The sequence below is a fragment of the Nonomuraea sp. NPDC049152 genome (assembly GCF_040648355.1).
In the GTDB taxonomy this organism is placed as follows: domain Bacteria; phylum Actinomycetota; class Actinomycetes; order Streptosporangiales; family Streptosporangiaceae; genus Nonomuraea.
The window spans coordinates 112,819-313,484 of sequence record NZ_JBEZDO010000008.1; the positions used below are offsets into that span (position 1 = coordinate 112,819).

At 69.7% G+C, this 200,666-nt stretch carries 188 protein-coding genes, 1 tRNA gene, 1 pseudogene and 1 riboswitch (1 of these 191 running past the window's edge); of the genes and pseudogenes, 107 read left to right on the plus strand and 83 right to left on the minus strand.

Features of this window, described 5'->3' with window-relative positions:
* The 8 genes from AB0B45_RS17035 to AB0B45_RS17070 form a co-directional block, all read right to left on the minus strand.
* Nucleotides 1–467, minus strand: the 5' portion of a protein-coding gene (locus AB0B45_RS17035) for a carbohydrate ABC transporter permease (RefSeq protein WP_358131366.1). The gene continues 448 nt to the left of window position 1, outside the view; 467 of the gene's 915 nt are visible here — the first part of the coding sequence; the start codon lies at nt 465–467; the stop codon falls past the left edge of the window.
* Nucleotides 464–1,435, minus strand: coding sequence for a sugar ABC transporter permease (locus AB0B45_RS17040; protein ID WP_358131704.1), 972 nt, complete (start codon nt 1,433–1,435; stop codon nt 464–466). The genes AB0B45_RS17035 and AB0B45_RS17040 overlap by 4 nt, the downstream gene beginning before the upstream one ends.
* A 148-nt stretch (nt 1,436–1,583) precedes the next feature.
* Complete coding sequence (locus AB0B45_RS17045) at nt 1,584–2,921, minus strand: ABC transporter substrate-binding protein (RefSeq protein ID WP_358131369.1); 1,338 nt, start codon at nt 2,919–2,921, stop codon at nt 1,584–1,586.
* A gap of 74 nt (nt 2,922–2,995) precedes the next feature.
* Nucleotides 2,996–4,420 carry a GH1 family beta-glucosidase gene (locus tag AB0B45_RS17050; RefSeq protein WP_358131371.1) on the minus strand — a complete coding sequence of 475 codons (1,425 nt, stop codon included), beginning with the start codon at nt 4,418–4,420 and terminating at the stop codon, nt 2,996–2,998.
* The gene (locus AB0B45_RS17055; RefSeq protein ID WP_358131372.1) at nt 4,417–5,226 is read right to left on the minus strand and encodes a carbohydrate ABC transporter permease; all 810 of its coding nucleotides are present in this window, start codon (nt 5,224–5,226) and stop codon (nt 4,417–4,419) included. Before AB0B45_RS17055 ends, AB0B45_RS17050 begins: the two co-directional genes overlap by 4 nt.
* Nucleotides 5,223–6,179, minus strand: coding sequence for a sugar ABC transporter permease (locus AB0B45_RS17060; RefSeq protein WP_358131375.1), 957 nt, complete (start codon nt 6,177–6,179; stop codon nt 5,223–5,225). Before AB0B45_RS17060 ends, AB0B45_RS17055 begins: the two co-directional genes overlap by 4 nt.
* 61 nt (nt 6,180–6,240) lie before the next feature.
* Nucleotides 6,241–7,548, minus strand: coding sequence for an extracellular solute-binding protein (locus tag AB0B45_RS17065; RefSeq protein WP_358131377.1), 1,308 nt, complete (start codon nt 7,546–7,548; stop codon nt 6,241–6,243).
* Between the two features lie 233 nt (nt 7,549–7,781).
* Complete coding sequence (locus AB0B45_RS17070) at nt 7,782–8,681, minus strand: serine/threonine-protein kinase (protein WP_358131380.1); 900 nt, start codon at nt 8,679–8,681, stop codon at nt 7,782–7,784.
* A gap of 232 nt (nt 8,682–8,913) precedes the next feature.
* Between AB0B45_RS17070 and AB0B45_RS17075 the strand changes: the two genes are divergently transcribed.
* On the plus strand, nt 8,914–9,186 hold the full coding sequence (locus AB0B45_RS17075; RefSeq protein WP_358131383.1) for a hypothetical protein: 273 nt from the start codon (nt 8,914–8,916) through the stop codon (nt 9,184–9,186).
* A gap of 360 nt (nt 9,187–9,546) precedes the next feature.
* Here AB0B45_RS17075 and AB0B45_RS17080 read toward each other — a convergent pair whose 3' ends face one another.
* The gene (locus AB0B45_RS17080; protein ID WP_358131385.1) at nt 9,547–10,737 is read right to left on the minus strand and encodes an MFS transporter; all 1,191 of its coding nucleotides are present in this window, start codon (nt 10,735–10,737) and stop codon (nt 9,547–9,549) included.
* 65 nt (nt 10,738–10,802) lie between these two features.
* Between AB0B45_RS17080 and AB0B45_RS17085 the strand changes: the two genes are divergently transcribed.
* Nucleotides 10,803–11,192: a MerR family transcriptional regulator gene (locus AB0B45_RS17085; RefSeq protein ID WP_358131387.1), complete on the plus strand. Its 390-nt coding sequence runs from the start codon at nt 10,803–10,805 to the stop codon at nt 11,190–11,192.
* Nucleotides 11,193–11,378: 186 nt separating this feature from the next.
* Here AB0B45_RS17085 and AB0B45_RS17090 read toward each other — a convergent pair whose 3' ends face one another.
* The 4 genes from AB0B45_RS17090 to AB0B45_RS17105 form a co-directional block, all read right to left on the minus strand.
* A complete protein-coding gene (locus tag AB0B45_RS17090) occupies nt 11,379–14,753 on the minus strand; it encodes a methylmalonyl-CoA mutase family protein (protein ID WP_358131389.1) in 3,375 nt (1,124 codons plus the stop codon).
* 54 nt (nt 14,754–14,807) lie between these two features.
* Nucleotides 14,808–16,070 (minus strand): CHAP domain-containing protein, encoded by a 1,263-nt coding sequence (locus tag AB0B45_RS17095; protein WP_358131705.1) that lies wholly within the window; start codon nt 16,068–16,070, stop codon nt 14,808–14,810.
* Nucleotides 16,071–16,199: 129 nt separating this feature from the next.
* On the minus strand, nt 16,200–16,694 hold the full coding sequence (locus AB0B45_RS17100; protein ID WP_358131392.1) for a hypothetical protein: 495 nt from the start codon (nt 16,692–16,694) through the stop codon (nt 16,200–16,202).
* A 72-nt stretch (nt 16,695–16,766) separates the two neighbouring features.
* Nucleotides 16,767–17,537: a PP2C family serine/threonine-protein phosphatase gene (locus AB0B45_RS17105; protein ID WP_358131395.1), complete on the minus strand. Its 771-nt coding sequence runs from the start codon at nt 17,535–17,537 to the stop codon at nt 16,767–16,769.
* A gap of 76 nt (nt 17,538–17,613) precedes the next feature.
* On the opposite strand from AB0B45_RS17105, the gene AB0B45_RS17110 reads away from it, so the two are divergent.
* The gene (locus tag AB0B45_RS17110; protein ID WP_358131397.1) at nt 17,614–19,398 is read left to right on the plus strand and encodes an N-6 DNA methylase; all 1,785 of its coding nucleotides are present in this window, start codon (nt 17,614–17,616) and stop codon (nt 19,396–19,398) included.
* 37 nt (nt 19,399–19,435) lie between these two features.
* Here the strand turns inward: AB0B45_RS17110 and AB0B45_RS17115 are convergent, their stop codons facing one another.
* Nucleotides 19,436–20,848: an LCP family protein gene (locus tag AB0B45_RS17115; RefSeq protein ID WP_358131399.1), complete on the minus strand. Its 1,413-nt coding sequence runs from the start codon at nt 20,846–20,848 to the stop codon at nt 19,436–19,438.
* Between the two features lie 138 nt (nt 20,849–20,986).
* On the opposite strand from AB0B45_RS17115, the gene tpx reads away from it, so the two are divergent.
* Nucleotides 20,987–21,487, plus strand: coding sequence for a thiol peroxidase (gene tpx, locus AB0B45_RS17120; RefSeq protein ID WP_358131402.1), 501 nt, complete (start codon nt 20,987–20,989; stop codon nt 21,485–21,487).
* A 59-nt stretch (nt 21,488–21,546) separates the two neighbouring features.
* The gene (locus tag AB0B45_RS17125; RefSeq protein WP_358131405.1) at nt 21,547–22,290 is read left to right on the plus strand and encodes a helical backbone metal receptor; all 744 of its coding nucleotides are present in this window, start codon (nt 21,547–21,549) and stop codon (nt 22,288–22,290) included.
* Between the two features lie 25 nt (nt 22,291–22,315).
* Here AB0B45_RS17125 and AB0B45_RS17130 read toward each other — a convergent pair whose 3' ends face one another.
* Genes AB0B45_RS17130 through AB0B45_RS17145 form a run of 4 tightly spaced genes read right to left on the minus strand, consistent with a single transcriptional unit; the run spans nt 22,316 to nt 26,547 of the window.
* Nucleotides 22,316–23,452, minus strand: a complete 1,137-nt coding sequence (locus AB0B45_RS17130) for an ROK family transcriptional regulator (RefSeq protein ID WP_358131408.1) — start codon at nt 23,450–23,452, stop codon at nt 22,316–22,318.
* 2 nt (nt 23,453–23,454) lie between these two features.
* A complete protein-coding gene (locus AB0B45_RS17135; RefSeq protein ID WP_358131411.1) occupies nt 23,455–24,300 on the minus strand; it encodes a carbohydrate ABC transporter permease in 846 nt (281 codons plus the stop codon).
* Nucleotides 24,293–25,186, minus strand: a complete 894-nt coding sequence (locus AB0B45_RS17140; protein ID WP_358131414.1) for a sugar ABC transporter permease — start codon at nt 25,184–25,186, stop codon at nt 24,293–24,295. The genes AB0B45_RS17135 and AB0B45_RS17140 overlap by 8 nt, the downstream gene beginning before the upstream one ends.
* Nucleotides 25,183–26,547 (minus strand): extracellular solute-binding protein, encoded by a 1,365-nt coding sequence (locus AB0B45_RS17145; protein WP_358131417.1) that lies wholly within the window; start codon nt 26,545–26,547, stop codon nt 25,183–25,185. Before AB0B45_RS17145 ends, AB0B45_RS17140 begins: the two co-directional genes overlap by 4 nt.
* Nucleotides 26,548–26,831: 284 nt before the next feature.
* On the opposite strand from AB0B45_RS17145, the gene AB0B45_RS17150 reads away from it, so the two are divergent.
* From AB0B45_RS17150 to AB0B45_RS17160, 3 genes are read left to right on the plus strand one after another with little or no spacing between them, the layout of a single operon-like run.
* Nucleotides 26,832–27,869 (plus strand): zinc-binding alcohol dehydrogenase, encoded by a 1,038-nt coding sequence (locus AB0B45_RS17150; protein ID WP_358131420.1) that lies wholly within the window; start codon nt 26,832–26,834, stop codon nt 27,867–27,869.
* Nucleotides 27,866–28,651 carry a sugar phosphate isomerase/epimerase family protein gene (locus tag AB0B45_RS17155; RefSeq protein WP_358131423.1) on the plus strand — a complete coding sequence of 262 codons (786 nt, stop codon included), beginning with the start codon at nt 27,866–27,868 and terminating at the stop codon, nt 28,649–28,651. Before AB0B45_RS17150 ends, AB0B45_RS17155 begins: the two co-directional genes overlap by 4 nt.
* Nucleotides 28,648–29,967 carry a hypothetical protein gene (locus AB0B45_RS17160; RefSeq protein ID WP_358131425.1) on the plus strand — a complete coding sequence of 440 codons (1,320 nt, stop codon included), beginning with the start codon at nt 28,648–28,650 and terminating at the stop codon, nt 29,965–29,967. Before AB0B45_RS17155 ends, AB0B45_RS17160 begins: the two co-directional genes overlap by 4 nt.
* A 105-nt stretch (nt 29,968–30,072) precedes the next feature.
* Here the strand turns inward: AB0B45_RS17160 and AB0B45_RS17165 are convergent.
* Nucleotides 30,073–30,936, minus strand: a pseudogene (locus tag AB0B45_RS17165) (zinc-binding dehydrogenase); the annotation flags it as partial.
* Nucleotides 30,929–31,879: a Gfo/Idh/MocA family oxidoreductase gene (locus tag AB0B45_RS17170; RefSeq protein WP_358131427.1), complete on the minus strand. Its 951-nt coding sequence runs from the start codon at nt 31,877–31,879 to the stop codon at nt 30,929–30,931. The pseudogene AB0B45_RS17165 and the gene AB0B45_RS17170, both read right to left, overlap by 8 nt.
* Before the next feature lie 105 nt (nt 31,880–31,984).
* Between AB0B45_RS17170 and AB0B45_RS17175 the strand changes: the two genes are divergently transcribed.
* Both AB0B45_RS17175 and AB0B45_RS17180 read left to right on the plus strand, forming a co-directional pair.
* Nucleotides 31,985–32,890 carry a glucosyl-3-phosphoglycerate synthase gene (locus AB0B45_RS17175; RefSeq protein ID WP_358131429.1) on the plus strand — a complete coding sequence of 302 codons (906 nt, stop codon included), beginning with the start codon at nt 31,985–31,987 and terminating at the stop codon, nt 32,888–32,890.
* Nucleotides 32,887–34,032 carry a glycosyltransferase gene (locus AB0B45_RS17180; protein ID WP_358131430.1) on the plus strand — a complete coding sequence of 382 codons (1,146 nt, stop codon included), beginning with the start codon at nt 32,887–32,889 and terminating at the stop codon, nt 34,030–34,032. The genes AB0B45_RS17175 and AB0B45_RS17180 overlap by 4 nt, the downstream gene beginning before the upstream one ends.
* Here AB0B45_RS17180 and AB0B45_RS17185 read toward each other — a convergent pair.
* Nucleotides 33,992–36,331, minus strand: coding sequence for an FtsX-like permease family protein (locus tag AB0B45_RS17185; RefSeq protein ID WP_358131707.1), 2,340 nt, complete (start codon nt 36,329–36,331; stop codon nt 33,992–33,994). The two genes, AB0B45_RS17180 and AB0B45_RS17185, sit on opposite strands and share 41 nt — an antisense overlap.
* Nucleotides 36,331–37,062, minus strand: coding sequence for an ABC transporter ATP-binding protein (locus tag AB0B45_RS17190; protein WP_358131432.1), 732 nt, complete (start codon nt 37,060–37,062; stop codon nt 36,331–36,333). Before AB0B45_RS17190 ends, AB0B45_RS17185 begins: the two co-directional genes overlap by 1 nt.
* Before the next feature lie 98 nt (nt 37,063–37,160).
* On the opposite strand from AB0B45_RS17190, the gene AB0B45_RS17195 reads away from it, so the two are divergent.
* Complete coding sequence (locus AB0B45_RS17195) at nt 37,161–37,769, plus strand: response regulator transcription factor (RefSeq protein WP_358131433.1); 609 nt, start codon at nt 37,161–37,163, stop codon at nt 37,767–37,769.
* A gap of 3 nt (nt 37,770–37,772) precedes the next feature.
* Here AB0B45_RS17195 and AB0B45_RS17200 read toward each other — a convergent pair whose 3' ends face one another.
* Complete coding sequence (locus tag AB0B45_RS17200) at nt 37,773–39,779, minus strand: histidine kinase (RefSeq protein WP_358131434.1); 2,007 nt, start codon at nt 39,777–39,779, stop codon at nt 37,773–37,775.
* A gap of 9 nt (nt 39,780–39,788) precedes the next feature.
* Entirely contained in the window at nt 39,789–40,586 is a 798-nt protein-coding gene (locus AB0B45_RS17205; protein ID WP_358131437.1) for a universal stress protein, read from the minus strand.
* 74 nt (nt 40,587–40,660) lie between these two features.
* Here AB0B45_RS17205 and AB0B45_RS17210 point away from each other — a divergent pair, with 74 nt between their 5' ends.
* Both AB0B45_RS17210 and AB0B45_RS17215 read left to right on the plus strand, forming a co-directional pair.
* The gene (locus AB0B45_RS17210) at nt 40,661–40,978 is read left to right on the plus strand and encodes a hypothetical protein (protein WP_358131440.1); all 318 of its coding nucleotides are present in this window, start codon (nt 40,661–40,663) and stop codon (nt 40,976–40,978) included.
* Between the two features lie 87 nt (nt 40,979–41,065).
* Complete coding sequence (locus AB0B45_RS17215) at nt 41,066–41,644, plus strand: phosphatase PAP2 family protein (RefSeq protein WP_358131442.1); 579 nt, start codon at nt 41,066–41,068, stop codon at nt 41,642–41,644.
* Here AB0B45_RS17215 and pip read toward each other — a convergent pair.
* The gene (gene pip, locus AB0B45_RS17220; protein ID WP_358131444.1) at nt 41,568–42,539 is read right to left on the minus strand and encodes a prolyl aminopeptidase; all 972 of its coding nucleotides are present in this window, start codon (nt 42,537–42,539) and stop codon (nt 41,568–41,570) included. The two genes, AB0B45_RS17215 and pip, sit on opposite strands and share 77 nt — an antisense overlap.
* A 105-nt stretch (nt 42,540–42,644) precedes the next feature.
* Between pip and AB0B45_RS17225 the strand changes: the two genes are divergently transcribed.
* Entirely contained in the window at nt 42,645–43,541 is an 897-nt protein-coding gene (locus tag AB0B45_RS17225) for a threonine/serine dehydratase (protein ID WP_358131446.1), read from the plus strand.
* On the opposite strand, the gene AB0B45_RS17230 is transcribed toward AB0B45_RS17225, so the two are convergent.
* Nucleotides 43,538–44,125, minus strand: a complete 588-nt coding sequence (locus AB0B45_RS17230) for a hypothetical protein (protein WP_358131448.1) — start codon at nt 44,123–44,125, stop codon at nt 43,538–43,540. The two genes, AB0B45_RS17225 and AB0B45_RS17230, sit on opposite strands and share 4 nt — an antisense overlap.
* A 30-nt stretch (nt 44,126–44,155) precedes the next feature.
* Nucleotides 44,156–44,578, minus strand: coding sequence for a large conductance mechanosensitive channel protein MscL (gene mscL / locus AB0B45_RS17235; protein ID WP_358131449.1), 423 nt, complete (start codon nt 44,576–44,578; stop codon nt 44,156–44,158).
* 143 nt (nt 44,579–44,721) lie between these two features.
* On the opposite strand from mscL, the gene AB0B45_RS17240 reads away from it, so the two are divergent.
* The 8 genes from AB0B45_RS17240 to AB0B45_RS17275 all read left to right on the plus strand — a co-directional run bounded on the left by AB0B45_RS17240 (nt 44,722) and on the right by AB0B45_RS17275 (nt 56,579).
* Nucleotides 44,722–45,000 carry a hypothetical protein gene (locus AB0B45_RS17240; RefSeq protein ID WP_358131450.1) on the plus strand — a complete coding sequence of 93 codons (279 nt, stop codon included), beginning with the start codon at nt 44,722–44,724 and terminating at the stop codon, nt 44,998–45,000.
* Between the two features lie 93 nt (nt 45,001–45,093).
* Nucleotides 45,094–47,124, plus strand: coding sequence for a glycogen debranching protein GlgX (gene glgX, locus AB0B45_RS17245; protein WP_358131452.1), 2,031 nt, complete (start codon nt 45,094–45,096; stop codon nt 47,122–47,124).
* Nucleotides 47,117–49,177, plus strand: a complete 2,061-nt coding sequence (gene treY / locus AB0B45_RS17250) for a malto-oligosyltrehalose synthase (RefSeq protein WP_358131454.1) — start codon at nt 47,117–47,119, stop codon at nt 49,175–49,177. The genes glgX and treY overlap by 8 nt, the downstream gene beginning before the upstream one ends.
* On the plus strand, nt 49,167–50,885 hold the full coding sequence (gene treZ, locus AB0B45_RS17255) for a malto-oligosyltrehalose trehalohydrolase (RefSeq protein ID WP_358131456.1): 1,719 nt from the start codon (nt 49,167–49,169) through the stop codon (nt 50,883–50,885). Before treY ends, treZ begins: the two co-directional genes overlap by 11 nt.
* A gap of 126 nt (nt 50,886–51,011) precedes the next feature.
* The gene (locus AB0B45_RS17260) at nt 51,012–51,989 is read left to right on the plus strand and encodes an ABC transporter permease (RefSeq protein WP_358131458.1); all 978 of its coding nucleotides are present in this window, start codon (nt 51,012–51,014) and stop codon (nt 51,987–51,989) included.
* A gap of 2 nt (nt 51,990–51,991) precedes the next feature.
* Complete coding sequence (locus AB0B45_RS17265) at nt 51,992–52,834, plus strand: ABC transporter permease (protein WP_358131460.1); 843 nt, start codon at nt 51,992–51,994, stop codon at nt 52,832–52,834.
* A complete protein-coding gene (locus tag AB0B45_RS17270) occupies nt 52,831–54,870 on the plus strand; it encodes an ABC transporter ATP-binding protein (RefSeq protein ID WP_358131461.1) in 2,040 nt (679 codons plus the stop codon). Before AB0B45_RS17265 ends, AB0B45_RS17270 begins: the two co-directional genes overlap by 4 nt.
* Nucleotides 54,867–56,579 carry an ABC transporter family substrate-binding protein gene (locus tag AB0B45_RS17275; RefSeq protein ID WP_358131462.1) on the plus strand — a complete coding sequence of 571 codons (1,713 nt, stop codon included), beginning with the start codon at nt 54,867–54,869 and terminating at the stop codon, nt 56,577–56,579. Before AB0B45_RS17270 ends, AB0B45_RS17275 begins: the two co-directional genes overlap by 4 nt.
* Before the next feature lie 99 nt (nt 56,580–56,678).
* On the opposite strand, the gene AB0B45_RS17280 is transcribed toward AB0B45_RS17275, so the two are convergent.
* From AB0B45_RS17280 to AB0B45_RS17305, 6 genes are all read right to left on the minus strand, one after another.
* Entirely contained in the window at nt 56,679–58,217 is a 1,539-nt protein-coding gene (locus AB0B45_RS17280) for a glycosyl hydrolase family 18 protein (RefSeq protein ID WP_358131464.1), read from the minus strand.
* A 219-nt stretch (nt 58,218–58,436) separates the two neighbouring features.
* Nucleotides 58,437–59,429 (minus strand): dipeptide ABC transporter ATP-binding protein, encoded by a 993-nt coding sequence (locus tag AB0B45_RS17285; RefSeq protein ID WP_358131465.1) that lies wholly within the window; start codon nt 59,427–59,429, stop codon nt 58,437–58,439.
* A complete protein-coding gene (locus tag AB0B45_RS17290; RefSeq protein ID WP_358131467.1) occupies nt 59,426–60,499 on the minus strand; it encodes an ABC transporter ATP-binding protein in 1,074 nt (357 codons plus the stop codon). Before AB0B45_RS17290 ends, AB0B45_RS17285 begins: the two co-directional genes overlap by 4 nt.
* Entirely contained in the window at nt 60,499–61,473 is a 975-nt protein-coding gene (locus AB0B45_RS17295) for an ABC transporter permease (protein ID WP_358131469.1), read from the minus strand. The genes AB0B45_RS17290 and AB0B45_RS17295 overlap by 1 nt, the downstream gene beginning before the upstream one ends.
* 14 nt (nt 61,474–61,487) lie before the next feature.
* The gene (locus AB0B45_RS17300; protein WP_358131470.1) at nt 61,488–62,996 is read right to left on the minus strand and encodes an ABC transporter permease; all 1,509 of its coding nucleotides are present in this window, start codon (nt 62,994–62,996) and stop codon (nt 61,488–61,490) included.
* A 199-nt stretch (nt 62,997–63,195) separates the two neighbouring features.
* Nucleotides 63,196–64,944: an ABC transporter family substrate-binding protein gene (locus AB0B45_RS17305; RefSeq protein ID WP_358131472.1), complete on the minus strand. Its 1,749-nt coding sequence runs from the start codon at nt 64,942–64,944 to the stop codon at nt 63,196–63,198.
* A 610-nt stretch (nt 64,945–65,554) separates the two neighbouring features.
* Between AB0B45_RS17305 and AB0B45_RS17310 the strand changes: the two genes are divergently transcribed.
* Both AB0B45_RS17310 and AB0B45_RS17315 read left to right on the plus strand, forming a co-directional pair.
* Nucleotides 65,555–65,884, plus strand: coding sequence for a hypothetical protein (locus tag AB0B45_RS17310; RefSeq protein WP_358131474.1), 330 nt, complete (start codon nt 65,555–65,557; stop codon nt 65,882–65,884).
* 777 nt (nt 65,885–66,661) lie between these two features.
* Entirely contained in the window at nt 66,662–67,606 is a 945-nt protein-coding gene (locus tag AB0B45_RS17315) for a hypothetical protein (protein WP_358131475.1), read from the plus strand.
* A 125-nt stretch (nt 67,607–67,731) separates the two neighbouring features.
* Here AB0B45_RS17315 and AB0B45_RS17320 read toward each other — a convergent pair whose 3' ends face one another.
* The 11 genes from AB0B45_RS17320 to AB0B45_RS17370 form a co-directional block, all read right to left on the minus strand.
* The gene (locus tag AB0B45_RS17320; protein ID WP_358131476.1) at nt 67,732–68,604 is read right to left on the minus strand and encodes a winged helix-turn-helix transcriptional regulator; all 873 of its coding nucleotides are present in this window, start codon (nt 68,602–68,604) and stop codon (nt 67,732–67,734) included.
* 26 nt (nt 68,605–68,630) lie between these two features.
* Entirely contained in the window at nt 68,631–70,196 is a 1,566-nt protein-coding gene (locus AB0B45_RS17325; protein ID WP_358131478.1) for an FAD-dependent oxidoreductase, read from the minus strand.
* 83 nt (nt 70,197–70,279) lie between these two features.
* Nucleotides 70,280–70,483: a hypothetical protein gene (locus AB0B45_RS17330; protein ID WP_358131480.1), complete on the minus strand. Its 204-nt coding sequence runs from the start codon at nt 70,481–70,483 to the stop codon at nt 70,280–70,282.
* A gap of 107 nt (nt 70,484–70,590) precedes the next feature.
* Nucleotides 70,591–70,884 carry an MTH1187 family thiamine-binding protein gene (locus AB0B45_RS17335; RefSeq protein WP_358131481.1) on the minus strand — a complete coding sequence of 98 codons (294 nt, stop codon included), beginning with the start codon at nt 70,882–70,884 and terminating at the stop codon, nt 70,591–70,593.
* A 115-nt stretch (nt 70,885–70,999) separates the two neighbouring features.
* Nucleotides 71,000–71,329: a hypothetical protein gene (locus AB0B45_RS17340; RefSeq protein ID WP_358131482.1), complete on the minus strand. Its 330-nt coding sequence runs from the start codon at nt 71,327–71,329 to the stop codon at nt 71,000–71,002.
* An 11-nt stretch (nt 71,330–71,340) separates the two neighbouring features.
* Nucleotides 71,341–72,018 carry a uracil-DNA glycosylase gene (locus AB0B45_RS17345; RefSeq protein WP_358131484.1) on the minus strand — a complete coding sequence of 226 codons (678 nt, stop codon included), beginning with the start codon at nt 72,016–72,018 and terminating at the stop codon, nt 71,341–71,343.
* 53 nt (nt 72,019–72,071) lie between these two features.
* Nucleotides 72,072–73,448, minus strand: coding sequence for a M1 family metallopeptidase (locus AB0B45_RS17350; RefSeq protein ID WP_358131485.1), 1,377 nt, complete (start codon nt 73,446–73,448; stop codon nt 72,072–72,074).
* A 68-nt stretch (nt 73,449–73,516) separates the two neighbouring features.
* Complete coding sequence (locus AB0B45_RS17355; RefSeq protein ID WP_358131486.1) at nt 73,517–74,392, minus strand: carbohydrate ABC transporter permease; 876 nt, start codon at nt 74,390–74,392, stop codon at nt 73,517–73,519.
* Nucleotides 74,392–75,894: an ABC transporter permease subunit gene (locus AB0B45_RS17360; protein WP_358131487.1), complete on the minus strand. Its 1,503-nt coding sequence runs from the start codon at nt 75,892–75,894 to the stop codon at nt 74,392–74,394. Before AB0B45_RS17360 ends, AB0B45_RS17355 begins: the two co-directional genes overlap by 1 nt.
* Nucleotides 75,895–75,906: 12 nt before the next feature.
* Nucleotides 75,907–77,220, minus strand: coding sequence for an ABC transporter substrate-binding protein (locus AB0B45_RS17365; RefSeq protein ID WP_358131488.1), 1,314 nt, complete (start codon nt 77,218–77,220; stop codon nt 75,907–75,909).
* Nucleotides 77,221–77,236: 16 nt separating this feature from the next.
* A complete protein-coding gene (locus AB0B45_RS17370; protein WP_358131489.1) occupies nt 77,237–78,433 on the minus strand; it encodes an ABC transporter substrate-binding protein in 1,197 nt (398 codons plus the stop codon).
* Nucleotides 78,434–78,577: 144 nt separating this feature from the next.
* Here AB0B45_RS17370 and AB0B45_RS17375 point away from each other — a divergent pair, with 144 nt between their 5' ends.
* The 3 genes from AB0B45_RS17375 to AB0B45_RS17385 are packed head-to-tail and all read left to right on the plus strand — an operon-like array spanning nt 78,578 to nt 82,073.
* Complete coding sequence (locus AB0B45_RS17375; protein WP_358131490.1) at nt 78,578–79,084, plus strand: PadR family transcriptional regulator; 507 nt, start codon at nt 78,578–78,580, stop codon at nt 79,082–79,084.
* Nucleotides 79,081–79,815, plus strand: a complete 735-nt coding sequence (locus AB0B45_RS17380; protein ID WP_358131492.1) for an ABC transporter ATP-binding protein — start codon at nt 79,081–79,083, stop codon at nt 79,813–79,815. Before AB0B45_RS17375 ends, AB0B45_RS17380 begins: the two co-directional genes overlap by 4 nt.
* Nucleotides 79,812–82,073, plus strand: coding sequence for an FtsX-like permease family protein (locus AB0B45_RS17385; RefSeq protein ID WP_358131494.1), 2,262 nt, complete (start codon nt 79,812–79,814; stop codon nt 82,071–82,073). The genes AB0B45_RS17380 and AB0B45_RS17385 overlap by 4 nt, the downstream gene beginning before the upstream one ends.
* A 46-nt stretch (nt 82,074–82,119) precedes the next feature.
* On the opposite strand, the gene treS is transcribed toward AB0B45_RS17385, so the two are convergent.
* Nucleotides 82,120–83,796, minus strand: a complete 1,677-nt coding sequence (gene treS, locus AB0B45_RS17390) for a maltose alpha-D-glucosyltransferase (protein ID WP_358131495.1) — start codon at nt 83,794–83,796, stop codon at nt 82,120–82,122.
* A 341-nt stretch (nt 83,797–84,137) separates the two neighbouring features.
* Entirely contained in the window at nt 84,138–85,781 is a 1,644-nt protein-coding gene (locus tag AB0B45_RS17395; protein ID WP_358131496.1) for an asparagine synthetase B family protein, read from the minus strand.
* A gap of 70 nt (nt 85,782–85,851) precedes the next feature.
* On the opposite strand from AB0B45_RS17395, the gene AB0B45_RS17400 reads away from it, so the two are divergent.
* The 5 genes from AB0B45_RS17400 (at nt 85,852) to AB0B45_RS17420 (ending at nt 92,469) form a co-directional block, all read left to right on the plus strand.
* Nucleotides 85,852–87,696, plus strand: coding sequence for a hypothetical protein (locus AB0B45_RS17400; RefSeq protein WP_358131498.1), 1,845 nt, complete (start codon nt 85,852–85,854; stop codon nt 87,694–87,696).
* A gap of 45 nt (nt 87,697–87,741) precedes the next feature.
* On the plus strand, nt 87,742–88,365 hold the full coding sequence (locus AB0B45_RS17405; protein ID WP_358131499.1) for an anticodon-binding protein: 624 nt from the start codon (nt 87,742–87,744) through the stop codon (nt 88,363–88,365).
* Nucleotides 88,366–88,492: 127 nt separating this feature from the next.
* Nucleotides 88,493–89,875 carry a diaminopimelate decarboxylase gene (gene lysA, locus AB0B45_RS17410; protein WP_358131500.1) on the plus strand — a complete coding sequence of 461 codons (1,383 nt, stop codon included), beginning with the start codon at nt 88,493–88,495 and terminating at the stop codon, nt 89,873–89,875.
* Nucleotides 89,876–89,937: 62 nt separating this feature from the next.
* Nucleotides 89,938–91,206 carry a homoserine dehydrogenase gene (locus tag AB0B45_RS17415; protein WP_358131502.1) on the plus strand — a complete coding sequence of 423 codons (1,269 nt, stop codon included), beginning with the start codon at nt 89,938–89,940 and terminating at the stop codon, nt 91,204–91,206.
* Between the two features lie 321 nt (nt 91,207–91,527).
* Nucleotides 91,528–92,469, plus strand: a complete 942-nt coding sequence (locus AB0B45_RS17420; protein WP_358131504.1) for a tetratricopeptide repeat protein — start codon at nt 91,528–91,530, stop codon at nt 92,467–92,469.
* Nucleotides 92,470–92,996: 527 nt separating this feature from the next.
* On the opposite strand, the gene AB0B45_RS17425 is transcribed toward AB0B45_RS17420, so the two are convergent.
* Nucleotides 92,997–93,950 (minus strand): LysR family transcriptional regulator, encoded by a 954-nt coding sequence (locus AB0B45_RS17425; protein ID WP_358131506.1) that lies wholly within the window; start codon nt 93,948–93,950, stop codon nt 92,997–92,999.
* A 318-nt stretch (nt 93,951–94,268) separates the two neighbouring features.
* Here AB0B45_RS17425 and AB0B45_RS17430 point away from each other — a divergent pair, with 318 nt between their 5' ends.
* The 3 genes from AB0B45_RS17430 (at nt 94,269) to AB0B45_RS17440 (ending at nt 96,341) form a co-directional block, all read left to right on the plus strand.
* Complete coding sequence (locus AB0B45_RS17430; protein ID WP_358131508.1) at nt 94,269–94,664, plus strand: DUF6463 family protein; 396 nt, start codon at nt 94,269–94,271, stop codon at nt 94,662–94,664.
* A 25-nt stretch (nt 94,665–94,689) separates the two neighbouring features.
* Nucleotides 94,690–95,325 carry a TetR/AcrR family transcriptional regulator gene (locus tag AB0B45_RS17435; RefSeq protein ID WP_358131510.1) on the plus strand — a complete coding sequence of 212 codons (636 nt, stop codon included), beginning with the start codon at nt 94,690–94,692 and terminating at the stop codon, nt 95,323–95,325.
* 62 nt (nt 95,326–95,387) lie between these two features.
* Nucleotides 95,388–96,341, plus strand: a complete 954-nt coding sequence (locus AB0B45_RS17440; protein WP_358131511.1) for a hypothetical protein — start codon at nt 95,388–95,390, stop codon at nt 96,339–96,341.
* 4 nt (nt 96,342–96,345) lie between these two features.
* Here the strand turns inward: AB0B45_RS17440 and AB0B45_RS17445 are convergent, their stop codons facing one another.
* The 4 genes from AB0B45_RS17445 to AB0B45_RS17460 are packed head-to-tail and all read right to left on the minus strand — an operon-like array spanning nt 96,346 to nt 101,676.
* Nucleotides 96,346–97,971, minus strand: a complete 1,626-nt coding sequence (locus AB0B45_RS17445; RefSeq protein WP_358131513.1) for a glycosyltransferase — start codon at nt 97,969–97,971, stop codon at nt 96,346–96,348.
* Nucleotides 97,968–99,827: a glycosyltransferase family 2 protein gene (locus tag AB0B45_RS17450; RefSeq protein WP_358131515.1), complete on the minus strand. Its 1,860-nt coding sequence runs from the start codon at nt 99,825–99,827 to the stop codon at nt 97,968–97,970. The genes AB0B45_RS17445 and AB0B45_RS17450 overlap by 4 nt, the downstream gene beginning before the upstream one ends.
* Nucleotides 99,824–101,293 (minus strand): glycosyltransferase family 2 protein, encoded by a 1,470-nt coding sequence (locus AB0B45_RS17455; RefSeq protein WP_358131517.1) that lies wholly within the window; start codon nt 101,291–101,293, stop codon nt 99,824–99,826. Before AB0B45_RS17455 ends, AB0B45_RS17450 begins: the two co-directional genes overlap by 4 nt.
* Complete coding sequence (locus AB0B45_RS17460) at nt 101,290–101,676, minus strand: hypothetical protein (protein WP_358131519.1); 387 nt, start codon at nt 101,674–101,676, stop codon at nt 101,290–101,292. The genes AB0B45_RS17455 and AB0B45_RS17460 overlap by 4 nt, the downstream gene beginning before the upstream one ends.
* Before the next feature lie 260 nt (nt 101,677–101,936).
* On the opposite strand from AB0B45_RS17460, the gene AB0B45_RS17465 reads away from it, so the two are divergent.
* Both AB0B45_RS17465 and AB0B45_RS17470 read left to right on the plus strand, forming a co-directional pair.
* Nucleotides 101,937–103,037: a glycosyltransferase gene (locus AB0B45_RS17465; RefSeq protein WP_358131521.1), complete on the plus strand. Its 1,101-nt coding sequence runs from the start codon at nt 101,937–101,939 to the stop codon at nt 103,035–103,037.
* Complete coding sequence (locus AB0B45_RS17470) at nt 103,034–104,653, plus strand: glycosyltransferase (RefSeq protein WP_358131523.1); 1,620 nt, start codon at nt 103,034–103,036, stop codon at nt 104,651–104,653. Before AB0B45_RS17465 ends, AB0B45_RS17470 begins: the two co-directional genes overlap by 4 nt.
* Nucleotides 104,654–104,664: 11 nt before the next feature.
* On the opposite strand, the gene AB0B45_RS17475 is transcribed toward AB0B45_RS17470, so the two are convergent.
* Nucleotides 104,665–106,122 carry a glycosyltransferase gene (locus AB0B45_RS17475; protein WP_358131525.1) on the minus strand — a complete coding sequence of 486 codons (1,458 nt, stop codon included), beginning with the start codon at nt 106,120–106,122 and terminating at the stop codon, nt 104,665–104,667.
* A 167-nt stretch (nt 106,123–106,289) separates the two neighbouring features.
* Here AB0B45_RS17475 and thrC point away from each other — a divergent pair, with 167 nt between their 5' ends.
* From thrC to AB0B45_RS17495, 4 genes are all read left to right on the plus strand, one after another.
* On the plus strand, nt 106,290–107,330 hold the full coding sequence (gene thrC, locus AB0B45_RS17480) for a threonine synthase (RefSeq protein ID WP_358131527.1): 1,041 nt from the start codon (nt 106,290–106,292) through the stop codon (nt 107,328–107,330).
* 122 nt (nt 107,331–107,452) lie between these two features.
* Nucleotides 107,453–108,424, plus strand: coding sequence for a homoserine kinase (gene thrB, locus AB0B45_RS17485; RefSeq protein ID WP_358131529.1), 972 nt, complete (start codon nt 107,453–107,455; stop codon nt 108,422–108,424).
* A gap of 454 nt (nt 108,425–108,878) precedes the next feature.
* Complete coding sequence (rho, locus tag AB0B45_RS17490) at nt 108,879–110,876, plus strand: transcription termination factor Rho (RefSeq protein WP_358131530.1); 1,998 nt, start codon at nt 108,879–108,881, stop codon at nt 110,874–110,876.
* A gap of 66 nt (nt 110,877–110,942) precedes the next feature.
* Nucleotides 110,943–111,044, plus strand: a complete 102-nt coding sequence (locus AB0B45_RS17495) for a VOC family protein (protein WP_358131532.1) — start codon at nt 110,943–110,945, stop codon at nt 111,042–111,044.
* 328 nt (nt 111,045–111,372) lie between these two features.
* Here AB0B45_RS17495 and AB0B45_RS17500 read toward each other — a convergent pair whose 3' ends face one another.
* Nucleotides 111,373–112,461 carry a hypothetical protein gene (locus tag AB0B45_RS17500; RefSeq protein ID WP_358131534.1) on the minus strand — a complete coding sequence of 363 codons (1,089 nt, stop codon included), beginning with the start codon at nt 112,459–112,461 and terminating at the stop codon, nt 111,373–111,375.
* Nucleotides 112,462–112,709: 248 nt separating this feature from the next.
* Here AB0B45_RS17500 and rpmE point away from each other — a divergent pair, with 248 nt between their 5' ends.
* The 19 genes from rpmE (at nt 112,710) to AB0B45_RS17595 (ending at nt 128,690) form a co-directional block, all read left to right on the plus strand.
* Entirely contained in the window at nt 112,710–112,925 is a 216-nt protein-coding gene (gene rpmE, locus AB0B45_RS17505; protein WP_354917212.1) for a 50S ribosomal protein L31, read from the plus strand.
* A gap of 93 nt (nt 112,926–113,018) precedes the next feature.
* The gene (prfA, locus tag AB0B45_RS17510; protein WP_358131535.1) at nt 113,019–114,071 is read left to right on the plus strand and encodes a peptide chain release factor 1; all 1,053 of its coding nucleotides are present in this window, start codon (nt 113,019–113,021) and stop codon (nt 114,069–114,071) included.
* Nucleotides 114,068–114,922, plus strand: coding sequence for a peptide chain release factor N(5)-glutamine methyltransferase (gene prmC / locus AB0B45_RS17515; protein WP_358131537.1), 855 nt, complete (start codon nt 114,068–114,070; stop codon nt 114,920–114,922). The genes prfA and prmC overlap by 4 nt, the downstream gene beginning before the upstream one ends.
* Before the next feature lie 11 nt (nt 114,923–114,933).
* Entirely contained in the window at nt 114,934–115,581 is a 648-nt protein-coding gene (locus AB0B45_RS17520) for an L-threonylcarbamoyladenylate synthase (protein WP_358131538.1), read from the plus strand.
* A gap of 55 nt (nt 115,582–115,636) precedes the next feature.
* The gene (locus tag AB0B45_RS17525; RefSeq protein ID WP_358131540.1) at nt 115,637–117,409 is read left to right on the plus strand and encodes a hypothetical protein; all 1,773 of its coding nucleotides are present in this window, start codon (nt 115,637–115,639) and stop codon (nt 117,407–117,409) included.
* 14 nt (nt 117,410–117,423) lie between these two features.
* On the plus strand, nt 117,424–117,801 hold the full coding sequence (locus tag AB0B45_RS17530) for a hypothetical protein (RefSeq protein WP_358131541.1): 378 nt from the start codon (nt 117,424–117,426) through the stop codon (nt 117,799–117,801).
* Nucleotides 117,802–117,822: 21 nt separating this feature from the next.
* Complete coding sequence (gene glyA / locus AB0B45_RS17535) at nt 117,823–119,082, plus strand: serine hydroxymethyltransferase (protein WP_358131543.1); 1,260 nt, start codon at nt 117,823–117,825, stop codon at nt 119,080–119,082.
* 57 nt (nt 119,083–119,139) lie between these two features.
* Nucleotides 119,140–120,390: an MraY family glycosyltransferase gene (locus AB0B45_RS17540; RefSeq protein ID WP_358131545.1), complete on the plus strand. Its 1,251-nt coding sequence runs from the start codon at nt 119,140–119,142 to the stop codon at nt 120,388–120,390.
* Nucleotides 120,391–120,521: 131 nt separating this feature from the next.
* Nucleotides 120,522–120,944, plus strand: a complete 423-nt coding sequence (locus tag AB0B45_RS17545; protein WP_358131547.1) for a hypothetical protein — start codon at nt 120,522–120,524, stop codon at nt 120,942–120,944.
* Nucleotides 120,945–121,010: 66 nt separating this feature from the next.
* Nucleotides 121,011–121,226, plus strand: coding sequence for an AtpZ/AtpI family protein (locus tag AB0B45_RS17550; protein WP_358131549.1), 216 nt, complete (start codon nt 121,011–121,013; stop codon nt 121,224–121,226).
* Nucleotides 121,227–121,296: 70 nt separating this feature from the next.
* Nucleotides 121,297–122,091 (plus strand): F0F1 ATP synthase subunit A, encoded by a 795-nt coding sequence (atpB, locus tag AB0B45_RS17555; RefSeq protein ID WP_358131551.1) that lies wholly within the window; start codon nt 121,297–121,299, stop codon nt 122,089–122,091.
* A 71-nt stretch (nt 122,092–122,162) separates the two neighbouring features.
* The gene (gene atpE / locus AB0B45_RS17560; protein ID WP_354917244.1) at nt 122,163–122,393 is read left to right on the plus strand and encodes an ATP synthase F0 subunit C; all 231 of its coding nucleotides are present in this window, start codon (nt 122,163–122,165) and stop codon (nt 122,391–122,393) included.
* 35 nt (nt 122,394–122,428) lie between these two features.
* Nucleotides 122,429–122,980, plus strand: coding sequence for a F0F1 ATP synthase subunit B (locus AB0B45_RS17565; RefSeq protein ID WP_358131553.1), 552 nt, complete (start codon nt 122,429–122,431; stop codon nt 122,978–122,980).
* On the plus strand, nt 122,980–123,789 hold the full coding sequence (locus tag AB0B45_RS17570; protein WP_358131554.1) for a F0F1 ATP synthase subunit delta: 810 nt from the start codon (nt 122,980–122,982) through the stop codon (nt 123,787–123,789). The genes AB0B45_RS17565 and AB0B45_RS17570 overlap by 1 nt, the downstream gene beginning before the upstream one ends.
* Nucleotides 123,790–123,812: 23 nt before the next feature.
* Complete coding sequence (atpA, locus tag AB0B45_RS17575; RefSeq protein WP_358131555.1) at nt 123,813–125,462, plus strand: F0F1 ATP synthase subunit alpha; 1,650 nt, start codon at nt 123,813–123,815, stop codon at nt 125,460–125,462.
* Nucleotides 125,463–125,465: 3 nt separating this feature from the next.
* Complete coding sequence (locus AB0B45_RS17580) at nt 125,466–126,368, plus strand: F0F1 ATP synthase subunit gamma (protein ID WP_358131557.1); 903 nt, start codon at nt 125,466–125,468, stop codon at nt 126,366–126,368.
* Between the two features lies 1 nt (nt 126,369).
* A complete protein-coding gene (atpD, locus tag AB0B45_RS17585; RefSeq protein ID WP_358131559.1) occupies nt 126,370–127,803 on the plus strand; it encodes a F0F1 ATP synthase subunit beta in 1,434 nt (477 codons plus the stop codon).
* Nucleotides 127,804–127,870: 67 nt separating this feature from the next.
* Complete coding sequence (locus tag AB0B45_RS17590; protein ID WP_358131561.1) at nt 127,871–128,275, plus strand: F0F1 ATP synthase subunit epsilon; 405 nt, start codon at nt 127,871–127,873, stop codon at nt 128,273–128,275.
* Between the two features lie 25 nt (nt 128,276–128,300).
* Nucleotides 128,301–128,690: a DUF2550 domain-containing protein gene (locus AB0B45_RS17595; protein ID WP_358131562.1), complete on the plus strand. Its 390-nt coding sequence runs from the start codon at nt 128,301–128,303 to the stop codon at nt 128,688–128,690.
* A 158-nt stretch (nt 128,691–128,848) separates the two neighbouring features.
* On the opposite strand, the gene AB0B45_RS17600 is transcribed toward AB0B45_RS17595, so the two are convergent.
* Both AB0B45_RS17600 and AB0B45_RS17605 read right to left on the minus strand, forming a co-directional pair.
* Nucleotides 128,849–130,282 (minus strand): serine hydrolase domain-containing protein, encoded by a 1,434-nt coding sequence (locus tag AB0B45_RS17600; RefSeq protein ID WP_358131564.1) that lies wholly within the window; start codon nt 130,280–130,282, stop codon nt 128,849–128,851.
* 10 nt (nt 130,283–130,292) lie between these two features.
* Nucleotides 130,293–130,883, minus strand: a complete 591-nt coding sequence (locus tag AB0B45_RS17605) for a cob(I)yrinic acid a,c-diamide adenosyltransferase (RefSeq protein WP_358131566.1) — start codon at nt 130,881–130,883, stop codon at nt 130,293–130,295.
* 405 nt (nt 130,884–131,288) lie between these two features.
* On the opposite strand from AB0B45_RS17605, the gene AB0B45_RS17610 reads away from it, so the two are divergent.
* The 5 genes from AB0B45_RS17610 (at nt 131,289) to AB0B45_RS17630 (ending at nt 135,051) form a co-directional block, all read left to right on the plus strand.
* A complete protein-coding gene (locus AB0B45_RS17610; protein WP_358131568.1) occupies nt 131,289–132,239 on the plus strand; it encodes an ABC transporter ATP-binding protein in 951 nt (316 codons plus the stop codon).
* On the plus strand, nt 132,236–132,952 hold the full coding sequence (locus tag AB0B45_RS17615; protein ID WP_358131570.1) for an ABC transporter permease: 717 nt from the start codon (nt 132,236–132,238) through the stop codon (nt 132,950–132,952). Before AB0B45_RS17610 ends, AB0B45_RS17615 begins: the two co-directional genes overlap by 4 nt.
* Before the next feature lie 12 nt (nt 132,953–132,964).
* A complete protein-coding gene (locus AB0B45_RS17620) occupies nt 132,965–134,044 on the plus strand; it encodes a histidine kinase (protein ID WP_358131571.1) in 1,080 nt (359 codons plus the stop codon).
* Complete coding sequence (locus AB0B45_RS17625; RefSeq protein ID WP_358131572.1) at nt 134,041–134,634, plus strand: response regulator transcription factor; 594 nt, start codon at nt 134,041–134,043, stop codon at nt 134,632–134,634. The genes AB0B45_RS17620 and AB0B45_RS17625 overlap by 4 nt, the downstream gene beginning before the upstream one ends.
* Before the next feature lie 99 nt (nt 134,635–134,733).
* Entirely contained in the window at nt 134,734–135,051 is a 318-nt protein-coding gene (locus AB0B45_RS17630; protein WP_358131574.1) for an STAS domain-containing protein, read from the plus strand.
* 152 nt (nt 135,052–135,203) lie between these two features.
* Here AB0B45_RS17630 and AB0B45_RS17635 read toward each other — a convergent pair whose 3' ends face one another.
* The 3 genes from AB0B45_RS17635 to nucS form a co-directional block, all read right to left on the minus strand.
* Nucleotides 135,204–135,749: a TetR/AcrR family transcriptional regulator gene (locus tag AB0B45_RS17635; protein ID WP_358131576.1), complete on the minus strand. Its 546-nt coding sequence runs from the start codon at nt 135,747–135,749 to the stop codon at nt 135,204–135,206.
* Between the two features lie 146 nt (nt 135,750–135,895).
* Nucleotides 135,896–137,368 carry an aldehyde dehydrogenase family protein gene (locus AB0B45_RS17640; RefSeq protein WP_358131578.1) on the minus strand — a complete coding sequence of 491 codons (1,473 nt, stop codon included), beginning with the start codon at nt 137,366–137,368 and terminating at the stop codon, nt 135,896–135,898.
* Nucleotides 137,369–137,601: 233 nt separating this feature from the next.
* Nucleotides 137,602–138,264, minus strand: a complete 663-nt coding sequence (gene nucS, locus AB0B45_RS17645; protein WP_358131580.1) for an endonuclease NucS — start codon at nt 138,262–138,264, stop codon at nt 137,602–137,604.
* 36 nt (nt 138,265–138,300) lie between these two features.
* On the opposite strand from nucS, the gene AB0B45_RS17650 reads away from it, so the two are divergent.
* The 5 genes from AB0B45_RS17650 to AB0B45_RS17670 all read left to right on the plus strand — a co-directional run bounded on the left by AB0B45_RS17650 (nt 138,301) and on the right by AB0B45_RS17670 (nt 142,439).
* Nucleotides 138,301–139,713, plus strand: a complete 1,413-nt coding sequence (locus tag AB0B45_RS17650) for a 3-hydroxybutyryl-CoA dehydrogenase (RefSeq protein ID WP_358131582.1) — start codon at nt 138,301–138,303, stop codon at nt 139,711–139,713.
* On the plus strand, nt 139,710–140,000 hold the full coding sequence (locus tag AB0B45_RS17655; RefSeq protein WP_358131584.1) for an ATP/GTP-binding protein: 291 nt from the start codon (nt 139,710–139,712) through the stop codon (nt 139,998–140,000). Before AB0B45_RS17650 ends, AB0B45_RS17655 begins: the two co-directional genes overlap by 4 nt.
* An 11-nt stretch (nt 140,001–140,011) precedes the next feature.
* Entirely contained in the window at nt 140,012–140,722 is a 711-nt protein-coding gene (locus AB0B45_RS17660) for an alpha/beta hydrolase (RefSeq protein ID WP_358131586.1), read from the plus strand.
* A gap of 74 nt (nt 140,723–140,796) precedes the next feature.
* On the plus strand, nt 140,797–141,555 hold the full coding sequence (locus AB0B45_RS17665) for an SDR family NAD(P)-dependent oxidoreductase (RefSeq protein WP_358131587.1): 759 nt from the start codon (nt 140,797–140,799) through the stop codon (nt 141,553–141,555).
* A gap of 89 nt (nt 141,556–141,644) precedes the next feature.
* Entirely contained in the window at nt 141,645–142,439 is a 795-nt protein-coding gene (locus AB0B45_RS17670) for an alpha/beta fold hydrolase (RefSeq protein WP_358131589.1), read from the plus strand.
* Here AB0B45_RS17670 and AB0B45_RS17675 read toward each other — a convergent pair.
* The 3 genes from AB0B45_RS17675 to mce all read right to left on the minus strand — a co-directional run bounded on the left by AB0B45_RS17675 (nt 142,399) and on the right by mce (nt 145,568).
* Entirely contained in the window at nt 142,399–143,532 is a 1,134-nt protein-coding gene (locus tag AB0B45_RS17675; RefSeq protein ID WP_358131591.1) for an AI-2E family transporter, read from the minus strand. The two genes, AB0B45_RS17670 and AB0B45_RS17675, sit on opposite strands and share 41 nt — an antisense overlap.
* 116 nt (nt 143,533–143,648) lie before the next feature.
* Nucleotides 143,649–144,953 carry a DivIVA domain-containing protein gene (locus AB0B45_RS17680; RefSeq protein WP_358131593.1) on the minus strand — a complete coding sequence of 435 codons (1,305 nt, stop codon included), beginning with the start codon at nt 144,951–144,953 and terminating at the stop codon, nt 143,649–143,651.
* A gap of 183 nt (nt 144,954–145,136) precedes the next feature.
* Nucleotides 145,137–145,568: a methylmalonyl-CoA epimerase gene (gene mce, locus AB0B45_RS17685; protein WP_358131595.1), complete on the minus strand. Its 432-nt coding sequence runs from the start codon at nt 145,566–145,568 to the stop codon at nt 145,137–145,139.
* Between the two features lie 133 nt (nt 145,569–145,701).
* Between mce and AB0B45_RS17690 the strand changes: the two genes are divergently transcribed.
* Complete coding sequence (locus AB0B45_RS17690) at nt 145,702–146,883, plus strand: acetyl-CoA C-acetyltransferase (RefSeq protein WP_358131597.1); 1,182 nt, start codon at nt 145,702–145,704, stop codon at nt 146,881–146,883.
* A gap of 73 nt (nt 146,884–146,956) precedes the next feature.
* On the opposite strand, the gene AB0B45_RS17695 is transcribed toward AB0B45_RS17690, so the two are convergent.
* Nucleotides 146,957–147,109, minus strand: coding sequence for a hypothetical protein (locus AB0B45_RS17695; RefSeq protein WP_358131599.1), 153 nt, complete (start codon nt 147,107–147,109; stop codon nt 146,957–146,959).
* Nucleotides 147,110–147,278: 169 nt separating this feature from the next.
* Between AB0B45_RS17695 and AB0B45_RS17700 the strand changes: the two genes are divergently transcribed.
* Nucleotides 147,279–148,928, plus strand: a complete 1,650-nt coding sequence (locus AB0B45_RS17700; RefSeq protein WP_358131601.1) for a DUF885 family protein — start codon at nt 147,279–147,281, stop codon at nt 148,926–148,928.
* On the opposite strand, the gene AB0B45_RS17705 is transcribed toward AB0B45_RS17700, so the two are convergent.
* Nucleotides 148,925–149,575 (minus strand): DUF4230 domain-containing protein, encoded by a 651-nt coding sequence (locus AB0B45_RS17705; protein WP_358131602.1) that lies wholly within the window; start codon nt 149,573–149,575, stop codon nt 148,925–148,927. The genes AB0B45_RS17700 and AB0B45_RS17705 overlap by 4 nt on opposite strands.
* Before the next feature lie 38 nt (nt 149,576–149,613).
* The gene (locus AB0B45_RS17710; RefSeq protein WP_358131603.1) at nt 149,614–150,948 is read right to left on the minus strand and encodes a hypothetical protein; all 1,335 of its coding nucleotides are present in this window, start codon (nt 150,946–150,948) and stop codon (nt 149,614–149,616) included.
* A gap of 217 nt (nt 150,949–151,165) precedes the next feature.
* On the opposite strand from AB0B45_RS17710, the gene AB0B45_RS17715 reads away from it, so the two are divergent.
* From AB0B45_RS17715 to AB0B45_RS17725, 3 genes are all read left to right on the plus strand, one after another.
* On the plus strand, nt 151,166–151,666 hold the full coding sequence (locus AB0B45_RS17715; protein WP_358131605.1) for a MarR family transcriptional regulator: 501 nt from the start codon (nt 151,166–151,168) through the stop codon (nt 151,664–151,666).
* 83 nt (nt 151,667–151,749) lie between these two features.
* Nucleotides 151,750–152,688, plus strand: coding sequence for a tetratricopeptide repeat protein (locus AB0B45_RS17720; protein WP_358131606.1), 939 nt, complete (start codon nt 151,750–151,752; stop codon nt 152,686–152,688).
* Nucleotides 152,689–152,697: 9 nt separating this feature from the next.
* Nucleotides 152,698–153,327, plus strand: coding sequence for a cytidylate kinase-like family protein (locus AB0B45_RS17725; RefSeq protein WP_358131608.1), 630 nt, complete (start codon nt 152,698–152,700; stop codon nt 153,325–153,327).
* Here the strand turns inward: AB0B45_RS17725 and AB0B45_RS17730 are convergent.
* Nucleotides 153,302–154,459, minus strand: coding sequence for a phosphatidylinositol-specific phospholipase C1-like protein (locus AB0B45_RS17730; protein WP_358131610.1), 1,158 nt, complete (start codon nt 154,457–154,459; stop codon nt 153,302–153,304). The genes AB0B45_RS17725 and AB0B45_RS17730 overlap by 26 nt on opposite strands.
* 187 nt (nt 154,460–154,646) lie before the next feature.
* On the opposite strand from AB0B45_RS17730, the gene AB0B45_RS17735 reads away from it, so the two are divergent.
* Nucleotides 154,647–156,056 carry an NAD-dependent malic enzyme gene (locus AB0B45_RS17735; protein WP_358131709.1) on the plus strand — a complete coding sequence of 470 codons (1,410 nt, stop codon included), beginning with the start codon at nt 154,647–154,649 and terminating at the stop codon, nt 156,054–156,056.
* Between the two features lie 92 nt (nt 156,057–156,148).
* Here the strand turns inward: AB0B45_RS17735 and AB0B45_RS17740 are convergent, their stop codons facing one another.
* The gene (locus tag AB0B45_RS17740) at nt 156,149–157,555 is read right to left on the minus strand and encodes an MFS transporter (RefSeq protein ID WP_358131612.1); all 1,407 of its coding nucleotides are present in this window, start codon (nt 157,553–157,555) and stop codon (nt 156,149–156,151) included.
* Nucleotides 157,556–157,624: 69 nt separating this feature from the next.
* Between AB0B45_RS17740 and AB0B45_RS17745 the strand changes: the two genes are divergently transcribed.
* A complete protein-coding gene (locus AB0B45_RS17745) occupies nt 157,625–158,242 on the plus strand; it encodes a TetR/AcrR family transcriptional regulator (RefSeq protein ID WP_358131711.1) in 618 nt (205 codons plus the stop codon).
* A gap of 44 nt (nt 158,243–158,286) precedes the next feature.
* Here the strand turns inward: AB0B45_RS17745 and AB0B45_RS17750 are convergent, their stop codons facing one another.
* On the minus strand, nt 158,287–158,895 hold the full coding sequence (locus AB0B45_RS17750) for a hypothetical protein (protein WP_358131614.1): 609 nt from the start codon (nt 158,893–158,895) through the stop codon (nt 158,287–158,289).
* 120 nt (nt 158,896–159,015) lie between these two features.
* On the opposite strand from AB0B45_RS17750, the gene AB0B45_RS17755 reads away from it, so the two are divergent.
* Nucleotides 159,016–159,594 (plus strand): YqgE/AlgH family protein, encoded by a 579-nt coding sequence (locus tag AB0B45_RS17755; protein ID WP_358131616.1) that lies wholly within the window; start codon nt 159,016–159,018, stop codon nt 159,592–159,594.
* On the opposite strand, the gene AB0B45_RS17760 is transcribed toward AB0B45_RS17755, so the two are convergent.
* A complete protein-coding gene (locus AB0B45_RS17760; protein WP_358131617.1) occupies nt 159,591–160,208 on the minus strand; it encodes a TetR family transcriptional regulator in 618 nt (205 codons plus the stop codon). The two genes, AB0B45_RS17755 and AB0B45_RS17760, sit on opposite strands and share 4 nt — an antisense overlap.
* A 194-nt stretch (nt 160,209–160,402) precedes the next feature.
* Here AB0B45_RS17760 and AB0B45_RS17765 point away from each other — a divergent pair, with 194 nt between their 5' ends.
* From AB0B45_RS17765 to AB0B45_RS17800, 8 genes are all read left to right on the plus strand, one after another.
* Nucleotides 160,403–161,911 carry a DHA2 family efflux MFS transporter permease subunit gene (locus AB0B45_RS17765; RefSeq protein WP_358131619.1) on the plus strand — a complete coding sequence of 503 codons (1,509 nt, stop codon included), beginning with the start codon at nt 160,403–160,405 and terminating at the stop codon, nt 161,909–161,911.
* Between the two features lie 87 nt (nt 161,912–161,998).
* On the plus strand, nt 161,999–162,256 hold the full coding sequence (locus tag AB0B45_RS17770; protein ID WP_358131620.1) for a DUF3039 domain-containing protein: 258 nt from the start codon (nt 161,999–162,001) through the stop codon (nt 162,254–162,256).
* A 118-nt stretch (nt 162,257–162,374) separates the two neighbouring features.
* Nucleotides 162,375–163,271: a zinc metalloprotease gene (locus AB0B45_RS17775; protein ID WP_358131622.1), complete on the plus strand. Its 897-nt coding sequence runs from the start codon at nt 162,375–162,377 to the stop codon at nt 163,269–163,271.
* 26 nt (nt 163,272–163,297) lie between these two features.
* Nucleotides 163,298–164,674 carry an MFS transporter gene (locus AB0B45_RS17780; RefSeq protein WP_358131623.1) on the plus strand — a complete coding sequence of 459 codons (1,377 nt, stop codon included), beginning with the start codon at nt 163,298–163,300 and terminating at the stop codon, nt 164,672–164,674.
* Nucleotides 164,675–164,747: 73 nt separating this feature from the next.
* Nucleotides 164,748–165,476: a hypothetical protein gene (locus AB0B45_RS17785; RefSeq protein ID WP_358131624.1), complete on the plus strand. Its 729-nt coding sequence runs from the start codon at nt 164,748–164,750 to the stop codon at nt 165,474–165,476.
* A gap of 124 nt (nt 165,477–165,600) precedes the next feature.
* Nucleotides 165,601–167,352, plus strand: coding sequence for a DEAD/DEAH box helicase (locus tag AB0B45_RS17790; RefSeq protein WP_358131626.1), 1,752 nt, complete (start codon nt 165,601–165,603; stop codon nt 167,350–167,352).
* A 345-nt stretch (nt 167,353–167,697) separates the two neighbouring features.
* The gene (locus AB0B45_RS17795) at nt 167,698–168,849 is read left to right on the plus strand and encodes an FxsB family cyclophane-forming radical SAM/SPASM peptide maturase (RefSeq protein WP_358131628.1); all 1,152 of its coding nucleotides are present in this window, start codon (nt 167,698–167,700) and stop codon (nt 168,847–168,849) included.
* Nucleotides 168,846–170,177, plus strand: coding sequence for an MFS transporter (locus tag AB0B45_RS17800; RefSeq protein ID WP_358131629.1), 1,332 nt, complete (start codon nt 168,846–168,848; stop codon nt 170,175–170,177). The genes AB0B45_RS17795 and AB0B45_RS17800 overlap by 4 nt, the downstream gene beginning before the upstream one ends.
* On the opposite strand, the gene AB0B45_RS17805 is transcribed toward AB0B45_RS17800, so the two are convergent.
* From AB0B45_RS17805 to AB0B45_RS17820, 4 genes are all read right to left on the minus strand, one after another.
* On the minus strand, nt 170,166–172,103 hold the full coding sequence (locus AB0B45_RS17805) for a BTAD domain-containing putative transcriptional regulator (RefSeq protein ID WP_358131631.1): 1,938 nt from the start codon (nt 172,101–172,103) through the stop codon (nt 170,166–170,168). The two genes, AB0B45_RS17800 and AB0B45_RS17805, sit on opposite strands and share 12 nt — an antisense overlap.
* Nucleotides 172,104–172,164: 61 nt before the next feature.
* On the minus strand, nt 172,165–172,689 hold the full coding sequence (locus AB0B45_RS17810; protein ID WP_358131633.1) for a hypothetical protein: 525 nt from the start codon (nt 172,687–172,689) through the stop codon (nt 172,165–172,167).
* 123 nt (nt 172,690–172,812) lie between these two features.
* Nucleotides 172,813–173,382 (minus strand): isochorismatase family protein, encoded by a 570-nt coding sequence (locus AB0B45_RS17815; protein ID WP_358131635.1) that lies wholly within the window; start codon nt 173,380–173,382, stop codon nt 172,813–172,815.
* A gap of 68 nt (nt 173,383–173,450) precedes the next feature.
* Nucleotides 173,451–174,734 (minus strand): nicotinate phosphoribosyltransferase, encoded by a 1,284-nt coding sequence (locus AB0B45_RS17820; RefSeq protein WP_358131637.1) that lies wholly within the window; start codon nt 174,732–174,734, stop codon nt 173,451–173,453.
* Nucleotides 174,735–174,780: 46 nt separating this feature from the next.
* Between AB0B45_RS17820 and clpS the strand changes: the two genes are divergently transcribed.
* The 5 genes from clpS to AB0B45_RS17845 all read left to right on the plus strand — a co-directional run bounded on the left by clpS (nt 174,781) and on the right by AB0B45_RS17845 (nt 177,750).
* Nucleotides 174,781–175,074: an ATP-dependent Clp protease adapter ClpS gene (gene clpS / locus AB0B45_RS17825; protein WP_358131639.1), complete on the plus strand. Its 294-nt coding sequence runs from the start codon at nt 174,781–174,783 to the stop codon at nt 175,072–175,074.
* 10 nt (nt 175,075–175,084) lie between these two features.
* Nucleotides 175,085–175,609, plus strand: coding sequence for a DUF2017 domain-containing protein (locus AB0B45_RS17830; protein ID WP_358131641.1), 525 nt, complete (start codon nt 175,085–175,087; stop codon nt 175,607–175,609).
* A 95-nt stretch (nt 175,610–175,704) separates the two neighbouring features.
* Nucleotides 175,705–176,109, plus strand: a complete 405-nt coding sequence (locus AB0B45_RS17835; protein ID WP_358131643.1) for a M67 family metallopeptidase — start codon at nt 175,705–175,707, stop codon at nt 176,107–176,109.
* Between the two features lie 196 nt (nt 176,110–176,305).
* Nucleotides 176,306–176,584 carry a MoaD/ThiS family protein gene (locus AB0B45_RS17840; RefSeq protein WP_358131645.1) on the plus strand — a complete coding sequence of 93 codons (279 nt, stop codon included), beginning with the start codon at nt 176,306–176,308 and terminating at the stop codon, nt 176,582–176,584.
* A 218-nt stretch (nt 176,585–176,802) separates the two neighbouring features.
* Complete coding sequence (locus AB0B45_RS17845; protein WP_358131647.1) at nt 176,803–177,750, plus strand: cysteine synthase; 948 nt, start codon at nt 176,803–176,805, stop codon at nt 177,748–177,750.
* 16 nt (nt 177,751–177,766) lie between these two features.
* Here the strand turns inward: AB0B45_RS17845 and AB0B45_RS17850 are convergent, their stop codons facing one another.
* Together AB0B45_RS17850 and AB0B45_RS17855 are read right to left on the minus strand one after the other, a co-directional pair.
* Nucleotides 177,767–178,294 carry a GNAT family protein gene (locus tag AB0B45_RS17850; RefSeq protein WP_358131649.1) on the minus strand — a complete coding sequence of 176 codons (528 nt, stop codon included), beginning with the start codon at nt 178,292–178,294 and terminating at the stop codon, nt 177,767–177,769.
* A gap of 138 nt (nt 178,295–178,432) precedes the next feature.
* On the minus strand, nt 178,433–179,188 hold the full coding sequence (locus AB0B45_RS17855; RefSeq protein ID WP_358131651.1) for a TetR/AcrR family transcriptional regulator: 756 nt from the start codon (nt 179,186–179,188) through the stop codon (nt 178,433–178,435).
* A 75-nt stretch (nt 179,189–179,263) separates the two neighbouring features.
* Between AB0B45_RS17855 and AB0B45_RS17860 the strand changes: the two genes are divergently transcribed.
* The gene (locus tag AB0B45_RS17860) at nt 179,264–179,944 is read left to right on the plus strand and encodes an SDR family oxidoreductase (protein ID WP_358131653.1); all 681 of its coding nucleotides are present in this window, start codon (nt 179,264–179,266) and stop codon (nt 179,942–179,944) included.
* A 72-nt stretch (nt 179,945–180,016) separates the two neighbouring features.
* Here the strand turns inward: AB0B45_RS17860 and AB0B45_RS17865 are convergent, their stop codons facing one another.
* Together AB0B45_RS17865 and AB0B45_RS17870 are read right to left on the minus strand one after the other, a co-directional pair.
* A complete protein-coding gene (locus tag AB0B45_RS17865) occupies nt 180,017–181,882 on the minus strand; it encodes a DUF3352 domain-containing protein (protein ID WP_358131713.1) in 1,866 nt (621 codons plus the stop codon).
* 99 nt (nt 181,883–181,981) lie between these two features.
* Nucleotides 181,982–182,305, minus strand: a complete 324-nt coding sequence (locus AB0B45_RS17870) for a hypothetical protein (protein ID WP_358131655.1) — start codon at nt 182,303–182,305, stop codon at nt 181,982–181,984.
* Nucleotides 182,306–182,405: 100 nt separating this feature from the next.
* On the opposite strand from AB0B45_RS17870, the gene AB0B45_RS17875 reads away from it, so the two are divergent.
* The 8 genes from AB0B45_RS17875 (at nt 182,406) to AB0B45_RS17910 (ending at nt 189,334) form a co-directional block, all read left to right on the plus strand.
* The gene (locus AB0B45_RS17875) at nt 182,406–183,197 is read left to right on the plus strand and encodes a thioesterase family protein (protein WP_358131656.1); all 792 of its coding nucleotides are present in this window, start codon (nt 182,406–182,408) and stop codon (nt 183,195–183,197) included.
* Nucleotides 183,198–183,305: 108 nt separating this feature from the next.
* The gene (gene murI, locus AB0B45_RS17880; protein ID WP_358131658.1) at nt 183,306–184,130 is read left to right on the plus strand and encodes a glutamate racemase; all 825 of its coding nucleotides are present in this window, start codon (nt 183,306–183,308) and stop codon (nt 184,128–184,130) included.
* Nucleotides 184,127–184,879, plus strand: coding sequence for an MBL fold metallo-hydrolase (locus AB0B45_RS17885; protein ID WP_358131660.1), 753 nt, complete (start codon nt 184,127–184,129; stop codon nt 184,877–184,879). Before murI ends, AB0B45_RS17885 begins: the two co-directional genes overlap by 4 nt.
* Before the next feature lie 40 nt (nt 184,880–184,919).
* On the plus strand, nt 184,920–185,639 hold the full coding sequence (gene rph, locus AB0B45_RS17890; protein WP_358131661.1) for a ribonuclease PH: 720 nt from the start codon (nt 184,920–184,922) through the stop codon (nt 185,637–185,639).
* Nucleotides 185,636–186,223: an XTP/dITP diphosphatase gene (locus AB0B45_RS17895; RefSeq protein WP_358131663.1), complete on the plus strand. Its 588-nt coding sequence runs from the start codon at nt 185,636–185,638 to the stop codon at nt 186,221–186,223. Before rph ends, AB0B45_RS17895 begins: the two co-directional genes overlap by 4 nt.
* Nucleotides 186,224–186,405: 182 nt before the next feature.
* A complete protein-coding gene (locus AB0B45_RS17900) occupies nt 186,406–188,145 on the plus strand; it encodes a molybdopterin-dependent oxidoreductase (RefSeq protein ID WP_358131665.1) in 1,740 nt (579 codons plus the stop codon).
* Nucleotides 188,146–188,339: 194 nt separating this feature from the next.
* Nucleotides 188,340–189,074, plus strand: a complete 735-nt coding sequence (locus AB0B45_RS17905; protein WP_358131667.1) for a toxin glutamine deamidase domain-containing protein — start codon at nt 188,340–188,342, stop codon at nt 189,072–189,074.
* Nucleotides 189,071–189,334 (plus strand): hypothetical protein, encoded by a 264-nt coding sequence (locus AB0B45_RS17910; protein ID WP_358131669.1) that lies wholly within the window; start codon nt 189,071–189,073, stop codon nt 189,332–189,334. Before AB0B45_RS17905 ends, AB0B45_RS17910 begins: the two co-directional genes overlap by 4 nt.
* Before the next feature lie 23 nt (nt 189,335–189,357).
* Here AB0B45_RS17910 and AB0B45_RS17915 read toward each other — a convergent pair whose 3' ends face one another.
* The 4 genes from AB0B45_RS17915 to AB0B45_RS17930 all read right to left on the minus strand — a co-directional run bounded on the left by AB0B45_RS17915 (nt 189,358) and on the right by AB0B45_RS17930 (nt 194,470).
* Nucleotides 189,358–191,808 (minus strand): FtsX-like permease family protein, encoded by a 2,451-nt coding sequence (locus AB0B45_RS17915; protein WP_358131670.1) that lies wholly within the window; start codon nt 191,806–191,808, stop codon nt 189,358–189,360.
* Nucleotides 191,805–192,554: an ABC transporter ATP-binding protein gene (locus AB0B45_RS17920; RefSeq protein WP_358131672.1), complete on the minus strand. Its 750-nt coding sequence runs from the start codon at nt 192,552–192,554 to the stop codon at nt 191,805–191,807. Before AB0B45_RS17920 ends, AB0B45_RS17915 begins: the two co-directional genes overlap by 4 nt.
* Nucleotides 192,555–192,674: 120 nt before the next feature.
* Nucleotides 192,675–193,343 (minus strand): response regulator transcription factor, encoded by a 669-nt coding sequence (locus AB0B45_RS17925; protein ID WP_358131674.1) that lies wholly within the window; start codon nt 193,341–193,343, stop codon nt 192,675–192,677.
* A complete protein-coding gene (locus tag AB0B45_RS17930) occupies nt 193,340–194,470 on the minus strand; it encodes a histidine kinase (protein WP_358131676.1) in 1,131 nt (376 codons plus the stop codon). Before AB0B45_RS17930 ends, AB0B45_RS17925 begins: the two co-directional genes overlap by 4 nt.
* A 195-nt stretch (nt 194,471–194,665) precedes the next feature.
* Between AB0B45_RS17930 and AB0B45_RS17935 the strand changes: the two genes are divergently transcribed.
* Nucleotides 194,666–195,181 carry a hypothetical protein gene (locus AB0B45_RS17935; protein WP_358131678.1) on the plus strand — a complete coding sequence of 172 codons (516 nt, stop codon included), beginning with the start codon at nt 194,666–194,668 and terminating at the stop codon, nt 195,179–195,181.
* 59 nt (nt 195,182–195,240) lie between these two features.
* Here AB0B45_RS17935 and AB0B45_RS17940 read toward each other — a convergent pair whose 3' ends face one another.
* Entirely contained in the window at nt 195,241–195,735 is a 495-nt protein-coding gene (locus AB0B45_RS17940; RefSeq protein WP_358131680.1) for a hypothetical protein, read from the minus strand.
* Complete coding sequence (locus tag AB0B45_RS17945; RefSeq protein WP_358131682.1) at nt 195,735–196,343, minus strand: DUF6286 domain-containing protein; 609 nt, start codon at nt 196,341–196,343, stop codon at nt 195,735–195,737. Before AB0B45_RS17945 ends, AB0B45_RS17940 begins: the two co-directional genes overlap by 1 nt.
* A gap of 100 nt (nt 196,344–196,443) precedes the next feature.
* On the opposite strand from AB0B45_RS17945, the gene AB0B45_RS17950 reads away from it, so the two are divergent.
* Entirely contained in the window at nt 196,444–197,631 is a 1,188-nt protein-coding gene (locus AB0B45_RS17950) for an amino acid deaminase/aldolase (protein ID WP_358131683.1), read from the plus strand.
* 1 nt (nt 197,632) lies between these two features.
* On the opposite strand, the gene AB0B45_RS17955 is transcribed toward AB0B45_RS17950, so the two are convergent.
* The gene (locus AB0B45_RS17955; RefSeq protein ID WP_358131685.1) at nt 197,633–197,959 is read right to left on the minus strand and encodes a DUF3618 domain-containing protein; all 327 of its coding nucleotides are present in this window, start codon (nt 197,957–197,959) and stop codon (nt 197,633–197,635) included.
* Between the two features lie 107 nt (nt 197,960–198,066).
* Between AB0B45_RS17955 and bcp the strand changes: the two genes are divergently transcribed.
* The 5 genes from bcp to AB0B45_RS17980 all read left to right on the plus strand — a co-directional run.
* Nucleotides 198,067–198,540 carry a thioredoxin-dependent thiol peroxidase gene (gene bcp, locus AB0B45_RS17960; RefSeq protein WP_358131687.1) on the plus strand — a complete coding sequence of 158 codons (474 nt, stop codon included), beginning with the start codon at nt 198,067–198,069 and terminating at the stop codon, nt 198,538–198,540.
* A gap of 79 nt (nt 198,541–198,619) precedes the next feature.
* Nucleotides 198,620–198,703, plus strand: a tRNA-Leu gene (locus tag AB0B45_RS17965).
* Between the two features lie 49 nt (nt 198,704–198,752).
* A riboswitch (glycine riboswitch) is annotated at nt 198,753–198,850 on the plus strand.
* A gap of 129 nt (nt 198,851–198,979) precedes the next feature.
* On the plus strand, nt 198,980–200,065 hold the full coding sequence (gcvT, locus tag AB0B45_RS17970) for a glycine cleavage system aminomethyltransferase GcvT (RefSeq protein WP_358131689.1): 1,086 nt from the start codon (nt 198,980–198,982) through the stop codon (nt 200,063–200,065).
* Entirely contained in the window at nt 200,062–200,451 is a 390-nt protein-coding gene (gene gcvH, locus AB0B45_RS17975) for a glycine cleavage system protein GcvH (protein ID WP_358131691.1), read from the plus strand. Before gcvT ends, gcvH begins: the two co-directional genes overlap by 4 nt.
* Nucleotides 200,452–200,508: 57 nt before the next feature.
* Nucleotides 200,509–200,666, plus strand: a 158-nt coding sequence (locus AB0B45_RS17980; RefSeq protein WP_358131715.1) for a serine dehydratase beta chain, incomplete at its 3' end; no start/stop codon positions are given.

Here is a 200,666-nt window from a genome sequence, read left to right on the forward strand (position 1 = left end):
GCGGGCGTGAGCTGCACGCCGAACACCTCGACGCCCTGGGAGAAGAACGACAGCAGGGGCACCAGCGCCATCTGCAGCGGCACGACCTGGAGCGCGAAGATCCCGATGTAGATCCAGTCGCGGCCCCTGAACGGCAGCCAGGCAAGCGCGTAGGCCGCGAAGGAGGCGAAGGCCAGCGGGAACAGGACGGAGGGCACCGTGATGACGATCGAATTGAGCAGGAAGCTGGCCAGCTGCCCGGAGGAGGAGGACGTGCCGAACAGCACCTCCTGGTAGTTGTCCAGCGTCAGGGCGGGCGCGGAGAAGAACGTCCACCAGCCGGTGGTCTTGATCTGGTCCTCGGGCCTGAAGGACGACAGCAGCAGGCCGAAGGTCGGCGTCGTCCAGAGCAGCGCGATCAGCAGCGCGACGAGGGAGGCCGTCCTGCTCGACAGGCTGGCGCGCACCCTGGCTGTCGCGGTCGTCATCGGATGGCCCTCCTGCTGCGGATCTGGTAGACGATGATCGGTGTGACCAGCACGAACAGGAACACCGCTAGCGCGGCGCCCTTGCCGGTCTCGCCGTAGCGGAAGGCCTGGTTGTACATCTCGTTGGCGATGACGCTGGTGTCGAACTGGCCGCCGGTCATGGTGCGCACGATGTCGAACAGCTTCAGCGTGCCGATCGACTGGGTGACCAGCACGACGATCACCGCCGGCCTGATCGACGGCAGCGTCACCCTGAAGAACATCTGCGCCGGGCCCGCGCCGTCGAGCTTGGCCGCCTCCACGATGTCGGAGGGGATGCCCTTGATCGCGGCCGACAGCACGACGGTGGCGAAGCCGGCCTGGATCCAGACCATCACCACGATGAGGAAGAGCGTGTTGAGCGGCGGGTCGAGCAGCCACTGCCGCGGCTCGCCGCCGAACCAGACCACGACCTGGTTGAGCAGCCCGATCTGGTCGGCGCCCTCGGGCCGGTAGGCGTAGACGAACTTCCAGATGATGCCCGCGCCGACGAACGAGATGGCCATCGGCAGGAAGACCAGCGACTTGGCCAGCGACTCGAACCGGCTGCGGTCCACGAGTACCGCGTACACCAGGCCGATCGCGGTCACCAGGAGCGGGACGAGCACCACCCAGATGAGGGTGTTGCGCAGCACCGTCACCGCCTCCGGCTGGGTGAACATCCACACGTAGTTGTCCAGGCCGACGAAGGCGGTGCTGTCGCCGCTCATGAACGACAGCAGCGTGGTGCGGATGCCCGGGACGACCAGGCCGACGGCCAGCAGGACGAGGGCGGGGCCGAGCAGGATCGCGGCGTGCAGGCGGGCCTTCTGCCGCATCGGCGCCCTGTCGAGAAGGAGCAGGACCAGGCCGACGACGGCGAGGAACGCGACGACGCCGATGAGCAGCTGGGTGAGCTTGGGCGACTCGGCGACCAGATCGAAGTCCAGGTCCAAGGGTCCTCCGGGGGTTCCCCTCCAGGGCCAGGCGCGGCGCCGTCGAGGGCTTGCGAGGTGGGGCTTGTTCAGGGGGCGGGGGTGGCCGTCCTCCCCTGCGGGTACGGCAGGCGGCCCTGCGCCGCCCGCCGTACAGGGGGGATCAGGACTTGGGCCAGGAGGCGTCGATGAAGTCGAGCACCGTCTTGGTGTCCTTGCCGTTGATCCAGTCGGTCATGCCCTTCCAGAAGGTGCCCGAGCCGACGGCGGCCGGCATGAGGTCCGAGCCGTCGAACCTGAACACGGTCGCCTCGTCGCGCAGCATCTCCATCGACAGCTTGTCGATCGGGTTCTGCGCGTTGGCCAGGTCGACGCCCTTGTTCGCCGACACGTAGGTGCCGAGCTTCATCCTGGAGTTGGCGTGCTCGGGTGTGGCCAGGTACCGCTGGAACGCCTGGACCTCGGGCCGGTCGGCGAAGGCCGCCACGAACTCGCCCGCGCCGAGCACCGGCTTCTTGGCGGGGTCGTTGCCCGGCAGGTAGAAGGCGAAGACGTCGCCGTCCTGCGCGACCTTGGTGCCCTCAGGCCAGAAGTTGGCGTAGAAGGAGGCCTGGCGGTGCATCGCGCACTTGCCCGTCGTGATCGGCACGCCGCCCTCCTGGAAGGCGGTGCTGGCGATCGACTTGACGGGGCCGTAGCCGCCGTTGACGTACTTGTCGTTCTTGAGGATCGCGCCGACCTTGTCGACGGCCGCGACGACCTTGGGGTCGTTGAACTTCAGCTCGTGCGAGACCCACCTGTCGTACTCCTCGGGCCCGAGTTCGCGCAGGATGACGTCCTCGATCCAGTCGGTCGCGGGCCAGCCTGTCGCCTCGCCGGACTCGATGCCCGCGCACCACGGCTTGACGCCGCCGGCCGCGATGGTGTCGCTGAGCTTCATCAGCTCGTCCCAGGTCTTGGGGACCTGCCAGCCCTTCTCCTGGAAGGTCTTGGGGGAGTACCAGACGAACGACTTCACGCTGGCGCCCAGCGGCGCGGCGTAGAAGGTGCCGTCGACGGTGCCGTAGTTGGTCCAGTCCTTGGACCAGCCCTGGTCGGCCAGCGTCTTGACCTCGGCGGGGGCGGGCTTCAGCTTGCCCGCCTTCGCGAAGCGCGCCAGCAAGCCTGGCTGGGGGAAGAAGGCCAGGTCAGGCGGGTTGCCGCCGTCGGAACGGACCTGGATCTGCGCCTCGAACTCGCCCGTGCCCTCGTATGTGATCTTCATGCCGGTGCACTGCTCGAACGTCTTCCAGTTCTGCTGGAAGAGGTCGGCCTCGGCGTCCCTGATGGGGGAGTAGACCGTGACCTTCTTGCCGTCGTGCTTGCCGTACTGCTGGTAGGCGGCGCAGTCGGCCGCCGGGGCCGTCTGGCCGGCGGAGGACCCGGAGCCGGTGGAGCCGCAGCCGGTGGCGACGAGCGCCAGCGCCGCGGCTCCGGCAAGAAGTCGAGGGGCGGTCGTCATGTGCATCCTCCTGAGCCGGTGAGAGCGTTCTCTGAGGATTGATTGCGCACATAACGAGGTCAATATCGGTGGTATTACGGTTTGTTGGGGGACCAGGAAAACCCGTTGTTGCTGATCACATCCCGGTACCAGAGGGCGCTGTCCTTCGGGGTGCGGACCTGCGTGGTGTAGTCGACGTGGACCACGCCGAACCTGTGGCTGTAGCCCTCGGCCCACTCGAAGTTGTCCAGCAGTGACCACACCAGGTAGCCGCGCAGGTCGGCGCCCGCCGCGATGGCCTCGTGCGCGGCGCGCAGATGCCCTTCGAGGTAGCCGAGCCTGCCGTCGTCGTGCACCCTGCCGTCCTCCACCACGTCGTCGAAGGCCGCGCCGTTCTCGGTGACCATGAGGCCGACCTGCGGGTAGTCCTGCGACAGCCGTACCAGGAGGCGGGACAGGCCGCTGGGCACGATCGGCCAGCCCATCGCGGTCACGGGGGCGTCGGCGGGGGCGAAGCGCACGCCCTCAGAGCCGGGCCAGGCCGCGTCGGCGGCGAGGTCTGGCCCGTCCTCGACCACGCACGGGTTGTAGTAGTTGATCCCCACCAGGTCGATGGGGGCGTTGATGGTCTCCAGGTCGCCGTCGAGGATGTGCGCGGTGCCGCCGTTGCGCCCTGCGGCCTCCAGCACCTCCTGCGGGTAGGCGCCGAACAGCGCGGGGTCCAGGAACTGCCTGGTCAGCAGCGCGTGGATGCGATGGACGGCCGCCGCGTCGGCCTCCGAAACCGCCGCGTCGGGGTCGTTCACCTGGGCAGGCGTCAGCACCGGCGCCGAGTTGACCACCAGCATGATCTCCTCGGCGCCCGCCGAGCGCAGCGTCCGCGCCGCGAGCCCGTGCCCGAGCAGCAGGTGGTGCGCGGCCTGGAGCGCGTCATGAGGTGAGGTACGGCCCGGCGCGTGCACGCCGTTGCCGTAGCCGAGGAAGGCCGAGACCCACGGTTCGTTGAGCGTGGTCCAGTGGCTCACCCTGTCGCCGAGCCGGTCGTACATGATCGCGGCATAGTCCGCGAAGTAGTAGGACGTCTCGCGGGAGGTCCAGCCGCCGAGGTCCTCAAGCGTCTGCGGTAGATCCCAGTGATAAAGCGTGACATATGGTGTGATGCCCGCTTCGAGTAGCGTGTCCACGAGCCTGTCGTAGAACCCCAGGCCCGCGGGATTGGCGGGCCCCGAACCCGTGGCCTGGATCCTGGGCCACGCGACGGAGAAGCGGTAGGCGTTGAGGCCCAGCTCCTTCATCAACGCCACGTCCTCGCGGTAGCGGTGGTAGTGGTCGCAGGCCACCTCGCCGGTGTCGCCGTCGCGCACCTTCCCCGGCGTCGCGGAGAAGGTGTCCCAGATCGAAGGGCCTCGCCCGCCCTCCTTGGCGGCCCCCTCGATCTGGTAGGACGCGGTCGCCGCACCCCAGACGAAGTTCTCAGGGAAGACCACGGTCCCCCGCGTCTCCATGGTCGTGATCGTCATCCCTTGACAGCTCCTTGCATGATTCCTCCGATGATCTGCTTGCCGAGCAGGACGAAGACGAGGATGAGCGGCAGGGTTCCCACCGCCGTCCCCGACAGCCCGAGGACGTAGTCGTTGACGTAACCGCTGGCCAGCGTCGACAGCGCCACCTGCACGGTCGGGTTCTCCGGCGTCAGGACGACCAGCGGCCAGAAGTAGTCGTTCCACGCCGTCATGAACGTCAGCATCCCGAGCACGGCCGCCGCGGGCCGCGCGGCGGGCAGCACCACGTGCCAGAACAGGCCCCACGTCGTCGCGCCGTCGACCCTGCCCGCCTCCAGCAGCTCGGTGGGCAGCGCGCGGGACAGGTACTGCGTCATGAAGAACACCCCGAAGGCGTTCACCAGCGCGGGCACCACCAGGGCGTACATCGAGCCGGTCCACTCGATCTTCACCATGAGCATGTAGAGGGGGATGATGCCGAGCTGCGTGGGGACCATCATGGTCGCCACCGTGACCAGCAGCAGGATGTTCTTGCCCCTGAAAGACAGCTTGGCGAAGGCGAAGCCCGCCAGCGTCGAGAAGAACATCACCGCGATCGCGATCGACCCCGCCACCAGGAACGAGTTGAGCAGCGCCATGGCGAAGGGCACCGTGTCGAAGACGCGCGCCACGTTGGCGAAGAAGTTGCCGCCGGGCACCAGCGGTGGCGGCACCTCGGCCAGCGCCGAGTTGTGCCGCGAGGCCACGACCACGCTGTAGTAGAGCGGGAAGACCGAGAAGAACGCCACCGCCAGCAGCGTCAGATAGGTGAGGCGTCGTCTCACTTGAAAGCCCCTCCAAGCCGGCGGGTCAGCAGGTAGTTGACGCCCGCCGCGACCACCACGAACAGGAACATCACCCACGAGGCCGCCGAGGCGTAGCCGAAGTCGAACTTGTTGAAGCCCAGGTCGTAGACGTAGAGCGCGAGCGTCTGGAACTGGTGGTCGGGGCCGCCGCTGGTGATGCCGCCCGCGCCGCTTCCCGACCCGAACAGCAGGGGCTCGGCGAGGATCTGCATCGCGCCGATCGTCGAGACCGTGACCACGAAGATGATCGTGGGCCTGATCATCGGGATGGTGATCTTCTTGAGCTGCGTCAGGTTCGACGCGCCGTCGATCGTCGCCGCCTCGTACAGCTCCCTGGGCACGGCCTGCATCGCGGCAAGGAAGATCAGCGCGTTGTAGCCCGTCCACCTCCACATGATCATCGCGGAGATGGCCACGTGCGAGGTCGCGGTCCCCTCCGCCCACGCGACGCCGTCGATCCCGAACCACGACAGCATCCAGTTGATCAGGCCGTAGTCGCGCCCGAAGAGCTGGCTGAAGATCACCACGACCGCGACGACGCTCGTCACGTTCGGCACCAGCAGCGTGATGCGGAAGAACGTCTGCGCCCCCAGCGGGCGGTTGAGCAGGTGCGCCAGCCAGATGGCCAGCACCAGCTGCGGCACCGTCGAGATGACCCCGATGGAGAAGGTGTTGAACGTGGCGTTCCAGAAGTACCCGTCGGCGAGCAGCGTGCCGAAGTTCTCCACGCCGATGAAGGTGTGCACGTCGGAGGTGAGCGTCCACTCGTGCAGGCTCACCCACGCGGTGAAGATCAGCGGGAAGACGCCGAACGCGCAGAACAGCAGGAAGAACGGGGCCACGTAGGCGTAGGGCGAGAGCTTGAGGTCGAGCGTGTGCCTGACGAGACGGCGGCGGTGCCTCCTGGGCGCCGCGGCTGGCAGGGTGGCCATGCGGAAGTCCTCTTGTTCGATGCGGTACGGCGGGGCGCGCGCGGCCCCGCCGTACCGGCTGCTACTTGATCTTCTGGACGTCCGCGACGACCTGCGCCCACGCCTCGTCCGGCGTCTGCTTGCCCTGCTCGACCCTGCCGAGCCCGTCGCCGATGGCCACGCGCACGTCGCCCTCCTTGGGGCCGAGGTGCTGCGGCTTGAGGTTGCGCGCCGCGTCGGAGTAGATCTTGCCGATCGGCGCGTCACCGAAGAACGGCTTGGTGAAGCTCTGGATCGAGGGGTCGTCGTAGAGCGCGGGGATCGAGGGGAAGGTGCCCTCCTCCTTGAAGACGCGGGCCTGGTTGTCCTTCGAGGTGAGGAAGTCGATCAACTCGGCCGCCTCCTTGGGGTGCTTGCCCTGCTTGGGGAGCAGCAGGTGGGAGCCGCCGCTGTTGCCCGAGCCGCCGGGAACCTTCGCGATGTCCCACTTGCCCGTCGCGTCCTTGGCCTGCTCCTGGATGTAGCCGGTCATCCAGGCCGGGCAGATGATCGTGGCGAACGAACCCTTGGCGAATCCGGTGTTCCACGGCGGGGAGAAGGCGGCCAGCTTGGCGCTCAGGTCGTTCTGGGTGATCTGGTTGGACAGGTCCCAGGCCTTCTTCACCTCGGGGTTGGACGCGACGACGATCTGGTCCTGGGCGTCGTAGAGGCCGACGGACGCCTGGTTGACGATCGCGCGGAAGATCTCGCCGGGGGAGTCGACGAACTTGGCGTCCTTCACGCCGCCCGCGAACTTCTTGCCGGTCTCGATGTACTGCTCCCACGTCGGCCAGAGCTCGGCGACCTTCTCACGGTCGGTCGGCAGCCCCGCCTTCTCGAACAGGTCCTTGCGGTAGCACATGGCCAGGCCGCCGACGTCGGTGCCGAGGCCGAGCAGCTTGGTGCCGTCCTTCGACAGGCCCTGCTGCCACTTCCAGTCCAGGTAGTCGCCCTGCCGCTTGTCCAGGCCGTACTGCTTGAGGTCGTGGAACTTGTCGGGCTGCGCGGTGAAGGAGCTGATGTAGCCGACCTCCACCGCCTCGACGTCGGCCGCGCCCGCGTTGGTGGCCAGCCGCTTGACCAGGTTGTTGTGGTGGTCGTTGAACTGCGTCACCCGCTCGACGATCTCCACGTTGGGATGCGTCTTCTTGTACTCCGCGTACAGCGGCTTGAAGCCGAAGTCGCCGAAGAGGGCGACGCTGAGCGTCACCTTCTCGTCGCCGCCGCTTTGGGTGGCGGTCGGCTGCGACCCGCCGCCACAGGAGGCGAGAGCGAGAGCGAGCGCGGACGCGGTGAGCACCGGTACGGCGAGCCGCCCGAAGCGGCGGGCCTGGGAGTACGGCGTGGCCATGGAACCCTCCCTGAGGGCGGTGTGGGGGTTGAGTCGATGAGAGAGCGCTCTCTCAGAAGGTTGGGGCCAGGTCGGCGCGGTGTCAACGGAGTGTTTCCGTGGCCTCAAAGAGAGCGCTCTCTTCAGATTCCGGCTGTTTCCGCAGGTGGTGGGAGGGGTGTTCCAGTAGTGGGAGCGCTCCCAGCGTGGCCGGTCGTTTCCAGAGTGTTACCTGTGGGCGGGAGAGCGTTCTCTCAGCCGAGAACGCGACCGAGCACCTTGGCGTACATCCTGCCGGGGCTCGGCGTCGAAGGCGGGGTCAGGAAGCCAGGCAGCATCGGCAGGTCGACCGCGAACGGCTGCAACCGCTCGTACAGCAGGTTCGCGTCGCCTGGACGGGCCTCCACCGCCTTCTCCAGCAGGTCGGACAGCACCTTCCCCAGCGCGGCTGGAAGCCCGGGCACCGAAGGCGGCCGCTCCTTCACCTGCTTCTCGAACACGACATACTCGGTCGGCCCGGTGAACAGCTGCCGCCCCGTCAGCATCTCGTGCAGCACGCACCCGAGCGAGTAGAGATCGCTGCGCGGCTCGGCGACGCCCCGCTGGATCTGCTCGGGCGCCATGTAGGCGGGAGTGCCGAGAATCTGGCCGATCCTCGTGAACTGCGTGCCGTTCGACTCCCGCAACATCGCGAGCCCGAAATCGAGCACCTTGATACTGCCGTCAGGACACAGCATGAGATTGGTCGGCTTCAGGTCCCGATGGCAGATCTCCAGCGCATGGGCCGCCGACAACACCGCGCACGCCTGCGCCGCGATCGCCACCGCCCACGGGACCGGCAGCGGGCCGTGCTCACTCAGCAGGTCGGCGACCGTGACCCCGTCGATGAACTGCATCACCTGGAACAGCCGCTGCTCGTGCGTCCCGAAGTCGTACAGGACCGGAGCGCCCGGATGCTCCAAGCGCGCCAGGATGCGCGCCTCCCTGATGAAACGCCGCTCCAACTCCTCGTCGGTGTCCTTGCCGGGCAGCGGGTAGAGCAGCTTGACGGCCACCCGCCGATCCAGGTGCCGGTCGTGGCCGCGATAGACGGCGCCCATGCCACCCCGGCCCAGGGGCAGGTCGTCGAGCTCATAACGGTCACCGATGACCATCCGCCCCTCCCTGCTCCCCTCGGGACCCTCCGGGGAATCTACAGCAACCCGGTGGATCTTGATCGCTGAGCGCATGAGCCTTCGCTGGGGCATGCTTCGCGCGGGCCAGGCTCAGGGTGCTCCCTGTGTTCACCGGCCTCAGTCAGCAAGTCGGGTGAAAGGCGCTTGCAAGGAGTTCTATCTACAAATGTCGCTATCTGTCCAAAACTGGATATTTAGGGGGATTTCATCCATGCAAGCACTCAAGAAGGCCGCCGCTACCGCCATCATCACGACGTCCATGCTCGCCGTTCCCATGCTGACCTCGGCTCAGCCCGCCGGCGCGAGTACCGCGGCGGCGACACCGGCCGCCATCACATCCGTCCAGGTCGGCAGTGAGGCCAGCCACTGCAACAAGAGGACGTCGAGAGCGCACTGCAAGATGCACCGCACGATCATCCGCATCGACGACGACCGCGTCGGCCCTGGAGGGGACGGCCCTTCCAACATCAGGCCGGGCCTTTGAGCCGGCCGAGCCCCGCGGTCTCATCCCAGAGACGGTGCGCGCCCTCGTGAACCTGGCTCGCCCGTCAGCCGGCGGCCACATACGGCCACATGACTCGGCGGCTCAACGCCTTACGAGCGGCCCGCACTCCTGTTCGGGCGCACCCACGCGCGCCCCGCCACGGGTGGAAGGCAGTGGCTGCCTTCCACCGTGAGGGCCGGCACTTCACCGGCCCTTCGAGGAACTCGATACGTCAGGCGTCCGCGTGCTCGCGACCAGGGCCGCACGGCACCGTGGACGTGATGGTGGACGGTCCCGGCCAAGGCGCGGGTTCGGGGGTGCCCACCTGGTGGTTCGAGATGGCCTTAGATCCCCGTCGAGTCATGCGGTCGAGGTCGCGCGCTCGGCCGGGAACCCGTGCGCGCGTGCGGCGACCACGACGGCCAGCACCGGGGCCAGGAGGGCAAGCACGCTCCACGGGAAGGAGGCCGAGCCGAGGAGGCCGAGCAGGATCCCGCCGACGACCCCGCCGCCCGCCATGGCCACGTTCCACAGGGTGACGAGCATGGCCTGCGCGGCGTCCGCCCATTCTCCGCCCGCGTCGCCCGCGGCGGTCTGCAGGAGGGTGGGGACGCCGCCCCATCCGAGGCCCCACAGCGCCGCCGCGCCGTACACCAGGGCGGGGCTGCCGGCCGTCAGCGCCAGGATGGCGGCCGCGCCGGCGACCAGGAGAGCGCTGGCGATGGTGAGGGTGCGCAGCCGGCGGTGGATGTGCGCGCCCACGTACCAGATGCTCACCAGGGAGGCGCCGCCGAAGACCAGCAGCACGAGGTCGGTGGAGCCGCCCATGCCGAGCCGGTCGAGGAACGTGGCGATGTAGGTGTAGAGGATGGTGTGGGCCAGTACGAAGACAAGGGTGACGACTAGGACCGGTGTCACGCCGGGGACGCGGAGGGTCCGCAACATCGGGGTCCGGCCGTCCTGCCGCTGCCCCGGCTGGTCCGGCACCGTCGCGATGATCCAGGCGATCACGACCAAGGTGAGCCCTGTCATGATCAAGAACGACACCTGCCAGCCGAGCGCCTTGCCGAGGAAGGTCCCCGCGGGCACACCCAGCGACAACGCGACCGGAATGCCGGTCATCACGATCGCGATCGCCCTGCCCTGCAGGTGGACAGGGGCCAGACGGCGGGCGTACCCCGCCAGCAGCGCCCATGCCAGGCCCGCGGCCACCCCGGCGACGAACCGGGCCAGCATGGTCAGCGGAAAGCTCGCCGAGACCGCTGTGACCGTGTTGGCGGCGGCGAAGGCCGCCATCGCCGTCAGCAGCAGCCGCTTGCGCCGCCATCCCGCTGTGGCCGCGGTCAAGGGGATCGCCGTGAGCGCGGTCCCGATCGCATAGATCGTGACAGACTGCCCCATCGCGGACTCACCCACGTTGACGTCGGCACTCATCGCGGGCAGTACGCCGGCGGGCAGCGTCTCGGTCAGGCTGGTGATGAAGACGGCCGTGGCCAGGGCCGGCAGCGCCGCCAAGGGGAGCCTCTGGTCCTGTGTTCTGTCGTGGTCCATGGCTCGTATGCTCAAACCATCACATACATGTGAGGGTCAATTCGCCAGGGTGTGAGGTCGAGCACATGCGCATCGGAGAACTGTCGGAACGCACCGGCACGCCCCGCCGACTGCTGCGCTACTACGAAGAGCAGGGACTGATCAACCCCGACCGCTGCCAGAACGGCTACCGCACCTACGACGAGGGCCTCGTGGACCGGGTCATGCAGATCAGAGGGCTGCTCGACGCCGGACTGCCGACCCGGCTCATCAAGCAGATCCTCCCCTGCCTCGACAAGCCCCGCGTCATCCACTTCTCCGACGCGACCCCGGAGATGCTCGCCACGCTGGAACAGGAGCGCGATCGCATGACCGAGCGCATCACGTGCCTGACCCGCAACAGGGACGCCATAGCCGAGTACCTCGACGTGGTGCGCGACAACCACAGTTCCGACGCAGCGACTTCAACGCCATGACCCGCAAGGCTTGCTCAGCTGTCGCCTGTGTGAATACCCAACGCGGCCAACAGTCACCACACATCGGTGGAGGGGTCACGTTGAAGGACCGGACAGTCGGGAGCGTGCCCGGTGCGAGCCGCCCTCACCGCGCGGCACGCCAACCTCCGATCGCTATAGCGTTGACGAGATGCCGGAAGGACCGAGTCAGACGTTGCGGCGGTATTGGCCGCCTGCTTCGAAGAGGGCCTCGGTGATCTGGCCGAGCGAGCACACGCGGGCCGCCTCCATCAGCACCTCGAACGCGTTCTCCTCCGACATGGCGACCTCCCTCAGCCGCCGCAGCGCCGCCGCCGACTCAGAGCGGTTCCTGGCGTGGAAGCCGTGCAGGCGGTCCAGCTGGGAGCGCTTCTCCTCCTCGGTCCCTCGGGCCAGTTCGAGCGGCCCGTGTTCCACCTCGCCGCGCGGGTTGCGGAAGGTGTTCACGCCGATGATCGGCAACGACCCGTCGTGCTTGCGGGTCTCGTAGAGCATCGACTCGTCCTGGATCTTGCCGCGCTGGTAGCCGGTCTCCATCGCGCCGAGCACGCCGCCCCTGTCCGACAGGCGCTCGAACTCGCCGAGCACCGCCTCCTCCACCAGGTCGGTCAGCTCGTCGATGATGAACGAGCCCTGGAGCGGGTTCTCGTTCCTCGCCAGGCCCCATTCGCGGTTGATGATGAGCTGGATCGCCATCGCTCGCCGTACGGACTCGGCGGAAGGGGTGGTGACGGCCTCGTCGAAGGCGTTGGTGTGCAGGCTGTTGCAGTTGTCGTAGATCGCGATGAGGGCCTGCAGGGTGGTGCGGATGTCGTTGAAGTCCATCTCCTGGGCGTGCAGCGACCGGCCGGAGGTCTGGATGTGGTACTTCAGCTTCTGCGAGCGTTCCGCCGCGCCGTACCGCTCCCTCATGGAGACGGCCCAGATACGGCGGGCGACGCGTCCGAGCACCGAGTACTCAGGGTCCATGCCGTTGGAGAAGAAGAACGACAGGTTGGGCGCGAAGTCGTCGATCTTCATGCCGCGTGCCAGGTACGCCTCGACGTAGGTGAAGCCGTTGGCGAGGGTGAAGGCGAGCTGGCTGATGGGGTTCGCGCCCGCCTCGGCGATGTGATAGCCGGAGATGGACACCGAGTAGAAGTTACGCACCTGGTTGCGGATGAACCATTCCTGGATGTCGGCCATCATCCGCAGGGAGAACTCTGTGGAGAAGATGCAGGTGTTCTGTCCCTGGTCCTCTTTGAGGATGTCGGCCTGTACGGTCCCCCGCACGGTGGCGAGCGTCTTCGCACGCAGCTGGACGGCCTCCTGCCGGGACGGCGCGCGGCCCTCGGCCGACTCGAAGCGTTCGATGGCCTGGTCGATGGCGGCGTTGAGGAAGAAGGCCAGGATCGTGGGGGCCGGGCCGTTGATGGTCATGGAGACGGAGGTGTTGGGCGCGGACAGGTCGAAGCCGTCGTAGAGCACCTTCATGTCGTCGAGCGTCGCGATCGACACCCCCGAAGTCCCGACTTTTCCGTAGATGTCGGGTCGCAGGTCGGGGTCGTTGCCGTACAGCGTCACCGAATCGAACGCGGTGGACAGCCGCGTCGCCGGCTGGCCCTCGGAGAGCAGCTTGAAGCGGCGGTTCGTCCTGAACGGGTCGCCCTCACCGGCGAACATCCTGGTCGGGTCCTCGTCGTCCCGCTTGAAGGGGAACACTCCAGCGGTGAACGGGAAGCGGCCAGGGAGGTTCTCCGAGCGCAGGAAGCGCAGGAGCTCGGCGTGGTCCTCGAAGCGGGGGAGAGCGACGCGCGGGATCCTGTTGCCGGAGAGGGTCTCCCGCCACAGCGCGGTGTGGATCTCCCTGTCGCGGACCCGCACGACGAGCTCGTCGGCGGTGTACAGCTCCTTCAGCGCGGGCCACTCGGCCAGCAGCGCCCTGCTCTCGTCGGACAGCTCACGCTCGGCCCGCGTGGCCAGCTCCTCCAGTCGCCTATCCGTCGCATCGGCCGCCGCCGATCCCGTCCGCGCATCGGCCGCAGTCACCGATCCCGTCCGCGCATCCCTCGCGGTCGCCGGTCCCGTCCGCATATCCGTGGCATCGGCCGCCGTCGCCGCGGCGTTCTCACTGAGGAGGGCGGTCTCGCCGAGCAGTGCCCGCACGGCGGTCAGCTGCTGGCGGCGCCGGGCCACCTCCATCTGGGCCAGCGTCTCGGCGTGGTACCCGCGCACGGTCTCGGCGATCTCCGCGAGGTAGCGGACCCTCGCCGGCGGCACCACGGCGGCGGCCGTCTTGGAGGTGCGCCCCTGCACCCTCGGCAGCAACCCGGGACCTGCCGGCAGGCCCCGCTCCACCAGCACCTCGCGCAGGTGCTGGTACAGCGCCGTCACGCCAGCGTCGTTGTAGCGGGCCGCGATCGTCCCGAACACCGGCATCTCGTCGGGCTTGACCCCGAACGCCGCCTTGTTGCGCACCATCTGCCTGCGCACGTCGCGCAGCGCGTCCTCGGCCCCGCGGCGCTCGTACTTGTTGATCACTACGGCCTCGGCGAAGTCGAGCATGTCGATCTTCTCCAGCTGGGAGGCCGCACCGAACTCCGGCGTCATCACGTAGATCGGGACGTCCACATGCGGGACGATCCCCGCGTCGCCCTGCCCGATGCCGGGTGTCTCGACGACGACGAGGTCGTAGCCGGCCGCACGGCAGGCGGCGATCACGTCGTCGAGGCAGGCGGGCACCTCGCTGGCGGCCCCGCGCGTGGCGAGGGACCGGAAGTAGGTCTGGCCGCCGAGGCTGTTCATCCTGATGCGGTCGCCGAGCAGGGCGCCACCGCCACGCCGTCTGGTGGGGTCGATGGCGATGACCGCGATGCGGAGCTTGTCGTCGTTGTCGACGCGGAACCTGCGCAGAAGCTCGTCGGTCAGCGACGACTTGCCGGACCCGCCGGTGCCGGTGATGCCCAGCACGGGTGCCCGTCGCACCGTCGGTTCCGCGGAGTCGGCGGTCGCGCTGCCCAGGGCGCGCAGCCCCTCGAGGAGTTCGTCGGGGGCGCGTCCGGACTCGATCAGCGTGATCGCCCTGGCCAGCGCCGCCTGGTCGCCCGAGGCGACGGCCTCGACCGAAGGAGGATCGCCGAGCTCGACGTCGCATTCCTCGATCAGCTTGTTGATCATCCCGGGGAGGCCGAGCCGCTGCCCGTCCTCGGGGGAGAAGATCCTTGCCACGCCCCTGGAGTGCAGCAGCTCGATCTCCTCGGGGACGATCACGCCGCCGCCTCCGCCGTACACCCTGACGTGCCCGGCGCCGCGCTCCCGCAGCAGCTCGACGAGGTAGCTGAAGAACTCGACGTGCCCGCCCTGGTAGGAGCTGATCGCGATCCCCTGGACGTCTTCCTGGATGGCCGCGGTGACGATCTCGTCGACGGACCTGTTGTGCCCGAGATGCACGACCTCGGCCCCTTGTGACTGCAGTATCCGCCGCATGATGTTGATCGCGGCATCGTGGCCGTCGAACAGCGCCGCTGCGGTCACGAATCGGACGGGATGGACCGGTGCGTGCACGCCTGATCACTCCTTTGTGAGGGGCCTCCCTTCCGAAGATACTAGGACGTCCTACTATTTCCCAGTCGTCGCCTCGTACGGCTTGCGCCGCCTCGCCGTGTTCCCTGCGGGCTGCGGGGTGGGCTGGCGCGAACTTCCGGAGGCACGGCCGATCTGAGCGTGCTCGCCGGAACGCTCCAACGGCTCGCGAGCCCGATCTCCCTGTGTCCTGGCGTGGGGGAGGGTGTCATCGGCTGGGACGCGGGTGCGGGGGACGGGCTGACGTGGCGGCCCGCCGCCCGTACGCCACGTGCCACCCTTGGCCGCCGTTCCTTCGGCCGTCGTCCCGCGCGCACCCGAAGGCGGGGGAGTCGCGCCCGAAAGCGGGGGAGTCGCGCGTGAAGACGGGGAAGACGCTGCGCGCGCCGGAGGGGTCACGCGGGTCTGGGGAGCCGTGCTCGGAGGGGCCGCGCGGGTCCGGGATGCCGTGCTGGGGGAGGTCGCGCGGGCGGTGACGGGTGCGCCGGGGCGGGCCTTCGAGCGTGCGCCCGAAGAGGCCCCGCGGGTCGGCGTGGACGTGCTCGGGGAGGTCGTGCGGGGCGGGGATGGCGGGGCGATCCTGCCGGCGGTCTGGGCGGTCTGGGCGGTCGAGGTGATCCATGGGATGAGCCCTCTGCGGTGGCGGCCGGATCCGCGGGAGCGTCCCGCCACCCTGAAGGAGACGATCACGGTGGTCAGCACCATCGCCGCGAGTAACGCCTGTGGCGTCCCGAGTAAGTCGAACGGCGAGCCTCCCGCCTGCGCCGACGGCAGGTCCGCCTGGACGGTGAAGGGCTCCGGTGGCCTGTCCGAAGGGCGTACCTCGATCAGGGTGGGACGCTCCTTGACCAGGCGGGGCAGGCCGTACCCGACGACTTTGTCGGTGTCGCGGACCTTGCGCTTGAGCCAGACCCTGTCGACGTTCGCCTCGATGGTGTAGATCTTCGATCCGGCGACCTTCTCGACGATGCCGACGTGGTCGATGCCCTTGTAGCTCTTGCCGCCCTTCCAGTCGTAGAAGACGAGGGCGCCGGGCTCGGGCTGCTGTGACCAGGCGCCCCGCTGGATGAACCAGGCCGCGTGTGAGGGAGTCCAGGCGAACTGCCCGACGAACTCCTGTACGCCCGCCTTCTGTGCGGCCCACGCGATGAACATGTCGCACCATGGCGCGTCGCGGTACTGGGGGTCCTGGACGAGGTTCGCGTACCACGTGCCGAACTTCGTGTGCTGGCCGCCCTTCTCCCGGTATCCGAGTTCGGGGCGGGCCGCCTTCAGCAGTCCTTCAGCGATCGGGTCCAGGACGACTCCTCCCCAGAAGACCGGCGACTAACGAGGGACTGTAGTAGCGCCATCGTGAGCGCGCGCCGGACATCCGGAAAGTGTCTAGATATGAGGTGAAATATACACTCTGTGACTGCTGGGACTTTACTACGGCAGATAGGAGTAGAGGTTCTTCCAGCTGCCCGCGTAGTAGCAGTTGAGCGAGGGCTTCTTGGCCTTGCCCTCGTTGCACACCTTGACCTCGACCAGCGCGACCCGGTGGTCGGTGAAGGCGAACTCCTTCGGCGTGCCCTTGGAGCAGTCGAGGTAGTAGCGGTGCTTGAACGGCAGGCTTCCGTCGCTCTTCATGTAGGAGATGCGGAAGACCGTCCAGCCGCAGCCCTTGGCGCTCGTCAAGTCGGTGATCCTGCCCTTGACGTGGACGGTGGCGGTCACGGGGTTGGTGCTCTTGTCCCGGCTGACCACGGTGAGCGTCCCGCGCGTGACGGCCTTGTCGCCCTGGGCGAACAGCGGACCCCACGATGTGGTGGAACCGGCCGGCGCGTCAGTGGGGGTGGTGGTGGAGGCGGACGCGATGGCGGCGGGGGCCGCCGTCAGCAGCCCTGCGGTGACGGCGATCAGGATGGTACGGCTGGTCCTCATCGGAGTTTCCCCTCTCTTTGCCGAGAGTGTGTGCTCCTGCGCTTTCACGCCGGTTGAGAACCGCCGTACCTGTCAGGACCCGACGCCGACCCGGTACATCGACGTGCCGCCCTCCCCCGGCGGCACGACGTCGGCCACGATGACGGTCACGTTGTCGGGCCCTCCGCCCTCGTTGGCCAGTTCGATGAGCTTGCGCACGGTGGCGTCGGGATCGCCGTACGAGGTCAGGATCTCGTGCAGAGTCTCGGGCCCGAGCACGTCGGTCAGCCCGTCGGAGCACAACATGTAGCGGTCGCCGACCTCGGCCTCGCGCAGCGACATGTCAGGCTCGGACCTGCCCTCGCTGCCGAGCACGCGCAACACCATCGACCTGCGCGGATGCACCGCCGCCTGGTCTTCCGTTATGCGGCCCTCATCCACCATCGACTGCACCAGCGTGTGGTCCTTGGTGATCTGGTAGAGGGCGCCGTCGCGCAGCAAGTACGCCCTGGAATCGCCCAGATGGGCCAAAGCGAATCTCGTGCCGTCCCACAACATGGCGGTCACCGTCGTGCCCATGCCCCTGCGAGCAGGGTCGATCTCGACCAGCTCGGCAAGCCTGCGCCCCGCCTCCAGAACGGCCGCCTCCAGCGCGGTTTCGAGATCGGCGCCTGCTTCTGGCAAGCTTGCGTCGAGCTCGCGCAGCACCGCGATCGTGGCGGAGCTGGCCAGCTCGCCGGCCGCGTGGCCGCCCATCCCGTCCGCGATCGCCAGCATGCGGGCGCTCACGTAGCCCGAATCCTCGTTCTGCTCCCTTCGTCGGCCCACGTCCGACCCGGCGGCATAGCGGATGTTGTGCGTCATAGTATGCAGTAAATCATTGGTTGAAACACTTCACAAGCAGATGCGTTGAAGAGTGTTGTGAACTAATGTGGCCTCCATGAGCCACGACCCGACCGTGAACGCCGGCGACATCGCTCGGCTCGCCGGTGTCGGGCGGGCCGCGGTGAGCAACTGGCGCCGCCGCCACGACGACTTCCCCAAACCCGTCGACGGAACCGCCGCGCAGCCGCTTTTCGCGCTGCGCGAGGTCGAGGCATGGCTGAGTCGCTATGGGAAGTCCTACCAGGTCTCGCTGGCAGATCGCGCGTGGCAACGCCTGAAAGCCTCGGGAGATCTTCAGCTTGGCGAGCTCGTGGCCGCCGCTGGGGGCTTTCTCGCCAGTCCCGACGGTGGTGGTCACGGGCTCGACGCGGGTCTGGCCACCGTGCTGCGCGAGCTGGCCGCCGAGCGCGGCGCGCTGGCCGCCTACGAGTTCCTGTGCGCCCGCTACTTCGAGGCCCATTCCCGCAAGCTCTCCCTCACCCGTGAGGACGTCGCGGCCCTGATGGTACGGCTGGCAGCGCCTGAGGGCGGCATCGTGCTCGACCCCGCCTGCGGCGTCGGCACCCTCCTGCTGCCGCTGTCGTCCCACGGCCGCGCGAAGGACGAGCCCGACGGCGTCAGGGTGCTCGGCCAGGAGCTGGAGGACACCTCCGCCCGCATCGCCGCCGCCAGGCTGGCCCTGCGCGGCGTCGAGGCCGAGATCGTCCACGGCGACGCGCTCAGGCGTGACGCCTTCCCCGGCCCCCGAGCCGACGCGGTGGTCTGCGACCCGCCGTTCAACGAGCGGTCGTGGGGCTACGACGAGCTCACCGGCGACCCCCGCTGGGAGCACGGCCTGCCCCCGCGAGGAGAGTCCGAGCTCGCGTGGGTGCAGCACTGCCTCACCCACGTCAGGCCGGGCGGCCTGGTCGCCATCCTCATGCCGGCCGCCGCCGCCAGCCGCAGGGCGGGCCGCCGCATCAGGGGCAACCTGCTGCGCGCAGGCGCTCTGCGGGCCGTGGTGACCCTCTGGCAGGGCGGCCCCGACCTGTGGCTGCTGCGCAGGCCCGAGAGCGGAGAGCGCCCGCCGTCCGAGATCGCCATCATGGACGCCGAGGGCGACCTGAGCAGGGTCGAGCCCGCGCTGCGCGACGGCGCGCACCAGGTCCGCATCATCGACCTGCTCGACGACGAGGTCGACATCAGCCCCTCCCGCCACGCCCCCCGCGCGGGGGCCGACCTCGGCAGGGCCTTCGCCGATGCCCGCGAGCGCTTCATGGCCGCCTCCGTCGCCGCGCCCGACCTGCTGGTCCTCGACCAGCCACTCGACCAGCCGGCCACCACGATCGGCGAGCTGGTCAAGGCGGGCCTGGTCACGATCCTGCAAGCCCCGCCCAGGATGTCGGCCGACGGCGGCGACCTGCCCGTGCTGACGGCCGACGACGTGGAGCGCGGCACCACCCCCTCGGGCGCCACGACCGCCGAGCCCGGCCTGGTCAGGATCCAGCCGGGCGACGTCGTGGCGACCTATGCCACCGCGAGGGTCGTCAGCCAGGACGGCGCGGTCCTCGGCCCCCAGCTGACGCTCTACCGCGTCGACCAGCGCCGCGTGGACCCCCACTTCCTCGCCGGGTTCCTGCGCTCGGCGGGGGCGCGCGTGCCCGCGGGCTCCAGCAGGGTCGACGCTCGCCGTACGCGCCTGCCGAGGCTGTCGCTGGCCGAGCAGCGTGCCTACGGCGACGCCTTCAGGCAGCTCGCCACCATGGAGGACGCCCTGCGCGAGGCGACCGCGCTCGGGGAGACCCTCATCAGGCTCGGTCACGAGGGGCTGGCCGACGGCCGCCTGCACCCGCCGTCCTGATCCACGGTCCCGGGCACGGCGGGCGCGGCGCCCGGCCTCAGGCCGCGCACGTGTCGTGGGTGGCGTCGAACCCCTTCAGCGCCTCGGAATCCCCGGCCTGCAACGCCTTCAGCCCCTTCCAGTCGTCCCCGATCGTCAGCACCAGCCGCGGCGTGGTCGCGTTCGGCACGAGCCTTGGCGTGCCGGACAGCAGGTCGCGGGTGAGCGTGGGCACGCGGGTCTCCCCGTTCGGGGAGTACAGCAGCAGGGTCTTCGGGTACGGCTTGCGCGGCGCGTCGCCGATCTTGGTGATGTGGTAGCCCCGCTGTTCGAGCCCCACCGCCACCTGGCTGGCCAGCCCTCCGCGGATGGTGCCGTTGCGCACCTCCACATTGATCTTCGACCGTGGCACCTTCGCCTGCCCGCCCTTGACCCCCGCCACGCTCCTGTCCTTGGCGACGATCTGGAACAACGTCTTGGCCTGCGGCTCCACCCACTCCACGCGCCCTGGATGGGTGATGGAGTAGTGCCACGGCGTGGTGATGAAGCGGATCTGCCCCGCGGTCATGCCCTGCGCGCTCTCGGCGAGGTCCTTCATGACACCAGGGGTGAGGCCGGGGTCGGTGGTGACGGCCTTGGTGGCCGCGTCGAGGAAGCCGAAGAGCCTGGCGGGATCGGTGAGCGTCTGCCCGCTCATCACCTTCTTGAGCATGGAGGCGATGAACATCTGCTGCCGCTGGATGCGCCCGATGTCGGAGCCGTCGCCCATGCTGTAGCGGGCGCGGACGTAGCCGAGCGCCTGTTCGCCGGTGAGCGACTGCCGCCCCGCGTCGAGGTGGAGCAGCGCCTTCGTGTCGTCGATGCGCTCGGGCAGGCACACCTCGACCCCGCCGACGGCGTCGACCATGCTCTTGAAGCCGGTGAAGTCGACCTTCACGAAGTGGTCGATGTGGATGCCGGTCAGCGACTCGATCGTCTTCCACGTGCAGCCGATGCCGCCCGAGTTGAACGACTCGTTGATCATGCCGATGTGGGGCTGCTGGCCCGGCAACGTGCCCTTGGCGCGGCAGGCCGGCAGCTGGACCAGCGAGTCTCGGGGGAAACTGATCACCATGGCGTCGTCGCGCCTGGACGACAGGTGGGCCAGCATGATCGTGTCGGTCCGCTCGCCCTCGACGGTGTGGCCATACCGGGCGTTCTTGCCGTCACGCTGGTCGGAGCCGACGATCAGCACGTTGAGCGCGGTGGTGGCGGCCTTGGGCGGCCGGGTGGCGCCCAGGTCGCCCGTCACGTCGATGTGCTGCACGTTGCCGGTCAGCTTCACGTAGGCGCCGACCACCACGCCGACGGCGGCGAGCACCACCGCCATCGTCACCGCGACGACCCAGCGAAGCCAGCGCCGCCGCGCCCGCGGGGGCGGCCCTGGAGAGGGCGAAGGCGAAGGAGGGGCGTCGACGAGCCCGCTGCTCACATGTCACTCCAGGGGAGGTCCAGTCGCACGCGCCGAGTGTACTGAGTCCCGCGGCCTCGGGTGCGCCGGAATGGCGAGCAGGGGGACGCCATAGGATCGAGGCCTTGGCTTTTGACACTTTTTCGCCGGGAGGCGTTCATGTCCGATGTCACCTTCAAGGGCAACCCGATCACCGTCGGCGGCACCTTTCCTCAGCCCGGCGACGCGGCCCCCGCGTTCAGCCTCGTGGGCAGAGACCTGTCCGACGTGACGCTCGCCGCGTTCGGCGACAAGACCAAGGTGCTCAACATCTTCCCCAGCATCGACACCGGGACCTGCGCGGCCTCGGTGCGCCGCTTCAACGAGGTGGCCGCCCAGCACCCGGACGTGGCTGTACTGTGCGTCTCGGCCGACCTGCCGTTCGCCCAGGGCCGCTTCTGCGGCGCCGAGGGCCTGGACAACGTGGTGACGCTGTCGTTGATGCGCGGCAGGGAGTTCCTGACCGCGTACGGCGTCGCCCAGGAGTCCGGCCCGCTGGCCGGCCTCGCCGCCCGCGCGGTGGTGGTGCTGGACGGCGACAACAACGTCGTCTACTCCGAGCTGGTCCCCGAGATCACCCAGGAGCCCGACTACGAGGGCGCGCTCAAGGCCCTGGCGTAACCCTCCCGCGGCGGATCCTCTCTCGTGGAGGATCCGCCGCCAGGCCCGACGGAGGAACCGTGGCCTTCGATGACACCGGTGTCGAGGTGCGGGTGCCCTCGACGGTCGACCGCGTCGTCTCCCTCGTGCCCTCCCTCACCGAGTCGGTGGCGGCCACGGGCAAACTGGTCGGCGCCACCGACTGGTGCAGCCATCCCGCCGACCTCGACGTGGTGAGGGTGCGCGGCACCAAGAACCCTGATCTCGACCGGATCGTGGCGCTCAGGCCCGACGTGGTGCTGGCCAACGCCGAGGAGAACAGGGAGCCCGACCTCCAGGCGCTCAGGGAGGCGGGCGTCGCGGTGTGGGTGACGCGGATCGAGACGGTCGAGGCGGCGTTCACCTCGCTGGGCAGGATGTTCGAGCACGCCTGCCGCAGCCCCGAGCCCGCGTGGCTCGACCGTGCGAGGCAGGCGTGGGACCTGCCGGAGCCCGGGGCCAGGCGCACCGCGATCATCCCGATCTGGCGGCGGCCGTGGATGGTGGTCGGCCGCGACACCTTCACCGGCGACGTGCTGAGGCGGCTGGGCGTCGACAACCTCTACGCCGGCCATCCCGAGCGCTATCCCAAGATCCCCCTCGACGAGCTTGTCGCCAGAAATCCGGATCTGGTGGTGTTGCCGGACGAGCCGTACGCCTTCAACGAGCACGACGGCCCCGAGTGCTTCGCCAGGTCCGCGCTGGTGAGCGGGCGGTTGCTGACCTGGTACGGCCCGTCGATGGTGGAGGCGCCCGCGGCGCTGCGCGACAGTCTCCGTCTCTAGGAGGGTCTCCGCCGCGTCGCAGGGCTCACGCCAGTGCCGCGTCGACGCTCGCGGGCGCCAGCACGTGCTCCGTCACCATCACCGCGGTCCCGATGATGCCCGCCCTGGCGCCCAGCACGCTGGTCACGATCTCCAGGTTCCTCGTCGTGTACGGCAGGCTGCGCCGGTAGACGCTCTCCCTGATGCCGGTCAGGTAGTGCTCCCTCGTCTCGGCCATGTCGCCCGCCAGCACCAGCACGCCGGGGTTGAGCAGGCTGACCGCGGTGGCCAGCACCAGCCCGAGGGTGCGTCCCGCCTCCTGGGTGCGGGCGATCGCCTCGGGGTCGCCCGCCTGCACCAGGCGGACCACGTCGCGGCTGCTCTCCTGCCCGAGGTCCTGGGCCACGGCGTGGCCGCTGGCCAGCGAGGCCACGCAGCCCTTCGAGCCGCAGGTGCAGACCCTGACGTCGCTCTCGCTCAGCCGTACGTGACCGATGTTGCCCGCGGCCTCCTCCACGCCCCTGTAGATGCGCCCGTCGAGCACGATGCCCGCGCCGATGCCGGTGGAGACCTTCACCAGCAGGAGGGAGGGGGAGGACCGGTAGGAGGCCCACCACTCGCCGAGCGCCATCGCCTTGGCGTCGTTCTCCACCAGGATCGGCACGTCGAACCCGTCGCCGAAGGTCGCCTTGATCGGCAGGTCGTCCCATCCCGGCATCAGGAAGGACCTGAGCACCTTGCCCGAGGTGTGGTCGACCGAACCCGGCAGGTCGAGCCCGATGCCGCACACCTGCGCGTGGGTGCGGCCCGTGCGGTCGAGCAGGCGCTCGAAGGCGTGCCGTACCCAGGTCAGGACCTCTTCGGGGCCGCGGTCGATGCGCATGCTCGCGGACTCCTCGGCCTGCGGCCGCGCGGTCAGGTCGGTCAGCGCCACCCTCGCGTGGCTGGCGCCGAGGTCGGCGACGAGCACGACCCTGCTGGTGGAATCGACGGCGAGGACCGAGGGAGGACGCCCGCCCCCGGAAGCCCCCTTGTCGGCCTCGCGGATGTAGCCTGCGGCGATGAGCCGGTCCACCCTGTCGGTGATCGTGGATCTGGACAGGCCGGTGTAGTCGATCAGCTGTTTGCGGGTACGGCACGTACCCTGCCTGATCAACTGAAGGACGTGTCCGGCCGTCAGCATCCCTAGCCCTTCTCCGCGCCTGCCGTGAGGCCCTCCGTCAGCAGCCGCTCGCCGGCGAAGAACACCACCACGATGGGTAGCGTCAGGACTACCGATCCTGCCATGAGAACGGTCGTCGGGATCTCGATACTGCCCGCCAGTTGGGAAAGACCGAGGGAGACGGTCCAGCTCTCCCTGCGCTCGACGAGGAAGAGCAGGGCGAAGAGGAACTCGTTCCAAGCGATCATGAAGGCGTAGAGCCCCGTGGCCATGAGCGCGGGCTTCGACAGCGGCAGCACCACCCGCCAGATCGTCTCGATCCTGCCGCAGCCGTCGATCGCGGCCGCCTCCTCCACGCTGTGCGGCACGGTCTCGAAGTAGTTGCGCAGCATGTAGACGGTGACCGGCACGGTCTGGGCGATGTAGACCAGGATCAGGCCGGTCAGCGACCCGCGCAGCCCGATCATGGTGAACAGCACGAACAGCGGGATCGCCAGCACGATCGCGGGGAAGAGGTAGACGGCCAGGAACAGGAAGTGCACCTGGCGGCGGCCGAAGAAGCGCAGCCTCGCCACCGCGTAGGCGCCGGGGATCGAGATCAGCAGCGTCACCGCGACCGAGGCGACGGCGACGATCGCGCTGTTGCGCATGAAGGTCAGGAAGCCCTGCCTGCCCAGGACGTCCTGGTAGGTGGCCAGGGTGAGGTGCCGCGGCCACAGCGATCCCGGCTCCAGGATCAGCTCCTGGATGTCGCGGACCGAGAGCATGACCATGTAGAGGAAGGGGAAGGCGGTGATCACGGTCAGGAACGCGATCACCAGCAGTCTGAGCACCTTGAACAGCGCGCGTTCGAAACGGTCCCTACTCACGCTCGCCCCCGAAGAACCTCAGGTACACCGCCAGGAAGACCACCAGCACGACGGCCAGGACGAGGGCCTGGGCCGCCGAGGCGCCGATGTCGTCGCGCGCGGTGAGGAAGGTGTAGACCCTGACGCTGACCACCTCGGTGCCCGCCCCTCCTCCCGTGAGGAGGTAGACGTCGTCGAACTTGGTGAAGGTGAACACGAACCGCAGGACCGACAGCAGCGCCACCACGCGCCAGAGCTGCGGCATGATCACGTGACGGAAGCGCTGGGTGGGCGTCGCGCCGTCCACGACCGCCGCCTCGTCGAGTTCGCGCGGCAGCGCCTGGAGCCTGGCGAGGATGAACAGGAAGGCGAAGGGGAAGTAGCGCCAGGCCTCGAAGGCGATGACGGTGAGCAGCGCCACCGGGACCTGCAGGCCGAGTAAGGTGCCCCTGGCTTGGGTGAGGAAGGCGATCGGCTCGCTGAGCCAGGTGTTGACGATGCCGAACTGCGGGTTCAGCATCACCTCCCACAGGAAGGCGACCGCCACGACGGGGGCGACGTAGGGGATGAGGATGGAGGCCCTGACCAGGGTGCGGCCCTTGAACCTGTCCTTCAGCGCCAGCGCGGCCACCAGGCCGATCGAGATCGACAGCGCGGTGCCCGCCACGGTGTAGATCAGCGTGTTGACCAGGGCCGTCCAGAATCCCGGCTCGGAGATGACGTAGGTGAAGTTGTCCAGCGTGTAGTTGCCGAAGAGGCCCGTCCGCCTGATGTTGATCAGACGGGCGTCCTGGAAGGCCAGCATGATCGCCCACAGCAGCGGCGCGACCACGACGGCCAGCGTGATGACCAGCGTGGGGGAGATGAGCAGCAGGCCCGCCCTCGCCTCCCGTTCCCGCAGGGTCATTGCCTGATCCCGCGCTTGATCGCCTCGACGTCCGCCTTGGCCTGGACGGCCGCCGCCTGCGGGGTCAGCGAGCCGTCCACGATCGCGCTGAGCGCCTTGGGGACGGGCAGCTCGCCCATGGTGGCCCCGACCAGCTTGCCCTGGCCCTGCGGGATGCCCCACCTGGCGAACGTGTCGGGGCTCTTGCGCAGCGCGTCCAGTACCTCGGCCGGGTAGATCTGCGACAGCGGCGCCTTGCTGTCGACGCCCGCGGGGAGCGCGGTCCACTTGGCCTCGAAGCCCTTGCGCGTGGGGAACTTGCCCTCCGGCGCCATCCCGATCCACCGCTCGTAGCCCTCGTTCATCATGAAGCCGACGAACCGCTGGGCGGCCGCGGTGTTGGCGTCCCTGGTCACCGCCCACGAGACGATCTCGCCGTACTGGGCGGGCGTGCCGCCCGCGGGCCCCTTCAGCGCGGTGACCACGCCCGTGTTCTCGGCCAGCCACTCCTTGTCCTGCCTGCACCCGGCGCAGGACGGCAGCGCGTCGTTCCTCAGCCCGGCCAGCTCGTCGAGGATGAAGGACGACCAGATGGTCATCGCGGCCTTGCCGGCGAAGTAGGTGGCCCTGGTCGAGTCGACGTCCTGCTCGCCCTTCACGGAGTACTGCGAGGCCAGGCGCGAGTAGAAGTCGAAGGCCTGCACGCACGCGGGGGAGTCGAGGGCGATGTCGCCAGTGTTGTCGACCAGCTGGCAGCCGTTGGCCAGCGCCACGTGCTCGAAGCTCTGCGCGGTGAAGGAGTCCTTGGGCGCGTTGGCCAGGGTGATGCCCGCGACCCCTCCGGTGTTGAGCTTCTTGGCCGCCGCCTCCAGCCGCTCGTAGGTGTCGGGCGGTTCGAGCCCTGCCTTCTCGAACAGGTCCTTGCGGTAGAGGATCAGCTGCGCCCACCCGTCACTGGGCACGGCCAGCAGCTTGCCGGAGGCGCTGTCCAGCTCCAGCGCCCTGGCCGAGAAGGTGTCGCGGCCGAGCTGCTCCACGACCTTCCCCGGCGTCTCGGTGTCGAGCAGGTCGCCGGCCTCCAGCTCGCGCACCGCCGCCAGCGGGAGCGCGCCGATGACGTCGGGCAGCCTTCCCGCCGCCGCGGCCGCGGTGACGATCTGGCTGAACTGGTCCTCCGCCACGCCGACCAGGTTGACCTTGATGCCGGTCTTCTCGGTGAAGTCGGCGGCGATCCGGCGTTGCACGCTCATGCGGTCGGCGAGTGACTCCTCGGTCCACACGGTGATCGTGTCGGCCGGCTGATCTTCTGTGCCGCCGCCGCACGCGGCCGTGGTCAGGGCCAGCAGCGCGGCGGAGAGGACGGCGGTTACCTTGTACGGCATGGCTCGCTCCTCCTGAGGTGTTGTGCCTGGAGTACCCCTTGAGCAGGTCGAGCAACGCACTGTGCAATTTCCGGCATTCGTTGAGAAACTCGGCGGGCCGTCGTGCCTGGTCAGCCCCCACACGATTGATCATGGGAAAGGTTGCTTTCCGGAAACGGCGCTTCAAATTCATGGCAATGCTCGGTTAAAGACGTAGACTTAAGTGTGATTTGAGCGCAGCTATGGTTTGCAATCTTGCGCCAAATCAGCCACTTCTGTTTGATCAAAAAGCGTAAGTGTGGGTAATGCACGTCATCACCATTGAAGAGCCGGGTCTCGTGCGCGTCACGAAGGAGCGGCCCGGCGACCTGGCGCCCGGCACCGTGCGAGTTCGCACGCTGTACTCAGGCGTCTCGGCGGGCACCGAGCTGACCGCCTACCGAGGGACCAACCCTTACCTCAACCGCCGCTGGGACACCGAGCGCCGGCTGTTCGTCGAGGGCCAGAGCCACTCCTATCCCCTGGCGGGCTGGGGCTACCAGGAGGTCGGCGAGGTCGTCGAGGCCGCGCCCGACGTCGCCGACCCGCCCCTCGGGTCGCTGGTGTGGGGCATCTGGGGCCATCGCGAAGAGGCGGTCGTGCCGGCCGAGAAGCTCGTCGGGCACATGATCCCGCCCGGCGTCGACCCGCTCATCGGCGTCTTCGCCAGGGTCGGCGCGATCGCGCTCAACGCGGTCCACGCCGCCGACATCCACCTCGGCGACCAGGTGACCGTTTTCGGGCAGGGCGTGATCGGGCTGCTGGCCACCCGCCTCGCCGTGCTCAACGGCGCCAGGGTCGTCGCCGCCGACGCGCTGCCCGCCCGCCTCGAACTGGCCAAGCGGTTCGGCGCGGCCGAGGCCTTCGACATCCGGACGGGCTCGGCGGCCGAGTTCGTGCGCAAGCGCATCGAGGGCGCCGACACCGCCATCGAGCTGAGCGGCAGTCACCTGGGCCTGCAGGAGGCCATCAGGACCGTCCGCAGGGGCGGCAGGGTCGTCGCCGCGGGCTTCTACCAGGGCGAGGCGCTCGGGCTGCGGCTCGGCGAGGAGTTCCACCACAACCAGGTGCAGCTCGTCTCCTCCCAGATCGGCGGCGTGGCCTCGTGGCTGTCGCACCGCTGGGACGTCGAGCGGCTGCAGCGCACGTTCATGGAGCTGGTCTACCGCGGTGAGGTCGACGCCGCCCGGCTGATCAGCCACGTCATGCCCGTCGAATCCGCCGCCGAGGCCTTCGACCTGCTCGACCGGCATCCGGCCGAGGTTCTGCAACTCGTCTTCGCGTTCGAAGGAAGCACCGTATGAAGCTGGCCGTACAGGAGCAGTTGCTGCCTGGTCGCACGCTGCAGGAGAAGTTCGCGTTCGCCCTCGACGCCGGGTTCGACGCGATCGAACTGCGCGGCAAGGGCGACTTCCAGTTCGCCACCAGGCTCACCGAGCTCAAGCGCGCGCTGGCCGACGGGGTGGTCATGCCGACCGTCTGCGTCGACATGCCGCACTTCATCGGCGACTTCGACCCCGCCAAGCGCAAGGACGCCATCCAGCAGTTGCGCTCCCAGCTCACGGTGATCGCCGAGCTGGGCGGCATCGGCGTCATGACGCCCGCCTCATGGGGGCAGTTCTCCAGGCGGCTGCCGCCCTTCGAGCCGCCGCGCGGGCCCCAGGAGGACCGCGAGGTGCTGGCCGAGGCGCTGAGCCTGCTGGGCGAGCACGCGCACCGCAACGGCGTGAAGATCATGCTGGAGCCCCTCAACAGGTACGAGAACCACATGGTCAACACGCTGGCGGAGGCGGTGTCCTACTGCTCCATGGACTCCGTCAAGGTTGTCGGTGACACCTACCACATGAACATCGAGGAGGACGACCCCTGCCGCTCGTTGGTGGAGGCCGCGCCGTACCTCGCGCACATGCAGATCAGCGAGTCGAACCGCAACCAGCCGGGCACCGGGCACCTGGACTGGGCGGCGCAGCTGGCCACTCTGGACGCGATCGGCTACGACGGCTACCTCGCGCTGGAGTGCCGCCTGCGCGGCGAACCCGAGATCGTCCTTCCGCAGACCGCCGCCTTCATCAGGAAGTTCCTATGATCGCACGCGACGCCGTGCGCGTCCTGGTCGCCAACTGGGACGGGAGCTACACCGTCCCCTCGCGGCGGCTCTACCCCCACCAGTGGAGCTGGGACTCCGCCTTCATCGCGATCGGCAACGCGCGGTGGTCGCCGCGCAGGGCCCGTTCGGAGCTCCTGTCGCTGTTCGGCGCGCAGTGGCGCGACGGCAGGGTGCCGCACATCGTCTTCAACCCCAACGTCCCCGACGGCGCCTACTTCCCGGGACCGGAGTTCTGGGAGGTCCGCGCCCCCTCGGGCAGCGCCACCTCGGGGATCGTGCAGCCTCCCGTGCACGCCATCGCCGCCTGGCAGGTGCACCTGGCCGAGCCTGACGCCGCCTTCCTGCGCCGCCTGTACCCGCGCCTGGTCGCCCAGCAGCAGTTCCTCCGTACGGCGAGGCGGTCCGCCGAGGGCCTGATGTCGATCGTCCACCCGTGGGAATCCGGCATGGACAACAGCCCCGCATGGGACGTCCCCCTCGCCGCGGTCGCCCCGGGACCCACGGGCGTGGTGCGCCGCGACCTCACCCACGTCAGCCCCGACGAGCGGCCCACCGACCGCGACTACGAGCGCTACACCGCGCTCGCCCGCGCCTACCGCGACACCGGCTACCGCAGGGCGGGCGCCTTCGCCGTGGAGGACCCGCTGTTCAACGCCGCCTACGGCGCCTCGGAGTCCGCCCTGGCGAAGATCGCCGCCGCCTGCGGCCTCGATCCCGCGCCGCACCACGCGGAGGCGGCCAGGATCACCGCCGCGATGGTCGAGCACCTCTACGACGACGGCTTGTTCCACAGCCGTGACACCGCCAGCGGCATCCTGCTGCGCTCCCACAGCGCGGCCGGCCTGGTGCCGCTGATCCTGCCCGACCTGCCGCGCGAGATCGTCAACGCGCTCATCGGCACCGCTCTCGACAGGTTCGAGATCAAGCGGGGGCTCCTGCCCAGCTTCGCGCCGGGCACGCCGGAGTTCGACCCGGTCCGCTACTGGAGGGGGCCGAGCTGGATCAACCTGACCTGGCTGGTCTGGCACGGCCTGCGCCACCGCAGGGCCGACCTGGCCGAGCTGCTGGCCGAAGGGATGATCAGGGCGGTGACCTCCTCGGGCTTCAGGGAGTACTTCGACCCGTTCACCGCCGAGGGGCACGGCTGCGGGGACTTCAGCTGGTCGGCGGCGCTAGTCCTCGACATCCTGGCTCAGCACGGCCTGGATGGTGTGCCTGCGTCCCTGCGCCAGGTCGGTGAGGAGCTCGGGAGCCTGGCCGAATGCGACGACGTCGGTCACCAGGTGCTCGCGTAGCCCTGCCCTGTTCCTGAGCAGCTCGATTGTCTCGTGGGAGAGCCGCTCCCTGTCCCACGCGTGGGCGAGGCCGCGCGGCACCCTGCCGATCTGGGCACACCTGATCGACAGCCCGTTGTGGTGGAACTCCTCGCCCATGCGCACCTCGTCGGCGCCCTGCGGGTAGAAGGCCAGGTCGATCACCGCGCCCTGAGGTCTGAGCAACTTCAGCGCCAGCGCGAGGTAGCGGGCCTGCCCCCTGCACTGGAACACCACGTCCGCGCCCCTGTCGCCGGGGCCGTGCCGCCAGCGCTCCTTCAGCGTGACGGCGGGGTCCTCGCGGACGGCCGTGGCGCCGAGCGCCTCGGCGACGCGCAACCGCTCGGGCGTCTCGTCCACCACGACGACCTCGGCCGCGCCGTGCCTGAGGGCGAAGCAGGCGGTCAGCAGGCCGACCACGCCCGCGCCCGTGACCGCCACCCTGCGGCCGCGCACGCCGTCGCCCAGGCCGTGGACGGCTGGGCCGTACAGGTCTGCGGCGGCGTGCAGCAGGCCGTTGGCGCAGATGGGGCCCATGTGCGCGACGTAGATGCCAAGGAGCGGATCGAGGTCGTCGGGCAGCTCGACGAAGCGGTCCTTGAGCGGGTCGGCCACGTAGCCGGTGCGGTGACCGTAGGCCATGGCCAGCAGCGAGCCCTCCCGCACGGCCTTCGTCCTGGTCTCGGTGACCATGCCGACCTGCATGTAGCCGATCCCGCGCACCGGGTACTCGATCGACGGCACCCCCTCGGTGAACAGCCCGAGCACCGGATCCCACGTGGCGTTCAGGTAGGGGTTGGTGCCCTTCACGTAGGTCAGCTCGGTGCCCGCGGAGACGCCGCTGTAGACCGTCTCGACGCGGAACGCGCCGTCCTCCAGCGAGCTCGTCTTCTCCTCGACGAAGGTGACCTCGCCAGGCGCCTCGATGCTCAGCGTGCGGATCTCATCCATGCAGCATCACGGGAACCCTTTCACCGGCCGAGCGCGCGACCGCGTGCGCCAGTGCGTGGGTGCGCAGCGCCTCCTCGTACGGCACGCGCACGTCACTCTCCCTGCCCTGGACCGCGTTCACGAACTCCCTGTCCACCCGCGTCTTGGCCTTGCCCGGGTCCTCCATGATGCTCTGCCCGTCGGCGACGAGCCGGGTTTCGCTGATTTCCAGCGACACTCCCTCCGCGCACACCTCGAGCCCGACCCGGCCCTTGGCGGTCAGCATGCAGGTCACCGCCAGCAGTCCCGCCGCCCCCGAGTCGAACCGCAGCACGGCCGCGGTCGCCCTGTCGACCTCCCCGTCCTGCGGCGTCCCGCCGGTGACGGCGTGCACCATCGTCACCTCGCCCACCAGCGCTCTTGCCAGGTCGAGCACGTGCACGGCCTGTTCGAGCACCTGGCCGCCGGACAGGTCGCGCCTGATCCACCACGGCACCGGCGGCACCTTGTCCAGCCAGTGGCCGATCGCGAGCTGAATCGGGCGGTCCGCGAGCAGGTCCCTCGCCCGATCGATGATGTCGAGGTAACGCCAGTGGTGCCCGACGGCTGAGGGCAGGCCTTTACGTCGGATCGCGGCACCGATCTTTTCGGCTGTTTCGAGATCCAGCGCGAGCGGTTTTTCAACAAATATCGGCAGATCGGACTCCAGGCAGTCAAGCTCTGGCGTACCGTGCGCGAAAGGAGGAACACAGACGTAAACCGCATCAAGTCTGCCGGCAGCCAGCAGGTCGGCATGGTCGCCGTAGGCGGGGGAGCCATGCCGTGAGGCCAGCGCCTCGGCCTTGTGGGGATCTGTGTCGGCGATTCCAGCAATCGTCACGTCGGGGAATGTGGAGAGGACGTCAGCGTGGCGCGCGGCGACATTTCCCGCTCCGATGATGCCGATACGGGTGAGTGAGGTCACGGATTGGCATATGCCTCATCTGCGGTCGAGCAAACAACGACGTTCGAATCGCTATGAAAAGGGCAGCTCTGCCATTCAAGACGTCATCAGATCGGGGCAGACTGCATGGAACCAGGTACCAGCATGGCCGCCGACTGGCCGCTTGACGCGTTGCGACTGGCCAAGGGCGGCACGACCGTCAGTGTGGTGCTTCCGGCGCGGGACGAGGAACGCACGGTCGGCACGATCGTCTCGGCGATCCGCGACGACCTGGCCGGACTGGTCGACGAGATCCTCGTCGTCGACTCCCGCTCCACCGACGCCACGGCCGCGCGCGCGGCCAAGGCAGGGGCAAGGGTCGTCCGCCAGGACGACGTGCTGCCCCAGCTACCGCCGCTGTCAGGCAAGGGTGAGGCGTTGTGGAAGGGCCTGGCCGCCAGCCACGGCGACCTGGTCGTCTACATCGACTCGGACCTGCGCAACTTCGGCTCCCACTTCGTCACAGGGCTGCTCGGCCCGCTGCTGACCGACCCGGCGACACAGTTCGTGAAGGGCGCCTACGAACGGCCCCTGCGCGGACAGCGGGGCGAGGGCGGGCGGGTCACCGAGCTGGTCGCCCGACCACTGCTCAACCTGTTCTGGCCCGAGCTGGCCGGGTTCGCGCAGCCGCTCGGCGGCGAGTACGCCGCCAGGAGGTCGGTGCTGGAGCGGGTGCCGTTCGTGACCGAGTACGGCGTCGAGTTCGGGCTGCTCGTCGATCTCCTCGAGCTGGTCGGCCTGGACGCCATGGTCCAGGTGGACCTCGGCTCCCGCGAGCACTCCCATCAGAGCACGGCCGCCCTCGGCAGGATGGCGGGGCAGATCATGCTCACCGCATGGTCGCGGCTGGAGCGCCAGGGCAGGATCGTCGCCTCGGAGCCTCCCGCGACCCTGCTCCGCCAGTTCAATCCCGACACCGTCACCGACGTGTCCGTCGCCGAGCGGCCGCCGCTCGCGTCCTTGATCGACATCATGGAGGAGGACGTGGCATGAAGATCCTGGTGAACGCGGGACCGTGGTTGCCGATCCCGCCCTCGGGCTACGGCGGGATCGAGAACGTCATCGCCACTCTCGTGCCCGCCCTCCGCTCGCGCGGCGTGCACGTGGTCCTGGCCTCGGTGGGCTCCAGCGGCATCGAGGCCGACGAGCTGATCTGGACGTTCCCCGACGGGCAGTTCAAGGAGCTGCAGAAGCCGTACAACCAGGTCATGGGCCTGGCCCACGCGCACCAGGTCAGGGTGCTCGAAGAGCTGCGCGGCCGCGACGACATCGACCTGGTCCACGACCACCTGGAGGTCGTGGGGCCCGCGACGCTGTCGGCCTTCGGCGGGCCGCCCGTCCTGCACACCCTGCACTGGGACCTGCGCAAACATTCGGCGTTCTACGGCGCGTTCCCGCCGGGGATCGCGGTCAACGGCGTCTCCGACTCGCAGCTGGCCCGCGCCCCCTCCGCCCTGCGCGCCGCCGCGCTCGGCGCGGTCCACCTGGCCACGCCGCTGGCCGACGAGGAACCGGTCAGGGGGAGCGGCGAGCAGGTCGTGGTCATGGGCAGGATCTGCGCGCTCAAGGGCCAGCACCTGGCGGCGCGGGTGTGCCAGAAGCTCGGCCTGCCGCTGGTGATGGCGGGCCCGGTGAGCGGCCTGAACACCCCCGCCGAGCTCGACGCCGTCCTCCAGGACCCGGAGCATCCGCTGCACGGCCACCCCGATGTCCGCTACCACCACGATCACGTGGCCCCCTACCTGGACGACGACCTGGTCCGCTGGATCGGCGGCGTCGGCGGGAGCGCCAGGGACGAGCTCTACGCCTCGGCGAAAGCCGCCCTGTTCCCCATCCAGTGGGACGAACCCGGCGGCACCGCCGTCGTCGAGGCCCTCGCCCTCGGGGTGCCACCCGTCGGCCTGCGACGCGGCTGCATGCCCGAGCTCGTCGACCACGGCCGCACGGGGTGGCTCGCCGATACCGAGGAGGAGCTGGCCGAGCTGCTGCTGCGGGTGGACGAGATCGACCCGGAGGAGTGCCGCCGCGAGGCCCGCCTGCGCTTCTCTCCGTCGGTCATGGCCGAACGCTACCTGGACCTGTACGGCGAGGCCGTCACTCGCGGGCGCCGATCGCCTCGGCAGGCGGCCTGCTGAGGGCGAACCTGGCGGGGATCGAGGTGGCCAGCAGCGCGAGCGTCGCGGCGGCGGCGATCACCGCCAGGTAGGTCAGCGGCGGCACGGACGGCGTCGCCGACCCCGTCATGCCCATGCTGAAGGCCGTCAGCGTGACCAGCGCGACGGCGCTGCCGAGGACCGTCGACACCAGAACGGCGGCCAGGCTCTCCATCCGCAGCATGCGCAGGACCTGCCGCTTGGTGGTGCCGACCAGGCGCAGCAGCGCCAGCTCGCGAGTGCGGGCCGCGGTCGACATGGCCAGCGTGTTGACCACGGCGATCGCGCAGAAGGCGACGATCAGGCCCATGGCGACATAGGTGACCGCGGGGTTGGAGCCGCTCGCCTCGACGGGGAGCCGCGCGCCGAACCGCTCCAGAGTGGCGCGGTCCCCTCCGGCGACCAGGACGCTGCCATGAGGGTCGTCGACGTGCCCGGCGACGAGGGCGTGGGAGAGCGTGAGGTCGCCGAAGCCGAGGCCCCTGCCGTAGACGGCGGCGACGGTGAGCCGGACAGGGGTGCCGTCGCCGAGCGTGAGGGCGAGCGGGGAGCCCACCGCGACGCCCAGCCGGTCGGCGGCCGTCGTGCTGACCGCGACCGACCGTTCGTCGAGCTTCTGGAGCGAGCCCGAGACGACGCCCAGGTCCATGGTCCTGTCCAGGCCCTCGGTGGTGACGGCCTGCGCGCCGTACCGGTCCAGGTCGATCCTGACCGAGGTGCGCAGCACCTCGGTGGCGGCGAGGACGCCCGGCAGCTCACGAACCGCCGCGGCGGAGATGCCCGACCCGAGGACGTGGTCGGCCTTCACGCCCGCGGCGGCCTGCTCCCGCGCGGCGTTCCCCATCGTGGTCTGGACGAACAGGATCGTGCAGGTCATCGCGATCAGCAGGCTCAGCGGGGTGATGACGGCCGCCATCCGCTTGGTGTTCGCGCGCAGGTTCGCGGCGGACAGGAAGCCGCCCGCCCCGGGGGCGCGCAGGGGCAGCGCGGTCACCACCCTGGCGATCACCGGGCCGAGCAGCGCGATGGCGATCGTCCACACCAGCGCGGTGAGCATGGTGACGGGGCTGGAGGCCGCCTCCGTGGTGAGGTTCGAGACCAGGACCGTCAGCGTCACCCCGGCCGCCAGGGCGAGCACCCCTGCCACCACCCGCGCCCGCGGCAGCCCGCCGCCTTGCAGCGCCGCCTCGCCGAGCGCCTCCACCGGCCTGATCCTGGCCGTACGGCGAGCCGAGACCAGCGCCGCGGCCCACGCCGCGCCCACGGTGGCCGCCACCGCGGCGAGCAGAGGGAACGGGCTCACGACGAGCTGAAGGTTGGCCGGCATCGCGCCCAGCGCGACGAACCTGGAGCGCAGCCCGAGACCGAGCAGGATGCCCGCCCCCGAGCCGAGCACGCCCGCCGCGGCGCTGACGAGCAGCGCCTCGCCGCCGAGCAGCTTGCGGATCTGCCGGGGCGTGGCCGCGATCGCCCTGAGCATGGCCAGCTCGCGCTGGCGCTGCTGGACCGACAGCGCGAGGGTGCCGACCACCACGAGCACCGCCACCAGCAGCGAGGTGCCGCCGAGCGCGCCGCCCAGGCTGACCAGCATCGTCCGCGACCTCTCCGCGCCGAGGAACTCCACCGCGCCGCGCTCGTCGCCGGTGTAGGCGATCGCGCCCTTCACCTGGCCGCCGAGCGAGGGGAAGACGCCGATCGCGCTCACCATCCCCTGCCTGCCCGCCAGGCGACGCGCCTCGCGGGTGGTGAAGAAGACCGTGTCCTGGCTGGGCAGGGCCTGCGCGGTGACGCCGATCACGCGGTAGGCCCGCTCGCCCGCCTGGAGCGTGGTCCCGGCGAAGTTCGCGTCCACGACCACCTCGTCGTCGCTTCTGGGCGCACGGCCCCTGGCGAGAGTGAACGGCGTGAGCGCCGCCGACTCCCATCCGTGGCCGAGCGCGTCCCCCACGGGGAAGGTCACCTCGGTCACCACCTTCTCGACGCCGGGGGCCCTGCGCAGCTCGGCGGCGATCGAGGCCGGGATCCAGCGCCGCTCCGACAGCGGCTTGGCCTTGGTCTTGACGTCGCCGTCCTCGTCGCGGGTGGTCTGGCGGTCGAACCGGTCACCGGCCACGATCACCGGCGCGCCCGCGTACCGCTCCGGCGCCACCTCGCCCCTGAGCCCGGTCTCCAGCAGCATCCCGCAGGCCGTCACCAGCGCCGCCGCGCAGAGCAGGGCCACGAACGCGCCCGCGAACCCCGCCTTGCGGTGCCGCAACGTCCTGATCGCGAAGGAGATCATCACTTCCACGCCCCCAGCCTGGTCATCCGCTCGGCCACCTTGTCGGCCGTCGGGGCGGCCATCGAGTCCACGATCCTGCCGTCGGCCAGGAACAGCACGGTGTCGGCGTAGGAGGCCGCCACCGGGTCGTGCGTGACCATCACCACGGTCTGTCCCAGCGAGGAGACCACCTCGCGCAGCAGGGTCAGCACGTCACGAGCGGTCATGGTGTCGAGCGCGCCCGTCGGCTCGTCGCCGAACACCACCTCGGGCCTGGTCACCAGCGCCCTGGCGATGGCCACGCGCTGCTGCTGGCCGCCGGACAGCTGGGCGGGCCGGTGTCCCGCGCGGCCTTCGAGACCGACGCGGCGCACGATCTCGGCCAGCCACGAGTGGTCCGCCTTCACCCCTGCCAGGCGCAGCGGCAGCGTGATGTTCTCGATCACCGTCAGCGCCGAGACCAGGTTGAAGGACTGGAAGACGAAGCCGACGCGCTGCCTGCGCAGTTCGGTCAGCGCCGTCTCGTTCATGCGGGCCAGCTCCGTGTCGCCCAGCCGTACCGAACCGGAGGAGGGCACGTCCAGTCCTGCCGCGCAGTGCAGGAACGTGCTCTTGCCCGAGCCCGACGGGCCCATCACGGCGGTGAAGGTGCCGCGCGGGATGCCCACCGACACCTCGCGCAGCGCCGCCACCGCCCCCTGCCCCCTGCCGTAGATCTTGCTCACCGCGTCCAACCGCACCACGTCTGTCATGGGGAACAGCCTGCTGACCTGAGGATTCAGCGGCCAGAGACGCCGTCATGAGCCGGGTATGACGTCATCATGATCCGGACACTGATAGACATATCCCTGTGATTCGCGTGCTTTTGGCCGAGGACCAGCACGTCATCAGGGGCGCCCTGGTCGCGTTGCTCGGCCTCGAAGAGGACATCGAGATCGTCGCCGCCGTCGAGTCGGGCGACGCCGTCCTCGCCGCCGCGCTGGCGCACCGGCCGGACGTCGCGGTCCTCGACATCGACATGCCCGGCACGCTCGACGGCCTGGAGGCCGCGGGCGAGCTGCGCGCCAAGCTCCCCGCCTGCCGCACGCTCATGCTCACCGCGTACGGCAAGCCCGGCCACCTGCGGCGAGCGCTGGGCGCGCAGGTGGACGGGTTCGTGCTCAAGACCGCGCCGCCCGAGGAACTGACCGCGGCGATCCGCAAGGTGGCGGCGGGGGAGCGGGTGCTCGATCCGTCGCTCGCGGTCACCGCGTGGGACCTGGCCGACAACCCGCTCACCCCGCGCGAGGCCGACGTGCTGCGCCTGGCGGCCGGCGGGGCCGAGGCGCCGGAGATCGCGGCCCAGCTGTACCTGAGCGCCGGAACCGTTCGCAACTACCTGACCACGATCGTCGCCAAGCTCAACGCCCGCAACCGCACCGACGCCGCGCGCATCGCCAGGGAGTCGGGCTGGATCTGACGGTCAGCGCGTTCCGGCCGGAGCCCACGCCAGGGTGGGCGCCCGCGCGACCAGCTCGAACCAGCCGTCCTCGCGGGAGGTGGTGAGCCGTCCGTCCAGGGCGGCCAGCCTGGTGGTGAGGTTGCCGAGCCCGGACGAGCCGGGCCGGCGCTCGGTCGAGGAGGGCCTGACGCCGTCGTTGCGGACGCGCAGCCGTACGACGCCGTCCTCGTGGGCGGTCTCGATCGCGCAGTGGCGGGCCGAGCTGTGCCTGAGCACGTTCGTCACCGACTCCCTGAGCGCGGCGCTCAGCACGGTCTCCACCTGTTCGCCGAGGTCGCCGTGGTCCAGGTCGAGGGTGACCGCGATGCCGGCGGCGGCCAGCACCGAGCGCGCGGACTCCGCCTCCTCCGCCAGCGACATCGCCAGCTCCGCGCCTGAGACCGCCCGGAGGTCGGCCTCGGCCCGCTCGACCATCACCAGCACGTCGTCGAGCTCGGCCCGAGCCCGCTCCGCGTCCAGACGGCGGGCCAGCTCGCACTTGAGCAGGATCGCCGCCAGGTTGTGGCCGAGCAGGTCGTGCAGGTCGCGGGCGGCTCTGAGGCGCTCCTCGACCACCGCGGCCCGCGCCAGGCCACGGCGCGAGTCCTGCAGCTCCTTGACCACCTGCGCCAGCCTGACCAGGCCGTAGACGACCAGCCCCGTGACCACCGTGCTGACCGCGTAGTTGACGGTCAGCGCCGCGGGCATGGTCAGCGACACGCCCACGACCGCGACGCCGGCCACAACAGCGGCCACCAGCGGCAGCGCCAGCGCCCACGGGAAGGCGAGCAGGATCGGCCCCGCGAGGAACCCGGCCACTCCCAGCCACGCCCTGCCGAAGAAGGGGAGGGGCGCGTAGGTGAGCACCGCCATGATCCCGAGGGCGACCATGTGGCGGCCCGTCACCGAGCGCAGCTGCATGACGAAGATCACGGCGAGGAGCGCGGCCGCCGCCCACACCGGCTCCGCCAGCAACAGCGCCTTCAGCGAGAACCCTGCGAGGACGGTGGCCAGCAGCGCGACCGACAGCAGGTAGGCGCCCCTGTCGTGCTCGGGCTCGGCGGAAGGACGCGTGTCCGGCAGCACCGCCTCCACGGTCAGCCTGCCTTCGGCGGTCAGCTCCGTGGTGAGCGTGCCGCCCGCCTTCTCGACCTGCGCGGGCAGCTCGCCCATGCTCTGGTCGTCGGCGGTGCGGGCGCCGTCGTTGGTGACGCGGAGCCGTACCCTGCCCTCCTCCGCCGTGGTCTCGATGAGGCAGGTGCTGGCGGCACGCCGCCGTACGACCTCGGTCACGGCCTCGCGGAGCACCGCCGCCAGCAGCGCGCCCGCCGGACCGAGCGGCTCGGCGTGCCCCACGCGGACCTCCACCGCCACCCCCTCCGCGGCCAGCATCGCCTTGGCGGTGGTGATCTCGGGCGTCAGCGACATCGCCCGGTAGCTCGACGCGGCGGACCTGGCGTCGGCCAGCGCCTGCCGCGCGGTGGCGACGTCGGGGCTGCCCGTGCGCGCGCCCGCGGCGATCACCGCCAGCGCCTTGCCCAGCCCCTCGTTCAGCTCGGCGGCGATGCGCAGCCGCTCCTCCGCGGTGGCGGACATCGCCAGGGCGAGCCGGGTGGCGTGGACCTCGTCGACCCGCTCGGTCAACCGGGTCAGGCCGTAGATGACCAGCGAGATCAGCACGGCGCTGATCGTGGCGTCGGCCGTGCCCAGAACGGCGGCGCTCACCGCGACGCCCGCCGCCAGCGGCCATAGGGGTGTCAGCAGCAGCGATCCGCCCACGAAGCCGAGGATGCCGACGGAGCTGCCCATGAGCAGCACCGAGGCGTAGGCCGCCACCGCCACCACGGCCGGCTGCCACCACCGGCGCCGGACCACGGACAGCGCCTGCGCGGCGAAGACCACCAACGCCAGCGGGGAGCCGGCCACCAGGTAGACGCTCGCGAAGCTCCCGAGCACCACGAAGACGATCACTCGGGCTCTGTGCGGCACGCCAGCAGCTTAGGAGAAGCCCCTCGGCAGCACGGCGACGGGGCAGGTCGACGCCTTCAGCGCCTTCATCGCGACCTCGCCGAGGAACACCCTGTGCGGCTGGGCGTCCTCGCTGGGCGCGCAGACCAGCAGGTCGCCCGGCGGCCACTCCACGCTGGCCAGCGCGGTGGCCACGTCGTGCCCCTCCGCGGTCTCGGCCTCCGCCTCGATGCCCGTGCTCTCCCACGCCAGCCGTACGGCCAGCGCCAGGTCGTCGCGCAGCCGCCCAGGATCCTCCGTACGCAGGTCGAAGGTGATGAGCCGCATGGGCACGCCGAGCCGCAGCGCCGCCTGCGCCACCCGTTCGACCGCCTCGTCGGCCTGCGGCCTGTGCACGTAGGCCAGCGTCAGGCGGCTCGGCACCTCCGGCGGCTCGTAGCCGGCCGGCGCGAGCATGACCGCCTCGGGCGCCAGGTGCAGGAGGTGGTCGCCGGTACTGCCGATCGTGATGCGGCCGCCCGGCCCGCCCTGCGCCGAGCCCACCACGATCAGGTCCGCCCTGATCCTGCTGGCCAGCACCGACAGGCCCCTGCCCGAACCGCGGCTCTCGAAGGACAGGTACTCGGCGGGGACCTCGCCGATCGCCTCCGCCGCGTGCGCGAGATTGGCCTGGGCCTCGACGGCGGACCCAGGACTGCCAGGGGGATAGATCGTGGCCACGGTCAGCTCCCCGCCGGTGACCCGCGTGATGGCGGCCCCGAGTGCGAGAGCGTCACGTCCACCCGAGTCGTTCGTGTATCCGACGACGACGTGCTCTCCGATCACCATGCGCCCGTACCCCACTTGACCTGGGAATATTCATGTTTCGTCGGGGGTTGTCTCTTAATGGCCCTACTGAGAAGGTGAGGACGACGAAGATCACGCTTGACACCTGTTTCAACGGTGCTCTCGGCCCGGTCACGCTGCGCGACGCGGTGCGCAGGCTGAGAGCGGGAGAGCTGGCCTGCACCGTCGAACCCGAGCTGGTCGAAGGCAAGGTCAACGTGTTCTGCGACTGCGTCGAGCACGGCTTCACGCCGCTCCGCAGCGAGATCATGGCCGCGTACTACGTCGCGGAACGTGACGCGACGAGCGAGGCCTTCGATCGCGGCCTCATCACCGAGGGCGAGCTCAGGCAGAAATACCTCGATCTCGACCGTTTGGTGCTGACACGGGCCTGAGATCGGCTGAATGGTCGAGGCGAAGCGGTCGCGCTCCCTCTACGGTGACATGTTCATCGATACTTCACCGATTGGACATGACGCCACGTGTACGGGGACATCGCAGGCTTCGCCATGAGCACGCCCGCCTGGGTGCACGCCGTCGCCGAGATCGGCACGGACGCCGGTCTGCTCGTCTTCGCGGCGCTCTTCGCCGTCGCCGTCTGGCGGTCGAGAGCGGCTCCCGACCGTGACCTGGCCCTCACCCTCGCGGGCCCTCCCGCGGTCGTCGGCGCCTACGCGCTCAGCGAGGTCGTCAAGCTCCTCATCAGGGAGGAGCGCCCGTGCAGGGGAGGGATCGCCACCATCGCGGCATGCCCGCCGGTCGGCGACTGGTCCTTCCCCAGCAACCACTCGGTGATCGCCGCCGCCTCGGCGGGCGCGCTCGTCCTGGTCTGGCGGCGGCTGGCCTGGCTGGCGCTGCCGCTGGCCGCGATGATGGCCTTCTCCCGCGTGTTCGTGGGGGTGCACTACCCCCACGACGTCGCGGTCGGCTACCTGTTCGGCGTGCTCATGGCGCCCCTGCTGGCGTTGATGACGGTCGGCGCCGTCACCCCTCTCGTACGGCGGGCCCGCGGAAGGAGTCCGTGGTTTCGACCAGCCGAGCCAGGATCCCCGGTTCGGTGAAGGCGTGTCCCGCGTCGTCGACGACCTGGAAGTCCGCCTCGGGCCACGCCTTGTGCAGGTCCCACGCGGTCGTCATCGGCGTGCAGGCGTCGTAGCGGCCCTGCACGATGACCGCGGGGATGTGCCTGATCTTGTCGACGTCGCGGATGAGCTGGCCCGGCTCGAAGAACCCGCCGTTGACGAAGTAGTGGCTCTCGATCCTGGCGAAGGAGACGGCCTTGTCCGGCTCCCCGAACTCGGCGACGTGCTCGGGGTCGGGCAGCAGCGTGATCGTGGCCGCCTCCCACTGCGCCCACGCGCGGGCGGCGGCCACCCGCACCTCGTCGTCGGCGCTGCCCAGCCGCCGTGCGAACGCGGCGATCAGGTCGCCGCGCTCCTCCTCGGGGATGGGCGCCAGGTACGACTCCCACAGGTCGGGGAAGAGGAACGAGGCGCCCTCCTGGTAGAACCAGCGCAGCTCGTGCTCCCTGAGCGTGAAGATGCCGCGCAGGATCAGCTCGCTCACCCTGCCGGGATGCGTCTGCGCGTAGGCCAGCGCGAGCGCGCTGCCCCACGACCCGCCGAACACCTGCCAGGTGTCGATCCCGAGATGCTCGCGCAGCCGCTCCATGTCGCGCACGAGGTTCCAGGTGGTGTTCGACGCCAGTGACACGCCAGGGTCGCTGGCGTGCGGCCTGCTGCGGCCGCAGTTGCGCTGGTCGAACAGCACGATCCGGTACGCCCGGGGGTCCCACTGGCGGCGGTGCTTGGCCGAGCAGCCGCTGCCCGGACCGCCATGGAGCATGACGGCGGGCTTGCCTTCGGGGTTGCCGCAGACCTCCCAGTAGATCTCGTCGCCGTCGCCGACGTCGAGCATCCCCGAGGCGTAAGGTTCAATGGCTGGATAGAGGCTCATGGAGTCCTGTCATACCGCAAGCCGCCGGTCGAGGCGACCGGCTGCGCGTCTCGTCGGGGTCGGCGACGTGCCTGGCGTGGGCGGCCCGGCAGGGACAATGGGCTCATGGAGCTCATCTCGATCGATGACATCCGAGCTGCCGCCGACCGCATCGCGCCTCATGTGCTGCGCACCCCGCTCATCCAGGCCGACGACCTCTGGATCAAGCCGGAGAGCCTCCAGCGCGTGGGCTCCTTCAAGATCCGGGGGGCGATCAACGCGGTCGCCGTCCTCGAACCCCAGGGCGTGGTCACCCACTCCTCCGGCAACCACGGGCAGGCTCTCGCCTACGCCGCCTGGCTCAAGGGGATCCCGTGCGTCGTGGTCGTCCCCGAGGGCGCCCCGAAGGTCAAGACCGACGCGATCAGGGCATGGGGCGCCGAGCTGGTCGTCGTCCCGCCGGGACAGCGGGTGGTCGCCGCGGAGAAGCTCGCCGCCGAGCGCGGGCTGACGATGGTCCCGCCGTACGACCATCCGGCGGTCATCGCGGGACAGGGCACCGTCGGGCTGGAGATCATGGCGGATCTGCCCGGCACGGAGGTGGTCCTCGTTCCGGTGAGCGGGGGCGGGCTGATCTCTGGGATCGCGTCGGCGGTCAAGGCGCTCGACCCCTCGGTGCGGGTGATCGGCGTCGAACCCGAGCTCGCCGCCGACGCCGCGGAGAGCATGGCCGCGGGGCGGCGCGTCACGTGGGAGCCGGAGCGGACCTTCCGCACGATCGCCGACGGGCTGCGCGCCGACCTGTCCGAGCTGACGTTCGCGCACGTCAGGGCGCGGGTGGACGCCATCGTGACCGTCACGGAGGACGAGATCCGCGACGCGATGCGGTACCTCGCCGCCCGCGCGCGGCTGGTCGCCGAGCCGAGCGGGGCCGTCGCGACCGCGGCATGGCTGGCGGGCAGGACGACGCCCGGCCGTACGGTGGCCGTCCTGTCGGGCGGCAACCTGGATCCGTCGCTCTAGTCGGAGGTCCACTCGAAGCGGTCGAGGAAGCCGCGCTCGCCCCTGGCGTACTCGTCGAAGGCCCTGCGCACCTCGTCCAGGCGGGTCACGAGCGTGGTGCGCAGCGTGCCCTCCTTGTACTCCAGCTCGTAACCCGGCGAGACCTGGATGAAGTGATGGCCGAAGGTCACCAGGACGGCGAAGGGGTTCTGCGGGGACAACGTGCCGAGCACGTCACGCACGAGCCCCAGGTCGGGGTTGACGACCATCATGCCGTCGCCGGTGTGGAGCTGGGTCTCAGGGTCGGTCCCGAGCGGCGAGAGGTTGTGCACGAGATCGCGCTGCGGGTCGTAGCAGACCAGACCGTACTGCCTGGCCAGGGCGAACGCCGCGTTGGACACCTCGTCGAGCTCCTCGGGCGCCATGGTGATCAGCGCGTGCCCCGAGTAGGCGACGGCGTGGCCCGGCAGCTCCTTGACCAGCGCCGCGACCTCGGCCACCTCCGGCTCGGCGGGCGGGTCCGCGCGGGCCGCGCGGTAGACGGCCGCCGCCTGCTCTCTGGTGATCGGCTCGGCCTCGCGCCAGACCATCAACTTCATGCTCATGCCCCTATCTTGCAGGCAGGCGCGGTGAGCTCAGACCTGGGGCTTCTCGGAGTCCGGTACGAGCTCGACCGTGCAGTGCGCGCACCGTCTGGCCTCGACGGGGATGTCGCCGAGACACTCGGGGCACTGCTTCGTCGTGGCCGCCTTGTCGCCCTCGAACAGGCCGATCAGCCTGGTCATCGGCATCACGACCAGCCAGTAGACCACCGCCGCGATGATCAGGAAGGTGATCAGGTGGTTGAGGAAGTCGCCGTACTTGAACTCGCTGCCGTTGACGGTGAAGGAGTACTGCGCGAAGTCGGGCTCCCTGCCGCCGGTGACCGCCCCGATCAGCGGCGTGACCAGGTCGGCGACCAGCGCCTGCACGAGCCCGCTGAACGTCGCCCCGACGATGACGGCGACGGCGAGCTCGACGATGTTGCCCCTCAGTAAGAACTTCTTGAATCCGCCCATGGCGGAGGCACATTGCCGGGGAGGAGCAAGGCAAACCTGGATCCCGTCGGTCAGGCCGTCCATGGCGCACAGGTCGCGCACGTCCCCGAGGCTCGTCCTGCCGCGGGCCGGGCAAAACTCTGTCAAAGAAACGGAGTGCCGTGATGCGGATCTGCGATCTGAACGTCAGAGCGGCGATGACCTCGCCGTTCAGGAATCTGCTCGAACTGCTCGACATCTGGACGTTCGCCCGATGGGACAGGAGGGCCGAGGCGCAGGGATGGACCGTGGTCAGGCCCCAGCCGCTGGTCCACCTCTACCGCCACTCCGACTTCGCCTCGATGGTCACGTGCGGCGGCTGCGGAGGAGAAGGAATCACCAGGAAGGGCGCGTGTCACATCTGCCTGAGTTCGGGCAGGCAGCGGCCTGAACCCGATCGATGACGGGCGCGGGGTTATCGGTGGCTACGGAGCGGGCATCTAGGCAGCCGCTGCCTCCTGGGCGAACATGGGGGCCAGAGCGTAAGGGGAGCCTCGATGATCGAGATCTGGCCGGGAGACCCGTATCCTCTCGGCGCCACCTACGACGGCGCGGGCACCAACTTCGCGCTGTTCACCGAGGTAGCGGATCGCGTCGAGCTCTGCCTGTTCGACGAGGACGGCAAGGAATCCAGGGTTCCGTTCACCGAGTGCGAGGGGTTCATCTGGCACGGCTACCTGCCGGGCGTGGGCCCAGGCCAGCGGTACGGCTACCGCGTGCACGGCCCCTACGACCCCGCGCACGGCCTGCGCTGCAACCCGAACAAGCTCCTGCTCGACCCGTACGCCAAGGCGATCGAGGGCGGTGTCACCTGGGATAAGGCGCTCTACGACGGCGACAGGCCCAACTCCGAGGACTCCGCCCCCTACATGCCGCGCTCGATTGTCATCAACCCGTTCTTCGGCTGGGGGCACGACCGGCCGCCCGCCACGCCGTACCACGACACGGTGCTGTACGAGGCGCACGTACGGGGGCTGACGATCGCCCACCCCAAGATCCCTGAGCGCATCCGCGGCAGCTACGCCGCGCTCGGCCACCCAGAGATCATCGACCACCTCACCAAGCTCGGCGTCACCGCGCTGGAGCTGATGCCCGTCCACCAGTTCGTCACCGACCAGCACCTGGAGGAGAAGGGGCTGACCAACTACTGGGGCTACAACACCAGCGGGTACTTCGCCCCGCACAACCGCTACTCCAGCCAGGGGCAGCGCGGCGGGCAGGTGCTGGAGTTCAAGGCGATGGTCAGGAACCTGCACGAGGCGGGCATCGAGGTCATCCTCGACGTCGTCTACAACCACACCGCCGAGGGCAACCACCTGGGCCCCACCCTCAGCCTCAAGGGGATCGACAACCCCACCTACTACCGCCTGGTCGACGGCGATCCCCAGCACTACATGGACACCACGGGCACCGGCAACAGCCTGCTCATGCGCAGCCCCCAGGTTCTCCAGATGATCATGGACTCGCTCCGCTACTGGGTCATGGAGATGCACGTCGACGGCTTCCGCTTCGACCTGGCCGCCACACTGGCCCGCGAACTGCACGAGGTGGACAGGCTGTCGGCCTTCTTCGACCTGGTGCAGCAGGACCCCGTGCTGTCGCAGGTCAAGCTGATCGCCGAGCCGTGGGACGTCGGCCCCGGCGGCTACCAGGTCGGCAACTTCCCCGCCAGGTGGACCGAGTGGAACGGCAAGTACCGCGACACGATCAGGGATCTGTGGCGCGGCGAGTCCGCCACGCTGCCCGAGTTCGGCTCGCGCTTCACCGGCTCGGGCGACCTCTACCAGAGTGACAGCCGCCGTCCCGTCGCCTCGATCAACTTCGTGACCTGCCACGACGGCTTCACCCTGCACGACCTGGTCTCCTACAACGAGAAGCACAACGAGGCCAACGGCGAGGGCAACAGGGACGGCACCGACGACAACCGCTCGTGGGACGCGGGAACGGAGGCGCTGCGGGAGCAGCAGAAGCGCAACTTCCTGACCACGCTCTTCCTGTCGCAGGGCGTGCCCATGCTCTCCCACGGCGACGAGCTCGGCCGCACCCAGCAGGGCAACAACAACGGCTACTGCCAGGACAACGAGCTGACCTGGGTCGACTGGTCCGACGTGCGGAACAAGTGGCTGCTGCTGGAGTTCACCCAGCGGCTGGCCAAGCTGCGCCGCGAGCACCCCGTCTTCAGGCGCAGGCGCTTCAACTACGACATGGCGTGGCTCACCCCCTCGGGCGAGGAGATGACCGTGGACGACTGGAACGTGGGCTACGCCAAGTCGCTGGCCGTCTACCTCAACGGCAAGGCGATCACCGAACCGGACAGGAGGGGCAGACCCATCGTCGACGACTCCTTTCTCGTGCTGTTCAACGCCCACCACGACACCATCAAGTTCACGATCCCGAAGGACTACGGCGAGATGTGGCTGACCGAGATCGACACCGCGATGCCGATCATGCTCGACAACAGGGTCAAGAGAGCGGGGGAGCGGCTGCAGGTTCCGGGACGCTCGATGCGGGTGTTGCGCGGTGTCTAGGCCCGTCTCGACCTACCGCGTCCAGCTGACCCCGGACTTCGGCTTCGCCGAGGTCGCGGGCATCGCCCCCTACCTGCGCGACCTGGGCGTCAGCCATGTCTACCTCTCGCCCGTCCTACAGGCGGTGCCCGAGTCGCTGCACGGCTACGACGTCATCGACCACTCCAGGATCAGGGAGGAGTTCGGCGGCGCCAAGGGATTCCGCGAGATGGCCGAGGTGCTGGCCTCCCACGACCTGGCGGTCGTGGTCGACATCGTGCCCAACCACATGAACACGGCCAACGAGCAGTTCAGGTCCGTGCTCAGCGAGGGCCTGGACTCGCCGTACGCGCACTGGTTCGACATCGAGTGGCGCGAGGGCAGGGTGGCGGTGCACTCCTTCGCCGAGGACCTGCCCGAGTCGGAGTACTACCACATCATCGACTGGCGCGAGGGGCCGGGCTACCGGCGCTTCTTCGACGTCTCCTCGCTGATCGGGCTGCGCGTGGAGGACCCCTCCGTGCTGTTCGCCACCCACGAGGTGATCTTCTGGCTGCTCGACGAGGGCCTGGTCGAAGGGTTGCGGATCGACCATCCCGACGGGCTGGCCGACCCGCGCGACTACCTGGACAAGCTGCGGGCCAGGACCGGCGGGGTGTGGACGGTCGTGGAGAAGATCCTCATCGGGGAGGAGCGGCTGCCCGACGACTGGGCCTGCGACGGCACCACCGGTTACGACGTGCTCAACCGGGTCAACGGCCTGTTCGTCGACCCGGAGGGCAAGGCGCCGCTGGTCGAGCTGTTCACCCGGCTGACCGGGCAGGACGCCCATTACCCGAGCGTGATGACCCGCGCCAAGCGCGAGGTCGTCGACCTGTTCTTCGGCGGCGAGGTGGAGCGGCTGTCCCGCGTCACGGGCGTGTCCCCCGCCGACCTCACCGAGCTGCTGGTGGCCATGCCGGTCTACCGGGCCTATGTCACCCCCGGCGAGCCGGTCGACCCGGCGGCGAAGCAGATCGTGGAGGCCGCCGCGCCCAACCCCGAGACCACCCGCGCGGTCCTGTACGGCCCGCCGGAGGCGGTCGTCCGCTTCCAGCAGACGTGCGGCCCCGTCATGGCCAAGGGCGTGGAGGACACCGCGCTCTACAGGTGGTTCCCGCTGGCCTGCCTGAACGAGGTGGGCGGCGAGCCGGACCGCTTCGGGATGTCCGTCGAGGACTTCCACGACTACTGCGGGCAGATGCTGCCCTTCACGATGACCACGCTGTCCACCCACGACACCAAGCGCTCGGAGGACGTCCGCGCCCGCCTGCAGGTGCTGTCGGAGCTGCCCGCCGAGTGGGCGCGGGCCGTGGAGGGCTGGGCGGGACAGCTCGCCTTCGACCCGAGCATCGACTACCTGGCGTGGCAGACGCTGATGGCCGCCTGGCCGATCTCGGCCGACAGGTTCACCGACTACCTGCTCAAGGCCGCCCGCGAGGCCAAGACCGCCACGTCGTGGATCGCTCCCGACCCCGCCTACGAGGAGGGGCTGCGCGCCTTCGCCCGCAAGGCGGTCGAGCTGCCGATCGGCGACTTCACCGCGACGGTCGACCGCTACGCCGTCGCCAACTCGCTCGGCCAGAAGCTGGTGCAGCTCATGATGCCGGGCGTGCCCGACGTCTACCAGGGCAACGAGCGCACCGACTTCTCCCTCGTCGACCCGGACAACCGGCGGCCCGTCACCTTCCCGTGCGCCGCCGACTCGGCGTGGGACGCGGCCAAGCTGCTGGTCACCACCCAGGCGCTGCGCCTGCGGCGCAGGCTCGGGCCCGCCGCGCCGTACGAGCCGATGGCCGCGTCGGGGGAGGCCGCCGAGCACGCGGTCGTCTTCGGAAGGGGGCGCGCGGTCGCCGTGGCGACCCGCCTGCCCGTACGGCTGGCCAGGCGCGGCGGCTGGGGCGCGACCACGATCACGCTGTCCCACGGAAGCTGGCGCGACCTGCTCACCCGTGAGCTGTACACCGGCCGCGTCCCTGTCGGCCACCTGCTCGGCAGGTATCCCGTCGCACTCCTGGAGAGACATGATCTTTGAGGTGTGGGCGCCGCAGGCGACCTCCGTTGAGATCGAGACCATGGGCGAGCGGCACCCGCTGCGGCCGGACTCGAGCGGCTGGTGGTCGGTGGACGTGCCGGGGGCCGGGCACGGCACCGGCTACCGCTACCTCGTCGACGGCGAAGGGCCCTACCCCGACCCGCGCACCCGCAGGCAGCCCGAGGGCATCTTCGGGCCCAGCCGCGTCTACGACCACGCCCACTTCACCTGGAGCGACCACGAGTGGAAGGGCCGCGACCTGCGGGGCTCGGTCATCTACGAGCTCCACATCGGCACCTTCACGACCGAGGGCACCTTCACGGCGGCGCTCGAACGGCTGGACCACCTCGTCGAGCTCGGCGTCGACTTCGTGGAGGTCATGCCGGTCGCCCCCGTGCCGGGCGGGCGCAACTGGGGCTACGACGGGGTCGACCTCTACGCGGTGAACGAGACCTACGGGGGGCCGGACGGGCTGAAGGAGTTCGTCGACGGCTGCCACCGGGCGGGCCTCGGCGTGCTGCTCGACGTCGTCTACAACCATCTCGGACCCTCGGGCAACTTCCTGCACCCCTTCGGCCCCTACTTCGCCGGCTACAGCGGCAGCTTCTGGGGCGAGGCCGTCAACCTCGACGGCCCCGGCTCGGACGAGGTCAGGCGCTACTTCGTCGACAACGCTCTGCAGTGGCTGCGCGACTTCCACATCGACGGGCTGCGGCTCGACGCCGTCCACGCCCTGCACGACAGGCGCGCCACGCACCTGCTGGCCGAACTGGCCCAGGAGGTGGACGTGCTGGCCTGTTCGCTGGGCAGGCCGCTGACGCTGATCGCCGAGTCCGACCTCAACGACCCGCGCATGGTCACCCCGCTGGAGGCGGGCGGTCTCGGCATGGCGGCCCAGTGGAACGACGACGTCCACCACGCGCTGCATACCGCGGTCTCGGGGGAACGGCACGGCTACTACGAGGATTTCGCCTCGATGGAGGCGCTCGCGAAGGCCATGACATCGGGATTCGTCCACGACGGGGGCTACTCCGGCTTCCGCGGGCGCTCACACGGCGCCCCGCTCACGGGTGTGCCCGGCTACCGTCTGGTGTGCTGCGTGCAGAACCACGACCAGATCGGCAACCGCCCGGCGGGCGACCGCCTGAGCGCGACCGCGCTGAAGCTGGGCGCGGGACTGCTGCTCACCTCGCCCTTCACGCCCATGCTGTTCATGGGCGAGGAATGGGGCGCCCGCACGCCGTTCCTGTTCTTCACCGACCACGTCGAGGCCGCGCTCCGCGAGGGCGAGGGCGAGCGCAGGGCGCGCGAGTTCGAGGGGTTCGGCTACGACTGGGTCGCGCCCGACCCCTCGGCCGAGGACACCTTCCAGCGCAGCAAGCTCGACTGGAGCGAGCTCAAGGAGGAGGAGCACTGGTCGGTGCTGTGCTGGTACCGCGATCTGATCGCGCTGCGCAAGGCACTGCCCGAGCTCACCGACCCCCGGCTGGGGCGGGTCCGCGCCGAGTACGACGAGGCCGCGAAATGGCTGATCGTGCACAGGTCATCACTGAGTGTCATGGTAAATTTTTGTCCGGATCCTGTGACGTTGCCCATTTCGGTGGGGTCTGTTCTGTTGTCCTCTGAGGAGGGTGTTTCCGCTGGTCCACAGGGGATCAGGGTACCCGGACAGACCCTTGTCCTCTATCGGTCCGAGATGTATTCGTAATACGGACAGACCGATAACCTGCGACGAGCCGTCAAGCCCCTGCCAAGGGATGGTCACGGCTTTCTCGTCGCGGGGGCGACCCTTGAGCTCAGGCTGCCCGGCCCCCGTTCGTCCGAACGGAGGGCAATGGGCACGTACCTGCTGCGCAGGCTGCTGTCGAGCGTCATCCTGGTCGCCATCGCCGCGAGCCTGGCGTACCTGCTGGCGGCCAGCAGCCTCAATCCCCGTGCCAACTACGAGGGACGCCAGCCGCCCATCCCCGCGGGGGTGGTCGACAGCACGCTGGACGAGTACAACCTCAACGACAAGGCGCCGCTGCTCGAGCGCTACGGCACCTGGGTGTCCGGCCTGGTCAGAGGCGACTTCGGCAAGACCTGGGACGGCGGCTCGGTCAACGACCAGATGGTCCGGCGGATCGGCGTCAGCCTCCGCCTGCTGCTGATCGGCACCATCCTCGGCTCCGCCCTCGGCGTCGCCGTCGGCGCGTTCGCCGCGATCAGGCAGTACCGCTTCAGCGACAGGGCGATAGGCATCGCCTCGTTCGTCATCATGGCCGTGCCCGTCTTCGTCCTGGCCACCTTGCTGACGATGGGCGCCACGGGGATCAACAACGCGCTCGGGCACACGCTCATCGAGTACACCGGCGAGTACAACCCCGCGCTCAGCGGCACGGACCAGCTCCTCAACAGGCTCAACCACCTGATCCTGCCGACGCTGTCGCTGTGCCTGGGCCAGATCGCCTTCTATAGCCGCATCCAGCGCAACATGATGCTCGACGTGCTCGGCCAGGACTTCGTCCGTACGGCGCAGGCCAAGGGGCTGTCCCGCAGGACCGCGCTCTACAAGCACGCCCTCCGCACCGCTCTCATCCCAGCAGCGACCTACTTCGCCTTCGCCTTCGGCACCATGCTGACCGGCGCCACCTTCACCGAGAAGATCTTCGGCTGGCACGGCATGGGCGCATGGCTGGTGGAGTCGATCCAGCACAACGACACCAACTCCGTCGCCGCCGTCGCCCTGTTCGCCGCCGTCTGCGTCCTGGTCGCGGGACTGCTGTCCGACCTGCTCGTCGCGGCGCTCGACCCGAGAGTGCGGGTGAGCTAGAGATGCGTTCCAAGGTCGTCCTGCGCAGGGTCGTCGCCAAGCCGCAGGTCATCTTCGGCCTCGCGGGAGTCGTCCTGCTGCTCGTGCTGGCCTACCTCGGGCCGCTGGTCTCGCCGTACGGGTTCGAGGACAAGGACTTCACCGCCTTCAGGACCCCGCCCGGCGCCGACCACTGGTGGGGAACCACCCAGATCGGCCAGGACGTGTTCGCGGTGACGCTGCGCGCCATGCAGAAGTCGATCCTCATCGGCTTCCTCGTCGCGCTCATCTCCACCGGCGTGGCCGCCGTCGTCGGCGCGTTCGCCGGCTACTTCGGCGGCTGGCTGGACAAGGCTTTGATGTGGGGCGCCGACCTGCTGCTGGTGCTGCCCAGCTTCCTGATCATCGCGGTCCTGTCGCCGCGGCTGAAGGGCGCCACCTGGCTGTGGTTCGTGGTGCTGCTCGCGGCCTTCTCCTGGATGATCACCTCCAGGGTGGTCAGGAGCATGACGCTCTCCCTGCGCGAGCGGGAGTACGTCCTGGCCGCCCGCTACATGGGCATCAGTGACTGGAAGATCATCTTCCGGCACATCGTGCCCAACCTGTCGTCGCTGCTCATCATCGACGCCACCATGAACGTCAGCGGCGCCATCATCGGCGAGACCGCGCTGTCCTACTTCGGTTTCGGCGTGCAGCCGCCGGACGTCTCACTCGGCACTCTCATCTCCGCCGCGGGCGGCAGCGAGGCGATCAGCTACCCCTGGCTGTTCCTGTTCCCCGCCGGCCTGCTCGTCCTGCTGGTCCTGTGCATCAACCTCATCGGCGACGGACTGCGCGACGCCCTCGACCCGGGGAGCAACTCATGACGATCCTCGAGGTGACCGACCTCAATGTGACCTTCCGCGGCGGCGTCCAAGCCGTCAGGGGCGTCTCCTACCAGGTCGGCAGGGGCGAGGTGCTCGGCATCGTCGGCGAGTCCGGCTCAGGCAAGTCCGTGACCTCGCTGGCCGTCATGGGCCTGCTTCCCGCGGGTGCCGAGGTGACCGGCTCGGTCAAGTTGCACGGCCACGAGTTGATCGGCATGCGGGAGCAGGAGATCCTCAAGCGCCGCGGCAAGTCGATCAGCATGATCTTCCAGGACCCGCTGTCGGCTTTCACGCCCGTCTACACCATCGGCGACCAGATCGCCGAGGCGGTCCGCGTCCACCAGAAGGTCACCAGGGAGCAGGCCGCCAAGCAGGCCGTCGAACTGCTCGAACTCGTCGGCATCCCGCATCCCGACGTGCGGGCCAAGGCCTTCCCCCACGAGTTCTCCGGCGGCATGCGGCAGCGCGCGATGATCGCGATGGCCATCGCCAACGACCCCGACGTGCTGATCTGCGACGAGCCGACCACCGCGCTCGACGTCACCATCCAGGCGCAGGTCCTGGAAGTGCTGAAGACCGCGCAGAAGGAGACCGGCGCCGGGATCATCATGATCACCCACGACCTGGGGGTGGTCGCGGGCCTCGCCGACAGGGTGCTGGTCATGTACGCCGGCAAGCCGGTCGAGCAGGGCACCGTCGAAGAGATCTACTACGAGCCTCGCATGCCGTACACGATGGGGCTGCTCGCCTCCATCCCCCGGCTGGACAGGGACGACCAGCGCCTGGTGCCGATCGAGGGCGCCCCGCCCTCGCCCGCCGCGCTGCCGCCCGGCTGCCCCTTCGCGCCCCGCTGCCCGCTCAAGGTGGCCGCGTGCGACGACGCCGAGCCCGAACTCGTCCAGGTAGGCGAGCGCGAGGTCGCCTGCATCCGCTCCCACGAGATCGAGCTGAAGAAGCTCAGGGGCGCCGACGTCTTCCCCGCACCCGAAATCGTCGACGAGCCCGTCGCCCCGCGGACGCCGCGCGGGCAGCGCGACAAGGTGCTCGAACTCGACGACCTCGTCAGGCACTACCCGCTGATGAAGGGCGCCGTCTTCAAGCGCCGCGTCGGCACCGTGCACGCCGTCGACGGCATCAGCTTCGACATCGCCTCGGGCGAGACCCTCGCCCTGGTCGGCGAATCAGGCTGCGGCAAGACCACCACCCTCCAGCAGATCATGCAGCTGGAGGCCGCCCAGGGCGGCAAGGTCGTGGTCTTCGGCAAGGACAGCGCCGCGCTGACCAGGAGCGAACGCAGGGAGCTCCGCCGCGACCTGCAGATCGTCTTCCAGGACCCCATGGCCGCGCTCGACCCGCGCATGCCGGTCGGCGACATCCTCGCCGAACCGCTGCGCGCCCACGGCCACAAGGACGTCGGCAAACGCGTCGCCGAACTGCTCGACCTCGTCGGCCTCGACCCCTCCTACGCCGAGCGCTACCCGCAGCACTTCTCCGGCGGGCAGCGCCAGCGCATCGGCATCGCCCGCGCGCTGGCCCTGGAGCCCAAGCTGATCGTCCTCGACGAGCCCGTCTCCGCGCTCGACGTGTCCATCCAGGCCGGCGTCATCAACCTGCTGGAGGACCTCAAGGCCAGACTCGGCCTGTCCTACCTGATCGTGGCCCACGACCTGTCCGTCGTCCGCCACCTGGCCGACCGCGTCGCCGTCATGTACCTCGGCAAGATCGTCGAGATCGGCACCGTCCCCGAGGTGTACGGCACGCCCGCCCACCCCTACACCAGGGCGCTCATGTCGGCCATCCCGCTACCCGACCCCGCGCTGGAGCGATCGCGCAGGAGGATCATCCTCGAAGGCGACCTGCCCAGCCCCGCGCAGCCCCCGACCGGCTGCCGCTTCCACACCCGCTGCCCCAAACGCGCCCTGCTCCCCGAGCCCGAGCGCGCGAGGTGCGTGGCCGAAGAGCCCCCCGTTGTCAGGCTCGCGCACGCCGACGATCACGGCGCCGCCTGCCACTATCCCGAAGTGAGGAACTCGTGAAGGTTGCTGGCTACAAGGCCGCCGCTGGCGCGGCGCTGCTGGCTCTCGCCCTCGCCGCCTGCGGTGGCGGCGCCGACAAGCCCGCCGTAGGTTCGACGGAGGCGGCCAAGCAGGCACAGAACCAGGCCGCCGCGCTGCCCGGCAGCTCCATCAACCCGGTCGCCTACGACCAGGTCAAGGATGGCGGGACCATCACTCTCGCGCTGACCCAGTGGCAGCAGCAGTGGAACTACAACCAGGTGAACGGCACGCACGCGACCGTCTCCGACGTCTACGACGCCACCATGCCCAGCATGGGCACGGCCGACGACAAGGCCGACCTGGTCAACAACCCCGACTACGTCACCGAGTGGAAGATGGAGCTGAAGGGCGACAAGCAGGTCGTCACCTACAAGCTCAACGACAAGGCCAAGTGGTCCGACGGCGAGCCGATCACCTACAAGGACTTCGCCGCCCAGTGGAAGGCCCTCAACGGCACTGAGAAGAAGTACCAGGTCAGCTCCACCGACGGCTACGACCGCGTCTCCTCGGTCGAGAAGGGCGCGACCGACTACGACGTCGTCGTCACCTTCTCCAAGCAGTACCCCGACTGGAAGGGCATGTTCTCCCCGCTCCTTCCCGCCGCCACCAACTCCGACGCCACCGCGTTCAACAAGGACTGGATCGACAAGTTCCCGGTGACCGCGGGCCCGTTCAAGGTCGAGTCGCTCGACCAGACCGGCAAGACCGTCACCCTTGTGCGTGATGACAACTGGTGGGGCAAGAAGGCCAAGCTCGACAAGGTCATCTTCCGCGCCCTCGACTCCGGCGCCACCGTCAACGCCTTCGCCAACGGCGAGCTTGACGTGATGGAGGTCAACCCCATCGCAGCCGATCTCAAGCGCGCCAAGGACGTCCCGAACGTCGACATCCGCAAGGCCGCGGCCCCCAACTGGCGGCACATCACCGTGAACGGCTCAGCGCCCAACCTCACCGACAAGTCGGTCCGCCAGGCCGTCCAGCTCGGCATCAACCGCGAGGCCATCACCCAGTCCGACCTCAAGGACCTCGACTGGCCCGTGCAGGTGCTCAACAACCACCTGTACATGAACACCCACAAGGGCTACGTCGACAACTCCGGCGAGCTCGGCAAGTACAACCCCGAGAAGGCCAAGCAGCTGCTCGACGCGGCCGGTTGGAAGATGGACGGCGACTACCGCAAGAAGGACGGCAAGGAGCTCGAACTCCGCTTCATCGTCCCCGCCGCCTACCCGCTGGCCAAGCAGGAGGGCGAGCTGACCCAGGCGATGCTCAAGGACGTCGGCGTCAAGATCAAGATCGAGCCGGTCCCCGACGACAAGTTCTTCGACGACTACATCATCCCCGGCAACTTCGACCTGGTGCCGTTCGCGTGGCTCGGCACGCCGTTCCCGAACGGGGCGCTGCCGCAGATCTACAAGAAGCCCACCGGCAAGGACAACTACGGCAGCAACTTCCCGCGCATCGGGTCGGCGGAGCTGGACACGTTGATCGAGCAGGCGGCCGGGGAGATGGACCCCGCGAAGTACATCGAGTTCGGCAACCAGGCCGACAAGCTGATCTGGGACGAGGTGCACACGATCCCGCTGTACCAGCGGCCCAGCATCTTCGCGGCGAAGAAGACGGTGGCCAACTACGGGGCCTTCGGCTTCGCGACCAAGGACTGGTCGTCGGTCGGCTTCACCCAGTAGTCAGTGGTGTGCGGCCGAGACGCTCGGCTTGGGTTCCCAGCCGAGCGTCTCGCATGGTCGTGATGTTCCCTGCCTTGGTCCTGTGGCCGCTCGGCGGCGCTAGCGGCCCTGGAGGGACCTGACGTTGTCGCCGAACGTCCAGTTCTTCGAGCCGTCCCAGTTGATGGACCAGGTCATCAACCCCTTGAGGTTGCCACCGAAGGCGTTCCAGCTCTGGCTCACCAGCGACGGGCTCATGTACCCGCCGCCCGCGCCCGGCTGGGCGGGCAGGCCGGGGACCTGCTTGTCGTAGGGAACCCTGATCGTGACCCCCTGGACGACCAGCCCGTTGTTCAGGCAGGTGGTCTGTGCGGTGAAGCCCTGAACCGTGCCCGCCGCGTAGGAATCGCCCGCGCAGCCGTACATGCTGCCGTTGTAGTACTGCATGTTCAGCCACCAGAGGCGGCCGTTGTCGGCGTACTTCTTGATGATGGGCAGGTACGCGCCCCAGATCGAGCCGTAGACGACGCTGCCGCCGGTCACGTAGGCGGTCTCCGGCGCCATGGTCAGGCCGAAGTTGGACGGCATCTGGGCGAGCACGCCGTCGATGATCCGGATGAGGTTGGACTGCGAGGCCGACAGCTGGTTGATGTTGCCGCTGCCGGTGAGACCGGTCTCGATGTCGATGTCGATGCCGTCGAAGTTGTAGCGCTTGAGAATCGGCACGACGGTCGCGACGAAGCGGTCGGCGACGGCGCTGGAGCTGAGGTCGATGCCCGCTGCGGCGCCGCCGATGGACATCAGGATCGTCGCCCCCGCCGCCTTGGCCTGGCACATCTCGGCCGGGGTGGCGACCTTGACGGTGGCGTCCATGCCGTCCTCCCACAGGACGGTGCCGTCGGAGCGGATGACGGGGAAGGCGGCATTGATCACGTTGTAGCCGTGTGCCTTGATGCGGGAGTCGGTGATGGGGGTCCAGCCGAAGGGCGGGTGCACGCCGTTGGACGCGCCGTCCCAGTTCTCCCAGTAGCCCTGAAGGACCTTGCCCGTGGGCCGTGACTTCACCGCGCACGTGGTGTCGGTCGGCGTGGGCGTGGGAGTGACGGTCGGCGTGGGCGTGGGCGTGGGCGTGGGCGTGGGCGTGGGAGTCGGGGTGACCGTGGGGCTCGGGCTCGGGCCTCCCGGGCCGTCGAAGCTGACGTCGTCGGCGTAGTAGGTGCCCTGGCCGTACCAGCCGTGAAGGTAGACCTCGGCGGTCGTCTGGCCGGAGGCGGTGGTGAAGGAGACGGACAGCTGGGTGTAGGTCGCCGAGGAGGTCCAGCCGGACCCGCCGCCGGTGACGCCGAGGTAGACGTAGCTTCCGCGTACCCACGCGGTCAGCGTGTAGGTGGTGCTCGGCCGTACGGACACCGTCTGGGCGCACCTGGCGTTGTCGGAGCCGCTCGCCGCCCCGGCGAGCGCCTTCGAGCCTGAGCGGACCGGAGTGCCGACCACCGACCCGAGTCCGCCGCCGCAGGACCAGGGGGAGAGCGTCCCGGTCTCGAAGCCGGGGTTGATCAGAAGGTTGGCGGCCTGGGCGGACGTCTGCGTGACGAGCACGCCGGCGATCGCCAGAAGTAACGCTACGGCCAGCACCAGGGGGCGCGCTGTTCGCTTCATGGGGGACAACCCTTCTGTCGCTGTGGTCGCGACAGGTCATGGGACATGACGGAGAAGCAGGGCCGCGAGACCGAGAGCTCTCGCCGGACTGACACGCATTATCCGGACAAGAAAGTTTCCTTACAATACTTCTCCCGTCAATCCTGTCGACATCCCCGCCCGTGCAACGGAAAAGGCCCCCGCCACATCAGCCGGCGAGGGCCTCTCACGATCCAGGTGTCAGACGACCTTGGTGTTCACCTCGGCGAAGTGGCACGCCACCGGATGCCCGTTCCCCCTGTCCACCAGCGCGGGCTCCTCGGTCGCGCAGATCTCCTGCGCCTTCCAGCAGCGCGTCCTGAACCGGCACCCACTGGGCGGGTCCATCGGCGAAGGCACGTCACCCGTCAGGATGATCCGCTCCCGCTGACGCTCCTCCTCGGGGTTCGCCGTCGGAGCCGCCGACAGCAGCGCCTGCGTGTAGGGGTGCGCGGGCCTGTCGTACAGGTCGTCCCTGGGCCCGGTCTCCACGACCTTCCCCAGGTACATCACCGCCACCCGGTCGGAGATGTGCCGCACCACCGACAGGTCGTGCGCGATGAACATGTACGCGAGACCCAGCGAGTCCTGCAGGTCCTCCAGCAGGTTCACCACGCCCGCCTGGACCGACACGTCGAGCGCCGACACCGGCTCGTCCAGGATCAGCAGCTTCGGCTCCAGCGCCAGCGCCCGCGCGATGCCGACGCGCTGCCGCTGACCGCCGGAGAACTCGTGCGGATACCGGTTGCCGTGCTCCGGCGACAGGCCCACCAGCGACAGCAGCTCGGCCACCCGCTTGGGCCCGTTCTTGTCCCACCGGCCGTGCACCTTCAGCGGCTCGGCGATGATGTCGTTGACCGGCATCTTGGGGTTCAGCGAGGCGTAGGGGTCCTGGAAGACGATCTGCATGTCCTGCCGTACGGCCTGCATCTGCCGGTTCGGCAGCCCCGTCAGCTCCTTGCCGCCGAACTTCACCGACCCCGAGGTCGGCTTGTGCAGCTGCAGGATGGCGCGGCCGGTCGTCGACTTGCCGCAGCCGGACTCGCCCACCACGCCCAGCGTCTCGCCCTTGTCGACGTGCAGGGACACGCCGCTGACCGCCTGCACCTGCGCCACGACGCGGCGCATGAGGCCGTTCCCCCTGACGGGGAAGTTCATGACGAGGTCGGTCACCTCGAGCAGTTTCTCGGTCATGACGTGGTCTCGCTGTTCGTGCGGAAGATGGCGGTCGGATCTGCCTTTTCAGCAAGTTGGGGCCAGTGGTGGCAGGCGGCGTAGTGCGCGCCGCCGTCCGTCTCCTCCAGCGAGGGCTCCGTGGTGGTGCACTCGGTGGTGGCCATGGGGCACCGCGGCGAGAACGGGCAGCCTACCGGCAGGTTGATCAGGGAGGGCGGGGTGCCCTTGATCGGCCGCAGCCTGCTGCCCGAGGTCTCGAGCGACGGGATGGAGCCGAGCAGGCCCGCCGTGTACGGCATGCGCGGCGTGTTGAACACCGTGTCGACGTCGCCGATCTCGACCGGCTTGCCCGCGTACATGACCAGCACCCTGTGGGCCATGCCCGCGATGACGCCCAGGTCGTGCGTGATGAGCACGACGGCGGCGTCGACCGCGTCCTTCACCTCGAGCAGCTTCTCCAGGATCTGCGCCTGCACGGTCACGTCGAGCGCCGTCGTCGGCTCGTCGGCGATGATCACGTCGGGGTTGTTGATGATCGCCATGGCGATCATCGCGCGCTGCCGCATGCCGCCGGAGAACTCGTGCGGGTAGGACTTCAGCCTGGCCGCCGCCTGCGGGATGCCGACCAGGTCGAGCATCTCCTTGGCGCGGGCCTGTGCCTGCTTGTACGGCACCAGCTCGTGCGCCAGCACGGCCTCGGCGAGCTGGTCGCCGATGGTGTGGACGGGGTTGAGCGCCGTCATCGGGTCCTGGAAGACCATCGCGATCTTCCTGCCGCGCAGGCCCCGCCGCTTGCGCTCGGACATCTTGAGCATGTCGTCGCCGCGGTAGGAGATGCTGCCGGTGATCCTGGCGGTCTTGGGCAGCAGGCCCATGACCGCCATCGAGGAGACCGACTTGCCCGAGCCCGACTCCCCGACGATGCCGAGCACCTCGCGCTCGTGCACCGTGTAGGACACGCCGCGCACGGCCTTGACCACGCCGTCGTCGGTGGGGAAGTTGACCTGGAGGTTCTCGACCTTGAGCACCTCGGTGGCGCCGGGACCCTTGGCCTCCGACAGCCGCTTGGCGATGTGGACAGAGGTCATCAGTCACGCACCCTGTTCTGTCGAGGGTCGAAGGCGTCCCGCAGACCGTCGCCGATGAAGTTGACCGACAGCGCGATGGCCACGATGAACAGTCCGGGCCACCAGAACAGCCACGGCCTTACCACCATGGCGTTCTTGTAATCGCTGATCAGCAGGCCGAGCGAGGTGTCAGGGCTCTTGACACCGAACCCGAGGAACGACAGGGCCGTCTCCAGCAGGATGCCGGAGGAGATCGCCAGGGTAGCCGAGACGATGATCACACCGAGCGTGTTCGGCAGGACGTGCTTGAAGATGATCCGCATCGAGGAGGTGCCGACGGCCCTGGCGGCCTCGACGAACTCCTTCTCGCGCAGCGACAGGAACTCGCCGCGGACCAGCCGGGTGACGCTGGTCCAGGTGATCAGGCCCAGCATGACGGCCATGAAGTAGGGGCCGAGGTTGCCGGTGGCACTGCCGACCACCGCGGCGATCACCAGCACCGGGATGGTGATCATCACGTCGGTGAAGCGCATGATGACCGCCTCGACCTTGCCGCGGAAGAATCCGGCGAAGGCGCCCAGCACCGTGCCGACCAGGGTGGAGACCAGCCCGATGGTCAGCGCGACGATGATCGAGACCTGCGCGCCGCGCATGGTCATCGCGAAGTAGTCCTTGCCGATGTTGTCCTGGCCGAAAGGGTGCTCGCCCAGGTGCATGCCCTCGCCGCCGAGGAACTCGGGGATGACGCCGAGGGTCGGGCGGCCACCGTCCACGACGGTGCCCGAGCCCGTCCACGGCTTGTCCCACCAGCCGGGGATCGGGCCGAAGCCGATGGAGCTGAAGGCCAGCACGAAGACGATCCCGAACAGGATCATGCCCGCGAGGGCGCCGCGGTGGCGGAAGAACCTGCGCCGGACGAGTTGGCCCTGCGTGCGGGCGACGATCGTCATGCCCTGCGCGTCGTTGGCCGCGGGCTGCTCCGTCTTGATGGTCATCTCGGTCTTCTCCGTCATGACAGCCTGATCCGCGGGTCGAGGTAGGCGTAGGCGATGTCGGCGAGCATGTTCCACACGACGATGGCGGTGCCGGTGATGAGGAAGAAGCCCATGACCGGCATGGGGTCGACCTCCCTCAGCCCGATCTCGAACATCTTGCCCATGCCCCGCCAGCCGAAGACCGTCTCGGTGATGACCGCGCCGCCGAAGACGCCGGCGAAGTCGAGGGCGAGGATCGTGGTGATCGGGATCATGCCGTTGCGGAAGGCGTGCTTGATGACGACGGTCCGCTCGGGCAGGCCCTTGGCACGTGCCGTACGGACGTAGTCCTGGTTCATCACCTCGAGCATGCTGGCCCTGCTGTAGCGGGAGTGGCTGGCCAGGCCCACGAGGATCAACGCAAGCGTGGGCAGCAGCAGGTGCATGCCGGAGTCGAGGGTGTTCTGCCAGAAGTTGCCGATGAAGTTCGGCGTCTCGGAGCCGATGGTGGCCACCGGGCGGCCCTTGAGCGCCCTGGCGTAGCCGTCCCACGATTCAAGCAGCCGGTCGAAGAAGATCATGGCGGCGACGAACAGGCCGCTGAAGACGGCCAGCGGAATCGCCTGGCGGCGCAGCAGGCCGCCGAACTGCCAGCCGATGGCCGCGCTCACCAGTCCGGCCACGACGAACAGACCGATGAGGGTCCAGACGCTGGGAGCGGTGAGCATGGGCAGCAGCGGGTAGTACAGCAGCGCGCCGAGGCCGGCCGCGCCCAGCGCCGCGTACATCGGCTGCAGGTGCTCGACGCCCGCGACCAGGGCGGTGGCGCCGGCGGCGGTGGCCAGGCCAACCACGAGGATGAACGGGAAGCCGAGACCGGGGTCGGCGAACCAGCGGCTCGCGGACAGCGCGAAGAGGATCACGGCGGTGACGATCAGGCCGATGCCGAAGGCGGTCAGCTTGCCCTTCCTGTCGCCGTTGTAGACCGACGCCCAGATCAGGCCCGCGGCCACCGCGATGGCCAGGATGATGGGAAGCGGGATGTACGGGTCCCTCAGCCAGTCGTTGAACTCGATCGCCACATACTGCTTCAGCATCGTCGCGACCCAGAAAACCGGTAGCGAGAAGCAGATGAAAGCTGCGAAGGTGATCCCGTGGTCGAAGCTGCTGTACTGGCGGAGCGCGGAGACGATGCCGATCGCGATACCGATCACCGCGGCCAGGATCGTGGCGACCACGACGAGCTTGAGGGTGGACGACATGGCGCCGGCGAGCAGCGAGGAAACCGTGGTGCCCGCCTTGTTGACCCCGAGGTCGCCCTGGAAGATGCCGGCCAGCCAGGAGATGTAGCGGACGGGGATGGGCTCGTCCAGATGCATGGCCGCGATACGTGCTTCCATCAGCCTGGGAGCGTCTGGCAGGCTGCTCTCGCGCAGGTCGGCGAGCGGATCCCCGGACAGCGCGACCAGGACGAACATGATGAACGTGGCGGCCAGCAGCGTCAGGCTTGATATGGCGAGCCTACGCGCGATGAATACAAGCAATTCCCCGAACCTCCTGCAGGTGACGGCTTCCGGGGGCCACAGCGGGGGATGGCCGGGCTAGGGCCGGAGCCGGGCCCGCCACGGTGCCTCGTGGGCGCGGCTTCGGCGGGCTGACGATGTTGACGACTTGGGTGTTACAGCCATGACGCGGGGCCGGTCTGGCGACCGGGCCCCGCGTCAGTTGTCGGCTAGGCCCCGCTTACTGGGCAGCCCACTGGTGCATGTTCCAGGTGATGGAAGCCTGGCTCGGGTTCGGCTGGACGTTCTGGAGGTTGGAGCTCCAGGCCGACAGAGCCGGCTGCGAGTACAGCGGGATCGTCGCCAGGTCGTCCCAGAGGATCTTCTCGACCTGCTGGATCAGCGGGGCGACCTTGGTCGGGTCGGTCTCGGCCAGGATCTGGTCGGCGAGCTTGTCGTACTCCTTGTTGGAGTAGCAGCCCTTGTTGTTGCCCTTGGCCGACGGGGTGCACTTCTTCGGCGTCTGGTAGGTGGAGGTCCAGCCGCTGTTCAGCGCGGAACCGGCCCAACCGAACAGGGCGATGTCGAAGTTGCCGTTGGCCAGGTCACCGGCGTCGTCGAAGAACTTCTCGCTGCCGGTGTCGGTGATCTCGAAGCCGACCGGGTCACACGAGGCCTTGATCAGCTCGACGACCTGGGTACGGCGAGGGTTCGGCTGGTTGTAGCCGATGTTGACCTTGATCGGGGTCTTGACGCCCGACTCGGCCACCAGCTTCTTGGCGCCCTCGATGTCGACCTTGTTGAACTTCTCGGAACCCGCGAAGGCCACGGCCTCGGCGTAGCCCGGCTGGAACGGCGCGATGTTGCGGACGTTCATCGGGGCCGCGCTCGGGTTCTGCGGCTTGATCAGGTTGTCGACGATCTGCTGCCGCGGGACGCACGCCGCGATGGCCTGACGCAGCTTGGCGTCCTTGAACACGCCCTTGTTGAAGTTGAAGTCCAGGTGGTCGTAGAGGAACTGCTCACCGGTCTTGACGGTGACGTCCTGCAGCGCCTGCACCTGGGCGAGCACGTCGGGGTTCGACTGCGGCTCGATGATGTTCGTCTCGCGGTTCTGCAGCGCCTGGACCTGCTGGTCCTGCGCGATGAAGCGGATGACGATCTTCTCGGTCTTGGCCTTCTCGCCCCAGTACTTCTCGTTGCGGGCCAGGGTGATGGACTGGCCGGGGGAGTAGGAGTCGAGCACGTACTGGCCGGAGGACGGGATGAGCGCCTTGTCCGGGAGCTTGCCGTTGAAGATCCAGCCCTTGCTGAAGAACTCGGCGGCCTTCTTGAGCTTGCCGTGGTCCTCGGCCTTGATGGCGTCGAACATCTCCTGCTCGCTCAGCCCACCCTGCTGCGCGACGATGTGCGCAGGCAGCTGGATGACCTCGAGGGCCGCCCAGTCACCGAACGGCTTGGTGTAGTTGAGCGTCACCTCCTTGTCACCGATCTTGCAGTCGGGCATCTTGATCTTGTCCCACTTGTCCGTGCTGATGTAGCTGAACTCGGGGAACTTGCCGGAGGCGACGGCATAGGTGAGCATCACGTCGTCACAGGCGATCGCGTTGCCGTCGGACCACACCGCGTTCGGGTTGATGGCGTACTTCACCGTCAGCGGGTCGTCAGAGGTCTTCTCGTAGGTGCCCATGTCCTTCTCGGGCTGGACGGAGCCGTCAGCGCCGAAGTGCCAGAAGTCCAGCTGGATCCGGTTCAGGACGATGTGGTTCTTCGAGGAGTATTCCTCGGCCGTCTCGCCGTTGTAGGAGCTGATCTCCTGCTCATGCGCGTGCGTGATCGTCGAGGCGTTGGCGGCGCCGCTGGCCGGGGCGGAGGCGCCGGTCGACGGGTCCGCGGCGGGCGCATTGTCGGTAGCGCCGCAGGCCGTCAGCAGGATCGCTGCTCCCGTCGCCGCTGCCAGGAACCTTCCGGCCCTGCGTGCAGATGACACGGACTTACTCCTTGGGGGTTGTCAACAAGTCGCTCTTGCGGAGAAATGAAGCATTACTCCACAGACTGAGGTAAGGGGTCACAGCACAGTGTTGCAGACCTGATGCCGTCAACGGCATGTTCTGTAACAAAGGCGGGGCGAATAGGTGCAAATCACCACATAAGTGTTACTCAGGGTGATCGAGGGGCAGAGAGCGTTCTCTGGTTGTCCACAGCCGCCCTGACCCGTCCACAGAATCCTGTTCGCAGCACGTCGTCAACCGTGTCATTCCCCATCCTGAGATCCCCACCCCGGCTGGAGGATCCCGATGGAACATTCCCCACCTGCCACCCTGGCACACGACCGTTTCCTGCTGGCTGCCGCCGTGTGGCGAGGCGCGAGCTGGACGAACCAGGCCGGCGGGACCTCCTGGAGATGTAGACCACGCGCCGCCCCGCCCGCCGTGGCACCCTGGAGGAGCTGGCCGGACGGCGTGCGTCCCCTGGTGGCGGCCTGGAGGGACGGGCCGGGTGGTGTGCGGTCCGCGGTGATCTGGACGCGGTTGGTCGGCGACGCATGCTCCGCGGTCACGTGCATCAGGCAACCGCGATCGACGGCGAGGATGCCCGCGATGCCCGAGGCCGAGCAGGCCGCGATCACCTGGGCGAGGCGTCTCGGCGGCGTGTCAGGTGGTGTGAACGGGGTCGGGCGGCTCGACGCTGGGTCATCTGGCGGGACCTCGGCGGAGCGGCGAGCGGTCGGTGTTCCCCGGACGGCGACCGCCGTACCCGTCGACGCGGTGGTCATCCCCTTCCCCGACCAGGCGGCCCGTGCCCGGTGGCGGTCGCAGGGACCTGACGGCTTCCCTCCCGCCTCTGTGGGAGCCAGGCCGAGGCCGCTCCTGCAGGCAATGGTCACCCATGCGGGCTCGCATCCAGAAGCCGGCCGGTTGGCCGCATGAATCCCCGACAGATCAGGCGATATGCGGATGTTACGGGCTGGTAGGCTGGCCGCGCGGACGTAGGTGATCCCTTATCGCGTGAGGGATCCTCACCCGGCGAGGGAGGCACCTGATGCGGCGGCGGTACGTTCACGGGCACGCGCGCCCGGTCTCCCGTCAGCACGCGATGCCCGAGGCCAGTGCCTTCGCGTCGATTCACGGCGGAAGAAGTCAGAAACGGCGGGCGAGCCGGGGGTAAGCGAATGTGTGAGAACGCTCCCCAGCGTATTGATGTGAACACACCCGATGCGGCGCGAATCCATGACTACATGCTGGATGGCAAGCAAGCTGGCTCCGAAGCGGTCTTATCGCCGTAAGGCCAATCCTGGGCCGGCGCCCCGGCGAGGCGCCCGCCTTCTGCTTGCGGCAGCCAGGAGTCTGCCGCCCGCACTCAGATGCGGGCGGCTCCTTCTCACTGAGCGGTTGAGCTGGAAAGTCGTTGATCAGCATGCGGTGGCGGTTGCCTCCCCGTACCGTTTCGGGAGGACGAGCGGTTCCCTACCTCGCAGTTGCGCATCATCGACCAGCACCCGGTCACGGGAACGGGCAACACCGCTGGGTGATGAGGAGTTCGAGTCCGTGCGCCGGCGAGTGGAGGGCATGCTCGACGCGTTGCCGACCCTGTTCCCCGAGCACGACTACGAGCCGCTCAGGAAACGCCTCGCCGCGCGTCTGTGAGGCCTGCACCCGATATCGGTTGGCGGGAACGATCGCGGGCGCGCTGACGTCGTAGCCGTTATGACGGATTTCGCGGGGATCGACGAGCAACTCCGGGTGACGAGGGAGCGGGTGCGGCGCTTCGACCAGCTGACACGGCAGCGGGGCGCGGTCACCCGCCAGCTCGGCGAGGTACGGCAGGCGGTCGCCGAGCTCCAGACGCGGCTGGCTGATGAGGAGGGCGACGTGACGCGCCTGGAGACCGGTTTCGCCGGATTCCTCGCCAAGCTGGTCGGCTCGAAGGAGGAGCGGCTGACCCAGGAGCGGGCCGAGGTGGAGGCAGCCCGGCAGCGGCTGGACGGCCAGCGCGCGCGGGTGGCGTCGTTGGAAGGCGACCTCGCGGGCATCGACGGTGAGCAGGCGCGGCTCGGACCCGTTCACGAGGAGTACGCGAGGCTGCTCGCCGAGAAGGAGCGGCTGCTGATCGAGCTGGCCGACTCGCGGGGGCGGGAGCTCGCGGAGCTGGCGGAACGGCTCGGCGACCGGACCGCCGACCTGCGCGAGCACGACGAGGCGCACAGGGCGGGCGTCAACGCGGGGCGCGAGCTCGCCTACGTGCTCGACCGGCTGAACAGCGCCAGTGGGGCATCGCGGTGGGACATGCTGGGCGGCGGGTACATGGCCGACTCGGTCGAGCGCACCAGGCTGGAAGAGGCGGACCAGGCGGCGTGGCAGGCGCAGCGGAAGCTCGACGTGTTCTCGAGGGAGCTGGCTGACATCGGGGTGGCGGCCAACCCCCAGCTGCCCGAGGTGGACACGCGGTGGTTCGTGGACACCTTCTTCGACAACATCATCACCGATGCGTTGAAGCACCAGCGGATCAACGGCACGCGCGACGCGGTGGCCCAGGTGGCGGAGTGGGCTGGGGTGACGGTGGCGGCCATCGCGCGGCGCAGCGCCGAGCTTGCGGCTGAACGCGCCGCCCTGCTGGCCCGCCGAGACGAACTCCTCGCCCCCCGCCCCTGACCCCGCCACCCCACCGATCTCGCACGGCCGAGAGTCGCGAGGGGATCAGCGGTGGAGGGGGCGGTGTGCTCGGTCCGATGTGTCTGTGCCGCCTTACGTACTCGAACGCGTGGGGGAGTGCTGGGTCAGGAGGGGGTGAGGGCGCGGGCGAGTTCGTGGGCCTCGGTGATGGCGGCGGGGATGTCCAGCACGGGGAAGATCGCGTGCCGGATCGTCCGCAGTTCGTCCACCACGAGGATCAGGCGCTTGAGCCGTACCACCTGCCCCGACCTGAACGTCGGCAGTCGCAGCGCCGCCGCCAGCCGTAGCTCCGTGTCCGAGAGCAGCGGAAACGGGATCTCCTCCATCTCGGCGAAGACCGCCTGCTCATCGGGACGCTGCGTGCTCACCCCGCGCAGCGCGATCCCGTCGTCCGCGAACGCCGGTGCCATCCCCTTGAACAGCCGGTTCTCCAGCGTGCAGCCGACCGCCCCCGGCACCTCGTTCCATCCGGGCGGCAGCGGCGACGGCACCCCGGTGGCGGGATAGGTGAAGAGCACCGTGGGACCGTCCACCACCTCGACGGGCCCGGTCGTGCTCTCAAGCTCCAGAGGCGAGGGGATGCGCGTCCCGACCAGCGAGTGAACCCGGCGTGCCTCGGGGCTGCCGGGCATGGCGACTCCGGTCAGGGTTCCGTCGCCGGCGAGCCACCGGTCGCCCCAGTCCTGCATCGCGATCAGCACCGGCGCCAGCGCCCAACCCACCTCGGTGAGCGGGTACTCGTGGCGAACCGGCCCCGACTGGTACGGCCTGCGCTCCAGCACCCCGTGCTCGACCAGGTGCCGGAGGCGTTCGGTCAGGACTTTGCGGGAGATGCCCAGTTCGCCGAGCAGTTCCTCGAAGCGCTGGTGCCCCCGGGCGGCCTCCCGCACGATCAGCAGGCTCCACCAGTCGCCGACCACCGATGCGGCCTGCGCGATCGAGCATTGGACGTCCTGTTCGCGGAGCTCTCTGGTCATACGACGACCCTACTACGAGTAAGTCTCTAAAGGAGACTGATGAGGCGAACCAGCGCGCTCTCGAGCGTGCCGGCGGGGTCGAGGTCGGCGCCTGCGCTGCGCCACGCGATGTATCCGTCGGGCCGGACGAGGACCGCTCCGCTCTTGCCCACGCCGTACCGCTCCAGCCAGGTGCCCTCGACGTCCAGCAGCTCGTCGCCGATGCGGTGCGGCGCGAGGCGCACGCCGAGCTGGTCCCTGACCGCGCGGCCCGCGTCCACCCAGCTCTGCCCGTACGGCCCGGCGAGCAGCACGAACCCCGACCCGAACAGGTCGAGCGTCGAGATCGTGCGCCCGTCCCAGTCGAGGACCACGTGCGGGGCGCGGCCACCGGGCCGGCCGGTGGGGACGCGGGGATCCTCCAGCAGGGACCCGTCGTCGTCCGGCTCGGACAGGATCGCGGCGGAGTGATACCGGCAGCCGAGGATGGCGGCGAAGGGGTCCTCGATCGGCTCGGGATAGTCCACGCGCTCAGCCGGTGGCATGCGGAAGCCGAGGTTCGCGAGCTGGGCGTCGGCGATCAGCTCGCCGACGGGTCGGCGTTCGGCGTCGTAGGAGTCGAGGAAGGAGGGGCCCGCCTGGCCCGAGATGACCAGCCAGAGCCGCCACGCGATGTCGCAGCCGTCCTGCAGCGCCGTGCTCCCGCCCTGGCCGCCGGTCGGCGGCATGGTGTGGGCGGCGTCGCCCGCCAGGAACACCCGTCCCGCCCGGTAGGTGTCGGCCAGGATGTGCGCGGTGGTGAACGTCGTGGTGTCGAGCACGGTGACGTCGAGGTCGGGCACGCCCACGCCGAGCCGTACCAGCTCGACGGCGTCGAAGTCGGTGGTCTCGCCGTCGTGGTTGACGCCGAGCACGTGCGCGCCGACGCCGGTCCCGGTGACGAAGACGCCGGTGAACGTGTCGTTCTGCAGGTACCAGAGGGTGACCTCGCGCTCGTTGACCAGGTCGCTGAGGTCGGCGTCGAACATGATCGCGTACAGGTGGCTCAGCACGCCCTTGCCTGAGGTCGGGATCGCCAGCGCCTCCCTGATCGGGCTGCGGTAGCCGTCGGCGGCGATGACGTAGTCGGCGCGCACGGTCGTCTCGACACCGTCGGCGCGGATCAGCGCGGTCACGCCGTCGTCGTCCTGCTCCAGGGAGACGAGCTCGGTGGAGAAGCGCAGGTCGGCGCCGAGTTCCTCGGCCTTGCGGCGCAGGACCCGCTCGACCTCCGCCTGCGGCGCGCCCAGGTCCGGGGCGGGGGACAGGTGGGTGGGGAAGGGCGCGGTGCTGGTGTCGAAGAGGATCTCGGGGGCCGGGTCGGCGAGGCTGGACGCGATCGCAATGCGCATGCTCTCGCCGATGCCCTGCCAGATGCGGTCGAGCTCCTCTTCCAGGCCCGGCACGGGACGCAGCAGCTCGACGGCGCGTGTGTTGACGCCGAACGCCTTGGGCTGGATGGAGGTGCTCGCGTGCCGTTCGACCAGCATGACGTCGACGCCGCGCCAGGCGAGCATGGTCGCGGCGCTGAGACCCGCGTAGCCGCCGCCGACGATCAGGACAGGTACTTCCATCGTTCGCTCCTTCGAGACATATCGCGTGTGGTTAAGATATGACGCGATTTGCTCGATGGTCAAGATATATCTCGACTTACGTCTCAGGGGTTCTGCTGCATCTGGATGAGCTGCTGGTCGTCGATCTCCGGCGGGAGGCGGGCGGCGCTGCTGCGTCTCTCCTGGCCTTGCCCCGCCGACCACGGTCCGGCTCGGATGATCGGCAGGTCACCGGCGGGAGTTCGCGGGGCGTTCTTCTCGTGGGTCTGCGCTTGGGCGAGTCGCGTGCTACCGACCCCGTCGCCCACCTCGCGTGGAAGAGGCTGGTCGCCGCCGCAGAGCTCAAGGAGGGCTGGGCCCCCAGGAGGTCGCGGCTGGGCGTGTCGCGATGGTGCCGCTGGGTGTTCGGGAGATGTCAGTCGCGGAGGTGCTGCTCCAGGCGTTCGACCTTGCTCGTCATGCCGTCGGTGACGCCCGGCCGTACGTCCGCCTTGAGCACCAGGCTCACGCGCGGAGCGACCTCGCCCACGGCCTCGACCGCCCGCTTCACCACGTCCATCACCTCGTCCCACTCTCCCTCGACAGTGGTGAACATGGCGTCGGTGTGGTTCGGCAGCCCGCTCTCACGCACCACCTTCACCGCGCGCGCGACAGGCTCGGACACGCCGTCGCCGACACCGAGCGGCGTGATGGAGAATGCAATGATCATGTGTTCGATCCTAGACGTCTGGCACCGCCCCGCCCCGCCGGCCCGCGGGTGGGTGAACGCGGCTGCTCACGCGTGAGGCGGTGGGTGGGAGCGGTGGCCCCCACCCACCGGAGCCTCAGTGGTCGTGACCCGCGTGGTCGTCGTCCTCGTCCTCGTCGCTGGGCCCCTCGGAAGGCTCGACGCCCAGAACGGCCTCGCGAGGCTCGACCTCCTGGACGTGCTCGATCAGCGAGAGCACGTGGTCGGGCTCGATGAGCCACTGCAGGGCGGTCGCGCCAGTCTCATCGGAGCTGACCAGCTCCGCCTGCTCCTTGCGCTCGTCCTCGTCGAGGTCGGCTTCAGGGTGCCGGATCTCGGCGAGGGCGGCCGCCTGCAGGGCGGCGACGTCCAGCACCTCGACGGTCAGTTCGACCGTGAGGCGAAGGAACTTTTCTTCATCACTCATGGCAGAAGAGCCTAGGGCAGCTTCCACTCCACAGGGGTCGCGCCTTGCTGGACGAGCAGCTCGTTGGCGCGGCTGAAGGGGCGCGAGCCGAAGAAACCGCTGCGGGCCGACAGAGGAGAGGGGTGGGCGGACTCGATGCGGGGCACCTGGCCGAGCATGGGGGCGAGGTTGCGGGCGTCGCGGCCCCACAGGATCGCCACCATGGGCTTGTCACGGGCGACCAGGGCGTGGATGGCCTGCTCCGTGACCTCCTCCCAGCCCTTGCCGCGGTGTGAGGCCGGCTTGCCCGGCATGACGGTCAGCACCCTGTTGAGGAGCAGGACGCCCTGGTCGGCCCAGGGGGTCAGGTCGCCGTTCGACGGCATCGGCAGGCCGAGGTCGGTCTCCATCTCCTTGTAGATGTTGCGCAGGCTGCCGGGCAGCGGGCGCACGTCGGGGGCCACGGAGAAGGACAGCCCGACGGGGTGCCCGGGCGTGGGGTAGGGGTCCTGCCCCACGATCAGCACCTTGACCTCGTCGAAGGGCTGGTTGAATGCGCGCAGGACGTTGGATCCCGAGGGGAGGTACTGCCTGCCCTCGGCGATCTCGTTGCGGAGGAACTCGCCCATCTCCGAGATCCGTTCGGAGACGGGCTCGAGGGCGCTAGCCCATCCTGGTTCGACTACTTCGTGTAGGGGACGACCGGCCATGGTCATGAACCTTACCGACCGGGGAGACCAGGGCGCATGCCGTACTGAAAAGATCACAAAGCGGGTTTTCCCGGCTTGACCAGCCAGGCGTCGAAGAGAGCGTCGAGCGGCTTGCCGGAGATCTTCTTCGACAGGGCGATGAAGTCGGCGGTGGTGGCGTTGCCGTACTTGTGGTCGGCGACCCAGGTGCGCAGGATCGTGAAGAAGGCCTTGTCGCCCACCTTCTTGCGCAGGACATGCAGCGTCATGGCACCGCGGGAGTAGACGGGGGCCTCGAAGAGCTCCTTCGCGGTGCCGGGGTCGGCGGGAGGGGTCTTCCAGAAAGCGTCGCCCGCGGGCTTGGCGTAGGCACTGGCGAAGGCGGACGACAGGCGGGTCGAGCCGCGCTTGTCGGCCCACAGCCACTCGGCGTAGGTGGCGAAGCCCTCGTTGAGCCAGATGTCCTTCCAGCGCTCGGGGGTGACAGCGTCGCCGAACCACTGGTGGGCCAGCTCGTGCGAGAGCAGGACGTCGTCGGGGAGGTTCGGGTAGATCGGCCTGGTCTGCGACTCCAGCGCGTAGCCGACGGAGGGGGCGTCGTCGACGATCGCGCCGGTGGTGGAGAACGGGTAGGGGCCGAAGAGCTCGCTGAAGTAGGCGAGGATGGGGCCGTGCCGCTGGGTCAGGCGCTTGGCCGCCGCGGCGTGCGCGGGATCGACGGCGACGATCGTGCGCAGGCCGCCGACCTTGGTGTCGGTGAGCTTGAAGTCGCCGATGGAGACGGTCGTCAGGTAGCTGGCCATCGGCTCCTTGGCGGCCCAGACGTAGGTCGTCCTGCCCATGGCGGCTCTCTGCGAGACGAGCTCGCCGTTGGCCACCGCGACGCGGTCGCTCGGAACGGTCACCGCGAACCGGAAGCCGGCCTTGTCGGTGATGTGGTGGTTGCCGGGGAACCAGGTCTTGGCGCCGTCCGGCTCGTTGGCGTTGAACACGCCGTCGGGGGTGCGGATCCAGCCCTCCTTCGAGCCGTCGGCGTCGATGATGGAGGTGGGCTTGCCGCTGTAGCGGACCGCGACGGTGAACGGCTTCCCCTTGGCGATCTCGGCGGCGGGGGTGACGACCAGTTCGTCGTCCTTCCGCGTGAACCGCGCGGCCGCCCCGTCGACGGTGACGGACTCGACGGCCAGCGTCTTGACCAGGTCGAGGTTGAACCGGCTGAGCGTCTGCGTACCGCGCGCGCTGATCGTCGCCGTGCCCTTCAGCACGTGGGTGCCGGGGTCGTAGTCGAGCGCCAGGTCGTAGTGGCGGGCGTCGTAGCCGCCGTTGCCCTGAGCGGGAAAGTACGGGTCGCCCGCGCCCTGGGCGCCGGGGGAGCCGGGGGAGCCGGCCACGGCGGGGGCGATGGGAAGGGCGAGCGCCGCGGAGGCGGTCAGGGCGAGAAGACGCTTCATGGAGTGATTCTCGCGCAATCCACGGGCGCCCGCCCGCCTGCCCCTGGAGCCAGGCGGGCGCCCGTGGATCACTTCACCGAGCCGGCCATCATGCCCTGCACGAAGTACCGCTGGAAGGCGAAGAACAGCGCCAGCGGGATGATCAGTGACAGGAAGGCGCCAGGCGCGATGATGTCAACGTTGGTCCCGAACTGCCGCATCTGCGACTGCAGCGCCTTGGTCATCGGCTGCGACGCGGTGTCGGCGAAGACCAGCGCGATGAGCAGGTCGTTCCACACCCACAGGAACTGGAAGATCCCCAGCGAGGCGATCGCGGGCTTGCCCAGCGGAAACACCACGGTCGCGAAGATCTTCCACTCCGACGCGCCGTCCATCCTGGCCGCCTCCAGCAGCGAGGATGGGATGCCGACGAAGAAGTTGCGCAGCAGGAAGATCGCGAAGGGCAGTCCGAACGCGACGTGGAACAGGACCACGCCCGGGATCGTGCCGAAGATGCCGACCTGGCCGTAGAGCGTGGCCATCGGGATCAGCGCGATCTGGATCGGCACGATCAGCAGGCCGACGACGACCAGGAAGAGCGTGTCGCGCCCGCGGAACTCCATCCACGCGAAGGCGTAGGCCGCCATCGCGGCGATGCCGATCACCAGCAGCGTGGTCGGCACGGTGATCAGGACCGTGTTCCAGAACGACGCGGAGAAGCCGGTGGCCAGCAGGCTGGAGTAGCTGCTGATCGTGAGCTCGGCGGGCTTGGTGAAGATCGTCCACCAGCCCTCGGAGTTGTTGACCGTCTCGTCGCGCAGCGAGACGACGAGCAGGCCGAGGGTCGGGATCAGCCAGAACAGCCCGATGAGGATCATCACGACCTGGACGGCGCCGCCGCCGAGGCGGTCGACGATCCTGCCGATGGGGCCTCGCCGTACGGCTCCCGCCTGAACGTGAGCCATCACTGCTCCCTCCTGAACCGGCGGATGTTCATGACCATGAACGGCAGGACCAGGATGAGCAGGAAGATCGCGAGCGCGCTGCCCAGCCCCTGGTTGTTGCCGCCGCCGAAGGAGACACGCCACATCTCCAGCGCGATCACGTTCGCGTTCGGCTGGACCGAGCCTGGCGCGATGATGAAGACGAGGTCGAAGACCTTCAAGGTATTGATGATCATCGTGACGAACACGACGAGCAGCACGGGCGACAGCAGCGGCACGGTGATCTTCCTGAACACCTGCCACTCGGTCGCGCCGTCGATGCGCGCGGCCTCCAGCGCGTCACGCGGGATCCCCGCCAGGCCGGCCGCGATCAGCACCATCGCGAAGCCCGCCCACACCCAGACGAACGCGCCGATGATGGCGGGCGTGATCAGGGTCGGGCCGAGCCAGGTCAGGCCGTTGAACGGCGCCTCGAAGTTCGACTGCGGCAGCCGTACGGTGTAGGAGCCCGGAGCGAGACCCTCGAAGCGGAAGGTGCCGTCGGGGCCCGTCGTGGCGGTGGCCGCGACGCTGCCGCCGCTGACCGCTTCCACGGTCACGCCGGGCAGGCCCTTCTCCGCGCCGTCGACCTCGCCGGCCTTGCCGCCGCCTCCCGGGGTGAAGTCCAGCCAGATGGTGCCGGTCAGCCCCTGTCCCGAGGCCGCGACGGCGGGCTTGGAGTCGGCGGGTACGGCCTCGGGCTTGAGGCCGACCAGCGGGATCAGCACCGGCTGGCCGGCCTGCACGGGCTGTTTGGTGACGACGGCGCCGCCCTGCTCTGCGACGGGCGAGGTGTCGTTCTGCCTCGGCCGCGCCCCCTCCAGGCCGCCACCGCTGGAGAACACGCCCGAGACCGTCGACATGAGCGCGTTGGCCACGCCGCGGTCCGGAGCCTCCTCGTAGACCAGGCGGAAGATGACGCCCGCGGCCATCAGCGAGACGGCCATCGGCATGAACACGATCAGCTTGAACGCGGTGGACCACCTGATGCGCTCGGTGAGCACGGCGAAGATCAGGCCGAGCGTGGTGACCACGATCGGGGCCACGACCACCCAGATCAGGTTGTTCCTGATGGTGGTGAGCGTGCCGGAATCGGTGAAGATCGTGCCGTAGTTCTGCAGGCCGACGAACTGGTTGCCGGTCGCGTCGTAGAGGCTACGGAAGATCGAGTAGATGATCGGATAGATGACCCAGATCCCCAGCAGGAGCATCGCGGGGAGGACGAAGAACCAGGCCACGATGGCCGAGGGGCCCAGCCTGCTGCGGCCGGACTTCGCGGGGGTCACGGTGGAGGTCGCGCTTGCCGCCGTGGCGGCGGCCTGGGCGGCTTCGCCGTCGCCGGAGGCGGTGGTGCGGGCGGGGTTGGGGTTCTCCGCGGTGGAGGTGCCCGACTGCGCCGTCTGGGGGGTGGGGTCCGGCCCGGGGGTGGACCCGCGCGACGTGGAGTCGCGCGGGTCGGTCGGGCCGTTCAACCTGTCGGTCACGGCCTCGCCCCTTTACTTCCAGGCCTTGGCGGCCTCGGTCTCAAGAGCCTTGGCGGCCGCCTTGGCGTCCGCGGGGTTGCGCAGGAAGTCCTGCAGCACCTTCCACTCGCCCTTGCCGTCGGTCCCGCCGAAGGCGCTCGGCGCGAGGTCGGACATGTCGTACCTGACGCTCTCACCGGCGGAGATGATCGTCTGCGCCAGCTGCTTGGTCAGGTCGCTCGGGTAGTTGTCGGGGGAGACGTTGCGGTTCGGCGACAGGTAGCCGGGCAGCTTCGCCCACACCTCGCCGCCCTCCTTGGAGGCCAGGAACTCCAGCAGCGCCATGGCGCCGGGGGACTCCTTCAGCGCCACCGCGATGTCGCCGCCGAGCACGACCGGCGCGGTCTCGCCGACCTTGGGGAAGGGGAACACCTTGGCCGATTCGCCGATCTTGGCGCCGGACTGGGTGGCGGAGGCGGCCACGAAGTCGGCCTCGATGACCATCGCGCCCTTGTCCTGGCCGTACACCTGGGTCACGCAGGTCGGGAAGTCGGTCTGCAGGGCGCCGGTGTTGCCGCCGACCATGTAGTCCTTCTTGCCGAAGATGCCGGCCATCTTCTCCAGCGCCGTCACGACGGAGGCGTCGGTCCACGGGATCTCGTGCTTGGCGAGCTGGTCGTACTTCTCGGGGCCCGCGCTCGAGAGGTAGACGTTCTCGAACAGGTCGGTGAGCGTCCAGCCGGAGGCGCCGCACAGCGAGAACGGCGGGGTGCCGGAGTCGGAAACCGCCTGCGCGGTCTTCAGCAGCTCGTCCCACGTGGTCGGGGCCTGCACGCCGGCGTCGGTGAACGCGGCGTCGCGGTACCAGATGATCGACTTGTGCGCGGCCTTGACGAGCACGCCGTACACCTGGCCGCCCGCGGAGCCGAGCTCCTTCCAGTACGGGGTGTAGTTGTCGTCGATCTGCTTCTGGACCTCGGCGCTGAGGGGCTTGAGCGCCTTCTGGTCGGCGTACTGCTTCACCAGGCCCGGCTGCGGGAGGATCGCGATGTCGGGCGGGCTGCCGCCCTGGATGCGGGGGCCGAGGTAGGCGCCGGTGTCCTCACCCGTGGAGGCGTAGGTGACCTTGGCGCCCGTCTTGTTCTGGAACTCCTTGAGCACGGCCTCGAAGTTGGTCTGCTCCTCACCGGTCCACTTGGCGGCGACCTCGATGTTCACCCCCTCGAGCGGCTTGGCTGCGGCCGGCGCGGAGCTGGCGGCTCCGGTCTGCTGGGGGGTTGTCGTTGGGGCGTTGCCGCAGGCGGCGACGGCTACCGCGAGCCCCGCCAGAACAACTGCTTTGCGCATGATGCCTGACCTCGTATCACTGGGTTGCGATGATCTCAGCTAGCTCTGCCTTCATGGAGGCAGCCACGTCATCGGTTGGTTGGTCGTATGGCGGGCTGAGCGCCTTGGAGACCGCGCTGGCGATCACCAGGCTCAGCTGGTTGTAGTTCGCGCTGACCGGTCGCGGCTTGGCCGCGAGGATGCTCTCCTTCAGCACAGGCAGATAGGGGAAGCGTTTGATCAGCGATGGGTCGTCATAGAGCTCGGCCCAGACGGGCGGGAAGGAACCCTCCGTCAGGACGCGACGCTCGTTCTCCAGACTGGTGAAGTACTTGATGAACTCCTGCGCGGTGTTCTGCCGCTTGGAGTAGGCGCTGATGGCCAGGTTGGCGCCGCCCAACGAGCTCGATCCGGGCCCTTCGGGTCCGGGGAGCCTGGTCACCGCGAACTTGCCGGCCACCTTCGACTGCGTGGCGGGGCCGTACGCGTGGGGCCAGTTGCGGGCGAAGACCAGCTGGCCGTTCTGGAAGGCCAGCCTGGACTCCTCCTCCTTGTAGTTCAGCGCCTGCGGAGGGATCCATCCCTCGCGCAGACCCCGGGTGAAGAAGTCGAGCGCCTGCTTCGCCTTGGCCTGGTCCAGGTCGAGCAGCGTCCCGCCCGCTGACTGGACCGCCTCGGCGAAGTTGACCGTCAGTCCCTCATAGGCGGCCAGCTGTCCCGCGTAGCCGCCGATGTCATGTCCTTTGGTGATCGCAAGGGCTTGTGAGCGAAGAGAAGCCCAGGTCGTGGGCGGCTTCTTGACCAGGTCCTTGCGGTAGTAGAGGAGCCCGGCGTTGCTCGTGTACGGCACCGCCCAGAGCTTCCCCCTGTAGACCGCGGTATCCACGACGGGCGGCAGGAACCTGTCGAGCGGGAAGAGCCCGCGCTCCAGGGGGATGATCCAGCCGTTGTCGGCGAACTCCGCCGTCCACACCACATCGAGTCCGAGCACGTCGTAGCGGTCGCTCCTGGCCTGCAGGTTCGACACCAGTTGTGCGCGCTGCTCGTCGGCCGCCTCCGGCAGTTCGAGCAGGGTCACCTTCTGCGCGGGGTGCGCCTTGTTCCACCGGTCCAGCAGGGGTTGTAGATAGCCGGTGGTGTCGCGTCCCGTGGCGAAGGTGATCGGGCCGTTGGGGTCTTCCCCGCCCTCTTCCGTCGCCGCCGCGCATCCGGCCACCAGGAGCGCGATCAGCATCACGGAAAGGGGACGGAACACGCATGACCTCCAAATTTCGAGCGGATTACATTCGTGTTAGGTAGATGCATTCATGTTATGCACAGCGCTAATCTGAACGTCAACGGATATGTCCGTAACGAGCGCGTAACGAGGAGGTGGGGCGTGCGGTTGCACCTGCTGGCGCTCCTCGCGAAGGAACCCGCACACGGGTACGAGCTCAAGCAGGCTCTGGAGCAAACCTTCGGCACTGCGTACCCCTCACCCAACATCGGCCAGATCTACGTGACGCTGGGCCGTCTCGAGAAGGACGGCCTGGTCAGAGCCGTCGACGTCGAGCAGTCCAACCGGCCCAACAAGAAGGTCTACTACCTGACGGCCAAAGGTCGCGACTCGCTCACCGACTGGGTGGACGAGCCGACCGAGGGGCCGCGGGTGCGCGACGAGTTCTTCATGAAGCTCGTGCTCGCCCCGCTGACCGGCATCGCCGACCGCATGGCGTTGATCAACCGGCAGCGCCGGCACTACCTTGCGCTGATGCGCGATCTCAACGAACTCGCCGAACGGACCGATCAGGGGAATCAGGTCGCGCTCCTGCTGATCGAGGGCGCCATGCTGCACCTGCAGGCCGACCTCGACTGGCTCGAACGCTGCCAGGAGGACCTGACGTGACCGTGCTCAAGACCGTCAACCTTGTGAAGATCTACCAGAACAAGCACGTGCCCGTGCCCGCGGTGCGCGGCGTGGATCTGCAGGTCGACGAGGGGGAGTTCGTCGCGATCATGGGCCCTTCCGGCTCGGGCAAGTCGACGCTCGTGCACATGCTCGGCGGGCTCGACACCCGCACCAGCGGCGAGATCTGGCTGGACGGCCAGCGCGCCGACACGCTCTCCGAGAGCGCGTGGGCGCTGCTGCGGCGCAAGAAGATCGGGTTCGTCTTCCAGTTCTTCAACCTGGTCGCCAGCATGACCGTCGCCGACAACGTGGAGCTTCCCGCGCTGCTGGCCGGAGCCTCGCCCAAGGTGGCGCGCGAGCGCAGGGAGTACCTCCTCGACGCGCTCAGCCTCACCGAGCGGGTCGAGGCCTCGCCCGCCCAGCTGTCGGGCGGCGAACAGCAGCGGGTGGCGCTGGCCCGCGCGCTGGCCAACAAGCCGAGCCTGCTGCTGGCCGACGAACCCACGGGCAACCTCGACAGCCGCAACACCCGCGACGTGCTGCGCCTGCTGGGCCAGGTGCACCGCGACGGGCAGACGATCGTCCTGGTCACCCATGACGCCAGGGTGGCCAGCCTCGCGGACAGGGTCGTCTCGCTGCTCGACGGCGAGATCGTCGACGACGGCAAGATCGCGCGCAGGCGTCCCGGCAGAGGCGGCGGCGCGGGAGAGGTCATCGATCTTCGATGAGAGCCGGCGCCCGATGGATCAGAGCCGACCTGCGCGCCAGGCGCGGCCAGGCCGTTCTCACCGTGCTCACGATCGCCGGGATCGTGGCCGCGCTGATCACCGCGGCCACCCTGCTCGAGGACGGTACCAACCCCTGGCGAGGCCTGTTCGCCGAGACCAACGGCGCCCACCTGTGGATCCATACCAAGGACAGGCCGCAGGTCGTCGCGCTCAGGGCGATCGACGGGGTGACGCAGGCGTCGGGGCCCTACCGCACGGCGCCCGTGACGCTGGTGCAGGAGCGCAGGAAGGCCCCCGTCGCGCTGCGCGCCATGCCGGTCGCAGCGCCCGAGGTGGCGCGTCCCGTGGTCGCGGACGGCGGCTGGCTCAACCCCGCCCAGCCCGACGGTGTGGTCGTCGAGCGCTCCTTCGCCAGGGCGCTCGGGCTGCGCCTGGGCGGCTCGGTCACCGTGACCGCGCTGAGCGGCGCCCGCCACGTGCTGTACGTGCGCGGCATCGCCGACTCGGCCGACCAGGGCTTCTATCCCGAGTGGACGCCCGGCCTGATCTGGGTGCTGCCGGAGAAGCTCGACAAGGTCGAGCCCGAACTCGGGCGCAGCGAGTGGGTGACGGGCCTGCGCCTCGACGACCCGGAGGCGACCCAGTTCGTCTCCCAGCGCGTGGTGGTGATGCTGGACGAGGAGGTCCAGCGCGTCTACACCTGGCGTGAGGTGCGCGCCGCGATGGAGCTGGACAACCGCCTGCTCGGCACGCTGCTCGCGCTGTTCGGCATCGTCGGCCTGGTGGCCGCCGTGCTCGCGCTGGCCAACGCCGCCGGCGGGCGCGTGCTGTCGCAGCTGCGCGACCTGGCGACGCTGAAGTCCATGGGTTTCACCAGGGGCCAGCTGGCGAGCCTGCTCCTGGTCGAGCACGGCGCGCTGGGCCTGCTCGGCATCGCGCTCGGCGTACTGCCCGGCTGGCTGGTGACCTGGCTGGTGCTCGACACCAGTTCCGTCGCGCTCGTGCCGCTGCTGGCCATCGTCGCGGGCACCGCGCTGGTGGTGCTCGTGGCCGTGGGCGTGCCCGCGTGGCGCGGCAGCCGTACCCCGCCCATCCCCGCCGCGCCCTCGGCGCCGCCGCGTGGCCGGCTGTCGCGGCTGGCCAGGCTCGCCCTCCTCGTACGGCTGCCGCCCGCGCTCGTGCTGGGCGCGCGCGACGCCTTCAGCAGGCGGGTGCCGGCCTTCCTGACGGCGTTCGGCCTCGCCGTGCCGATGATGATGATCACCATCGGGCTCGGCGTCTGGGCCACGCTCGACAACTTCCTCGCCCATCCCGAGCAGGTGGGCCAGCACGCCCAGCTGCTGGTGCGCCCGGACAAGCTGACCCCCGAGGAGGCCAAGGGCCTCGCCCAGCGCGACCCCGCCGTCCAGCAGGTCTATCCGGGCGCCGAGGTCGACGCGCTGGTGCCGGGCGAGGCCAGGTCGATCAGGGTGCGCGCGATCGGCGGCTCCGCCTCGCCGTACCCCTTTCCCGTGGTCGAGGGCCGCATGTACGCCGACAGGGGCGAGGCCGTCGCCGGGCAGGGCCTGCTCGACCTGCTGCGGGTGAAGATCGGCGACAGGGTGTGGCTGTCGGTCGGCGGTACCCCGCTGATCGTGCGGATCGTCGGCAGGACCGTCGAGCCCGACCTCGACGGCCAGGTGCTCTCGCTCGGCGTGGACAGCCTGGCGGCCAAGGATGTGGTGCCGCCCGAGTTCTGGGGCCTGGCGCTGAAGAAGGGCGCCGACCCCGCGGAGGTGCGCGACAGGCTGCTGGCGGCCTCAGGGGAGGGGCTGGAGATCCAGCGCGTGGTCAACCCGGCCGAACGGCTGGCGGTCATCCGCGTGGTCATCGTCGCGCTCGTCGGCGTGCTCGCGCTGATCGGCCTGGCCAACCTGCTGACGGCGAGCGCGCTCGGCCTGCGCGACCACGCCTACGATCTGGCGGTGCTGAAGGCGATGGGGCTCACCCCGCGGCAGGTCATGGCCACGCTGGTGACGGGCACAGGGTTGCTGGTCGTCGTCGGCATCGTGATCGGCACGGCCGTGGGCTCCTTCGTCGTGAAGGGCCTGATCGACCTGCAGGGCCACACCAGCGGCGTGGGGGCGGGCATCGCCCGTCCGCCCTCGCCCCTCATGCTGGTCGTGGCCGTGGTGGCGGCCGTGGGAGCGGCGCTGGCCGTCGCCCTCATCCCCGCCCGTCGTGCCGCCCGCGCGCAGGTGCCCGTCACGGCCAGGTGATCGCACGGGTGTCTGTCGCCGTTGACAGACACCCACGAAGGCGGCGCTAGTCGGCCTTCAGCGCGAACCAGAAGAAACCATGTCCCGGCAGGGACAGCATGTACGGTGACTCGCCGATCTTGGGGAAGTGGACGCCGCCCCTGGCCTCGACGGGCACCATGCCCTCGAAGCGCCGCAGGTCGAGCTCTACGGGCTGCGGGAACTTCGACAGGTTGTTCACGCACAGCATCAGGTCGTCGCCCTCCTCACGCATGAACGTGAGGACCGACGGGTTCGACGACCACATCTCGGTGTAGGCGCCGGTGCCGAAGACCGGGTGCTGGCGGCGGATCTGCAGCATCTTGCGCGTGAAGTGCAGCAGCGAGGACTCGGTCTTCTGCTGCGCCTCCACGTTGACCGCCTGGAAGCCGTAGATCGGGTCCATGACCGTCGGCAGGTAGAGCCTGCCGGGGTCGGCGCTGGAGAAGCCCGCGTTGCGGTCGGGGCTCCACTGCATCGGCGTGCGGACCGAGTCGCGGTCCTCCAGCCAGATGTTGTCGCCCATGCCGATCTCGTCGCCGTAGTACATCACCGGGGAGCCGGGGAGGCTTAGCAGCAGCGCCGTGAACAGCTCGATCAGGTCGCGGTTGTTGTCGAGCAGGGGCGCCAGGCGCCTCCTGATGCCGAGGTAGGCCCGCATGCGCGGGTCCTTGGCGTACTCGGCGTGCATGTAGTCGCGCTCTTCCTCGGTCACCGTCTCGAGGGTCAGCTCGTCATGGTTGCGGAGGAAGATGCCCCACTGGGCGTTGTCGGGAAGCTTCGGGGTGCGCGACATGATCTCCGAGATCGGTTCGCGCGTCTCCTTCTTCACCGCCATGTAGATGCGCGGCATCAGCGGGAAGTGGAAGGCCATGTGGCACTCGTCGCCGCCCGTGGTGGGGTCGCCGAAGTACTCGACCACGTCCTCGGGCCAGCCGTTCGCCTCGGCCAGCAGCACCCTGTCGGGGTAGAGGCGGTCCACCTCCGCGCGCACCTTCCTCAGGTACGCGTGGGTCTCGGGCAGCCCGCTGCAGTCGGTGCCCTCCCTCTCGAACAGGTACGGCACGGCGTCCAGCCTGAACCCGTCGATCCCGAGGTCCAGCCAGAACCGCAGGACCTCCAGCATCGCCTCCTGCACGGCAGGGTTGTCGTAGTTGAGGTCGGGCTGGTGGTGGAAGAACCGGTGCCAGTAGTACTGCTTGCGCACCGGGTCGTAGGTCCAGTTGGACTCCTCGGCGCCGATGAAGATGATCGGCGCGTCGGGGAACCCCGTCGGCTCGTCCGCCCACACGTAGAAGTCGCCATAGGGCCCCTCAGGGTCATGGCGCGAAGCCTGGAACCACGGGTGCTTGTCGCTCGTGTGGTTCATCACCAGATCGGTGATGATACGGATCCCGCGCGCGTGCGCGGACTCGATGAGCTGCACGAAGTCACCGAGATCACCGAAGTCGGGCAGGATCTTCCCGTAGTCGGAGATGTCGTAGCCGCCATCGCGCAGCGGCGACTCGTACAGCGGCAGCAGCCACAGGCAGTCGACGCCGAGCCATTGAAGGTAGTCGAGCTTCTCGATGAGACCACGAAGGTCTCCGGTCCCGTCGCCGTTGGAGTCCTTGAAACCCCGGACGAGCACCTCGTAGAACACCGCCCGCTTGTACCAGCGTGGATCGGCCGAGACGAAGGTCTCGGAGACCGATGGGTTGTTCATATGACGCTCACAGAAGGAGATGTGGGCAGGACGAAGTCACCGGTTTCCCCGGCGTATGTGTGGTGACCGCGCCGCCTGGAGTCGTCATCCCTGCGAACCCCATGCCCTGCCGGGACCAGATTTGTGACCTGTGCCCCGGTTTGATGCGGCGCTTACCCATGAAGAACGTGCAGCGAGTGGCCCCTTAAGGGCGATTTTGCGCACGTTCTTCATGGGTACGGGCCGAACACTACCAGCCCCTCGGCCCTCCGGAACCCGCTTTGTTGTGCCGCTTGTAATACCCGCGAGATCCGTACGTAACCACGCTGTTACCCTCTGTTCTCCACCAAGAGCTTCGCAGGTCAGAACGGGGGTGCCAGCTCGGCGAGGTCGTTCTCGTAGTCGGTCAGCCAGGCGCCGAACAGCACGAGGCCACGCACCCAGAATCGGTCGTTCCAGCCGGTGAACCGGGTCAGCGCGTCGGGCCCGGAGCCGATCACCTCGTGCAGCCCGTCGGACAGGAGGCTCGGCACCTTTTCGGCCACCTTCACGAGCATCCGGTGGGAGTAGTCGCGGGCGGGCGCGGCGGTCGAGCGCAGCGGCACCCGCTGGAGCGGCTGCTTGACCACGTTCGTCGACGGCAGCGCCGCCACCCTGGGGTTGGCCGCGTGCAGCAGCTCCCTGTAGAAGCGCCCCTTGTCCTTGCGCGCCACGCCGACCGACAGGGCGGCGTCGAAGAAGGCGGGATGGATGAAGGGGCCCGCGAACGACGCCTCGGGACCGACCAGGTTGACCGCCGAGCGGGCGATGCCGCGCACTGTGCGGGTGTGCAGCACCGACAGTGGCAGCTCGGCCCGGTGCCCGTGGAGCATGGAGGTGGAGGCGTCGAACTGCTCGCGCACGACGTCGCCGATCCACGCCTCGGCCGCCTCCGAGAGGAAGGGCGCCGAAGGGGCGCCGAGCGACAGCGAGCTGAGCACGGCGGCCGAGCGTTCGGCCTGCGTCCTGGCCTCCAGGGCCGCGCCGCTGACCATGAAGTTCTTCAGCAGCGGGCCGCCCGCGAGACCGTCGATGAGCATCCGGCCCGAGCCGTGCACCTCCTTGGCGAACGGCGCGTACCAGGCGTGGTGCGGGGTCATGAACTCCAGCCGCCGCGCCACCTCGAGCGCGTCGCCCGGATAGGCCGCGGCGTCCTGGGTGATGACGCGGTGCCGTACGCCGAGCTCGCGGGTGATCGCGCGGGCGAACGCGATGTCGGTGTCGGTGCCGTCGTCGGGACTGGTCGTCCACGACTCGACGTCGGCGCCGCGCGCCACCGCGACCGAGCACAGCAGCCGCGAGTCGTAGCCGCCGCTGACGGGCACCAGCAGCGGCCGTCCCTCGTAGTCGTCGTAGACCCCGTGCAGGACCTCCAGCAGCTCGCCCGCGCTGCGCCACGCCTCGTACGGCTCCTGCCGCAACCAGCGCGGCAGCCGCCGCTCCGTCGACAGCCTCCCGTGAGCGTGGACCAGCGCGCTGGAGCCTGGCAGCCGCCTGATCCCCCGGTACGGCGTGGCGTCGCCGAGCGGGAACGTCACCTGGATGATCGACGCCCACGCCGCCCAGTCGATGTCGACCGACACCAGCTCCAGCAGCGGCTTCAGCAGCGAGGAGAAGTAGACCGCCTCGCCCACGCGCACGTAGTAGACGTCGACCAGGCCGAGCGCGCCCGCGTGCAGGACCGTGCGGCCGCCGTCGCTGATCAGTCCTGGCGTCTCGTAGGTCTCGGCGACCGTGATCCAGTCGGCGGCCCGCTCGGGCCTGCGCTCACCCCACGAGAACGCGAACGTCTCCGCGGTGCGGTGGTAGGGCGGCAGCGGCTGGGAGCTGAACAGCGCAGCCTCGGGCGTCTGCAGGGCGGGACGGACCTTCGGCCCCGAGCCCGCGAGCTTTTCGAGCAGGCCCGTGTCGAGCCGGCCGAGGGCGCCGCACACGTACGGCCTCACATTGAACGCCGGCCACTGCACGCGATCTCACTCCTCAACGCCGATTCCAAGCGAAAGAGTATCCTTTGCCGGGCCAAGAGACGGAGGGCCTGTGAGTACTGAGCTGGAGAGCACGCGGCGCGCACTGCGCGACGCCATCGCCGAGGCGGAGCACGCGGCGGAGCTGGCCAGGCTGCTGGACGCCGCCCAGGCCAGGCTCGCGGAGGCCGAAAGGGCCACCGATGAGCTCAGAACGATGAACGAGCGCCTCGCCGAGGCCGAGGGCGAGCTGGAGAGCGAGCGCGCCGCGGCGGAGAAGCTCCGCAAGGAGCTGGCCGAGCAGCGCTACCAGGCCGAAGTCGCGCAGTGGAAGCTGTCCTCCATCAAGGTCGCCAGGTGGAACCGCATCGGTGACGCGATCAAGACGGGCAAGAGCAACCCCGTTCGTCTCGCCAAGGGGCTGAAGGGCGCGGCCAAGCCGGTCAAGCGGCCCGTGGCGCCCAAGCGCAAGCCCGTCGCCGTCGCCGCGCAGAAGGACGAGCGCCCTGGAGCCGCCTTCCAGGCCACCAGCACGACCAGGACGGTCGAGGGCAAGTCGGTGCGGCTCAAGCCGTACCGGATCCCGACGGGTCCCAACACCCGCCCGCACCTGACCGCGGCCGTGATCGCCGACCCGCACGCGGAGGCGCTGCTGCGCTACGAGTGGCGGCAGACGACCGGGTTCACGCCTCGCGACTTCGCCCGCGTCCTGGCCGCCGAGGTGCCGCACCTGCTGGTCGTCGAGTCGGTCACGCACGGGCCATGGGCCGCTGAGCTCACCGGCGAGCCAGGCGAGGGGCTGCGCGAGCTGCTGGCCTGGTGCGCCGCCCGCGGCATCCGCACCGTCTTCTGGCACACCCAGGGCACCGTCGCCGACTACGCGGCCGCGGCCGAGCTGTTCGACCACCGCTTCACGACCGATCTGACCGCCGGCTGGCCGCGCCTGCCGTTCGCGATCCAGCCGCGCGTCCACAACCCGCTGCCGCTGTCGGGCGGGCGCTACGACCGCGTGCTCACGCTCGACCAGCTGCTGCCCTCCCACCTCGGCTATCCCGACGTGCTCACCTCCTACCGCTGGCCCATCGCCGTCGACTGCCCGCCCGGCACGCCGCAGTGGCGGCTGGCGGAGCTGGCCGCCTGCGGCACCTCCATCGGCCCCGAGGGCGACTCCAGGCGCGCGCACGCCGCGCTGCGCAGGGCGTACGCCATGGGCACCATGAGCGAGCGCGTCGACGACCTGCTGGAGGCCATCGGGCTGCCCAGCGCCCGCGCGACGCTCACCGTCTCGGTCATCCTTCCCGTCCTCGAACCCTCGCTGCTGGAGCACGGCCTGGCCCAGGTCGCCAAGCAGTCCGGCGTCACTCAGGTGATCGTCTTCGGGCCCGAGCTGGCCGAGGAGCGGGCTCGCGAGGTGCTCGCGCCGCGCGAGGTCGTCTTCAGGGAGCTCGACCCCGTGTCCAGCACGGGCGCCCTGCTCAACAGGGCGCTCGACCTGTGCGAGGCCGACCTGGTCGCGATCATGGACCCGCGCGACGTGTACGGCTCGCACTACCTGGCCGACCTCTGCCGCGCCTTCCTGTTCAGCACCGCGGACATCGTGGGGAAGGCCTCCTACTACGCCCACCTGCGCGGGGCGCACGCGACGCTGCTGAAGCAGCCGGAGGCGGAGTACACCTACACGCCGGAGATCAACGGGGCGACGCTGCTGGCCAGGCGCAACGCGTTGCGGGCGATCGGGTTCGCGGACCTCACCGAGGGGTGGGACGAGGTGCTGATGCGGCAGTGCCGCACGGATGGCATCAAGGTGTTCTCGGCGGACCGGTTCGGCTACGTTCGGGTGCGCGACGAGGACCGGTGGCTGCTGGGCGCCGCCCACCTCGTCGAGTACGGCTCGGCGGAGCCCCACGCCCTCATCTGAGCTTCCCCGGAGGGCCTCGGCGCGTGACCGGGCTAGGCTCGGTTCGTGCGACCCCGACGGCTGGCCGAGGTGCTCGGCGACCCGCCGGCGCCCGAGGGAACGTGGGAGCACGAGGCCGCCTACCTGTCCACCGCCGCGCTCCGCCGCGGGATCCCGGCCGAGCGCCTGGCCGCCGACGTCAGGGCCCTTCCCGACGTGAGCGCGGTGACGGTCACCGGCGGGGGGTTCCTCCGCATCACCGTGGACACCCCCGGCGAGCTGCTCGACGAGCCCTTCGCGCGTGCGCCGTTCGAGGATCACTGGCCCGACCTGCCGCGCACCTGGGACAACCCCGGCTTCGTCGTGAGATACGCCCACGCGAGGGCCGCGGCGGTCATCAGGTGGGCCGGTGACCTCGACGTGCCGGGCGACGGCTTCAGGCCGGAGACGCTGACCGACCGGCACGACAGGGCCGTGCTCAGGCTGCTGGCCGAACTGCCCGGCCGTGAGACGAGCCGCGATCCCGGATGGCGGACCTACCTGCCCAAGCTCGCCCTCGCCTACCACGACGCCCACGAGCACGCGCCCGCCGTACCACGGGGAGACGAGAGAGCCGAGCCCGTGCACACGGCGCGCGTACGGCTGGCGGCGGCCGTCAGGGCGGTGCTCCCCGGCCCAGAGCGAATCTAAAAATATCCAGATATAAGGCGATTTAGGGCAAAAATTTCCTCTGGCGGGCCCGATTTGTTGGCGCGTCGCGTCTCGATACGTGGGCAGGCGTCCCATCGGCTGCACCACGTCCGATAGCCTCGATCGGGTGAGTCGATTCGCCCATCCAGCCGGGGACAGGCACGCTGAGATGCTGCCCCACGAGCGCCCGCCGCTGGCGCCCGCCGACCTCAACCGGATCAACCCCGCGATCTGGCCGCGAACGTCGACGCGAACGGATGGCGCGCTCACGGTCGGCGGCGTCGACGTGCGCGACCTCGCCCAGGAGTTCGGCACGCCGCTCTACGTCATCGACGAGGACGACGTCCGCTCCCGCATGCGCGAGTACGCCACCGCCTTCGCCGGGTCCGACGTGCACTACGCCGGCAAGGCGTTCCTGTGCAAGGAGATCGTGCGCTGGCTGATGGACGAGGACCTCGGCCTCGACGTGGCCAGCGGCGGCGAGCTCGCGGTCGCGCTCAGCGTCGGCTTCCCCGCCTCGCGCATCACGCTCCACGGCAACAACAAGTCGGCCGCCGAGCTGTCGCGCGCGCTCGAAGTGGGCGTCGGCCACATCGTCGTCGACTCCTACGAGGAGATCGCCCGCCTCGGCTACCTCGCCGACCAGATGGGCGTCAGGCCCCGCGTGATGGTCCGCGTCACCACCGGCGTCGAGGCGCACACCCACGAGTTCATCGCCACTGCGCACGACGACCAGAAGTTCGGCCTGTCGCTCAACACGGGCGCCGCCGCCGAGGCCGTACGCCGCATCCTGGCCCTCCCGCACCTCGAACTCGTCGGCCTGCACTCCCACATCGGCTCGCAGATCGTCGACACCGCGGGCTTCGAGGTGGCCGCCACCCGCCTGGCCACCCTGCTGGTGCAGATCAAGGACGAGCACGGCGTCGTGCTGCCCGAGCTCGACCTCGGCGGCGGTTACGGCATCGCCTACGTCGACGAGGACGTCGCCCCCGACATCAAGGTGATCGCCGACGCCCTCCGCGAGATCGTCGTCAAGGTCTGCACGAGCGCGGGGCTCCCCGTGCCGCGCCTGGCGGTCGAGCCCGGCAGGGCCATCGTCGGCCCGGGCGGGATCACCCTCTACGAGGTCGGCACCGTCAAGGACGTCGAGGGCCTGCGCACCTACGTCAGCGTCGACGGCGGCATGAGCGACAACGCGCGCACCGCCCTCTACGGCGCCGAATACACCACGGCGCTCGCCTCGCGCTCCTCCGACGCGGCGCCCATGCTGTCGCGCGTGGTCGGCAAGCACTGCGAGAGCGGCGACATCGTGGTCCGCGACCACTACCTGCCGGCCGACCTCGCGCCAGGCGACCTGCTCGCCGTGGCCGCGACGGGGGCCTACTGCAGGTCGCTGGCCAGCAACTACAACTACCTGCCCAAGCCCGCCGTCGTGGCCGTCTCGGCCGGCAAGGCACGCGTCATCATGCAGGGTGAGACCGAGGACGACCTGTTGAGGGGGCAGCTCTAGTGGCCGAGCGAAGCGAGGACACCAGGAAACACAGCAGCCTGGCGTCGACGAAGTCGGCGCCTTTGAGAGTCGCGCTGCTGGGGTGCGGCGTGGTCGGTTCCCAGGTCATCAAGCTCATGGAGGAGCAGGCCGACGACCTGGCCGCCCGCATCGGCGCCCCCCTCGAACTGGCGGGCGTCGCCGTCAGGAAACCGGGCCGTAAACGCGAGGTCACCTTCGACCCGGCCCTGCTGACCACCGACGCCGAGGGCCTGGTCACCCGCGACGACGTCGACATCGTCGTCGAGGTGATCGGCGGCATCGAGCCCGCCCGCTCGCTCATCCTGGCCGCTATGGCCAGCGGCAAGTCGGTCGTCACCGCCAACAAGGCCCTGCTCGCCGAGGACGGCGCCACCATCCACGCGGGCGGCGGCGACCTCTACTACGAGGCCAGCGTCGCCGGCGCCATCCCGCTGCTGCGCCCGCTGCGCGAGTCGCTCGCGGGCGACCACGTCAAACGGGTGCTCGGCATCGTCAACGGCACCACCAACTACATCCTCGACAAGATGGACTCCACCGGCGCGTCCTTCACCGACGCGCTCGAAGAGGCCCAGGCCCTCGGGTACGCAGAGGCCGACCCCACCGCCGACGTCGAGGGCTTCGACGCCGCCGCCAAGGCCGCCATCCTCGCGGGACTCGCCTTCCACAGCCGCGTCACCGCCGCCGACGTGCACCGCGAAGGCATCACCGAGATCACCGCGACCGACGTGGCCAGCGCCAAGGCCATGGGCTACGTCATCAAGCTGCTGGCCATCTGCGCCCGCTCCGACGACGGCCGCTCGATCGGGGTCCGCGTCCACCCTGCCATGATCCCCAGGTCGCACCCGCTGGCCGGCGTCGGCGAGGCCTACAACGCGGTCTTCGTCGAGGCGGAGTCGGCGGGACAGCTCATGTTCTACGGCAAGGGCGCGGGCGGCGCTCCCACCGCGTCCGCCGTGCTCGGCGACCTGGTCGCGGTGGCCCGCAACCGTCTCGCCGGCACCCGCGGACCCTCCGAGTCGATCTACGCTTCGCTGGCCGTACACCCGATGGGCGAGACGGTCACCCGCTGCCACGTGTCACTGGACGTCGCCGACAAGCCGGGCGTCCTCGCACAGGTGGCCATGCTCTTCGCGGAACACGACGTCTCCATCCAGACGGTACGGCAGGAGGGCCACGGCGACGACGCCCAGCTGGTCATCGTCACGCACCGGGCGACGGACGCGGCGCTGTCGGCGACGATGGAGGGGCTGCGCAGGCTCGACATCGTGCGCGCGATCGCCAGCGTGATGCGCGTAGAGGGCGACGACTGACGGGCCTCCGTATGGGCCTCGCCTGACCGCAAGGGCCTCGCCTGACGGCTCGGACTCCTCTCCGCGGGGGGCGAGCCCCCGCGACGCGAGGCGAGCCGACCACCAAGCTGGACCTGGCCGTCGAGCACGGCAAGAGCCGCTATCGGTGGTGATCACGGCAGGACGGCGGGACGCTCGCCGCAGTTCAGGCCGGTGCTGGAGGGCGTTCGGGCGTCCCGTCTCGGCGGTGGACGTCCGCGTACCCGGCCAGACCGGGTTCGCGCCGATGTGAACGCCCCACAAACCTCACGTTCGGGGCTGTTCGTCTGCGAACATCGGAGGGTGAATGATCTCGAACGCGCGAGCGACCTGCTCCGCTTCTGCTGGCGCGCCGTGGTCTATGAGGAGGGTGACGCAAGCGATCTTGACGACGCGTTCACCGAGACGCGCCGCCTGTACGACGCGGCTCGCCCTGACGACCTCGCCGTCACGACTGGGCTGGCCGTCCTGACCTTCACCAGGTTGCAAGCCCACGTGCACGAAGACCTTCAGGTGCCCCTCGGCTGGGGCGAGTGGAACGACGACGGCGAACCACTGCCCGTCCTGGAGGAGGACGACACCTTCTGCCAAAGGCTGGCCGGTGAGACCATGCGCGCGGCCCGGCGCGCACTCGAACTCGACCCGAGTGACAGTCTCTCCGCGCTCATGCTCGCGCTGACCCTGGAACTGCTCGGCGACACCGACGCCGCAATCTCCGCCTACCGCGAGACCCTCCGAATGAACCCCGATGATGGAGACGCCCGCCTCCGCCTTGAGGCGCTCGGAGCCCAGGCACCACCCGATCCCGAGAACCCGCAGATGTGCCACCACTCTCAGGGCTTCTTCCTGATGCGATCACACGCACGCGTCACCAACAGCGAATGGAGCGACTGGGTGTGGTTATTCACCGATCACACGCAGATCCGGCCGATGGCCGACGACAACGTGTCCGGATACTACTGGGCGGGCTCCTTCGGAGACGGTGACGATGACCGGTGGAACCCGCGATCCGACGCCTTCAACCCCTCGCCCGACAACGACCTCCACCTGACGGTCCACCGTCCGGGAGAACTCGAAACCACCATCGACCTGTACCGCGCGCTCCGCAGGGCGTCCCACGGAACGGTCTCCCTCGACTGGTCGACAATCCCCCTCCCCGGACCCCTCACCGTCCCACTGTCCCGGTACAGGCCGGTACGCGTCGGGAACACGACCTACTTCTCCGGCGTCAACGGCCCGGACTGAGAGTAGGCCAAATGACAGCGCCTCATAGTTCGCAATAGTCGCAATTCTGCTGAAATCGAGAGGCGGCTCGATGAAATAGCGGGTCGGTGGCCTGATTCGCCGGGCGAAGAAGTGCTCGATGGGCGATTCTTGAAGAACGCCCATCGAGAAGATGTGTTGACGGCCCACGGTCATGCTGCCGCTGATGCGGGCATCGAGGCCCAGGTCGCTCGTGGTGCGGTCGTGCACGGATATCCCCTTGCCGAGATGCGCGCCTGCTCTCGGTCCCCGGTGAAGGAGATCCCCCTTGTCGTGCTCGCCGTCTTTTGATGGAGGATGTGGAGAAACGCGCCGTTTCTCCGTCTACGTGGATGCAGTTGAGCGTCAGATCGAAAGAGACCTCCTGGAAGAGGCTCTGCAGCAGAACGAGTCGTCAGATGAGGCCGGACCGGAAACCCGGCGATAGGCGGGCCGCGATTCCAGCGCCGAACTGCGCGGTCGGTGAGCGGGTGCGGCACCCCGGTGCGCCAGCCGTGGAAGCTCTGCCGTCACGAGCGCGCCGTCCGCGCCTCTGCCGGGGTCACACCCCGCTCCCCAGGGGTCCAGGTGTCGGTCTCCAAGGGCGGCGTGGGCACGTGGCGTAGGTAGTCGCGGAGTTTGTCGAGAGCTGGGTGGTGGTTGACGGTGTGCCAGGCGAGTGACCACGGGTAGGCGGGTGTGGGGTGGCGGATGGGGATGCGCCTGACCCTGGCGGGCCAGGCGATGCGGGTGCGCGAGCCGACGAAGGTGGCCAGGGTCGCGGAGTCCGTGATGGTGTCCAGGAGGTGTTCGACGGCGAAGTTGGGCCCTGTCGAGTCGATGTGGATGCCGAATTCCTCGGCCATCGCCCCGTAGTAGTCGCCCCACTCCGAGCCGGCGACGATGCCGGGCACCCAGACGCGATGGTCCTTCAGTGCGGCCAGGCGGATGCCGGTCGACCTCGACAGGGGGTGACGGGGGCCGACGAGGAGGTCCTGCTGTTCGTCGTAGACGGGCGCGTGCGCGATGGCGCCCGGCAGCGCGGCGGGGTCGTGGACGTAGCGGAAAGCGGCGTCGATCGATCCGCTGAGGAGCGCGTCGAAGGCGGCCTGGGAGCTGCTGAGCGTGATGACGTCGATGTCCACGTCCGGGTGGCGGCCGTGGAAGTCGATGACGAGATCGGCCGAGGCCAGGCGCCTGCCCAGGACGTCGACCCGCAGGGCGCGGCTGGTGGGCTGGACGGACGCGACGGCGGCCTGAGCCGCCAGGAGCACCGCCTTGGCGTGCGGGAGGAACGCCTGGCCGTCCGCCGTGAGCTCGGCGCCGCGCCGGCCCCGGGTGAACAGGGGGACGCCGAGAAGCCCCTCGAGGGCGGCGATCCGCTTGGACACGGCCTGCTGGGTGATGCCGAGCTCGCCGGCCGCGTCCTGGAACTGACCGTGCTCGGTGACGAGCACGAAGGCGCGCAGGGCTTCGGTGTTCACGCGGCGAGCATATCGACCGTTCACACAACCGATGGTTGTCGATCTGGCGCGTTCGTTGTTCGTCTCCAGGGCGTTCCCGAGTATGTGATCGCCCCTCGTCAACGGATCGGTTGTCCAGCCAGAGGAGACGGATGGGGCGTGCTGGCCGGACTGACAAGCGCGCGGACCGCGCTCGCCGTCGCGGGGATCCTGCTGATCGGCACGGCCGTTCTCCTGCCAAGGCGGGCGGAGGCCACCCCGAAATCCACCCCGGCGGACGGCTGTGACAGCATACGAAACTAGGAGTTCCGAAACATTCAGTTCCGTAAGGAGCGCTTCATGGACGTCGCCACCGCTCAGCGTCGCAAGGTCGTCCTCGCCGGCCGGATCACCGCCTTCCTCGGTGCGTTCCACCTGGTCATCACCACCGCGTTCAGCATGGGTCACCTGTCGACCTGGCTCTCGGGGGGCCTGTGGTTCCCCGCCAACGGGCTGAGCGACCTTCCGCCCGCCACCGGTGCCTTCTGGCTGACGTTCGGGTCCTTCGGCCTGCCGCTGCTCACGCTGGGGTTCCTGATCGCATGGCTCGGCGGCAGGGACGTGGTTCCTCCGGCGTTCGTGGCATGGGCGCTCGGCGGTTGGGGCACGATCGGTGCGCTCGCCTTCGAGCCGTCGCCGTTCATCCTCATCTGGATGCCCGCCGCCGTACTCCTCGCCGCCAGGAGGCGCGCTTGACCACGACTCCCATTCACGACGTCCGATGACAGACGAGGGGGCACAGGTGGAACGGCGGGGCGAGGAGGGGGCGCGGACGGGGCGTCCGAGGGACAGCAGGGTCGACGTGTCCATCCTGACCGCGACCAGGGAGGTGCTCGCCGAGACCGGCTACGTCCGGCTCACCGTGGACGCCGTCGCCGCCAGGGCGGGTGTGGGCAAGGCCGCCATCTACCGCCGTCACGCCACCAAGCAGGAGATGGTGTTCGCCGCCACCGTCCACTCGATGACCCTGGAGACGCCGGCAGACACCGGCTCCTTCACCACCGACCTGGCCGCGCTGATCGACGACATCCTCGCCACGCTGGGCAACCCCGTCGCCCTGGTCACCGTTCCCGGCCTGCTGGCCGACATCACCGCGGACGCCGGTCTGACGGCCACGTTCCGTCAGACGTTCATGGAACGGCAGCGCGACTGCGTCAAGGAGGTGCTGAACCGCGCGGTCCGGCGGGGAGATCTCGACGAGGCCCCCGAGCTGGACCTGGTCCACGCCATGCTGGTCGGCCCCGTGTTCGCCTGGCTGTTCCTGATCGGCCGCCAGGAGCGGGGCGCCTTCGCAGGGGAGCTCGCCGCCAGGCTGACCGCCGCGCTCACCCGTGAGGGGAGGCGACTCCCTACCTGAGGGGAGCGCGATCCCCCGTGCAGGGGAGGTGAGCAGGGGCCGCATGGCGAAGAGTGGTGGTCATGACAGAGAGCAGAAGCGTGGCCGTCATGGCGCGGGCCCGGCGGTCGTGGACGGCACAGGCGGCGGGCGTGTGGTCGTTGGTGTTCGCGGCGGCAGGCGGCTACTGGGCCGCGGGCGGCGCGGGGTTCCCTTTCGGGGCGGGCGACCCGCGGGCCGTGCAGGTGGGTTCGCTGTTCGCGGCGGCGGAGCCCGGTTCGACGGGCCTGGCCATCGCGGCGCTCGGGCTGCTGGGCGCCGCCGTCGCGCTGGTGATGACCCGTTCCGCGGGGGCCAGGCTGCCGCTCGTCTTCGCGTGGGCGATGAGCGTCGGTCTGGTGGTCGCGGTGCCCGATGTCCGGGTGGTGCAGAATTTCGGCTATCTGTTCACGGGATATACCGGGCTTTGGGATGGTCCGCTGCTGTTCATGCTGTTCTGCATCGGTGGCGGGGCGCTCTGGGCGGCGACGGCATGGACCTATCAAGGTGGCAGCACGCGGGAGCCGGTCCGATGGGGGACTCCGGTCACCTACGCGGCCGCCGTACTGGCGCTGCCGTACGGGATCTCGCGCATCTCGTGGGCGCTGGGCATCCCGCTCGGGGTCCCGCCGGGGTTCCTCTCAGGGGGGAACACGACAGGTGCATGGGTCGTCGAGTCGGTGCTCGGCGGGCTGTGCTTCGTGGGCGCGATCCTCACACTCGGCCTGGTCCAGCGCTGGGGTGAGGTCTTTCCTCGCTGGATTCCCGGCCTGCGGGGCAGGCGCGTGCCCATCTGGCTCGCGGTGGTGCCGGGGCTGTGCGCGGCGGCCATGCTGATCCAGGCGGGGGCGCGGCTGTATCTGTGGCTGGCGAAGGGGGACATCGTCCTGACCGCCGAGAGCTGGGGTTCGTTCGGGCCCGGTCTGTCGTGGCTGCCGTGGGGGCTGACCCTCGCCGCCGCCATCTATGCCTACTACCTGCGCAGACGCGCTGAATGAGGCGCTAAGTCCGCCCCCCTGTCAGACCCCGCACCCGCCTGACCGCCCTGGTGAGCACGGTGCGGTTCCGCTCGCGGGCGAGCCTGACCGCCTCCCTCCGCCAGTGCTCGGCCTTCTCCTTCCACCGAGCGGTGTCCCTGCGCCCCTTGGCGGCCTCCCTGCGCAGCTGGGTGACCTCGGCGCGCAGCACGGCCGCCCGCTCGCGCAACCTGGCCAGCTCCTTGTCCCGCTGCCGGGCTAGGCGCTCGTGTTCCGGCACGGGCGGCCTGCGCGGCGGGTACAGGCGCGGCCTGCGGGTGAAGCCGAAGTCGGCGCCGTCCACCCATTCCACGCCGAACACCTCGTCGATCACGTCGTCGAGGGACTCTCCAGGGCGGATGACGAGCGCGGCGCGGGACAGCGCCGCGGTCCGCTCCAGCCGCGCCGTCACCACCCCCTCGAGGGTCTCGGCCAGCGCGACGCACAGCAGGCCGCCGTCCGTCGCCTCCAGGTGTTCGACGAGCTGGGCCACCGTGTCGTGGCCCGGCATCCAGCCGGGAGGGCACCGCAGCCGGAACGGGGCCACGCCGGGGGGCGGGTCCGCCAGCCGTACCCGGGGATCATGGGTGAACTGCGCGCGCAGCAGCCGCAGGTCGAGCAGCGGATCGGTCAGCGGGGAGCGGCGCGAGTCGGTCAGCCACTCCCACGGCCCGGTGATCGTGACCCTGACATCGGGCAGCGACCCCGCCAGCAGCCCGTCGACGGTCGCGCGGACATCCTCGTAGGAGCCCGCCTCCACCACCGCGTCCACGTACGGCACCAGCCATTGCCGCCCCTGGTCGCCCCGCAGATACCGCCGGTACGGCACCCGATCGGCGACGAACGGGTCGTTGTAGCGCTTCAGCTCCGCGAACGAGCGCATGGCCGTCGGCAGCCCGAGATGCCACGCCCGCGCCTCGGGGTCGGGCACGAACACCGCGCCCGCCTGTGTCAGCCGGTAGCCCAGCTCGGTGTCCTCCGCCAGCTTGAGCGAGACGTCCATGCCCCCGCACTCGCGCAGCAGCCACGCGGGATACGACGCGGTCGCGCCCACGTGCACCCGCGACGCCAGCGAGCTCGGCGCGGACCTGAGCCCGTCGTGCTCGGCGATGATCTCCTCGGCCCAGTCGTGCCGGTGCGAGGACATCGGGAACAGGTCCTTCGCGCCCGCGGCCACCTCGGCGGGCGTGGGCAGCGACGGCGGCTGGGTGAAGTCGATCCACCCGAGGACCACCAGGTAGGGGGCCAGGTGGTGCCAGCGCAGCTGCGCCTCGACGTGCTCGGGATACGGCACCATGTCGGCGTCGAGCACCAGCACGACCTCGCCGGTGGCCGCCTCCACTCCCGCCTGGACCGCGGCGGCCCGTCCCCAGCTCTCCCGCACGCGCACGACCTCGACGGGAGCCTCGATCGGCGGGTCGCTGCCGTCGTCCACCACGATGACGTCGAGCAGGTGGGAAGGGTAGGTCTGCGCCGACAGCGCGGCCAGCGTGAGGTCGAGCGTCTCCTGGCAGTCGTGCGCGGGGATGACCACGGTCACCGTCATGGTCGGCTCCCACGTGCCGAGCTCAGGCGGGGTGAGCACGCCGAAGTCGTTGCGCCTGATCCTCATGGCGCCAGCTCCATCAGCGCGCTCGGCCTGAAGCCGCGCCACTGCTGCCTGTTGCGCCGCAGGAACGTGCCGATGGGCTCCTGCCACGTGTGATCGGACGCGGGCCCTCTGCGCAGGACGTAGCCGAGGCCGTGGGTGCGGTAGATCTGCCCGCCCGCGGCCTGCAGCGCCTCCTGGAACTGGGTGTCGACCGAGCGGCGCAGCGGCCTGAACCCGCCCACCGCCTGGAACGCCGACCTCTCGACCAGGATCGTGCCGCCCGCCACGAAGCTGGTGATCTGCTCGGTGACCTGGCTGCGGTGCACGGTCACGTCGATCGAGGACAGGTAGACGAACTCGGGCACGGTGCCGACGACCTGGGCGCCGGAGTAGGAGTGCGCGAGCAGCAGGTCGGACAGGAAGTCGGGCCCGTACCAGTCGTCGTCGTCCATCTTGAGCAGGAACGATCCCGAGGCGCGGGCCGCCGCGTCGTTGAGCACCTCGCCGAACACCGACTCCGTCTCGAAGACGGTGATCGGCCGGTCGAAACGCTTCACGGCGTCCACGACGTCGGCGTGCGCGGCGGAGAACCCGTGCAGCGCGAGGATCACCTCGAGCTGGACGTCGCGCTGCCTGGCCACCTGCTCCAGCGCGAAGCCGACCATGGCGGGCCTGCGCGTCGCCAGCAGCACCGAGGTCAGCGGGGGAGCGGGGGCGGGCGCCCCGAGCTGCTCCCACCGCGCGGCCACGCCGTGCGTGTGCAGCGCCTCGCGCCGCAGTCTGATGCTGTGCTCCTCCCGCCGCAGGTCGTCGGCCAGGTCGACGGGCGAGGTGACGAGCGCGGCGAGCGGTTCGCCGAGCGCGCCCGCCCATCGCGGCACCTCCGCCGCGACGAGCGGCACCCCTGCCGCCGCCAGGCCCGCCAGCACCCGCACGGCCGCCAACGGCCCGCTGTGGGCATGGCGCCATTCGATCGTCACGCCGCGGACCTGCCGCAGCCTGGCGACGTCCGCGTCCGTCACACCGCCCGAGGCGGCGAACGTCACCACCGGCCTGCCGTCGAGCACGACCGACCACCTGCCGCCCGACTCCGACAGCATGGCCATGCTCCGCGACGGCGTGGTGACGAAGCCCATCGGGTTCACCAGGCGCTCGTCGACCGGAGGGATCATTGAAGGCTCGACGCTGACGGAGGCGAGGCCCGTGCCGCCAGGACGGCCGATCCGCTCCCAGCTCGTGGCCTCGGCCGTCGGCCGGTCCACCGGCGGCTCGTCCTCCGTCCACTCCACCTCGGCCTCGACCGTGCGCAGGACGATGTCGCCGCCTGGCGCGCCGACGCGCTCGGGCACGGGACCCGTCAGCTCGGCCGGGGTCGCGTTGGGGTCGCCTGGACGCCAGTCCGCCGCGCCGACCCCTGCGATGGCGGCGGCAGGCGCGGTGATCACATCGAGCCGGTGCCCCGCGAAGGCGCGGGCGGTCGCGGCGACCGTACGGCCGGCGGGAGTCGGCGTGGAGAAGCGCGCGTCGACCACCCACACCCGGTCCTTCGGCCGGTGGACGCGCAGTTCGGCCAGCGACCTCCAGCGGTGGGCGGGGGTCGGCGTGGGCACGGGGGCGGGGTGGGAGGCAGGCGTGTCGGCGACCGCGACGATCACTCGCTCGGCCTCCGGCAGCAGCTTGTGCAGGGTGGCGATCCTGCGCAGGTCGGCGGGCGTGCCCGCGAGCACCAGCACCTCGTCGGCCCGCTCGGTGCCCGAGGGCGGCTCGACCAGCTCGTGGTCGAGGTCGGTGCCGTCGACGTCGACGTCCAGGCCCGCGTAGAAGACGCGCACGTCGGAGGCGCGGGCCAACGCCTCCGCCACCAGGTCGGCGATCATATGACGCGCCTCAGGAACGTCGCCAGGCCGCTCCTGCGCGGCTCGGGCGGCTCGTCGGGGGCGGCGGCGGCCCGCTGCTCGAGCCTGGCCACCTCGGCCTCCAGCGCCTTGATCTCGTTCTTGCGCCGGTTGGCGAGGGCGCGCCACTTGGCGGGGTCACCTGCGATCGGCTCGGCCTCCTCCGCGGTGGTCATGCCGTACTCGGCCCCGCCCACCCACAGCGACCCGAACATCTCGTCCACCAGCGCGTCGAGGTCGCCACCGACCCTGCGCGCCCTGGAGAAGGCGGCCGTGCGCTCCATGCGCGCGACGACCACGCCGTCGGCCCCCTCGGCCAGCGCCACACTGACCAGCCCCTCCTCATGGGCGACGAGCCTGGCCAGGCTGTCGGCCCCGAGCACCCACCCGCGCGGCACGGTCACCAGGTACGGCGTCGGCGCCACGCTCTCCGGCGCGCTCGCGGCGAAGGCGACGCGCGGCTCGTGCTCGTACAGGTTGTGCAGCAGCCGCAGGTCGAGGTGCGGGTCGTCGAGGTTCGAGCGTCGCTCGCCGGTCAGCAGCGACCACGGACCCACCAGCGTCACCGCCACATCGGGCATCGTGCCCGCCAGCGCGGAGTCCACGGTGGCGCGCGTCTCCTCGTAGCCGCCCGCCTCCACCACGACCCGGACGTACGGCACCAGCCACTGCCTGCGCGGATGGCTCCTCAGCCAGCGCAGGTCGGGGATGTGGTCGCCGAGGAAGGACCAGTTGTGCCTGTGCACCTCCTGCTGCCTGCGCATCACCGTCGACTCGCCGACGTGCAGGCTGCGCGCCTCGCCGTCGGGGACGAAGACCGCCCCCGCCTGCGCGAGCCGGTAGCCGAGCTCGGTGTCCTCGGCCATGTTCAGGCGCGGGTTCACGCCGCCCGCGTCGGCGAGCAGGCGCGCCGAGACCGAGGTCGTCGCCCCCGTGTGCAGCAGGTAGGCGGTGCGGCCCGCGTCCTTGAGCCTGCGCGTCTCCTCCAGCATCCTGGCCGTGTACGGCTGCGCGGTCCCGCTGGCGAAGTCCTCGCCGAACACGATGTCGCCGATCACCACCGCGTGGTCGATGAGGTGGTGCCAGCGCATGTGCGCCTCGATGTGGTCGGACGCGAGAAACATGTCGGCGTCGAGCCAGTGGATCACCTCGCCCGTCGCGGCGAGCGCGCCCGTGTTCCTCGCGTTGCCGCGCCCCCAGCCGTCCTCGACCCTGACGACCCTGGTGCGGGCGGCCTCCGCCCGCAGCGGCGGGCTGCTGCCGTCGTCCACGACGACCACGTCGAGCAGGTGCGCGGGATAGGTCTGCGTCGCCAGCGTCGCCAGCGTCCTGTCGAGCTCGTCCTGGCAGTCGTAGGCGGGGATCACCACGGTGACGGACAGTTCAGGCGCCCATGTTCCGATCGGCGGGGGGCTGAGCGAGCCGTAGTCGTTGTGTCGGACTCTCACACACTCTCCCTGCGAAGTTCGTAGAGCTCTGCCCGGAGCTCGGCCACCTCCTCGGCGTGGGTCATCGCGTTGACCCTGTCCTCCCCGAGAGAGGCGAGGATCGCGGTGAGGTCCTGCCCGCGCCTGCTCGCCGCCTCCTCGACGGCGGCGGCGAGCTTGTCGATGCGGGTCTCGATCCGCTTCAGCCCCGTGGCCGTCTGCGCGAGGCCCGTCTCGATCTTCTTCACGCGCACGTCGATGCGGTGGGCCTTGCCATCGAGGCGGCGCACGGTCAGCACGAGGAAGGCCAGTGCGGCCAGCGCGAGGAGGAAGGCGGCCGCGGCGAGGGCGGCGGCGAAGGACAGCACGCCCGCGTACGCCGGCATCGCCAGCGCGACAAGCACCAGAGCTCCGAGGATTGCGGTCGCGGCTAGTCGGCGGGGCGAGAGCATCCGCGCATACCTTTCCATGTTTTGATACGCCAACCTGGGAAAAGTCTGGACATTTACACCATAGTCAAGGTGGGTCACTACCGTGCCACAAGTTTCTGCAGGAACCCTGGGAACCCGCAGGTCCATGTGCTCGTTGGGCATGGCCCCTCCTCCCGGGTTGTCAGGTCGGCGTAAAGTGGGCGCGCTCGACGACGAAGGCAGGAGGAGCCCCCATGACCGCCACCCCCTTCGTGGACACACGAGGGGCCGCCGGCTACCTGCGCACCCCCACGCAGGGGTTCGCGACGCTCCGGTGGGAAGGCGCGCGATGGACGGTCGAAGGGGCGCCCCTCGCCGAGCCCGACGCGCTCAGGACACTGGCGGGGCTGACGGTGGAGTGGCCGTCGGCTGAGGAGTCCGAGCGGCGGGCCGCCCTCGACGGGCTGGTCGCCCTCGCCTGCGCCGGCGTGCCGCTGACGAGCGAGCCGTCCGCGGCGGTGCCCCCGTGGGTGCCCGCCCACCTGGGCGAACTCCTGACCGACAGGGCGTGGCTGGCCGTACCGCGGGAGCTCGGTCCCCGGTGCGTAGCGGACCTGCGCCGCGAGGAGCACAGCGTACGGCTGCGCAGGCTCGCGCCCAGGCCGTCGCTCACGCCCACGGTCAGCGTCGTGATGTCGAGCATGCGGCCGCACCTGCTCGGCTCCGCCCTCGACCAGATCGCGCGGCAGCGCCACGTCCAGGTGGAGGTGCTGCTCGGCCTCCACGGCATCGAGGAGCACCCGGTCGCCCGCAGGGCCGTCGAGGCGTGCCCGGTGCCGATCCACGTGGTGTCGGCGGAGGCGGCTGTGCCGTTCGGCGCGCTGCTGAACCGGGCCGCCTCGCACGCCTCTGGCGAATATCTCGCCAAATGGGATGACGACGACTGGTACGGCCCCGAACACCTGTCCGACCTGCTGCTCGCCAAACGCGCCTCCGGCGCCGACGTCGTCGGCACGGCGGCCGAGTTCTTCTACTTGGAGCCGCTCCTGACCACGATTCGTCGGACCTCCTACAAGAGCGAGGTGTGGAGCGACTTCGTGGCGGGCGGCACGATCCTGCTCGACAGGGACGACTTCCCCGGCTTCGAGCCGCTGACGCGCGGCGTCGACGCGGCGCTGCTGAAGGCCCGCCACGCCGAGGGCGCCCGCATCTACCGCACCCACGGCCTCGGCTACGTGCTGCGCCGCTCGCTCAGCGAAGGGCACACGTGGCGACTTCCGCTGTCGCACTTCCTCAAGGTCGCCCACAACCAGTGGCGCGGCTTCCGGCCCAGCCTGCTCATGGAAACCACATGATCCCTCCCCGGGTGCGGGGCAACGACTACCGCACGCTCGACGTGCCCGCGCTCGGCGCCTGGACCCCCACCATCAGCGTCAGCGTGATCATCCCCGCGTACGGCGGGCAGGACAAGCTCGACCTCGTCATCGAGGGGCTCGCCAGGCAGAGCTATCCCGGCCACCTGACCGAGGTCATCGTCGTCGACAACGGCAGCGACCCCGCGCTGCGCGTCCCCTCGTGGGTCAAGCTCGTCGTCTGCGAGCAGCCGGGGCGGGCGACCGCGCGCAACGCGGGGCTCGCCGTGGCGTCGGGCGAGGTCGTCCACTGGCTCGACTCCGACGTCGTGCTCACGCCACGGGCGATCGAAGCCCACATGCGCTGGCACCACGCGGCGACGTACCTGGTGGTCACCGGCTACATCCGCTTCACCTCCGCGCCGGTGCCCGCCGTCCTGCCCGACGATCTGGAGCGGAGCTTCGAACCCGCCGAGCCGCACACGTGGATCGTCGACCTGGTCGAGCGGACCGACGGCCTCACCGCGAACCCCACGCGCCCCTTCAGCCTGCACGTCGGCGGCGCCACCTCGGTCAACGCCCGGCTGATCGCCGCGGCGGGCCCCATGGACGAGGAGCTCGTGCTAGGCCAGGACACCGAGATGGGCTACCGCCTGGCCCAGGCGGGCGCCGTCTTCGTGCCCGAGCCGCTGGCCCGCGCCTACCACCTCGGCCCCACGATGCGCATGCGCGACAAGGCGCCGATCGACAGGGTCAGCCACGCCACCGTCGCCGACCGCATCCCCGCCTACCGGTGGCTCCGCTCCCATCCCGGACGCCAGTGGAAGGTGCCCTTCGTCGAGGCCGTCGTCGACGCCACGGGCACCGGCTACGAGGACGTGCGCGCGACCGTGGACGCGCTGCTGGCCGGCACCGTCCCCGACGTGCGGGTGACGCTGGTCGGGCCGTGGGACACGCTCGCGCGCGACAGGCGGGCGCCGCTCAAGGACCCCAACCTCGATCTGGTGCTGGTGCACGGGCACTACGCCCACGAGGGCAGGGTGCGCCTCGCGGTCGACGACGCGGTCGAGCCCGCCGTGCCGTACGTGCTGAGAGTGCCCGCGGGGTGGGTGCCCGGCGTCGACTCCTTGGCACGCCTGCTCGACGTGGCGAGGGACGAAGGTCAGGGGCTGATCGACGTGCTGCTGTCGGAGTCGGCCGCGGGCGTCGTCACCGCCAGGCTGGAGCGCACGGCCGCCTTCGCCAGGGCCGCGATCGTGTCGGGCCCGGAGGAGGACCTCGACGACGCGGTCGACTCGGTGTTCGGGGTCCGCTGGGTGGAGGGGGAGACCTACGGGTTCACCAGGCAGACCCGCGACATCCCCGGGCGGGGGAGCGTCCACCGGGCCAGGCTCGACGCCCAGGCGGAGGCCGAGAAGCTGCGCGCCGACGTGGAGCGCCTGCGCGGGCAGGTGGAGCGGTGGCGCGAGGAGGCGGGGAAGTGGCGTAAGAACGCGGTGGAGCTGCGGCGCGAGGTCGGCTCGCTGCGCCGCGACCTCGCCGCGGCGGGACGCGTCCAGCAGGGACTGCGCGCCGCCCTCACCGCCTCGGTGCGACGCGCACTGCGCAAGAAGGACTGACGGCCTCCCCGCTAGTTGGGGCGCAGCGCGGACTTGAGGCGGCGGAGCAGCGTGCGCTCCTCGGCGGCGGGCGGCGGGGTGGGCACTGGTGCCGGGATCGACACCGGCTTGGGCGGGGCGGGCGCCGGCCAGTAACGGCCTGGGCCCTCGTGCCTGATGCCGTGGGTGACCTCGATGATCTCGTCGGGGTCGGTGCCCCCATGCGGCGCGAGCAGTCGCGCGCGAGCCAGCGCCGACGTGCGCTCCAGCCTGGCCGTGCGCCCGTCGGGCAGATCGACGACCAGTACGCCCGTCAGGTCCTTCTGCGCCGACTCGACCATCCGCTCCAGCGTCGCCTTATGCAGCGGCACGTCGACGGGCCCGACATAGCGGAACGGCGTCGGCGAGGGCGTCGGCGCCGCCTCGTCGATGAGCCTGATCCGATCGTCGTGCGCATAGAGCTCGCGCATCACCCTGAGCTCGAAACACGCGTCGCCGAGCACCGAACGCCGTCCCTCGTGCAGCCGCGACCACGGGCCGACGAGTGTCACCACGACGTCCTGCAGCTTCCCGTCGAGCGCGGCCGCCACCGCCTGCCGTACCGTCGCCTCGGAGGTGTCCGTGACGTCCAGGACGATCTCCACGTACGGCACCAGCCACCGCCTGCCCTTGTCCTTGCGCAGGTCGCGGCGGAGCGGGATGCGGTGGGCGAGGAACGGCTCCACCACCCGCACCGCCCGCTCACGGTCGCGGTGCTGCGCGGGCAGCCCCAGGTGGACGGCCTGAGCCTGCTGGTCGGGCACGAACACCACGCCGTGCATCGCCAGCCGGTAGGCGAACTCGGTGTCCTCGCCGCGCAGGACGTGCGGGTCGAGGCCGCCCACCGCGTGGAACACCTCACGCGGCAGGGCGAACGTCGGCCCCGTACACACGTGGTACGGATTGCGGCTCTTGCGCAGCCCGTCCGTCTTCTCGATCGTCGCCTCCGTCGAGCTGGGGATCGCCGACGCGAGGTCGAACAACTCGCCCAGGGACGTCGCCCGGTGGACCTGCTTCGGCGTCAGCGGCGGCTTCTCGACGAACCTCTTCATGCCGATCGAGACCACGTAGTCCGACACGTGGTGCCACCTGGCCAGCGCCTCGATGTGCTCGCGGCAGGCCACCATGTCGGCGTCGAGCCGCTGGATGATCTCGCCGTCGGCGGCCTTCACCCCTGTGTTGACCGCGGTGGAGATGCCCCAGCCTTCCGTGACGCGGACGACCCTGGTGTTGACCGGCCTGATCTCCGGCAGCCTGATCGGCGGCTCGCTGCCGTCGTCGACGACCACGACCTCCATCAGGTGCTCAGGGTAGGTCTGCCCGGCCAGCGCGGCCAGCGTGAGGTCGAGATGCGGGCCGTCGTGAGCGGGGACGACCACGCTCACCGACAAGGAGGGCGACCATTCGCCCATCCGCGGCGGCGTCAGTGCGGAGTAGTCGTTCTGCCTCATCGCAGTCATGGTGTTCCAGCCCTCCCCGTCCCCTGTGGGAGACCTTATCCGGGGTGGCTAGGTATTGGCGGAAGAGTCTGTCCAATCAATGGACGGTCGTACCGCCGGGAGAGCCAGGTGGCCGTAGACTCTGTGCCCAACACCGCAGGTAGTCGCAGGAGCGAATCATGACCAGGGCATGGCGAGGCCTCATCGAGGAATACCGGGACCGGTTGCCGGTGAGCGAGACGACGCCCGTGGTCACGCTCCTTGAGGGCGGCACACCGCTCGTGCCCGCCCATCGCGTGTCGGCGCTGACGGGGTGCGAGGTCTACCTCAAGGTCGAGGGCGCCAACCCGACAGGCAGCTTCAAGGACCGCGGGATGACCATGGCCATCAGCAAGGCCGTGGAGGAGGGTGCCAAGGCCGTCATCTGCGCCTCGACGGGCAACACCTCGGCCTCGGCCGCCGCCTACGCCGTACGCGCGGGGCTGACCTGCGCCGTGCTCGTGCCGCGCGGCAAGATCGCCATGGGCAAGCTCGCGCAGGCGCTCGTGCACGGCGCGACGCTGCTGCAGGTCGAGGGGTCCTTCGACGACTGCCTCGAGATGACGAGGAAGCTGTCGGAGAACTACCCGATCGCCCTGGTCAACTCGGTCAACCCGTACCGCCTCCAGGGGCAGAAGACGGCCGCCTTCGAGATCGTCGACACGCTCGGCGCCGCGCCCGACATTCACTGCATCCCCGTCGGCAACGCGGGCAACATCTCCGCCTACTGGATGGGCTATCAGGAGTACGGCACGTCGCCGCGCATGTTCGGCTTCCAGGCCAGCGGCGCCGCGCCCATCGTCAACGGCGCGCCCGTCACCCACCCGCACACCATCGCCACGGCCATCCGCATCGGCAACCCTGCGTCGTGGAAGCTCGCCGAGGCGGCGCGCGACGAGTCGGGCGGCCTCATCCAGGCGGTGACCGACCGGCAGATCGCCGCCGCCTACAAGCTGCTGGCGCAGGAGGAGGGCGTGTTCGTCGAGCTCGCCTCGGCCGCGAGCGTCGCGGGACTGCTGCACGCGCACGCGCAGGGGCTCGTCGAGGCGGGCCAGCGCATCGTCTGCACGGTCACGGGCAACGGGCTCAAGGACCCGGACTGGGCGATCTCGGGCGCGCCCGCGCCCGTCACCATCCCGATCGACGTCCATGCCGCGGCCTCCGCCCTGGGCCTCGACTGACCTTCGTTTTTTCGTACGGCAAGCCGGCTCGGCGCCTCCGTGGTCACGGGGCGCCGTCCGCCGAAGGCGCGCCGCCCAGCAGGACTCCGGCGCCCGCCGCCACGGCGACCCTTAGGAGATGAATGACCGACAGCAGGGTGATCGTCCGGGTTCCGGCGACCTCGGCGAATCTGGGCCCCGGGTTCGACTCCCTCGGCCTGGCGCTGAGCCTCCACGACGAGATCGAGGCATCGCTGTTCACGCCGCCGACCGGGCGGCGCGTGGTGGAGATCTCGGTCGAGGGCGAAGGCTTCGGGGAACTCGACCTCGGTGAGGAACACCTCATCGTCCAGGCCATGCGCACGGCCTTCGACCGGATGAACGCCCCGCAGCCCGCCGGAATCCGCCTGCTGTGTCGCAACAGGATCCCGCACGCGCGCGGCCTCGGGTCGTCCTCGGCCGCCATCTGCGCGGGAATCCTCGCCGCCAGGGCGCTGGCGAGCATGCCGTACACGCCGGAGGGAGGCGCGGCGCTCGGCTCTCAGCGAACAACGGAGCTGAGCGACGAGAAGGTTTTCGCGCTCGCCACCGAGATGGAAGGGCATCCCGACAACGTGGCCCCCTGTCTGGCGGGCGGGCTCACCATCGCCTGGACGGACCAGGGCGGAGTTCCGCGTATGGTGAAACTGGTTCCCGACGCGAACATCAGGCCTGTCGTGCTGATACCCGCTACGCGGCTGTCCACGGAGACGGCAAGGGGACTGCTACCCAAGGACGTGCCTCACAAGGACGCGTCCTTCAATGCGGGGCGGGCCGCGCTGCTGATCGCCGCGTTGACCGGACGGCCCGAACCTGACCTGCTTCTGGCGGGCACGGAGGACCGTCTCCACCAGGAATACCGCGCGCCTGCCATGCGGCGGACCGCCGATCTGGTAGAACGGCTGCGTGCCGTGGGCGTGCCTGCCACCGTTTCGGGAGCGGGTCCCACAATTCTTGCGTTTTCGACACCGAATGCGCAGGATTTGATCGCGCCAGAAGTGGGTAGTGACTGGCACATCCAGCTAATGGACGTCGACCAAGACGGTGCGAACGTTCAGTTCCCCGAGACACGCTGATGCCTCTTAGACCTTCAGGGAATAGCCGTGTGCGCTGGTGATGTTAGGCTGGTAGCCGCACCAGATGCCCCCTTGTTGGGTGCGTGCTTGTCAGCCAGATATCGCTGCATCATGCTTCACGTCGCGAGGCGTGAGCAGCACGGCTGTCTCCCCGAATCCGCTCGTCCCGTTCGGCCCACACCCGGTCGGCGCGACGCGAGGCGGCGAATCCGGGGATCTGCGCGTTCGAACCACCTCGACATCTGGCTGGCGACAGCAATCTGGGGGGTTCCCTCCACGCGCCACCGTCCTGTGGCGACCTGGACGAATCCCTCCCCAACCGTGGCGGCCGTCCTGCGCGGCGGCCGAAGATCGCAAAGTGCACCCCGACCCGGACTGTCCCGCCGGATCGACAGCACCTCCGGGACGATCGGCTGATCATGGCCGACGCCCGACCCCTGGGAAGGACCCTTAGTTGAGCGACACCACCGAACTCCTCTCCGACGCTTCCGGCTCGGCCGCGAGCGCGTCCGGCGACACCCCCACCCGCGCCGCGGCCAAGCCGCGCGCGCGTCGCTCCGGCACCGGACTGTCCGCGAAGGTGCTGCCCGAGCTGCAGAAGATTGCCGCCGAGCTGGGCATCAGCGGGACCGGGCGGATGCGCAAGAGCGAGCTCATCGCGCGTATCCAGGAGAAGCAGGGAGTCGGCGCCGGTGACAGCGCCCCAGCGGCCGCCGAGGCGCCCGCCCCCGCCGAAGCGCCGGCCGTGGCCGAGCGCCCCGCCCGCAGCCGTCGGGAACGTTCCCGCCCTGCGCCAGCCGCCGAGCCCGTGACCGCACCCGAGCCCGTCGTGGTCCACGAGCAGCCCGCCGTGGCCGCTGCCGCGCCCGTCGTCGAGCAGCCGCAGCAGCCCGTCGTCGAGCAGAGCGACCAGCAGGTCGACAGCCGCGCCGAGCGTGGCGAGAGCCGTCGCGACCGCGGCGAGCGCCGCAGCCGCCGCGAGCGTGGCGACCGCACCGACCGTGGCGACCGTACTGACCGTGGAGACCGCGCTGACCGTGGTGACCGCGGCGAGCGGCAGGAGCGTGTCAGCGACCGCCAGGAGCGCGGCGAGCAGCAGCCGCAGCGCACCGACCGCGGCCAGGACCGCTCGCAGGACCGCTCGCAGGACCGCGGTCAGGACCGTGGCCAGGACCGCTCTCAGGACCGGGGCCAGGACCAGCGCGGCGCCGACGACGACGAGCGCGGGCGCGGCAGGCGCGGGCGCTTCAGGGAGCGCAACCGCGGCCGCGGCCGCGACCGCTTCGACAGCAACGAGCCCGTGATCGGCGACGACGACGTCCTCATCCCGATCGCCGGCATCCTCGACATCCTCGACAACTACGCGTTCGTCAGGACCAGCGGCTACCTGCCCGGTTCCAACGACGTGTACGTGTCGCTGGCCCAGATCCGCCGTAACGGCCTGCGCAAGGGCGACGTCGTCACCGGCGCCGTCCGCCAGCCGCGCGACGGCGAGCGCAGGGAGAAGTTCAACGCCCTGGTCCGCCTCGACACCGTCAACGGCATGGACCCCGAGCAGGCCCGCAACAGGCCCGACTTCAACAAGCTCACCCCGCTCTACCCGCAGGAGCGGCTGCGCCTGGAGACCGAGCCCAACATCCTGACCACGAGGATCATCGACCTCGTGGCGCCGATCGGCAAGGGCCAGCGCGGCCTCATCGTCTCCCCGCCCAAGGCCGGCAAGACGATGGTGCTGCAGTCGATCGCCAACGCGATCACCCGCAACAACCCCGAGTGCCACCTGATGGTCGTGCTCGTGGACGAGCGGCCCGAAGAAGTCACCGACATGCAGCGCTCGGTCAAGGGCGAGGTCATCCACTCGACCTTCGACCGTCCCGCCGAGGACCACACCACCGTCGCCGAGCTGGCCATCGAGCGCGCCAAGCGCCTGGTGGAGCTGGGCCACGACGTGGTCGTCCTGCTCGACTCCATCACCCGCCTCGGCCGCGCCTACAACCTGGCGGCCCCGGCGTCCGGACGCATCCTGTCCGGTGGTGTCGACTCGACCGCGCTCTACCCGCCGAAGCGCTTCTTCGGCGCCGCGCGCAACATCGAGAACGGCGGCTCCCTGACGATCCTCGCCACCGCCCTGGTCGAGACCGGGTCGAAGATGGACGAGGTCATCTTCGAGGAGTTCAAGGGCACCGGCAACGCGGAGCTCAAGCTCAACCGCTCCCTGGCCGACAAGCGCATCTTCCCCGCGGTGGACGTCGACGCGTCCGGCACCCGTAAGGAAGAGATCCTCATGGGCAAGGACGAGCTCCAGATCGTCTGGAAGCTCCGCCGGGTCCTCCACGCGCTGGACATGCAGCAGGCGCTCGAACTGCTTCTGGAGAAGATGAAGGAGACGAAGTCCAACGCGGAGTTCCTCCTCCAGGTCCAGAAGACGACGGTCAGCTCCGACCGCGACTAGCACGACGTACGGCGAAGCGCCCCGGGTGTTCGACACCCGGGGCGCTTTCGCGCTTTGGCACAACGCGTGGTCCTCGCTCGTCGACATCGGTCAGACCGGGGAGGAGTCCTCGCCGATCCCGAAGGTAACGAGTTCTGCCTGCTCAAGGCCCGCCTCGACCCACTCTGACGGCCCTCGTCGGCAATGTGGATCATCTCGGCGTCGGCATCGACCCGGAACGACAGCAGCCCCCGGCCACCACCGAACGTCGTCTCCCGGAGGGTCGGGTGGTCGCCCGGCGCTGCGATGCAGGCGTCCCACGGTGCGTCGGCTTAGGGGCCCAGTACGCTGCGGCATCGGTGTGGTATCCGGTGCGAGGGGGACGCTGCGGACTGGAGATGCGCGGGGAGCCTTCAGGCGGGCGAATCTTCTCGGCTCAGCAGACGCGCGGTGGTCCTCCATGACGAAGAACGGCCCGCCCCCTTCGCGGGAGCGGGCCGTACCTCCGGTCGCGTGACTACTTCACGTCCACGAACTCCTGAGCCGACCAGGAGCTGTAGGTCTTGCCGGTCGCGGGCACCTTGGTGCGCCAGTACCCGTCGTACTTCTGCTTGACCGCCTTCGTGTACTTGCCCGTCGACGTCGCCTTGGCGAAGCCCATGAACTTGTACGACTTGGTGCCCTTCTTCTTGAAGTACACCTCGACGACCTTGCCCGAGTACGCCTTGGTCCCCCGGTAGGCCTTGCCGTAGATCTTGAAGGCATTACCGGCCGTGGCCTTGTTCGGCGCGGTCAGGGTGATCTTCGACTTCGACTTCTTGGACGCTCCGCCGACAGGCGCGTTCACGCTGAACGAGCCGACGCCCTTGAGCGTCTCGTTCCCGCGGCTCGCGGAGATCTCCAGCGTCCAGTCACCGGGAGCGCTGTCGTCGGTGAAGTAGACGACGCCGGTGTAGTAGCCGTCGGTGTCGAGCTCCAGGCTGCCGAGGTCGTAGTACTCGGAGGTGGTGTCGCTGGTCATCTTGGCGCTCACGAGGGAGGCGTCCTTGACCGCGGCGCGCACCGTGACCTTGACCTCCTTGCCCTTGATCAGGTCGACGGGGTTCGGGGTGACGGACGCGCCGCTGATGCCCTGCTTGGGCGCGACCTTGACCGTGAAGTTGTTCGTGCCACGGCTGGTCACGATGCTCAGCGTCCAGTCGCCGGACGGGTCGTCCTTGGAGATGGTGAACTTGCCGCTACCCTGTGCGGAGGCGGGGCGCGGCTGCCCGTCGGCCACGGCGGCGGGCGGGGTGTAGGAGGTGCTCACCGTCTTCGCGCTCTTGCCGGGCGGAGTGATGCCGGCGGAGGAGATCGTGACCTTGTCGGTGTCCGTCGTCGGACCGTTGCCGGTGCCGAGCGGGTTCGACACCTGGAAGGTGAACGAGACCTCGATCTCCTTGTCAGCGGGGACGTACGCGTTGCCGACGGACACGTTGGCGATGTCGTCGGCTGCCGCGTAGGCCGCCCGCGACACGGATGCGCTGGCCGAGGAGAGGCCGGCGCCCCCGACGAGCACAGCCACCCCCGTTGCGGTCGCCAGCAGCAACCGCATCCTTCTCTTCATGTGATGGGGCCCCTTGCATCGGTGTATATGTGAGAAAAGTTACGGATTGGTCGATTGAGCCTAATGGGGCCTGTGTGACTCGTCCATAAGATCGCTGGGAATGGCTCGTGGCCTGGGATGGTTAGAGGATCTGGCACACTGGTAGCTGAACCCAAGCGGTACCGGTTCCCGCAGCGCGCGATCGACCGTGTGCGACAGCGCGCAAGCCGTACGGAGCGACCCGGCGACCGCAGCCCGAAAGGACAGCAATGAAGCGCGACATCCACCCCGAGTACAACGTGACTCAGGTGACCTGCACCTGCGGTAACTCCTTCACCACGCGCAGCACCGCGAAGAACGGCGTCATCCACGCCGACGTGTGCTCTGCCTGCCACCCGTTCTACACGGGCAAGCAGAAGATCCTCGACACCGGCGGTCGCGTGGCGCGCTTCGAGCAGCGCTTTGGCAAGAAGGCCAGCAAGTAGCTTCCCTGACGCCGGCCCGGAGACGCGCGTACGCGCTCCCGGGTCGGCGTTCGTGGTGAAGAGGGCGGCGACAAAGCGGAAGAAGGACGCACGGTGAACCTCGACGAACTGCTCACTGAGTACGCCGAGCTGGAGCAGCAGCTCGCGGATCCGTCCGTGCACGCCGACCAGAACAAGGCCCGCACGCTCGGCAGGCGCTACCGCCAGCTGACCCCCATCGTCGGCACCTACCGCGAGCTGGAGGGCGTCCGTGACGACCTCGCCGCGGCCAAGGAGCTGGCGACGGAGGACGAGGCCTTCGCCGAGGAGGCGACCCAGCTGGAGGAGCGCGTCCCCAAGCTGGAGGAGAAGCTCAAGCACCTGCTCATCCCGCGTGACCCCAATGATGAGAAGGACATCATCATGGAGATCAAGCAGGGTGAGGGCGGCGAGGAGTCGGCGCTGTTCGCCGGAGACCTGCTGCGGATGTATCTGCGGTACGCCGAGCGACTCGGCTGGAAGACCGAGATCATCGACGCCCAGCACTCCGACCTCGGCGGCTACAAGGACGTCACGGTCGCGATCAAGGCCAAGGGCGACGAGGGCGTCTGGTCGAGGCTGAAGTACGAGGGCGGCGTGCACCGCGTGCAGCGGGTGCCCGTCACCGAGTCGCAGGGCCGTATCCACACCAGCGCCACCGGCGTGCTGGTCTACCCGGAGGCCGAAGAGGTCGAGGTCAACATCGACCCCAACGAGCTCCGCATCGACGTCTACCGCTCCAGCGGACCAGGCGGGCAGAGCGTCAACACCACCGACTCGGCGGTCCGCATCACGCACCTGCCGACCGGCGTGGTCGTCTCCTGCCAGAACGAGAAGAGCCAGCTCCAGAACAAGGAGTCGGCGATGCGCATTCTGCGGGCCAGGCTGCTGGCTGTGGCGCAGGAGCAGGCCGACGCCGCCGCCCAGGCCGAGCGGAAGTCACAGGTCCGCACCATGGACCGCTCCGAGCGCATCAGGACGTACAACTTTCCGGAGAACCGCATCTCCGACCACCGCGTCGGCTTCAAGGCGTATAACCTCGACCAGGTGCTCGACGGAGAACTGAGCGCTGTCACCCAGGCCCTCATCGACGCCGAAATGGCGGAGAAGCTCGCACAACACTCATGACATTCCTGCTGGACGAGATCGCTCTCGCAACCGCTCGGCTGGCCGAGGCCGGAGTGCCGTCGCCGCGCACTGACGCCGAGGAGATCGCGGCGTTCGTCCACGGCGTGCGCCGGAGCGCGCTGCACACGGTCAAGGACGCCGACTTCGACGCCCTCTTCTGGGAGGGCGTCGCCAGGCGCGAGGCCAGAGAGCCGCTGCAGCACATCACCGGCCACGCCTACTTCCGCTACCTCGAACTGGCCGTGGGCCCCGGCGTCTTCGTGCCGCGACCGGAGACCGAGGTGGTCGCGGGCTGGGCGATCGAGCGCCTGCGCGAGATGGACGTGGCCGAGCCGCTCGTGGTCGACCTCGGCACCGGTTCGGGCGCGATCGCGCTGTCGATCGCGCAGGAGGTCGCGCTCGCACAGGTCCACGCGGTCGAGGTCGATCCCGACGCGTACGGCTGGGCCAAGCGCAACATCGCCGAACACGGTCAGGGCAGGGTCCACCTGCACCCCGAGGACCTCGCCGACGCGCTGCCCGAGCTCAACGGCAAGGTCGACCTCGTCATCTCCAACCCGCCCTACATCCCTCCAGGGGCGGTACCCCGCGACCCCGAGGTGCGCGACTACGACCCCTCCCGGGCGTTGTACGGCAGCGGCGCCGACGGCCTCAACGAGGTCAGAGCCGTCGAGCGTACGGCCCGCCGCCTGCTCAGGCGGGGCGGGTTGGTGGCCGTCGAGCACGCCGACGAGCAGGGCCAGTCCGTCTACCGCCTCTTCCCCGAGGACAAGGGCTGGCGCGACGCCCGGCTGCGCCAGGACCTCACCCGCAGGGACCGCTTCGTCACCGCCAAGTTCGGCCAGGAATAGGATTGCTCGCCGTGGGACGACGTTATGACTGCGCAGACCCCGACCAGAAGGCCGCGGGGCTGACCGACGCGGCTTCTGCCGTACGCAAGGGCGAGCTGGTGGTGCTGCCGACGGACACCGTCTACGGCATCGGTGCCGACGCCTTCACCCCTTCGGCGGTGAACGCGCTGCTCGAGGCCAAGGGCCGGGGGCGCGACATGCCGCCGCCCGTCCTCGTCGGCACCGTACGCGCCGCGAACGCGCTTGTGGAGGACCTCGGCCCGTACGGCCAGGACCTCATCGACGCGTTCTGGCCCGGGCCTTTGACGCTGGTGTGCAAGGCGAACAGGTCGCTGTCGTGGGACCTCGGCGACACCAAGGGCACGGTCGCGCTGCGCATGCCGCTGCACCCCGTCGCGCTCGACCTGCTCAAGGAGACGGGCCCGATGGCCGTCTCCAGCGCCAACCGTTCGGGCGCGCCCGCGGCCACGACGGCGGAGAACGCTGAGGAGCAGCTCGGCGAGTCGGTGGCCGTCTACCTCGACGGCGGGCCCTGCGCCGACGACACGCCCTCGACGATCCTCGACCTGACGACGGCGGTGCCCCGCCTGCTCAGGAAGGGCGCCATCTCGGTCGAGAAGCTGCGCGGCATCGTGGGGTACGTCGCCACCGACGATTGATGCCGTCTGTTTATCCCTGAGGCGGGCGGCTTCGGCTGCACCTACCGTGTGGCGCATGGGCTCGTTCGACGGTATGGATCCGACCCTGGTGCGTGACCTGCTGGCCGAGGTGCAGCGGGCCGCCGCGCAGATGCGCACGATCGAGAGCAGGATCGCGCAGGTCACCAGGACCGCGGGGCTCGCGACGCCTGCGACGCACCGGCCTTCGCAGGTGGCCGACGCGTGCGAGACCATGGCGCGCGACGTCACGGGGCGGCTGGCGCTGCTGGAGAAGAGGGAGGCCGCGCCCCGGACGGGGGAGCAGGTCAAGGACGTGTCGGCGAACGGCACGCCCGCGTCGGGCAAGGACGAGGACCCTTCACCGAGGGACACCACGCCGAAGGACTCGACGGGGACCGACTCCACTCCCAAGGAGCCGCGCGAGACGCCCAAGGAACCTCTCGACGACGCGAAAGAGCCGCGAGACGACGACAGGGCCTCGCGCACGACCAACCCCCGCGACACGACGCCTCCCGAGCCTGAGCCGAAGAAGGACACCACCCCGCAGGAGCCCACCCCGAGAAGCGAGACGCCTCGGGACACGACGCCCACGGACCTGCCGTCCAGGAACGACCACCCCAAGAGCGAGACGGACCAGGCGCAGCGCGAGACGGACCGCCCTCAGGGCGAGACGGACCAGCCGAGGCGTGAAGCGGACCATGGCGAGACTGACCAGCCGAGGCGCGAGACCGACCGCCCCCAGAGCGTGACGGACCAGCCGAGGACCAGCGCGGACGAGCCGAAAGACGACGAGCGGGACAGTCGTCGCGATAGGGGTACCGAGCCCGACAGGTCCGGTCAGGACATCCTCGACACCCCGAAGCGGGACCACCCCGACGACATCGACCAGACCGAGACGGGCAAACCGCAGGTCGTCGAGGTGGACGGGGTCAAGGTCCTGCAGATCCCGCTCGACCCGCCCACGGCGCGCGAGGTCGAGGAACTGCTGGAGAACGTCGACGCCGTGCAGCCCACCGACCTGCCCTCCGTCGAGCCCGCGGTGGACCCGGTCGAGCCCGCCCAACCGTCCGACGGTACGGCGGGCCGTACGGGAAGCCCGACGGCAACCGGCGACGTGCCGGCCACGTGGGCGAACGACGGAAGCGACGTGGTGTCCGCGGAAGCCAGGCCCCCGTCCGACGCGGCGGTGAAGTCGCTCGCGGACAACGCGAGCCGCGTCGGGCCGACGGACATGCCGGGCGTGCGACTGCCGACGGGTGAGTGGGGCAGAGCGGCCATCCCAGACGGCATCACCCCTGACGGGCCCGCGGGTTCGGTGCACCCCGGCGGGACAACAGCCCAGGCCCAGGACCCCGATGGCCAAGCGACCGCAGGCAACCCGGACGGCAACGCACAGGTCCCTGGAGCCGTACGAGACGGCGACCCGCAGATTTCCAGCCGAGCGTCCGATGGAGACGCGCCGGTGTCCGATCGAGTGTCGGACGGGCACTCGCAGATGTCCGGCCGCGCGTCTGACGGGCACTCGCAGTTCTCCGGGAGCGTGGCGGGAGGTGCGACGGGTACGACCGGTGCCGGTGATGTCGCGAGGTGGGCGAACGACGGGAGTGACGTGGTGTCGGTGGATGCCGGGCCGCCGTCCGATGCCGCGCTCAAGACGCTCATGGACAACGCGAGCAGCATCGGGCCGATGGACATGCCGAGCGTTCAGGTCCCGCCCGGCGAGTGGGGCAAGGGCGAGTGGGTCGCCGAAGACTTCGGGCCGGACGGTGAGCCCGGCCGGGTCGAGGCGAACGCTCCGGACCGGCCGATCGTGCCGCCGGGCAGCTGAGAGGGAGTGCGCGCATGTACGTCGATCCACCGGCTCCACAGCCGCGCCAGCCGGGCGAGCAGCCACCCGCGACGGGTTCGGCAGGCCCCCTGGACGGCCACCCGAGGGCCTGGGAGTTCAATCCCGACTACCAGCGCCTGGTCACCGCGTGGCAGACCGTCCTGCCCATGCTGGAGACGCTGACGGCCTCCCTGGACAAGGCCTACCAGCTGGCCCGCAGCCCGCAGACGTGGGAGGCGCCGGTCGGTGGCCGATATGTCGAGGATCTTGCCGAATGGCGGAACAGGCTGGCGCTGTACCGGCAGTCGGTGCTCACGGCGATCAGCGATCAGGCGGCGGACACGCCGCGGTGGGTGCCTGCCGCGGTCGGCGCGCCCCATGCCTTCTCGTGATTGTGGGCTTACAGTGGGGGAATGGGTGACGCACCCCAGTACGGCCCGGACTTCGGGGCCCTCCAACGGGGGGACCCCGAAATCGCACAGGTGCTGCTGGACGAGCTGGCTCGGGTGCGGGGCGGCCTCCAACTGATCGCGAGCGAGAACTTCACCTCGCCCGCCGTGCTGGCCGCGCTGGGGTCGACGCTCACCAACAAGTACGCCGAGGGCTATCCGGGCAGGCGCTACTACGGCGGCTGCGAGGTGGTCGACAGGGCGGAGATCCTGGCGCTGGAGCGGGCCAAGGAGCTGTTCGGCGCCGACCACGCCAACGTGCAGCCGCATTCGGGCGCGAGCGCGAACCTGGCCGCCTATGCCGCGCTGCTCCAGCCCGGCGACACGATGCTGGCGATGGCGCTGTCGCACGGCGGTCATCTCACCCACGGATCCCGGGTCAACTTCTCCGGCCGCTGGTTCGACGTGGTGTCGTACGGCGTGCGCCGCGACACCGAGCTCATCGACTACGACGAGGTGCGCGATCTGGCGCTCAGGCACCGGCCCAAGCTGATCGTGTGCGGCGCCACGGCCTATCCCCGGCTGATCGACTTCGGCGTCTTCAGAGGCATCGCGGACGAGGTAGGCGCGTGGTTGATGGCCGATGTGGCGCACACGATCGGCCTGATGGCGGGGGGCGCGGTCCCTTCGGCGGTGCCGTACGCGGACATCGTCACGTTCACCACGCACAAGGCGCTGCGCGGTCCGCGCGGTGGCGGCATACTGTGCACGGCCGAGCTGGCGGCGAGGGTCGACAGGGCGGTCTTCCCGTTCGTGCAGGGCGGCCCGCTCATGCACGCGATCGCCGCCAAAGCGGTGGCGTTCGGCGAGGCGATGCGGCCGGAGTTCGCCGACTACGCGAGGATGGTGGTCGACAACGCGCGCGCTCTCAGCGAGGCGCTGGAGGGGATGCGGCCGGTGTCCGGCGGCACCGACACCCATCTCGCGCTCGTCGACCTGCGTGGCTGCGAGGTGACGGGCGCGGAGGCGGAGCGGCGCTGCGCGGCGGCGGGCATCACGCTCAACCGCAACGCCATCCCTTACGACCCCGAACCGCCCGTCGTCACGTCGGGTCTGCGGGTGGGCACGCCCTGCGTCACGACGCAGGGCATGGGAGCCGAGCAGATGAAGGAGGTGGGAATGCTGGTGTCGCGCGCGGTGAGATATCCCGAAACAGCGGATGAAGTGCGGGAACGTGTCACCGAACTGGCAGCGGAGCATCAGCCTTATCTCAGCGAAATATAAGGTGATCTGTGTCGATTTCCGGTCACAGCTGGCCGGTGCATCCGGGAAACTAGGTCCGTGCGCGAATACCTCTTCATGGCGTTGGCAGCGGCGGCGGTGACGTACCTGCTCGTCCCGCTGGTCCGGCGTTTCGCCATCCGCATCGGAGCCATGCCCGAGGTTCGCGATCGCGACGTGCACACCACGCCGACCCCGCGGCTCGGCGGGCTGGCGATGTACGGCGGGCTGGTCGCAGGGCTGCTGACGGCCACGCAGCTCGACAAGACGGGCGGCGTGCTCGCCCAGGACGACACCGTGCTGGCTCTCATCGTCGCCGGTGGGCTCATCACGCTGACCGGCTTCCTCGACGACTGGTGGGGCATGGACGCCTTCATCAAGCTCGGCGGTCAGATCGGCGCGGCGGGCGTGCTGGTCTGGTTCGGCCTGTTCCTGCCGTGGATCCCGTGGGTCAGCGGCGAGAGCATCGGCCTCGCGCCCGACCTGAGCGCGATCATCACGATCCTGGTCGTGGTCGTCTCCATCAACGCGGTCAACTTCGTCGACGGCCTTGACGGCCTCGCCGCCGGCATCGTCGGCATCGCCGCCGCTGCCACCTGGGTCTATGCCATCTTCCTCGACCAGAGCATCGAGCAGAACAGGATCAACACCACCGCGGCCATCACCGCGATCCTGATCGGCATGTGCCTGGGCTTCCTGCCGCACAACTTCCACCCGGCCAGGATCTTCATGGGGGACACGGGCGCGATGCTCCTCGGCCTGGTCCTGGCCTCGTCGCTGATCACGGTGACCCCCGTCGACGCCGACGTGATCCAGGGCATGAACAGGTTCGGCGCGCTGATGCCGATCCTGCTGCCCGCCGCGGTGATGGTGCTCCCGCTCATCGACCTGATAAGCGCGGTCATCAGACGCACCTCGATGGGACTGTCTCCCTTCGCCCCCGACCGCGGCCACCTGCACCACCGGCTGCTCGACATCGGCCACTCCCACAGGCGCACCGTGCTGATCATGTACGCGTGGACGTCGTTGTTCGCGCTCGGCCTGGTCGGCATGTCGGTCAAAGGCGTGCCTGTCGTGTCCTTCCCGATCGTGATCGTGCTGGCGATCGGCGTGCTGCTCGTCTTGATGGCGTTGCCGCGCTGGCGCGGGAGAGGCGGTTCGCATTCCGCCAAGCCCACCAACAAACCGGACGATGAGGACGATGGCCCTGCGACGGGTCCTATGCCGCCCATCAGGGGCGATGTCCAGTCGACGCCTCAGGGCAGCGACGACACCAGCGTTGTCCCTGCGTTTCCCGTTCGTTCGTCTTGATCGCGAACTAGAAAGGCCAGGTAAAGGCGGCCCTCTGTGAGCTTGTGATATCTTTCACGAGCAGGGCCCCCATAGAGTACGGCTCATGGGGTAGCAATCGCTCGCTTGTTAACTGACTGTCTGGAGCACCGATGCAGGCCAACGACGTGCGCGTCCTCAAGAGCGCCGCGCTACCCACCCTGGTGGTGGGGGCCGTCGCTGTCATCGTGGCTTTCCTGATAGCCGGCGGTAAGGGCGCGCTCGGCGCCGTCGTCGGTCTCGCGCTCGTCGCGGTCTTCTTCAGCATCAGCGTGGTGGCGGTGTCCTACGCCGCCCGAGTCTCTCCGCAGATGATGGCGATCGCCGCGATGCTCAGCTACCTCGTCAAGGTCCTGGTCATCCTGGCCATGCTGCGCACGTTCGGTGACACGACCGCGTGGAACCCGAAGGCCTTCGCCTGGACCGTCGTGGTCGGCACCATCGTGTGGACCGCGAGTGAAGTGCGCGCCTTCATGAAGACCAAGATGCTTTACGTGGACCCCGAGGCCAAGGTCCCGGGTCAGGGCCAGTCATGATCCCCGGTAAAGTAACGGGGTCCGATATGACTAGTCCTCCCTGTCCCTGCTATCGTCAGGCGCGCGATGAGCGAAGAGAAACGCCGGCCCGAGGACGACGGCCGCGACTTCGCCAACGCCGCGTGGTCGATTCCCAGCTACCTGCTCTCCGGGATGGTTGTCTACGGCGGTGCTGGCTGGTTGCTGGACCGGTATCTCGACACGTCCGCGTTCTTCCCCATAGGTGTCGTCCTGGGGACAGTGCTCGCCGTCTACCTGGTCTACCGGAAGCACGGCCGCTAACTCCGCGCGGCGGCACTGCCCGCCCAAGGAACTTTGTTGTGACCACCTACCACGCTGAAGGGAACGCCGCGTGATCGCGCTGACGCTCCTCGCCGATCCTGACCAGTTCCAGGCTCCGACGCCGGAAGAACTGTTCGAACTCCCCCCGATCTTTCCCGGGGTCGACTGGTTCACCAAGCCGGTGCTGCTGGCGATCCTCAGCTCGATCATCGTGCTGGGCTTCCTGTGGGCCGCCTTCTCCAACCCGAAGATCGTGCCCAGGGGCGTCCAGAACGTCGCCGAGATGGGCTACATGTTCGTACGTGACCAGGTCGCCCGGCCCTTCCTGGGCAAGGATGCCGACCGGTTCATGGCTCTGCTCCTCAGCATGTTCTTCGTGATCTGGGTCTGGAATGTGATGGGTGTCATCCCCGTCGCTCAGTTCCCCGTCGCCTCGCACATCGCCTTCCCGATCGTGCTCGCCGTCTCGATCTACGTGCTGAAGCTCTACCTCGGCTTCAAGACCCAGGGTGTCGGCGGCTACTTCAAGAACATGATGTTCCCGCCGGGGCTCCCTAAGTTCATCTACGTCCTGCTGGCGCCGATCGAGTTCCTGTCGAACATGATCATCGCGCCGTTCACGCACGCTGTGCGACTTTTCGCCAACATGTTCGCCGGCCACATGCTCATCGCCTTCTTCAGCATGGTCGGCTTCTGGTTCCTGTTCGAGAAATTGACCCCTCTCGGTGCTCCGATCGGCGTGCTCGGCGTCCTGATGACGATCATCATGACCGGGTTCGAGCTGTTCATCATGTTCCTGCAGGCGTTCCTCTTCTCGATGCTGGCCGCCATGTACATCGGCAACAGCCTGCACCCGGAGCACTAAGAACCACCTACCGGTATATCCAGACCGGTGATACACCGCATCACCGGCCGACCAAGTAAAGGAAAACAGCAATGAGCCTTCTCGCTGAGGTCTCCGGCAACGTCACCGCCATCGGCTACGGTCTCGCCGCCATCGGCCCCGGCATCGGCGTCGGCATCATCTTCGGTCAGGGCGTGCAGGCCATCGCGCGTCAGCCCGAGGCCTACGGACTGATCCGCCAGAACATGCTCCTCGGCTTCGTCCTCACCGAAGCCCTGGCCCTGATCGGTCTGGTCGCGCCGTTCATCTTCGCGAACCTGTAAAGACCGAAGACCACCCCTGACGAAAGGCTGCATCCATGATTACGGCAGCTTCGCTCCTCGCGGCGGAGGGCGGCGCCAACCCGCTGCTCCCGCACGCGTTCGAGCTGGTCGTGGGCATCTTCGCGTTCTTCGTCGTCTTCCTCGTCGTCGGCAAGATCCTCACCCCGCGCATCCAGAAGACTCTGGCCGAGCGGACCGACGCGATCGAGGGCGGCATCAAGAGGGCGGAGGACGCCCAGGCCGAGGCGCAGGCGCTGCTCAAGCAGTACCGCGACCAGTTGGCCGAGGCCCGGCACGAGGCCGCCAGGCTGCGCGAGGAGGCTCGCGAGCAGGGCGCCCAGATCAAGGTCGAGCTCCGCGAGGAGGCCCAGGCCGAAGCGCGCCGCATCATCGAAGCGGCGCACGCGCAGATCGAGGCCGACCGCCAGCAGGCGTTCGCCCAGCTGCGCACCGAGATCGGTCGCCTGTCGACCGACCTCGCCACCCGCATCGTCGGCGAGTCCCTCGAGGATGAGGCGCGTCAGCGCCGCACCGTTGACAGGTTCCTCGACGAGCTGGAGAGCTCCTCGCGGCAGGCGGTGCGCTGATGCGTGGCCTGAGCAGGAGTTCGCTGGCCGTGGTTGAAGAGCGCTTCAACGCGGTGGCGGCTTCGGCGGACCTCGGGCGCCTGGCTGATGACCTGAGCGCCATCGTGGACCTGCTCGACCGCGAGCACGGGTTGCGCCGGAGCCTTTCGGACCCGGCGCGGCCCCCGGCCCAGAAGTCCCAGGTCCTCCGCATGCTGCTCGAAGGCAAGGTCAGCGAGGCCGCGCTGGAGACGGCCACGGCGGCCGTCGAGGCCAAGTGGTCCCGCGCCGGCGACCTGGCCGACGCGCTCGAGCGGTTCAGCGTGATCGCCTCGGCCGCACAGGCCGAGTCCGAAGGACGGCTCGACGACGTGGAGGACGAGCTCTTCCGCTTCAGCCGCATCGTCGCCGCCAACCCCAACCTGCGTCGCACGCTCGCCGACGCTGCCGCCCCCGCCGAGGGCAAGGAGCGGCTGCTGAAGGAGCTGCTCGGCGGCAAGGTCGCCCCCTCCAGCCTGCGTCTCATCACGCAGCTGGCAGTACGCCCGCGAGGACGTAGCCTGGAGGCTGGCCTGGAGGAGTACTCCAGACTGGTCGCGGCGCAGCGTCAGCGTCTCGTGGCGGTGGTCCGTAGCGCCGTGGCGCTGAGCGACGAGCAGAAGCAGCGTCTGGGTGCGTGGCTGCGCACCTCCTATGGCCGTGACGTTCACGTGAACGTCGAGGTCGACCCGCGAGTGCTCGGTGGATTCTCGGTTCGCATCGGCGACGAGATCATCGACAGCACCATCGCGGGACGAATCGAAGAAGTCCGCCGCCGGTTGGCCGGCTAGGCGAATAGGGAGACAGAGAAGAGATGGCGGAGCTTACGATCCGGCCGGACGAGATCCGGGACGCGCTTGAGCGCTTCGTCCAGGCGTACGAACCGGAAGGCGCCGCGCGCGAGGAGATCGGGACCGTCGTCGACTGTGGCGACGGCATCGCCCATGTCTCCGGCCTTCCCTCGGCGATGGCGAACGAGCTGCTCGAGTTCGAGGACGGCACGCGCGGCCTGGCATTGAACCTCGACACCCGCGAGATCGGTGTCGTTATCCTGGGCGACTTCAGCAAGATCGAGGAGGGCCAGACGGTCCGCAGGACCGGCGAGGTCCTGTCGGTGCCGGTCGGCGACAACTTCCTCGGTCGCGTGGTCGACCCCCTGGGCAACCCGCTCGACGGCAAGGGCGCGATCGAGTCCGAGGGCCTGCGCGCTCTCGAACTGCAGGCACCCAGTGTCGTCCAGCGCCAGCCGGTGAAGGAGCCCCTGGCCACCGGCATCAAGGCGATCGACGCCATGACCGCGATCGGCCGTGGTCAGCGCCAGCTGATCATCGGTGACCGTGGCACCGGCAAGACCGCGATCGCCGTCGACACCATCCTCAACCAGCGCGACAACTGGCAGTCGGGCGACCCGACCAAGCAGGTCCGCTGCGTCTACGTCGCGATCGGCCAGAAGGGCTCGACGATCGCGCAGGTCAAGGGCCGCCTGGAGGAGGCGGGCGCGATGGAGTACACCACCATCGTCGCCGCTCCGGCCTCCGACGCCGCAGGCTTCAAGTACCTCGCCCCCTACACCGGTTCCGCCATCGGGCAGCACTGGATGTACCAGGGCAAGCACGTCCTCATCGTCTTCGACGACCTGACCAAGCAGGCCGACGCCTACCGCGCCGTCTCCCTGCTGCTGCGTCGTCCGCCGGGCCGTGAGGCCTTCCCCGGCGACGTCTTCTACCTCCACTCCCGCCTGCTGGAGCGCTGCGCCAAGCTCTCCGACGACATGGGCGCTGGCTCGATGACCGGTCTGCCGATCATCGAGACCAAGGGCAACGACGTCTCGGCGTTCATCCCGACCAACGTCATCTCCATCACCGACGGCCAGGTCTTCCTCGAGACGGACCTGTTCAACGCGGGCGTCCGCCCGGCCATCAACGTCGGTGTCTCGGTCTCCCGAGTCGGTGGCTCGGCGCAGACCAAGGCGATGAGGAAGGTCGCGGGCACGCTCCGTCTGGCCCTGTCGCAGTACCGTGACCTGGAGGCCTTCGCCTCCTTCGCCTCCGACCTGGACGCCGCCTCCAAGGCCCAGCTGGAGCGCGGTCTGCGCCTGGTCGAGCTGCTCAAGCAGCCGCAGTACAGCCCGTTCTCCCTGGAGCGCGAGGTCGTCTCGGTCTGGGCCGGTACGACCGGTGAGCTCGACGAGGTGCCGGTCGAGGACATCCGCCGCTTCGAGGCCGAGTTCCTCGACTACATCCAGAGCGCCCACAAGGGCATCTTCACCGGCATCAGCGAGACCAAGGACCTCTCCGACGACACGGTGACCGCCCTCAAGGACGCAATCACCGAGTTCAAGAAGGGCTTCACCACCTCTACTGGTGAGCTGCTCATCAAGGACGAGCCCGTCGCGCCGCTCGGCGCCGACGAGGTCGGTCAGGAGAAGATCCGCAAGGTCGTCCGCCCGGCGGAGAAGAAGTAGCCGATGGGTGCCCAGCTAAGGCTGCTGAGGCGGCGGATCAAGTCGGTCAAGTCGACCGCCAAGATCACCCGCGCCCAGGAGCTCATCGCCTCTTCGCGGATCGTGAAGGCGCAGCAACGGATGCAGGCGGCGCTGCCGTACGAGCGTGAGATCACTCGCGCCGTCACCGGCGTCGTCAGCAACGCGGCCAGCGTCGACCATCCGTTGACCGTGGCGAAGGAGAACCCCGCCAAGGCGGGCGTCCTCATCGTCACCAGCGACAGCGGCTTCTGCGGCGGCTTCAACGCGAACATCCTGCGCGAGGCCGAAGCCCTCCGCGGCCTCCTCGAGGGTCGCGGGCTGACCGTGGCGCCGTTCGTCACGGGCCGCAAGGGTGTCGCCTGGCACAGCTTCCGCGGTAGGGAGATGGGCGGTCAGTGGACCGGCTTCTCCAGGAAGCCGTCCTACGCCAACGCCAAGGAGATCGCGAACGCGCTCATCGAGTCGTTCAAGGAGGAGCACGGGATCGACGAGATCCACATCGTCTCCACCCAGTTCGTCTCGATGCTGACGCAGGAGGTCGTGGTCAAGCGGATTCTGCCGCTGGAGGTCGAGGAGGCCGAGGCGACCGAGTCCGACACGATTCCGCCGTACTTCGAGTTCGAGCCCACCGCCGGTGATGTGCTGGAGTCGTTGCTGCCGCGCTACGTCGAGTCGCGCATCTTCACCGCGCTGCTCCAGTCGGCGGCGGCCGAAGAAGCCTCACGCCGGCGCGCCATGAAGTCGGCGACGGACAACGCCAACGAGCTCATCCGCGTGTTCACGATGCAGATGAACCAGGCTCGCCAGGCCGAGATCACCCAGGAAATCAGCGAGATCGTCGGCGGCGCCAACGCGCTGGCTGACGCCGCAGCGGGGAAAGAGTGAAATGACTGCAGAGACTGTTGAGACCACGACCGGCACGGGCCGCGTGGCTCGCGTCACGGGTCCCGTCGTCGACGTGGAGTTCCCCGTCGAGGCGATGCCCGACATCTACAACGCCCTCAACGTCGAGGTCACCCTCGGCGGCGAGACCAAGAAGCTGACCCTGGAGGTCGCCCAGCACCTGGGTGACAATCTGGTCCGCGCCATCTCGATGCAGCCCACCGACGGCCTGGTCCGCGGCTCGGCGGTCACCGACACCGGCCTGCCGATCTCGGTGCCGGTCGGCGACGTCGTCAAGGGCCACGTGTGGAACGCGCTCGGCGAGTCGCTCGACGTGCCGACCTCGTCCCTCAAGGTCACCGAGAAGTGGGGCATCCACCGTCCGTCCCCCGCGTTCGACCAGCTCGAGTCGCGCACCGAGATGCTGCCCACCGGCATCAAGGTCATCGACCTGCTGACGCCGTACGTGAAGGGCGGAAAGATCGGTCTGTTCGGTGGCGCCGGTGTCGGCAAGACCGTTCTGATCCAGGAGATGATCCGCCGAGTCGCGCTGAAGTTCTCCGGAACCTCGTGCTTCGCCGGCGTCGGTGAGCGTACCCGTGAGGGCAACGACCTCTGGCTGGAGATGGATGAGGCCGGCGTCCTCAAGGACACCGCCCTCGTCTTCGGTCAGATGGACGAGCCGCCGGGCACGCGTCTGCGCGTCGCGCTCTCCGCGCTGACCATGGCGGAGTACTTCCGTGACGTGCAGAAGCAGGACGTGCTTCTGTTCATCGACAACATCTTCCGGTTCACCCAGGCAGGTTCCGAGGTCTCCACCCTGCTCGGCCGCATGCCGTCCGCCGTGGGTTACCAGCCCACGCTGGCCGACGAGATGGGTGTGCTCCAGGAGCGCATCACCTCGACGCGTGGTCACTCGATCACCTCCATGCAGGCGATCTACGTGCCCGCGGACGACATCACCGACCCGGCCCCGCACAACGCGTTCGCGCACCTCGACGCGCAGACCGTTCTTTCGCGGCCGATCTCGGAGAAGGGCATCTACCCCGCGGTGGACCCGCTGGACTCCTCCTCCCGCATCCTCGACCCGATGGTCGTCGGCGAGGAGCACTACCGGGTGGCCCAGGAGACCAAGCGAATCCTGCAGAAGTACCGCGAGCTGCAGGACATCATCGCGATCCTCGGTATCGACGAGCTGTCCGAAGAGGACAAGGTCACCGTCAACCGGGCCCGCCGCATCGAGCGCTTCCTGTCGCACCCGATGTACGCCGCCGAGGCGTTCACCGGTCAGCCTGGTGAGTTCGTGCCGCTGGACGAGACGATCGCCTCGTTCAAGGGTCTGTGCGAGGGCGAGTACGACCACCTGCCCGAGCAGGCCTTCTTCATGGTCGGTGGCATCGAGCAGGCCATCGCCAAGGCCAAGGAACTCTCCAAGTAATCGCCTTCGGTGCCAGGTGCGGTGAAAGACCCGCACCTGGCATCTGATCGGAAAGGAACCTACACAAGTGGCGAAGCTACGCGTAGGGGTCGTCTCACCGGAGCGTGAGATCTGGTCGGGCGAGGCCGACATGGTGATTGCCAAGACCGTGGACGGCGAGATCGGTATTATGCCTCAACACGCACCGGTGCTCGGCGTGCTCGTCGAGGGCGGGGTCCTGCGTGTGAAGCGCGGCGGCGGCGAGGACGACCTCATCGCCGCGGTGCACGGCGGGTTCATCTCCGTGGCCGACAACGAGGTGTCCGTGCTGGCCGAGGCGGCCGAGCTGGGTTCCGAGGTGGATGTCGCGGCTGCCCGCGACGCTCTCGAGCGGGCTCAGGCCTCGATCGAGGCCGACCAGGAGGACGCCGACGCGGCGGTCGAGGCCAAGCGAGCAAGGGCCAGGCTGCGCGCGGCCGGCGAGGACGTCTGATCTTTCACAACACGCGGGGGCGGCGATGCTGACGATTCTTACGGACGTGCTGCTCGCTGCCCTCCTGCTCGCGGCTCTCATGGTGATCCGCGGTTTCGCCCTGGCACGTTCCCGAGGGAGCGTGCCGTGTCGACTCAAAGTGGGACCTTCCACGGGCCCCCATGGCTGGCGTCGCGGTGTAGCCCGCTACGCCGACGGGGAGCTCCATTGGATCCCGCTCATCGGTGTGCTGTTCAGGCCGCGCCACGCAATCGCGAGGCGCGGCCTGACTGTTTCCGCCAGGCGGCAGATCGGCGGCGGCCAGTGGGCCATCGACTGCGGCGCGGTGTCGCTGGCGATGTCGGAGGACGCGCTGACGGGTTTCCTGGCGTGGCTGGAGTCGGCACCGCCCAGCGCGTACCTGGACGTCGCCTGACCCATGTGATGCCACCGCGGCGCCTCTGGGTGGCATGCTGCACGGCACTCCGGCCTCTGAGCGGCATGCTGTACGGCACGCCGGGTCGAGGCCACCGCGGTCACTCGGTGACCGCCCGTCCATCACGCTCACTCCAGCGGGACTCCGGCTGCTCGCCGTCACATCGGGATCGTGACCGCTGCCGCCGCGAGCGCGGAGAAGGCCAGGGACAGCCCCACCGTCCAGCGCTGCGATCCAGGGTTCTGCTCGCGTGAGACGGGAAGCTCGCGCCACCTGCTCATCACGACCACCGCCGACGCGGCGAAGAGGCTGGCCGCGGCCAGCCACGGCAGCACGGTCAGCCGCTCCCACGGCCCGGTGATCCACGCCAGGTAGAGCAGCACCACGTTCCACGCCGCGTCGTTGACCGCCTGCAGCCTGGTCAGGCCGCCGATGCGCCTGATTGTGGAGATCGCGACGAAGGCCACGATGAGCGGCCAGAGAATGCCGTGGATGAGGAACGGCAACGAGAGGGAGGAGTCTTCCTCGTCGACGCCGAGCAGGCGGAGCGCGACCGCGTCGACGTCCTGGGCGGTGTTCGACAGGACGATGACGCCCCGGCCTGTCGCGGCCTCGAAGCCGGCGAACGAGCGGGAGCCGCTGGTGCCGCCGTTGTGCCAGGTGACCTGGCGGCTGCCCTTCGGCGTGGTGAACCACGCCAGGCCGATCCGCTCGCCCGATCCCGCGTCGAATCTCGGCTTCGCGCTGCCCGCGCCCGGGGCGGTGCCCGCGATCACGCCGGTGAGCAGCTTGGCAAGGTCGCCCGTCGTGGACCACACACCGAAGCCGGCAGGGGAGTAGCCCGCGCTCGCCCACGGGACGACCCGGTGGCCGTTGGCCCTGTGGGGGAGCGCGCCACCCTGCGGAGGCGCCTCGCCCAGGCTCCTGACCACGGTGCCGGCCATGCCGAGCGGGGTGAGAACCCGCTCCTTGAGCAGCTCGGGATACGGCTTGCCGGCCCTGCGCGCGGCGGCGTGACCGGCCAGGGCCATACCGAGGTTGGAGTAGGCGACCGTACCGCGTCCTTCGACCTCGGCCGTGGCCGCCTCGTTCAGGAGGCTCTCGGCGGACAGCGGGTAGGGGTTGGCGCCGGAGAAGTTCGACAGGATCATGCGGGCCGTGCCCTGCGGGCCGCCCGCCGGCGTGCTGGGCAGCCCCGCGCGGTGGCTGACCAGCTCCTCCAGCGTCGCCTTCCCGGCGGGAGTGCCCTTCAGCTCGGGGAGCAACACCTCCACGGGGTCACTCAGCCTGAGCATGCCGTCCTCGGCCAGATCGGCGATCACCATGGCGGTCAGCGTCTTGGTGATCGAGCCGATCTCGAACGGGGTCTCGGGGGTGATCGGCCGCTCGCCGACGCCCGCGAACCTGGCCCTGCCGTTCTCGATCATCGCGACGGAGGCGTCGCGCAGGCCGGTGGAGGGAGCGGTGCCCCTGAGCGCCGCCGCGAGCCGGGCGTCGCCCGTGGTCGTCTCGCCGAGCCCCGTGGGCCAGGGGGAGACAATGGCCAGACCGACCGCCAGAACGGCGAAAACGAGGGCAAAACTATTCTTCATATGGCGACGATTATCGCGTACCTCCGGGCTTCCACAGGATCTCGCCGCCGTCGTGCGCGGTCCTGCACAGGATGAACAGCAGGTCGGACAGGCGGTTGAGGTACTTGGCCGGGAGCGGACTGACGTCCTGGTAGGCCTCGAGCGCGGCCCAGGCGGAGCGCTCGGCGCGGCGGACCGTCACCCTCGCCACGTGCAGTTGCGCCGTGGCGGGGTCGCCGCCCGGCAGGATGAAGCTGCGCAGTGGCTGGAGGTCGGCGTTGAAGTGGTCGCACTGTGATTCGAGCCACGCGATGTAGGAGGGCTCGACCCGCAGCGGAGGGAACTCGGGGCTGTCGACGAGCGGAGTGGCCAGGTCGGCGCCCAGGTCGAACAGCTCGTTCTGGACCCGGCGCAGGACGTCGGTGATCTCGGGGGCGAGCGTGCCGTAGGCGAGGGCAAGGCCGATGGCGGCGTTGGCCTCCTCGGCGTCGGCGTACGCGGCGAGCCTGGGGTCGGTCTTCGACGTGCGGCTCATGTCGCTGAGCGCGGTCGTGCCGTCGTCGCCGGTGCGGGTGTAGATCTTGGAGAGGACGACCGGCTTGTCCTTGTCTGCGCGCGTCATGCCCTCAGCATCGCAGACGCCCGTCGGACGACGAGCTCACTTGGGATTCCAGCCTCTCCGCGGTACCGGGCCGTGCGTCGGACCGCGACCCACCACGCACGTCGGCCGGCAGCCCGCGTCCCCATGAAACCTCAGCCGGTGATCTGGGGTGTCGTCGTACCGGTGGGGGGTCGGGGTCGTTCGGGTGGTTCGCGGGAGGACGACAGCCGGTGATCGCGAGCGGGGTTGTGCTGGTGGGTTGGGGGTCGGGTTCTTGGGTTCTCCGTGGGACGTCACCTGGTGACCGGGGTGTGTGGCGGTGCGGATGGAGGGTGACAGATGTCATGGGGGGTGGGCGCGATCTTCATGAGTGGCCGGTGATATCGGCGACTACCTGGGCGAATCCTGAAACGTCAGGCTTGGGGCATGAGGACGACAGAGGTGCGGGACACCGGGGATCCCACGGCGGTGGGCGGGCCGGCCATCGAGGTCGCGGGCCTGCGGCAGCGGTACGGGAGCTTCGAGGCGGTACGCGGCATCTCCTTTGAGGTGCGCCCAGGTGAGTTGTTCGCGCTGCTCGGCACCAACGGCGCGGGCAAGACCACCACGATGGAGGTCCTGGAGGGCTATGCCAGGGCCAGCGAGGGCAAGGTCCGGGTCCTGGGCCTGGACCCGGTCCGGCAGTGCAGGGCGCTGCGCCCGCGCATCGGGATCATGCTGCAGGAGGCCGGTTTCCTCACCGACCTCACCGTCGCGGAGACGGTCGCGATCTGGAAGGGGATGAGCGCCGACGCGGGTCGCCCGCCCGCCGAGGGGGACGTCCTGGAGGTCGTCGACCTGGCGAACAAGGCCAGGACCAGGGTCCGCCAGCTGTCCGGAGGGCAGAAGCGCAGGCTGGACCTGGCGCTGGCGGTGCTGTCCCGTCCCGAAGTGCTCTTCCTCGACGAGCCGAGCACCGGCATGGACCCCGAGGCCAGGCAGGCCACCTGGGAGGTCATCAGGGGCCTCAAGGAGCGCGGGACCACGGTGCTGCTGACCACGCACTATCTGGAGGAGGCCGAGCGCCTGGCCGACAGGCTGGCCATCATGCACGAGGGCGTGATCCGCACCTACGGCACGGTCGACGAGGTCGTGAGCACCACGGGCGACCAGATCACCTTCAGGCTGTCGCGTCCGGCCGAGCCGCCGTTACTGCACGGCGCGGCTCCCGTGGTCGCCAACAGGCAGGTCGTCTACTCGCTGACGGGCGAGGCGCACCCGGCGGTGCGGACGCTGCTGGCATGGGCCGACGGGCAGGGCCTGACTCTCGAGCGGCTCGAGGTGCGCAGGGGCACCCTCGAGGACGCGTTCCTGCGAGTGGTGGAGGACAAGCGATGAGGACAGACGCTCTGCACGCCGTACGGCTGGCCAGGATGGATCTGAAGCTGCTGGGCCGCAACACGACCGCGATGGTCAACGTGGTGCTGCTGCCGTTCCTGTTCGGCCTGATGTTCTCGCAGATGGGCGACCAGACGTTCGTGCTGACCGGGTTGCCCGGCCTGATGGTGGTGTTCGCGGTCTTCATCAACCTCGTCAACACCTTCACCGCGCGCCGCGAGGAACTGGTGCTGAAGCGGCTGCGCGGCGGCCAGGGCTCGTCCTTCGCCATCTTCGGCGGCGCGGCACTGTCGGGGTTCGCGGTGTACGCGGGACAGGTGGCGCTGCTGACGGTGTGGATCGACCGCACCGGCGGGGGCCTGCCCGCGAACGTCCCCATGATGGTGGTGGCAGGAGTCCTGGGCGTGGGGGTGTTCGCGCTGCTGGCCGCCGCGTTCTCGGGGATCACGCCGAACGCGGAGTTCGCCCAGATCGCGGTGCTGCCGGTGCTGCTGGTCGCGCTGATCGGCGCGCCGCTCATGGTGCCGGTGGAGAACCTGCCCTTCGTCGCCAGGCTGGTGCCCACGACGCCCATCACCGAGATGATGCGCATGGGCTACACCGGCGGCCCGTGGGCGGACGCGCTGCCGTGGATCGGGGTGCTGCTCATCTGGCTCGGCATCGCCGTGCTGCTGGTGAAGTGGTTGTTCCGGTGGGATCCGAGGCACGGCTAAGTTGATGGCGAGATGACCGACATCAGCACCGACTACGAGCGCCTCCGGCGGGCCACCGTGTGGACCGTCGCCGGAGGCGTCGGGCTGCCCTGGCTCGGCATGCTGGGCGCGGCCACCAATCGCGTCCAGCCCGCCGTGTGGCAGGTGGTGGCGGCCGCGACCGTGCTGGTGGTCTTCAGCTTCTTCTACGTGCGCGGGGCCAGGATCATGGTCCAGGGCGAGTACGCCCGCCGCGAGGTGATCATCACAGGGGCTCTGGCGTTGCTCGTCGTCGTTCTGATGCGGGAGCAGTTCGTCGTCGGCGCCATGTCGCCGGTCGCGTGGATCGCGCTGGCCGCCCTCAACGTGTCCAGGACCACCGCGGCCCTGCTCGGCGTGGGCATGGCAGCGGTGTGCGTCGCCCTGTCGCCGATGGGGGTCGTCTTCTACGTGCTGATGATCGGGCTGGTCGGATGGTTGAGCCGTTTCCAGTTCTGGTTCTGGACGGTGGTCAAGGCCGCTCACGACGGCAGGGACGCCAAGGCCAAGCTCGCCGTCACGGAGGAGCGGCTGCGTTTCTCGCGTGACATGCACGACATCGTCGGGCACAGCCTCTCGGCCATCGCGGTCAAGAGCGAGCTGGCCGCCCGGCTGGCCTCGGGTGAGGCGGCCAGTGAGATGATGGAGGTCAGGCGGCTGGCGAGGGAGTCGCTGAAGGAGATCCGCGCGGTGGTCCGCGGTTACCGCACGGTCGATCTCAACGCCGAGCTGCACAGCGTGCGGGCGGTCATGGAGGCGGCGGGCATCAGCTGCGCGCTGGAGCTGCCGGACGACGGCCTGAGCGAACAGGTCAGCACGCTGCTGGCCTGGCTGGTGCGTGAGAGCACCACGAACGTGCTGCGCCACAGCGCCGCCACCAGCTGCCGCATCAAGGTGGTCACGGGTGCAGGCGCGGTGGAGCTGACCGTGAGCAACGACAATCCCAGACCGTCCAGGGGTACGGCGGGCACCGGCCTGGCGGGCATGAGCGAGCGGGTGACCGCGCTCGGTGGCGTGCTGACGGCGGGGCAGAGTGATGGACAGTTCGTGGTGAGGGCGAGGATTCCCACATGATCAAGGTGCTGCTCGCCGACGACGAGCACCTCATCCGCCAGGCGCTCGCGACGCTGCTGGGTCTCGAGCCCGACATCGAGGTGGTCGCCCAGGTCGGCAGGGGCGACCAGGTGGTGACCGCGGTCGGCGAGCACCGGCCTGACGTGGTCGTGCTCGACATCGAGATGCCTGGCATGGACGGGCTGACCGTCGCCGAGGCGCTCCCCGGCCAGGCCGTCGTGATCCTCACCAGCTTCGGCCGCCCTGGTTACCTGCGCAGGGCGCTGGCGGCGGGGGTGCGCGGGTTCATCCCCAAGGACGCCTCGGCCAGCGAGCTCGCGGCGGCGATCAGGAAGGTTCGCGACGGCGGGCGCTACCTCGACCCGGAGATGGCGGCCTCGGCGATGATGGCGGGGGAGAGCCCGCTGACCGATCGCGAGCGAGGGGCGCTGGAGCTGGCCGCGGCGGGCTCGTCGGTCAGCGAGATAGCCGCGGCCATGCATCTGACGGAGGGCACGGTGCGCAACTACCTGTCCAGCGCGATCACCAAACTCGGCGCAAGCAACCGAATCACCGCAATTCGGATGGCTCGGGACATGGGTTGGCTCTGACCGGGTAACCGTACTAATGGTTGGTGTGTCGATTATCACCCCCAGAGAGAGAATGACTACGTTGCGTGGTTAGATGGCAGCGTGACCTGAGGAGGTGGCATGCGGGTCAAGGGTAAGCCTGGGGCTCAGGTGGTGTACGTCGGGCAGCGGCTCGACGTGGGAACCGTGGCGGGAGTCCGTCCGCGTCTGCACGACGCGGTCGACTCCGGTGGCGGTGACCTGATCGTCGATCTCTCGCGGTTGGAGATGATCGATTCCACCGGTCTAGGTGTGCTCGTGGGCACGCATCGCCGCGCGCTGAGCGCGGATCGCCGCCTCGTTCTCCGGGGTGTGCCACCGAGGATCATGCGGGTGCTTGCGGTCACTCGGCTGAATCGAGTGCTCCACGTGGAGGCGCCTGCTGCCGCGGTGGCCTGAGGTGACATCCGGCGGAGGTCGGGAGTGCGCCGGACGCCACATCATATCGGGGGGCAGAGCGCGATCAGCCGCACTCTGCCCTCCCTCATGTCCGGCGACTGGTGAGAATCACGCTGGGTGATCACGTGATCGTCATTTGCGCCAATGTCCGGTCAGGAAAGACTGGAAAACGACCGATGGAAGATATGGACAGCTGTGCGCACGAGTTCGTCCGTCGAGGGCGGTTCTTCGGCCAGCACCCATTCGATGAGCAGCTCCTGCAGCGCTCCAATCAAGCCGAGCGTGAGCAGATGCCGATCGATCGGAGCGTCGTCCGAAAACGGTTGCGTCACGTCCTCGACGATGCGGGCGAAGGACTCCACCGCCCGTTGGCGCGAGGTGATGAGAACGTCTCCTGATCGCCGGACCTCCACATGCATGATTCGGGCACGACGCCAGTCAGATGTGGTGAAACCGATATATGTCGATATCCCGGCGATGATGCGCGCGTCGAGTTGGGCCGGCGCGTCCTGCAACGCCTTCGAGACCGCGGCCAGGGCCTCCTCGACGCAGCGTTCGTGGAGGGCTTGGAGAAGCTCCTCCCTGCCGCCGAAACACTCGTAGAACGCGCGGTTCGAGATGCGCGCCTCCGAACACAATCTTTCGATCGTGGTAGCGGCGAACCCCGGTTTCGCATAGAGCGTGTACGCGGCCGTCATCAGCCGCTCCCGCCTGTCTGCCAGCCTTTGCTCAGCCGACATTCCCCGGTAAGACCGGTTCACTTTTCACCCATTCCTGCATGATCGCGAGCCCCCAGAGCACACAATTATGGATGGATGATCGCAATTGGGAAAGAGCGTTTACATTAGCGCTTACGTCGTCCATGCAAAATGGTCACCATCCTGATCAGTCGCTCAAGATCGCCGGCGCCGCGACCGAAGGACGTCAGATTCATTCCGGGCATGGCGAAACGCTGGCGGGCGACGGCCTTCGGCCTGGTGAACTCCCTGAGCCCGTCGGCGCCGTGGATCCTGCCGAATCCCGAGTCGCCGACCCCTCCGAAGGGCAGCGAGGGCACTCCAGCGAAGGAGATCACCGAGTTGATCGCGGTCGCCCCGCTGCGCATGAGCCTGGCCAGCCGGGCCGCTCCGCGGGTGTCACGGGAGAAGATCGTGCCGCCCAGGCCGTAGGCGGAGGCGTTGGCAAGCTCCAGCGCCTCGCGGGCGTCCCTCGTCCTGCGCACGGTTATGGTCGGGCCGAATGTCTCCTCCCGCACCGCCGCCGAGTCCTCCGGCACGTCCTCGACGATGACGGGATCCACGTACGGCGGGCGCACCGACTCGGGGCCGCCCTTGACCGTCTTGCCGGACGCGACCGCCTCGTCGATGTGGCGCCTGATGACGTCGAGCTGCGCGGGCATGGTGATCGGCCCGTAGTGCTCGCCCGCCCTGACCTGCTCCGCCCTCGCCTTCAGCTCGCGCATGAACGGCTCGTAGACCTGCTCCACGACGTACACCCGTTCCACGCCCACGCAGGTCTGCCCCGCGTTCGAGAGCGCGCCCCACACGCAGGCGGCGGCGGCGGCCTCCAGGTCGGCGTCGGCGTCGACGATGAAGGCGTCCTTGCCGCCGCACTCGGCGACGATCGGCGTGAGGTTCTCGGCGCAGGCGGCCATCACGCGCTTGGCCGTGGCCGTCGAGCCGGTGAAGGCGACCTTCCTGACCCTGGGGTCGGCCGCCAGCGCGGCGCCCGTCTCCCCGAGCCCCGTGACGGTCTGGAACACCGGCCACTCGGGCACGGCCTCGCCGAACAGCTCGGCCAGCCGCACGCCGACCCCCGGGGTGAGCTCGCTCGGCTTGAACACCACGGCGTTGCCGGCGGCCAGGGCGTAGGAGATCGAGCCCATCGGGGTGAAGACCGGGTAGTTCCACGGGCCGATCACGCCGACGACGCCGAGCGGGAGGTACTCCAGCGTGGCCGCCAGGTTGAGGCCGACCAGGCCTGTGGCCACCCTGCGCCTACCCAGCACCTTCCCGGCGTTGCGCGCCGCCCAGTCGAGATGGGTGATCGTCAGCACGATCTCCAGGACGGCGTCGTCCACCGGCTTGCCCGTCTCCTGGTGAACCAGCTCGGCCAGCGGCCTGAGCTGCCGGGTGAGGACCGCCTTGAAGTCGAGGAGCCTGCGCCTGCGCTCGGCGGCGCTCAGCTCGCCCCACCACCGCGCCGCCTCCTCGGCGAGTGTGACGGCTTCGCGCACGGCCTGCGCGTCCTGCTTGGCGTGGCTGCCGACGACCTGTCCGGTCGCGGGGTTCACCGAGTCGAAGGTCAGGAGCGTCATGGCGTCACGATAGGCCGGTAAATCCTTACTTACAACGGTTCTGTCGGGCGGATGAGTCGAGCGTTTGCGGGGTGCTCCCCCATAGGCGCGTGACTGGCCCAGGGAGGCGCGTGAGGGGGGTGGGCTCGGCAGGCGACGTGACGGCGGCCCACCGGAGTCCCGCTGGAGCACGCGTGATGGACGGGCGGCCACCGGTGACCACGGTGGCCTCTCCCGTGCTTGCCGTACAAAATCTAGAACAGTGTCGGGTTCTCCGGCTCGATGCCGCGCAGGGCGGCGTAGTCGAGCGTGACGCAGTCGATGCCGCGGTCGGCGGCCAGCACCCGCGCCTGCGGTTTGATCTCCTGCGCGGCGAAGACGCCGCGCACCGGCGCGATCAGCGGGTCACGGTTGAGCAGCTCCAGGTAGCGGGTCAGCTGTTCCACACCGTCGATCTCGCCGCGCCGCTTGATCTCCACCGCGACCGTCGTGCCCGCCGCGTCACGGCAGAGGATGTCGACCGGGCCGATCGCCGTCATGTACTCCCTGCGGATCAGCGTGTAGCCCTCGCCCAGCGTGCTGATGTGCTCGGCCAGCAGCTCCTGCAGGTGCGCCTCGACGCCGTCCTTGATCAGCCCGGGGTCGACGCCCAGCTCGTGGGAGGAGTCGTGGAGGATCTCCTCCATCGTCAGCACGAGCTTCTCGCCGGTCTTGCCGTGGGTGACGGTCCAGGTCTCGCCGTCCTCCTTGAGCTTGCACGGCGGGTTCATCCAGTTGAGCGGCTTGAATGCGCGGTCGTCGGCGTGGATGCTCACGCTTCCGTCCGCTTTGATGAGCACCAGCCGCGGCGCCATCGGCAGGTGTGCCGTGAGCCGCCCCATGTAATCCACGCTGCATCGCGCGATGACCAGCCGCATGATGGCCAACCCTACCGGCTCTGGAAAACTGGGCGCATGGCGTTCGAAATGGTGGGAGTGGTCGGCCTCGGCACGATGGGGGCGGGCATAGCGGAGGTCTTCGCCCGCGCGGGCATCCTGGTGACCGGCGTCGAGGCGGACGAGGAGGCGCTGGCCAGGGGTCGCGCACACCTGGAGAGGTCCACGGGAAGGGCGCTCGACAAGGGCAGACTGACCGCGGCCGAGCGCGAGGAGATCCTCGCCAGGATCACGCTCACCACCTCGCGAGAGGACCTGCGCGCCACCGACCTGGTGATCGAGGCCATCCCCGAGCGCATGGACGTCAAGGTCGAACTGTTCACCGAGCTCGACGGTCTCTGCAAGCCCTCCGCCATCCTGGCGACCAACACCTCCTCGCTGTCGGTCACCGCGCTGGCCGCCGCCACGCGTCGCCCCGGCCGGGTGGTCGGCATGCACTTCTTCAACCCCGCGCCGGTCATGGGCCTGGTCGAGGTGGTCGGCACCGTGGTCACCGACCCCGGCGTCGTCGCCGAGGTCGCCGGCCTGGCCGTCCGGCTGGGCAAGACGCCCGTCGAGGTGGGCGACAGGGCCGGGTTCGTGGTCAACAGGCTGCTCCTGCCGTACCTCAACCACGCCGTCACCCTGCTGGACCACGGCGTGGCCGCCCGCGACGACATCGACAACGCCATGAAGCTCGGCGTCGGGCTGCCGATGGGCCCTTTCCACCTGCTCGACCTGATCGGCCTCGACACCGCCTACGAGATCATGAACGTGCTGTTCGACGAGACGCGCTCCGACAGGCACGTGCCCTCTCCACTGCTGCGCTCCTACGTCGCGGCGGGACTGCTGGGACGCAAGGCGGGCAGGGGCTTCCACGGGGACTCCGCCGACGGCTCGCAGGAGAAGGCGCCCGCGCGGACCGTTCGCGTCGTCGGCTCCCAGGAGCTGGCCGACCGGCTGGAGGCCGCGGGTTTCAAGGACACCGAGGACGCCGATGTGGTGCTCCAGGTGGGCGGCTCCCTCCCCGGCTCGGGCAGGACGGTCCGCGTCCAGCTGAGAGGACAGGTCGCCGAGCTGGCCACCACCGTGCTGACCACGCCGGAGGCCGTGCTCGCCGCCCGCGACCTGCTGAAGATCGCCGGGTACACGCCCGTGCCGTGCAAGGACAGGGCGGGTCTGGTGATCGACGCGCTCCTGTTCGCCCACCTGAACGACGCCGTCCGCATGTACGAGTCCGGCTACGCCTCCATCGAGGACATCGACGCGGCGATGCGGCTCGGCTGCGGATACCTCGCCGGGCCCTTCGAGCTGCTCGAGTCGATCGGCCTGGCGAAGGTGCGCGACGGCCTGCGCGCCCTCCACGCCGAGCGGCGCTCGCCGTCCTCCGCCCCCGCTCCACTGCTCGACCAGCTCGTCACCGCGGGGCTGACCCGGTTCCCCAGGCCATGAGCCCTCGCCGTGCCCGCCGTAAGGAGTCCACCCGCCCGATCGGCTTTCCCAGCTCGAGCGATCGCGTGGAGGAGTGGCCCGACGGGGAGTGGAAGGTCCGCATGCTCACCGGCTCCTCCTCGGCCAAGAACTACCGCTGTCCTGGTTGCGACCAGGAGATCCGGTCGGGCGTTCCGCATATCGTGAGCTGGCCCAACTGGACGGGCGGCGACGAGGAGCGCCGCCACTGGCACACCAATTGCTGGCGCAAGCGGCTGGACCGTGGTCCTGGCCGCAGCAGGTACTGAGGAGAACTGTCTTGGAGATCCGCGCGGCCACTGTCCTGCCCGCCAAGCGCGAGCCGATCGAGCTGCACACCGCCGACGGGCTGACCCTGGTCGGTGAGCTGGCCGTACCCGCGGACAGGCCGCCCGTCGCGACGCTGGTCACGCTGCACCCGCTGCCCACTCACGGCGGGTTCATGGACAGCCATGTCTACAAGAAGGCGGCCAACCGGCTGCCCGCCCTCGCCGACCTGGCGGTCCTGCGGTTCAACACCAGGGGCACCTCGTCGGAGCGCGGCACCTCCGAAGGCGCCTTCGACGGCGGCGAAGGGGAGCGCTACGACGTGGCGGCCGCCCTGGAGTACGCCGAGTTCCACGACCTGCCGCACGTCTGGGTGGTCGGCTGGTCCTTCGGCACCGAGCTCACGCTCAAATGGGCGCACGACCCGCTGGTGGAGGGCGCGATCCTGCTGTCGCCGCCGCTGAAGCGGGCCACGGACGCCGACCTCGACGCGTGGGCGGCCTTCGGGCGCCCGCTGGTGGCGCTGGTGCCCGAGTTCGACGACTACCTGCGCCCCGAGGAGGCCGAAGCCAGGTTCGCCAGGGTGCCCCAGGCCGAGGTCATCGGGGTGGAAGGGGCCAAGCACCTGTGGGTCGGCGAGCCGTACGTGCGCATCGCGCTGAACGAGATCGTCAAGCGGGTCAACCCCGCCGCCTACCCGCTCCCCACCGACGTGCTCTCCTGAGGCCGGCCCTGCACTCTTCCCGGCGACCTGGCGAGGTCCATAGAATCTTGTTCGGTCACGGCTAGGAGGCGGGTATGGGCGCGTTCGATCTCACCGGCAAGAAAGCCTTCGTCAGCGGAGCCTCCCGCGGCATCGGGAGGGCCATCGCGCTCGCCTACGCCGCGGCGGGAGCCGACCTGGCCCTCGTCTCGCGCTCGGCCGAGACGCTGGCCGAGGTGGCCAAGGAGGTCGAGGCACTCGGACGGCGGGCTCTGGTCGTCCCCGCCGACCTCACCGACAGGGACGCCGCGGCGGCCGCCGTCCACGGCGCCGTGAAAGGCCTCGGGCACCTCGACATCGTGGTCAACAACGCGGGAGGGTCGAACTTCCTCGTCGAGTTCAAGGACCTGCGCCTGTCGGGATGGGACAAGCTGATGCGGCTCAACCTCGACACCGCGATGGCCGTCTGCCATGCGGTGGCGCCCCACCTGCTGGAGCGCGGCGGCGGCGCCGTCATCAACGTCGCCTCGGTGGCCGCGCTCGGCGCGCCGTTCCTCGCGCCCTACGCCGCGGCCAAGGCGGGACTGGTCGCGCTGACCAAGACGCTGGCCGTGGAGTGGGCGGCGACGGGCGTGCGGGTCAACGCGCTGTGCCCCGGATGGACCGCCACCGACCTGAACCGAAACCTGTGGGAGGACGAGGCGGCCGGCGCCGCCACGGTCGCGAGCGTGCCGATGCGGCGGTGGGGGACGCCTGAGGAGATGGCCCAGCCCGCCGTCTTCCTCGCCAGCCCTGCCTCGGCGTACATGACGGGGCAGGTGCTGTTCATCGACGGCGGCGCGACCGCCATCTGACGCCTCGGGAGAAGCGGTCACGCCGTAGGGCGGATATCGGTATATGCCGCACGGTGATTGTCGCGGGGAACCGCGTTACCGTGAGGTCCGTGCAGCTCTACACGAGATCAGCAGGGACCGGCGTCCCTGTCGTCCTGCTCCACGCCTTTCCGCTCTCCTCGGCGATGTGGCTGGCCCAGCGTGAGGGGCTGGCCGCCACCTGCCGGGTCATCACCCCCGACCTGCGCGGCTTCGGCGGCTCCAGGCTGGGCGACGACCAGCCCTCCATCGACCTCATGGCCGACGACGTCGCCGCCGTCCTGGACCACGAGGGCGTCGAGCGGGCGGTGATCGGCGGGCAGTCGATGGGCGGGTACGTCACGATGGCCTTCTGCAGGCGCCATCCCGATCGCGTGCTCGGCGTGATCCTCGCCGACACCAAGGCCGGCCAGGACCCCGACCAGGCCAGGCAGAACAGGGAGCGCATCGCGCGGCAGGTCGAGTCCGACGGCGCGGGAGTGCTGATCGAGGAGGTACTGCCGGGGCTCATCGGGACGACCACGAGGGAACACAGGGCGATGGTCTTCGGCAGGGTGCGGGGACTGGTTCAGGCGGCGCCGCCCGGGGCGGTGGCATGGGCGCAGCGGGCAATGGCCGGACGGCCCGACTCCTTCGACACCCTCGCCGCGCTCAAGACGCCCGCCCTGGTGATCGTCGGCGAGGAGGACGAGCTCACCACGCGAGACGACGCCGAGGCGATGCTGCGCGCCGTACCCGACGGGCGGTTGACGGTCATCGAGCGGGCAGGCCACCTGAGCGCGGTCGAGCAGCCCGAGGCCTTCAACGCGGCCGTGGCCGCGTTCGTCAGCTCCGAGCTTGGCGAGGCAGCACGACCTCACGGATGATCAGCGCGATCGCGGCGGCCACGGGGATCGCCAGCAGGGCGCCGACGATGCCCAGCAGCGCGCCGCCGAACAGCGCCGCGATGACGGTCACCGCGGGGGCCACGTCCACCGAGCGCTTCATGACGCGGGGGTAGATGAGGTAGTTCTCGACCTGCTGGTAGACGAGGAAGAAGATCGCGCACGCGATGCCGAGCGGCACCGACTGCAGGAACGCCACGCCGCTCACCAGCACCGCCCCGATCGTCGCGCCCACCAGCGGGATCAGGTCGGTGAGCGCGACCACCAGCGCCAGGGCCAGGGCGTAGCGCGCCCCCGCGATGGTCAGGAACGCCCAGCTCAGCATGCCCGCGATGACGGAGATGAGGACGTTGCCCGCCACGTAGCCGCCGATGCCGGCGAGGATCTGCTCGGTGATGGCCGCAGTCCTGGTACGGCGCGAGGCGGGGACGAGCTTGAGCAGGTAGTCCTTGATCGAGTGCAGGGAGCCGAGGAAGTAGAGCATCAGCACCAGCAGCGTCACGCCGGTGAACACCCCGTCCAGCACCACCAGGCCCGCGCCTACCAGCCCGCCCGCGAGCGAAGGGGCCAGCGTCTCGGTGACGAACGAGGCCAGCTTCGGAAGGAGCTGGTAGTCGGCGTCCAGCTGCCTGAGCGTCGGGTTGGCCATCAGCTGGTCGAAGTAGCCCGGCACGGCGGCGATGAAGTCGGCCGACTCCTTGCTCACCGGCGGCACGATGGCCAGGCCGAACAGCACGAACATCACGATGACGCCGGCGAACACGATCGAGATCGACGTCCGCCGCTTCATGCCCCGCCGCTGCAACGCCTCGACGGCCGGGTTGAGCCCCGCCGCGAGGAACATCGCCACCACGATGAGGATGATCACGCTGAGGGAGTTGGTGATCAGGTGGCCGATGGCGATCGCCGTCAGCACGCCGAGCCCGCCCACGAGGCCGAACAGGAAGGGTCCTCTGGTCAGCGGCTTGCCCGGCATCCCGTACGGCAGCGCGCTGTCCTTCAGCCCCGAGGCTTGCCGGCCCTCCTCCTGGGTTCCCTGCTCAGGGGACAAGGGCTCGTCGACGTTGGCGGTCACGGTGGCTCCAGGAGGATGGGGGCGAATCTGGGCAAGCCGTACAAAGACAAGAAGAGAGCCTAGCGACCTCAAGGTCACCAGGCTCTCTTCAGCCGTCGATCAGCCCCCGGAACGGATTACTCCTGCCACCACTCCGAGTCGTCGTCACCTGCCTGCGGCTTGGCCGACGCCGTGGCGGGTGCGGGCGCGGGAGCCGGCTTGTCGTTGCCGTTGGACGCCGAAGGGGCCAGGGCCGGCTTCGGCGGGGCGGCGGTGACGGCGGGCTCGGGCTCCATGCCAGGAAGGGGCGCGCCGCCCAGCAGTTGGCGCAGCTGCGCGAGGTGGCTGGTGATGCTGTCGCGCTGCCTGGTCAGCTCGTCGACCTGGCGCTGCATGTTGCTGCGGGTGCGCTCGGCCTCGGCCTTGGCCTCGCTCACGATGTGCTCGGCGCTGGCCTTGGCCTCGGACGCCACCTGGTCGGCGTTCTTGCGGGCGTTGGCGACCAGCTGCTTGGCGTGCGTGTCGGCCTCGCGGCGGGTCTGGTCGGCCTGCTGGGTGGCCTTGGTGGCGCGGGACTCGGCGGTCGCCGCGCGCTGCTCGGCCTCGGCGACCAGCTTCTGCGTGGCGGCCTGCGCGGTCGCGTGGCGCTCGGCCTCCTGGCGCTCGGCCTCCTCGCGGCGGGAGGCGAGCTGAATCTCGAACTCGGCCTCGTCCTGGGCCCGCTTCGCCTCGGACTCCTCCAGCACCCGCTGGGCCTGGGCGCGCATCTCGTCGGCCTGGCGCTTGGCGGTGGTGAGGACCTCGTCGCGCTCGCGCTTGGTCGAGGCGCGCAGCTGGGCGACCTCGCGCTCGGTGGTGGTGCGCAGCTTGGCGATCTCGCGCTCGGCGTCGGCCCGCTTCTCGGCCACCTCGTGGTCGGCGGTGGCGCGCAGCTTGGCGGCCTCGCGCTCGGTGGTGTTGGTCAGCTCCTCGGCCTCGCGCCGGGCGGTCGAGCGGATCTCCTCGGCCTCGCGCTCGGCGGTGCCGCGCAGGTCGTCCGCCTCGCGGGTGGCCTGGGCGCGCTTCTCCGCCGCCTCGCTCTCGGCGGCGGCGCGCAGGTCGGCGGCCTCCACCTTGGCGTGGGCCTTGATCTCGTTCGCCTCGGACCTGGCGGCCTGGACGAGCTCGGTGGCCTGCTCTTCGGCGAGGCGCAGCAGCTGCTCGATGCGGGCGCCGAGCCCTGAGTAGGTGGGGCGCTCCTGCTCCTGGAGCTGGCGCTGAGAGTCGGAGAGGTCGCGCTGGAGGCTGGTCAGCTGCTCGCGGGTCTGGCGCAGCTCGTTGTCGAGCTGCTTGAGGTGGTCGTGGACCTGGTGCCGGTCGTAACCACGGAGCACCACGTCGAACTCGCGCGCTGGGGCGTCCTCGAAGAAGTTGTTGAGCTGGGCGTCGATGTCGGACTGCATGGAGGCTCGATCCTGGGTTGTCGAGACGGCTACACGGGCCGGACGGGGGGTTCGGGGCACCCGAGCCTGGAGCCTGCTCCTGGCAGCAGGCTCCATGTCCGGCGGAAGGCCAGCGTACTCCGCTGATGCCGCCTTGGAGGCCCCGTCCAACTATCTGCGTTACTAGTTACATACGAACCTTTTTTACGTTCGGGGTTGTCGGGCCGCTTGGACCAGCTCCGTGAGCATTCCTCCCACGTCCTTCGGGTGGAGAAACGCGATCGACGAACCCATGGAGCCATGTCGTGGCCGCTCGTCCAGCAACCTGACGCCCTTCCCGCCGATCTGTTGCATGGCCTCCGCCACGTCCGGCACCCCGAACGCCACGTGATGCACCCCCTCGCCGCGTTTGGCGAGGAACTTGCCGACAGGGGAGTCGGCCGACAGCGGTTCGAGGAGCTGGATGTAGGAGCCGCCGCCCTCGCCGTCGGCGATGTGCAGCATGGCCTCCTTGACGCCCTGCTCCTCGTTGGTCTCGCGGGCGACGACGGTCAGCTCGAAGGTCTGCTCGAACAGCGCGATCTTCTCCTCCAGGTCGTGGCAGGCGATCCCGATGTGATCGATGCGCATAAACACGTGTGTCCCGCCTCCATGGTGGTCGTCGGCTCCGTCGTATGGAATGAATCTATGGGAACCGCCCCTCTAGGGCGTTTCCCGCGCCGATGGGTATCGTGTCAAACGTCCCCGCGTGTGCACAGGAGGCCCTGTCATGTCTGGTTCCGTCATCGTCGCCGGAGCTCGTACTCCCATCGGACGCCTGCTCGGCGCCCTGTCCGGTCAGCAGGCCGTCGACCTGGGCGGTCTGGCGATCAAGGCCGCGCTGGAGCGCGCGCGAGTCTCGCCCGAGCAGGTCGAGTACGTCATCATGGGCCAGGTCCTGCAGGCGGGCGCGGGGCAGATCCCCTCCCGCCAGGCCGCGGTCAAGGCGGGCATCCCGATGACCGTGCCGTCGGTGACCATCAACAAGGTGTGCCTGTCGGGCCTGGACGCCATCGCGATGGCCGACCAGCTGATCCGCGCAGGCGAGTTCGACATCGTGGTGGCGGGCGGCATGGAGTCCATGACCAACGCCCCGCACCTGCTGCCCGACCTCCGCAAGGGCGTCAAGTACGGCGGTTCGCAGATCGTCGACTCCATGGCGCACGACGGCCTCTACTGCGCCTTCGACCAGTGCGCGATGGGCGAGTCGACCGAGCGCTACAACGCCAGGCTCGGCATCGGCAGGGCCGAGCAGGACGAGATCTCCGCCCGCTCCCACCAGCTGGCCGCCGCCGCGATCAAGAACGGCGTGTTCGACGACGAGATCGTCCCCGTGGAGATCCCGCAGCGGCGCGGCGAGCCCGTGATCGTCAAGGAGGACGAGGGCGTGCGCGGCGACACGACCGTGGAGACGCTGGCCAAGCTGAGGTCCGCGTTCGCCGCCGACGGGACGATCACCGCGGGCTCCGCCTCGCAGATCTCCGACGGCGCCTGCGCGGTGGTGGTCATGTCCAAGGCGAAGGCGGAGGAGCTCGGGCTCACCTGGCTCGCCGAGATCGGGCGGCACGGGAACGTGGCGGGGCCCGACGCCTCACTGCAGTCGCAGCCGGCCAACGCCATCAAGCACGCGCTGGGCAAGCAGGGGCTGTCGGTGGAGGACCTCGACCTGGTGGAGATCAACGAGGCGTTCGCCAGCGTGGTCATCCAGTCGGCCAAGGAGCTCGGCCTGCCGTACGACAAGGTGAACGTCAACGGCGGCGGCATCGCGCTGGGGCACCCGATCGGCGCCTCGGGGGCGCGGATCGTGCTGACGCTGGCGCACGAGCTGAAGCGGCGCGGTGGCGGGCTCGGCGCGGCGGGGCTGTGCGGGGGCGGCGGCCAGGGCGACGCCCTGATCATCCGCGTTCCCTAGCGGTCTCGGGCCGGTCAAGGGAAAGAGAAAGCCCGGCCGCTGAGGTGTTGGCGGCCGGGCTGTCGGACGGGGATCATGCGGCGCGGAGGCGGGCGAAGAACGAACGCTGGCGGCGCTCGGCTCGCGGCGCCTTCTGCGCCTCCTTGACCTGGCGGTGGTGCGCGGCGGCGGCGTGAAGCTCGTCGATCCTGGTCTGCATGATCTGGTAGTTGACTTCGGGGTTCATCCGGTGCTCCCGTGATGTCGTGCTTTTCTCTGACACTCTCTAGATTCGTGCTAAGTCCCACCCCGCCACATCGGACGGATGCCTTATCTCCTGACCGAGGCACTGCTCCGGGCTGCCTAAGGCGGGGCGGAGGATGCCTAGGCATGCGGAAACAGGAGGTCGGTGCGGGATGGCGGACGCGGGCAAGGCGCTCAGGGATCTTGCGGAGCGCTTCTGGGAGTGGCGCGTGGCCACCGCTCCCGACACCTCCGACGACATCACAAGGGTCGAACGCCCACCGGGCTGGGCGCCCGACTGGTCGGCCGCCGCGGTGGCGGCCAGGCGTGAGGCGTGGCGCGGCTTCGACGCCGAGCTGCGCGCGCTCGACCTGGCCGATGAGCCCGTCGAGGCGCGGGTGGACGCCAGGCTGCTCGGCTCGGCGCTGGCCAGGGTCAGGTGGGAGCTGGACGTGCTCGCCTCGTGGCGGCGCAACCCCTGCTTCTACGTCGACCAGGCGCTGGTGGCCGTCTACAACCTGCTGCTGCCCCCGCCGCCGTTCACCGCCGAGCGGGCCGCCTCGATCGTCAGGGCGCTCGGCGCGATCCCCTCGGTGCTCGGGCAGGCGCGCGAGAACCTGGACGGGCACGCCGCCGCGCCGTTCGCCCGCTCGGCGAGGCTGCTGCTCGCCGACGCGGGCGAGCAGCTGCGCGCCGCCATGTCCGCCCTGGCGCCGCTCCTCGACGACGGCGAGGGGCTGTCAGAGGCGACGGAGGCGGCCGCGCGAGCGCTCGACGGCTTCAACCGGTGGCTGGGGGAGCGGGTCGACTCGTTCGCGACCGAGACGGCGGTCGGGGCCGAAGGGCTGGCCTTCTTCCTGCACAGGGTGGCGCTGCTGCCGTACGGGGCCGACCGGCTGCGCGCCATGGGGCGGCAGGAGTGGGACAGGGCGGTGGCGTTGGAGGCGACGCTGCGGCACCGCCACCGCGATGAGGGCGAGCCCTCGCTGCCCGCCGACGCAGCTGCCCTCATCGAAGGCGAGGAGGCCGACGAACGCGCCGTGCGCGCCTTCTACGTGGACAGGGGGCTGCTGAGCCAGCCCGACACGCTGCGCCACTACCGGTTCGCCGAGATGCCCGCCTACCTGGCGCCGCTGGCGTGGCTGGGCGTCGCGCACGAGATCGGCGTCGAGTCGCGCCCCGACGCCGACGCCTTCAGGTACGTCGAGCAGCCCAGACCCGACCTGCCGTACTTCGAGCTGGCGGCGGCGCGCGACCCGCGCGCCCAGATCGCGCACGAGGGCGTCCACGCGCAGCAGCTCGCGCTGTCGTGGCGGCACCCCGACCCGGTACGGCGCCGCTACTACGACTCGGCGCCGAACGAGGGCATCGCCTTCTACCACGAGGAGCTGATGCTGCAGTCGGGCCTTTTCGACGACGCCCCGCACAGCGCCGAGTTCGTGGCCAACGCGATGCGGTTGCGGGCGCTGCGCGTCGAGGTGGATCTGGCGCTGGCGCTCGGCGACCTGACCCTGGACCAGGCCGCGGACGTGCTGGCCGAGGCGGTGCCGATGGACCGGGCGACGGCCTGGGAGGAGGCGGTCTTCTTCTCCGGCAATCCGGGACAGGGGCTGAGCTACCAGATCGGCAAGCTGCAGGTCCTCGACCTGCTGGCCACGGCCACGCGCAGGCAGGGCGAGGCGTTCGACCTCGGCGCCTTCCACGACCGGCTCTGGCTGGAGGGCAACGTGCCGTTCGCCCTGCAGCGCTGGGAGCTGTTCGGCCTCACCGATCATCTCGAGGAGGCCGACAGGCTCGCGGACGGGTTCGCGCAGGGCGGCTAGGAGGCTGACGCCGCGCTGATCGTGACCTTGGTGAAGCCGAGCGACTTCAGCAGCCCCTCCAGCATCGCCTTGGTGTTGGCGTCGGCGCGGGCCCGCAGGTCGCTGGAGACGGCGGCCTCGGAGATCTTCTTCTCGGCCAGCACGTACAGCTCCTGTTGGTTCTCCGGTGAGGACGACAGGAAGCCCTGCACCCTGTCGAGGAGCCCGCGCTGCTGGGCGAAGACGTAGGAGCGCTTGTTGTCGAGGTTGGCCTTCTCCAGCTGAGCGGCGGGCAGCCGTACGGTGACCTCGGTGCGGTCGGCGTTGACGGTCACCGCGTCCTTCCCCAGCGACCCGAAGTCGACGTAGGCGTCGACGTTTCCCGCGCCGACGAACAGGGTGCGCGATCCCTTGACCGCGTCGGGCAGGAACGGCGCGTCCTTCTCCAGGTCGACGACGACCTGGAAGCTTCCGGTGGCCGCCTCGAACCTGGACAGGTCGTGGATGGACTGCAGCAGCACCGGCTGGCTGCGGTCCACCGTCCGCTCGTCGAAGGGGTTGAGCCAGGTCCAGGCCAGTCGCGCGCCCACTATTAAGAGGACCGCGAGCACCAGCAGTCCCGCCACATATCGCCAACGCCTGCGCTTGGCCGCCGTCTGAACAGTCATGCAGAACACCCTGCCCTCATAGAGGAGTGTCTACATGATCAACGCCAGCTCTGCGGTGACATCTCCGGACCCCAGCTCTCGCCGCCGGAGGTCGGGTAGACGGGATAGCTCTGGGTGGCGCTCGGCACCGGCGAGGCGAAGGCGGGACCGCCGCCGAAGTGCCTGGCCGACAGCTGGCACGACTGGAAGTCGGTGTAGAACATGCGCAGCCACTCGCGGCGCTGGTGCTCGGTCAGCCCGGAGAACCAGGCTGCGGCGTACTGGTGCTCGGGCAGCGGGCCGCCCGGCAGCGGCTCGCCGCGCAGCCAGGCCATGACGATCTCCCTGTAGCCGCCCGCCGGCGTGCTCGTGCAGGTGGCGGCCAGGCTCTCGACGAACTCGTAGGCGGCCTGGTCGGCGAAGCCCGCCGACAGATCGGGCACGTGGATCGGCACGATGCCGGTGGAGACGTGCAGGCTCTCGCCCAGCGGGCGCTGCTCGACCCTGGTGAACGCGGCGGGCGTCCCCGACAGCTTGGAGGCGATCTTGGTGAACGCGTCGCCCACCTCCGTGAGCCCCCCGCGCATGCCGGGGTGCAGGCAGACCGTGATCGGCCACTCCTGGCAGCTGTAGGCCAGGGGCTGCGCGCTGGCGGCCTTGGGCTCGGTCACCAGCCTCGCCACACCCGTGCCCGCCGCCAGTACGGCCAGCAGCGCGAAGGCCAGCACCAGCGCCTGCCTGGTCACCGCGGCCGCCCAGCCGAGCAGCAGGGCCAGCGCGACGCCGAGCAGCCACAGCGTCTGGTCGAGGAAGGCGGCTCCGGCCAGCCCCTGAAACAGGTCGTACGGCTCGCCGGTGCCGGGAGCGAGCTTGTCGACCCACGTCCTGCCGTCGGCCAGCCAGGTGAACAGTCCGTAGCAGCCCAGGCCCGCCGCCAGCGGCGTCAGCGCGTGCGGCACGAGCCAGCCCGTCACCCACCCGATGACGGCGTAGAGGGCCAGCCCCGCCATGCCCATGCCGAGGCCCGCGAGGTTGAGCCTGCCCGCCTGCTCGGTGAGCACGGTCTTGACCGCGAGCACCAGGACGGTGGCCGCGAACGAGCCCACGACCACGACCACGATGGCCAGTGGCGCCTTCAGCGCGATCCACGTCGTGACCGTCCTGCCGCGCAGCGCGCGGCGCTTGCGGGCGGCGACCCACGCCGCGAACGCGGCCGCCACGGGACCGGTCAGCTTCAGCGACCCGATCACCGCGACCACGATGTTCTCCCATGCGTCGACGCCGGGGATCAGGACGCTCCAGGCGGCGACCAGACCCAACGCCAGCAGAACGGCCGTCGTGACGGCCGCGCTCTGCTTCAGCTCCTCGCGCGTGACGCCGGCGTGCTCACGCACGGCGAAACCTCCCGCTGAAATACATCAAGCACCCCCCGTGCCCCATCAGCGACCGCGGAACACCGGCTCATGGCCGTCCCCTGGGCTCCGCGTCACCGTTTAATGCGAGAACCATAACTGAGCGTGATGATTAGCGCCCAGGTTCTTGGTCAAGCGGTGAATCTGGTTGCGCTGAGTAATCATACGAACCAGGACGAGGGCACGCTAACGTAACGGTGTGTCGCTCAACCTGCCGTTCGATCCGATCGAGCGCGCTGCTGAGACCTGGCGTGTTCACTTCGGGCCGTCCTCCGCCATGGCCGCGGTCACTTCGATCATGAGAGCGCACCAGATCCTGCTGTCGCAACTGGACTCGCTCCTCAAGCCGTATGACTTGACCTTCGCCAGATACGAAGCGCTCGTGTTGTTGACCTTCAGCAGAACCGGCGCCCTCCCGCTGTCCAAGATCGGTGAACGGCTCATGGTGCATCCCACCAGTGTCACCAACACCGTGGATCGGCTGGAGAAGGCCGGTCTGGTCGTGCGTCTGCGCAATCCGCGCGACGGCAGGGGGGTGCTCGCCGAGATCACCGGCAAGGGGAGGGAGATCGTGGAAGCCGCGACCGCCGACCTGATGAACGCTGACTTCGGCATGACCGTGTACGGCGAGAGCGAACTCCACGAGATGTTCGGCCTGCTCCGCACCCTCAGGGTGGCGGCGGGTGACTTCAGTGCCTAGTGCGGCCTTCGTTGGCTTCTTCGTCGCTCTCTCCGGCCGGGCTCCTGCGCCTGGTGCCGCGGCGATGCGGCAAGATGAGGAGCATGGCTGACATCTCTAGGCCCGGATCGCTCTACGGAGCGGTGGATCTGGGCGCCAGGAAGCAGGCGTTCGAGGCGCAGTCCCGGCGGGAGGCAGCGGGTCCCCAGGCGGCCGCGTCGGTGGTCGACGTGACGGACGAGACGTTCACGACCGAGGTCATCGACAGGTCGATGAGCGTTCCCGTCATTCTCGACCTCTGGTCGCCGCGCGCCCCCGGAAGTGCCCAGCTCAGCCCCATTCTGGAGAAGGTGGTCACCGACCTCGGCGGCAGGGCGACGCTGGCCAAGGTCAACGTCGACGCCAGCCCCCAGGTCGCGCAGGCGCTGCGCGTGCAGGCCGTGCCGACCGTGCTGGCCATCTTCCAGGGCCAGGCGGTGACCGGCTTCCAGCAGGTGCTGCCCGAGCCGGAGGTGCGCCGCTGGCTCGACGAACTGATGGGCGCGGTGGAGCAGTTCTACGAGGCCAACCCCGACGCCAGGCCGCCCGCCTCCGAAGGCGGGGCTTCCGAGCCCGAGAGCCAGGGCCCTCCCGTCGACCCCGACCTCGCGGCCGCCGAGCAGGCCATCGACGAGGGCGACCTCGACGCGGCCGAGGCGGCCTACGAGCGCCTGCTGGTTCGCTCGCCCGGCGACGAGGACGCCAGGATGGGCCTGGCCGGTGTCGGCCTGATCAAGCGCACCGCCACGGTCGACCCCGCTGACGTGCAGCGCCGCCTGCAGGACCCGGCCGACCTCGAGGCGCAGCTGCTCGCCGCCGACCTGGAGATGCTCTCCGGCAACGTCGAGGAGGCCTTCGACAGGCTCGTCGGCGTGGTCAAACGCACCTCGGGCGATGAGCGCGACACCGTGCGCAAGCATCTGCTCAGCCTGTTCGACGCGCTGCCGGCCGACGATCCCGCTTTGGTAAAGGGACGTAGAGCGCTTTCGAGCGCGCTGTTCTAGCCTGGAGGCATGCGGGTCGTCACCATCTCGGCGACGTACGGCACGGCTGGGAGCATCATCGGCCCGGCCGTCGCCGAACGCCTTGGCGTGCCCTTCGTCGACAGGGCGATTCCCAGCGCGGTGGCCCAGGAGCTCGGCTGCTCGCTGGAAGAGGCGCTGGTCCACGACGACAGGGCGGAACACGGCCTCGGACGGCTGCTCTCAGGGGCGATGCGGCTGCCGACGGTCACCTTCGGGGGAGTCGACATGTACCTGCCGGGGGCGATGCCGCTGGCGCCGGAGGAGTTCGTCAACCGCACCGAACGCATGATCAAGGAAACCGCCCGGTCCACGGGCGGGGTGTTCCTCGGTCGCGCGGGTGCCCTGGTGCTCGCCGACCATCCCGGCGCCCTGCACGTGCGCCTCGACGCGCCGCTGCGCAGGCGGGTCCTCCAGACCGCCTCGCTCGCAGACCTGCCCGAACGGGCGGCGCGCAAGCGGGTCGAGGACAACGACAGGGCCAGGTCGGCATATGTCCGGCATTTCTACCGGGCCGACCCGGCCGATCCGCAGCACTACCAGCTCGTCGTCGACAGCACCACGATCCCCGTACGGGTCTGCGTCGAGATCATCGTCACGGCTGCTGAGGCGCTCGCGTGAGGCGAGGCTCCAGCGTGTGGTCGCGGCAGCCGCGCTGCGCGATGACCGGGTTGCAGCGCGCGGTCGCGCCGCCGGGCAGCTCCGCCACGTAGTCGGTGCCGTTGCGCGCCGACAGGCCGACGACGGGGAAGTCCGTGCTGATCATCTGGGCGCCGCTGTCGAGTGCCGCCTTCAGCCGCGTGGTGTCGCCCGACCTGGCCTCGGTGAACGGCACGTCCGAGCGGGTGCGGACGTAGTAGCCGCGCCGTACGAAGTCCTGGATCTGGGCGGTGTTGGCGCCGAGCGGGTCGTTCCATCCGATGAAGGCGGCGTCGGGACGGCCAGGCCTGGAGTTGGTGAACAGCACCCTGCCCTCCAGGTTCGGGTGGCCGGTCAGGTAGGGCGTCTGGAAGGCGGGCGCCGAGTTGTCCATGAAGAACATCACCTTGCCGCGCGAGGAGTCCAGGCGCGGCCAGCCGTGCTTCAGCACGCTCTGCTCCAGCGACAGGCCCGGCTTGCGCAGGTCGTCGGCGGTGATCAGCCTGTCCTCGGAGAAGACGGTGCGGATCTCCGCGTCGAGGGCGTCGAGGAGGGCCGCGTCCCACGCGGGGCTCTTGGCGCCGCCCATGGCCTCCTTGGCCGGGTCGGTGCTCTTGAGCTCGGTGAGGATGGTCAGCGGGACGTGCCCAGGGTTGGCGTCAGACCAGTCGCGCACCTGGCGCAGGCAGGCGACCAGCGTCGAGCAGTTGGTGCCGTAGTCGTGGTCGGCCCAGTGCAGCACCTTGAAGCCGGGCGCTGCCAGGCCCGGGTCCTGCAGCGGCGGCAGCCCCGCGTCCCTGCGCACCAGCGGCTTGGTGTAGAGGCCGCCCTGCGGGTCGGGGAAGACATCGAGCTCGATCCCGCGCACCCGCTGCGTGCCGAACTGGTGGGGAACGGCGGGGTGGGAGTACTGCAGGTTCCACCAGTTGGCGTCGGTCCTGCGCTGGACGTCCTTCTCGGCGTCGGTCAGCTCGCGGTGGTAGCTGTTGTGGGTGGCCATGGTCTGGATCTCGTTGATCCTGACATCGGACCTGCCGGTGGTGCCGACGGCGGGGGCCGCCGAGGTCAGTACGGCGAGCGCGGTCGCGGCGAGCAGGGCGGTCATGCGGGGCATGGGGCTCCTCGAGGGGTTCGTGGGGGGCGCCTCAGACGGTTGCCTGGGGCGGTGAACACCCGATCAAGAAAGAGTTCTCCCTTTCCGGAAATGTCCGTAAACAACCACGTAAAGGCTGCTGTCGAGAGGACTCGTCGGAGGTGGCACCATGGATGCATCCTTGGTCAGGCGCAAAGGAGCGATAGACGTGGCCACCGTCCCGAGCGTGTCCTACTCCATCACCGTGCGGCTCGAGGTGCCGGCGGGAGGCAAGGCGGTCAGCCAGCTGACCCACGCCGTCGAGTCGGCCGGTGGCGTGGTCACCGCGCTCGACGTCACCAACGCGGGGCACGAGAAGCTGCGCATCGACGTCACCTGCGCGGCCAGGGACACCGACCACGCCCAGCAGATCGTCGACCAGCTGGAGGCGGTCGAGGGCGTCGTCATCCACAAGGTCTCCGACCGCACCTTCCTCATGCACCTCGGCGGCAAGATCGAGATGCAGTCGAAGGTGCCGCTGCGCAACCGTGACGAGCTGTCCATGGCGTACACGCCGGGCGTCGCCCGCGTCTCCATGGCCATCGCCCGCAATCCCGAGGACGCGCGCCGCCTCACCATCAAGCGCAACAGCGTCGCGGTCGTCACCGACGGCTCGGCCGTGCTCGGCCTCGGCAACATCGGCCCCGCCGCCGCGCTGCCCGTCATGGAGGGCAAGGCCGCCCTGTTCAAACGGTTCGCGGGCATCGACGCGTGGCCGATCTGCCTCGACACGCAGGACGTCGACGAGATCGTCTCCATCGTCCGCGCCATCGCGCCGGGCTTCGGCGGCATCAACCTGGAGGACATCTCCGCGCCCCGCTGCTTCGAGGTCGAGGCCCGCCTGCGCGACCTTCTCGACATCCCGGTCTTCCACGACGACCAGCACGGCACCGCCATCTGCGTGCTCGCCGCGCTGACCAACGCCCTGCGCGTCGTCGAGAAGCGGCTCGAGGACGTCCGCATCACTATGGCGGGCGCGGGCGCCGCCGGCACCGCCGTACTGCGGCTGCTGCTGGCCGCGGGCGCGCGCAACGTGATCGTCTGCGACTACCTGGGCGCCGTCCACCTGGGCCGCGACGACCTCGACGACTCCCTGCGCTGGATCGCCGAGCACACCAACTCCGAGGGCTACTCCGGCGACCTGCGCGGCGCGGTCAAGGGCGCGGACGTGTTCGTCGGCGTGTCGGCCCCCGGCATCCTGAACGGCGACGACATCGCCACCATGGCCTCGAACGCGGTCGTGTTCGCCCTGGCCAACCCCGAGCCCGAGGTCTCGCCCGACGACGCGCGCGAGCACGCGGCCGTCGTCGCCACCGGGCGCTCCGACTACCCCAACCAGATCAACAACGTGCTGGCCTTCCCCGGCGTGTTCCGCGGCCTGCTCGACGCCCAGGCCACAGAGGTCAGCGAGCAGATGCTGCTGGCGGCGGCGGGGGCGCTGGCGGCGGTGGTGACGCCCGAGGAGCTCGGGCCCAACTACATCGTCCCCAGCGTCTTCCACCCCGACGTGGCCACCGCCGTGGCGGCGGCGGTCCGCGACTCGGCCGGCGGGCGGGCCCGCGGCTTCACCGAGGCCTGACCCGACCCGGACACCCGGGGAGACCGGCAAGCCGCTCTCCCCGGGTTCCGGTGCCCGGGGGAGCGGCGACGGTCGTGCGGCCCGCGCGCAGGTCATTCCGCGGCGGTCGGCTTCCGGCGGAGGCTGGCGCTCACCACGATGCCCAGCAGGACGAGAGCCGCGTTGACGAGGACGGCGACCCGCACCCCTCCGAGGACGTCCGCGTCCACCGACATCGCCGCCGTGACGACGGCGCTCATGACCGGGATGCCCATCGTGATCCCCACCTGCTGCGTCATCGTGGCCAGGCCGGTGGCCAGGCCCTGCTCGGAGTCGGGCAGGCCCGAGGTGGCGGTCACCATGAAGCCGACGATGGCGAGCATGTTCCCCACGCCGCCGACGAAGGTGGCCGCCAGCAGCAGCCAGATCCACCCCTGCGAGGCGCCGAGCAGCGCCAGCGAGGCCGTCGCGGCGGCCTGGACGGCGAAGCCGGTGATCAGCGTGGTGCGGCTGCCGAGGCGGCCGATGACGCGGGGAGCGCCGACGCCGCCCACGACCGTGCCGAGGCCGAGCACCCCGAACGCCAGCCCCGTGGCCAGCGCGGAGTAGCCGAGCACCTTCTGCAGGTAGAGCGTCATGAGGAAGACCAGCGACGTCTCGGTGGCGAAGGCGAGGAGCCCAGCCAGGTTGCCCCACTTCACGCTCGGCCGCCTGAGGATGGCCACGGGCACCAGCGGCGAGGAGGCCCTGCGCTCGGCGAACCAGAACGCCACCAGCAGCACCGCGCCGGCCCCGAGACCTACGAGCGCGGCGGGCGAGGCGAAGCCGTACTCGCCGGCCTGAGTGAGACCGAAGACCAGCGCGAGCAGTCCCGCGGTGACGGTCACCGCGCCGGGGACGTCCATCGTGGGGCGCCGCTCGTTCCTGCTCTCAGCCAGTACGGCAGGCGCCGCGACCAGGACGGCGAGCGCGACCGGCACGTTGATGAAGAACGCCCAGCGCCAGCTCAGCAGCTCGGTCAGCACTCCGCCGAGCACCGCGCCCGAGGTGAAGCCGGCCGACATCAGCGCGCCGTTCAACCCGAGCGCCCTGTCGCGCAGGGGCCCTTCGGGGAAGGACGTGGTCAGCAGCGACAGGCCCGCGGGCGTGACGATCGCGGTGGCCAGGCCCTGGGCCACCCTGGCGACCAGCAGCAGGCCCGGCGAGGTGGCCAGCCCGCCCGCCAGGGACGACAGGCCGAGCAGCGCCATGCCGGCGAGGAAGAGGCGCCGTCTGCCGAACAGGTCGGCGATGCGGCCGAACAGCAGCGTGAACCCGGCCGCGGCCAGCGCGAAGGCGGTGGCGATCCACTGGAGGTTCGACAGGTGGAAGCCGAGGCCCTGGCCGATGACGGGCAGGGCGACGTTCAGGATCGAGAAGTCGACGGCGAGCATGAACTGGGCGCCGAGCAGCAGGACCAGGGTCAGTTTCTGCCGGCCCGCCATCGTGGTGGCGGGAGCGCGCACGTCCAACGTGGTCATCAGGGATCCCCTTAATGGGTCGCAAGTTCCGTTAAGATGAGGCAGACACTAACACGCTTGGGGGTGTTAATGGAACAGCAGACCCATTTGGCTGGGACGGTACGGCCCGGAGGTCGTACGGCGAGGGTGCGCGCCGCCGTGCTGGAGGCGACCCAGGACGAGCTCGTGGAGCACGGTTTCCACGGGCTGGCCATGGACCAGGTGGCGGCGCGGGCGGGCGTGGGGAAGACGACCGTCTACCGGCGATGGGGCGGGCCGGCCGGTCTCGTGACCGATCTGATGACCGAGCTGGCCGACCGGTCGGCGCCGCACGCGGACACGGGGTCGGTCGAGGGCGACCTGCTGGCGAACGCGGCCGGTGTGCTGGGGGCGGTCGCCGACAAGCGGCTGGGGGCGACGCTCCAGGCGGTGATCGCCGCGGCGACCTGCGACGAGCAGGCGGCGGCGGCGTTGCGGGAGTTCTACCTGCGGCGGGTGCGGGAGTGGGCGAAGGCGGTCGATCTGGCGGTGGCCAGAGGGGAGCTGCCCGCAGGGACGGACGGGATGGAGGTGGTGCGGGCGGTGTCGGCGCCGATCTACTACCGGTTGCTGGTCACTCGGGAGCCGGTGGACGAGGAGGTGGCCGCACGCGCGGTCCGGACGACCCTCGCCGCCGCCCGCGCCGGCGCCTTCGTTCCCACCGCCTGACGGCTGCCAGGACCCTTCAGGGAATCACCCGGAGGGTCCTGGGGCTACGGCTCGAGATCCGGGTAGCGGCGGCGCGGTGCGCGGGTGCTCGTGATCGGCCCGTCGGGCGTCTGGCGCGGCCAGATCGACCCGTACCACCACACGATCGCGCCCATCACCACCAGCCCGCCTCCGGTCGCCAGCTTGCCCATCAGGTCCGCGGGCGGCCCCGTGTACGGCAGGCGGCCGTCGCGGTCGCCCCAGTTCTCCCAACGGCCGTGCCCCCAGTCGCGGCCCCATCCGACACCCTCCCGGGGGCAGCTGTTGTACACCCGCTGCGAGTCCACCAGCCTGTCGTCGTCCCTGCCGCTGACGTAGCTGGCCTCGATGTCGGCCGACCGCCCGCGGCGGAGCGGCACGTACACCGTCGTACTCCTGCGTGCCCGCACCGTCCCGCGCTCCACCAGATGGTCGTCCTTCTGGACGGCGAACCCAGACGCGTAGTCGCTGTGGCTCTTCAGGACCACGGCCACCATGTTCGTGTCGCACTCGGTCTCGCTGAGCGACATCGTGAACGGGTCGTTCTCGTTCGCGGAGGCGGCCACCGGCAGGAGGAGCATCGCCCCGATCGGCAGGACCAGCACCAGAAGGGCGAGTCGGCTTCCGGTGGTCATGGCTCCTCCCGAGCGTCCAAGATTGCGATCTTTGCTACCTAGAGTGCCCATACATGTGCGCTACGTAACATCATGAACCCGGGGGCGCGAGATGCCCTGTGTACCGGTCATGATGGAGACATGGCGGAGGCGATCTACGTCGGCGGGTTGTTGGTGGCGACGCCACTGCTCGACGACCCCAACTTCCGGCGGAGTGTGGTGCTGATCCTCGAACACGACGTCGACGGCGGCACCCTCGGCGTCGTGCTGAACCGGCCGAGCGAGATCGCCGTCACCCAGGTGCTTCCGGTGTGGGACACGCTGGTGAGCGGGCCCGCGGTCCTGTTCGAGGGGGGGCCCGTGCAGACCGACAGCGCGCTGGCGCTGGCCGCGGTGCCCAGCGGGGAGGAACCGCTGGGCTGGCGGAGGCTGCACGCGGGCACCGCGTCGGTGGCCAGGCTCGGCACCGTCGACCTCGACGCGCCGCCGGAGATCCTGGCGGGGGAGATCGCCCAGATGCGGATCTTCGCGGGCTACGCGGGGTGGACGTCGGGCCAGCTGGAGAGCGAGATCGCCGAAGGCGCGTGGTATGTCGTCGACTCCGAGGTGGGTGACACCTTCGACGCCGATCCCGGTCGCCTGTGGCGTGCCGTGTTGCGCAGGCAGCAGGGCGAGCTGGCCTTCGTGGCCACCCACCCCGACGATCCGACGATGAACTAGCCGACCAGGTCCCAGCCGGGCTGGAAGCTCCGCTCGGCGAGGGCGAGGGACGCCTCCACCCGCTCCAGCATCTGCGCCAGGTCGGTCTCCCTCGGCCGCGGGCACTCGAAGCCGACGCGGACCGTCGCCATGGCGTAGGCGACGACGAGGTGCGGGAGCTGGTCGGTCTCGGCGTCGCAGCCCTGGCGTCTGGCGATCTCGACGGCGAGGCGCCGCTCGGTCTCGACCCCGCGCGCCACGCTCTTGCCCGCCAGCACGGGGTTGTTCTCCAGGAGCTGCTGCATCTTGAGGAATCTCTCGGTCTCCTCAGGCGTTCCGTCCCTGAACAACCGCATCATGGTTCGCAGGGCTTCCAGGAGCGAGGTGAAGGGCGGCTCGCTGTCGGGACGGTCCGCGAGGGCCTCGGTGACGAGTTCCTCGCTGTTGTCGTGGAACCACAGCACGACGTGTTCCTTGCCGGTGAAGTAGCGGAAGAACGTCCGGGCGGAGACGTCGACCGACCCCGCGATCTGCTCCACGGTGGTCGTCTCGTATCCTTGTTCGAGGAACAGATCGAGCGCCGCGTCGAGAATCGCCAGACGCGTCTTCTCCTTTTTACGCTCCCGTAGGCCCATGGCAACCTCCCTGTCACAGTGTGCCATAAGTCAGAACCTGGCAAACAAAATTATTTGTCATCTGTCAGTGTGTGTCATAAATTGCTCAGGCTACCGATTCGTCAGTACTTAGGGGGACTCCCATGGCTCAAGCCAAGACCGTGACGGTGCCGTCGCCGTCTGAAGCGGAGGGGGGTGCGAAGGGCAGTCCATGGTTGACGCTCCTGGCGGTCTCGCTGGGCGTGATCATGGTGATGCTCGACGGCACCGTGGTCGGCATCGCCAACCCGGTCATCGGCAGGGAACTGCAGGCCTCTCTTTCCGACCTTCAGTGGGTGACGAGCGGTTACCTGCTGGCCCTGGCGGTCTTCCTGATCACCGCGGGCAAGCTGGGTGACCTGTTCGGCCACAAGCGGATCTTCCTGATCGGCGTCGCGGGCTTCACCGTGACGTCGCTGGCGATCGGCTTCACCGGCTCGATCACCGCGTTGATCTTCTTCCGTGTGCTCCAGGGCCTCTTCGGCGCGCTGCTGCAGCCGGCCGCGCTCGCCCTGCTCCGCAACGCCTTCCCTGGACCCAAGCTGAACCAGGCGATGGGTGCGTGGGGCGCCATCATCGGTCTGTCCAGCGCGGCAGGGCCGATCGTGGGCGGCCTGCTGGTGCAGAACGTGAGCTGGCAGTCGGTGTTCTTCATCAACGGCCCCGTGGGCGTCATCGCCCTGATCATGGGCCTGCTGATCATCAGGGAGAGCAGGTCCCAGCTGCTGTCCAAGGTCGACTGGCTGGGTGTGGTGCTCCTGTCCGGCGCGATGTTCGCGCTGATCTGGTCGATCATCAAGGCTCCCGAGTGGGGCTGGGGCGACGCCAAGACCATCGGCTTCCTGATCGGCTTCGCGGTGCTGACGGCGGCGTTCATCTTCTGGCAGACCGTGGCGCGTCAGCCGCTGGTGCCGCTGTCGATCTTCAAGAACCCCTCTGTCTCCATCGGCGTGGGCCTGATGATGATGGTGGCCTTCGCGATGTTCGGCGCGATGTTCTTCCTGGGCTTCTTCTTCCAGGGCGTGCACGGCCTGACCCCCCTGGAGGCGGGTCTGCGCATGCTGCCGATGAGCGCCGGAATGATCATCGCCTCGCCGCTGGCGGGCATGGCGATCGGCAAGGTCGGCCCGAAGATCACGATGGCGTCCGGTCTGCTGATCACCGCCGTGGCGATGTTCCTGATGTCCCGCCTCGGCGTCGAGGCCTCCTTCGTCGAGAGCGGCATCCCGTTCCTCGTGCTGGCCTTCGGTCTCTCGCCGGTCTTCGTCGGCGCCACCGAGATCATCGTGGGCAACGTCGACCCGCGGTACGCGGGCGTGGCGGGCGGCGTGCAGCAGTCGGCCATGCAGGTCGGCGGCGCGCTCGGCACCGCCATCCTCGGCGCGGTCATGGCCGCCGAGATCGCCGACAAGCTGCCCGGCTACCTCGGCCCCGCCGCGCAGGCGATCAAGCCGGAGCAGATGCACCTGCTGGAGAAGGCGGCGGCCTTCGGCACCGCCCCCACCCAGGGCCTGCCCGCCGAGGTCGCCCAGCTGGTCACCACCGCGGTGCACAGCTCGTTCATGGACGGCATGCACCTGGCGTTCCTGGTGAGCACGGCCGTCGCGGTCCTCACCGCGATCCTGGCGCTGTTCGTCAAGCGTGGCAGCGTGCCGACCGAGGGCGCTCCCGTCCACGTCGGCTGAGTTCACGCCTCTCGGACGGCCCCCGCCATGTCGGCGGGGGCCGTCCCTTTTCATGGACGGCCCCCGGATCGGCATAGACTCGATGGCGTGAGCACGAAGATCCTTCCAGAGCAGGAAACCACGCCGCGGCTGTCGCACGGCGACGGCGATCACGAGCGGTTCGCGCACTATGCCGACAAGCACAAGATCACCGAGAGCATGGTGACCGGCACGCCGATCCGCGCCCTGTGTGGCAAGGTCTGGGTACCCAGTCGCGATCCGAAGAAGTACCCGGTATGCCCCGAATGCAAGGAAATCTATGAGGGCCTGCCCAGGGGTGGCGACGGAGACGACAACAAGCAGTAACAGTCGGTGAGTGTCGATCCCGGGTGATCGCCCCATGCGGGAGCTAAGGTCGCGATATTGACCAGCTCATGCCGTATCGGGGGATCGCATGGCTCGGCGCGCGTCTGCCGCTGCTCTGATGTGCCTGCTCGCAATCGGGCACGTCCTCGTACCACCCGCGGACGCGTCCGCGACCGCCGCTGAGGGCTGCAGGCCCGCCGTACCGGATGGCCGTGGCCAGGCCGAGCCTGGCCATGCGCCCGTCGCGGGCGTGCTCGACGACCTCGGCCAGCGGCTGCGCAGGTTGCCTGCCGCCCCTCCTGCCATCGTCACCGTGCCGATGTGGGTGCACGTGCTGAGCGACGGCCGGCTGCGGCCCACCGACGAGGCGGTCAGGGCGCAGGTGGACACCATCAACGCGGCGTACGCCGGGCAGTACGGCGGCGTCGACACCGGCATGCGCTTCCGCCTCGACGGCGTGACGGTGACCAACAGGGCGGAGTGGTTCACCAACCCGCTGGCCAACGACACCGCGATGAAGACGCAGTTGCGCAAGGGCGGGTCCGACACGCTCAACCTGTACGTCGGCCAGCTGACCCCGCTCATGCTCGGCTACTCGACCTACGCCTTCTGGTACCAGACCACGCCCGCCACCGACGGCGTCGTCGTCGACTGGCGCAGCCTGCCGGGCGGCACACTCGCCAACTTCAACCGCGGGGTCACCGCCGTCCACGAGATCGGACACTGGCTCGGGCTGTTCCACACCTTCGAGAACGGCTGCACGGGCACGGGCGACGGCATCGACGACACCCCGTTCCAGGATGAGCCGACCGCGGGCTGCCCCGAGGGCAAGGACACCTGCGCCCAGCCGGGACTCGACGCGATCCACAACTTCATGGACTACAGCTTCGACGGGTGCATGACGGAGTTCACCCAAGGTCAGGCGGTCCGCATGCACGAGATGTGGGCGGCCTACAGAGGCCCGAAGAACCAGGCGGCCGCGCCGACCTCGGGAGGCGCCGAGCCGGACGCGTGAGACCGAGGTGCAACTAGGATGTTGGGGTGACAGCACCGAAGAGCCCCGACACTGCATACGCACCCCCTCGAATCTTCGGTCCTGAGTACCGCACAGCGACCTTCGGCATCCTGCTCTGCGTCACTCTCGTCGCCTTCGAGGGGATGTCCGTCGGTGTCGTGATGCCCGCGATCTCGCGCGAGCTCGACGCGCTCGGCCTGTACGGCATGAGCTTCTCCGCCTTCCTCATCGCGGGCCTGTTCGCCAACGTCGTGGCCGGCCTGTGGTCGGACAGGAAGGGCCACGCGCTGCCGTTCGTCGCGGGAGTCGCGCTGTTCGTCGTCGGCATGGCGCTGGCGGGCGCGGCGGGCAACAAGGAGCTGTTCGTCCTGGCCAGGGTCGTGCAGGGGCTCGGCGGCGGCTCGACCATCGTCGCCATCTACGTCATGATCGCCCGCGTCTACCCGCCCGAGGTCAGAGGCAAGGTCTTCGCCGGGCTGTCGGCCGCGTGGGTGGTGCCCGCCATGGTCGGCCCAGCGGTGGCGGGGCTCGTGGCCGACTCCGTCGGCTGGCGCTGGGTCTTCTACGGCATCTGCCCGCTCGTCGTGCCCGCCCTGCTCATGCTGCTGCCCGCGCTCAGGCAGAGCTCCCACGAGGGCGCCGAGCCGGGCTCGAGGGCCGCGCTGCGCATCCTGTCGGCAGCGGCCACGGCGGCGGGCGCGGGCCTGCTGCTGTTCGGCATCGACAAGCTGCACCAGTCGCCCGTCGCGGGCGCGCTGGAGACGGTGGGAGGGCTGGTCCTGCTGGCCCTCGGCCTGCCCAGGCTGCTGCCCAAGGGCGCGCTGAGGCTGGATCGCGGCCTGCCCACGACGATCATGATGCGCGGCATGTACTCCGCCGCGTTCTTCGGCGTGAACTCCTTCATCCCGCTCGTCCTCACCCAGGTCCAGCACTTCGGCACGACGCAGGCGGGCATCGCGCTCACCACCGGCGCCCTCGGCTGGTCCACGGGCTCCTACCTGCAGAGCAGGCGCGCTCACCCGCCGGAGAAGCTGCTGCGCGTCGGCGCCGCGGCCGTGCTGCTCGGCGTGCTGCTCACGATGCTCACCGCGTTGCCCTCCTTCAGCGGCTGGATCGCCGTGCCCGCCTGGATCGTCGCGGGGCTGGGCATGGGCATCGCCGTCACCACGGTCAGCGTGACCATGATGAAGCAGTCGCCCGAGGCGGAGCAGGGCAAGAACTCCGCGGCGCTGCAGGTCATGGACACACTCGGGTCCGCTCTGGCCATCGGCATCGGTGGCGCGTTGATCAACCTGATCGGCCACGCCCCCGAGCGGATCTCCATCGGGTTCGTCGTGATCGCGCTCCTCATGGGCGTCGTCTCGCTGACCGCCGTGGTCGTCGCCTCCAGGGTCAGGTCCTGAACTCATTTCCCCCTCGTGTCCCAGCGATCACGAATCCCCTGATGGCCGCCTGAAGGAGTGATAAGACGGCGGCATGGAGGACGATCGCCGGGTGTGGCCGCCGGGTTCGCAGGACCAGGAGCCGCCCTGGAATCCCCAGCTCAGGCGCACGGTGGAACGGTCTGCGCCGGAGCCGTCCACCGAGTCGCTCCCGCCGTCCGCCAGGTTGTACGGCGCCCCCGCCGCGCCCAGGAGGACGGGTGGCAGATGGCGGGCCGGAGCGGGGGCCGTGCTCGCGCTGGTCGTGGCGGGCGGGATGGTGGCGGGGCTCGTCGTGGTCGTGCTGCGGCTGGCCGTACCCGAACAGGTCCAGACGGCGCGGCTGACCGACGCTGCGGCGGCCGTCACGCTCCCGCTGCCCGAAGGCTGGCGGGAGGATCCCGTGCCGCCCGTCACCGGCTTCACCTCGGCCGCGCGCTCGGCGGGCGGAGCTCTGGTGATGGCCAGGCCGAGCGACGCCTCCGGGGGCGCCCCTGGAGGCGTCGCCAAGGCCACCGCGGAGGCGGCCGAGCTCTACTCGCGCCTGCTGCTGCACGGCGACAAGGTGACCGTCGTCGAGGACAGGCCCATCACGATCGGCCCGTACGGCGGGCACACGCGTTCGCTGCGCGCGGAGTACAAGGACGTGGTGAACCAGCCCGCGTATCTTCGAGTGATGCTTCTCACGAAGCCAGGAAGGGGCGTGGTCGTCGTCGGCCTGCTCCAACCAGACCAAATCCCCAGTAGGCAGGCGCTCGACGCGGTGATGACGAGCGTGCGATAACCCCAATAGCACGCAGAGGTGAGCTTGGCCAGGATCCCCATAGCACGGCACGTCTTGTCGGTGCCCCCGATTACCCTTGGGTCACTGTGAGAGAGCGAAGCACACGAGTCCCAGAGGTGATGGCGTGAGTACGTTCGCGGCATCCCACCTGTCGCCCTCCTATCCCGACCGCGCCGCATGGGGCACGGCGCCCAAGCTGCGCGCCTGGCAGCAGGAGGCCTACGACCTCTATTTCAGACGCGAGCCACGGGATTTCATGACCGTGGCGACCCCCGGAGCAGGCAAGACCACCTACGCGCTGCGCATCGCCAGCGAGCTGATCGCCCAGGGCGTGATCAGGGCGATCACCATCGTCACGCCGACCGAGCACCTCAAACGCCAGTGGGCCGACGCGGCGGGCAAGGTCGGCATCGCGATCGACCCCGAGTTCAAGAACAGCCAGGGCGCCACCTCCCGCGACTACATCGGCGTCGCGGTCACCTACGCCCAGGTCGCCATGCACCCCGCGCTCCACAGGGCCCGCACGGAGGCGCGCAAGACGCTCGTCATCTTCGACGAGGTCCACCACGCCGGCGACGCCAAGTCCTGGGGCGACGGCATCAGGGAGGCCTTCGAGCCCGCCACCCGCCGCCTCCACCTGACGGGCACGCCGTTCCGCTCCGACGACAGCCCGATCCCGTTCGTCGAGTACGCCGACGACGCCGAGGGCTTCAAGCGCAGCGTCTCCGACTACTCCTACGGCTACGGCCCCGCCCTGGCCGACGGCGTCGTCCGCCCCGTCATCTTCCTGGCCTACTCCGGCGAGATGAAGTGGCGCACCCGCGCGGGCGACGAGATCGCCGCCACGCTCGGCACGCCGCTGACCAAGGACCAGCTCTCCCAGGCGTGGCGGGCCGCGCTCGATCCCAAGGGCGACTGGATCCGCCAGGTCATGCAGGCCGCCGACCGCCGCCTCACCGAGGTGCGCCACGGCGTGCCCGACGCGGGCGGCCTGGTCATCGCCACCGACCACGAGGCGGCCCGCGCCTACGCTCGCCACCTGCGCAACATCACCGGTGAGGGCGCCACGGTCGTGCTCTCGGACGACCCCGGCGCGTCCAAGAAGATCAAGCAGTTCGCCGCCTCGCAGGACCGATGGCTGGTGGCCGTCCGCATGGTCTCCGAGGGCGTCGACATCCCGCGCCTGTGCGTCGGCGTCTACGCCACCTCGACCTCCACCCCGCTGTTCTTCGCGCAGGCGGTCGGGCGTTTCGTGCGCGCCCGCAAGCGCGGCGAGACCGCCTCGGTCTTCCTGCCCTCCGTGCCGACCCTCATGGGGCTGGCCAACGAGATGGAGGTCGAGCGCGACCACGTCCTCAACAAGCGCCCGCCGGAGGACGGCCTCGACGACAGCCTGCTGGAGGACGCCAACCGCAAGAAGGACAACCCTGACGTCCTCGGCGACGAGTTGCCGTTCGAGACGATGGAGACCTCGGCGACCTTCGACAGGGTGCTGTTCGACGGCGGCGAGTTCGGCACCGGCGCGGAGATCGGCTCGGCCGAGGAAGAGGACTTCCTCGGCCTGCCGGGGCTGCTGGAGCCCGACCAGGTGGCCTCGCTGCTGCGCAAGCGCCAGGCCGACCAGCAGGCCGCCAAGCGGCGCGCGCCCAAGCCCGTCGAGCCGGTGCTGTCGCCGCACGAGCAGCTGGCCGAGCTGCGCAAGGAGCTCAACGGCCTGGTGGGCGCGTGGAACCATCGCACGGGGCAGCCCCACGGAGTGATCCACTCCGAGCTGCGCCGCGCCTGTGGGGGGCCGCCGATCGCCCAGGCGACGGGCGAGCAGGTCCAGGAGCGCATCGACAAGATCCGTCACTGGGCGACGCAACGATCCCGCTGATCTCTTGTCGACGGACGGCCACCAGGGATGACCTGGTGGCCGCCTCTCTTTTTTGCCCGGGTTATGGGGGTTCTGTAGTGATCGCGTAGGGGTTCTGTGGCGGGGTCTTCCAGAGTCGGTGGTGCGATTCACCGCACCGATCGAAAGGAAGTGCGTTTCATGGAGATCCAGCCCACCGTGCTCGAGGCCGTCATCGCCGACATGCTCGACTCCGCCGAGGACGGCAACTTCAACAGCGCCCTCTAAGAAGCCAGGCAGGCTACCGAGCTGAAAGGGCGTGCTTTGGAATCGCCGGTGTCGTTCCTCGGCCGCAGGGAGACCCCCGAATGGCCGGATTCTCTGGACATGGACGCTCTGCGAGGGGCGGGGTGGCAGCCGCTGCCGTTCACGCAGTTCGTGGTCAAGATTCACAGCAGGTGCAATCTTGCGTGCGACTACTGCTACATGTACGAGATGGCCGACCAGAGCTGGTCTTCCCGCGACAAGGTGATGACCCCGGCGACCATGAAGGCGACGATCCGTCGCATCGCCGAGCACGCCCGCGCACACGGGCTCCCCGCCGTGAACGTGATCCTTCACGGCGGGGAGCCGCTGCTCGCCGGCACCTCGCGGATCGACAGGTTCGTCGCGGACCTGCGGAACGCCCTGGAACCCGACGTGCGCGTCGAGGCGGGCATGCAGACCAACGGGATCCTGATCGACGAGAGCTTCCTCGCGGCCGCGGCCGAGCGGCGCATCGGCATCAGCGTGAGCCTCGACGGGGCCGAGGAGGACAACGACCGGCATCGCCGCTACGCCGGAGGGCGCGGCTCCTACGAGGCGGTGGCCCGGGGGCTCGACCTGCTCGGCTCCGCACCCCACAGGCCGCTCTTCCGCGGGCTGCTGTGCACGATCGACGTGGACAACGACCCGATCGCCACCTACGAGGAGCTGCTCAGGTGGGAGCCGCCCGCCGTCGACTTCCTGCTGCCGCACGGCACCTGGTCGAGCCCGCCGCCGCGGCGCACGGCCGACGCGGGCAGCACGCCGTACGCGGACTGGCTGCTGGAGATCTTCGAGCGGTGGTACACCGCGCCGCGCAGGGAGACGCGCGTGCGGCTGTTCGAGAGCGTCATCCGCATGACGCTGGGCGGCCGCAGCATGACAGAGGCCATCGGGCTGCAGCCCGCGCGGCTCCTGGTCGTCGAGACGGACGGCACCATCGAGCAGGTCGACTCGCTGAAGGCCGCCTTCGACGGCGCGCCCGACACCGGGCTCACCGTCCGCGAGCACCCCTTCGACCTCGCGCTGGAGCACCCGTCGGTGGCCGCAAGGCAGATCGGGGTCGACGCCCTGAGCGAGCAGTGCACGGCCTGCTCGCTGCGTGACATCTGCGGCGGCGGCCTCTACCCGCACCGCTACCGCGAGGGGTACGGCTTCCGCAACCCCTCGGTCTACTGCCCTGACCTGACGAAGCTGATCGGCCACATCGCCGGTCGCGTCAGGGCCGACACGTGAGCTGGCGGCGCGACTTCTGGCTGGTGTTCGCCGGATCGGGGCTGGCGACCGTGGCGACAAGGGCGAGCGTGGCGGCCTATCCGCTGCTCGCGCTCCTGCTGACCGGATCCCCCGTGCTGGCGGGGTGGGTGCGCTTCGCGTCGATGGCCCCCGCGCTGGTGTTCACGCTGCCCTTCGGCGTGCTGGTGGACCGCTACGACAGGCGGCGGCTGCTGGTGATCTCCCAGCTCGGCAGGGCGGCGGCGATCGGGGCGTTCGCGGTGACGATCGCCATGGGAGGTCCATGGCTGCCGGTGCTGTGCGTGACGGTGGTGGTCGAAGGCGCGCTGACCGTCCTGCATCAGCGCGCGCTCGATCCGGCGATAGCCGAGATCGTCCCCAAGGAGCACGTCACGTGGGCGGTGTCGAGGAACGAGGGGGCGCAGGCGGCGGCCACGCTCCTCGGACAGCCGGCGGGCGGCTTCCTCCTCGGCCTCGGCAACGCCTTCCCCTTCATGGCGGGCCTGGTCGCCCAGGTGGCCGCCGCGGTGACCATCCTGTCCACCCGCGGCACCCGCGCGATGGCGATGCACGGCCGGCGCGAGGCTCACGCGCTTCCGGACGGCAGCGCAGCCGAGAGCAGCGCAGCCGAGAGCAGCGCAGCCCAGAACAGGGCCGCCGAGAGCAGTGCAGCCGAGAGCAGTGCTGCTGAGAGCGGGGCCGCCGGGACCGGCCGGGGTGTGCGCGGCGTCGCGCGGGACATGGCGGAGGGCGCGCGGTGGATCTGGCGCGACGCCTTCCTCAGGCTGGCCGTCACCGTGTTCACCTCCACGAACGTCCTCTGGCAGATGCTCGGCATCCTGCTCATCGTGCTCGCCAGGTCCGAGGGCGCCTCTCCCGCCGCCATCGGGCTGATCCTCGGCGCCACGGGGGTGGGCGGCGTCGTGGGCACCATGGTCGCGCCCCGGGTGCTCCAGCACGTCGGGCCGGTGACCGTGCTGCGGCTCGCCTGCTGGCTCTGGCTCGGCGCGATCGCGATCGTGGCGTTCGCCGTTGGACCGCTCATGCTGGCCGTGGGATGGGGGTGCGTCGGGCTGGTCGCGGGGATCCTCGACGTCGCGACGATGACATACATGATCTCTTCCACGCCCCAGGAGCTCATGGGGCGGGTCACGAGCGTTCCCGCCATGCTGGCTTTCGGGCTGAGCCCGCTCGGCGCACTGGCCGGGGGCTACCTGCTGGAGCTGTGGGGCCCGCGGCCCGTGCTGCTCGTCGCCGCGGTGGCGATGGCGGCGATCGCGGTGCTCGCCACACTGACTCGCGTGCCTGCACACCCCTCAGGCGCGTGACGGCCCTGCCCCTCCTCGCCAAAGACCGCAGCCGCCGGCGAGGAGGGGCAGGCGCACGGTGGCCTTGGCCTGCGCGCGGTGGGCGGTGAGGTAGCGGGAGACGGCGGCCACGAGCTCCTCGTTGCCCTCCTCCTGCGCCGCCCGCTCGCGGGCGAAGACGCGCAGCAGGTCGTGCAGCCGGTAGCGGGGCTGGCCCGACCCGTCGGTCCCGTTCGCTTCGAGCAGCCCGTGGACCACGAGCATCTCGAGGGACTCGTCGGCCGAGATCGTGGAGGCGCCGAGGAGCGCGGTGACCTGCCATGGCGCGAAGCTCTCCAACTTCACCATGCCGAGGAGCCTGAACGCCCTGCGCGCCGCCGAGGGGAGCGCGGTGTAGCTGCCCGCGACGGCGGCCCGCACGTCGAGGCCGTCGGCCGCCAGCTCGTCGAGCCGCCTGTGCTGTTCCTCGAGGCGCCCGGCCAGCTCCCGCAGGGGCCAGGCGGGCCTGGTGGCCAGGCGAGCGCCGACGACCCTGATCGCGAGCGGCAGCCTGCCGCACGCGCGCAGGATCTGCTCCGCCGCCTCGGGATCGGCCCGCAGCCTGTCCTGTCCCGCGATCCGTTCGAGCAGCAGGCGGGCGTCCTGGCTCGTGGGCAGGCCGAGGACGGTCTGATGGGCGCCTTCCATGGTGGCCAGCCGGATCCGGGAGGTGACCAGTACGGCGTTGCGCGGCGTCCCCGGCAGCAGGGGGCGGACCTGGGCGGCGTCCACGGCGTCGTCGAGCACGATCAGCACGGCCCGGTCGGCCAGCCGCTGCCTGAACAGCGCCGCCCGCTTCTCCACGCCGTGGGGAAGCTGTTCGTCGGTCGTGCCGAGGGCCTGCAGGAGCTCGCCGAGCGGTTCCGAGGGCTCGCGTGGCGTCTGCGAGCCGTCCCTGAGCCGGACGAACAGCTGCCCGTCGGGATAGTCGGAGCGCAGGAGATGGGCCAGGTGGATCGCCAGAGTCGTCTTCCCCACCCCGGGCAGGCCGGAGACGACGGTGATCGCGGGACTGCTGCCGCGCTGCGCCGAGGACCGTAACCTGAGCAGGAGCCCGTCGAGCTCGGGCCGCCTGCCGACGAAGTCGGCGATGTCGGGCGGGAGCTGGCAGACGGGGGTCCACGCGCGACCCTCCTGCCTGCGCGCGGCGCGCGGCGGTTCACCCCTGCCGAGCATGCGGGCGTGCGACTCCCTCAGCTCGTGGCCGGGCTCGATGCCGAGCTCGGCGACCAGGGTCTGCCTGGCCTGCCGGAAGACGTCCAGCGCCTCGCTGCGGCGCCCCGCCTGGTCGAGGGCGAGCATGAGCTGCGACCACTGACGCTCGTGCAGCGGATGGGCGGCGACCAGCATGCGCAGGTCCGCGACGAGGTCCTCACCCTGGCCGAGGGCGAGCCTGGTGTCGATCCACTCCGACCTGACGACCGCGAACTGCTCCTCCAGAGTCGTCACGCGGGGTGCCATCGCCGCGCCGAGCGCGATGTTCTCCGCGGGCGCGCCGCGCCACAGAGCCATGGCGCCGCCGTACTCGGCGCCGGCGGCGGCGAGCTGACCTCTGCTCGCCTCGGCCCTGGCCCGCCGTACGGCCTCCTGGAAGGCGAGCAGGTCGAGGCGGTGCGGCTCGACGGCGCACAGATAGCCGGAGCCGGTGGTCTCCACGGTGAGGGCCGCGTCCTTCAGCGCCCTGCGCAGCCGGGCGATGTAGGTCTGGACGTTGGCCACCGCCGAGTGTGGAGGGTCGTCCCACAGGGCCGCGACCAGGCGGTCCTTCGACACCACCGTGTTGGGGTGGAGGAGAAGGGCGCACAGGGCGGCGGCCGGTTTGCCGCTCAGCCGGATGAGGCCGCCCGTGCCGTGAACGCGCATGGGGCCAAGGACGGCGAAGTCCACCTTGGTGACCCTTCTGCTCAAACAGGAAGATCGTGATGCCAAGGGGTAGTACATAACATGAATGTAGGGAAGAGCAAGGGTGTCATGGAGCTTGTCTGGAGGCGATGTCCCTGCCGCTGCGCCCGTCGACCGGCTGGTAACGGACGTGCTCCGGCACGTGGAGCGCGAGCCGGAGCGAGGCCGTGTCGCCCACGACGTGCACGGGAACCGTCCGCACGCCCTCGTGGTGACCGTGCAGCGGGCCCTCGTGCACCCAGACCCGCAGCTCGCGTCCCTTGTGACGCAGGACGACCTTGGCGGTCCGGCACTCGTCGGGCTCGGCCGTCCAGAACAGCTCCAGGGTCTCGCGGTCCTTTTCCAGCCGGGCCGTCTGCGGGACGGGTGTCCGCTCGGCGCACTCGGCCGCCGGGAGCCGCGCGGGAGGGGGGACGTCGTGCGCGACGACCTGAGGGGCCTCATGGGCGGGGCTCAGTGCCACCGTCGCCGCCTCCATCGCCGCCAGCGTGAGCAGGGCGCCGATCTTGGCCCCCATGCGGCCGCGGAACAGGATCCAGAGGCACAGCGGCGACAGCACCAGCCAGGCGATGCCGAGAGCGATGGCGAGCATGGGGCGTTCCTCTACGCGTCGGGTGAGCTTGCTAGCTCTCCGTAGTAGTTCAGAAGCGGAGAGTTCTCATCGCCTTGACTATCACATATCCCGAGCGTTGCGTGCTGTCTACGCGCCGTGACGTCAGCCCACCATGGGGGCGCCGCTGAGGACCGCGCCCGCGTCCTTCAGCTGGCCGAGCGCCGCCTGCGTGGTGTTCCTCGCCACGCCCGCCGTCAGGCCGAGCAGCACCCGGACCGCGAGCCCGTGCTCCACCGCGTCGAGCGCCGTGGCGCGCACGCAGTGGTCGGTGGCGATGCCGACGACGTCGACCGCGTGCACGCCTCGTTCGGCCAGCCACTCGGCCAGCGGCACGCCCGATCCTGAGGCGCCCTCGAAACCGCTGTAGGCGGCCGCGCCGGCGCCCTTGCTGAAGACCTCCTCGACCTTCGAGGTGTCGAAGTTCGGGTGGAAGTCCGCGCCGGTCGTGCCCGCGACGCAGTGGGCGGGCCAGGTCGTGGCGTAGTTGGGATGGTCCGCGAAGTGGACGCCGGGGTCGACGTGGTAGTCACGCGTGGCCACGACGTGGTCGTAGGGGTGCGCGGCCACGTGGTGGCTGATCGCCGCCGCGACCGCCGCGCCGCCCTGCACCGGGAGGCTGCCGCCCTCGCAGAAGTCGTTCTGCACGTCCACGATGATCAATGCGGTGCTCACACTATCGAGCCTACTCACCGCGGGCCCGTCGTGCCGGGGGTGGTGGGGGTCCAGAACCGCCGGTCGCCTCAGGCGAACTCGGTCGGGATGGCCGCGTACCCCCTGCCGAGGTGGAGGGCATCCTGCGGCAGCCGCCCGACGGCCGCCCGATGCCTGTCGCGCGCCGCCTCCAGCGGCTCCCTGCCGACGATCTCGCCGTCGCGCACCAGCTCGTGCAGCAACGGGATCCCGCCCTCGGGGGCGACGCCCGACGTGGTGACCAGCTCGGTGTCGTAGTGGCCCTGCTCGTCCATCAGGCGGTAGGCATGCTTGCGCCCGCCGCGCGACGGCTTGCCCACCGACCGCTTGGCGACCGCCTCCAGCTTGCCCGACGCCGTCTCCCTGGCCACCATCTTGTAGACCAGCGCGGCCGTGGGCACGCCCGACCCCGTCACCAGCGAGGTGCCCACGCCATACCCGTCGACGGGAGCCGCGGCGAGCGCCGCGATGGCGTACTCGTCGAGGTCGGAGGTGACCAGGATGCGGGTCTTGAACGCGCCGAGAGCGTCGAGCTGCTCGCGCACCTCCTGTGCGGCCGCCGCGAGGTCGCCCGAGTCGATGCGGACCGCGCCGAGCTTGTTGCCCGCCAGCTCCACCGCCGTCTGCACGGCCTCCGCGACGTCGTAGGTGTCGACCAGAAGCGTCGTGCCCTCGCCGAGCGAGGCGATCTGGGCCTCGAAAGCGCCCCGCTCGCTGTCGTGCAGCAGAGTGAAGGCGTGCGCGGCCGTACCGGCGGTGGGAACGCCGTACTCGCACCCCGCCATCAGGTTCGACGTCGAGGAGAACCCGGCGATGTAGGCCGCGCGGGCGGCCGCGACCGCGGCCCACTCGTGGGTACGGCGTGAGCCCATCTCGATGAGCGGCCTCGTGCCTGCGGCGTTCGTCATGCGGGAGGCCGCCGAGGCGATCGCGCAGTCGTGGTTCAGGACGGACAGGACCAGCGTCTCCAGCAGGACGGCCTCGGCGAACGTGCCCTCCACGACCAGGATGGGCGAGGCGGGGAAGTACAGATCGCCCTCGCGGTAGCCGTACATGCTCCCGGAAAATCGGTAATCGGCGAGAAACGCCAAAGTCGGCTCGTCCACCACTCCGTGCTCGCGCAGGAAGGTGAGCTCATCGTCACCGAAGCGGAAGCGCTCCAGTTCGTCCAGCACCCTGCCGACGCCGGCGACCACCCCATACCGTCGCCCTCCGGGCAAATGGCGGGCGAACACTTCGAAGACCGCCCGCCGGTGCGCCGCTCCGCTCTGGAGGGCCGCCTGCAACATCGTCAGCTCATAGTGATCTGTAAGCAACGCAGTGCTCATGGTCATTCTCACGAGTTCGAGACTACGGCCCAGATAGGGCAGACTCGAGGATGTGGGTAGCACCGCTCCAATCGCCGTCGAGCGTCCTTCAACGGACGTCCGACCCGATCTGCCATGGGTCACGATCGTCTGGAATGACCCGGTCAACCTGATGTCGTATGTGACCTATGTGTTCCAGACCGTGTTCGGCTACTCCAAGGAGAAGGCCGAGAAGCTCATGATGGACGTTCACCACAAGGGCAAGGCCGTCGTGTCCAGCGGCACGCGTGAAGAAATGGAACGCGATGTGCAGATTCTTCACTCCTACGGCCTGTGGGCGACGCTCCAGTCGGACTCGCTCTCGTGAGGTGGTGCCGGTGAGCTCGGGTTTCAAGTCTCGTCATGGCGGCGGGGTCATCGCGCAGTTCGAGGCCGCCGAGGTCTCGATCCTGCGGTCGCTGGTGACGCAGGTGCTCGGCCTCGTCGCTCCGGGAGAGACCGGCGACGACCCGCTGGAGCGCGCGCTCGGCATCGGCTCGGCCCAGGCGCCCACCGACCCGGTGCTGGCCAGGCTGTTCCCCTCCGCCTACTCCGACGACGCGTCGGCGGTGGAGTTCCGCCGCTACACCGAGGCGACGCTGCGGGAGGGCAAGCGGGCCGACGCGCAGACGATGCTGGACACCGCCAAGCCGGGGCGCACCGAGCTCACGGCCGAGCAGGCGCAGGCGTGGATGCGGTCGCTCAACGACGTACGGCTGGCGCTGGGCACGCGGTTGGAGGTGACGGAGGAGGTGCACGAGGAGATCGCGACCATGTCGGAGGACGATCCCCGGTATCCGGCGTTCGTGACCTACGACTGGCTGACCTACCTCCAGGACACCCTCGTCCGCGCCCTCTGGTAGACCTTCCCGCCGTCGCACGAGCCGCTTCGGAGGGTCCTCGCGACAGGGCCCCCGGGCGTCGAGGCGGTCACGACGGCCCGGGTAATCTCTGCAGCATGCTGACGATCTCGCAGGATCTTGTCGACAGGATCATTGCGCATGCCCGTGCCGACCACCCCGACGAGGCGTGCGGGGTGATCGCGGGTCGTGGTGGCGTTCCCGAGCGGTTCGTCCCCATGGAGAACGCCGAGCGCTCACCCACCTTCTACCGCTTCGACTCGCTCGAGCAGCTGAAGGTGTGGCGCGAGATGGACGACCGCGACGAGGAGCCCGTCGTGATCTACCACTCGCACACCGCCACCGAGGCCTACCCCTCACGCACCGACGTGTCGTACGCGTCGGAGCCGAACGCCCACTACGTCCTGGTATCCACCAGGGAGGCGCTGGGCGAGCAGGCGGAGCTGCGCTCGTACCGCATCGTCGACGGGGTGATCACCGAGGAAGAGGTGACCATCACATGAGACGGCGAGCCGGGGCGATTCGCGCCGTGGGTACACTGCTGTCCATGACGGTCCGGCCTGTGCAGAGCTTCCTCTTCGCGCACACTCCGTCCGTTGTCGTCTACGACTGTCGCTGACCGGCAGTTTCACGGAATCCCTTATCCCGCGCCGGCGTTTGCCCGGGGGACGACGACATGAACGAGGAGACTGACCCGCGATGGCCATCGAGGTTCGCATCCCGACCATCCTGCGCAACTACACCGACGGCGCCAAGGCCGTCGACGCCGAGGGCGCCACGCTCGACGAGCTGATCAGCAACCTGGAGTCCCGGCACCCGGGCATCAAGGACCGGCTGGTCGACCAGGGCGCGCTGCGCCGCTTCGTGAACGTCTATCTCAACGACGAGGACGTCCGCTTCCTCGGCGGGCTCGGCACGCCTGTCGCCGACGGCGACACCGTGACCGTGCTGCCCGCCGTCGCCGGCGGCTCCCGCTGACCTCCGGCTGCACCACGCCCCGGGCCAGGCCCGGCGCGGCAGGCTCTGGCCCGGGTGGCCGAGCCGGATGAGCCGGCCTCGGGCCCGGCCGGTGACGAACCGCCGGCCCCGCGCTCACCAAGGGCCGGGTCCGGGGGCGTGGTCCGGAGGTTCCTGTGGCGCGACCCGTCGTGCCACGTCCCAGATCCCTGTGAACGCCGAAGCGGAAGCCGTAGACCATGCGCTTTGACTCCCTGATCGACTCCGTCGGTCGCACGCCGCTCGTGGGCCTGCCCAGGCTCTCGCCCTCCGACGACGTCCGGATCTGGGCCAAGCTCGAGGACCGCAACCCCACGGGATCCATCAAGGACCGTCCCGCGCTGTGGATGATCGAGCAGGCGGAGAAGGACGGCCTGCTCACCCCTGGCTGCACGATCCTGGAGCCGACCAGCGGCAACACCGGCATCTCGCTGGCGATGTCGGCCAAGCTCAAGGGCTACAAACTGATCTGCGTCATGCCGGAGAACACCTCCGACGAGCGCCGCCAGCTCCTGCGGATGTGGGGGGCTGAGATCATCTCCTCGCCCGCCGCGGGCGGCTCCAACGAGGCGGTCAGGCGGGCCAAGCAGCTCGCGGCGGAGAACCCGTCGTGGATCATGCTCTACCAGTACGGCAACCCCGCCAACTGGCGCTCCCACTACGAGTCGACGGGCCCCGAGATCCTCCAGGATCTGCCGACCGTGACGCACTTCGTGGCAGGGCTCGGCACGACCGGCACGCTCATGGGCGTGGGCCGCTACCTGCGCGAACACGTGCCCGACGTGCAGATCGTGGCCGCCGAGCCGCGTTACGGCGAGCTCGTGTACGGCCTGCGCAACGTCGACGAGGGCTTCATCCCCGAGCTGTACGACGAGTCCGTGCTGACCACGCGCTTCTCCGTCGGCTCCGGCGACGCGCTGCGCCGTACCAGGGAGCTGCTGGCCGCGGAGGGGATCTTCGCGGGCGTCTCCACCGGCGCGGCCCTGCACGCCGCGCTGGGGATGGCGGGCAAGGCCGTGAAGGCGGGCGCGCGGGCCGACATCGTGTTCGTGGTGGCCGACGGCGGATGGAAGTACCTGTCGACCGGCGCCTACGAGGGCACGCTCGACGAGGCGGAGAACAGGCTCGAAGGCCAGCTCTGGGCCTGAGCCGAGGGCCAGGGGCTCAGCGCAGCTCGTTCTCGAGCAGGCCCATCATGAGGAAGTCGTGCCGCTTGCCTCTGCTGCGGAACGCCTCCCTGCGCCTGCCCTCCTCGACGAAGCCGACCTTCTCGTAGACCCGCACGGCGGCGGCGTTGTCGGCGACCACCCAGAGCATGACGCGGTGCAGGCCGATCTCCTCGAAGGCGTACCTGCAGATCACCCGCAGGGCGTCGGTGGCGTAGCCGCCGCCCCAGTGGCCGCGGTCGCCGATCGCGATGCTCTGCAGGATGGCCTCGCCGTGGACGAAGTCGGTCTCGCCGAGAGCGACATACCCGATCAGCTTCTCCTCGGCGAGGGTCTCGATGCCGAGCAGCATCTCCTCGAAGGTGTTGCGCGGCCTGTTCTCGCCCTTCTCCATGCTCTGGGCGAGCGAGATCGGGGGCGTGCCGTCCATCCATCGGCCGACCTCGGGGTCGTGATACCAGCGCCACATGGCCTCGCTGTCGGCCGGCTCCAGGGCTCGCAGGCGGACTCGCTCTCCGGTCAGCATGGGGACACACCTATCGAGGTTTCCGGCCGGGACGCAACGGGTTTTCCGCCTTCGGCGGTCAGGAGAGGAGCGAGCCCGCGCCGCGGATCAGGTGGCGCGGCCCCACGAGGAAGCCGTCTGATGCGGAGTTCGTCCCTGTCATGTGCCCTTCTCTTCGGTGGAACGGTGGCGGTCGCGCAGGACCTCGATGCCGTCGAGCAGGCGGCTCAGGCCGTGGTGGACGCTCGGGGCGAGGTGGTCGCCGTCGTCCTCGACGAGGCCCTCCTCGGCCATGAGCGACGACAGGACGGGGAAGCGCCCGGGGTCGAGGTGCCGCTCCAGGACCTGGCCGTAGGCGGCCGCGGCCGCCGGGTCGAGCTCGGTGGCCACCCTGGCCAGGTCGCGGACGGCGCTGGAGATGAAGGTGGCCGTCGGGATCAGCTCGGCGCGGTCCAGCCCGGCTCGGGACAGCGGGCTCAGCAGGGCCTCGAACCACGCCAGCTCGTTGGGGCCCACGGGCGCGCTGAGCGTGGGCGCCCGTGCCAGCCACGGGTGGCGCAGGTAGAGCTCCCACAGCGCATCGACCCACGACTCGATCTCGGCGCGCCAGGCCACCGGCGAGGACGGTGGCGCGGGAGGGCGGCCCGTGGCCACGTCGATCATGGCCGCGACGAGCCGGTCCTTGCCAGGGATGTGCCGGTAGAGCGCCATCGAGGTGTAGCCCAGCTCCGACGCCACACGCTGCATCGACAACGCGTCCAGGCCCTCGGCGTCGGCGATCGCGACGGCGGCGTCCACGATCAGCCAGGCGCTGAGCCTGGGGCGGCCGTCGTCCTCACGTTCGTCGCTCGCGCGCCACAGCAGGTCGGCGACGGCGGCCAGGTCGGTCGAGCCGGTACGGCTCGCAGGTGGCATCGCTCCTCCATCGGGGGGTGTTTATGCCATATACTGGATTTATAACATAAACGTCAGCGATTCGGAGGCGACGTCGTGATCGCACTGGTCACCGGCGGGAACCGTGGACTCGGGCTGGAGATCGGCAGGCAGCTCGCCGACCTCGGGCACACCGTCCTGCTCACCGCACGCTCCATGGAGGCGGCCACCGCCGCGGCGGACCGGCTGGGGTCCGACGTCCATCCGCTACGGCTCGACGTCACCTCGCAGGAGGACGCCGAGCGGGTGGCCGCCGAGCTCGCCGAACGGTTCGGGCGGCTGGACGTCCTGATCAACAACGCCGCCATCGCCTACGACACCTGGCAGCGCGCCATCGACGCGGACCTGGACATCGTCAGGGAGGCGGCCGAGACCAACCTGTACGGCCCGTGGCGGCTGGCCCAGGTGCTGCTGCCGCTGCTGCGCAAGAGCAGGCATCCCAGGATCGTCAACGTCTCCAGCGAGGCGGCGTCACTGGCGAGCATGGGCGGCGGCACCCCGGCCTACAACACCACGAAGGTCGCGCTCAACGGTCTCACCAAGATGCTGGCCAGCGAGCTGCGATCCGAGGGGATCCTGGTGAACGCGATCTGCCCGGGGTGGGTCGCCACCGACATGGGCGGGCCAGGCGGCCGTCCCGTCGCGGCGGGCGCGTCGGGCATCGTCTGGGCGGCCACCCTTCCCGACGACGGCCCGACAGGGGGCTTCTTCCGCGACGGCCGTGAGCTGCCCTGGTGACCCGGGCGCCACAGGCGAACGAAAAGGGCCGCGCCCCCGGAGCACCGGGAGCGCGGCCCTTCGGTCAGCCGCTCAGTTGAACAGGACGCGGAGCGAGAAGCTGGCCTCGCCGCCGCTCTGCTTGCCGCTGAAGCCCACCGCGCTGAGGACCTTGGCGTTGGCCTGGTCGTCGCCGGTGAGGTTGTTGATGTACAGCGGCTCGATCTTGTCCACGTCCACGAACAGGGCGAAGGTCGCGCTGCCCGCGTCGGGGATCGCGGTCTTGAAGCTCTCGCTGTCGCCCAGCGAGCCGTCCTCCGACAGCAGCTTCGCGTACTCGGGCGTGGTCGCGATGGTCACCGTGCCGTCGCCGGGGACCTTGGCGAGCTGCGGAGCGGGCTGGCCCTGGTCGGTGAAGGCCTTCTCGATCTTCCCGATGACCTCCTGCGCCTTGGCGGGATCGGTGACGATCTTCACGCCCGCCTTGGGCATCTGGCCGCTCTGGCCGAGGTTGGCCAGGCCGTCACCGTCGACCGCGAGGGTCAGGTTCTTGCCGAGCAGCGTCGACAGGTCGGCGGGCAGCGCCAGGCCGTACTTCTGCTGGGCCATCTCGACGAACTGCTGGAAGCCGGCACCCTCCTGGGTGGCTGCCATGCCCTTCTGCAGCTCGCCCCACTGCTTGGTGATCGCCTCGTCCAGGCCGGAGATCGACAGCGCGCCCACCGTGGAGGCGGGCAGCGTGGAGATGTCGGCGGCCTGCGGGTCGCCCGTGGCCATGGCCTCGGCGCCGCGGACGACGCCCGCGAACTCCGCGTAGGCGGAGTCGAAGCGCAGGGCGGCGGCGAACCTGGCGTTCTTCGCCTTCTCCAGCAGCTGCTTCTGCTCGGCGGTCATCTCGGCCATCTCGGCCATCTTGCCGACGCTCATCCACGTCGACAGCACGCCGGGCTCGCCGAGCGCGTCGAAGTCGGAGCTGAAGTCGGCGTTCTCCGCGAGCGTGGGCCCGGCGGCGTACTTGTCGGCCGCGGCCTGGCCGGAGGACAGGATCGCGTAGTCCTCGCGGAAGGCGATCCCGTACTCGTCGTCGCCCATCAGCTTGGCGATGCCGGCCTTGGCCGCCGCCTCGTCCTTGACCTGGACGGCCACGGCGAAGCCGGGCGTCTGACCCTTGGGCGCGGGCAGGGCCGCGAAGCCCATCCTGCTGCCCAGCCACGGGTCGATGTCCTTGGCGAAGTCGAGCTTCTTCAGGTCGTCGCTGTCGGCCTTGAGCGCGTCGAACAGCGCCTGGCGCGGGTCGTCGCCGGTGATCCTGTCCTTGGTGACCGTGAACTTCCTGGCCAGGTTGAACAGGGCGATCTTCTGGTTGGCGGCGGGGTCGAGGTCGACGCGCACATACGCCATGGCGCCGGCGGGAAGCACCTCGTGCGGCTGCGTGCCGCCACCGCCGAGGAAGGAGCTCGCGGCCCAGACGCCGCCGCCTCCGACGAGCACGACCAGCAGGGCCGCGATGCCCGCGATCAGCCAGCCCCTGCCGCCCTTCTTGGCCGGCTGCTGCTGGGGCGGACCCCAGCCGTCAGGTCCCTGCTGCTGCCAGCCCGCGGGCTGCTGCACGGTCTGGTCACCGTAGGAGTACTGCTGGTTCTGCTGCTGATACGGCTGCTGCTGCCCGTAACCCGGCTGCTGCTGGCCATATCCCTGCTGGCCCTGCTGGCCGTAACCCTGCTGGGCGTAGTCGGGCTGCCCGTAGTTCGGCTGCCCGTAGCCTTGCTGGCCTTGTCCCTGCTGGCCGTAGGTGGGCTGCTGCTGCTGATAGGGCTGCTGGTATGGCTGCTGCTGCGGCGGATAGGGCTGCTGCTGCGGGTACGGCTGGTCGCCCTGCGGCGCCGGCTGACCGTCGTTCCATCGATAGGCCGTGGTCCGCTCTGGGTCCTGGCCGCCAGGGGGCGTATTCGCAGACATCACTCAACTCACAATGTGGACTTATTGACCACAGTGAAGTTAGTGCATGTGACTAGAGAGCTGGTTGCAAAGCACTGAAACCGGCCCATCTACGGTGATCTAGACCCGGCTGAGTTCCCTGCGGTGCGCGATGAGGTGCACCTCGCCCGTGTCGCTGGAGGCGACCACGTCCCACGGCACGAACGTGCATCCCGCGTAGACGACGCGGGCCAGCATCCGCGACAGCCAGCCCGGCCTACCCTCCCTGTCGCGGGTCAGGCCGAGCATCACGGGCGCGCGTCTGGCCGAGACCACGAGGCCCATGACGGTGTGGCTCTGCATGGACTCGTCCCTGTTCTTGACCACGCGGATGTCGACCACGTGGCCGACCCATATGCCCTGGGCGTCCCAGACGGACTGGCCCATAAGTGCTGTCAACCCCATGATCCAACCGTGCCATCGGGAGGGTGTTTCCGCAGGTAGGCGCGCTGGAGGCGGGATGTCGTAGAGTATGGAGCCACTAGAATTTAGTTCGGGAGCGGGCATGACGAAGTTCGACGAGGCGACGCAGGCGATCAGGGTCGACGAGGGCGTCTACGACGTGTGCCTCGATCCCGGCTATTCCATCGGCGGCCCGCTCAACGGCGGGTACCTGATGGCGGTCCTCCTGCGGGCCGCCGTGGACGCCTCTCCGCACGAGCATCCGGTGAGCACGACCACGCAGTTCCTCCGCTCCCCGCGTCCCGGTCCTGCCAGGGTGGTGGTGGAGCAGACGAAGGCGGGCAGGACCGCGGCGTTCGCGAGGGCGAGGCTGATCCAGGACGATGTCCCGCAACTGGAATCGCTGATCACGACGGCCACCCTGAAGGACGTCGAGCCGATCTACGCCGAGGAATCGGCTGTCGAGATGCCGGCGATGGAGGAATGCGTCCAGCTGCCCGACCCGAAGCCGGAGTCGGGGATGACGTTGAACGCGCAGATGGACATGCGCTTCGACCCGCCCACGATCGGGTGGCTGCAGGGCAGGCCGACGGGGCGTCCCGAGGCGCGCGCGTACTTCAGGATGGCCGAGCCGCAGGACCCCGATCCCTACGTGCTGGCGCTGGCGGTTGACGCGCTGCCCCCTGTCGTGTTCTCGGCCGGGCAGCGGGGGTGGGCGCCGACCGTCGACCTGACCTGGCACCTGCGGGCGCTGCCGTCGCCGGGGTGGCTCACGCTGCTCGGCAGCGGACGGCTCGTCGCCGACGGGTGGTTCGACGAGGAGGTGGAGGTGCGGGACTCCGCGGGCAGGCTGGTGGCCCAGTCCCGCCAGCTGGCGCGTGTCGGACGCGGCTGAAGCTCCCGTGCGGGTGGGCGGGGGCAGGGGAGGAGACGGCAGAGCCACGGCCCTCGTGTGAGGATTCTTACGCTGTGGTGATCCCGCAGGTCGCCTACCCTCTGAAGCGTGCCGGACGCGAGCATTGGAATATTCGACAGCGGGGTGGGCGGCCTGACCGTCGCCAGGGCGATCATCGACCAGCTGCCCCACGAGTCCCTCACCTACGTGGCCGACACGGCCCGCCAGCCGTACGGGCCGAAAAAGATCGCCGAGGTGCGCGAGTACGCGCTGGAGGTGATGGACCACCTCGTCGAGAACGACGTCAAGATGCTCGTCATCGCCTGCAACAGCGCCAGCGCCGCCGTGCTGCGGGACGCGCGCGAGCGCTACGACGTCCCGGTGATCGAGGTGATCCAGCCGGCGACCAGGCGCGCAGTCAAGGCCACCCGCAACGGCAGGGTCGGCGTGATCGCGACGCGCGCCACGATCGAGTCGATGGCCTATCACGACGCCTTCGCCGCGGCCCCCGACGTCACTCTCACCGGCGTGGCCGCACCGCGCCTGGTGGAGTACGTGGAGCGCGGCGAGACGATGAGCGACGAGCTCATCGAGGTCGTCCGCGACTACCTGGCTCCCATTCAGGAGGCCGGGTGCGACACCCTCATCCTCGGCTGCACCCACTACCCGCTGCTGACCGGCGCCATCTCCTACGTCGCGGGTGACGGGGTCACGCTGGTCTCCAGTGCGGAGGAGACGGCCAAGGACGTCTACCGGATCCTCCACGACCGCGGTCTCGCCAACGGTGCCACCTCCCCCCAGCACCGCTTCAGCGTGACCGGCGACTCCGCACTCTTCGCCGACCTGGGCAGGCGCTTCCTCGGGCCCGAGATCGAAGCGGTCGAGCTGGCCGCAGTTGGGGGTACCACCACCTCGAACGGGAGGTCCGCATGAAGGTGACGATCGTCGGGTGCTCGGGGAGCTTTCCCGGGCCCGACAGCCCAGCGTCCTGCTACTTGGTCGAGGTCGAGGGCTTTCGCATGCTGCTCGACCTGGGCAGCGGCTCACTCGGCGCGCTTCAGCGCCACATCGACCTCTACGACGTCGACGCCATCTGCCTGTCGCATCTGCACGCCGACCACTGCCTGGACATCTGCGGCTACCACGTGGCCCGCACGTACGGGCCTGACGCGCCGTACCCGAGGATTCCCGTCTACGCGCCGCGTGACGCGCCCCGCAGGCTGGCCGCCGCCTACGGCATGCCGGAGGAGCCCGGCCTTGAGACGGCCTTCGCGTTCGCGCCGCTGTCGCCAGGACGGTTCGCCGTCGGCCCCTTCGAGGTCACGGCTGGCCTGGTCAACCACCCCGTCGAGGCGTACGGCTTCCGCGTCTCGCACGCGGGCAGGACGCTGGCCTACTCGGGTGACACCGGCGAGTGCGCCGAGCTGGTGAAGCTGGCCGACGGCGCCGACCTGCTGCTGTGCGAGGCGTCGTTCGTGGAGGGGCCCGACCTCACCCCCGACCTTCACATGACGGGGCGTCAGGCGGCCGAGCACGCGGCCAAGGCGAAGGCGGACAGGCTGGTGCTGACCCACCTGGTCCCGTGGAACGACAGCGCGCGCGTTCTGGAGGAGGCCTCGCGCGGCGCCTTCGGCGGTCCCATCGAGCTGGCTCGCAGCGGCGCCGTGTACGACCTGACCTGAACGGTCAAGGGCGTTGTTGCACGGGGATAGGGTGATCTGCATGTCTCGACAGGATGGACGCGCTCCCGACCAGCTCCGCCCGGTGAAGATCACCAGAGGGTGGATCACCCACGCCGAGGGATCGGTGCTGGTGGAGTTCGGCGGCACGCGCGTGCTCTGCGCCGCCTCCGTCCAGGACAGCGTGCCGCGCTGGCGCAGGGGCAGCGGGCAGGGCTGGGTGACGGCCGAGTACGCGATGCTGCCGAGGTCGACCAACACCCGCAACGACCGCGAGTCGGTGAAGGGGAAGATCGGCGGGCGCACGCACGAGATCTCCAGGCTGATCGGCCGCTCGCTGCGCGCCTGCGTCGACTACAAGGCGCTCGGTGAGAACTCCATCCTGCTCGACTGCGACGTCCTGCAGGCCGACGGCGGCACCCGCACCGCCGCGATCACCGGCGCCTACGTCGCGCTGGCCGACGCGGTCGCGTGGATGCGCGAGCGGAAGATGTGCCCGGGCGACCCGCTGGTCGACTCGGTGGCCGCGGTGTCGGTCGGCGTGGTGAAGTCCACGCCGATGCTCGACCTCTGCTACGTGGAGGACGTCGCCGCCGAGACCGACATGAACGTCGTGATGACAGGATCGGGGGCCTTCGTCGAGGTGCAGGGCACCGCGGAGGGCGCCCCATTCGACCGCAGGGCCCTCGACCAGCTGCTCGACCTCGCGGTCGCGGGCTGCGAGGAGCTGACGCTGCACCAGCAGGAGGCACTGGGCCGATGAGAATCGTGCTGGCGACCCGCAACGCGGGCAAGATCGTCGAACTGCGCCGGATCCTCGGCGGCTTCGAGGTCGTGGGCCTCGAGGAGTTCCCCGAGATCGGCGAGGTGGCCGAGACGGGGCTCACGTTCGCCGAGAACGCCCTGCTCAAGGCGCACGCCGTCGCCCAGGGGTCGGGGCTGCCCGCCGTGGCCGACGACTCGGGGCTGTGCGTCGACGCGCTCAACGGGATGCCCGGCGTGTTCTCCGCGCGGTGGTCGGGCAAGCACGGCGACGACGACGCCAACCTCGACCTGCTGCTCGCGCAGGTGTCCGACGTTCCCGACGACCGGCGCACGGGCCGGTTCGTGTGCGCGGCCGCGCTGGCGCTGCCGTCCGGCGAGGAGCGGGTGGTCGAAGGGGATCTGCAGGGGCGGCTGCTGAGGGAGCGGCGCGGAACGAACGGGTTCGGCTACGACCCGATCTTCGTACCTGACGGGGAGTCGCGGACCACCGCGGAGATGACGGCCGAGGAGAAGGACTCGATCAGCCACCGAGGGCGCGCCTTCCGCGCCCTCGCCCCGATCGTCACCGACCTCCTCAGCTGACCCGGCCGGGTCGCGCGACGTCGTCGTTCCGTACGGCAAGCCCGGCCAAGGCCACCGCGGTCACCGCTGACCGCCCGTCCATCACGCCACTCCAGCGACGACGCGCACCCGCCGTGACGTCTGCCGCGCTTCGTAACCGGTGCGTAAGATCTCCCGCCACGCGGCAGGCGTAGCGTTTTCCCGTGGAGAGCTACAAGGTCGTGCCCGCATGGGCGGGGGCCGTCATCGGACTGGTCGCGGGAGCGGTGGCGCTGGGCGTCGCGTATGTGGTCGCGGCGGTGGTGGGGCCGGGCTCGTTCCCTGTCGTCGCGGTCGGCGACGCGGCGGTGGACCTGGCTCCCCCGCCCGCCAAGGAATGGGCGATCGCGACGTTCGGGGAGAGCGACAAGGCGGTCCTCGTGGCCGGCGTGGTGGCCGTGCTCACGCTGGTCGCCGCGCTGCTCGGGGTGCTGTCGAGGCGGAGCGTCGGCTTCGGGCAGGCGGGCTTCGCCGTGTTCGGGGTGGTCGGGCTGCTGGCGGCGCTCACCAGGCCGGACTCGGGAGTGGCCGACGGGCTGTCGACGGTGGTCGGGGCGCTGGCCGGGTCGTGGGCGCTCACCCTGCTGTTCAGACGGGCGGTCGCGCCGCTCCCCGCCGTGACGCCCACACCAGACGCCTTCCGCGCGGCTGACGAGGAAGACGGCACGTGGGCGCGTGAAGGGGAAGGCGTCACCCGCGCGGGTGACGGGCAAGGCGGCATGCGCGCGGGTGAAGGGGAAGGCGGCACGGGTACGCGGGCCGGTGCGGAAGGCGGCGCCGAGGGAGCGCTGGAGATCGAGCGGCCCGCGGTGATGCGGGCGGAAGCCGCGCTCCACGCCTTCGACAGGCGGCAGCTCATGCTCGGCGTGGCCGGCGGGATCGCCGTCGCGGGGGCGGCGGCCGTGGCGGGGCAGGTGCTGTCCGGGCGCAGAGTGGGGGACACCGCGAGGGTCGGCGTGGCGCTGCCGAAGCCGGCCACCCGCGCGAAGCCGCTGCCCTCCGGGGTCGACTTCCGCATCAACGGCCTGTCGCCGTTCGTCACGCCGAACAAGGACTTCTACCGGGTGGACACCGCGATCATCGTCCCCCGGGTGAACCCGAACGACTGGACGTTGCGCATCCACGGCATGGTCGACCGGCCGATCGAGCTCACCTTCGACGACCTGCTCAAGCGACCGCTGACTGAGGCGGACATCACGCTCACCTGCGTGTCGAACGAGGTCGGCGGGCCTTACGTGGGGAACGCGCGGTGGTTGGGGGTGCGGATGGCGGATGTCCTCCGCGAGGCCGGTATCCAGAAGAATGCGGACATGTTGTTGTCCACGTCGGCGGACGGGTTCACCTGCGGCACCCCGGTGGACATCGTGATGGACGGCAGGGACGCGCTGTTCGCCATCGCGATGAACGGCGAGGCGCTGCCGGTCGACCACGGCTTCCCCACCAGGCAGGTGGTGCCCGGGCTCTATGGCTACGTGTCGGCCACCAAGTGGGTCGTGGACATCAAGGTGACGCGGTTCGACACCGACGAGGCGTACTGGACGCCACGCGGGTGGGCCGCCAAGGGGCCGATCAAGACCGAGTCGCGGATCGACCTGCCCAAACCGGGCGCGACGCTGAAGCGGGGCCGTACGACGATCGCGGGAGTGGCATGGGCGCAGCACACCGGGGTCGAGGCGGTGGAGGTGCGGATCGACGGGGGCGCGTGGCAGCGGGCCAGGCTAGCGCAGGTGCCCGGCCCTGACACCTGGCGGCAGTGGGCGCTGGAATGGGACGCGACGCCGGGCGAGCACACGATCCAGGTGCGGGCCACGGACGCGGCCGGCCGTACCCAGACCGAGCGGGAGGCCCCTGTCGCGCCTGACGGGGCGACCGGGTGGCACACCATCTCGGTGAGCGTCGGCTGAACGCGGGCGTGGGGATCCGCCCGCGGGGCCGGAACTCCAAGGACGTTCCGGCAGGTCCTGCCGGTGAGGGGCGCGCCTGCCGGCTGTCGGCGGGCCCGGGACGCGACTCGGGAGTCCAGGTAAATCTCCGAACCTCCTGACTCTGAGCGATCGGCAGCCTACGATCGGTCGTCGATGACGAAGGAGGCGGCGAGATGTTTCGCGAGAGCCTTCCCGAGGGCCACTACAACCCGCTGATCGCCGACGGTCTGCGGTGGCGCGACTACGAGCGGGCCGCAGAGTCCGCACCGGAGCCCGTCGCGCGCGATCCCGACTGGTTCGACCTGCCGCACCGCCCGCCGCGCCTGTCCGGCTGCAGGCCGTACGGCGTGCCCGGCGGGCTGGCCCGCACCGACCCACAGGCGGAGTCCGACCTGCTGCAGGCGCTGCCGCCGGGCACCAGGTTCGCCGACCCGCGCGGCACCTGGGTCAGGCTGGTCAACGGCATGGGCGCCGCGGAGGATCCGTTCAGGGCGAGCAACGCGGTCGACTGCGCGCTCGCGGTGGTGTCCACCTGGCACGGTGAGCCTGCGGTCGCGGCGCCCCGGCAGCCCGAGTACGACACGGTGGGCCGCCCGCTGCTCATGGGCGAGACGGGCGGCACGGCGCGGATCGAGCGATGGCTGGGCCGGCGCCTGGAGTGCGTGGGGCAGGGCAGGCAGGCCTACACCGTGATCGCCCAGCGGCTGGCGGAGGCAGGCCACGGCGCGTCCGCGGTCATCGTGGTGCGCTGGCCCGGCGGCGGCTCCCACGCGTGGAACGCCGTCAACGCCGACGGCGAGGTGATCTGGATCGACGCGCAGCGGGGGCACATGGCCGTCGAACCACCCTACGAGACGGTGACCGGCGTGTTCTGCGCGATCGTCGACAGGCGAGGTGAGCAGGGGTGAACCTGGACCAGGCGCGCGCGGTAGCGGAGGAGTACTTCAACGGCGGCCGGGCCGACCCCGTGGAGCTGGGCCTCTACGCCTTCGGCGAGGGCTACGTGGTGTGGGAGAAGCCGTCCGAGCCCGACGACCCCTCCGTGCTGCCCGAGACGGTCGGCGGCGGCTGCGTCGTGATCGACAGGCAGACCGGTGAGCTGGTGATCAGGCCGCTGCTCGATCCCGAGACGGTGGCCGAGCAGTGGCCAGGCCGCCATCCCCGCTGACGGCCGGACCACCGCGAAGGGCGTCAGCTGCTCGCCAGCGAGGTGACGATCGACGCGCGGGCCGCCTTGCGCGCCGGCAGCACGGCCGCGAGCACGCCCGCCAGCCCCGACAGCGCCACGAACAGCGCGATCTGTCCGAAGGGCACCGACAGTATCGACTCGTCCATCATGGTTCTGACGGCCGCCCAGCCGAAGGCGACGCCGAGCGTCACCCCGACGAGCGCGCCGATCAGGCCGAGCACCAGCGCCTCCACCGACAGCATCCTGCGCAGCTGCGGCCTGGTCAGACCGAGCGCCCTCAGCAGAGCGGACTCGCGGGTGCGTTCGTGGACCGACAGCGACAGCGTGTTGGCGATGCCGAGCAGCGAGATGAGGATCGCCAGGCCGAGCAGCCCTGTGACGATCATCAGCGTCATGTCGAGGGCGTCGTCGTACTCGCCGCGCACGTCGGTCGAGCTGATCACCTGCACGGTCGGGAAGGCCGCGGTGGCCGCCTCCACCACGTCACGGGTCTTGTCGGGATCGACGCCGTCCTTGATCTTGATATAGATCTTCGAGTCGGGCGTCCTGCCGAAGTACTGGTCGTAGGCGTCGGGGGAGAGCGTGACGGACGGCAGCAGGCTCTCGTCGTCGAGCAGCTGCCCGACCTTGAGTGTGACCGTTCCCTCCCGCTTGGTGGTGAGCTGGAGCGTGGAGCCCGCCTTCAGTCCCCATTCCTTGGCGACGCTCTCGGCCAGCGCGACCTCGCCAGGGCCGAGCGGCTTGAGCTTGGCGGGGCCGGTGAACGTGCCGACCTCGCGGTCGACCTTGCCGACCTTCGCGCTCGTGTCGCGGATCTGCAGGACGGAGTCGAACTCCGGCTTGGCTCGAAGCGTGTCGCCGACCGTGCGGGGGATCGCCGCCTCGCGGTCCTGGGTGGCGACCAGGTAGTCAGCGGGGAACTGGGAGTCGAGCTTGGCCGCCATCGTCACCCTGGTCGAGGCGGTCATCACCGAGATGACCGTCATCAGCGTCACGCCGATGGTCAGCGCGATCGTCGTGGTGGCCGCCCGCTTGGGGTTGCGGCCGGAGTTGTCGACGGCCAGCCGTCCTGGCACCCCGAACAGGGCGCGCGGCACCCAGCCCACCAGCCTGCTGAGCGGCTTGACCAGCACAGGGCCGAGGATCAGGACCGCCAGGAAGATCAGCGAGCAGCCGCCCATCGCGACGAAGAGCGAGACCTGCTCCCCAGGGGCCATGAACACCGCCGCGCCGGTCGCGCCGGCCCCCGCCAGCAGGAGAAGCCCCGCGACGACCACGCGGATCACGCCCGCGCGGTAGGTCTGCTCCTCCACCTGGCTGCGCAGCGCCGCGATCGGCGCGACGCCGGTGGCCGAGCGGGCGGGCAGCAGCGCGGCGCCCACGGTCACCACGAGGCCGACGGCGAGCCCGACGGCGATCGTCAGAGGCGCGAGCGACGGGCCGAGCCCGGTGGGCAGCGGCGCGTCCAGCGTGCGGAGCACGGCCATCGCGCCCGCGCCGAGCCCGTATCCGGCGGCGAGGCCGAGCACGGAGGAGAGCAGGCCGACGACCACCGACTCCAGCAGCACCGAGCCGAACACCTGCCCGCGCGTCGCGCCGATGCAGCGCAGCAGCGCCATCTCCCTGGTCCGCTGGGCGACCAGGATGTTGAAGGTGTTGTAGATGACCAGCGCGGCCACCATCATGGCGATCAGGCCGAAGATCAGCAGGCCCAGCTTGATGAACTCGATCTGCACGCCGTTGCTCTTGGCCAGGGCCGCGGCCAGCTCGTGCCCGGTCTTGATGTCGTAGGCCTGGCCGAGGGTCGCGGTGACGGTCCGCTTGAGCGCGGCGGGGTCGCCGCCCGCCAGGTCGATCTCGCGAAAGCCCTTCTCTCCCGTCAGCCGCTGCGTGGTCGCGGTGGTGAAGCCGACCGCGCCGGTGTAGCCGAGCTCCTGGTCCAGGCCGATGTCGAAGACGCCGACCAGCTTGAACGCCTGCTTGCCGCCCTTGCGGTCGAGCACAGTGACGGTGTCGCCGACCTTGAAGCCCTGCTTGCGCGCGGTGTTCTCGTCCACGATCGCCTGGTCGGCCCCGGCGGGAGCGGCGCCGTCCGTGATCGTCGTGCGGTTGGTCGCGGAGATCGCGGTGGTCGGCAGGTCGCCGATCGTCTTGCCGTTCTTGTCCAGCAGCGGCGCGCTGCCGCGCACCTGCCCCTGGACGTCGGTCACGCCGTCGAGGCCGCGCAGGCGTTCGATGAGCTTCTGGGGAAGCGCCTGCCCGCCCGCCTTCGGCAGTACGGCGACCGCCACCTTCTCGGCGTCCGCGGTGACCTTCTGCGCGAACCCGGCCTCGATGGTGTCGGTGAGCACGAACGTGCCCGCGATGAAGCCCACGCCGAGCGTGATCGCCAGGGAGGTGAGCAGCAGGCGCAGCTTGTGCGCCCGCAGGCCTGCGAGAGTCGTCTTGATCACTTGGCTTCCAGCCTCATCAGCGTGTCGAGCACCGACTGCGGAGAGGGCTGGGCCAGCTCGCTGACCAGCTCGCCGTCGCGCAGGAAGATGACGCGGTCGGCGTAGGCGGCGGCGACAGGGTCATGGGTGACCATCACGATCGTCTGGCCGAGCTCGCGGACGCTGGTGCGCAGGAAGGACAGCACCTCGGCGCCGCTGCGCGAGTCGAGGTTGCCCGTGGGCTCGTCGGCGAAGATCACCTGCGGCTTGCTGATCAGGGCGCGGGCGACGGCCACGCGCTGCTGCTGGCCGCCGGACAGCTCGGTCGGCTTGTGGCCGAGCCTGTCCTTCAGGCCCACCGTCTGGATGACCCGGTCGAACAGCACGGCGTCGGCCTGGCGTCCGGCGATCTCCAGCGGCAGCCTGATGTTCTCCTCGGCGGTCAGCGTCGGCAGCAGGTTGAACGCCTGGAAGATGAAGCCGATCCTGTCCCTTCGCAGCAGCGTGAGCCGTTTGTCGCTGAGCCCGGTCAGCTCGACGTCGCCGATGTGGACGTGGCCGCCGGTCACCGTGTCGAGCCCGGCCAGGCAGTGCATCAACGTCGACTTGCCCGAGCCCGAAGGGCCCATGATCGCGGTGAAGGCGCCGGTGGCGAACGAGACGTCCACCCCGCGCAACGCGTGCACCCGCGTGTCGCCCTGCCCGTAGGTCTTCGTCAGTCCGGTGGCCACCACGGCGGGCCTCAGGGATATCTGTGTCGCTGTCACGCAGAAGACGCTATGAGGGAGAAAGCGGGTTTCCCTGGGACCCGAGGAGGGACTTCCTGTCACACCTCAGACGACCCGGATCAGCCTTTCGGCCGATCCGAGAGCCGAACCGGGCCCGATCTAGGGCCGGTGCGAGGGCCGGTCGGGGAGCCGGTCCGACGGGACGATCAGCCCCGCCTCGTAGGCGTAGACCACCACCTGCGCCCTGTCGCGCAGACCCAGCTTGGCCAGCACCCTGCCCAGGTGCGTCTTCACCGTCGCCTCCGCCAGGTCGAGCCGCCCGGCGATCTCGGTGTTGGACAGTCCGCGCGCCACCAGCATCATGACCTCCCGCTCCCTGGCCGTCAGCAGGCTCCCGTCGGGAAGCCGTTCGGTGGTCAGCTGCGCGGCGAACTTGGCGAGCAGCCTGCGCGTGGCGCTCGGCGCCATCACCGCGTCGCCGTTGTGCACCGAACGGATCGCGCTCACCAGGTCGGAGGGCGGCACGTCCTTCAGCAGGAAGCCGGACGCGCCCGCCTTGATCGCCGAGTAGGCGTACTCGTCCAGGTCGAACGTGGTCAGGATGAGCACCTTCGGGCCGTCGATCAACCTGGTCGCCTCGACGCCGTCCATCCTCGGCATGCGCACGTCCATCAGGACGACGTCGACCTCGACCTCCTTCAGCAGATCCAGCGCGGTGACGCCGTCGCTCGCCTCGGCGACCACCTCGATGTCGGGCTGCGCTCCCAGCACCATCTTGAAGCCCGCGCGCAGCAACTGCTGGTCGTCGACCAGCATGACCCTGATCATGCGGCGACCGGCAGCCTGGCCAGCACCTCGAAGCCGCCGCCCGGTCGTGGCGCGGCCTGGACGGCTCCTCCGTACATGGAGACCCTTTCGCGCATGCCGAGCAGGCCGTGCCCGCCCTCGCTCAGCGGCGCGGCGGCGCCCCTGCCGTCGTCGGTGACGCGCACCACGAGTTCGCGCATGCCGTACTCCATCTCCACCGTGGCCCTCGCGCCAGGGCCGCCGTGTTTGAGGGTATTGGTCAGCGCCTCCTGCACCAGCCGGTAGACGGCCAGTTGCTCGCCCTCCGACAGCTCCTGCGGGATGCCGGTGACGCGCAGGTCCACCGGCAGGCCGGAGCCGCGCACCAGCTCCTCCAGCTGCGCGAGGCCGGGCTGCGGGGTGTAGTCGGCGGCGTCAGGGGCCGGGCCCGCCGGGTCCTCGCGCAGCACCCCGACCAGGCGCCGCATCTCCGCCAGCGCTTCGCGCCCCGTCTTCGAGATCGCGTGTACGGCCTGCCGCGCCTGGTCGGGGTCGCTGTCGATGGCGAAGCTCGCCCCGTCGGCCTGGACGATGATCACGCTGACGTTGTGGGCCACCACGTCGTGCAGCTCCCTGGCGATCCTGGCCCGCTCGGCCGCCGCCGCCATCCTGGCCTGCTGGTCGCGTTCCCGCTCGGCGCGCTCGGCCCGCTCCTCGAGGCTCTCCAGGTAGCGCTGGCGCGTATGGGAGTAGATGCCGGTCAGCCAGATCATGATGACGAAGAACGAGCAGCTCAGGAACATGCCGAGGCTGACGGTGTCCCAGTGCGAGAGAGCCAGGAAGATGCCGAGCTCCGACACCAGGCCCGCCGCCAGCGCCCATCTGAACCCGCACCGGCTGGCCATGGCGTACATCGCCCCCAGCACGGCGGAGTTGGCGGGGAAGGCGTCGACACCGGCCAGCCACTGCGCGAAGCTGATCAACGAGACCAGCGCGAACACGGTCCGCGGATGGCTGTTGCGCCAGAAGAGCGGCACGAGGAGCGCCGTCGAGAGAAGCAGATAGCCGACCAGGTCGACGGGCGCGTCTGCCGCCGACTGCGTGTAGGTCGTCGCCAGGGCCGCGCACAGCGCGATCAGCGGGGTGACCCACAGGACGTCCACGAGCATGCGGCGACGCTGCGACCAGGCTCGAATCTTGCCGAACACTCCCTCACCCTACGGAACACCGCGCGGCCGCCCTTCCCCCTGGAGTCGGAGGTCGATGTACGACCCTGGTCGCATGCCACATTTACGCGCTATTTATAGGCTGTCGGGCATTGTCATCTCTGGGAGCGCCCTCTGGGCGAGTAAAGGGAGATCGTGATGGCGGATCATGATCAAGCCGTAGGGCCGCGCGGTGAAGAGGAAGCATCGCGCGGCCCAGACCCTGAGAGCGCCCCACCACCACCTCCTGGCCCACCTCCGGGCCCGCCTCCGGGCCCGCCTCAGGGCCCGCCTCAGGGCCCGCCTCAGGACGGCCCCGTCTTCGGACCGCCACCGCCGCGGGACAGCTTCGCGACGTACGTCCGGCAGAAGCACACCCAGATCATCGGCGCCGGGCTCATCGGACTGCTGATCGGCGGCCTCCTCGGCGGCGGCGCGGTCGCGATCCTGTTCCGGGTCGCCGACCACGGCGACCGGCACCGCGTGGCGCACTGGGAGCGCCCCGGCCGGTACGGCTGGCAGCCGGCCCCCGACTGCTGGTACACCCCTGGCGGCGGCAGGTCCTGCGCCTACCCGTACGCGTATCCCGTGCAACCGCCCATGCCGCCCATGCCCACGGTGCCCATGCCGCCGAAGACCCGCATCCCCACCCCGATGCCGTCACCGACAGGCTGACCGCCCGTCCGCACACCGCGGCGCGCCGCCCCTCGGCGTCGAGGGGCGGCGCACGCGTGTCAGCGCCTGACGTGTACGCGGACGATCGCGCCCATGTCGTCGTCGCCGATGTCGCGGCGGACCCTGCTGACAAGCTCGCGGTTCAGCTTGGTCACCACCGCGCCCACGTCGGCGACGGACGGGCAGGTCACCGCCAGCCGCAGCCGGTCCTCACCCACCACCCGCACGCTGGTGCGGCTGATGCCGTCCACGTCCTTCAACCCCACGCACAGCAGCGCCGTACCCGTGCCCGACCGGCTGCCGAGCCTGCCCCAGCCGAGCGCCATGAACAGCCACCGGGTGGTCAGCATGGCGATCAGCACCAGCACGAGCGCCAGCCCCCACGCGATCCACGGGTGCGCGGCGACGTAGCCGGTGAGGTCGGCCTCCAGGACCCTCGCGTTCCTGCCCTTGCCGAGCGCGCCCGCGCCGCGCAGGTAGGCGTACCCGCCCACGCCCAGCAACACCGCGCCTACCACGCCCAGGCCGATCCTGTTGCCGGAGTACTGCCGCATCAGAGTCCCTTCCTGCGCAGCCGCACCACGACCTCGCCCGCGCACATCGCGCCGATCCCGTTCAGCCGCTCGCCGACGGCGGCGCCGGTCCTGCGCAGCATCTCGCCGGTGCGCTCGGCGTCGGAGACGACGGTGACCTCGATCAGACGGCGGCGCAGCCGTACCCGCACGCTCCGCACCCCGTCGACGTCCTCGGCCACGGCCCTGAGCGTCCTGCGCAGCCCCGTCTTGGTGATGGCCATGACGATCCTCGGGTCGGAGGTCTCCAGCGCCACCAGCCTGCACCTACCGGGCACCAGCGCGAGCCCCAGCAACACCAGACCCACGGCGGCCACGCCCAGCGCGCCCAGCATCAGGGCGGGGGCGGACCACGGGCTGTCGGCCGCCACGGCGACCACCTCGTCGACCGGCACCAGGCCGAGCCCGCCGCCCATCAGGGTGGCGAGGACCTCGGCCGACACCAGCGCCAGCCCGGCCGACAGCGTGAAGGCCACCGCCACGCCCGCAGGCGTACGCGCCGGTCTGAGCACCCTGGCCGCCCTACGGCGGGGCGTCTCACGCTCGCTCAGAGCGGCTCCGCCAGGCAGGCGCTCCTGGAGTGTTGTCATCACACCGAACAGAGGTACAGGGACCCGCCACGCCATAAAGCCTTCCCCGCCGCCGGTTTGCGGGATCTTTGCCGACGGAAATCGGTATTACCCTGCTCCTATGGACGACCGCCAGCGCTACGACAGGGCCACCGCCGAGTTCGAGCCGCCCTTCGCGATCCTCGACCTGGAGGCGTTGCGCGCCAACGCGGAAAGCCTCGTCCGCCGGGCCGGCGGCAAGCCGATCAGGGTGGCGAGCAAGTCCATCAGGTCGCGCCCGATCCTCGAGCGCATCCTCGCCATGGACGGCTTCCGCGGCGTCATGGCCTTCACCCTGCCCGAGGCGCTGTGGCTGGTCTCGCAGGGCTTCACCGACGTGCTGGTCGCCTACCCCACCGCCGACAGGGCGGCGCTGGCCGCGCTGGCCGCCTCCGAGGAGGCGGCGCGGGAGATCACGCTCATGGTCGACTCCGCCGAGCACCTCGACTTCATCGAGGCGGCGGTGCCTGAGGGCGGTCCCGTCCTGCGGCTGTGCCTCGACCTCGACGCTGGATATGTCGCCTTCGGCGGGCGATTCCGTGCAGGCGCGCTGCGCTCGCCGGTCCGCGAACCCGTCCACGCCGCCGACCTGGCCGCCGAGATCGCCAAGCGGCCCGCCTTCCGTCTGGTCGGCCTCATGGCCTACGAGGCGCAGATCGCGGGCGTGGGCGACGACCCGCCCGGCAACGCGGCCTTCGCCCGCGTCATCAGGCTGATGCAGGCCCGCTCCGCCCGCGAGCTGATCGTACGGCGCGGCCGCGTCGTCAACGCCGTCAGGCAGTTGGCCGAGCTGGAGTTCGTCAACGGCGGCGGCACGGGCAGCGTCGACCGCACGGTCAGGGAGAAGGCCGTCACCGAGTGCGCGGCGGGCTCGGGCTTCTTCCACCCCAGGCTCTTCGACTTCTACCGCGGCTTCAGCGGTCGCCCCGCCGCGCTGTTCGCGCTGCCGGTCGTCCGGCGTCCCGCGCTCGGCGTGGTGACCGTGCTCGGCGGCGGCTACCTGGCCTCGGGGGCGCCGGGCCCCTCGCGGCTGCCCCAGCCGTACCTACCCGCGGGGTTGCGCTACTCCAGCGACGAGGGCGCGGGCGAGGTGCAGACGCCGCTGCTCGGCCAGGCCGCCGAGGACCTGCGCGTCGGCGACAGGGTGTGGTTCCGCCACGCCAAGGCGGGCGAGCTGTGCGAGCGCTTCGCCACGCTGCTGCTGATCGAGGGCGACAAGGTCGTCGAGGAGGTCCCGACCTACAGGGGCGAGGGCAAGACCTTCCTCTGACTCACCTTCTGCGGCGCCTGCGCCACAGGACGAGGGCCGCGCCCACCACCAGCACCGCGCCCACGGCGATCATCGCGGAACCGATGGGCCGCTCGTCCTCCCACAGGTCGTCGGGCTCGTCGCCGAACCGCACCGGCCTCGGCGTCACCCCTACGAGGTCGCCGACCGACGCCACGAAATGCTCGGCCCTCGACTTGACCTCCTCCACACCCCGCTGGGCCACCCGCTTGGGGCTCACCCTGTCGGCGATGGCGTCAACGGTCTGCGCGAGCTCGGCGCGCGTCCGCGCGATCCTGCGCTCCAGCTCATCAGGGTCGGTGTCGGCCATGGCTCTCCTTTCTCAGGGTGATCAGTCTGTCAGGTCGCGCCGCCGTACGGCACAGCGGGCGAAGGCCGAAGGCGAAACGTGTCGCACCGATTGGTTAGGTTGAGCCCGTGACCGAAACCAAGCTCCAGCCAGGAGACGCCGCACCGGACTTCACGCTACCCATGGCCGACGGCGACGCCGTCTCCCTCCAGGCCTACCGTGGCAAGCGCGTCATCCTGTACTTCTATCCCGCCGCGATGACGCCCGGATGCACCAAGCAGGCGTGCGACTTCCGCGACAACCTCGGCCAGCTGACCGACGAGGGCTTCGTCGTGCTCGGTGTGTCGAAGGACAAGACCGACAAGCTGGTGAAGTTCGCCGAACGTGACGCGCTGACCTTTCCGCTGCTGTCCGACCTCGACCTGGAGGTCCACAAGGCCTACGGCGCGTACGGCACCAAGAAGCTGTACGGCAAGGAGGTCGTCGGCGTGATCCGCTCGACCTTCGTCATCGACGCCGACGGGAAGATCGAGCAGGCCCTCTACAACGTGAAGGCCACGGGCCACGTGGCGGGCCTGAAGAAGAAGCTCGGCCTGGCCTGACGTTTACGATCAAGCCGGCGGGCTTGATCGTAAACGAGTGTCTCCGCCGCTGCCCGGGCGCTAAGCTGATGGCGGATGCGCGGGCGTGGCGAAATAGGCATACGCGGCAGGTTTAGGTCCTGTTGGTGGAGACACTGTGGGGGTTCGAGTCCCCCCGCCCGCACCTTTCCCTTGGCGGCCCAATCCGTACTACTCTTGCCTACAGACACCGATGAACCCACGCGGGAGAGCGTCCTGGCACCCGGCCAGGACCCCTGAAGGAGCAAGCCCTCCCCGCGAACCTCTCAAGGCAAAGGACCGCGCGGGCCAGGTGACCTCTGGAAAGCAGGCCTGCGGGGCCTCGCCGAAGGTGAAAGTCCGGCAAACCCGGGCGAAGCTCTCAGGCACCGATGACAGAGGGGGAGGATCCTGGCATCCGACCCATTCTGAGGTGCGAACAATGTCCCGACCGACACCGCTGCGAGACATACACGAGAGTCTCGGTGCGACGCTGACCGACTTCGCCGGCTGGCTCATGCCGCTGCGCTACGGAAGCGAGTCAGCCGAGCACAACGCCGTCCGCGAGCGGGCCGGGCTGTTCGACCTGTCCCACATGGGGGAGATCTTCGTGACCGGCCCGCAGGCGGCCGAGGCGCTCGACTACGCCCTCGTCGGCCACCTGTCCGCGCTCGCGCCCGGTCGCGCCCGCTACACGATGATCGTCGACGAGCGGGGCGGCGTGCTGGACGACCTCATCGTCTACCGGCTGGCCGACCAGGAGTTCATGGTCGTCGCCAACGCCTCCAACTACCTCATGGTCGCCGACCGGCTCACCGAGCGCGCCGAGCGGTTCGACGCCGTCGTCGACGACCGCTCCGACCAGTACGCCCTCATCGCCGTCCAGGGCCCCCGCGCCCAGGAGATCCTCTCCACGCTCACCGACGCCGACCTCGAGGGCCTCAAGTACTACGCGGGCCTGCCCGGCACCGTCGCCGGCGCCGAGGCCCTGATCGCCCGCACCGGCTACACCGGCGAGGACGGCTTCGAGCTGTTCGTCCGCAACGCCGACGCCGTCGCGTTGTGGCACGCGCTGACCAAGGCGGGCGAGCCGTACGGGATCATGCCCGCGGGCCTGTCCAGCCGCGACACGCTCCGCCTCGAAGCGGGCATGCCGCTGTACGGCAACGAGCTCGACGCCTCGCTCACGCCGTTCGACGCGGGGCTCGGCCGCGTGGTGAAGTTCGACAAGCCCGGCGACTTCGTCGGCAGGGCCGCACTCGAGCCCGTCAAGGACGTTCCGCCGCGCCGCCGCCTCGTCGGCCTGGTCGCGACGGGCCGCAGGGTCCCGCGCCACGGGTTCCCGGTCACCAAGGACGGTGCCGTCGTGGGCGAGGTGACCAGCGGCGCCCCGTCGCAGACCCTCGGTAGGCCCATCGCGATGGCGTACGTGGACACTGGGATAGAAGAAGGTCTGGCCGTTGACATCCGGGGCAGCCATGAAGCCGTGGACCTGGTTGAGCTGCCTTTCTACAGGAGGAACAAGTGAGCAGCATCCCTGACGACCTGAGCTACACCAAGGAGCACGAGTGGGTCGCCGGCCTCGACGACGGCCTGACCGTGACGGTGGGCGTCACCGCCTACGCGGCCGAGGCGCTGGGCGACGTGGTCTACGTGCAGCTCCCCGAGGTCGGGGCGACGTTCGAGGCCGGTGACTCGGTCGGCGAGGTCGAGTCGACCAAGTCCGTGAGCGAGATCTACGCCCCGGTGGCCGGTGAGGTCGTCGAGGTCAACCAGGCCGTCGTGGACAAGCCCGACCTGGTCAACAGCGAGCCGTACGGCGAGGGCTGGATGTTCAGGGTCCGGATGTCCGGCGACCCCGAAGACCTGCTGAGCGCGGAGGAGTACACCGCGCTCACATCAGGCGACAACTGACACACCCCGCCGGGGTCCTGCCAGGGCCCCGGCATTCGCGAGAGTTGGGCTGCATCAATGGCGATCAGCGTCTTCGACCTCTTCAAGATCGGTATCGGTCCGTCGAGTTCCCACACCGGAGGGCCGATGGCCGCCGCGCACAAGTTCGCCCGTGGGTTGCAGGCCGATGGGCTGTTGGAGCGGGTCGCGCGGGTGGAGGCGATCTTGTACGGCTC

What these genes read in the sequence shown, in the direction of transcription:
- AB0B45_RS17045 (WP_358131369.1), bottom strand. Translation starts at nt 2,921, where the DNA reads ATGACGACCGCCCCTCGACTTCTTGCCGGAGCCGCGGCGCTGGCGCTC.
- AB0B45_RS17050 (WP_358131371.1), bottom strand. Translation starts at nt 4,420, where the DNA reads ATGACGATCACGACCATGGAGACGCGGGGGACCGTGGTCTTCCCTGAG.
- AB0B45_RS17060 (WP_358131375.1), bottom strand. Translation starts at nt 6,179, where the DNA reads ATGGCCACCCTGCCAGCCGCGGCGCCCAGGAGGCACCGCCGCCGTCTC.
- AB0B45_RS17065 (WP_358131377.1), bottom strand. Translation starts at nt 7,548, where the DNA reads ATGGCCACGCCGTACTCCCAGGCCCGCCGCTTCGGGCGGCTCGCCGTA.
- AB0B45_RS17070 (WP_358131380.1), bottom strand. Translation starts at nt 8,681, where the DNA reads ATGGTCATCGGTGACCGTTATGAGCTCGACGACCTGCCCCTGGGCCGG.
- AB0B45_RS17075 (WP_358131383.1), top strand. Translation starts at nt 8,914, where the DNA reads ATGCAAGCACTCAAGAAGGCCGCCGCTACCGCCATCATCACGACGTCC.
- AB0B45_RS17080 (WP_358131385.1), bottom strand. Translation starts at nt 10,737, where the DNA reads ATGGACCACGACAGAACACAGGACCAGAGGCTCCCCTTGGCGGCGCTG.
- AB0B45_RS17085 (WP_358131387.1), top strand. Translation starts at nt 10,803, where the DNA reads ATGCGCATCGGAGAACTGTCGGAACGCACCGGCACGCCCCGCCGACTG.
- AB0B45_RS17100 (WP_358131392.1), bottom strand. Translation starts at nt 16,694, where the DNA reads ATGAGGACCAGCCGTACCATCCTGATCGCCGTCACCGCAGGGCTGCTG.
- AB0B45_RS17105 (WP_358131395.1), bottom strand. Translation starts at nt 17,537, where the DNA reads ATGACGCACAACATCCGCTATGCCGCCGGGTCGGACGTGGGCCGACGA.
- AB0B45_RS17110 (WP_358131397.1), top strand. Translation starts at nt 17,614, where the DNA reads ATGAGCCACGACCCGACCGTGAACGCCGGCGACATCGCTCGGCTCGCC.
- tpx (WP_358131402.1), top strand. Translation starts at nt 20,987, where the DNA reads ATGTCCGATGTCACCTTCAAGGGCAACCCGATCACCGTCGGCGGCACC.
- AB0B45_RS17130 (WP_358131408.1), bottom strand. Translation starts at nt 23,452, where the DNA reads ATGCTGACGGCCGGACACGTCCTTCAGTTGATCAGGCAGGGTACGTGC.
- AB0B45_RS17140 (WP_358131414.1), bottom strand. Translation starts at nt 25,186, where the DNA reads ATGACCCTGCGGGAACGGGAGGCGAGGGCGGGCCTGCTGCTCATCTCC.
- AB0B45_RS17145 (WP_358131417.1), bottom strand. Translation starts at nt 26,547, where the DNA reads ATGCCGTACAAGGTAACCGCCGTCCTCTCCGCCGCGCTGCTGGCCCTG.
- AB0B45_RS17150 (WP_358131420.1), top strand. Translation starts at nt 26,832, where the DNA reads ATGCACGTCATCACCATTGAAGAGCCGGGTCTCGTGCGCGTCACGAAG.
- AB0B45_RS17155 (WP_358131423.1), top strand. Translation starts at nt 27,866, where the DNA reads ATGAAGCTGGCCGTACAGGAGCAGTTGCTGCCTGGTCGCACGCTGCAG.
- AB0B45_RS17160 (WP_358131425.1), top strand. Translation starts at nt 28,648, where the DNA reads ATGATCGCACGCGACGCCGTGCGCGTCCTGGTCGCCAACTGGGACGGG.
- AB0B45_RS17175 (WP_358131429.1), top strand. Translation starts at nt 31,985, where the DNA reads ATGGAACCAGGTACCAGCATGGCCGCCGACTGGCCGCTTGACGCGTTG.
- AB0B45_RS17180 (WP_358131430.1), top strand. Translation starts at nt 32,887, where the DNA reads ATGAAGATCCTGGTGAACGCGGGACCGTGGTTGCCGATCCCGCCCTCG.
- AB0B45_RS17185 (WP_358131707.1), bottom strand. Translation starts at nt 36,331, where the DNA reads ATGATCTCCTTCGCGATCAGGACGTTGCGGCACCGCAAGGCGGGGTTC.
- AB0B45_RS17190 (WP_358131432.1), bottom strand. Translation starts at nt 37,062, where the DNA reads ATGACAGACGTGGTGCGGTTGGACGCGGTGAGCAAGATCTACGGCAGG.
- AB0B45_RS17205 (WP_358131437.1), bottom strand. Translation starts at nt 40,586, where the DNA reads ATGGTGATCGGAGAGCACGTCGTCGTCGGATACACGAACGACTCGGGT.
- pip (WP_358131444.1), bottom strand. Translation starts at nt 42,539, where the DNA reads ATGAGCCTCTATCCAGCCATTGAACCTTACGCCTCGGGGATGCTCGAC.
- AB0B45_RS17225 (WP_358131446.1), top strand. Translation starts at nt 42,645, where the DNA reads ATGGAGCTCATCTCGATCGATGACATCCGAGCTGCCGCCGACCGCATC.
- AB0B45_RS17230 (WP_358131448.1), bottom strand. Translation starts at nt 44,125, where the DNA reads ATGAGCATGAAGTTGATGGTCTGGCGCGAGGCCGAGCCGATCACCAGA.
- mscL (WP_358131449.1), bottom strand. Translation starts at nt 44,578, where the DNA reads ATGGGCGGATTCAAGAAGTTCTTACTGAGGGGCAACATCGTCGAGCTC.
- AB0B45_RS17240 (WP_358131450.1), top strand. Translation starts at nt 44,722, where the DNA reads ATGCGGATCTGCGATCTGAACGTCAGAGCGGCGATGACCTCGCCGTTC.
- glgX (WP_358131452.1), top strand. Translation starts at nt 45,094, where the DNA reads ATGATCGAGATCTGGCCGGGAGACCCGTATCCTCTCGGCGCCACCTAC.
- treZ (WP_358131456.1), top strand. Translation starts at nt 49,167, where the DNA reads ATGATCTTTGAGGTGTGGGCGCCGCAGGCGACCTCCGTTGAGATCGAG.
- AB0B45_RS17260 (WP_358131458.1), top strand. Translation starts at nt 51,012, where the DNA reads ATGGGCACGTACCTGCTGCGCAGGCTGCTGTCGAGCGTCATCCTGGTC.
- AB0B45_RS17265 (WP_358131460.1), top strand. Translation starts at nt 51,992, where the DNA reads ATGCGTTCCAAGGTCGTCCTGCGCAGGGTCGTCGCCAAGCCGCAGGTC.
- AB0B45_RS17270 (WP_358131461.1), top strand. Translation starts at nt 52,831, where the DNA reads ATGACGATCCTCGAGGTGACCGACCTCAATGTGACCTTCCGCGGCGGC.
- AB0B45_RS17280 (WP_358131464.1), bottom strand. Translation starts at nt 58,217, where the DNA reads ATGAAGCGAACAGCGCGCCCCCTGGTGCTGGCCGTAGCGTTACTTCTG.
- AB0B45_RS17285 (WP_358131465.1), bottom strand. Translation starts at nt 59,429, where the DNA reads ATGACCGAGAAACTGCTCGAGGTGACCGACCTCGTCATGAACTTCCCC.
- AB0B45_RS17290 (WP_358131467.1), bottom strand. Translation starts at nt 60,499, where the DNA reads ATGACCTCTGTCCACATCGCCAAGCGGCTGTCGGAGGCCAAGGGTCCC.
- AB0B45_RS17295 (WP_358131469.1), bottom strand. Translation starts at nt 61,473, where the DNA reads ATGACCATCAAGACGGAGCAGCCCGCGGCCAACGACGCGCAGGGCATG.
- AB0B45_RS17310 (WP_358131474.1), top strand. Translation starts at nt 65,555, where the DNA reads ATGCCCGAGGCCGAGCAGGCCGCGATCACCTGGGCGAGGCGTCTCGGC.
- AB0B45_RS17315 (WP_358131475.1), top strand. Translation starts at nt 66,662, where the DNA reads ATGACGGATTTCGCGGGGATCGACGAGCAACTCCGGGTGACGAGGGAG.
- AB0B45_RS17320 (WP_358131476.1), bottom strand. Translation starts at nt 68,604, where the DNA reads ATGACCAGAGAGCTCCGCGAACAGGACGTCCAATGCTCGATCGCGCAG.
- AB0B45_RS17325 (WP_358131478.1), bottom strand. Translation starts at nt 70,196, where the DNA reads ATGGAAGTACCTGTCCTGATCGTCGGCGGCGGCTACGCGGGTCTCAGC.
- AB0B45_RS17335 (WP_358131481.1), bottom strand. Translation starts at nt 70,884, where the DNA reads ATGATCATTGCATTCTCCATCACGCCGCTCGGTGTCGGCGACGGCGTG.
- AB0B45_RS17340 (WP_358131482.1), bottom strand. Translation starts at nt 71,329, where the DNA reads ATGAGTGATGAAGAAAAGTTCCTTCGCCTCACGGTCGAACTGACCGTC.
- AB0B45_RS17345 (WP_358131484.1), bottom strand. Translation starts at nt 72,018, where the DNA reads ATGGCCGGTCGTCCCCTACACGAAGTAGTCGAACCAGGATGGGCTAGC.
- AB0B45_RS17350 (WP_358131485.1), bottom strand. Translation starts at nt 73,448, where the DNA reads ATGAAGCGTCTTCTCGCCCTGACCGCCTCCGCGGCGCTCGCCCTTCCC.
- AB0B45_RS17355 (WP_358131486.1), bottom strand. Translation starts at nt 74,392, where the DNA reads ATGGCTCACGTTCAGGCGGGAGCCGTACGGCGAGGCCCCATCGGCAGG.
- AB0B45_RS17365 (WP_358131488.1), bottom strand. Translation starts at nt 77,220, where the DNA reads ATGCGCAAAGCAGTTGTTCTGGCGGGGCTCGCGGTAGCCGTCGCCGCC.
- AB0B45_RS17370 (WP_358131489.1), bottom strand. Translation starts at nt 78,433, where the DNA reads ATGCTGATCGCGCTCCTGGTGGCCGGATGCGCGGCGGCGACGGAAGAG.
- AB0B45_RS17385 (WP_358131494.1), top strand. Translation starts at nt 79,812, where the DNA reads ATGAGAGCCGGCGCCCGATGGATCAGAGCCGACCTGCGCGCCAGGCGC.
- treS (WP_358131495.1), bottom strand. Translation starts at nt 83,796, where the DNA reads ATGAACAACCCATCGGTCTCCGAGACCTTCGTCTCGGCCGATCCACGC.
- AB0B45_RS17430 (WP_358131508.1), top strand. Translation starts at nt 94,269, where the DNA reads ATGGACGTCGCCACCGCTCAGCGTCGCAAGGTCGTCCTCGCCGGCCGG.
- AB0B45_RS17435 (WP_358131510.1), top strand. Translation starts at nt 94,690, where the DNA reads ATGACAGACGAGGGGGCACAGGTGGAACGGCGGGGCGAGGAGGGGGCG.
- AB0B45_RS17440 (WP_358131511.1), top strand. Translation starts at nt 95,388, where the DNA reads ATGACAGAGAGCAGAAGCGTGGCCGTCATGGCGCGGGCCCGGCGGTCG.
- AB0B45_RS17445 (WP_358131513.1), bottom strand. Translation starts at nt 97,971, where the DNA reads ATGAGGATCAGGCGCAACGACTTCGGCGTGCTCACCCCGCCTGAGCTC.
- AB0B45_RS17450 (WP_358131515.1), bottom strand. Translation starts at nt 99,827, where the DNA reads ATGATCGCCGACCTGGTGGCGGAGGCGTTGGCCCGCGCCTCCGACGTG.
- AB0B45_RS17465 (WP_358131521.1), top strand. Translation starts at nt 101,937, where the DNA reads ATGACCGCCACCCCCTTCGTGGACACACGAGGGGCCGCCGGCTACCTG.
- AB0B45_RS17470 (WP_358131523.1), top strand. Translation starts at nt 103,034, where the DNA reads ATGATCCCTCCCCGGGTGCGGGGCAACGACTACCGCACGCTCGACGTG.
- AB0B45_RS17475 (WP_358131525.1), bottom strand. Translation starts at nt 106,122, where the DNA reads ATGAGGCAGAACGACTACTCCGCACTGACGCCGCCGCGGATGGGCGAA.
- thrC (WP_358131527.1), top strand. Translation starts at nt 106,290, where the DNA reads ATGACCAGGGCATGGCGAGGCCTCATCGAGGAATACCGGGACCGGTTG.
- thrB (WP_358131529.1), top strand. Translation starts at nt 107,453, where the DNA reads ATGACCGACAGCAGGGTGATCGTCCGGGTTCCGGCGACCTCGGCGAAT.
- AB0B45_RS17500 (WP_358131534.1), bottom strand. Translation starts at nt 112,461, where the DNA reads ATGAAGAGAAGGATGCGGTTGCTGCTGGCGACCGCAACGGGGGTGGCT.
- rpmE (WP_354917212.1), top strand. Translation starts at nt 112,710, where the DNA reads ATGAAGCGCGACATCCACCCCGAGTACAACGTGACTCAGGTGACCTGC.
- prmC (WP_358131537.1), top strand. Translation starts at nt 114,068, where the DNA reads ATGACATTCCTGCTGGACGAGATCGCTCTCGCAACCGCTCGGCTGGCC.
- AB0B45_RS17525 (WP_358131540.1), top strand. Translation starts at nt 115,637, where the DNA reads ATGGGCTCGTTCGACGGTATGGATCCGACCCTGGTGCGTGACCTGCTG.
- AB0B45_RS17530 (WP_358131541.1), top strand. Translation starts at nt 117,424, where the DNA reads ATGTACGTCGATCCACCGGCTCCACAGCCGCGCCAGCCGGGCGAGCAG.
- glyA (WP_358131543.1), top strand. Translation starts at nt 117,823, where the DNA reads ATGGGTGACGCACCCCAGTACGGCCCGGACTTCGGGGCCCTCCAACGG.
- AB0B45_RS17545 (WP_358131547.1), top strand. Translation starts at nt 120,522, where the DNA reads ATGCAGGCCAACGACGTGCGCGTCCTCAAGAGCGCCGCGCTACCCACC.
- AB0B45_RS17550 (WP_358131549.1), top strand. Translation starts at nt 121,011, where the DNA reads ATGAGCGAAGAGAAACGCCGGCCCGAGGACGACGGCCGCGACTTCGCC.
- atpE (WP_354917244.1), top strand. Translation starts at nt 122,163, where the DNA reads ATGAGCCTTCTCGCTGAGGTCTCCGGCAACGTCACCGCCATCGGCTAC.
- AB0B45_RS17565 (WP_358131553.1), top strand. Translation starts at nt 122,429, where the DNA reads ATGATTACGGCAGCTTCGCTCCTCGCGGCGGAGGGCGGCGCCAACCCG.
- AB0B45_RS17570 (WP_358131554.1), top strand. Translation starts at nt 122,980, where the DNA reads ATGCGTGGCCTGAGCAGGAGTTCGCTGGCCGTGGTTGAAGAGCGCTTC.
- atpA (WP_358131555.1), top strand. Translation starts at nt 123,813, where the DNA reads ATGGCGGAGCTTACGATCCGGCCGGACGAGATCCGGGACGCGCTTGAG.
- AB0B45_RS17580 (WP_358131557.1), top strand. Translation starts at nt 125,466, where the DNA reads ATGGGTGCCCAGCTAAGGCTGCTGAGGCGGCGGATCAAGTCGGTCAAG.
- atpD (WP_358131559.1), top strand. Translation starts at nt 126,370, where the DNA reads ATGACTGCAGAGACTGTTGAGACCACGACCGGCACGGGCCGCGTGGCT.
- AB0B45_RS17595 (WP_358131562.1), top strand. Translation starts at nt 128,301, where the DNA reads ATGCTGACGATTCTTACGGACGTGCTGCTCGCTGCCCTCCTGCTCGCG.
- AB0B45_RS17600 (WP_358131564.1), bottom strand. Translation starts at nt 130,282, where the DNA reads ATGAAGAATAGTTTTGCCCTCGTTTTCGCCGTTCTGGCGGTCGGTCTG.
- AB0B45_RS17605 (WP_358131566.1), bottom strand. Translation starts at nt 130,883, where the DNA reads ATGACGCGCGCAGACAAGGACAAGCCGGTCGTCCTCTCCAAGATCTAC.
- AB0B45_RS17610 (WP_358131568.1), top strand. Translation starts at nt 131,289, where the DNA reads ATGAGGACGACAGAGGTGCGGGACACCGGGGATCCCACGGCGGTGGGC.
- AB0B45_RS17615 (WP_358131570.1), top strand. Translation starts at nt 132,236, where the DNA reads ATGAGGACAGACGCTCTGCACGCCGTACGGCTGGCCAGGATGGATCTG.
- AB0B45_RS17620 (WP_358131571.1), top strand. Translation starts at nt 132,965, where the DNA reads ATGACCGACATCAGCACCGACTACGAGCGCCTCCGGCGGGCCACCGTG.
- AB0B45_RS17625 (WP_358131572.1), top strand. Translation starts at nt 134,041, where the DNA reads ATGATCAAGGTGCTGCTCGCCGACGACGAGCACCTCATCCGCCAGGCG.
- AB0B45_RS17630 (WP_358131574.1), top strand. Translation starts at nt 134,734, where the DNA reads ATGCGGGTCAAGGGTAAGCCTGGGGCTCAGGTGGTGTACGTCGGGCAG.
- AB0B45_RS17635 (WP_358131576.1), bottom strand. Translation starts at nt 135,749, where the DNA reads ATGACGGCCGCGTACACGCTCTATGCGAAACCGGGGTTCGCCGCTACC.
- AB0B45_RS17640 (WP_358131578.1), bottom strand. Translation starts at nt 137,368, where the DNA reads ATGACGCTCCTGACCTTCGACTCGGTGAACCCCGCGACCGGACAGGTC.
- nucS (WP_358131580.1), bottom strand. Translation starts at nt 138,264, where the DNA reads ATGCGGCTGGTCATCGCGCGATGCAGCGTGGATTACATGGGGCGGCTC.
- AB0B45_RS17650 (WP_358131582.1), top strand. Translation starts at nt 138,301, where the DNA reads ATGGCGTTCGAAATGGTGGGAGTGGTCGGCCTCGGCACGATGGGGGCG.
- AB0B45_RS17655 (WP_358131584.1), top strand. Translation starts at nt 139,710, where the DNA reads ATGAGCCCTCGCCGTGCCCGCCGTAAGGAGTCCACCCGCCCGATCGGC.
- AB0B45_RS17665 (WP_358131587.1), top strand. Translation starts at nt 140,797, where the DNA reads ATGGGCGCGTTCGATCTCACCGGCAAGAAAGCCTTCGTCAGCGGAGCC.
- AB0B45_RS17680 (WP_358131593.1), bottom strand. Translation starts at nt 144,953, where the DNA reads ATGCAGTCCGACATCGACGCCCAGCTCAACAACTTCTTCGAGGACGCC.
- AB0B45_RS17690 (WP_358131597.1), top strand. Translation starts at nt 145,702, where the DNA reads ATGTCTGGTTCCGTCATCGTCGCCGGAGCTCGTACTCCCATCGGACGC.
- AB0B45_RS17695 (WP_358131599.1), bottom strand. Translation starts at nt 147,109, where the DNA reads ATGAACCCCGAAGTCAACTACCAGATCATGCAGACCAGGATCGACGAG.
- AB0B45_RS17700 (WP_358131601.1), top strand. Translation starts at nt 147,279, where the DNA reads ATGGCGGACGCGGGCAAGGCGCTCAGGGATCTTGCGGAGCGCTTCTGG.
- AB0B45_RS17705 (WP_358131602.1), bottom strand. Translation starts at nt 149,575, where the DNA reads ATGACTGTTCAGACGGCGGCCAAGCGCAGGCGTTGGCGATATGTGGCG.
- AB0B45_RS17720 (WP_358131606.1), top strand. Translation starts at nt 151,750, where the DNA reads ATGGCTGACATCTCTAGGCCCGGATCGCTCTACGGAGCGGTGGATCTG.
- AB0B45_RS17725 (WP_358131608.1), top strand. Translation starts at nt 152,698, where the DNA reads ATGCGGGTCGTCACCATCTCGGCGACGTACGGCACGGCTGGGAGCATC.
- AB0B45_RS17730 (WP_358131610.1), bottom strand. Translation starts at nt 154,459, where the DNA reads ATGCCCCGCATGACCGCCCTGCTCGCCGCGACCGCGCTCGCCGTACTG.
- AB0B45_RS17740 (WP_358131612.1), bottom strand. Translation starts at nt 157,555, where the DNA reads ATGACCACGTTGGACGTGCGCGCTCCCGCCACCACGATGGCGGGCCGG.
- AB0B45_RS17745 (WP_358131711.1), top strand. Translation starts at nt 157,625, where the DNA reads ATGGAACAGCAGACCCATTTGGCTGGGACGGTACGGCCCGGAGGTCGT.
- AB0B45_RS17750 (WP_358131614.1), bottom strand. Translation starts at nt 158,895, where the DNA reads ATGACCACCGGAAGCCGACTCGCCCTTCTGGTGCTGGTCCTGCCGATC.
- AB0B45_RS17755 (WP_358131616.1), top strand. Translation starts at nt 159,016, where the DNA reads ATGGCGGAGGCGATCTACGTCGGCGGGTTGTTGGTGGCGACGCCACTG.
- AB0B45_RS17760 (WP_358131617.1), bottom strand. Translation starts at nt 160,208, where the DNA reads ATGGGCCTACGGGAGCGTAAAAAGGAGAAGACGCGTCTGGCGATTCTC.
- AB0B45_RS17775 (WP_358131622.1), top strand. Translation starts at nt 162,375, where the DNA reads ATGTGCCTGCTCGCAATCGGGCACGTCCTCGTACCACCCGCGGACGCG.
- AB0B45_RS17785 (WP_358131624.1), top strand. Translation starts at nt 164,748, where the DNA reads ATGGAGGACGATCGCCGGGTGTGGCCGCCGGGTTCGCAGGACCAGGAG.
- AB0B45_RS17795 (WP_358131628.1), top strand. Translation starts at nt 167,698, where the DNA reads ATGGACGCTCTGCGAGGGGCGGGGTGGCAGCCGCTGCCGTTCACGCAG.
- AB0B45_RS17810 (WP_358131633.1), bottom strand. Translation starts at nt 172,689, where the DNA reads ATGCTCGCCATCGCTCTCGGCATCGCCTGGCTGGTGCTGTCGCCGCTG.
- AB0B45_RS17820 (WP_358131637.1), bottom strand. Translation starts at nt 174,734, where the DNA reads ATGACCATGAGCACTGCGTTGCTTACAGATCACTATGAGCTGACGATG.
- AB0B45_RS17835 (WP_358131643.1), top strand. Translation starts at nt 175,705, where the DNA reads ATGCTGACGATCTCGCAGGATCTTGTCGACAGGATCATTGCGCATGCC.
- AB0B45_RS17840 (WP_358131645.1), top strand. Translation starts at nt 176,306, where the DNA reads ATGGCCATCGAGGTTCGCATCCCGACCATCCTGCGCAACTACACCGAC.
- AB0B45_RS17845 (WP_358131647.1), top strand. Translation starts at nt 176,803, where the DNA reads ATGCGCTTTGACTCCCTGATCGACTCCGTCGGTCGCACGCCGCTCGTG.
- AB0B45_RS17850 (WP_358131649.1), bottom strand. Translation starts at nt 178,294, where the DNA reads ATGCTGACCGGAGAGCGAGTCCGCCTGCGAGCCCTGGAGCCGGCCGAC.
- AB0B45_RS17855 (WP_358131651.1), bottom strand. Translation starts at nt 179,188, where the DNA reads ATGCCACCTGCGAGCCGTACCGGCTCGACCGACCTGGCCGCCGTCGCC.
- AB0B45_RS17865 (WP_358131713.1), bottom strand. Translation starts at nt 181,882, where the DNA reads ATGTCTGCGAATACGCCCCCTGGCGGCCAGGACCCAGAGCGGACCACG.
- AB0B45_RS17870 (WP_358131655.1), bottom strand. Translation starts at nt 182,305, where the DNA reads ATGGGGTTGACAGCACTTATGGGCCAGTCCGTCTGGGACGCCCAGGGC.
- AB0B45_RS17875 (WP_358131656.1), top strand. Translation starts at nt 182,406, where the DNA reads ATGACGAAGTTCGACGAGGCGACGCAGGCGATCAGGGTCGACGAGGGC.
- AB0B45_RS17885 (WP_358131660.1), top strand. Translation starts at nt 184,127, where the DNA reads ATGAAGGTGACGATCGTCGGGTGCTCGGGGAGCTTTCCCGGGCCCGAC.
- rph (WP_358131661.1), top strand. Translation starts at nt 184,920, where the DNA reads ATGTCTCGACAGGATGGACGCGCTCCCGACCAGCTCCGCCCGGTGAAG.
- AB0B45_RS17895 (WP_358131663.1), top strand. Translation starts at nt 185,636, where the DNA reads ATGAGAATCGTGCTGGCGACCCGCAACGCGGGCAAGATCGTCGAACTG.
- AB0B45_RS17905 (WP_358131667.1), top strand. Translation starts at nt 188,340, where the DNA reads ATGTTTCGCGAGAGCCTTCCCGAGGGCCACTACAACCCGCTGATCGCC.
- AB0B45_RS17925 (WP_358131674.1), bottom strand. Translation starts at nt 193,343, where the DNA reads ATGATCAGGGTCATGCTGGTCGACGACCAGCAGTTGCTGCGCGCGGGC.
- AB0B45_RS17930 (WP_358131676.1), bottom strand. Translation starts at nt 194,470, where the DNA reads ATGCTCGTGGACGTCCTGTGGGTCACCCCGCTGATCGCGCTGTGCGCG.
- AB0B45_RS17935 (WP_358131678.1), top strand. Translation starts at nt 194,666, where the DNA reads ATGGCGGATCATGATCAAGCCGTAGGGCCGCGCGGTGAAGAGGAAGCA.
- AB0B45_RS17940 (WP_358131680.1), bottom strand. Translation starts at nt 195,735, where the DNA reads ATGCGGCAGTACTCCGGCAACAGGATCGGCCTGGGCGTGGTAGGCGCG.
- AB0B45_RS17945 (WP_358131682.1), bottom strand. Translation starts at nt 196,343, where the DNA reads ATGACAACACTCCAGGAGCGCCTGCCTGGCGGAGCCGCTCTGAGCGAG.
- AB0B45_RS17950 (WP_358131683.1), top strand. Translation starts at nt 196,444, where the DNA reads ATGGACGACCGCCAGCGCTACGACAGGGCCACCGCCGAGTTCGAGCCG.
- AB0B45_RS17955 (WP_358131685.1), bottom strand. Translation starts at nt 197,959, where the DNA reads ATGGCCGACACCGACCCTGATGAGCTGGAGCGCAGGATCGCGCGGACG.
- gcvT (WP_358131689.1), top strand. Translation starts at nt 198,980, where the DNA reads ATGTCCCGACCGACACCGCTGCGAGACATACACGAGAGTCTCGGTGCG.